Here is a 230,686-nt window from a genome sequence, read left to right on the forward strand (position 1 = left end):
TGGCCAACATCGAGCTGGCGCTGATCAACGAGGCGCTGGAGCGTACCCAGGGCGTGGTGGCGCATGCAGCGCAGTTGCTGGGCCTGCGGCGCACCACCCTGGTCGAGAAGCTGCGCAAGTACGGCATCGACCGCGACCAGACCGAACTGGCGAGCTGAGCCGGCGCACGGCGTCGGGTGCGGCCGCACCCGACGCGCCCCTTGTCCCTCGGAACGCCACGCCCTCTTCCCTTTCCCTGCCCCCTGCCGGCCCGACGCGGGCGCTGTCGCGGCGCGCGCGCATGCGGTGGCCAAGCCAGGTTTCGCCTGCACCGCATCCCGATCGGCCCCGCCGACAGTGGACAGGCACCTTTGGCATGTGGCTTGCTTCACGTTTCCACAGCACCGGGCGGCACGTTCCGCACCGGGGACTTCCACCCGTCGCCAGGCAGGTCCCATGTCCATCCCCGTCACCAGTCCGCTGCTGCCGCCCCTGGAGGCGTTCGTCCCCTACCTGGAGCAGATCTGGCGCAGCCGGATCCTGACCAACGGCGGCGACATGCACCGCGCACTGGAGAAGGCACTGGCCGAGTATCTGGGGGTCAGCCACCTGGCGCTGCTGACCAACGGCACCCTGGCGCTGCTGACCGCGCTGCAGGCGCTGCGCATCACCGGCGAGGTGATCACCACCCCGTACTCGTTCGTCGCCACCGCGCATTCGCTGCTGTGGCGCGGCATCAAGCCGGTGTTCGTGGACATCGATCCGCAGACCATGAACCTGGATCCGCTCAAGATCGAGGCGGCGATCACCCCGCATACCACCGCGATCATGCCGGTGCATTGCTACGGCACGCCTTGCGACACCGCCGCGATCGAGCGCATCGCCGATACCTACAATCTCAAGGTCATCTATGACGCCGCGCATGCGTTCGGGGTCAAGGACGCCGGCGGCTCGATCCTGCGCCACGGCGACCTCAGCGTGCTCAGCTTCCACGCCACCAAGGTGTTCAACACCTTCGAGGGCGGCGCCATCGTCTGCCCGGACGCCAAGACCTACCAGCGCATCAGCCGCCTGAAGAACTTCGGCTTCGTCGACGAGACCACGGTGGTGGCCACCGGCATCAACGGCAAGATGAGCGAGATCAACGCCGCCTTCGGGCTGCTGCAACTGCAGCACATCGACGACGCGCTGGCGCAGCGCGGGGCGATCGACGCGCAGTACCGTCGGCGCCTGGCGCAGGTGCCCGGCATCCGCTGCCTGGCGCCGCGGGAACCGGCGCTGTCCAACTACGCCTCGTTCCCGATCCTGGTCGAGGACGCCTTCCCGCTGGTGCGCGACGAACTGCACCGGCTGCTGCGCAGCCACGACATCCTGGTGCGCCGCTATTTCTACCCGTTGATCAGCGATTTCCCGATGTACCGCGGCCTGCCCTCCTCGGCCCCGGCCGGCCTGCCGGTGGCGCGGCAGATGGCCGAGCGCGTGCTGTGCCTGCCGATCTTTCCCGGACTGGCGGCCGAGCAGGTGGACGCCATCGTCGACCTGATCGCCGCGGCGGGCGGCGTCATGCCCGCGTCCGATTCCCGTCGCACTCTCGTCCCTCCCTCCTTCGCCCAACCCGTGGAACCCGCAGCATGAGCCAAGAGACGTTTATCGAGAATTTCCTGTCGGCCACGGATTTCCAGAATCCGGTCGAGGTGACCATGGACACGGTGCTGCGCGAACTGCCCGAATGGGATTCGCTGGCCGCGCTGGGCGTGATCGTGATGTTCGATACGGACTACGGCAAGACCATCACCGGCGAGCACCTGGCCGCCGTGGTCACCCTGGGCGATCTCTATCAGCTGACCGAGGCATAGCATGCCGACCTCCACGTTGCACAACGTGCGCTTCGCCGGCATGGCGACCTGCGTGCCCAGGCGCGTCGTCTCCAATCTCACCGATTGTCGGCCGCAGATCCGCTCCGAGCGCGAGCGGCTGGTGCGCAATATCGGCATCGAGACGCGGCGTATGGCCGCCGAATGGCAGTGCTTTTCCGATCTGGCCTTCGACGCGGCGCAGGTACTGCTGGAGCGCCTGCAGTGGCAGCGTGAGGAGGTCGATGCGCTGATCGTGGTCACCCAGTCGCCGGACTATCCGATCCCGGCGACTGCGATCATCCTGCAGGACCGCCTGGGCCTGTCGCACGCCACGGTGGCGTTCGACGTCAACCTGGGCTGCTCGGCCTATCCATTCGGCATCAACCTGCTTGGCTCGATGATCGCCGCCGGCGGGGTCAAGAAAGGCCTGCTGCTGGTGGGCGATCGCAGCGCCAATCTTGAGGACCCGATCTTCTCGGACTCCGGTACCGCCACCGCGCTGGAATTCAGTACCGACTCGGCGCCGATGCACTTCGACCTGAACAGCGATGGCAGCGGTTACCGCGCGATCATCCTGCCGGTCGGCGGTCATCGCGAACCGGTCGGGGTGCAGCACCTGATCCCGTATCGGGCCGACGAGCACGACCGCTGGCACCGTGGTACCGACCTGCAACTGGACGGCGTGGCGGTGCTGAGCTTCTCCACCCAGCGGGTGCCGCCGGCGGTGCAGAAGCTGCTCGACTACAGCGGCGTATCGAAGGACGAGATCGACTACTTCGTGTTCCACCAGGCCAACCGGATGATCAACGAGACCATCCGCAAGAAGCTCGGCCTGCCCCCGGAAAAGGTCCCCTCCACCCTGCACGATTTCGGCAACACCAGCGGCGCCTCGCTGCCGGTGACCATGACCGCGCGGATCAACAAGGAGCTGGAAGAAGGCCGCAAGCGCGTGCTGCTGTGCGGCTTCGGCATCGGCCTGTCGTGGGGGACGTGCCTGGTCGATATCGACGGCGCGGTGTTCCCGGATCTCATCGAATCATGAGTCATGTGACCGATCCATTCTCGCTCGAGGGCAAGCACATCCTGGTCACCGGCGCCTCATCCGGCATCGGCCGCCAGATCGCCCTGTGCTGCGCGCAGATGGGCGCGCAGGTCCTCATTACCGGAAGAGACCATGACCGGCTCGGATCCACGCTGGATGCGATGCACGGCAGCGGACATACGTCGATCCAGGCGGATCTGGACCGGCAAGAGGACATCGATCGGCTGGTGGCCGAATGCGGTCTGCTGCATGGCGTGGTCAACGCAGCGGGAATCTCTCGCCTGGTGCCGCTGCGGTTGGTCAACCGTTCGCACCTGGAAGACACCTTTTCCAGCAATACGTTCGCACCGACTTTGCTGACGCGGGGGCTGCTGGCGAAGAAACGCATCGCCGCCGGTGGGTCTCTCGTGTTCATCTCATCGGTGGCCTCGCATATCGGCCCCATGGCCAGCAGCGCCTACGCCTCCAGCAAAAGCGCCCTGCTCGGCATGGTGCGATCGCTTGCCCAGGAGGTCGGCAAGCATGGGATCCGGGCCAACTGCATCGCGCCTGGCTACGTTCGCACGCCGTTACTGGAAGGACTGCAGGGCAGCGGAGGCAACATGGAAGGCTTGTTCAAGCTGACGCCACTGGACATGGGGGAGCCGGAGGACGTCGCGTATGCGGCTGTCTTCTTCCTGGCCGACGCAAGCCGCTGGATCACCCGTAACTACTTCGTCGTCGATGGCGGTCTGACCGTACCGATGGACATCTACGCATGAAAAATCCGACGCACGCCGCCTTCTCGCTCCATGGCAAGACCATTCTGGTGACCGGAGCGTCCTCTGGTCTGGGCCGACAGATCGCCATCACCTGCGCCGGGCGCGGCGCGCGCATGGTCCTCACCGGGCGCAACGCGGAACGCCTCGACGAGACACTGGGCCAACTTGAGGGCGATGGACATCTTCGCGTCGTCGCCGACCTGACCCACTCCGACCAGCGCGAAGCGCTGGTACGGACGGCGGGCGAAGCCGTCCATGGCGTCGTGCATTGTGCAGCCGTACAAAAGCACTGCCCGATCCGGCAACTGACCGAAACGGCGATGACAGATATCTACACGACCAATTTCCTGGCGCCAGTGATGCTTACGCAACGCCTGCTGCAGGCGAATGCCATCACCGCGCAAGGCTCGATCGTGTTCATGCTGTCCACCGCTGCACATCTCGGCACGCGCGGCGTGGGCCCCTACTCGGCCATGAAAGCCGGCCTGGTCGGCATCATCAAATGCCTGGCGCTGGAGCAGGCCAAACGCCGAATTCGCGTCAACGGGATTTCCCCGTCTGCCGTCGCCACACCGATGTGGAGCGCGGAACAGCTCGAAGCGCAGAAATCCAGGCATCCGTTGGGACTCGGCGAGCCGCAGGACGTGGCCAATGCAGCGGTGTATCTGCTGGCGGACGCGAGCCGTTGGGTGACTGGAACGAGCCTGGTCATGGATGGCGGGTCCATCCTGTGACTCACCCGGTGCTCATCATCGGCGCAGGGGGCTGGGGACGCGAAGTGCTAGCACAGATGCTCGGCGACCCGGACTGCGGAACGAAATGGCAGCCACAGGGATTCCTGGATACCCGCCCACATGTTCTCGATGGCACCGATTGCGAGTTGCCCATCATAGGCGAGCCGGCCGCGCACCATCCATTCCCGGAACAACGCTTTGTCTGCGCGATTGGAGATCCACACGCCCGCGAGCGGTATGCAACGCCGCTACTGGAAAAAAGCGCGGAGTTCATACCGATCATTACCGGGGCCTTCCTCAGTCCGCAGGTCCGTATCGGCGTGGGGTGCATTCTCTGCCATCGTGTTCAGCTCAGCCCTAATGTACGGCTGGGCGATTTCGCCAACATCCACGCCAACACCATGCTCGGGCACGACGTGCAGGTGGGGCGTTACGCCCAGATCGGAGCGATGACGTTCGTCGGTGGAGGTGCGTCCATTGGCGACTACGCCACGGTGCACCCGCATGCCACCATTCTGCCCGGCATCCGAATCGGTGATGGCGCCATCGTGGGCGCAGGATCAGTGGTAGTGAAGGACGTCCCCGACGGTGCAAGCGTGTTCGGCAATCCTGCGAAGCTGATCTTTAGCAAAGATTCTTGAGAGGCCCTACCAGATGCTTTCACGAATGCAGCCACGCTACTACCTTTCCCAGGACATCTTCGCGCTCGAGCAACACAAGATCTTCCGCAAGCTCTGGATCTTCGCAGGCCTGAAAACGCTGCTTCCGGAGAACAACTGCTTCATTACCCGCAAGATCGGCGGAATCCCGGTCGTCATCCAGAATTTCCACGGACGGTTGCGTGCGTTCGAGAACGTCTGCCTGCATCGCAGCGCGATGTTGCAGACCGCGGCGGTGGGACGGCGGTCTTTGGTGTGTCCCTACCATGCCTGGAAGTACGATGCGGATGGCCGTGTCGACAACATCCCCGATTGCGAGGCAGTCTATGGCTTCAGCGATGCGCAAAAGCGCGACATGAAGCTGCGCGAGTTCGCGCTGCGTGAGGTAGGCGCGGTGCTGTTCGTCAACGTGGACGATTCGCCCTTGCCTTTCGAGTCACAGTTCTCTCCAGACTTCCTGACATCGCTCGAAAACAGTTCGAATGCTTACGACACCGAAGTGATGGTGACCACCTGGCATGGCCGCTTCAACTGGAAGTTGGCGTACGAGAACCTGCGCGACGCCAATCACCCGCGTTTCGTTCATCCCAAAAGCCTGGCGAAGACAGTCGACTTCGTCGCTCACGTCGACCACGCGCTGCTGGAGGAAACCAAGATGCCGCTGACCGACACGTCCAGAGCCGGACTGCGAAAGGAAATGGCGCGGTTCAGCACCGGCGGTGCCGACGCTCCCATTCACGGCATGAAGCACTTCGGATGGCATGAGAAGGTCAACCGCTGGGGCGACCAGGATGTCTATTACAACTGGCTGACCTTCCCGAACATGCACATTGCCAGTGCCAATGGCGGACACTCGTTCACGCTGGAGAACCACATCCCCATCTCCGCGAACCAGACGGATGTCGAAATATACTGGTTCACCGCTAGGAAAAGAGAAACCTATGCAGGATCGCACCAGGTGCTGCTAGCGCAGATGCACGGCAGCAAGCAGGTGGTCGGCGAAGACATCGAGATCATGGAACAAGTCCAGTCGGCCCTGCACGCGGACGCGCCCGTCCCACAGCAAGGCGACTACGAAGCGTTCAATCGTCTGATCGAGCGCTGGTACACCACTGTGATGGAGATGGATGATGGGATCTAAATGGATCGTGGGGGGAGGGCCATTTCTCGATCTGGTTTTTCGCATGTGGCAGCAGGCTCGGCCCGATCAGCCATTGCAACGGCTGGACGTTCCGCAAGGCTCGGACTACCGTTTCGACTTTTCCGCTCTCGACGCCGTTACCGCAGACAACAGCGGAGTGTTCGTGGCATTCGACCAGCGCTTCGGAAACTTCAAGCGCATGGAACTGATGCAGGCGGTGATGGAACGTGGGTGGCGCATGGATCCATTCGTGCATCCGACCGCGGTCGTCGACAGCGGCACCAGCATCGGCCCCAACAGCTTCATCGGTCCCGCCACCGTGATCGACCCTGGCTGCAAGATCGACTACAACACCGTGATCGTGTCCGGTGTCCACGTCGGCTACGGCAGCCGCATCAAATCCTCGTGCTGGCTCGACCACGGCGTTCATCTGGCGGAGAACGTCGAACTCGGCAGCCATTGCACGCTGCACAGTGGCGTCATCCTGCAGCGTGGAATCAAGGTGGGCAGAAGCTGCGAACTCGGGTGGCCGCAGGTGTATCGTCACGACATCGCCGCAAGAACCGTGTTCGACAGCCGCTACGACGAACCCATCCACGTCTATGGCAAGTAGGTCGCTACGCTGTCGTCCACGAATCCCGATGATCAGCGGTTTGTTGCGCCGCGCAATCGACGCGACTGCGTTGCGTCGTCGCCCCCCGCTAGAGCGCGCGTCATGCAGTGACCCAAGGCTGGGATGTATGCACGGTGGCTATCTGGCGCGCTTCGCTACGCTCAAGTATGGGTGCTTCGTTGCGCGGCCTGTGGTCGCAGCGATGCAAGGCCCGCTGCTCTGTCTTCCCACCATGTGCGCGCTTGCGAGCGCTCCCTTTCGAGTGAGCCCATGAACGACTCTCTGGCCGCGCCTCAGCGCGAAGCCGACCTGATCGACGACTGCAAGCGCGCCGGCGGTGCGATTTTCCTGGCCCCCAGCTCCAGCATCGGCAGCCTATTTGCGGCCCGTGCGGCCGCCCTGCTGACCAAGCACGCGCCCGGCATCCGCATCGTCGCCCTGGACGATCTGCTGCACGAACGCCGCATCACCAATGCTGGTTTCGATGACGTGCGGCCTACCAATGCGTTCGGACGCGATCCGGACCTGGCCGGCCTGCCCACGGTCAACTGTGCGTACATGCCGGCCTCGTGGCTGTATTTCGATCAGTTGCAGCGCCTTGGCAGCGGCTGCCGCCTTGATCTGCCGCAACTGATGTACGCGCTGGACATGCCGCTGGTGTATCAGACCGGGCGCGTGACACGGGAACAGACGCTGGCGCATGCCGACCGGTTCGATGCCCTGCGCGATCGCTTCGTCGACGGGCTGAGCGTTCGCACGTTGGATGCGGTGCTGCGGATGCGCATGGACGGGGACCGACGGCCGCTGATTGACGTGCTGTGTCCGATGGAGCACGAGTACTACTCCGTGTATTCGACCGTAGAGCATCCACTGCCGATCGGCGTGAGCGAACATTACGTGGATATCGGCGCCTATCGCGGCGACACGGTGAAGAAGTTCCGTGCTGCGGCGCGCCACGACTATGCTGCCATCCATGCATTCGAGCCCGACCCCACGAACTTCGCTGCTCTCCAGCATGGGTTGGTGGAAGACGGCGGCCGCACGACACTGTACAACGCGGCGGTCGCCGATGTCGCCGGGACGCTGGCGTTCGATGCCCAGGGCACCATGGGCAGCCGGCTGGACGGACGCGGCGAAGCGCGCGTGGACTGCGTGCGTTTGGACGACCTGATCGAGCACGTCAGCGTCCTGAAGATGGATGTGGAAGGCGCAGAGGCCAAGGTGCTGCGCGGCGCCACCGAGCTGATCAGGCGCTGCCGCCCACGCATGGCCATCACCGGCTATCACCACGCGCTCGACCTACTGGACATCGTCGCCGAACTAGACAGAATCCTGCCGGACGCCAAGCTGTGCCTGCGCCACTACTCCCTTTACTTCTACGATACCGTGCTCTACGTGGAATGATGCTGGCATGCAATGGCACGCGACTCAAGACGCTCCGAGAGAGCGCGACGGTATCCATTTAAAGGTCGCCACGGGGCCGTTCTCGCTGTTCACCAATTCAATCCCAAACAAAGATTGAGTGAACAAATCTATTCTAAACAACGATCAATTGACATGTGCTGTGTACCGCCGCCGAAAGTGAACGCCTCAGTCAACGCAAGGATCCATTCCTGCAGTATTTCGCCAAATAGCAGACGCACCATCTAAAACCGAACGAAGCCACTTGCCACATTTCCCATCAAAATTTTCAACGTGCGTCCTGCCTAGAACATGACTAGAACATTGATAGGCATCGTATAACTGCATAACGAATAACACGTTGACAATACATCCACAGCGTGCTGGATGGCCTGAAATGCAGTCGCAGCGCTTAGCCCGTCATTGGAATCGCTATCCGTACTGGCGAAGTACAAAGAAAAATCCTGGGTCGATGCAACGGAATAAGTTACATAGCCATTCGCTCTAGTACCGATCGCGAATTACTCTTCATCAGTGTTGAAATATGGCTCGCGAGCAGCGGGTTCATCAGCCGGCGCAACAGCCAAAATGCGCACGCGCACCACATTCTAAGTAGACAACGACACCTAAGATAGCGCCCGAAATAATATTAAATATTCACACTTTTGGTTGCGAATTTTACCACCAAAAACCGTCATCTACAGTAATGATATTTAGAATTTTATAACTTGGTGCTGCTGCTTTTTGCAGCAGCACCAAGTCACAAGCCTCGCGCGCGACCAAAAGGTTCTTGCTTCATTTTGGCAAACAGAGGACTTTAATGCACTGATTACCCCCCATTTTGTTAACTAAGCAAGTCCCACGTCGCAAAGAACCCGCCATCAGCAGCCGCGCCATCGAGGAAACTTCCGCTACTGACCCACAGGCCAAGGCCAGGTGGGATGAACAAAGGATATTGAAGGAGGACCTGAGAGCGCTCACCGGCACGAGCAGCCCCATTGCCAGCAAAAATAATTGGCGTATCAATATCTCCGGGACTGGGAGGCGGCGTTGTCGAGGCATATAGATTCACCCATCCATGCCCCGGCTGAATACCCGCGGTCCGCAGATAGATTCCGTTCTTATTCTGCGATGGCTGGACAATTTGCACCACACTTCCATTAGGAAATACACAACGCGAAAATGCGCCAATTTTGACAGCTTCCATAGCACTCTCCTTGAATGTGATTTATGCCAATAAATTTTATTTTGCGGATAAGCTAAATCATTTGATCGACCCTCCCTTCAAAAAATTGCTTTAATCAATAAAACCCACGCATGAAAAGTTAATCTACAACTCTATTAAAATCACTCAAAACAAGCCAAAAGGCATGGCAACCACTAGATATAAAGCCTTCTTCTGAAGATTATTTTTCAGCCAAAAGAAAATCAACACAACCAAGCTCGCCCGCCGGATAAGCTCGCCCATGCGGTGTCTTCTCTTGGTCCTTTTAACTCCAGCCGTATTCGGTATAGACACTGTAGGGAGTTGTAGGATCAAATCCTGCGACTGCATCGAGTCGTGAGCGTTAAATTTTGGACTGAGTGACCTCAATGCCGCAGCCCTCTGCTGAAGACGCTTCATCCCGGCTCATTAGACGAATCGAAGTCAGTTATGCCGACGACTCCGTGATACGTAGACGTCTGGTCCTCGCTCGATTAGCGGGCGCTCAACGTGAGGGAGCGTCACGGCCTTCATTTTTTGAGGCACTGCTTCACGTTCTTCAACTCATCTCCCGCCCTTCCTCTCGTTTCACCGGGGCGGACATCCATCGGCACGCTTATTGCATCATGGGAAATCGATCCGCTTGATCGCGACTGCGCTCGCGGCCGAACCTGCCCCCTTCCCGCAACGGTCCATCGTTCATGCCTCACCCGCCCCTGGTCAGCGTGGTCATGCCGGCCTACAAGCTGCGCTACTTCGAGCAGGCCCTCGACAGCGTGCTGGCCCAGACCTATCCGGCGCTGGAACTGGTCATCTGCGACGACAACCCGACCGAGGCGATCGCCGAGGTGGCGGAACGCCACGCCGCGACGGCCCCCTTCCCGATCCGCTACCAGCGCAATCCGGAGCGTTACGGCGAGCTCGGCAGCACCGCGCGCGGCATCGCCCTGGCCCAGGGCGAGTACGTGAAGTTCCTGCACGACGACGACGTGCTGGCGCCGGACTGCGTCGCCGCGCTGGTCGCGGCGATGCAGGGTGCACCGGACGTCCTGCTGGCGTCCTCGCGCCGCCAGCGCATAGACAGCCACGGCGCGCCGATGGAGGACATCCCGGCCACCGCCTTCCCGTTCGCCGGCGACGTGCTGCTGGACGGGCCGGAGCTGCTGTCGTTCCTGGCCGACCACACCATCAACTTCGTCGGCGAGCCCAGTTGCGTGCTGTGCCGGCGCAGCGACCTGCTGGAGATCGGCGACGAACTGATGACGCTGGCCGGCAAGGTCATCAACTGGGTCGGCGACCTGGCGCTGTACGCCAAGCTGCTGCACCGCGGCCACCTGGCGCTGCTGGCGAAGCCGCTGACCCGGTTCCGGGTGTCGGAGGAACAGTACAGCCAGGCCGGCCGCGACCAGCCCGGCATCGGCGACCAGGGGCATGCCAACTTCCGCCAGGGCGTGCGCGCCATGGGCTGGTACCGCGGCGATGGCGACGTCCGCCAGGTCACGGTGACGCCGCTGGGCGGCGGCCCCGGCACGTCGGTGGACCTGTTGCAGGCGATCCAGGACGCCTACGCGCGCGTCTGTGTGCAAGCCGCACTGCGCGACTGGCAGGCGCGGCGGACGGTGACGCCGGCGCAACGCGAGCTGCTCGACGCGCGCCTGGACGCCCTCGGCGGCACGCCGCGGCTGGCCGTGCTGGTCGACGCGCGCGGCGCCGAACACACCGCGCTGGCAGCGACCCTGGACAGCCTGCTGCTGGAGGGCGCGCCGTTCGCACAGTTACAGGCGCTGGTGCTGGGCGACGCGCCCATCGCCGCGTGGCCGGACCCGCGGGTCCGGATCCTGCCGCCGCCGGCTCCCGACGCCGATGCGGCGGCGTTGCACGCGGCCCTGGACGCCGCGCCGGACAGCGACTGGTGCCTGCGCGTGGCGGCGGGCAGCCGTTTCTACCCCGGCGGCCTGCTGCGGCTGCTGCTGGAACTGGCGCAGCAGCCGCAGTGCAACGCGCTGTATGCGGATGCATGGCTGGCCGTGGACGCCGACACCCTGGCGCCGCTGCTGCGGCCCGATCCGGACCTGGACCTGCTGCTGGGCAATCCGCTGGCCACGGCCAGCCACTGGGTGTTCCGCCGCACGGCGGTGCAGGCGCTGGGCGGTTTCGACCCGGCCTACGACGGCGCCAGCGAATTCGAGCTGATCCTGCGCCTGTTCCTGCGCGACGGCGGCGACGGCATCGCCCACCTGCCCGAGCCGCTGCTGGTCGCCCCGCCGGCCAGCGCCGAGGCCGGCGGCCCGGCGCGCCAGCGCGCGATCGCCGCGCACCTGCAGGCCCGCGGCTATGCGCAGGCCACGGTCGAGCCGTTGCCGGGCGGCCTGTTCCGCATCGACTACGGCCACCCTGCGCAGCCGCCGGTCTCGATCGTGCTGCTGGCGCAGGACAACCTGGCGGCGCTGCAGCGCGCGGTGGTCAGCCTGCTCGAACAGACCGCCTACCCCGCCTACGAACTGCTGCTGGTGGACAACGCCAGCCACGCCCCGGAAATCACCGCGTGGATGCAGGCGGTGGCCGAACTGGGCAACGGCCGCATCCGCGTGTTCGCGCTGGAACAGCGGGTCTGCCAGGCCGAGGCGCACAACCTCGCCGCCACCCAGGCGCAGGGCGACTATCTGCTGTTCCTCGACGCCGACAGCGCCGCGGTGCAGGACCACTGGCTGCACGCGCTGATGAACCACGCGCAGCGGCCCGAGGTCGGCATCGTCGGCGCCAAGGGCGTGGCCGCCGACGGCCGCATCACCCATGCCGGCCTGCTGCCGGGCCTGCTGGCCGGCGCCGGCCATGCCTTCGCCGGCGAGGCGATGGCGCAGCCGGGCTACATGGGCCGGCTGCAGGTGGCGCACCGCTACAGCGCGGTGTCGGCGCATTGCTTGCTGGTGCGGCGGGCGTTGTTCGAGCACCTGTCCGGATTCGACGCGGCCGGCTTCGCCGCCGGCGGCGCCGACGTGGACCTGTGCCTGCGCGCCGCGGCGGCGGGCGCCTGGACCGTGTGGACGCCGCAGGCGCTGCTGCTGCAACCAGCCTCGGCCACGCGCAGCGAGCCGGCCGACGAGGCGCTGCTGCAGCGCTGGCTGCCGGCGCTGGCGCAGGACCTGGCCTATTCGCCCAGCCTGGGCCTGGACCAGCCCGGCGGCTTCCAGTTGACCGAGTCCGAGTTCTCCTGGCAGCCGCTGGCGTGGAAACCGCTGCCGCGGGTGCTGGCCCATCCCGGCGACACCTTCGGCAGCGGCCAGTACCGGGTGATCCAGCCGTTCCAGGCGCTGGCCGCGACGGCGCAGATCGACGGCCTGTACTACGCGCGGTTGCTCGACCCGGTGGAGCTGCAGCGCATCGGCGCCGACGTGGTGGTGCTGCAGCGCCGGGTCGGCGACGCGGAACTGGCGCGGATGGAGCGCATGCGCCGTTTCGGCACTGCCTTCATGGTCTACGAGCTGGACGACTACCTGCCGAACCTGCCGTTGAAGAGCGCGCATCGCGAGCACATGCCCAAGGACGTGCTGCGCTCGCTGCGGCGCGCCGCCACGCTGGTGGACCGGGTCACCGTCTCCACGCCGGACCTGGCCGAGGCGCTGGCCGGCCTGCACGGCGACATTCGCGTGGTGCGCAACCGGCTGGAGCCGCAGCTGTGGGGCGCGCTGGCGCCGCCGGCCGCATCCGCCTCGGCCAAGCCGCGGGTCGGCTGGGCCGGCGGGCTCAGTCACACCGGCGATCTGGAACTGATCGCCGACGTGGTGCAGGCGCTGGCCGGCGAGGTGCACTGGGTGTTCATGGGCCTGTGCCCGGAGCGGCTGCGCCGGCACGTGCACGAGGTGCACGCGGGCGTGGACTTCGCCCGCTATCCGCAGGCGCTGGCCGCGCTGGGCCTGGACCTGGCATTGGCGCCGCTGGAAGACAACCTGTTCAATCGCTGCAAGAGCAACCTGCGCCTGCTCGAGTACGGCGCCTGCGGCTACCCGGTGGTGGCCAGCGACCTGCCGCCCTACCGCGACGGCGCGCTGCCGGTCACCCTGGTCAAGAATCGCTTTCGCGACTGGGTCAATGCGATCCGCGCGCACCTGGCCGATGCCGACGCGCGGGCCGCGGCAGGCACTGCCCTGCGCGCGACGGTGCAGCGCGACTGGTTGCTGCAGGGCGCCAATCTGCAGGAGTGGCGGGCAGCCTGGCTGCCGGACTGAGTCGGTCCCCTCGCCCCACCGTGAGGTCGCCACGCGGCGCCCGCGTCCGACCGTGACGCCGCGCACGGCGTCAACCTGCCGACACCTTGCCGGCACGCAGTCCGTGCCGGCCGTGCCACCGGCGCCAGGAACCCGTCACCGGGTGCCGGCCTTCCCCGCGCATGCCTGTCTGCAGGCCGCGAGACACGTGAGTGCCGTTTCGGCACAACGCTTGCATTGCATACGGGCAAGCCGTTTCCCGGCAGGGACTTCACCGTATGAGCGACTCCATCAGCTCCATCCTTTCGCAGATCCGCAGCTACCAGGGCCAGGTCGGCCAGGCGGCGCAGACGCGGGTGGGCGATGTCGGCCGCAGCAATGCGATCGAAGGCCTGGCCGGCAACCAGGGCGTGCAGGGCCCGAGCTTCACCGAGACCCTGCGCAACGCGATCGGCGGCGTGAACGAGGCCCAGCAGAAGTCCGGCGACCTCGCCAAGGCCTTCGAACTGGGCGACCCCAGCGCCGATCTGGCCAAGGTGATGCTGGCCGCGCAACAGTCCCAGGTGGCGTTTCGCGCTACCGTGGAAGTCCGCAACCGACTCGTCCAGGCGTACCAGGACGTGATGAACATGCCGCTGTAAGGGTAGAAGACGATGGCGCTTGCGATCAGCAAAGACACATTCAACAGCGAAAAGGCCGGGGCCTGGTTCGACCGCCTGCAGAGCCTGCAGCTCACCCGTCGCATCGGCCTGATGGCGATGATCGCGGTGGCCGTGGCCGCCGGCCTGTTCGTGTTCTTCTGGTCGCAGAAGCCGGCCTACACCCCCCTGTACACCGGCCTGGACGAGAAGGGCACGGCCGAGGCCACCGACCTGCTGCGCACCGCGCAGATCCCGTTCAAGCTCGACCAGGCCACCGGCGCGATCACCGTGCCGGAGGACAAGCTGTACGACGCGCGGCTGAAGCTGGCCGGCTCCGGCCTGACCGACAACGGCAACATGGGCTTCGAGGTGATGGAGAAGGATCCCGGCTTCGGGGTCAGCCAGTTCGTAGAGAACGCCCGCTACCAGCACGCCCTGGAAACCGAGCTGGCGCGCACCATCGCCAGCCTGCGCCCGGTGCGCGAGGCGCGCGTGCACCTGGCCATCCCCAAGCCGAGCGCGTTCACCCGCCAGCGCGAGGCCGCCAGCGCCTCGGTGGTGCTGGAACTGCGCGGCGGCACCACCCTGGAACGCAACCAGGTCGATGCGATCGTCAACATGGTCGCCTCCAGCATCCCCGACCTGGCGCCGGACCGCGTCACCGTGGTCGACCAGAGCGGGCGCATGCTGACCATCGCCGACCCGAACAGCGATGCCGCGCTCAACGCCGCCCAGTTCGACCAGGTGCGCCGCCAGGAAAGCGCCTACAACCAGCGCATCCGCGAACTGCTGGAGCCGATGACCGGCCCGGGCCGGGTCAACCCGGAAGTGAACGTGGACATGGACTTCTCGGTGGTCGAGGAAGCGCGCGAGCTGTACAACGGCGACCCGCCGAAGCTGCGCAGCGAGCAGGTCAGCGACAGCAGCACCAGCACCAGCGGTCCGCAGGGCGCGCCCGGCGCGACCAGCAACTCGCCGGGCAGCGCGCCGGGTCAGCCGGGCGCCACCGGTGCCCCGCCCGTCGCCGGCACCGGCACCCAGCAGGCGGCCGCCGCGACCCCGACCGAAAGCTCCAAGAGCGCCACCCGCAACTACGAGCTGGACCGCACCCTGCAGCACACCCGGCAGCCGGCCGGGCGCATCAAGCGCGTGTCGGTGGCGGTGCTGGTGGACCACGTGATGCGGCCGGGCGCCAAGGGCAAGATGACCGAACAGGCGCTCAGCGCCGCCGAGCTGACCCGCATCGAAGGCCTGGTCAAGCAGGCGGTGGGCTTCAACGCCGAGCGCGGCGACACCGTCTCGGTGATGAACGCCCCGTTCGTCCGCCAGGCCCCGGAAGCGGCCGACAAGCCCGGTTGGTGGGAAGATCCGCGGGTGATGAACGTCGCGCGCCTGGTGCTGGGTGCGGCGGTGGTGCTGGCGCTGCTGTTCGGCGTGCTGCGCCCGGCGCTGCGCCAGATCGCCGGTCCCGCACCGGCCGCGGCGGTGGGCCACGACCGCGACGGCAACGAGCCGCGCGACGCCAAGCTGTCGATGCTCGACGACGACAACCCGCTGCTGCCGTCGCTGGGCGAGGACACCGCCAGCCTCAGCGGCGGCACTGGCGGCAACCCCGCCATCGCCCTGCCCGACGCCTACGAGGAACGGTTGCGCCAGGCCCGCGAAGCGGTCAAACAGGATTCCAAGCGCGTGGCGCAGGTCGTGAAGGGATGGGTCGCCAGTGAAGCCTGATGCGAACGCAATGAATGGCACCCAGCGCGCCGCCGTGCTGCTGCTGTCGCTCGGCGAGGCCGACGCGGCCGAGGTGCTCAAGCACATGGACCCCAAGGAGGTGCAGAAGATCGGCATCGCCATGGCGACGCTGAGCGGCATCTCGCGCGACCAGGTCGAGAAGGTCATGGAGGAGTTCAACGCCGAGCTGGGCAGCAAGACCTCGCTGGGCGTGGGCGCCGACGACTACATCCGCAATGTGCTGGTGCAGGCGCTGGGCGCCGACAAGGCCGGCAGCCTGATCGACCGCATCCTGCTGGGCCGCAACACCACCGGCCTGGACACGCTGAAGTGGATGGACCCGCGCTCCATCGCCGACCTGGTGCGCAACGAGCATCCGCAGATCATCGCCATCGTGATGGCGCACCTGGACAGCGACCAGGCCGCCGAAGCGCTGAAGCTGCTGCCCGAGCGCACCCGCGCCGACGTGCTGATGCGCATCGCCACGCTCGACGGCATCCCGCCGCACGCGCTCAACGAGCTCAACGAGATCATGGAGCGGCAGTTCTCCGGCAACCAGAACCTGAAGTCGTCCAACGTGGGCGGGGTCAAGGTCGCGGCCAACATCCTCAACTTCCTGGACGGCGGCTCGGACCAGGGCGTGCTGACGGCGATCAGCAAGATCGACGCCGACCTCGGCAGCCGCATCCAGGACCTGATGTTCGTGTTCGACAACCTGGTGGAGCTGGACGACCGCGGCCTGCAGACCATGCTGCGCGAAGTCAGCGGCGACCGTCTCGGCCTGGCCCTGCGCGGCGCCGACATCAAGGTGCGCGACAAGATCACCAAGAACATGTCCCAGCGCGCCGCCGAAATCCTGCTGGAAGACATGGAAGCGCGCGGCCCGGTGCGCCTGGCCGACGTGGAGGCCGCGCAGAAGGAGATCCTGGCGATCGTGCGGCGCCTGGCCGACGAAGGCGTGATCAGCCTGGGCGGTAGCGGTGCGGAGGCCATGGTATGAACGGCAACGTGGTGCGCTGGCTGGCGCCGGAACTCGATGCCCCGCCCGCGCTGGCGGCGCTGCCCTACGAAGACGCGCTGCCGGACGAGCCGGTGCTGCGCCCGCCGAGCCTGGAGGAGATCCAGGCGATCGAGGCCGCGGCCCAGCACGAAGGCTTCGAGCGCGGCCACGCCGAGGGCCTGGCCCAGGGACAGGCCGAGATCCGCCGCCTCACCGCGCAGATCGACGGCATCCTGGACAACTTCTCGCGGCCGCTGGCGCGGCTGGAGAACGAGGTGGTCGGCGCGCTCGGCGAGCTGGCCGTGCGCATCGCCGGCAGCCTGGTCGGCCGCGCCTACCAGGCCGACCCGGTGCTGCTGTCGGAACTGGTCGCCGAGGCGCTGGACGCGGTCGGCGGCGCGCGCCGCGACGTCGAGGTGCGCCTGCACCCGGACGACATCGCCGCGCTGACCCCGCTGCTGACGCTGATGGATCAGGGCATCCGGCTGGTGCCGGACCTGAGCCTGAGCCGCGGCGACCTGCGCGTGCACGCCGAATCGGTGCGCATCGACGGCACCCTCGAGGCGCGCCTGCGCGCGGCGCTGGAAACGGTGATGCGCAAGTCCGGAGCGGGCCTGTGAGCGCGCTGTCCGGCACCCACCCCGCCGACTGGCTGGATGCGCGCAACCTGCGCCTGGCCGGCCGCCTCGGCAAGCTCGACCTGGACGCGGCCGCCGGCCGCGGCCTGATCCGCGAAGGCATCCTGCGCCGCGCGGTCGGCCTGACCCTGGAAGCGGTCGGCTGCGAGGCGCCGATGGGCGCCACCTGCAAGGTCGAGGTCGACGGCGGCTGGGTCGACGCGGAAGTGGTCGGCTTCTCCGGCGACCGCACCTCGCTGATGCCCAGCGCCGAAACCCACGGCCTGCTGCCCAACGCGCGGGTGGTGCCGCTGCACCGCCGCGGCGGCGTGGAAGTGGGCGAAGGCCTGCTCGGCCGGGTGATCGACTCGGACGGCGTGCCGCTGGACGGCAAGGGCCCGATCCGCGCCGAGGGCTCGGTGGGCATGGCCGGCGTGTCGATCAACCCGCTGGCGCGCGAACCGATCACCACCCCGCTGGACGTGGGCGTGCGCGCGATCAACGCGCTGCTGCCGATCGGCCGCGGCCAGCGCGTGGGCCTGTTCGCCGGCTCCGGCGTCGGCAAGTCCACCCTGCTGGGCATGATGACCCGCTACACCGCCGCCGACGTGATCGTGGTCGGGCTGATCGGCGAACGCGGCCGCGAAGTGCGCGATTTCGTCGAGACCACCCTGGGCGAGGAAGGCCTGCGCCGCGCCGTGGTGGTCGCCGCCCCGGCCGACCGCCCGCCGCTGGCGCGCCTGCACGGCGCCTACCGCGCCACCGCCATCGCCGAGTGGTTCCGCGACCAGGGCCTGAACGTGCTGCTGCTGATGGATTCGCTGACCCGCTTCGCCCAGGCCCAGCGCGAGATCGGCCTGTCGGTGGGCGAGCCGCCGACCACCCGCGGCTATCCGCCGTCGGTGTTCGCCAAGCTGCCGGCGCTGGTCGAACGCGCCGGCAACGGCGCCAAGGGCCGCGGCTCGATCACCGCCTTCTACACCGTGCTCACCGAAGGCGACGATCCGCAGGACCCGATCGCCGATGCCGCGCGCGCCATCCTCGACGGCCACATCCTGCTGTCGCGGCGCGTCGCCGACAGCGGCCTGTACCCGGCCATCGACGTCGAGTCCTCGGTCAGCCGCGTGGTCCAGGACATCGCCGACGAGCCGTGGCGCCTGCGCATCCGCTCGCTGAAGCGGCTGGTGTCGGCGTACTCGGCCAACCGCGACCTGATCACCATCGGCGCCTACCAGCGCGGCAACGATCCGGCCGTGGACGAAGCGCTGGAGCGCTGGCCGGAGATCATGGAATTCCTCGGACAGGACGTCGCCAAAGCCGCAGATCTGCCCCACAGCCAGGCCGCCCTCAAGCGCCTGGTCGACCGCGAGAACTAAGCCATGATGCAATCGCAACGTCTCGATCCCCTGCTCCGCCGCGCCCAGCAGCACGAAGACGAGGTCGCCCGCGATCTCGCCGAGCGCCAGCGCACCCTGGCCACCCACGAGTCGCGGCTGGAGGAATTGCGCCGCTACGCCGAGGAGTACGCCAACAGCCAGATGGCGGCGACCAGCCTGGCGCAGCTGGCCAACCGCCGCGCCTTCCTGGACCGGCTGGAGAGCGCGGTGCAGCAGCAGTGCCAGACCGTGGACCGCAACCGCGAGAAGGTGGAGATGGAGCGCAGCCGGCTGCTGCTGGCCAGCCGCGACAAGCAGGTGCTGGAACAGCTCGCGGCCAGCTACCGCGCGCAGGAACGCAAGGTCGACGACCGCCGCAGCCAGCGCGAGATGGACGACCTGGGCGCGCGCCGCGCGCGCCTGGCGGCCACCGCCGACGAACACGATGACGGAGACGGACGATGAACAACGCGCTTTCCGCGCTGGGCGGCAGCGGCCGCGCCAGCCAGATCGGCGGCGGCAACGACACGCAGGGCGCTGACCGCGCCGGCGGCAAGGACTTCGCCAAGCTGCTCGGCGGCGGCGGCTCGGCGCGTACCACCGCGCCCAAGCCCGCCGCCCGCGAGACGCCCAAGCCGGCGCAGAACGCCGGCAAGGACCAGGCGGACAAGCGTCCGGCCGCCGCGGACGACACCGCCAGCGACCCCGCGCGCACCGCGCAGGCCGGCGACAAGGTCGCCCAGGACGCCGAGAAGAGCAGCACCGAGACCAAGGCCTCGGGCAGCGACAAGGGCAAGGCCAAGACCGAGGACAAGCACGAGGACGCCAAGCCCGACGACAGCGCCTGGCCGCCGGCCGGGCTGGCCGGCATCGGCCTGGGCCTGCTGCCGGCGATCGGCGCGGCGGTGCTGCCGGCGGCCACCGCGACCCCGCTGGGCGCGGCGGCCGGGCTGGCGGTCGGCGTCGCCGGCGCCGTGGCCAACGGCGTGGGCGCCCTGCTCGGCGGCGACGCCGCGGCCCAGACCGCGGCCGGCGCCACCGATCCGACTGCCGCCACCGTCGGCACTGCCGCGACGGCCGGCAGCGCGCCCGCCTCTGCGGCCGGCGGCTTCGGCGCGATGCTGTTGGGGCAGGCCGGGTCGGCCGACAAGGCCGGCGGCGCCGACACCGCGGCGCCGTTGGCGGCGCTGGCCGCCATCGCCGCCGCGGCCGGCGGCAAGAGTGGCGAGAGCGGCGACGCCGCGCCCGCCGCCGATCCCAGCGCGATCGTGCCGACCGCGGCGGCGGCCCCGCTGCATGCCACGGCGCGGCTGGCCGATCCGCAGCCGTTCACCGGCTCGCCCACGCCGACCCCGAACCTGCACGGCAACCAGTTCGACGAGGAACTGGGCGCGCGCATCAGCTGGCTGGCCGACCAGAAGATCGGCCATGCCCACATCAAGCTCAATCCGGCGGAGCTCGGCCCGGTCGAAGTGCGCCTGCACATGACCGGCGACCAGGTCAACGCCAGCTTCAGCAGCAACCAGGCCGACGTGCGCCAGGCCCTCGAGAACAGCCTGCCGCGCCTGCGCGACATGCTCGGCCAGCACGGCTTCCAGCTCGGCCAGGCCGACGTCGGCCAGCAGCAGCCGCAGCAACAGCAGGCCAATGCGCAGGGCACGCCGCAGGGCGGCGGCCGCAGCGGCGGCGAGCTCGCCGACGACCTGTCCGGCAGCGTCGGGATTCCGGCAGTGGTGTTGCGCCAGCGCGGTCTGCTCGACGCCTACGCCTGACGATCCGGGGGCGCGCCGCCGCCCCTTCACGGCGATCGAGGGAGTGGGACGGGTCTCGGCCTCGACGTTCGTCGGAAGAATCCGTCGGGGTTGAGGCCCCGCGGCTGGGTCCGATCCCCTCTCCCACAACGGTCTCGGCCCGCGCCGGCATGGCGCGCGGCGGCGCCGTCAAACACCCGGCGCGCCAGGCGCCCGGTTTCGGCACGGCGATTGCATCCTCAGGGGCAGACCCCCTTCAGGAGCCCGCTCAGTGTCAGCCGCCGACAAATCCAAGAAAGACGCCAAGGACGCCCCGGAAGGCGGCAAGTCGAAGAAGAAGCTGCTGATCATCGTCGTCGCGGCGGTGCTGGTGCTCGGCGGCGGCGGTGCCGGCGCGTTCTTCTTCCTGAAAAAGCCCGAAGGCGGCCACGCCAAGGCCGAGGAAAAGACCGCCGAGATCCCCAAGCCGGCGCAGTACTTCGCGATGGACCCGGCGTTCGTGGTCAATCTCAACGGCGGCGCGGAAGACGGCCCGCATTACCTGCAGCTGGAAGTGCAGCTGATGACCCGCGACCCGGAAGAACTGAAGCTGATCACCGAGAACGCCCCGGCGATCCGTGCGCACCTGCTGATGCTGTTCTCGCAGGTGCAGGCGCAGGACATCGCCAACATCGATGGGCGCAAGAAGCTGCAGGCCGCGGCGCTGGCCGACGCGCAGAAGCTGATGACCGCCGAGACCGGCAAGAAGTGCGTGGAAGAACTCCTGTTCACCAGCTTCGTCACCCAGTAAAGGCGCTGCCGCGATGACCGACCTGCTCTCCCAAGACGAGATCGATGCCCTGCTGCACGGCGTCGACGCGGGCGTGGTGGACACCGAGCCGGCGCCGGCCGAGCCGGGCGAGGCGCGCAACTACGACTTCTCCAGCCAGGACCGGATCATCCGTGGGCGCATGCCGACCCTGGAGATGGTCAACGAGCGCTTCGCGCGCCTGTGGCGGATCGGCCTGTTCAACCTGATCCGGCGCTCGGCCGACCTGTCGGTGCGCGGCATCGACCTGATCAAGTTCAACGACTACATGCACTCGCTGTACGTGCCGAGCAACCTGAACCTGATCAAGTTCAAGCCGCTGCGCGGCACCGGCCTGATCGTGTTCGAGCCGACCCTGGTGTTCACCGTGGTCGACAACTTCTTCGGCGGCGACGGCCGCTACCCCACCCGCATCGAAGGCCGCGAGTTCACCCCGACCGAGATGCGGGTGATCCAGCTGATGCTCAAGCAGACCTTCGCCGACCTGGCCGAAGCCTGGGCGCCGGTGATGGAGGTGGAGTTCGAGTACCTCAATTCCGAGGTCAACCCGCACTTCGCCAACATCGTCACCCCGCGCGAGTACGTGGTGGTCAGCCGCTTCCACGTGGAGCTGGAAGGCGGCGGCGGCGAGATCCACGTGACCCTGCCGTACTCGATGCTGGAGCCGATCCGCGAACTGCTCGACGCCGGCATCCAGAGCGACCGCGTGGACCGCGACGAGAGCTGGAACATCATGCTGCGCGAGCAGCTGTTCGGCTCGGAGGTCACCATTTCCAGCGTGCTGGCGCAGAAGCAGATGAGCCTGCGCGAGCTGACCCGGCTGAAGATCGGCGACGTGCTGCCGATCGACCTGCCCAAGCAGGTGCCGCTGTGCGTGGAGAACATTCCGGTGTTCACCGGCGAGTTCGGCATCTCGCACGGCCAGAACGCGGTGAAGATCACCGCCACCCATCCCCCCGGCGCGCTGCGCCGCCGCCCCGCTCCCCAGGAAGACCTGCCATGACCCAGACCGATCCCACCCAGCCGGCGCCGGCCCAGTTCGACAGCCTGCAGCCGGACGCCATGGCCGAATCCAACGACCTGAACCTGGACGTGATCCTGGACGTGCCGGTGACGCTGTCGCTGGAAGTCGGCCGCAGCCGCATTCCGATCCGCAACCTGCTGCAGCTCAACCAGGGCTCGGTGGTGGAACTGGAGCGCGGCGCCGGCGAACCGCTGGACGTCTACGTCAACGGCACCCTGATCGCGCACGGCGAGGTGGTGACCATCAACGACCGCTTCGGCGTGCGCCTGACCGACGTGGTCAGCCCCAGCGAGCGCATCCGGAGACTGCGGTGAGCCTGCTGCTCGCCGTCGCCACGCAGACCGCCAAGCACGGCTCGGGCGTCGGCAACGCGGCGCCGTCGGCGCCCAGCCTGCTCGGCGCGGTATTCGCGCTGCTGCTGGTGCTGGGCCTGATCCTGGCCATGGCCTGGGTGCTCAAGCGCCTGCCCGGCAGCGGCTTCCGCCCGGCGCAAGGCCTGCGCGTGGTCGCCAGCCTGGCGGTCGGCGCCAAGGAGCGGGTGGTGGTGGTCGAGGTCAACGGCGAACAGCTGCTGCTCGGCGTCTCGCCCGGCGGGGTACGCACCTTGCATCAGCTGCCCGAGCCGCTGCCGCAGGCGCCCGCGCCGACCCTGCCCTCGATCAAGCAGTTCAAGCAGCTTCCCGATTTCGCCCAGCTTCTGGCGCAGAAGCTGCGCAAGGACAAATGACCATGCCGTTTTTCTGGAACCGCAACGCCCGCCGGCTGCGCCTGCTGCTGATCCTGCTGACGCTGAGCCTGCTGCCCGCCTTTGCCTGGGCGCAGGCCGCGCAGGCGCCCGCCGCCACGCCGACCGCGCAGAATCCGCAGAACGCCGCGCCCACCCTGCCCTCGCTGCCGGAGGTCAACGTCGGCAAGATCGGCGCGCAGCCGGTGAGCCTGCCGCTGCAGACGCTGCTGCTGATGACGGCCATCACCCTGCTGCCGTCGCTGCTGCTGGTGCTGACCGCCTTCACCCGCATCACCATCGTGCTCGGCCTGCTGCGGCAGGCGCTGGGCACCGGGCAGACGCCGTCCAACCAGGTGCTGATGGGCCTGGCGCTGTTCCTGACCGCGCTGGTGATGATGCCGGTCTGGGAAAAGGCCTGGGGCCAGGGCATGAGCCCGTATCTCAACGGCCAGATCGATTTCCAGACGGCGTGGACGCTGACCACGCAGCCGCTGCGCGCGTTCATGCTGGCGCAGGTGCGCGAGACCGACCTGATGACCTTCGCCGGCATGGCCGGCAACGGCACCTACAGCGGCCCGGATGCGGTGCCGTTCCAGGTGCTGGTGGCCTCGTTCGTCACCAGCGAGCTGAAGACGGCGTTCGAGATCGGCTTTCTGATCTTCATCCCGTTCGTGATCATCGATCTGGTGGTGGCCAGTGTGCTGATGTCGATGGGCATGATGATGATGTCGCCGATGCTGATCTCGGCGCCGTTCAAGATTCTGCTGTTCGTGCTGGTCGATGGCTGGGTGCTGACGGTCGGCACGCTGGCCGCCAGTTTCAACGGGGTCTGAGGCCATGAGTCCGGAACTGGCGCTGACGGAGTTGCGTGGCGGGTTGATCACGGTGTTGTGGGTGGCGGGGCCGTTGTTGTTGGCGATGTTGGCGGTGGGTGTGGTGATCGGTGTGTTCCAGGCGGCGACGCAGCTCAATGAGCCGACCATTGCGTTCATCGCGAAGGTGGTGGCGTTGACGGCGATGTTGTTTGCGACGGGGAGTATGTTGCTGGCGCATCTGGTGGAGTACACGACGATGCTGTTTCAGCGTATTCCGCATTTGATTGGGTAGCGGGGATGGCTGCGTCTGCCGCTGCGCTTTCCAGCGTTTTGATGTCCTTCGTTGTTGGACAGGATCAGCAACAGCTTTCGCATTACGGCGAGCCGTTTGAAAAGCAAAAGCTTTCGCCTGGCGGCGAGTCACTTTTCTTTGCTTGTGCAAAGAAAAGTGACCAAAAGAAAGCACACCCCGCCGCAGCGCCCGCTGCGCGGGTCCGCTCCGCTGACGGGATTTTCGGACGGGGCATCCTGCCCCGGCCGAAAACGGCGCACATCCCTGTGCGCCGCCCCCCTGCGGGGGGTTTTGCCCGCCAGCTCCGCCGCTGCGGAGGGGCCCCGGTGGATCAAGAGCAAAACAACAGCAACAGCAACAACGACGGCAACCGCAACCGCAAAAGCGGCAGCTGCGGCTATCGCGGCTTTGGTTTTGGCGTCGATACCGGTCGTGCGGTGTCCATGGTTAGTCGGGCGCTGGCCGGACTGCCGTTGGTAACCGAGTGTTGGCTTCGAGCTGGCGCCGCGGGGCGTTCTTTTGTTGCGGTTGCTGGGATCTCGAGCTGATGGATGCCGCCACGCAAATGGTCGTCGATGGGTCGCGGGCGTTCGCGATGATCGGAGCGGTGCTGTGGACGATGCTGCGGATCGGGGCGATGTTGACGGTGATGCCGATGGTGGGGAGCAAGGCGGTGCCGGGGCGGGTGCGGGTGATCCTGGCCGGGACGCTGGCGATTGCGCTGGCGCCGATCCTGCCGCCGGTGCCGGACTGGGATGGGTTCAATGCCGCCGTGGTGCTCAGCGTGGCGCGGGAGCTGGCGGTGGGGGCCAGCATGGGCTTCATGCTGCGGATGATCTTCGAGGCCGGGGCGATGGCCGGGGAACTGGTCTCGCAGAGCACCGGTCTGGGCTTCGCGCAGATGGCCGATCCGCTGCGCGGGGTCAACTCGCCGGTGATCGGCCAGTGGTTCTACCTGGCCTTCGGCATGATGTTCTTCACCGCCAACGGGCATCTGGCGGTGGTGTCGCTGCTGGTGGACAGCTACAAGGCGCTGCCGATCGGCACCGCGCTGCCCGATGCGCAGGCCATGGCCTCGGTGGCACCGAACTTCTTCATGAGCATCATGCGCGGGGCGGTGACCCTGGCGCTGCCGGTGATGGTGGCGATGATGGCGGTGAACCTGGCCTTCGGCGCGCTGGCCAAGGCGGCGCCGTCGCTGAACCCGATCCAGCTCGGCCTGCCGGTGGCGGTCGTGCTGGGCCTGGCGCTGCTGGCGGTGCTGGTCGGCGAGATGGGGGCGCCGGTGCAGCGGCTGTTCGATGCGGCCTTCAACGCCGCGCGCGCGCTGACCGCCTAGCCGGCGCTCAAGCTGCACCGCGACGCGGCCGATACCGACAGCAGGCTACCGTTGGCGCGCCAGGATGGGCGGCGGCAGCGCCGCCCGTCCCGTATACCGCAGGATCGCCGCGGTCCGTCCTTCCTTCCATCGCTCGCCGCACGCCATGCCTCATCGCCCGCCAGCGCCCGCTCGTGCCTGCCATCGCCGTGTCCCACGGCGGTGCGGCGGCGGCTGAGCGGCGCATGCGCACGGTCATGGGTCGATGCCTGTGGGGGCCGCTGTGGCTGCTGCTGTCGGCACTGACCTGCAGCGGGGCAACACACGCCCAGGTGATCCCGTTGCGGCACTACGCGCAGGACCAGGGCCTGCTCGGCCTGGCCGGCACCTGTCTGCTGCAGCGTCGCGACGGCAGCCTGCTGGTCTGCAGCGAAAGCGGCCTGTATGCCTTCGACGGCGACCAGTTCCAGCAAGTGAAGCTGCAGGGCCACGGCGGCCATTACATCTCCGATGCCGCCGAGGACGCCCAGCGGCGACTGTGGGTGGCCACGTTCGATGCGATCTACGTGGACGACGGCTCGCCAGCGGGCTGGATGCCGCTGGAGCACGGCAGCCTGCCCTCGCATCGCCCGCTCAACCGCCCGCGCCTGGCCGCGCCGGCCTGGGGCACGGTGGTGCTGGACGACCGCCGCCTGCTGCGCGCGGTGCGCAAGGCCGATGCGAAGGGATGGGAGCTGCAGCCCCTGTTCGATGCGGCGACGCTGGCGCGGCAACCGGAACTGGCCGACATCCACGACCTGTTCGTCGTCGACGACACACTGTGGCTGGGCTGCGCCAAGGCCTTGTGCCGGATCGATGCCGACGGTCGCGCCACCCGCTACGACCAGGCCCAGGGCCTGCCCCCCGAATTCTGGCGCAATGCGGTCCGCGACCGCGACGGGAACCTGTGGGCCGTCGGCAGCCGCAAGGTGATGCGGCTGCAGGCCGGCGCGACGCGCTTCCAAGAGATGACACCCCCCGGGCTGGACGGACCGACCCTGGTGACCTGGCGCACGCCGATCCTGCTGGACCCGCAGCACCGCGTGCTGGTGCGTACCAACCAGGGCCTGGCGCGCTGGGAACAAGGGCGCTGGCGCAGTTTCGACCGTCGCAACGGCCTGCCCGAGGGCAGCATCGTCGCCATGCACTTCGACCAGGCCGGCGACCTGTGGCTGAGCATGGATGGCGAAGGCGTGCTGCGCTGGAACGGCTACGGCTGGATCGAGAACTGGGATGTGTCGCAGGGCATCAGTCGCGCGCCGACCTGGAGCATCCAGCGCAGCCAGCGCGGCGACCTGCTGGTCGGTAACGAGGGCGGCGTCGACCGCCTGCGCGAGGATGGCCGCTTCCAGCGCTGGCCCAGCGACAACGGCACGCAGATGATCGGCCTGCAACGCGCTGCGGACGGCACGCTGTGGAGCATCGGCTCGGTCGGCGTGCTGCGCCGCTACGACGCGCAGGGCCGGCTGCTGCGCGCCTACCCGCCGCTGGACGGCATCGCCAAACAGCTGTTCGTGGATGCGAGCGGCCGGGTGTGGATCCTCAGCAACCGCGGGGTGTATCTGCTGGCGGCGGCCGACGCCGACGCGGTGCCGCAGAAAGTGCAGGCGCTGCCCGGTGGCGAGTATTCGGACATCCAGCAGCGTGGCGACGGCAGCGTGCTGGCGGTGGGCATGACCGGCGTGTTCCGACTGCGTGGCGAGACCTGGACGCCGATCCGGCTGGTCGTGGACGGTGCGCCGGCGCAACCCGTGCTCAGCAAGCTGCTGGTCCTGGACGATGGGCAGGCCTGGGCCAGCCTGTATGGCCCCGGGGCCTGGCAAGGGCGGCTCGACGGCGACACCCTGTACCTGCAGCCGGCCGATGCGCAGTTGAGCGGCCTGCAGCTGTACAGCCTGCGCCGCACCCGCAACGGATGGATCTGGATCAGCCACAACCAGGGCGTGGACGTCTACGACGGACGCGCCTGGTCGCGGCTGACGCAGGCGCAGGGGCTGCTCTGGAACGACATGTCCGAATCGGCCTTCCTGGAAGACCACGACGGCTCGGTATGGCTGGGCAGCAGCCGTGGCGTCACCCATCTGCTGGATCCGGCGCGGCTGTTCCCGGCGCAGGCGCCAAGGCTGGCGCTCAAGGAGTTCAGCCGTGGCGGCGCCGCCATCGCCGCGGGCGCGCGCCTGCGCTGGAGCGAGGATCCGCTGCATATCGCGGTCGGCTCGCCGGACCTGTACGACGAGCGCAACCGCATCAGCTTCCGCTATCGCTTCGAGGGCGCACACACCCGCTGGCTGCACACGCCCAACTTCGAGTTCGAGCAACCGCCGCTGGCGCCGGGCCACTACGTGCTGGAGGTGCAGTTGCTGGACGCCTACCGGCGCAGCGCATCGGCACCGCTGCGGGTGGCGTTCTCGGTGGCGCCGGTGTGGTGGCGCAGCCAGCCGATGATCGCGCTGTACCTGGTGCTCGGCGGCGGGGTGGCGGTGGCGCTGCTGCACTGGCGCGAACGCCGCCTGCACCAGCGCCAGCGCGAACTGGCCGAGCTGGTGGCGCGGCGCACCGAGGAGCTGGAACACGACAAACGCGAACTGGAGATCGCCCGCGCCGCACTGGCGGTGAAGGCCTCGCACGACGCCCTCACCGGCCTGCTCAACCGCGCCGGCATCCTCGAGGCGCTGGCGGCGCAGATGCGCCGCAGCGAAGCCGAGCAGACCCCGCTGGCAGTGGCGATGATCGACCTCGACCACTTCAAGCGGATCAACGACGAACACGGCCACCTGGTGGGCGACGCGGTGCTGATCGAGGTGGCGCGGCGCCTGGGCGCCAACCTGCGCGACGCCGACCTGGTCGGCCGCTACGGCGGCGAGGAACTGCTGGCCGTGCTGCCGGGCTTGCCGCCGAGCTGCGGCGAGCGGCTGCAGGCCCTGCGTGCCACCATCGCCGGGCAGCCGCTGCGCATCGGCGAGCGGCAGTTGGCGATCACCGCCTCGATCGGCGTGGCCTGGTATCGACCCGGCGAACCCCTGCAGCACCTGCTGGCGCGCGCCGACGCGGCGCTGTACCAGGCCAAGCGGCTGGGCCGCGACCGGGTCGAGCTGCAGCCCGCCTAGCCGCCGCCGCGGCCGAGAGGCACGGCGACAGCGCCCGGAACCAGGCCAGGGACCGGCACGGTCCTTGCAGTGCGCAGGGTCGATCCTGGCCGAGCGCACCCCCGATGTCCGAGAGCGAAGAAGGCGCAGAGCGCACAGAACAGCCAACAGACAAACGTCTGCGCGAAGCCCGCGAACAGGGCAACATCCCGCATTCGCGCGAATTGGCGACCGCGGCGGTGTTCAGCGCCGGCGTCTTCGCCCTGATGGGGCTGTCCACCTCCATGGCCGCCGGTGCCGTGGCCTGGCTGAAACAGGCGCTGCGCCCTGACCTGTCGCTGCGCGAGCATCCGCAGGCCATGTTCGGCCATTTCGGCGACTTGCTGCTGAACCTGCTCTGGGTGGTGCTGCCGCTGGTCGGCATCTGCCTGGCGGCCAGTTTCGCCGCGCCGGTGCTGATGGGCACCCTGCGCTTCTCCGGCCAGGCACTGATCCCCAAGTTCGACCGGCTCAACCCGATGAACGGGCTGAGCCGCATGTACGGCGCCGAGACCATCGTCGAACTGCTCAAGTCGATCCTGCGCATGGGCTTCGTCGGCGGCGCGGCGATGCTGTGCCTGTGGGGAAGTACCGACTTCCTGCGCGGCCTGCTGCTGCAGCCGCTGGAGCAGGCCATCGGCCACGGCCTGGGCTTCACGCTGAAGCTGCTGCTGTACACCGCCGGCGCGCTGGCGCTGCTGGCGGCAATCGACGCGCCCTATCAAAAGTGGAATTACATCCGCAAATTGAAGATGACCCGCGAGGAAGTGCGCCGGGAAATGAAGGAAAGCGACGGCAGCCCCGAGGTGAAGGGCCGCATCCGCCAGATGCAGATGCAGATGTCGCAGCGGCGGATGATGGAAGCCGTGCCCAAGGCCGACGTGGTGGTGGTCAACCCCACCCACTATGCGGTGGCGCTGAAGTACGAGAGCGGGCGCATGCGCGCCCCCACCGTGGTGGCCAAGGGCGTGGACGAGATCGCCTTCCGCATCCGCGAGGTCGGCGAGCAGCACCGCGTGGCGGTGATCTCGGCGCCGCCTTTGGCACGCGCCTTGTATAGGGAAGGCCAACTCGGCAAGGAAATTCCCGTGAGACTGTATTCCGCGGTGGCGCAGGTCCTCTCGTACGTCTACACGCTGCGCGCCTGGCGCAGCGGGCCGATGCCGCCTTTGCCGCCGCTGGAAGTGGATGAATTCGCCCCGGGGAGCCAGCCATGAGTCAGCCTGCCGCGCAGATGAACACGCGCAAAGTCATGGACATGATCAAGCACGGGCTCGGCGCCCCGGTGATCGTGTTGCTGATGCTGGCGATGGTGGTGGTGCCGCTGGCCGCGCCGGTGCTGGACGCCCTGTTCACCTTCAACATCGCCATCTCGCTGATGGTGCTGCTGGCGGTGGTGTACGTGAAGCGGCCGCTGGAGTTCAGCATCTTCCCGATCGTGCTGCTGATGACCACGATGCTGCGCCTGGCGCTGAACGTGGCCTCCACCCGCGTGATCCTGATCAACGGCCAGGGCGGCCACGGTGCCGCCGGCAAGGTGATCGAGGCCTTCGGCGAATTCGTGATCGGCGGCAACTATGCGGTCGGCATCGTGGTGTTCGCGATCCTGACCATCATCAACTTCGTGGTCATCACCAAGGGCGCCGGGCGCGTGTCGGAAGTGACCGCGCGCTTCATCCTCGACGCCATGCCCGGCAAGCAGATGGCGATCGACGCCGACCTCAACGCCGGCCTGCTGACCCGCGAGGAAGCCAAGGCCCGCCGCGAGGAAGTGCGCGAGGAAGCGGACTTCTACGGCTCGATGGACGGTGCCAGCAAGTTCATCCGCGGCGACGCCATCGCCGGCATCCTGATCCTGTTCATCAACCTGATCGGCGGCATGGCGGTCGGCGTGCTGCAGCACGGCATGCCGGTGGCGCAGGCCGCCTCCACCTACACCCTGCTGTCGATCGGCGACGGCCTGGTCGCGCAGCTGCCGGCGCTGCTGGTGTCCTCGGCGGTGGCGATGCTGGTCACCCGCGCCTCGCGCTCGCAGGACATGGGCGCCTCGATGATGGGCCAGGTGTTCGGCCAGCATAAGGCGCTGGCGGTGGCCGCGGCGATCCTGGGCCTGGTCGGCCTGATCCCGGGCATGCCCAACGTCGCTTTCTTGACGCTGGCGCTGATCCTGGGCCTGCTGGCCTGGAAGATGTGGAAGCGCAGCCTGCTGCCCCCGCCGGCCGCGGCCGAGGCGGCACCGCAGGCCGCGGCCGCCGCCCAGGCCAATGCCGAACTGGGCTGGGACGAACTGCGCCCGATCGACCCGCTGGGCCTGGAGGTCGGCTACCGGCTGATCCCGCTGGTGGACAAGACCCAGGGTGGCGAGCTAATGGCGCGGATCAAGGGCGTGCGCCGCAAGCTGACCCAGGACATCGGCTTCCTGGTGCCGCCGGTGCACATCCGCGACAACCTGGAACTGCCGGCCAACGCCTACCGCCTGCTGGTGCACGGCGTGCCGGTGGCCACCGCCGACATCCACCCGGACCGCGAGCTGGCGCTGGACCCCGGCGGCGCGCTCGGCAAGATCGACGGCATTCCCGGCAAGGACCCGGCGTTCGGCCTGGATGCGATCTGGATCCAGCCGCACCTGCGCGCCCAGGCCGAGACCATGGGCTACACCGTGGTCGACCCGGCCACGGTGATCGCCACGCATCTGTCGCACCTGATCCGCGAGCATGCCCCGGAACTGCTCGGCCACGAGGAAGTGCAGCAGCTGCTGGCGACCCTGGCCAAGAGCGCGCCCAAGCTGGTCGAGGACCTCACCCCCAAGGCGCTGCCGCTGTCGGTGGTGGTGCGGGTGCTGCAGAACCTGCTCATCGAGAAGATCCCGGTGCGGCAGCTGCGCAAGATCGTCGAGGCCCTGGTCGAGCACGCCCCGCAGAGTCAGGAACCCGGCGCGCTCACCGCCGCCGTGCGCAACGCCCTGGGCCGGTTCATCGTCCAGGAGATCGCCGGCATGGCCCCGGAACTGCCGGTGTTCACCCTGGCCCCGCAATTGGAACGCGTCTTGCAGGACTCTACCCAGGGCAACGGCGCGGCGCTGGAACCCGGACTGGCCGAACGCTTGCACCAAAGTCTGGCGGACTGCGTGAGCAAGCAGGAGGCGCGCAACGAACCGGCGGTGGTGCTGGTGCCGGCGCAGGTCCGCGCCGCCCTCGCCCGTCTGGTCCGCCACAGCGTCCCCGCGCTGTCGGTCCTGTCCTACAGCGAAGTGCCGGAGGACAAGCGGCTGAAGCTGGTGGGCACGATCAGTTGATGGGCGGGGATTGGTGATTTGGGATTCGGGCGTCGCAACAGCGGGCCCGGCGCGCGGAGAGAGACAGCAATGACACGAACGAACACAACCAGAGCAAGGCGACCGGACAGCAGCCATGCCATGGCAGCCTCCGCGACCAATCCCCACTCCCCATTCCCGAATCCCGGCACGCACCCATGAAGATCAAACGCTTTGTCGCCCCCGACATGCGCACCGCCTTCCGGATGGTGCGCGACGAGCACGGGCCGGATGCGGTGATCCTGTCCAACCGGCGCACCGACGAGGGCATCGAGATCGTCGCCGCCAGCAACTACGACGAGGCCCTGGTGCAGCGGGCGCTGGATGCGGTGCGCCCGGACGAGGCGCCGCGCGCCGCCGCGGCGAGCCAGGCGCCGGCCGCTGCGGCCCCGCGTGCTGCGCGCGGCGACGCCGCCGCCAGCCCGGCGATGGCGATGATGGCCGCGATCAGCGAGCGCCGCGGCGGTGCCGCGCCGGCCGCCCCGGCCGCTTCCCCGGCACGGCCGCTGACCCAGCCGGCGGCGCTGGCCGCCTCGGCCATGCCCGCCACGGCCGCGCCGGCCGCCGCCGCGCGCCCGGCCGCTCCGGCCAAGGCCGCAGCGCCGTCACCGGGCCGCGCCGAGTTCAGCATTCCCGAGGACGTGTTCCGCAACGCCCCGATCAGCGTGCCCATGCCCAGCCCGTTCGCCGCCCCCCCCCCGGCGCCGGCCGCCGAGGCCGTGCCGGCCTGGCGCGACGACGTCCCCGCGGTGGCGCTGACCCCGGTGGCGAGCCCGGCCCCGGCCGCGCCGAGCGTGGCCAAGGCCGATGCGCCGGCCGCTGCCGGAATCCCGGCGGCCGCGGCGCTGGCGGCGGTGCCGACCTTCCCCGCCCCGCAGAACGACGAACAATTGACGCAGCTGCGCGACGAACTGTCGCTGATGCGGCAGATGATCGAGCGCGAGATGAACCGCCTCACCGACGAGCGCCTGCGCGGCTCGCCGGTCCGCGCCCAGGCACTGGAGCTGATGGACGACTACGGCTTCGACAGCGGCATCACCCGCGACGTGGTCATGCAGATCCCCGCCGACCTGGAGCTGCACCGCGGCCGCGGGCTGATGCTGGGCCTGTTGTCCAAGCGCCTGCCGATCGCCGCGCTGGATCCGCTCGAGGAAGGCGGCGTGATCGCCCTGATCGGCCCGACCGGCGCCGGCAAGACCACCACCATCGCCAAGCTGGCCTCGCGCTTCCTGGAGCGCCATGCCGCCCGCGACGTGGCCCTGGTCACCACCGACACCATCCGCGTCGGCGGCCGCGAACAGCTGCATAGCTACGGCCGCCAGCTCGGCATCGCCGTGCACGAAGCCGACAGCGACGCCGCGCTGCAGCAGCTGCTGGAGCGCCTGGCCGACTACAAGCTGGTGCTGATCGACACCGCCGGCATGGGCCAGCGCGACCGCGCCCTGGCCGCCCAGCTGCACTGGCTGCGCGCCTCGCGTGTGGTCCGGTCCTTGCTGGTACTCCCCGCCAACGCCCATTTCTCCGACCTGGACGAGGTGGTGCGCCGGTTCGCCGGCGCCGACCCACAGGGGGTCATCATGACCAAGTTGGACGAGACCGGGCGGTTCGGCAGTGCCTTGTCGGTGGTCGTGGACCACCGCCTCCCCATCACCTGGGTGACCGATGGACAGCGCGTGCCGGACGACCTGCACCGCGCCAACGCCGCCAGCCTGGTATTGCGCCTTGAAGATTTGCGGCGCGCTGCCGATAAGCCCTGTACTCCGGAGCAGACCCATGCCGTCGCGTGACTACGTCAATCTGACCAATGCCTTCCCCCTGTCGGCGACGCGCAGCGAGCCGCTGGGTCCGGTGCGCACGATCGCCGTGACCGGCGGCAAGGGCGGCGTGGGCAAGACCAACATCTCGGTCAACCTGTCCATGGCGCTGGCCGACATGGGCAAGCGCACCCTGCTGCTAGACGCCGACCTGGGCCTGGCCAACGTCGACGTGCTGCTGGGGCTGACCCCCAAGTTCACCGTGGCCGACCTGGTCGCCGGGCGCTGCACCCTGGAAGAGGTGCTGATCGACATGCCCAACGGGCTGATGGTGGTGCCCGCCGCCTCCGGCCGCCGCTACATGGCCGAGCTGCCGCCGGCCCAGCACGTCGGCCTGGTCAACGTGTTCTCCGAGCTGCAGCGCGAGCTGGACGTGATGATCGTCGACACCGCCGCCGGCATCACCGACAGCGTGCTGACCTTCTGCCAGGCCGCGCAGGACGCGGTGGTGGTGGTCTGCGACGAGCCGGCCTCGATCACCGACGCCTACGCCCTGATCAAGGTCCTCTCGCGCGAGCGCGGCGTGGACCGGGTGCAGATCGTCGCCAACATGGTCCGCGACCTCAACGAAGGCCGCCTGCTGTACGACAAGCTCAGCCGGGTCTGCGAGAAGTTCCTCGGCGACGTGTCGCTGAACTACCTGGGCTGCGTGCCGCAGGACGACTGGCTGCGCCTGTCGGTGCAGCGCCAGCAGCCGGTGGTCAAGGCCTACCCGTCCAGCCCGTCGGCGCAGGCGATCTCCGAGATCGCCCGGCGCACCGCACGCTGGCAGGCGCCGACCGCCCCGCGCGGCAACGTCGAGTTCTTCGTCGAACGCATCATCCAGCGCGGGGTGGCCGCATGAACGCCGCCGCCCACTACCGCGCCGTCCAGCGCAACAGCGCCAACGACTACATCGCCCAGCACTCGGACCTGGTCCGGCGCATCGCCCACCACCTGGCGGCGCGGCTGCCGGCCAGCGTCGAGATCGACGACCTGATCCAGGCCGGCATGATCGGCCTGATCGAGGCCTCGCGCAGCTACGACGCCGAACAGGGCGCCTCGTTCGAGACCTACGCCTCGATCCGCATCCGTGGCGCGATGATCGACGAGATCCGCCGCGGCGACTGGGTGCCGCGCTCGGTGCACCGCCGCGCCCGCGACGCCGCCTCGGCGATCCGCAAGATCGAACAGAGCACCGGCCGCGCCGCCGCCGCCAACGAAGTGGCCGCGGCGATGGACATGCCGCTTCCCGAATACCTGCGTTTGATGGAAGATGCCGCCCGCGGCCAGGTGCTGAGCCTGGAGTCGCGCATCGAGGACCATGGCGAGCTGGATACCATCGCCAAGGGCGGACCCAATCCGCAGCAGATGCTCGAGCGCAGCGAATTCGGCCGCGAGCTGGGCAAGGCCATCGCGCAGTTGCCCGAACGCGAGCAGTTGGTGCTGTCGCTGTACTACGAGCAGGAATTGAACCTCAAGGAAATCGGCGCGGTGCTCGGGGTCAGCGAGTCGCGCGTGTGTCAGATCCATGGCCAGGCCACGGTACGGTTGCGCGGACGCCTGAAGGCGTTCGAGGTCGCCGATGCCGGTCTGGAAGACGAAGAATAGGAACCCTTAGGAGTCAGTGGTGAACAAGAACATGCGGATTTTGATCGTGGACGATTTCTCGACGATGCGACGCATCGTCAAGAATCTGCTCGGCGATCTGGGCTTCACCAACACCGCCGAGGCCGAAGACGGCAACAGCGCCCTGGCCGCGCTGCGCTCGGCGCCGTTCGAGTTCGTGGTCACCGACTGGAACATGCCGGGCATGACCGGCATCGATCTGCTGCGCAACATCCGCGCCGACGACAAGCTCAAGCACCTGCCGGTGCTGATGGTGACCGCCGAGGCCAAGCGCGAGCAGATCATCGAGGCCGCGCAGTGCGGCGTGAACGGCTACATCATCAAGCCGTTCACCGCGCAGACGCTGCAGGAGAAGCTGGGCAAGATCTTCGAACGCCTGGGAGCGACCGCCTAAATGGAAGCCACCGCCGAACGTACCGCCCTGATCGAACGCCTGCAAGGCGCGCTGGACGCGCTGGAGAACGGCGACGAGGCCGGCTGGCGCAGGGAGATCGACACCCTCGCCGCCTGGCGCACGCGGCCGATGATGCAGGGCCTGAGCCGGCTCGCGCGCGATCTGGGGCAGGCGCTCGGCGAACTGCCGGTGGTGCCCAGCGAGGCCGGCGAGCTGGACGACGCCTGCTCGCGCCTGGACCACGTGGTGGAAATGACCGAACAGGCCAGCCACCGCACCCTGGACCTGGCCGAGGAATGCCGTGCGCTGGCCGACCAGCTCGCCGCCGGCGGCCTCAGCGGCAACCAGGGCGAGATCCTCGACAAGATCCGCCACAACCTCACCGAAATGGCCCTGGCGCAGAGCTTCCAGGACCTGACCGGGCAGATCATCCGCCGCGTCGCCGGCATCGTGCGCCGCGTGCACGAGGGCTTCGGCGCGCTGGGTCTGCCGCCGAAGGAAGAACGCAAGGCCGACGGCAGCCTGGCCGGCCCGGCCCTGCCCGGCCTGGACCGCCACGGCGTGTCGCAGAACGACGCCGACGACCTGCTCTCGGGCCTGGGACTGTAATGTCATGAGCGCCGTACCCGACGACATCGCTGCCGACTTCATCATCGAGGCCCAGGAGATCCTGGACCGGCTCGGCGAGCAGTTGGTGTCGCTGGAGCAGGCGCCCGATGACAGCGGCCAGCTCAACGCCGTGTTCCGCGGCTTCCACACGCTCAAGGGCGGCGCCGGCTTCCTGGCGATCAACGCCATGGTCGAGCTGTGCCATGCGGCGGAGGAAACCCTGGGCATGGCCCGTGCCGGCCAGGCCACCCTGCAGGCGCGGCACTTCGACGCCGCGCAGCAGTCGCTGGACTACCTGCAGTCGATGCTCGACGCCTTCGGCAGCGGCCAGGAGCCGCCGCGCGCGCCGCCGGAGCTGATCGCGCAGTTCGACGCGCATGGCGACGCCGCACCGGCGCCGGCACCCGCGAAGAGCGCCGCGCCGGCGCCCGCCGCCGTCCCGGCCACCGCCGCGGCCGCGGGAGACCTGATCAGCGACGACGAATTCGAAGCGCTGCTGGACCAGTTGCACGGCGATGCGCCGCCGACGGCCACGCCGCAGGCGCTGCAGCCGGCGCCGCGCGCGCCCAGCGCCGCGCCCAAGGCCGCGGCCGCCCCGGCCAAGGCCGCCGAGCCCGAACACACCGTGCGCGTGGACACCAAGCGCCTGGACGCGATCGTCAACCTGATCGGCGAACTGGTGCTCTCGCGCAACCGCCTCAAGACCTTGCGCGTGCGTCTGCGCGACGAGGAGCTGGACCGCGCGGTCAGCAGCCTGGACATCGCCACCGCGCGCCTGCAGTCGGCGGTGATGCGCACGCGCATGCAGCCGGTGGGCAAGGTGTTCTCGCGCTTCCCCAAGGTGGCGCGCGACGTCGCCCGCTCGCTCAACAAGGAAGTGGAGCTGGAACTGATCGGCGCCGACACCGAGCTCGACCGCAACCTGGTCGAGGCGCTGGCCGATCCGCTGGTGCACCTGGTGCGCAACGCGATCGACCACGGCATCGAAGCGCCGGCGCTGCGCGAGGCCACCGGCAAGCCGCGCGGCGGCCACGTGCGCCTGTCGGCGCAGCAGGAAGGCGACTACGTCAGCATCGAGGTGCAGGACGACGGCGCCGGCATCGACCCGGAGCGGCTGCGCGCCAAGGCTCGCGAGAAGGGCCTGATCGACCCCGAGGCCGCGGCCCGCCTGAGCACCGAGGAATGCCTGCACCTGGTGTTCCTGCCCGGCTTCTCGACCAAATCCGAAGTCACCGACATCTCCGGCCGCGGCGTCGGCATGGACGTGGTGCAGTCGCGCATCCGCGAACTCAGCGGACAGATCCAGATCCAGTCGGAACTGGGCCGCGGCAGCCGCTTTCTGATCCGCGTGCCGCTGACCCTGGCGATCCTGCCGACCCTGCTGGTGCAGGCCGGCGATACCGTCTACGCGCTGCCGCTGGCGCGCGTGGTCGAAGTGCTGCACGCCCCGCGCCGCTCGCTGGGCTGGTTCGACGGCCGCGCCGTGCTCGACCGGCAATCGCACACCCTGCCGCTGGTGGACCTGCGCCAGTGGCTCAACATCGACGCCCCGCAACTGCCGCTGCTCACCGTGGTGGTACTGCAAGCCGGCGAATCGCGCATGGGCCTGGTCGTGGACCAGGTCCGCGGCCGCGAGGAAGTGGTGATCAAGCCGCTGCCGCGCTCGCTGCGCGGCCTGCCCGGCTACGCCGGCGCCACCCTCATCGGCGACGGCCGCCTGGCGCTGATCCTGGATGTGGATGGCTTGAAGGCCTGAAGGCCGGGATTGGGGAATGGGGATTGGGGAATCGTAAGAGCGGGTTCCCTGGCGCTTCGTTTTCCCCTGATTCCGCCGTAGGAGCGGCTTCAGCCGCGACGCGGAGAGGCTGGGATTCGGGATTCGGGATTGGGGAATCGCAACAGCGGCCCCCGTGTGCCTCTGTTCCCTCTGGTAGGAGCGGCTTCAGCCGCGACGCCATGAAGCCGGAATCGGTGCTTGGCGATAACGCGCGGCGCGCGGCTCCCTGCCGACACGATCCGAACGATCGTGCATAGGCAACGCGCCAAGGTCAGCGCATCGCGGCTTAAGCCGCTCCTACGACACACCGACCAACCCGCCGCACTCGCGCTCTTGCGAATCCCAAATCCCGAATCCCGAATCCCACCCCCATCAAGTCCCAAGCCCCCTGGCCGATACCTCCTGCATGGACAAGCTCAGTCTCATCGGCCTGCTGTTGGCGATTCTGTCGCTCATCGGCGGCAGCATCCTCAAGGGCGCCGGCATTTCGGCGCTGTGGTCGCCGGCTGCGTTCGTGATCGTGATCGTCGGCACCGTCGCCGCGATCCTGGTGCACACCCCGCCCTCCGTGTTCCGCCGTGCGTTCCAGATCGCCAAGTGGATCCTGTGGCCGCCGCCGAGCGACCGCCAGGCGCTGCTCAAGCAGATCGTGGAATGGAGCAACATCGCGCGCCGCCAGGGCCTGCTCGGGCTGGAGAACCAGGTGCCGCAGCAGCAGGATCCGTTCGTGCGCAAGGGCCTGCAGATGCTGGTGGACGGCGTGGAGCCGGAAGCGATCCGGCACATGCTGGAGATCGACCTGGAAGGCCAGGAGCATTGCGACCTGGCCGCGGCCAAGGTGTTCGAGGGCATGGGCATCTATGCGCCCACCCTGGGCATCATCGGCGCGGTGCTGGGCCTGATCGCGGTGATGAAGAACCTGGCCGACCCGAGCAAGCTCGGCCACGGCATCGCCGCCGCGTTCACCGCCACCATCTACGGCATCGCCTCGGCCAACCTGCTGTTCCTGCCCATGGCCGCCAAGCTCAAGAGCGTGATCAAGCACAGCTGCGGCGAGCGCGAAATGATCATCGAAGGGTTGATCGCCATCGCCCAGGGCGAGAACCCGCGCAACATCGAATCGAAACTGGCCGGATTCTTGCATTGAGTTGCCAATGGCCCGCAAGCACTCCCACGACGAGCACGCCAACCACGAGGCATGGGCCATCCCCTATGCCGACCTGATGACGTTGCTGCTCGCCTTCTTCGTGGTGATGTACGCGCTGTCCACGATCAACGAAGCCAAGTACCGGGTCATGGCCGACGCGATGAGCGCCGCGTTCGGCGGCACCCCGAAGACCCTGCGCCCGGTGCAGGTCGGCGACCAGGCGCTGCAGGGCCAGGGCGGCGAGCGACCGACCCCGATCAAGTCCAGCCCGGCGCTGACCCTGCCCGACCCCAACCGCCTGCCCTCGGGCAACGCGCAGCGCGGCGACGACCTGCGCGACGCGCAGCAGCTGCGCCGCGCGCAGCGCCAGCTCGACAGCATCGCCGATCGCCTCGGCGCCGCGCTGGCGCCGCTGATACAGAAGAAGCTGATCACCGTGCGCCGCGCCGGGCTGTGGATCGAAGTGGAGATCAACAGCGACATCCTGTTCGGCTCCGGCTCGGCCGCGCTCGACCAGAGCGCGCGCGCCACCCTGTCCGAACTGGCGCAGGTGCTGGCCGGCGTGCCCAACGGGGTGCGCGTGGAGGGCTACACCGACAACACCCCGATCGCCACCGCGCAGTTCCCCTCGAACTGGGAACTGTCGGCGGCGCGCGCGGCCAGCGTGGTCCACCTGTTCGCCGACCAGGGCCTGCAGCCCTCGCGGCTGTCGATGATCGGTTACGGCCAGTTCCGCCCGCGCGCCAGCAACGACACGCCGGCCGGCCGCAACGCCAACCGCCGCGTGGTGCTGGTGATCCTGGCCGACTCCGGCGACAGCGGCGATGCAACGCCGTCGGCCTCCGACCGCTTGAGCGCCGGCGCCGCGCCGGCCACCCCGACACCCCCCGCCGCGGCGGCCCCCGGCAACGCCGGCGGCCCCCGCGCAGTACCTGCCATTGAAGGAGTCAACTGATGCGCATCTGGGCGATCGCCAACCAGAAAGGTGGCGTGGGCAAGACCACCACCACGCTGGCCCTGGGCCGTGGGCTGGCCATGCTCGGGCACCGCGTGCTGATGCTCGATCTCGATCCGCACGCCTCGCTGACCCGGGCCTTCGACGTGCCGCAGGAACCGCAGCCGCCGGGCGTGCTCGACCTGTTCGCGACCCCGCCGGGCGAACTCGCCGCGCTGGCCCGCGACACCGCGGTCGAGCGACTGAGCTTCGTCTGCGGGCAGACCGCGCTGGCCACGCTGGAACGGCGCAGCGCCAACCAGCCGGGTCTGGGCCTGGCGCTGCAGCAGGCCATGGCCCGCCACGCCGGCCAGCACGACTACATCCTGCTCGACTGCCCGCCGACCCTGGGCCTGCTGATGATCAACGCGCTGGCCGCGGCCGACCGCGTGATCATCCCGACCCAGGCCGAACCGCTGGCCCTGCATGGCCTGGCCAGCATGGTCCGCACCGTGGACATGGTCGAGCGCTCGCGGCGCCGGCCGCTGCCCGCCTCGATCCTGCCGACCCTGTTCGACAAGCGCACCCGCGCCGGTAACGAGACCCTGCGGCAGATGCAGGACAGCTACGGCGAGCGGGTCTGGGAAGACGCGATCCCGGTCGACACCAAGATCTGCAACGTCAAGGCGCTGACGGTGGCCGGCGTGCCCGGCGACTACCCGGGCCGCGGACTGGCCGCCTACCGCCGCGCGCTGGAATGGCTGATCGCCAGCGACGCCACGCCGATGGAGCAAGCCGCATGAGCACCCCCGGGATCATCGACGATTATCTGGAAGGCCTGCTCCACGACGTGATCGCCGAGGAGCAGAAGGCCGTGCCGCCGAGCCCCGCGCCGGTCGCAGTCGCCGACGTGCAAGCGGACGCCGAGACGACGGCGCCCGCCGCGACCGGCCCGACTCCGGAGCAGATCGCTGCCGCGGTGCTGGCCGAAGCCGATTCCGATCCGGCCCTGGCCGGCATCATGTCGCAGCAGGCGCTCGCGCCCGCGCCGACCGGTCCGACGCCCGAACAAATCGCTGCCGCGGTCCTGGCCGAAGCCGACTCCGATCCGGCCCTGGCCGGCATCATGTCGCAGCAGGCGCTGGCGCCCGCCCCGGCCGGTCCGACGCCCGAACAGATCGCCGCGGCGGTGCTGGCCGAAGCCGATTCCGATCCGGCGCTCGCCGGCATCATGTCGCAGCAGGCGCTCGCGTCCGCGCCGGCCGGTCCGACGCCCGAAGAAATCGCTGCCGCAGTCCTGGCCGAAGCCGACTCCGATCCGGCCCTGGCCGGCATCATGTCGCAGCAGGCACTCGCACCCGCGCCGGCCGGCCCGACGCCCGAACAGATCGCCGCGGCGGTCCTGGCCGAAGCCGACTCCGATCCGGCCCTGGCCGGCATCATGTCGCAGCAGGCGCTGGCACCCGCGCCGGCCGGTCCGACGCCCGAACAGATCGCCGCCGCGGTCCTGGCCGAAGCCGATTCCGATCCGGCCCTGGCCGGCATCATGTCGCAAGCAGCGCCGGCGCCCGCCGCGCTGACGCCGGCCCAGCAGGCCGAGCGCCAGGCCGATCTGGACGCGGTCGCGGCGATGGAGCGGCAGCGTGCCGCCGTGCCGCGCGATCTGGCCGCCGAAGACGATGCCGCCGCCGCGCGCGCGGTCCAGCGTCCGCCGATGGCGGTGCCACCGGAACGCCGCGCCGAAGCGAGCCGCGCCCAGGCCGCCGGCGCCAAGCTGCCGCCGAACCTGCAGGCCTTCATGGCGCCGAGCGTGCCACATGGCTCGGCCATCGCCCCCGAACGCCTGGCCGAGCGCCGCACCCGCTGGCTGCGCCTGCGCTGCGGCGAGCAGGCCTACGCGCTGGAACTGCTGAAGGTGCAGGAAGTGGTGCTGCCGGTGCCGCTGCTGGCCCTGCGCGGCACGCCGCCGGCCATGCTCGGCATCATGAACCTGCGCGGCCAGGTGGTGCCGGTGCTCGACCTCGGCGTGCACCTGGGCGCGGCGCCGATCGAGATGGACATGCAGACCCGGGTGGTGGTGCTGGAAGAGAACGGCGAGACCCTGGGCCTGCGCGTGTCGGCGGTGGAAGACGTGGCCAGCCTCAGCGACCAGCAGATCGAGCCGCCGGACAACGCCCGCATCTGCCGCATTTCCAACCATCTGTTCCGCGGCGTTGCGCGGCTGGCGCAACAGCCGATGATCCTGCTCGACGCCGAGCAACTGCTGCACTGACCGGTGGCGGCGCGCGGCAACTGGGAACGGTGCCGCACTTTTCCAACCGCCGCTAAAGCTTTTCAGGCCACGGCCGTTATCTGCCATAGAACCATTGGTGCGGAGCAATGATGAGCACAGTCCCCCTTGGCGAAGATCTCGGTATCGAGACCAGCGCCGACCTGAAACAACGCCTGACCGCGTTCCTTGCGTCGGACGACGTGCTGCGGCTGGACGCCGGCGAAGTCCGCCGCATCCATACCGCATCCGTACAGGTGCTGTGCGCATTCGTCGATGCCCGTCGCAAGGACGGCAAGCGCACCGAATTCGAGGCCTGCAACGCCACCTTTCGCGACGCGGCACGCCTGCTAGGGGTCAGCGAATCGCTGGGCCTTCCTGCAACCCCTGACAATCTGAAATCTGTGGAGAACGCGGCATGAGCGCACGTATCTTGGTAGTGGACGATTCGGCGTCGATGCGCCAGATGGTCTCCTTCGCCCTCACCTCGGCCGGCTTTGCCGTCGAAGAAGCCGAAGACGGCGCGGTCGCGCTGGGCCGCGCCAAGGGCCAGCGCTTCAACGCGGTGGTCACCGACGTCAACATGCCGAACATGGACGGCATCACCCTGATCCGCGAACTGCGGCAGCTGCCGGACTACAAGTTCACCCCGATGCTGATGCTGACCACCGAGTCGGCGGCGGAGAAGAAGTCCGAGGGCAAAGCGGCCGGTGCGACCGGCTGGCTGGTCAAGCCGTTCAATCCCGAACAGCTGATCGCCACCGTCCAGAAAGTCCTGGGCTGATCCCTCCCCCCCCTTTTCCGGATTCCCGCCCCATGAGCATGGACCTGCAACGTTTCCACGCCACCTTCTTCGAGGAAAGCCGCGAAGGGCTGGATGCGATGGAAGCCGGATTGCTGTCGCTGGAAGAAGGCAATCGCGACCCCGAGACCATCAACTCGGTGTTCCGCGCCGCGCACTCGATCAAGGGCGGCGCCGCCACCTTCGGTTTCGAGGCGATGGCCGGCCTCACCCACGTGCTGGAGACGCTGCTCGACGAGCTGCGCGCCGGCAAGCGCGAAGTCGAAGCGCACGCGATCGACGCCATCCTCGGTTCGGTGGACGTGCTGCGCGCCCTGCTGCGCGAAGCCGAACACGGCGTCCCGGCCGATCCGGCCGCGGTCAAGGCCGTGCACGAGCGCCTGCAGCACGCGTTGAACGGCGGCCCGGCCGCGCCCACCGTCGCCACCCCGGCGGCGAACCAGCCGGCCGAGCCGGAAGCCTGGCAGATCGGCTTCACTCCGGCGCCGTCGCTGTTCATGAGCGGCAACGACCCGCTGCGCATCATCCGCGAACTCGAACACCTCGGTCCGCTGCAGGTCGCCTGCCGCAGCACGCGCCTGCCCGGCTTCGCCGAACTCGATCCGCTCGAGGCCTACCTGGCCTGGGACCTGGGTCTGGTCGGCAAGATCCCGCGCAGCGTGATCGAAGACACCTTCGCCTGGGTCATCGACGACTGCGAACTGGAAATCCGCCCGGTGCCGCCGCCGAGCCTGGCCACCGCACCGGCGCCGGTGCTGACCGCGCCGCCGACCGCCGCCACCGCCGCCCCGGCCGCCGCCGTGGCCGCGAATGCGCCGGCCGGCAATGCCGCGGCCGCGCACGAAGCGGAAAGCTCGATCCGCGTCAGCGTCGACAAGGTCGACGCGCTGATCAACCTGGTCGGCGAACTGGTCATCACCCAGGCCATGCTCAAGCAGGTCTCCACCGGCCTGGACCAGGCGGTGGCCGAGCGCCTGTTCGCCGGCCTGGACCTGCTCGAACGCAATACCCGCGATCTGCAGGAAGCGGTGATCGGCGTGCGCATGCTGCCGGTGGACGCGGTGTTCCGCCGCTTCCCGCGCCTGGTCCGCGACCTCTCCACCCGCCTCGGCAAGCAGGTGCGCCTGCGCACGATTGGCGAGGGTACCGAACTGGACAAGGGCCTGATCGAGAAGATCGCCGATCCGCTGGTGCACCTGGTGCGCAACTCGATCGACCACGGCCTGGAACTGCCGGAGGCGCGCCGCGCCGCCGGCAAGGACGAGACCGGCACCATCACCCTGGCGGCCTCGCACCAGGGCGGCCACATCGTCATCGAAGTCAGCGACGACGGCGCCGGCCTCAACCGCAACCGCATCCTGGCCAAGGCCGCCGAACGCGGCATCGCCGTGCCGGACAACCCGAGCGATGCGCAGGTCTGGGACCTGATCTTCGCCCCGGGCTTCTCCACCGCCGACGCGGTCACCGACCTGTCCGGCCGTGGCGTCGGCATGGACGTGGTCCGCCGCAACATCCAGGGCCTGGGCGGCGAAGTGCAGCTGGAAAGCGAATCCGGCCGCGGCACCCGCGTGCTGATCCGCCTGCCGCTGACCCTGGCGATCCTCGACGGCATGACCGTGGCGGTCGCCGGCGAGACCCTGATCCTGCCGCTGGCCTATGTCATCGAGGCACTGCAGCCCAAGGCCGACGACATCCGCACCATGGCCGGCGAAGGCCGCGTGCTGCGCGTGCGCGGCGAATACCTGCCGATCCTCTCGCTCAGCGACTCCTACGGCTTCGGCCGCATCGAGCAGAGCGAAGAACCGCTGGTGGTCGTGGTCGAGGCCGACGGGCAGAAGCTGGCGCTGGAAGTGGACGAGCTGATCGGCCAGCAGCAGGTGGTGGTCAAGAACATCGAGAACAACTACCGGCGCATCAGCGGCATCTCCGGTGCCACCATCCTCGGCGACGGCCGCGTCGCCCTGATCGTGGACATCGGTGGCCTGGTCCGCTCGCTGCGGGTGCAGCAGGCGGCCTGACCGCCCCGCCCTCCGGCGTCACGCCACACATGAGCCCCGGCAGCGATGCCGGGGCTTTTTGTTTGCGGTGCGCGCTGCAGATCGGCGTCTCTGCATACGCAGTCGCCAGAAACAGGACGCGCGCTGCACACAGATGCCTCCACGTAGCCCGACATCCGACCTGCAAAGACCGCAACGCGGCCCTCAAGAAAGCGCCAAGGGTGCCGATAGCCCATTGAGCGCACAGTTTTTGTCTACATGTGCGTGCCGGTCACACCTGGGGAGGTGGAACCGGCGCTTCAGGGGATCGATCGGAGGAGATGCCGGTCGCTGAAGCCGTGCTGCAGCAACGGGGAAAACGCATCGTGTGTCGTGTTGGCGTGGCTTGAGCGCATGTTTCCGCATGCCTCCCGCATGTTTTTCGCACTTCATCACAGATGAAACCAGCATTACGACCGGTTTTCCCTCGTCCCGATCACGCAGTGACTCGTCCATTTTCAGGGGGTTCCAACATGACGTCGCTCTTGCAACGCTACAACGTGGGCCGCCGCCTCGGCGGCGCGTTCGGCCTATTGATCCTGCTGTCCTGCCTGCTGGTCGCGGCCGGCCTGCTGTCCATGTCGCGGGCGCGGAACGAACTGGATCGCATCGTCAAGATCAACGTCGAGAAGATCCGCATCAGCAACGGCATGCTCAACGACAACGCCAACATCCTGGTCGCACTCGGCACCTTGGCAACAGTGAGCAGCGAACAGCTCAACCGGGAGGCGCTGGCAGAGATCAAGGAACATCGCGCGCACTACATGGAAATGCGCAAGCAACTCGATGCGTTCCCGGCCACCAGCGAACGCATCCGCACGCTGCGTGCGGAGATCGATGCGCAACGGGCGGTCGCAGGCAAGCTCAACGATCAGGTGATTGCGCTCGGCGCGGCCAATCGCAACGACGAAGCGCAGGTCGTACTGAACGAAAAGGCGCGACCGGCCACGGCCGCCTGGCAGGCCAAGATTCGGGAAAACGCCGATATCCAGGACGCCCAGATGAAGAACGCCTATGCCACGGCCACCGAGGCGATGACCGATGGCCGCAACATGCTGATCGGCGGCGGCCTGGCCGTGTTGATCGTCAGTGGCCTGCTGGCCTGGACCATCACCCGCAGCCTGACCGGACCGCTGAACCAGGCCACCCGCGCCGCCGAAGCCATTGCCGATGGACGCCTGGACAACGACGTGGCCACCGAGGCACGCGACGAACCCGGCCGCCTGCTGCTGGCCATGGACCGCATGCAGACCCAGTTGCAGCGCTTCTCCAGCGAAACCGCGTTGATGATCGAACTGCACGCGGACAAGGACGTGTCCCACCGCATGCCGCAGGACTTCCCCGGCGTGTACGGCGAACTGAGCAAGGGCATCAACACCATGATGTTCGAGCATCTGGACGCCATCGTCGACGCCATCGGCGTGCTCAACGAATACGCCAACGGCGACCTGCGCCGCGACGCCAGGCGCCTGCCCGGCAGCCGCGCGGTGCTGCACGAATCGATGGATGCGGCCAAGGCCAGCCTGCTGGCGATCAACACCGAGATCAAGCGCCTGGCGGCGGCTGCTGCGGCCGGCGACTTCAGCGCCCGCGGCGATGCGGCGCACTTCCAGCACGATTTCCGGCTGATGGTGCAGGACCTCAACGCGATGATGGAGGTCAGCGACCACAACCTCGGCAAGCTGTCAGCGCTGCTGCAGGCCATCGCCGCCGGCGACCTCACCGCGCGCATGGAAGGCGAGTTCCACGGCGTGTTCGCCACGATGCGCGACGACGCCAACGCCACCGTCGAACAGCTGACCGGCATCGTCGGTCGCATCCAGACCGCGGCGGTCAGCATCAACGCTGCCTCGACCGAGATCGCCGCCGGCAACGACGACCTGTCGCGCCGCACCGAGCAGCAGGCGGCCAGCCTGGAAGAAACCGCAGCGTCGATGGAGGAACTGACCTCTACCGTTCGCCAGAACGCCGAGCACGCACGCCAGGCCAATCAGCTCGCCGCCGGTGCGGCCTCGGTGGCCTCGCAGGGCGGCAGCGTGGTCGGCCAGGTGGTCGAGACCATGAGCGGCATCGAAGCCTCGTCGAAGAAGATCGCCGACATCATCGGCGTCATCGACGGCATCGCCTTCCAGACCAACATCCTGGCCTTGAACGCGGCGGTGGAAGCGGCGCGTGCCGGCGAACAAGGTCGCGGCTTCGCCGTGGTCGCCAGCGAGGTGCGCACCCTGGCCCAGCGTTCCTCGAATGCGGCCAAGGAGATCAAGAGCTTGATCGACGACTCGGTGGACCAGGTGGCCAATGGCTCGACCCTGGTACGCCAGGCCGGCGAGACCATGGCCGAGATCGTCGCCTCGGTACAGCGCGTCACCGACATCATGGGCGAGATCTCGGCGGCCTCGCAGGAGCAGGCGTCGGGGATCGAGCAGGTCAACCAGACCGTCACCCAGATGGACGAGACCACCCAGCAGAACGCCGCCCTGGTGGAAGAAGCCACCGCCGCCGCGCGCTCGATGGAGGAACAGGCCACGCAGTTGCAGGACGCAGTGGCCGTGTTCAAGTTGGACACCCTGCCGGCGATTGCATCGATCGCGGTCGCGTCGACGCCGCGCCCCGCCCCACGCAGCGTGACGCCTGCGCCGTCACGCAAGCCGCGGCCGGCGCCGCAGTCCGTTGCGCTTGCCCAGGCGGCCAGCAGCGACTGGCAGGAGTTCTGAGTCCTCGCCCCAGTCGCGTCGATGCGCGGCCGTGCACTGCGCGGCCGCTCGACAGGTGCGTGAAGCCGACATGCAGGTGCGTGTCGCCATGGCAGAGGCGCCGCCGCCATCAACGCGGAGTGCGGCAAGCACGGTGGGGCCGTCGAATAACCTGCATTGGCGGGATGCGCCTACCCGCACCAAGTTGCAAACGCTGCGGGGCGCGTGTTCGGCAACACCATCCGCGCCAGCGTGAATCCAGCGCGCCACGCGCCGCCTGGTCTGCGCTGCACGAACGCACTGCGGCGCTCAAGAATTCCGCACTCCCGTCGATACCAGGGTGAGCGCACAGTTTTTGTCTACACCCGTGCGTGCCGACAGGGCCTGGGGAGGTCCGTCGGCGCTTCAGAGGGATCGATCGGTGCACGCGCCGATCGCTGAAGTCGCAAAACCGAACGGGAAAACCGCAACCCTGACGACTGTTCTTTTTTCGCGCCTGCCTTCGGCACGCGCGCAGCTTCGACTTGCAGCTCTTTCGTCCGTTTCGTCAGCTTGCCTGCACCCCGGATCCCCGGCGCATCGCAATACGCGTCGTTCCTTCATTCGTACACGGGGGCCCACCATGCACGCGGTCTTGCGACACCGAAGACGCATCCACCGGGCGATCGACCGACAGCATCGGCGATTGCAGGCGGAACTCGGGCATGCCAACGCCATGGTCACCGTCGCGAGTGCGGCGCTTTCGCACGACCCGCCTGTCGCGTCGCCAGTCATCACGCCATGTGACTGTCGCCGCCCCCAGCGCGGGCCGTCCGCGACTGCCCGCGTCAACCGCCGACGTCGCATTCCTGCGCGCCGAGCAGCCTTTTCGCCCCTTGGAGATGTGAAATGACCCGCCTTCTGCAACGCTACAACGTCGGTGTCCGCCTGTCGGCGGCCTTCGGCGTGCTGATTCTTCTTTCGGTGGTCCTGGTGATCATCGGGCTGTCCGGCATGGCCGAGGCGCGCAAGCACCTGGACATGATCGTGCTGGACCGCATGGCGAAGATCGAATTCAGCAACCAGATGCTCGACGCCAACTCCTCCGTGCTGGTTGCGCTGAGCACCTATACCACCTCCACCAACGCGACGATGCGGCAAGAGGCGCTGGAGACCTTCAATCGGCAGCGCGAGCGCTACGCCGAGGCCCGCGCCAAGATCGACAAGCTGTCCAGCACCGCCGGCGGCCGCGTCATCCGCGCCGACATGGACGCCAAGCGCGCCACTGCGAAGCAGATCAACGACGCCATCGTCGCGCTGGGCGAAAAGGGCGAGAATGCCCAGGCGCTGGAGATGCTCAATCGCGAAGCGCTGCCGGCAACCCTCGCGTGGCAGAGCAAGATCCGCGAGTTCGCCGATCGACAGAAGTCGCAGGCCGCCGAAGGCTATCAGGCGGCGCTGGACGCGATGCACCGTGGCCGCATGCTGCTGATCGGCGGTACCGTGCTGGCCCTGGTGCTCAGCGCCTTGCTGGCGCTGACCATCACCCGTAGCCTGACCACACCGCTGGGCCTGGCCACCCGCACCGCTGAGGCCATCGCCAATGGCGACATGCACAATGCCGTGCGCACCGACGCACGCGACGAAACCGGCCGCCTGTTGAACGCCATGGGCCGCATGCAGCAGCAGTTGCAGGCCGTGCTGGCCGCGCAGGCCGACATGGCCCAGCGCCACGACGCCGGCCAGATCAGCTACCGCATGGACGAGAGCGTCTTCCCCGGCGACTACGGGCGCATGGTCCGCGACAGCAATGCGCTGGCCGCCTCGCACATCGCGGTGACCGAGCGCCTGGCGCAGATCATGGGCCGCTATGCCATCGGCGACCTGTCCGAGGACATGGACCGCCTGCCCGGCGAGAAAGCCCGCCTCACCGAGACGATGGACACGGTCAAGCACAACCTGACCGCGATGAATACCGAGATCAAGCACCTGGCCGGTGCGGCGGCCGCAGGCGACTTCAGCGTGCGCGGCGATACCGCGCGCTTCCAGTACGACTTCCGCCTGATGGTCGACAGCCTCAACCAGTTGATGGCCACCGCCGACGGCAACCTGCAGGCACTGTCGTCCCTGCTGCAGTCGATCGCCGCCGGCGACCTGACCGTGCGCATGCAGGGCGAGTTCCAGGGCGTGTTCGCCACCATGCGCGACGACGCCAATGCCACCACCGAGCAGTTGGCCGCCATCGTCGCGCGCATCCAGACCGCCGCGGTCAGCATCAATGCCGCCGCCAGCGAGATCGCCACCGGCAACGACGATCTGTCGCGCCGCACCGAACAGCAGGCCGCCAGCCTCGAAGAAACCGCCGCGTCGATGGAAGAGCTGACCTCCACCGTCAAGCAGAACGCCGAACACGCCCGCCAGGCCAACCAGCTTGCCACCGGCGCCGCGTCGGTCGCCTCGCAGGGTGGCACGGTGGTCGGCCAGGTGGTCGAGACCATGAGTGGCATCGAGGCCTCCTCGCGCAAGATCGCCGACATCATCTCGGTGATCGATGGCATCGCCTTCCAGACCAACATCCTGGCCTTGAATGCGGCAGTGGAAGCGGCGCGTGCCGGCGAGCAGGGCCGTGGCTTCGCCGTGGTCGCCAGCGAAGTGCGTACCCTCGCCCAGCGCTCGTCGAATGCGGCCAAGGAGATCAAGGACCTGATCGACGACTCGGTCGGCCGCGTCGCCACCGGGTCGGCCCTGGTCGACCAGGCCGGCAAGACCATGCACGAGATCGTGGCCTCCGTGCAGCGTGTCACCGACATCATGGGGGAGATCTCCGCCGCCTCGCAGGAACAGTCGGCCGGCATCGAGCAGGTCAATCAGACCGTCATGCAGATGGACGAAGCCACCCAGCAGAACGCCGCGCTGGTGGAAGAAGCCACCGCCGCCGCGCGTTCGATGGAGGATCAGGCCGGCCAGTTGAGCCAGGCTGTGGCCCTGTTCAAGATCGACCAGCAGGCGCCGACGGCACCGCGCAGCGCCGCACCGCCGGTCGCGCTCGCCAGCGCCAAGCGACCGGCCAAGGTGCCTGCACCGCAGGCGGCCGCACGCCGGCCGGTGGCCGTTGCCGCGGCCAAGCCCATGGCCGCCGTTGCGGGCGGCGGCGACTGGCAGGAGTTCTGATCGCGCTTCACCCCGCACCCCGCGGACACGGGTAGCGAAGCCCGGGAGCGCCAGCTCCCGGGCTCTTTTTTTTTGTCCTTCCACACGGCCGAAGGCGAATCGACCGGCGTGGCACCCGGAAAAGCGCGACACCTATCCCTATCGGAGTGAAGCCAACGTGAAGCGGATCTAAATCCGCACCATCCCGCCTTAAAGAACAGAGCGCACACGCCGATACGGGGGTATCGCACACAAATTGTCTACAAATTTGAACAAGAGTCGCCACAGGGCGGCTAAAGCAAGACAAATCAAATTACAGACGAAGCGTCAATAGTTGATATCTATTTAATACGCAATAACTATCAATTGAATGTTTTCGATTCACAACCGAAATAGATAGAGCACCGCCCAGCGCCTCCGCGGACATCGACTCAGGCACGGGGTACGCCATCCCCAACGCTTCACCCTTTCCATCAGGACCATGACGATGACGCTCAAGAATCTCAGTCTTTCCGCCAGGCTCGCGCTCAGCTTTGCCGTCATCGTGCTGATCACGGTGATCATCGGCTCGATCAGCCTGAGCAGCCTCTCTTCGCTCAACAGCGCCGCCGACATGAACGACCATACCTACAAGGTCATGTCCACCGGCGACATGATGGAAGTCGATGCGCTCAACGTCGAGACCGGTGCGCGCGGCTACCTGCTGTCGGGCAACCAGGAGCATCTGCAACCGTTCACCAACGGCCTGGCCGCGTTCGACAAGAACTTCGCCGAGGCCAAGCGCCTGACTGCGGACAATCCGCGCCAGCAGGCGCGGCTGGACAAGCTGCATGCCGCGTTCGACAACCTCGCCGGCGTGGAGAAGCAGATCACCGCATTGCGCGCGCAGTCCAACGACCCCGCGCAGATCGCCGCCGAATTCAGCCAGGCGCGCGATCGCAAGGCCATGCAGGAGATCCGCGGCCTGCTCGGCGACTTCATCGGCGAGGAACGCGGCCTGCTGGCCAAGCGCACCGAAACCCTGACCACCGTACGCGCGCAGAACAAGTGGGCGGTGCTGCTGGGCAATCTGCTGGTGATCGTGGCCGCGATCGGCATGGCGATCGTGATCCGCCGTCAGTTGCTCAAGCGCCTGGGCACCGCGATCGGCGTGGCCGACGCCATCGCCCGCGGCAAGCTCGACAATGCGATCGACCTGCGCAGCAAGGACGAGGCCGGCGTGCTGCTGCAGAGCATGGACAAGATGCAGAGCCAGTTGCAGTCGGTGCTCGCCGCCCAGGCCGAGATGGCCCAGCGCCATGACGCAGGCCAGATCAGCTTCCGCATGGACGAAACCGTGTTCCCCGGCGACTACGGGCGCATGGTCCACGACAGCAACGCCCTGGCCGCCTCGCATATCGCGGTGAAGCTGCGCCTGGCGCAGATCATGGGCCGATATGCCATCGGCGACCTGTCCGAGGACATGGACCGCCTGCCCGGCGAAAAGGCCGTGCTCACCGAAACCATGGACAAGGTCAAGCTCAACCTGACCGCAATGAACAGCGAGATCAAGCACCTGGCCGGCGCGGCTGCCGCCGGCGATTTCAGCGTGCGTGGCGATACCGAGCGCTTCCAGTACGACTTCCGCCTGATGGTCGACAGCCTCAACCAGTTGATGGCCACCGCCGACGGCAACCTGCAGGCGCTGTCGGCGCTGCTGCAGTCCATCGCCGCCGGCGACCTGACCGCGCGCATGCACGGCCAGTTCCAGGGCGTGTTCGCCACCATGCGCGACGACGCCAACGCCACCGCCGAACAGCTGGCCGCCATTGTCGCGCGGATCCAGACCGCGGCGGTCAGCATCAACGGTGCCGCCAGCGAGATCGCCGCCGGCAACGACGACCTGTCGCGCCGGACCGAGCAGCAGGCCGCCAGCCTGGAAGAAACCGCCGCGTCGATGGAAGAGCTGACCTCCACCGTCAAGCAGAACGCCGAACACGCCCGCCAGGCCAACCAGCTCGCCACCGGTGCAGCCACGGTCGCCTCGCAGGGCGGCGCGGTGGTCGGCCAGGTCGTGGAGACCATGAGCGGGATCGAGGCCTCGTCGAAGAAGATCGCCGACATCATCAGCGTCATCGACGGCATCGCCTTCCAGACCAATATCCTCGCCTTGAACGCGGCCGTGGAAGCGGCGCGTGCCGGCGAACAGGGCCGCGGTTTCGCCGTGGTCGCCAGCGAGGTGCGCACCCTCGCCCAGCGCTCGGCCAACGCCGCCAAGGAAATCAAGGGCCTGATCGACGACTCGGTCGGCCGTGTCGCCCAGGGCTCGGCGCTGGTCGACCAGGCCGGCAAGACCATGCAGGAGATCGTGGCCTCGGTGCAGCGCGTGACCGACATCATGGGCGAGATCTCCGCCGCGTCGCAGGAACAGTCGGCCGGCATCGAGCAGGTCAACCAGACCGTCACCCAGATGGACGAGACCACCCAGCAGAACGCCGCGCTGGTCGAAGAAGCCACCGCCGCCGCGCGTTCGATGGAAGAACAGGCCGGCCAGCTGAGCCAGGCCGTGGCGGTGTTCAAGATCGAGGCGAGCAGCGCCCCGCTCGGCCACGCGGCTGCCGCCAGCATCCCCAGCGCACCGAGCCGCCCGGCCGCCCGGTCGGCGGCCAAGCCGGTGGCCAAGCCCGACGCCCGCCCGGTCCGGCCATCGGCCCGGCCGGTCGCGGTCGCGGCGGGCGACGACAGCTGGCAGGAGTTCTGAGCGCGCGCCACCGCCGCCGGTCTCGCGTCGACGGCCCCGGGAGCGATCGCTCCCGGGGCTTTTTCGTTGTCATCGTCCTGTTGGCTGCCGAGCCGCCTTGGTCGTGCGGCTCGGCGCCGCGCCCGACGCTCGACATGCCTTGATCGGGGACCGATCGGGATCCGGTGCATCGGCCGCGACCGGCAGGACCTCCGGACCCGACCGCATGGCCAGTGCTGGGCGCGTGCGGCGCCGCATCACAAACGCCCCCTACATTTCTGGGACGCGGTGCCGATAACCGGAAGGTCGCGCACGTCTCCGCTCCGGTCTGCTGTGCCCGCAGGCAGCAGGCTCCGGTCCACGACAGCGCGATCTCTCCCTCCTCTCCATCGAGACGACCGCGATGCCCACGACGTCCTCCACACGCCCGAGCAGTGTCGCCACCCGCCTGATGCTGGGCGTGGCCGCGATCGCCCTGCTGTGCTTCGGCATTACCGCCGCCATCATCTACGCCCGCAGCAGTTCCGCCCTGCTCGCCTCCGCCAAGGTCGGCATGACCGACACCGCACGCCTGGAATCGGAGCGCATCGGCAACACCATCGGCGCCTCCGCGGTTTCCAACCAGGCGCTGGCCAATGCGCTGCTCGCCCAGCGCGGCCAGGACAAGGCACGCGAGTTGTTCAGCGACAGCCTGCGCCGCGAACTGCAGCAGCACCCGGACTGGACCGGCATCGGCACGCTGTGGGAACCGCAGGCGCTGGACGGCAAGGACGCGGACTACGTCAACAGCGCGGGCCACGACGCCAGCGGCCGCTACATGGTGTACTGGTCCTGGCAGAACGGGAAACTGGTACGCGATCCGCTGCGCGACTACGACGTGGCCGGCGCCGGCGACTGGTATCTGAATCCACGCAAGCTGCTGCGGCCGACCGTCGCCGAACCCTACGATTACGAGATCGCCGGCAAGAAGGTGCTGATGACCACGGTCAGCACGCCGATCCTGGAAGACGGCAAGTTCCTGGGTGTGGTCACCACCGATTTCGGCCTGGCCACGCTGCAGCAGCGCGTCGCCAAGCTGCGTCCGCTCGGTGCCGGCCGCGTGCGCCTGCTCTCGCCCGGCGGCGCCATCGTCGCCGACCGCGATCCCGCCCTGGTCGGCAAGAAGCTGCAGGATCCAGCCACCCGCGCCTTGCTGGCCGACATCGCCCAGGGCAAGACCGTCGGCCGCGACAGCGTCGATCCGCAGACCGGCGCCACCGACGTGGAAGTGTATGTGCCACTGCAGATCGGCCAGGCCCAGGAGCGCTTCGCGCTGGGCGTGGCGGTGCCCAAGGCGGTGCTGATGGCGCAGGCGCGCAGCCTGCTGTGGACCATCGCCGCGGTCGGCCTGTGCGCCGCGCTGCTGCTCAGCGGCGGCCTCTACCTGCTGCTGCGCCGGCTGGTGGTCAAGCCGCTGGCCAGTGCGGTGGAAGTCTCCAGCGCGGTCGCCGCCGGCCGCCTGGACAGCCGCATCCAATACGCGCGCAACGACGAACTGGGGCAGTTGCTGGGATCGCTGCAGCGCATGCAGCAGCAGCTGCGCGCCGTGCTCGACGCGCAGAAGGAGATGGCCCAGCGCCACGACGCCGGCGAGATCAGCTACCGCATGGACGAAGCGGCCTTCCCCGGCGAGTACGGGCGCATGGTCCACGACAGCAACGCCCTGGCCGCCTCGCATATCGCGGTCAAGATGCGCCTGGCGCAGATCATGGGCCGATACGCCATCGGCGACCTGTCCGAGGACATGGATCGGCTGCCCGGCGAAAAGGCGGTGCTGACCGAAACGATGGACACGGTCAAACGCAACCTCACCGCGATGAACACCGAGATCAAGCATCTGGCCGGTGCCGCCGCCGCCGGCGATTTCAGCGTGCGTGGCGACGCCGAGCGCTTCCAGTACGACTTCCGCCTGATGGTCGAGAGCCTCAACCAGTTGATGGCCACCGCCGATAGCAACCTGCAGGCGCTGTCCACGCTGTTGAAAGCGATTGCCGCCGGCGACCTGACCGCGCGCATGCACGGCCAGTTCCAGGGCGTGTTCGCGACCATGCGCGACGACGCCAACGCCACCACCGAACAGCTGGCCGCCATCGTCTCGCGGATCCAGACCGCCGCGGTCAGCATCAACGGCGCCGCGGCCGAGATCGCCGCCGGCAACGACGATCTGTCGCGCCGGACCGAGCAGCAGGCCGCCAGCCTGGAAGAGACCGCTGCGTCGATGGAAGAGCTGACCTCCACGGTCAAGCAGAACGCCGAGCACGCGCGCCAGGCCAATCAGCTCGCCACCGGTGCGGCGGCGGTCGCCTCGCAGGGCGGCGCGGTGGTCGGCCAGGTCGTGGAAACCATGAGCGGGATCGAGGCGTCGTCGAAGAAGATCGCCGACATCATCAGCGTCATCGACGGCATCGCCTTCCAGACCAACATCCTCGCCTTGAACGCGGCCGTGGAAGCGGCGCGCGCCGGCGAACAGGGCCGCGGTTTCGCCGTGGTGGCCAGCGAAGTGCGCACCCTCGCCCAGCGCTCGGCCAATGCCGCCAAGGAGATCAAGGGACTGATCGACGACTCGGTCGGCCGTGTCGCGCAAGGTTCCGCCCTGGTCGAACAGGCCGGCACCACCATGCAGGAGATCGTCGCCTCGGTGCAGCGCGTCACCGACATCATGGGCGAGATCTCGGCGGCCTCGCAGGAGCAGTCCGCCGGCATCGAGCAGGTCAACCAGACCATCACCCAGATGGACGAGGCCACCCAGCAGAACGCCGCGCTGGTCGAGGAAGCCACGGCCGCGGCGCGCTCGATGGAAGACCAGGCCGGCCAGCTCAACCAGGCCGTGGCCCTGTTCAAGCTGGACACCAGCGCTGCGGTGGCGAGCGCCGCGCCGGCGCCTGTGCGCCGCCCTGCTCCGGCTGCCCCGGCTGCCCCGGCAGCAACGCCGCGGCGACCGGCAGCGGCGCCGTTGCGGGCGGTCCCGCGCGCGACCGCGTCGAGCGACGACGGGCAGTGGCAGGAGTTCTGAGCCGCTGCGGCGCCCTGCTGCCACCGCGAGGCGCGCTGTGCGTCTCGCGGCGCGGCTGCCAGGCAGCGGGTGACGACGGCCACAGAGCGCTTAGCGCGTCACGCTCGTAAAGAAAGTGTATTCAGGGTCGATATAGAAAGCGGAACTGCCATGCCATGGGCACCGCAACGCGCGCCCCCGGCGCCGGGCGCACTGCGCCCGGATCCACGGTTCTGATCGAACCGCCAAGGGAGCCGCCATGAAGCGACGCGTCATCGCCACCTATCTGACCTTGTGCGGCCTCGCCAGCCTCGCAGGTCATGTCCATGCCGAGGCCGAGCCGATCGCCACCGATCGCCCGGACTTCGTCGAATCCAGCCTCACCGTCGGCGACCGCCGCCTGCAGGTGGAAACCAGCGTGGCCTGGGAACGCGACGGCGATGTCGACGGCTATGCCACGCCCACCCTGTTCCGCTACGGCATCGGCCCGACCTGGGAGCTGCGCCTGGAGACCGACGGCTGGCAGACCATCGACGTCCCCGTCGGCGGCGACGTCTCCGGCTTCTCCGACATCTCGCTGGGCCTCAAGCACCACCTGGCCAGCGAGATCGGCGGCGCCTCGCTGGCCTGGCTGCTGCACGTGGACCTGCCCAGCGGCGCGCGCAACGTGCGCGGCAGCGGCGCACGCCCCTCGTTCCGCCTGGTGGCCGAATGGGAACTCAGCGACAGCGTGTCCCTGGGCATGATGCCGGGCGTGATCCGCGACGAAGGCGACGGCGGACATCGCTACACCGCCGGCATCTTCGGCGTGGTGCTGGGCAAGGCCTGGAACGACCGCACCCGCTCGTTCGTGGAGCTGGCCCTGCCGCAGATCGCGCATGCCGACGACGGCGGCACCATCGCCCTGCTCGACGTCGGCTCGGCCTGGCTGCTCACCCAGGACGTGCAACTGGACGTGGTGTACAGCCGCGGCCTCAACGACCGTTCGCCGGACCACGCGCTCGGCGCGGGCCTGTCCTTCCGTTTCTGATCGGGCCACACCGATGAAAATCATGCATATGCTCGGGATCCTGGTGCTGGTGGCGGTGCTCGCCCTGCTCGCGCTGGGCGGGGTCGGCTACGGCGCGCAGCAGGGGCTGCTGCGCTCGGTCGCCGCGCAGGTCGTGTCCTCGGACGCGCTGCGCAACCACATGCAGGCCGACATGATGCATGACGCGCTGCGTGGCGACGTCACCGCTGCGCTGCTGGCGGCGGCGCATCAGGATGCGGACGGGGTCAAGGCGGCGCGCGCCTCGCTGGGCGAACATGCCGGCGAGTTCCGCAAGGCGCTGGACGACAACCAGAAGCTGCCGCTGGACAGCACCCTGCGCGCGCAACTGGATGCGGCGGGACCGGCGTTGCAGCGCTACATCGCCGCCGCCGACAAGGTGGTGACGCTGGCCGAGTCGCAGGGCGACAGCAGTGCCGCCTATGCCGACTTCACCGCGCAGTTCGCGCGGCTGGAAACCGAGATGGACACGATCAGCGACAGCATCCTGGCGCTGAACGAGCAGAGCCGCAAGGCCGCCGAACAGCAGAGCCAGCGCGCCACCTGGCAGCAGGCCGGCGCGGTGCTGGTGGCCGTGCTGTGCCTGGCCGCGGCCGCGGCCTGGATCCTGCGCTCGGTCGCGCAATTGCTCGGCGGCGAGCCGCGGGTGGCGATGGACGCGGCCCAGCACATCGCCGAGGGCCGCCTGGACCAGCCCATCCCGGTCGCGGCCAGGCACGGGCGCAGCCTGATGGCGGCGCTGGCGCGCATGCAGCGCGAGTTGCGCGAGCGCATCGAACGCGAGCGCAGCGTGGCCGCCGAGAACCTGCGGATCCGCACCGCCCTGGACAACGCGTCCACCGGCATGTACATCGCCGATCCCGACCTGACCATCATCTACGCCAACACCGCGCTGCAGACCCTGCTGCAGACCCATGCCGAGGACATCCGCGCCTGCGCGCCGGCATTCGACCGCTCTGCCCCGCTCCTGGGCCAATCGGTGGCGCTGCTGGAAGTCGGCAACTCGCAGGACGCGGAGATCTACCAGCGGCTGGATCGGCAAGGCGCGGCGCAGCGCGAGGTGCGCTACCGCGAGGTCTGCATCGCCCAGGAGATTTCCGCCATCCGCAATGCCGAGGGCGCGCACCTGGGCTTTGTCTGCGAATGGCGCGACCGCACCGCCGAGACCCGTGTCGAAGCGGAAGTGGCCGCGGTGGTGCGCAGTGCCGCCGCCGGCGACCTGTCGCAGCGCATCGACCGCACCGGCAAGCAGGGCTTCTTCCTGATGCTGGCGCAGCAACTCAACGGCCTGCTCGACGCCAACGCGATCAGCATCGCCGAGGTCTCGCGGCTGCTCAGCGCGCTGGCCGACGGCGACCTCGGCGCGCGCATGCACGGCGAATTCCACGGCATCTTCGCCACCATGCGCGACGACGCCAACGGCACCGCCGAGCGCCTGGCCGACATCGTCGGCCGCATCCAGCGCGCCGCCGGCGACATCCACAGCGCCGCCACCGAAATCGCCCAGGGCAACAGCGACCTGTCGCAGCGCACCGAGCAGCAGGCCGCGAGCCTGGAAGAAACCGCGGCCTCGATGGAAGAGCTGACCGCCACGGTCAAGCAGAACGCCGAGCATGCACGGCAGGCCAACCAGCTCGCCGCCGGCGCCGCCGCGGTCGCCTCGCAAGGCGGTGCGGTGGTCGGCCAGGTGGTGGACACCATGAGCGGCATCGAGACCGCATCGAAGAAGATCGCCGACATCATTTCGGTGATCGACGGCATCGCCTTCCAGACCAACATCCTGGCGCTCAACGCCGCAGTGGAAGCCGCCCGCGCCGGCGAACAGGGCCGCGGTTTCGCGGTCGTGGCCAGCGAGGTGCGGGTGCTGGCGCAACGCTCGGCCAACGCCGCCAAGGAGATCAAGGGCCTGATCGACGACTCGGTCGGCCGCGTCGCCACCGGCGCGGAGCTGGTACAGCGCGCCGGCCAGACCATGCAGGAGATCGTGGCCTCGGTGGGCCGCGTCACCGACATCATGGGCGAGATCTCCGCCGCCTCGCAGGAGCAGTCCGCCGGCATCGAGCAGGTCAACCGCACCGTCACGCAGATGGACGAAAGCACCCAGCAGAACGCAGCGTTGGTCGAGGAAGCCACCGCCGCGGCGCGATCGATGGAGGACCAGGCGGCGCAGCTAAGCGAGGCAGTGGCGGTGTTCCGGCTGGAGCAGGAAGCCACACGCAGCGCCGCCCCTGCGCGGGCCACCGTCGCGGCAGTCGTGCCGGGACAGGCGTCACCCGCTGCACATGCCATGCACCCATCGCAGCCGAATGCGCAGGCGATCGCCGACGCGATCGGCAACCAGTGGCAACCGCTGACCGCGTGAGGAACCGCGTAGGGAAATGAATTAGACAGCGTCGGGAATCGTCTTACGACCAACGATGCATCGAGAACCACGCCGTCACGCCGATATCACATTCGAGCGATGGCGGACATGTTGTACAGCAAGGCATTGGGTTTTCTTTCTTCACTTTTCTGACCGCCACGCCCGCCGCTCCGGCCGCGCACATGCAACCGGAGCCTGTAGGGACAAGGACCTGGACGTTCCAGGGACACCGTCAACGAAGAGGTCGACATGAATTCCTTTCTGCAACGCTACAACGTGGGACGCCGCCTCGGTGGTGCTTTCGGCCTGCTGATCCTGCTCTCCTGCCTGCTGGTCGCGGCCGGCATGGTGTCCATGTCGCGCGCCCAGACCGAGCTGGACCAGATCGTCAAGAAGAACGTCGAGAAGACCCGGATCAGCAACGACATGCTGGACGCCAACAACAAGATTCTCGGCGCGCTGGGTACGCTGGCGATGGTGACCAGCGACGCGCTCAATCAGCAGGCGCTGGCCGAGGTCAAGAAGCAACGTCAGCGCTACACCGACTTGCGCGCCGAGTTGGAGAAGTTCCCGCCCTCCGCGAAAGGCAAGGCGCTGCGTGCCAAGATCGACGCGGCACGGGTCACCGCACGCGCATTGAACGACCAGGTCATCGCGCTGGCCGTCGTCAATCGCAATGACGACGCACAAGCGCTGCTGATCAACCGCTCGCGTCCTGCCACCCTGACCTGGAACGGCTACATACGCGAGAACGTGGACCTGCAGAACGAACAATTGCATGCCGCATACGCCAACGCGACGCAGGCGATCGCCAATGGCCGCAACATGCTCGTCGCTGGCGGTGTGATGGTTCTTGTCGTGAGCAGCCTGCTGGCCTGGGCGATCACCCGCAGCCTGACCATGCCGCTGAACCGCGCCACGCGTGCCGCCGAGGCCATCGCCAGTGGCCGCCTGGACAACGACGTCACTACCGACGCCCGCGACGAGCCGGGCCGCCTGCTGCTGGCGATGGACGCGATGCAGCGACAGTTGCAACGCTTCTCCGGCGAGACCGCGTTGATGATCGAACTGCACGCCGACAAGGACATCAGTCACCGCATGCCGCAGGATTTCCCCGGCGTGTACGGCGAGCTGAGCAAGGGCATCAACACCATGATGTTCGAGCACCTGGATGCCATCGTCGACGCCATCGGCGTGCTCAACGAATACGCCAACGGCGACCTGCGCCGCGACGCCCGGCGCCTGCCCGGCAGCCGCGCGGTGCTGCACGAGTCGATGGATGCGGCCAAGGCCAGCCTGCTGGCGATCAATACCGAGATCAAGCGCCTGGCGGCGGCGGCTGCGGCCGGCGACTTCAGCGCCCGCGGCGACGCGGCACGCTTCCAGCACGACTTCCGGCTGATGGTGCAGGACCTCAACGCGATGATGGAGGTCAGCGACCACAACCTGGGCAAGCTGTCGGCCCTGCTGCAATCCATCGCCGCCGGCGACCTCACCGCGCGCATGGACGGCGAGTTCCACGGCGTGTTCGCCACGATGCGCGACGACGCCAACGCCACCGTCGAACAGCTGACCGGCATCGTCGGTCGCATCCAGACCGCGGCGGTCAGCATCAACGCTGCCTCGACCGAGATCGCCGCCGGCAACGACGACCTGTCGCGCCGCACCGAGCAGCAGGCCGCCAGCCTGGAAGAAACCGCCGCGTCGATGGAGGAGCTGACCTCCACCGTCAAGCAGAACGCCGAACACGCCCGCCAGGCCAACCAGTTGGCGGTGGGCGCGGCCTCGGTGGCCTCGCAGGGCGGCAACGTGGTCGGCCAGGTGGTCGAGACCATGAGCGGCATCGAGGCCTCGTCGAAGAAGATCGCCGACATCATCAGCGTCATCGACGGCATCGCCTTCCAGACCAACATCCTGGCACTCAACGCGGCGGTGGAAGCCGCCCGTGCCGGCGACCAGGGCCGCGGTTTCGCCGTGGTCGCGAGCGAAGTGCGCACCCTGGCACAGCGCTCGGCCGGCGCCGCCAAGGAGATCAAGTCGCTGATCGACGACTCGGTCACGCGCGTGGCCGAGGGCTCGGCGCTGGTCGATCAGGCCGGCCGCACCATGAGCGAGATCGTGGCCTCGGTGCAACGCGTCACCGACATCATGGGCGAGATCTCGGCGGCCTCGCAGGAGCAGGCGTCGGGGATCGAGCAGGTCAACCAGACCGTCACCCAGATGGACGAGGCCACTCAGCAGAACGCGGCATTGGTGGAAGAAGCCACCGCCGCGGCACGCTCGATGGAGGAACAAGCCGGCCAGCTCAGCGACACCGTGGCGTTGTTCAAGATCGACAACGTCGGCGTGCGTGCGGCGATGGCGCCGCCTGCCACGGTCAACGCGCCGCGTGCGGCCAAGGCGGCGGCGCGTCCGCAGCGACAGCCTGCCAAGCGCACCGCGGTCGCGGTCGGCGGCGACTGGCAGGAGTTCTGAGTCGTACGGTCGCCATGCCGCCGGCATGGCGACCGGTCCCGGCGGTAACGCCCGGCGTTCGCAGCGCAGCCGGTACGCACCTGCGCATGCCGGCGATACGCGAACGATAGCTCGGTGGATTACACGCCGGCGCATGTCGGAACCATGTCGGATTTTGCCTTCGCCGACCAACACGCGTCGGATGGCAGACAGCTTCCTAACCGCCCGCCAACAAGGATCCGCACACCGCTCAATTCCTGGCCGCCATGTCGATATCCATGGGGTGGCAGCGCATCGCCACGAGGCGCCGCAACGCTGGCCTGCCAGCGCGTGCGACCCGACTCCTTCTACCCCCAAAGGTCGGCTATGAACGCACTTCTGCAACGCTACAACGTCGGTCGGCGCCTTGGCATGGCGTTCGGCATCCTCATCCTGTTGTCCGGTGTACTGGTCGCCATGGGGCTCCTGACCATGGCCAGGGCGCATCGCGAACTGGACAGCATCGTCAACGGCAACATGGAAAAGGTCCGGCTCTCCAACGAGATGCTGGACGCCAACACCAATGTGCAGATCGGGCTGCTGTCCATCACCATCGTCGATGGCGATGCGGCCAACCAGAAGATGATCGACATCGTGCAGCGCAACCGGGCGCGCTACAAGGCCGCGCACGATGCATTGTCGGCGATGCCGGCGACCCCGGCCGAACGCCAGGCGATGGCCACGATCGAGCGCACGCGGGCACAGTCGGTGCAACTCAACAACCAGGTGCTGACGCTGGGCCAGAAGGACCTGAACACTCAGGCACAGGCATTGCTGCTGGGCGATGCCGCGGTGGCGATGGAGAAGCAGCAGGCGGCGATCCGCGCCAATGCCGATCTGCAGCGGCGCTTGAGTCGGGAGGCCTATGCTGTCTCCTCGGCAGCGATGGCGCGGGGCCGCGTCATCCTCATCTCCGGCGGCCTTGCCGTCCTGCTGGTCAGCGGCCTGCTGGGCTGGACCATCACCCGCAGCCTCACCGGACCGCTCGGCCGCGCCACCCGCGCCGCCGAAGCCATCGCGGACGGCCGTCTGGACAACGACGTGGGCACCGACGCGCGCGACGAACCCGGCCGCCTGCTGGTCGCGATGGGCCGCATGCAGACCCAATTGCAGCGCTTCTCCAGCGAAACCGCGTTGATGATCGAGCTGCACGCGGACAAGGACGTGTCCCACCGCATGCCGCAGGACTTCCCGGGCGTCTACGGCGAGCTGAGCAAGGGCATCAACACCATGATGTTCGAGCACCTGGACGCCATCGTCGACGCCATCGGCGTGCTCAACGAATACGCCAACGGCGACCTGCGCCGCGACGCCCGGCGCCTGCCCGGCAGCCGCGCGGTCTTGCACGAATCGATGGACGCGGCCAAGGCCAGCCTGCTGGCGATCAACACCGAGATCAAGCGACTGGCCGCGGCCGCCGCCGCCGGCGACTTCAGCGCCCGCGGCGATGCGGCGCACTTCCAGCACGATTTCCGGCTGATGGTGCAGGACCTCAACGCAATGATGGACGTCAGCGACCGCAACCTCGGCAAGCTGTCGGCGTTGCTGCAGGCCATCGCCGCCGGCGACCTCACCGCGCGCATGGAAGGCGAGTTCCACGGCGTGTTCGCCACCATGCGCGACGACGCCAACGCCACCGCCGACCAGTTGACCGGCATCGTCGGCCGCATCCAGACCGCGGCGGTCAGCATCAATGCCGCCGCGACCGAAATCGCCGCCGGCAACGACGACCTGTCGCGCCGCACCGAGCAGCAGGCCGCCAGCCTGGAGGAAACGGCGGCCTCGATGGAGGAACTGACCTCCACCGTGAAGCAGAACGCCGAGCACGCGCGCCAGGCCAACCAGTTGGCGGTGGGTGCGGCGGCTGTCGCCTCGCAAGGCGGCAGCGTGGTCGGCCAGGTCGTCGAGACCATGAGCGGCATCGAGGCGTCCTCGAAGAGGATCGCCGACATCATCTCGGTCATCGACGGCATTGCCTTCCAGACCAACATCCTGGCACTCAACGCCGCGGTCGAAGCCGCCCGTGCCGGCGAACAGGGCCGCGGGTTCGCCGTGGTCGCCAGCGAGGTGCGCACCCTCGCCCAGCGCTCGGCCAACGCCGCCAAGGAGATCAAGACCTTGATCGACGACTCGGTCGGTCGCGTCGCCACCGGGTCGGCGCTGGTCGACCAGGCAGGCCGCACCATGAGCGAGATCGTCGCCTCGGTGCAGCGTGTCACCGACATCATGGGCGAGATCTCGGCCGCCTCGCAGGAGCAATCGGCGGGCATCGAACAGGTCAACCAGACCGTCACCCAGATGGACGAGACCACCCAGCAGAATGCCGCCCTGGTGGAAGAGGCCACCGCCGCTGCGCGTTCGATGGAAGAACAGGCGGTGCAGCTCAGCGATGCGGTCGCGCTGTTCAAGATCGACCGCGTCGCCCCGATCGCGCCGCCGGCCGCCGGCCGCGCGGTATCTGCCAAGCCGGCGGCGCGGGTCGTGACCAAGGCCGGCGCCGCGCCGCAACCGGCGGCACGTCGCACGGTCGTGGTCGCCGCCAGCAACGGCGACGCCTGGCGGGAGTTCTGAGGCCACGGTGGCCAGGCGCACACGGCCTGGCCACCTCGCCTGCACCAGCGGCGCGCTCCACACCCCCAGCCTGATCGAGCGCCGGCGGCCCCGACGCGCGCTCGACACGCGCCGCCATCGACCACCGCCCGCCCCTCTCCTCGGCACCATCGCGTGCCCGCCACGGCGCGCCAGCGCCCGACTGCCCCTGCCTCGCTCGACGTCGATGCCAGCCAGGCACGGGCGGATCACGCCCGCTGCATGCGACACCGGCGACGGCGACGCGCGGCGCATCCATCGGCGAATGGAGCGCGCGAGGACATGCCAAGACGCGCCGGCCACCGCGATTCCCGCAGCCTCCTCGGCAGGTCTGCGCATCCCCGAATCGTGCCGCCGTTCGCGGATCGCGCCGTTCCTGCACCGGGGCTGCATCCGCAGGGCACCGCATCGCGTATGTCCTGCCCAATCCGTCCCTCACATGGGCGCCACAACCCTGATGGCCGCATAACTCGGCCGAGTTCACAGATTCAATCTTTGTCTCAAACCGCCGCTAAAGATCTGCCCGATTCGGTCGAGCGCCGGCGATCCCCTCGCATGCGCGCGTCTGCGCCCGGCGAAGTTCGATCGCTGTCCGCCCTCCCTGCATTCCCATCGTATGCGCCTGCTCCCGAGCGCCTGCCTTCTTTCGCTTTTCCCCAGAGACCCGCGCAATGACGTCGCACTCCGCGAACCACGCCGCTCCGCCCGCCTCCGACCGCCGCTCATGTTTGCGGGTCTGGCACGACCTCCCCATTGCGCGCAAGCTCAGCCTGATCGGCGTGCTGGCCTTGATCGGGCTGGCCATTCCCCTGCTGCTGTACACCCGGACCCTCAGCGACGGCGTGGAGGTCAGCCGCGCCGAGCTGCGCAGCTACGCGCCATTGCGCGAGATGCTGCGGCTGCTGGCGGCCCTGCAGGAAGAACAGGTCGACGGCGCCGCCGGCGCGGCGCAGGCGCGCGACACCGCGGACCGGGCGCTGCGCGAACTGCAGCGGACCGTGCCGGCCCTGCCCGGCTTCGAGCGCAGCACGGCGGCGCTGGCACAGTTGCAGCAGACCCTGCAGACCAGGCGCAGCGACTTCGCGACGGTCGCAGACCAGGCCGACGACGCGCTGGACGCCCTGCGCGACGACAGCCAACTGGTCTATACGCCCTACGTGGAGAGCTACCACCTGGTGGTCGGCAGCCTGAACTACGCCCCGGTGACCAGCCAAACCCTGACCCGGCTGGACGCGATGCGCGACCCCTCCCAGGCCGGCGCCGACACCCCGGTCCTGCGCGCGCAGATCGCCGAACTGGCTCGCGATCAGGGTCGCCTGCGGCATGAGCTGAAGAAGGCGTTGGGCCTGCTCGAACAGCCGGATCCGGCCCTGGCCCAGTCGGTCGCCGCCGAAGCCGCCGTCGCCGACCGCGCCCTGCCGCAACTGGCGCAGGCCCTGGACGGCGGCAGCGCCGATGCCGATCAGCGCTGGAACGCGGCCCTGCATGGCTGGGACGAGGCCTTGCACGGGCTGAGCGCCACCGCGTTGCAGGCGCTGCAGCGCCAGTCGCAGCGTCATCTGGACGCCTCGCTGCAGGCGATGTGGACCGCGGTGGCCGGGCTCAGCGTGCTGACGCTGCTGATCGCGGCGATCTGCGCGCATACCCTGATCACCCTGACCCGCAACGTGCGTCGCGCCGCCGGCGTTGCCGCCGACATCGCCGAGGGCCGCCTCGACGCCCGCATCGTGGTGCCCAGCCGCGACGAAAGCGGTCGGCTGCTGGCCGACATGCAACGCATGCAGCAACAGTTGCGCGAGGTGCTGGCCGCGCAGACCGAGATGGCGCGGCGCCACGACGTGGGCCAGACCAGCTATCGCATGGACGAGAGCAGCTTCCCCGGCGACTACGGACGCATGGTCCGCGACAGCAATGCGCTGGCCGCCGCGCACATCGCGGTGACCGAGCGCCTGGCGCAGATCATGGGCCGCTATGCCATCGGCGACCTGTCCGAGGACATGGACCGCCTGCCCGGCGAGAAAGCCCGCCTCACCGAGACGATGGATACGGTCAAGCACAACCTGACCGCGATGAACACCGAGATCAAGCACCTGGCCGGTGCGGCGGCCGCAGGCGACTTCAGCGTGCGTGGCGACACCGCGCGCTTCCAGTACGACTTCCGCCTGATGGTCGACAGCCTCAACCAACTGATGGCCACCGCCGACGGCAACCTGCAGGCGCTGTCGGCGCTGCTGCAGTCGATCGCCGCCGGCGATCTCACCGCACGCATGCACGGCGACTTCCAGGGCGTGTTCGCGACCATGCGCGACGACGCCAATGCCACCACCGAGCAACTGTCCGCCATCGTCGCGCGCATCCAGACCGCTGCGGTCAGCATCAACGGCGCCGCCAGCGAGATCGCCGCCGGCAACGACGATCTGTCGCGCCGCACCGAGCAGCAGGCCGCCAGCCTCGAAGAAACCGCCGCGTCGATGGAGGAACTGACCTCCACCGTCAAGCAGAACGCCGAACGTGCGCGCCAGGCCAACCAGCTGGCCGCCGGCGCCGCCTCGGTCGCCTCGCAGGGCGGCGACGTGGTCGGCCAGGTCGTGCAGACCATGAGCGGCATCGAAGCGTCCTCGAAGAAGATCGGCGACATCATTTCGGTGATCGACGGCATCGCCTTCCAGACCAACATCCTGGCGCTCAATGCCGCGGTGGAAGCCGCGCGTGCCGGCGAGCAGGGCCGCGGTTTCGCCGTGGTGGCCACCGAAGTGCGCACCCTCGCCCAGCGCTCGGCCAACGCCGCCAAGGAGATCAAGACGCTGATCGACGAGTCGGTCGGCCGCGTCGCCGAAGGCTCGGCCCTGGTCGAGCGTGCCGGCACCACCATGCAGGAGATCGTGACCTCGGTGCAGCACGTCACCGACATCATGGGCGAGATCGCGGTCGCCTCGCAGGAGCAGTCGTCCGGCATCGAGCAGGTCAACCGCACCGTCACCCAGATGGACGAGAGCACCCAGCAGAACGCCGCGCTGGTGGAAGAAGCCACGGCCGCGGCGCGTTCGATGGAGGAGCAGGCCGGCCACCTGCGCCAGGCCGTGGCGGTGTTCAAGGTGCAGGCGGCGGCGGCCTCGGTGCGCGCGCCGGCGGTACCGGCCGCGCGCAGGCCGGCACACGCGGCCGCCTGAGTCCAGGCGCGCGGGTCGCCCGACCCAGCGCGGGTCGCGCGACCCGCGCTCGGCCAGTCACGCCCCGGCCGGCGCACGCCGCGCCGCCGGAACAACAACCCGATATGCCGATCGGCCGCGGAACGCCTCCGCGGCCGATTGCGTTTCCAGGCCGGCGAGACAGCCTTTTTTTCGAAAACCCCACACTAGTTTCGTTACCACTGTGTGAAATGTGATGAACACCACCTTAAGGATCGATAGGCGCTGTCGATAACGTGAACAGCCGGTGAGTGCCGGCGTCGCGCTGGCCGGTTTCCAATGCAGGCACTATCCACCACGACGCACCGTTGGGGAGGTTTCACCCACCTGCCATGGGGGCTGTTGCTGCTGGTGCTCTGGAGCATCTGGGCGGCAAGCCAACTGGTGGCGCTCGCCAGCCCGCCGCCGGCCGACAGCGCCGAGGCCATTCGCGCGCGCCTGCTGGCCTTTGCGCCCGCCATCGCCGCTGCCGACGGGCAGCCCGTGGCGTTCCGCCTGCGCGTGGCCGGCTGCGACTGCGCCGCGCCTGCGGCGCCCGCACTGCCAGGGATGCGCAGCGTGGACCTGCGCGCCCGGCTGGCGCCGCCGTCCCTGCCCTATGCACTGATCGTCTTCGATGCGCAGTCCCGCCTGATCTATGCCGGCCCGGCACAGCTGGCCGGATGCGGCACGTCCATCGCCGCCGCGTCGCTGCTGCCGCGGCTGCTCGCCACCGGCGGCGCGTCGCCGCTGATCTCTCCCGCCCAGTGCGGATGTCCCACCGACTCCAAGGAATCCCTCTCATGAGCGCCTCGCCTACCCAAGGCAGCTTTCTCGTCGGCAACGAGCGCTACGTCTACCTGCAGAAACTGGCGGCGCAGGCCGACCGGCTGTTCGTCGTCGTCGCGGTCCTGGCCACCCTCGCCAGCCTGGCCGCCGCCTGGCATCAGGGCGCGTGGACGCCGTGGCTGGCGGTCAGCCTGCCGACCCTGGCCGTCATCGCCCTGCAGGTGAAGCTGCATCCGGGCAGCCTGCTGAGCCGCTGCACCGTGGCCCTGGGCCTGATGGTGCTGGCCGCGGCGCTGATCCAGCAGGCCGGCGGCATGATCGAAGTGCACTTCGGCGTCATCCTGCTGATCGCGCTGCTGCTGTACTACCGCGACTGGCGGCCGATCATGGTCGCGGCCGCCGCGATCGCCGTGCATCACGTGCTGTTCTTCTGGCTGCAGCACCGCGGCCTGCCGGTGCGGGTGTTCACCGCCGAGGCCGGGATCGGCATCCTGGCGATCCATGCGCTGTACGTGGCGGTGGAGGCGGCGATCCTGGTGCCGATGGCGGTGCAGATGCGCCGGCAACTGCTGGACGTGGGCCACGACCCGCACGCCCTGGCCCAGGCCGCGCGCGCCATCGCCCAGCAACAGCCGCTGTCGGCCGCGATCCGCGAGCTGGACCTGCCGGAAGGCTCCATCGCCCACACCCTGGTGGAGGCCAACGCGCAGCTGCTGCGCAGCCGCGAGCAGGACAGCGAGGCCCAGCGCGAGACCCAGCGCATCCGCAGCGCGCTGGACGATGTGACCACCAACGTGATGATCGCCGATGCCGACCGCCGCATCGTCTACGTCAACCGCCCGCTGCTGCAGATGCTCAGCGAGGTGCAGGACGACCTGCGCCGCGACCTGCCGCAGTTCGATGCCAGCGCATTGCTGGGCAAGACCATCGACGTGTTCCACCGCCATCCCGAGCACCAGGCGCGCATGCTCGCCGAGCTGAAGGGCACGCACCGCGCGCAGATCCGCGTCGGCGGCCACACCATGCGCCTGATCGTCAATCCGGTCACCGACGCCGTCGGCAACCGCCTGGGCTTCGTGGTGGAATGGGCCGACCGCACCGACGAAGTGGCGGTGGAAGAGGAGATCGCCGGCATCGTGCGTGGCGCGGTCGCCGGCGACCTCGGCGGACGCATCCGCCTGGACGACAAGCACGGCTTCCTGCTGCAGTTGGGCGAGCAGATCAACGCCATGCTCGCCGCCGGCGCCTCCGGCCTGGGCCACATCCAGCAGATGCTGCGCGCGCTGGCCGAGGGCGACCTGTCGCGGCGCATCGACGCCGACCTGCAGGGCGTGTACGCGAACATGAAGGACGATGCCAACGCCACCGCCGAGCAGTTGTCGGCGATCGTGCGGCAGATCCAGGGCGCCTCGGACGCGATCAACACCGCCGCCGGCGAGATCGCCGCCGGCAACGACGACCTGTCGCGCCGCACCGAGCAGCAGGCCGCCAGTCTGGAGGAAACCGCCGCCTCGATGGAGGAGTTGACCTCCACCGTGAAGCAGAACGCCGAGCATGCGCACCAGGCCAACCAATTGGCGGTCGGCGCCGCGGCGGTCGCCTCGCAAGGCGGCAGCGTGGTCGGCAAGGTGGTCACCACGATGAGCGGCATCGAAGCCTCGTCGAAGAAGATCGCCGACATCATCAGCGTTATCGACGGCATCGCCTTCCAGACCAACATCCTGGCGCTCAACGCCGCGGTGGAAGCCGCGCGTGCCGGCGAGCAGGGCCGTGGCTTCGCCGTGGTCGCCAGCGAGGTGCGCGTGCTGGCGCAGCGTTCGTCCAACGCCGCCAAGGAGATCAAGGACCTGATCGACGATTCGGTGACCCGGGTGGCCGAAGGCTCGGCCCTGGTCGACCAGGCCGGCCGCACCATGCAGGACATCGTGACCTCGGTCCAGCGCGTCACCGACATCATGCGCGACATCGCCTCGGCCTCGCAGGAGCAGTCGGCCGGCATCGAGCAGGTCAACCAGACCGTCGTGCAGATGGACGAGGCGACCCAGCAGAATGCCGCCCTGGTCGAGGAAGCCAGCGCCAGCGCCCGGTCGATGGAACACGAGGCGGGCGAACTGGCACGGGCCGTGGCATCCTTCACCCTGGAGCAGCGCCCGCCGTCGAGCGCGGTCGCCACTGGCGGCAACGTGCAGCCGGTCTACAAAAAAGTCCAGCTCAGCCGATAGCATGCGTGGGGCGGCCCGACGCGGTGCCGCCCCACCCACCTCCAGTACCCACTCTCCACCATGGCCGAAGGCACTCCCAGCGACTCCCCTGTCCCGACTTCGCCGGAAGAAGAAGTGGAGGACGACCGTTTCCTGCTGACCAAGCCGCGACAGATCCGCCAGTTGCTGCAGTCGCTGATCCAGCAGCGTTCGCAGGTCAGCGCGCACGTGGGCGGTCGCGACCAGGCCTTCTCCACCGCGTTGCTGGAGCTGGACGAGGACAGCGTGCTGCTGGACCTGAGCGTCAACGAGGCCTCCAACCGCGCCGCCGAGCAGGCCGAGTACCTGCTGTGCTTCGCCCAGCTGGACAAGGTGCGGGTGCGTTTCCGCATCGAAAGCCCGCAGCGCACCGACGACAACGGCCAGCCGGGCCTGCGCGCCGCCCTGCCGGAATCGCTCTACTACCTGCAGCGGCGCGAGCATTTCCGGCTGGAGACGCCGATCACCGATTCGCCGTCGTGCGTGCTGCGCATCGACGACGATGCCGGCCAGGTCGACCTGAAGCTGCGCGTGGTGGACATCAGCGGCGGCGGCCTGGCGGTGGCGCTGGTACAGGGCCAGCCGATGCCGCAGCTGCAGCAGAGCTATCCGAACTGCGTGCTGCAGCTGCCCGATGCCGACGCCATCCGGCTGACCCTGCAGGTCTGCAACATGTATGTCTCCAAGCTCGCCAACGGCCAGGACACCCTGCGCGTGGGCATGCGCTTCCAGGACCTGCCGCGCGGTGCCGACGCGGCGATCCAGCGCTACGTGTTCCGCATCGAGCGCCAGCGCAGCGCCCGCAAAAGCGGCGTGCTTTCCTGAACGCCGCGAGCGGCCGGCCGATCCGGGTCTAAAGTTCGCCGTGGCCGCGCCGATCTAGCATCAGAGTCGCGCTTTCCCACCCACGCCACCACCCGCAATCCCGTGCGCACCAGGAGCACACGATGAACGACAAGACCACCTCCAACTCCGACGCCACCGGCGGCGAATTCCTCAGCTTCACCCTCGGCGAAGAACACTACGGCGTGGATATCCTCAAGGTGCAGGAAATCCGCGGCTACGACTCGGTCACCCGGGTCCCGGACGCCCCCGAGTACATCAAGGGCGTGATCAACCTGCGCGGCACCATCGTCCCGGTGATCGACCTGCGCCTGAAGCTGCGCCTGAAGGAAGCGCGCTACGACGCCTTCACCGTGATGATCGTGCTCAACGTCGAGAACCGCGTGGTCGGCATCGTGGTGGACAGCGTCTCCGACGTGATCCCGCTGAACGAAGAGCAGATCCGCCCGACCCCCGAGTTCGGCGCCGCGGTCGACACCCGCTTCATCTCGGGCATCGGCACCCAGGACGACAAGATGTTGATCCTGCTGGATATCGAGACGCTGCTGGACAGCGCCGAGTTCGGCCAGCAGCACGCCCACGTCGACGAAGCCGCCTGACCCCCGGCCGCTGCGGCGGCCGCCCGGCTGTAGACGAAACCCGCCGCAAGGCGGGTTTTTATTTGAAATGCGAACTGTTTATCACTTGTGCGAATCAAGTTAACCGGTTTCACGCCGATAGCTGAAGAGTGGCCGGCATCACACGGCCCTCACTTCAGCCCCCGTCCCCAAGGAGTCGTTCCATGAAACCGAGCTTTCCCATGCTGCTGGTCCTGCTGCTCGCCGCCAGCCCCAGCACCTTCGCCCAGTCCCAGCAGATGATCCCGCCGGAGATGGCCACCCGTTTCGTCGGCAAGGACGGCATGGTTTGCGGCAAGGTCGAGAAAGCCAAGTACGCGCAGAATTCCGAAGGCGAGCCGACCTTCCTGTACATGGGCGGCATGTTTCCGCGCCACACCTTCTCCGCCCGCATCGCCGGCGCCGACCGCAGCAAGTTCGGCTTCGCCCCGGAAACCCTGGAAGGCAAGGACGTGTGCGTGATCGGCAAGATCGAGCGGGACAGCTCGCGCGCCGAAATCCAGGTCAGCGCGCCGTCCAGCCTGAAGCTGGCCACCATCAAGTAAGCCCCGGCGCCGCCGTGCTGGACCCGTGCACACGGTCCGGCGCGGCGGCGTTTGCCGTTTTTTGCCCCTTGTCGCCCCCTCCGAATTACGGGAAACGCGCTCATGCAGTGGATTAAAGATCTGAAGGTGATGCCCAAACTGATGCTGGCGTTCGGCGTCGTGCTGGCGTTGATGCTCATCCAGGGCGTGGCCGCCTACCGCGGTCTTAACTCGCTCGATGGCGTGACCAAGAATGTGTCGTCGCAGGTGGTGCCGAGCGTGCGTACCGGCGGCGAAATGCGCGGCATCCTCGGCGAATATCGCAATTCCGCCTACCAGAGCCTGATCCGCAGCAGCGATGCGCTGAAGAAGGAATCGGCCGCGCGCAAGGTTGCGCTGAAGAAGCAGATGGACCAGATTCTGGCCAAGTATCCGCCCAAGATCGCCAGCCCGCAGGAAAAGGCGCTCTATGACCGCCTGGTCGCCGACTGGAAGAAGGCCAGCGCCTCCTACCAATCCGTCGACGAAATGCTGCAGCTCGACCTGCACGACGATGCCATCGACACGTTTACCGGCGAGACCCGTACCCTGCACAACAAGGTAGTGGACGACGTCGTCGCCCTGATCGCCGAGAACGACCGCCAGGCCAAGGCCGCGGCCGACGCCGCCAGCGGCACCTATCGCAATGCTTCCGCAACCCTGCTGATCTGCCTGCTGATCGGCCTCGGCGCGGCGGTCGGCCTGGCCTTCCTGTTCGGGCGGATGCTCGCCAACAGCGTGCGCGATGCGGTCAAGGTGGCCAGCGACGTCGCCGGCGGCAAGCTCGACGGACATATCGACGCCAACAGCAAGGACGAGATCGGCGAGCTGATGCAGGCGCTCAAGCGCATGCAGCAGGACCTGCGCGGGCGCATCGAGCGCGACGCCGCGGTCGCCGCCGAGAACCTGCGCATCCGCACCGCGCTGGACAATTCCTCGACCGGCATGTTCATCGTCGACCTGGACTACAACATCGTCTATGCCAACCCGTCGATGCAGGGCCTCACCGACAAGTACGCCGAGCAGATCCACTCGGTGGCGCCGGCCTTCGATTCGAGCCTGCCGCTGGTCGGCTCGCCGGTGACGGTGCTGGAGTACGGCAACCAGCACGATCCCAAGACCCTGGCGGAACTGGAAAAGAAGGGGGTGATGGAACGCGAGATGGCCTACGTCGACGCGCGCGTCGCCCAGACCATTACCGCCATCCGCGACCAGCACGGCACGCACATCGGCTTTGTCTGCGAATCGCGCGACCGCACCCTGGAAGCGCAGGTCGAGCAGGAAGTGGCCAAGATCGTGCGCGAGGCCGCCGCGGGCGACCTCAGCGGGCGCGTCGGCATCGAAGGTAAGCACGGCTTCTTCCTGCAGCTGGCGCAGCAGCTCAATGGCCTGCTGCAGGCCAACGGCGACAGCATCGGCCAAGTGTCCAGGCTGCTGACCGCGCTGTCGCAGGGCGACCTCACCGCGCGCATGCATGGCGATTTCCAGGGCGTGTTCGCGACCATGCGCGACGACGCCAACGCCACCGCCGAGCAGCTGGCGGCCATCGTCGGCCGCATCCAGCAGGCGGCGAACGCGATCAATGCCGCCGCCGGCGAGATCGCTGCCGGCAACGACGACCTGTCGCGCCGCACCGAGCAGCAGGCGGCGAATCTGGAAGAGACCGCCGCCTCGATGGAGGAACTGACCTCCACCGTGCGCCAGAACGCCGAGCACGCGCGCCAGGCCAATCAGTTGGCCGGCGGCGCCGCCACGGTCGCCTCGCAGGGCGGCAGTGTGGTCGGCCAGGTGGTGCAGACCATGAGCGGGATCGAGGCGTCCTCGAAGAAGATCGCCGACATCATCAGCGTCATCGACGGCATCGCCTTCCAGACCAACATCCTGGCGCTCAACGCCGCGGTGGAAGCCGCCCGTGCCGGCGAACAGGGCCGCGGCTTCGCGGTGGTCGCCAGCGAAGTGCGCACCCTCGCCCAGCGCTCGGCCAACGCCGCCAAGGAGATCAAGGGCCTGATCGACGCCTCGGTGAGCCAGGTGGCCAACGGCTCGACCCTGGTGCGCCAGGCGGGCCAGACCATGACCGAAATCGTCGCCTCGGTGCAGCGCGTCACCGACATCATGGGCGAGATCGCCGCCGCCTCGCAGGAGCAGTCGGCCGGTATCGAGCAGGTCAACCAGACCGTCACCCAGATGGACGAGACCACCCAGCAGAACGCCGCACTGGTCGAAGAAGCCACCGCCGCCGCCCGTTCGATGGAAGAACAGGCCGGCCAGCTGATCGAGGCCGTGTCGATCTTCCGCGTCGAGCAGTCGGCGCAGGCCAGCGCGGTCCACGCGCCGCAGGCCGTGTCCGCGCCGCGGCCGGCAGCGCCGGCGAAGAAGCCTGCGGCCGTCGCCTCCGCCAAGCCGGCGGCGGTGCGTGCCCGCAAGGTCGAGCCGGCACTGGCCGATTCGGACTGGCAGGAGTTCTGAGACAGGCCCGGCCTGTCGTTGCGTCACCCCATCCCCGGCCTGCGCGCCGGGGATTTTTTTGACCGCCGCGCCAGCGCGAGGATTGTCTACGAATCGGTCGCGCCGCGCGCTCAATTTCCCCGTTCCCGGAGCCGTTAAACCTTTGGGAACCTTTCCAAGGACCAGGTCGATGTCGTCTCGCTCGTTGCTCACCCGCCTCTCGGATCTGCCGCTGCGCCGCAAGTTCCTCTGGCAGACCTTGTTGCTGGGTGCCGGCATCGTCCTGCTGGCGGTGATTGCCGCGCGCATGCAGTACCTGGACATCCGCAACACGCGCGAGCAGGCACTGAAGAGCCAGATCGAGCTGGCGCTGGGCGTGGTGCGCGCCTATGCGGCCGAAGTGGACAAGGGCAGCATGCCGCTGGCCGAGGCGCAGCGCACCGCCCTGCGCACCCTGGAATCGATGCGCGCCCGCGACGGCGTGGACTACTTCTACGTGCACGACCTGCACCCGACCATGCTGATGCACCCCACCCGCCACGACCTGGTCGGCAAGGACATCGGCCAGGTGCTCAGCGCCGACGGCAAGCCGATCTTCCGCGAGTTCGTGAAGGTGGCCGAGGCCGGCGGCGGCTATGTCGACTACCTGTGGCCCAAGCCCGGCAACGCCACGCCGGTGGAGAAGGTCTCCTACAACGCCGCATTCGCGCCCTGGCACTGGGTGATCGGCACTGGCGTGTACATGGACGACGTGCAGGCGCAGGCGCTGATCTTCACGGGCGTGATGACCCTGGCCGGCGGCGTGCTGGTGCTGCTCACCTTCGGCATCAACTGGCTGATCGGCAGTTCGGTGCTGCGGCCGGTATCGCGCAGCCTGGAGGCGATCCGCGCGGTGTCGCGCGGCGACCTCAGCGTGCGCATCGACAATCCCGGCCGCGACGAGACCGGCGAGATGCTGCGCGCCACCGGCGAGATGATCCGGATGCTGGAGCGCTTCTCCAGCGAGACCGCGCAGATGGCGGTGCTGCATGCCGACAAGGACATGTCGCACCGCATGCCGGAGGATTTCCCCGGCGTGTACGGCGACCTGGCCGCCAGCATCAACCGCATGATGTTCGAGCACCTGGACGCGATCGTCGACGCCATCGCGGTGCTCAACGAATACGCCAACGGCGACCTGCGCCGCGACGCGCGCCGCCTGCCCGGCAGCCGTGCCGTGCTGCACGAATCGATGGACGCGGCCAAGGCCAGCCTGCTGGCGATCAACACCGAGATCAAGCGCCTGGCCGCTGCAGCCGCCGCCGGCGACTTCAGCGTCCGCGGCGACGCCGGCCGGTTCCAGCACGACTTCCGGCTGATGGTGCAGGACCTCAACGCGATGATGGAGGTCAGCGACCGCAACCTCGGCAAGCTGTCGACGCTGCTGCAGGCCATCGCCGCCGGCGACCTGAGCGCGCGCATGCACGGCGACTTCCACGGCGTGTTCGCGCGGATGCGCGAGGATGCCAATACCACCGCCGACCAGCTCGCCGACATCGTCGGCCGCATCCAGACCGCGGCGCGCAGCATCCACGGCGCCACCACCGAACTGGCCGCCGGCAACGACGACCTGTCGCGCCGCACCGAACAACAGGCGGCCAACCTGGAAGAGACCGCGGCCTCGATGGAGGAACTGACCTCCACGGTCAAGCAGAACGCCGAACACGCCCGCCAGGCCAACCAGCTCGCCACCGGCGCGGCCGCGGTGGCCTCGCAGGGCGGCCAGGTGGTCGGCCAGGTAGTCACCACCATGAATGGCATCGAGGCCTCGTCGAAGAAGATCGCCGACATCATCGGCGTGATCGACGGCATCGCCTTCCAGACCAACATCCTGGCACTCAATGCCGCGGTGGAGGCCGCCCGCGCCGGCGAACAGGGCCGCGGCTTCGCCGTGGTCGCCACCGAGGTGCGCACCCTCGCCCAGCGATCGGCCAACGCCGCCAAGGAGATCAAGACGCTGATCGACGAGTCGGTCGGTCGCGTGAACGAAGGTTCGGCCCTGGTCGACCAGGCCGGTCGCACCATGCAGGAGATCGTCGCCTCGGTGCAGCGGGTGACCGACATCATCGGCGAGATCGCCGCGGCCTCGCAGGAGCAGTCGATGGGCATCGAGCAGGTCAGCCGCACCGTGGCGCAGATGGACCAGGCGATCCAGCAGAATGTCGCCGTGGTCGAGGAAGCCAGCGCCTCGGCGCGGGCGCTGGAAGACCAGGGCCGCCGGCTCGGCGAGGCGGCGGCGGTGTTCCGGCTGGACCCGGCGCAGGCCGGCGCGCACGGCGGCGCAGGCCCCACGCCCGCGCCCCCCGCACGCGGTGCGGCACGGCAGGCGCCGCTGCGGCTGGTGCGCACGGCAGCCCCGACCATCGAGGCCGATTGAGCGGCCATACCGTTGCGATAGAAACAATCACGCACGACACGCCGATTCGCACCACGGCGCGGTTCAAGCTATCGCCGCGCTAGTCGATATCAGGATCACGCTTCGTGGTCCGCGCATGTCACCGCCGGATCACCACCGCGACCGTTCAGGGAGCACGTGATGCCCAGCCGCCGACATCCGCCATCGTCCAACCTCCCGTCGCGGCGCCGCGGCGCCGCACGCGCGCCCCTGTTCGGCATGGGCTCACGCCCGCCTGCGAGCGCCGCCACTGGCGCGGCGCTGCCCTCGCCCCGCTTCGTCTTCGCCGGCTGACCGCCGGCCGCCCTGCCTTTTTTCAACCCGCTGCTGCACATGGAACGCCCATGAACGTACTTGCGCACCTGAAAATCCGCGACAAGCTGATCTTCGCCTTCGCCGTGACCACGCTGCTGACGGTCGTGCTGGGGGGCTTTACCTACTCCCGGACCAACCTGTCCATCGCCGAGCTCAAGCACATCCAGCACGATTGGGTGCCGGCGACCCAGGCCCTGGCCGAGGTGCGCGCGCAACTGGGCGAATTCCGTACCTACGAACTGGCGCAACTGTCGCGCGCCGGCGATCCCCAGGCCCAGGCCGACTACTTCAAGCGCATGCAGAAGGTGCGCACGGAGGTGGCGAAGAACCAGCAGGTCATCGCCGCAATGATGCGCGACCAGAAGCAGGTGCAGATGTACGCCGGCGTGCAGGAGACGCTGAAGGCCTACCTGCAGGCCAACACCGAGATGGGTGCGGCGCTGCGCGCCGGCGACGTGGCCGGCGCACAGAAGATCTCCGACACCCAGTCGCGGACGCTGCGCCGGACCTTGTTCGAGCGCATCGTGGCGCTGACCCAGTACAACGTCGCCGAACTGAACCGGGAGATGGACCGCGCCGACAGCCAGCTGTCCAACACCAAGACCCTGATCGTGACGCTGCTCGGGCTGGCCGTGCTGTTCGCCAGCGTCACCGCCTGGCTGATCGCGCGCGGGATGGCGCGCCAGCTGCACGCGGCCAAGCGCCTGTCGCAGGCGGTGGCGCGCGGCGAACTGGAGGGCGCCACCTATCCGCACGGCAAGGACGAGATCGGCGAGCTGATGGACGACATGCTGATCATGCGCTCGCGCATCCACAGCGTGATCCGCGCGCAGGACGAGATGGCCCGGCAGCACGCGTGCGGCACCATCAGCTACCGCATGGACGAGAACGCCTTCCCCGGCGAGTACGGGCAGATGGTCAAGGGCACCAACGAGCTGGTGGCCTCGCACATCGCGGTGAAGATGCGCCTGCTGCAGATCATCCAGCGCTATGCGATCGGCGACCTGTCCGAGGACATGGACCGCCTGCCCGGCGAGAAGGCCGTGCTCACCGAAACCATGGACATGGCCAAGCAGAACCTGACCGCGATGAGCGAGCAGATCAAGCAGCTGGCGGAGGCGGCCGCGGCCGGCGCCTTCGGCACGCGCGGCGACCCGGAACGTTTCCAGTACGGCTTCCGGGTGATGGTGCAGGACCTCAACGCGATGATGGAGGTCAGCGACCGCAACTTGGGCGAGCTGTCCACGCTGCTGCGGGCCATCGCCGCCGGCGACCTGACCGCGCGCATGCACGGCGAGTTCCATGGCGTGTTCGGTCGCATGCGCGACGACGCCAACGCCACCGCCGCACAGCTGGCGGCGATCGTCGGCCGCATCCATGCCGCCGCCGCCAACATCAATGTCGCCTCCACCGAGATCGCCAGCGGCAACGGCGACCTGTCGCGCCGCACCGAACAGCAGGCCGCCAGCCTGGAGCGCACCGCCGCCTCGATGGAGGAACTGACCTCCACCGTCAAGCAGAACGCCGAGTACGCACGCCAGGCCAATCAGCTTGCGGCCGGCGCCGCCGCGGTGGCCTCGCAGGGCGGCGACGTGGTCGGCCAGGTCGTCACCACCATGAACGGGATCGAGGCCTCGTCGAAGAAGATCGCCGACATCATCGGCGTGATCGACGGCATCGCCTTCCAGACCAACATCCTGGCGCTCAATGCCGCGGTGGAGGCAGCGCGCGCCGGCGAACAGGGCCGCGGCTTCGCCGTGGTCGCCACCGAGGTGCGCACCCTCGCCCAGCGCTCGGCCAACGCCGCCAAGGAGATCAAGACGCTGATCGACGAGTCGGTCGGCCGCGTCGCCGAAGGCTCGGCCCTGGTCGACCAGGCCGGCCGCACCATGAGTGAGATCGTGACCTCGGTGCGCCGCGTCACCGACATCATGGGCGAGATCGCCGCCGCCTCGCAGGAGCAGTCCGCCGGCATCGAGCAGGTCAACCAGACCGTGGTGCAGATGGACGAGAGCACCCAGCAGAACGCCGCACTGGTGGAAGAAGCCACCGCCGCGGCGCGCTCGATGGAGGAACAGGCCGGCCAGTTGGGCGCGGCCATCGCCGCCTTCAAGCTGGACACCTATCACGGCGCGGCCGCCAACGCGCCGACGGCGCAAGCCGTGCCGGCCGCGGTACGCGCCAGGCCGCGTGCGGCAGCGCGCCCGCGCCCCGCCAGCGCCGACGCCAGCGAGGCCCAGTGGCAGGAGTTCTGAGCCCCCACGCCACCGCCGGCGGTCTTTCCTGACTGCCAGCTGTCAATTTCGTCCGTTCCCGGCCGATAACCCGATTGACCGACCATCGCTGCGCATCATGGCCATCCAGACTCCCGCTTCGCCCTCCTCCGGTTCCGACAATCGCGACTTCGACTTCAGCGACCGCGATTTCAAGCGGGTCTGCGACCTGATCTACCAGAAGGCCGGCATCGCCCTGGCTCCGGCCAAGCGCGACATGGTCTACGGCCGGCTGTCGCGGCGCCTGCGCGTGCTGGGCCTGCGCTCGTTCCGCGACTACCTGGACTGGCTGGAGCGCGACGGCGGCGACGAATGGGAGGCGTTCACCAATGCGCTGACCACCAACCTGACCTCGTTCTTCCGCGAGCCGCACCATTTCGAGCGGCTGCGCGAAGAGTTGCAGAAGCACTCCGGCGCGGCGCCGCTGAAGATCTGGTCCTGCGCCTCGTCCACCGGCGAGGAGCCCTACTCGCTGGCGATCACCGCCTGCGAGGCGTTCGGCACGCTGACCCCGCCGGTGCGGATCCTGGCCACCGACGTCGACACCCAGGTGCTGGCCACCGCCTCGCGCGGCGTGTACGCGCTGGAACGCGTCGCCAGCCTCGATCCCGCCCTCAAGCGCAAGTATTTCCAGCGCGGCAGCGGCGCCAACGAAGGCCAGTGCCGGGTGCTGCCGGCGCTGCGCGACCTGCTCGAATTCCGCCAGCTCAACCTGCTGGAACCGCGCTACGACGTGGCCGGCCCGTACCTGGCGCTGTTCTGCCGCAACGTGATGATCTATTTCGACAAGCCCACCCAGCGCGGCATCCTGTCGCGGCTGATTCCGCACCTGGACGACGACGGCATGCTCTACACCGGCCATTCGGAAAACTATCTGCATGCGGCCGACCTGATCCAGCCCTGCGGCCGTACGCTGTATCGCCGGGCGCAGAAGGATCGCGCATGAGCGCCGCGGCCATGGCCCTGGACCAGGTGATGCGCTATCACGACACGCGCTTCCAGACGATGGCGGCCAAGCTGTTGCCGACCCAGTACCTGGTGGTGGACGACGACACCGCGCTGACCACCATCCTGGGCTCGTGCGTGGCCGCCTGCATCCGCGACCCGCTGCTGAAGATCGGCGGCATGAACCACTTCATGCTGCCCGACGGCCAGAGCGGCGACGGCGCGCCGGCCCGCTACGGCAGCTATGCGATGGAAGTGCTGATCAACGACCTGCTCAAGCGCGGCGCCGCCCGCAACCGCCTGGAAGCCAAGGTGTTCGGCGGCGGCAACGTGCTCAAGGGCTTCACCAACAATCCGGTCGGCACGCGCAACGCCGACTTCGTGCTGAACTACCTCAAGGCCGAACATATCCCGGTGGTGGCCGAGGATCTGCGCGGCATCCATCCGCGCAAGATCTGGTTCTTCCCCGGGACCGGCCGCGTGGTCGTGCAGCGCCTGCCGCACGCGCACGAGGAAGCCGAAATCGCCGCGGCCGAGTCGGCGGTGCGCGCCCGTCTCGCCAAAGCCCCCGTCACCGGTGCCGTGGAGTTGTTCGAATGAGCCTGGAAGCCCCTTGCCGCGTGCTGATCGTCGACGACTCGGCGGTCGTGCGACAGATCCTTACCGAAATCCTGTCGGGCGCGCCCGGCGTGGAAGTGGTCGGCTCGGCCGCCGACCCGCTGCTGGCGCGCGAGAAGATCAAGCGCCTGAATCCGGACGTGATCACCCTGGACGTGGAAATGCCGCGCATGGACGGGCTGGCGTTCCTGGAAAACCTGATGCGGCTGCGGCCCACGCCGGTGGTGATGATCTCCTCGCTGACCGAACGCGGCGCCGACACCACCCTGCAGGCGCTGTCGCTGGGCGCGGTCGACTTCGTCTCCAAGCCCAAGCTCGACGTGGCCCGCGGTCTGGAGGAGTACGCCGAAGAGATCATCGCCAAGGTCAAGAATGCGTCCAAGGCCAAGGTCCGCGCCCTGGACCGGCCGGCCGCACCGAAACCGGTGGGCGCCACCGCCACGCCCGCCGCGGTGTCCTCGCTGAAGTTCCGCACCACCGACCGGCTGATCGCCATCGGCGCCTCCGCCGGCGGCACCGAAGCGCTGCGCGTGGTGTTGGAAGGCATGCCGGCCGACGCGCCTGCGGTGGTCATGACCCAGCACCTGCCGGCCGGCTTCAGCACCGCCTTCGCCGACCGCCTCAACCGGCACTCGGCCATGGCCGTGCGCGAAGCGACCGAAGGCGAAGCGATCCTGCCTGGCCACGCCTACCTGCCGCCCGGCGGCAAACACCTGCAGGTGATCCGCGACGGTGCGCGCTGGCGCTGCAAGATCGACGACGGCCCGCCGGTCAACCGGCACAAGCCGGCGGTGGACGTGCTGTTCCAGTCGGTGGCACGCAATGCCGGCGCCAACGCCATCGGCGCGATCCTCACCGGCATGGGCGACGACGGCGCGCGCGGCCTGCTGGAAATGCTGCAGGCCGGGGCCAGCACCCTGGTCCAGGACGAGGCCACCAGCGTGGTCTGGGGCATGCCCGGCACCGCCTTCCGCCTGGGCGCGGCGCAGGAGGTCTTGCCGCTGGACAAGATCGCCGAGCGCCTGATCGCCTTGTCCGTGCAGGCGCGCTGACACCATGCCGGGCCGCCGCGTCACAACGTCGAGCGTGCCCAGCGACGTCAGCGTGGAGGCGGCGCGGGTGGCATCGGCGCGTTCCGAACTGGACCTGCTGCTCTGCCTGCAATACGCACCGGAAGGCGTGCTGATCGTCGATCCGCAGGCGCGTGTGGTTGCCTTCAACCACACCGCCGAGGCGCTGTGGAACCGTCCCCGCGCGCAGGTGCTGGGGCGTCCGCTCGGCGAGTTGGCCGATGCCGACGTGCGCGAAGACTTCCTCGCGCAGTGTCTGCGCGACGGCGGCAGCGGCAGCTACGAGCTGCTGTTGCGCGACTACGATGGCGCAGCGCGCTGGCTGGCGGTGAGCGCGGCGCGGGCACCGCAGCACTACAGCCAATTGCAGGTGCTGTTCGTGCGCGACATCAGCGCCGAGCGCGCCCGCGACGCCAGGATGCGGCTGCTGTCGCTGGCGTTGGACTCCAGCGACAACGCCATCGTCGTCTGCGATCCGGAATTGAACACCCTCTATGTCAACGCCGGCTTCAGCCAGGTGTTCGGCTACGCCGAAAACGAAGTGCTGGGACACCTGCCCAGCAGCGTGCTGAGCGGCCCCGGCACCGACCTGCAGACCGTGCAGCAGACCCGCGAGCGCGTGCGCGCCGGTTTCGGCCACCAGGTCGACATCCTGGCCTATCGTAAGGACGGCACGCCGCTGTGGGCCACTCTGGTGGCCACCCCCATCGCCAGCGAGGACGGCAGCCAACAGCACTACATCCTCTCGTTCACCGACATCACCCAGAGCAAGATGCACGAGGTGCTGCACAAGAACGTGCTGGATGCGCTGGTCCGCGAACAGCCGCTGGTCGAGGTCGCCACGCTGATCTGCAAGGAGGTCGAGCGCATCGCGCCAGAACTGATGGCCGCCATCGTGAGTGTCGACGGCAACGGCTGCCTGCAGCCGCTGGCGGCGCCGAGCATGCCGGCGCGGTTCGGCGAGACCATGAGCAACATGCGCGCCGGGCCGCGTGCCGGCGCCCTCGCCACCTCGATCTGGCGCGGCAAGCAGGTGCTCGTGCTCGACCCGCGCACCGACCCGCTGTTCGCCGACTACATGGGGCTGGTGCAGCATGTGGAGTTGGGCACCTGCGTGGCCACCCCGATCAAGTCCAGCAGCGGTCGCGTCCTCGGCAGCTTCGCGCTGTGCTACCGGCAGGTGCGCGAGCCGTTGGCCTGGCACCTGCGCCTGATCGAGCTCTGCGTGCATCTGTGCGCCTTGGCGCTGGAACGCGAGCAGACCAGGGCACGCGTGCACCAGCTCGCCTTCTACGACTCGCTCACCGGCCTGCCCAACCGGGTGATGTTCAGCGCCCGCGCCGAGCAGGCGCTGGCCGCCGCCGAGCATCAGGGCGCACCGGTGGCGATCCTGTTCGTGGACCTCGACCGCTTCAAGCGCGTCAACGAGACCCAGGGCCACGCCTCCGGCGACGGCCTGTTGCGCGACATCGCCCGGCGCATCGGCGACACCCTGGGCCTGACCGATCTGGTCGGTCGCCAGGCCGGCGACGAGTTCGTGCTGATGCTGCCGAACTGCAGCGTCGAGCAGGCCGCCGGCGTCGCCGAACGCCTGCTGCTGGCGCTGGCCGAGCCGCTGGTGGTCGGCCAGGTGACCCTGCACCCCAGCGCCAGCATCGGCGTGGCCATGTTCCCCGACGACGGCCGCGACATCGAGACCTTGCTGCGCCATGCCGACCTGGCCATGTTCCGGGCCAAGCGCGAGGGCGGCGACAGCGTGTGCTACTTCAGTTCCGACATGAACCGCATGGCGCAGGAACGCGTGGCGATGGAGACCGCGCTGCGCGACGCCCTGCATCGCGACAAACTGCAACTGCACTACCAGCCGCAACTGGACAGCCAGGCGCCGCACGCGCTGTACGGCGTGGAGGCGCTGCTGCGCTGGGAACATCCCAATCTCGGCGCGATCTCGCCGGCGCGGTTCGTGCCGATGGCCGAAGAATGCGGATTGATCGACGAACTCGGGCAGTGGGTCTTGCGCGAAGCCTGCCGGCAGATGGCGGACTGGCGTCTGCGCGGCATCGCGGTGCCGCGCGTGGCGGTGAACCTGTCGGCGAACAACTTCGCCGACCCCGAGTTGCCCACGCGGGTGGAAGGCCTGCTCGCCGCGTCCGGCCTGCAACCGGCCGACCTGGCACTGGAAATGACCGAAAGCGTCATGCTCTCCAACACCAGCGCAGTGCTGGCCAACCTGCGCCAGTTGCAGGCCAGCGGCGTGCTGCTGTCGCTGGACGACTTCGGCACCGGCTATTCCAGCCTCAGCCATCTGCACCAGTTGCCGGTCAACGAGCTCAAGCTGGACATGAGCTTCGTCAGCGATCTGGAGCACTGCCAGACCTCGCGGGCGCTGACCACGTCGGTGCTGCGGATCGGCGAGACCCTGGGCATGCACACGGTCGCCGAGGGCGTGGAAACCGAAGCGCAACGCGCGTTCCTGGCGCGGCTGGGCTGCCGCGTGCTGCAGGGCTTTCTGTTCGCGCCGGCGCTGCCGGCGGCGGCGCTGGAACACTGGCTGCGAGGGCGAGCGCCCGCGCCGCCGGCCTAGGCGCAGGCAGGCGGCGAACCCACCGTCGTACGCAGCGCAGGCACCACCAACGAAAAAGCCCGGCAGTGCCGGGCTTCTTCGTTGCGACCGTGCCGCATGGGCGGCACGTCGCGTCAGCGCATCGCCGGGGCGATCAGGCGGCGACCGTGGCGGCCACGTCCTGGTAGTCCTGGATCTGATCGAAGTTCATGTAGCGATAGATCTGCTCGCCACTGGTCTTGATCACGCCCACGTCGGCCATGTACTCGTCCTTGGTCGGGATCCGGCCCAGGCGCGAGCAGATCGCGGCCAGCTCCGCCGAGCCCAGGTACACGTTGGTGTTGCGGCCCAGGCGGTTGGGGAAGTTGCGGGTGGAGGTCGAGAACACCGTGGCGCCCTCGCGCGCCTGCGCCTGATTGCCCATGCACAGCGAGCAGCCCGGCATTTCCATGCGCGCGCCAGCGGCGCCGAAGGTGCCGTAGTGGCCTTCCTTGGTCAGCTCCGAGGCGTCCATCTTGGTCGGCGGCGCGACCCACAGGCGGGTCGGGATGTCGCGCTTGCCTTCCAGCAGCTTGGCCGCGGCGCGGAAGTGGCCGATGTTGGTCATGCACGAACCGATGAACACTTCGTCGATCGCCGCACCGGCGACGTCGGACAGCGTCTTCACGTCGTCCGGGTCGTTCGGGCAGGCCACGATCGGCTCGTGGATGTCGGCCAGGTCGATCTCGATCACCGCCGCGTACTCGGCGTCGGCATCGGGCTCGAGCAGCTGCGGGTCGGCCAGCCACTCCTCCATCTTCTTGATCCGCCGCGCCAGCGAACGCGCGTCGGCATAGCCTTCTGCGATCATCCACTTCAGCAGGGTGATGTTGCTGGTCAGGTACTCGACGATCGGTTCCTTGTTCAGACGCACCGTGCAGCCGGCGGCCGACCGCTCGGCGGAGGCGTCGGACAGTTCGAACGCCTGCTCCACCTTCAGCTCCGGCAGGCCTTCGATCTCCAGGATGCGGCCGGAGAAGATGTTCTTCTTGCCCTGCTTGGCCACGGTCAGCAGGCCCTGCTTGATCGCGTACAGCGGGATCGCGTTGACCAGATCGCGCAGGGTCACGCCCGGCTGCATCTGCCCCTTGAAGCGCACCAGCACGCTCTCGGGCATATCCAGCGGCATGACGCCGGTGGCGGCGGCGAAGGCGACCAGGCCGGAACCGGCCGGGAACGAGATGCCGATCGGGAAGCGGGTGTGCGAGTCGCCGCCGGTGCCGACGGTGTCGGGCAGCAGCATGCGGTTGAGCCAGCTGTGGATCACGCCGTCGCCCGGACGCAGCGACACGCCGCCGCGGGTGGAGATGAACTCCGGCAGGGTGTGGTGGGTCTTGACGTCCACCGGCTTCGGGTATGCCGCGGTGTGGCAGAACGACTGCATCACCAGGTCGGCGGAGAAGCCCAGGCAGGCCAGGTCCTTCAGCTCGTCGCGGGTCATCGGGCCGGTGGTGTCCTGCGAGCCCACCGAGGTCATCTTCGGTTCGCAGTAGGTGCCCGGGCGCATGCCCTGGCCTTCCGGCAGGCCGCAGGCGCGGCCGACCATCTTCTGCGCCAGCGAGAAGCCCTTGCCGGTGTCCGGCGGGTCCATCGGCAGGCGGAACAGGTTGGAGGCCGGCAGGCCCAGGAACTCGCGCGCCTTGGCGGTGAGGCCACGGCCGACGATCAGCGGGATGCGGCCGCCGGCGCGCACTTCGTCGAACAGCACGTCCGACTTCATCGCGAACTCGGCGATCACCTGCCCGTTCTTCAACGCCTTGCCCTCGTACGGACGCAGCTCGACCACGTCGCCGTGCTCCATCTGCGACACGTCCAGCTCGATCGGCAGCGCGCCGGCGTCTTCCATGGTGTTGTAGAAGATCGGCGCGATCTTCGAACCCAGGCACACGCCGCCGAAGCGCTTGTTGGGGATGTACGGGATGTCCTCGCCGGTCCACCACAGCACCGAGTTGGTCGCCGACTTGCGCGAGGAACCGGTACCGACCACGTCGCCGACGTAGGCGACCAGGTGGCCCTTGGCCTTGAGGTCGGCGATGGCCTGGATCGGGCCGCGCTTGCCGTCTTCTTCCGGCTCGAACGGCGCGCCGTCGCGCTTGTTCTTCAGCATCGCCAGCGCGTGCAGCGGGATGTCCGGGCGGGTGGTGGCGTCCGGCGCCGGCGACAGGTCGTCGGTGTTGGTTTCGCCCGGCACCTTGAACACGGTGATGGTCAGGCTCTGCGGCACTTCCGGCTTGCTGGTGAACCACTCGGCCTCGGCCCAGCTCTGCAGCACCGCCTTGGCGTGCGCGTTGCCGGCCTCGGCCTTTTCCTGCACGTCGTGGAAGGCGTCGAAGATCAGCAGGGTGTGCTTGAGGCCTTCGGCGGCGACCGCACCCAGCTCGGCGTTGTCCAGCAGCTCGATCAGCGGATGGATGTTGTAGCCGCCGAGCATGGTGCCCAGCAGCTCGGTGGCGCGGGTGGGCGAGATCAGCGGGGTCTTCTCGCTGCCGAAGGCGACCGCGGCCAGGTACGAGGCCTTGACCTTGGCGGCGTCGTCGACGCCGGCCGGCACGCGGTGGCTCAGCAGTTCGACCAGGAACTGCTCCTCGCCGGCCGGCGGGTTCTTCAGCAGTTCGATGACCTGCGCGGTCTGCTGCGCGCTCAGCGGCAGCGGCGGGATTCCGAGCGCGGCGCGCTCTGCAACGTGGTGGCGATAGGCTTCCAACATGCGGGTTCTCCGGAAAAATACGGTGGGGATGTGCGGTAGCGGCGGCGCGGCGTCAGCCGGCAGGCTTGGGGACGATGATCTTCAGGCCTTTGAAGTAATCGCGGAAAAAACGGTCGTCGTGGGTGATCAGGCCATCGCATTGCAGCAGCGCATGCGCACCGATCAGGAAATCGGCCACCACCCGCTCGCGCCTGCCGCCACGGGCGCGGAAGCGGCGCTGCATCTCGCCGGCGCGCAAGGCCGACTTGGCCTCCAGCGCGCTGAAACGGATGCTCATGTCCTCCAGCACCGACAAGGCCTCGGCGCCGTCGCGCAGCGCGCTGCAGACTTCGGCCAGGACGATGTCGCAGACCACCACCGGGCCGGTGCTCAGGCACTGGCGCAGGCAGGCTTCGGTGGCGTCGGCCTGCGGGCCGTCGGCCAGCAGGTCCACCAGCACGGACGAGTCGATGGCGATCATGCGCCGGCGTCGGGCTCGGGTTCGAACGGATCGCCCGGGGCGCGGCCGCGGATGGCGCGCATCGCCTCGTCGGTGCTGGCGAAGCCGTCGAGCTTGAAGCGGCCGCGGGCGCGCGAGATGGCATCGTCCACGCTCTTGCGCAGGATGATCCGGCCGCCGTCCAGCTCCACCTTCAGGATGGTGCCCTTGCTCAGGCCAAGTGCATCGCGCACGGCCTTCGGCAGGGTGATCTGACCGCGTTCGGCGACAGTGGCTTCCATAGAACGGGCTCCACAAGGTATGTACGAATTTTACATACTTGAAGCGTCATACTCAAGCCCGCATACAGCGGCGGTCACACCTGCCATACACACTGAATCGGTCAGAATGACCGCAGTCCCTAAAGCCGCGACGCCATAGGAGTTCCGTGATGAGCGATTCCTTTTCCACCCGCGCCTCGCTCGAGGTCAACGGCCAACGCTACGCCTACTACAGCCTGCCCAAACTTGCCGAGCGCTTCGATATCGCACGACTGCCCTACTCGCTGAAGATCCTGCTGGAAAACCTGTTGCGCCACGAAGACGGCGGCGTAACCGTGGGCAAGGACCACATCGAGGCGGTGGCCAAGTGGGATCCCAAGGCCGAACCCGACACCGAGATCGCGTTCATGCCGGCGCGCGTGGTGCTGCAGGACTTCACCGGCGTGCCCTGCGTGGTCGACCTGGCGGCGATGCGCGATGCGGTGGTCAAGCTCGGCGGGCGCCCGGAACAGATCAACCCGCTGATCCCCTCGGAACTGGTGATCGACCATTCGGTGCAGGTGGACGTGTTCGGCAAGCCCGACGCGCTGGACCTCAACGGCAAGATCGAATTCCAGCGCAACAAGGAACGCTACGGCTTCCTGCGCTGGGGCCAGAAGGCCTTCGACAACTTCAAGGTGGTGCCGCCGAACACCGGCATCGTGCACCAGGTCAACCTGGAGCACCTGGCGCGGGTGGTGATGACCGGCGAGCGCGACGGCGAGGCGATCGCCTACCCGGACACGGTGTTCGGCACCGACAGCCACACCACCATGATCAACGGCATCGGCGTGCTCGGCTGGGGCGTGGGCGGCATCGAGGCGGAAGCGGCGATGCTCGGCCAACCCTCGTCGATGCTGATCCCGCAGGTGGTGGGCTTCAAGCTGACCGGCAAGCTGCCCGAAGGGGCGACCGCCACCGACCTGGTGCTGACGGTGACGCAGATGCTGCGCAAGCACGGCGTGGTCGGCAAGTTCGTCGAGTTCTTCGGCGACGGCCTGCAGCACCTGCCGCTGGCCGACCGCGCCACCATAGGCAACATGGCGCCCGAGTACGGCGCCACCTGCGGCATCTTCCCGATCGACGCCGAATCGCTGACCTATCTGCGCCTGTCCGGGCGCAGCGAGGAGCAGATCGCGCTGGTCGAGGCCTACGCCAAGGCGCAGGGCCTGTGGCACGACGCCGACAGCGCGCATGCCGAATACAGCGCCGTCCTGGAACTGGACATGGGCGACGTCAAGCCGTCGCTGGCCGGCCCCAAGCGCCCGCAGGACCGCGTGCTGCTGGAAGACATGCAGCGCAACTACCGCGACAGCCTGGTGCCGTTCGCCGACGCACGCGCCAAGCGCCGCAGCGATGCCGTGCAGGAAGACCGGCTCAAGAACGAAGGCGGCGGCGGCACGGCGGTCGGCGCCCAGGCGGCGCATGCGCACGACGCCGAGGCCAGCGGCGCCGGCTGGCAGCTGCGCGACGGCGCGGTGGTGATCGCGGCGATCACCTCCTGCACCAACACCTCCAACCCCGCGGTGATGCTCGGCGCCGGCCTGCTCGCGCGCAATGCCGTGGCAAAGGGCCTGAAGGCGCAGCCGTGGGTCAAGACCTCGCTCGGGCCGGGCTCGCTGGTGGTCACCGACTACCTGAAGAAGGCCGGGGTCATGGACCACCTGGAACAGCTCGGCTTCTACGTGGTCGGCTACGGCTGCACCACCTGCATCGGCAACTCCGGCCCGCTGCCCGAGGACGTTTCCGCGGCGATCGCCAAGGACGACCTGGTGGTGGCCTCGGTGCTGTCGGGCAACCGCAACTTCGAAGGCCGCGTGCATCCGGAAGTGAAGATGAACTACCTGGCCTCGCCGCCGCTGGTGGTCGCCTACGCCATCGCCGGCACCACCGACATCGACCTGACCCGCGATCCGCTGGGCACCGGCAGCGACGGCCAGCCGGTGTACCTGCGCGACATCTGGCCGAGCAACAAGGAGATCGGCGACACCATCGCCGCCACGGTCGGCCCGGAAATGTTCAAGCAGAACTACGCCGACGTGTTCAAGGGCGACAGCCGCTGGAACACCATCGCCTCGCCCGATGGCGAGCTGTACGTGTGGGACGGCACTTCCACCTACATCAAGAACCCGCCCTACTTCGACGGCATGACCATGCAGGTCGGCCGCATCGAGGACGTGCACGGCGCGCGCGTACTGGGCCTGTTCGGCGATTCGATCACCACCGACCACATCTCCCCCGCCGGCAACATCAAGAAGGACTCGCCGGCGGGCCGCTTCCTGCAGGAACGCGGCGTGCAGCCGGCCGACTTCAACAGCTACGGCAGCCGCCGCGGCAACGACGACGTCATGGTCCGCGGCACCTTCGCCAACATCCGCATCAAGAACCTGATGTTCGGCGGCGAGGAAGGCGGCAACACCCTGTACCACCCGCCCGGCGGTGGCCAGCCGGAAAAGCTGGCGATCTACGACGCGGCGATGAAGTACAAGGCCGACGGCGTGCCGCTGGTGGTGATCGGCGGCAAGGAATACGGCACCGGCTCCTCGCGCGACTGGGCCGCCAAGGGCACCAACCTGCTCGGGGTCAAGGCGGTGATCGCCGAAAGCTTCGAACGCATCCACCGCTCCAACCTGGTCGGCATGGGCGTGCTGCCGCTGCAGTTCCTCGATGGCCAGAACGCGCAGAGCCTGGGTCTGGACGGCTCGGAAGTGTTCGAGATCACCGGCCTGCAGGACGGCGCCAGCAAGCGCGCCAAGGTCGTCGCCACCAAGGCCGACGGCAGTGCGCAATCCTTCGAGGTGGCAGTGATGCTGCTGACCCCGAAGGAAGTGGAGTACTTCCGCCACGGCGGCCTGCTGCAGTACGTGCTGCGGCAGTTGGCCGCGCGCTGACCGACCCGGCGGTTTCCAACAGCGGAAGCCCGGCCCCCGCGCCAGCGCGGGGGCGCTGCGCCGGCACGCGAACCAATGGTTCGCAAGCGTGCCGGCTCGCCCACCACGGCGGCCTGCTGCAGTACGTGCTGCGGCAGTTGGCCGCGCGCTGACCGACCCGGCGGTTTCCAACAGCGGAAGCCCGGCCCCCGCGCCAGCGCGGGGGCGCTTCGCAAACGCGCGAACCACTGATTCGCAAGCGCGCCGCTCTGCGGGCACGGTGGCCTGCGGCAGTACGCACCGCATCCGTTGGCCGCACACCAATCCACCTTCGGCTTCCAACGACGAAGAAACGGTCCAAGCGCGGACACCTTGCATCTAGCAACGCCGACGGCGAAGTGACCATGTTCCAATGATGATCAGCGACCTAACAACCGCTGTTGCTGTTGCCGTTGCTCTGCATTTGCTCTTGCTGTTGGGTTTGCTCCTGCTCTTCCGGGTTCCCTTCCGAAGCGGCGGCCGTCCCGGGGAAACACCCGAAGGGCGGCGCACAGGGACGTGCGCCGTCCGCGGCAGGGGCAGGATGCCCCTTCCGCGGATCCCCGGGATGGACGCGAACCCGGAGCGCGCAGCGCGGAGGGCGCGTAGGCAGGGTGTGCTTTCTTTTGGTTACTTTTCTTTGCACAAGCAAAGAAAAGTGACTCGCCGCCAGGCGAAAGCTTTGCGTTGCAATTCCACGGTGCCAGCACTTATCGGAGCGTTCCAAACGCTCAGCCTGCAGCGCGCCACGCCAGGAAAATCAACGGTCCGCAGCCACCACCACCCCACCCCTGTTCGCCTTTTCCCTACGGAACGGTATGCTGCCGTTGCCGGTTCTAGCGGATACTGTCCGTACAGAGCCATCAATACATTTCCTGGAGGGGGAATATGAGTCTGGATCGTCCGTGGTTGCAGAGTTATCCGGCCGGCGTTGGCGCCGACATCAACGTCGACGAGTACCGCTCCGTCGCCGCGGTGTTCGAAAGCTCCGTGGCCAAGTTCGGAGACCGCCCCGCCTACTGCAACTTCGGCAAGACCCTGACCTACCGCGAGGCCGGCGAACTGGCCCGGCAATTCGCCGGCTACCTGCTGGGCGAACTGCAGCTCAAGAAAGGCGACCGCGTCGCCCTGATGATGCCCAACTGCCTGCAGTACCCCATCGCCACCTTCGGCGTGCTGCTGGCCGGCATGACCGTGGTCAACGTCAATCCGCTGTACACCCCGCGCGAACTGCGCCACCAGCTGATCGACTCCGGCGCCAGCGCCCTGGTGGTGATCGACAACTTCGGTACCACCGTGCAGGACGTGCTCGCCGATACCCCCGTCAAGCAGGTCATCACCACCGGCCTGGGCGACATGCTGGGCTTCCCCAAGGGCCCGCTGGTCAACTTCGTGCTGAAGTACGTCAAGAAGCTGGTGCCGGACTACGACATCCCCAACGCAATCCGCTTCCGCGACGCGCTGACCCTGGGCCGCCTGCACACGCTGCCTCGGATCGACATCGAACCGGACGACATCGCCTTCCTGCAGTACACCGGCGGCACCACCGGCGTGGCCAAGGGCGCGATGCTGACCCACCGCAACCTGGTCGCCAACATGCTGCAGGCCGGCGCCTGGATCTCGGCTACCGGCAAGCTGGAGGAAGGCAAGGAAGTCATCATCACCGCGCTGCCGCTGTACCACATCTTCGCGCTGACCGCGAACGGGCTGGTCTTCATGAAGCTCGGCGGACTCAACCACCTGATCAGCAATCCGCGCGACATGCCGGGCTTCGTCAAGGAGTTGCAGAAGACCCGCTTCACCGCCTTCACCGGCGTCAACACCCTGTTCAACGGCCTGCTCAACACCCCCGGCTTCGACAAGGTGGATTTCTCCTCGCTGAAGTTCACCCTGGGCGGCGGCATGGCGGTGCAACGCGCGGTGGCCGAGCGCTGGAAGCAGGTCACCGGGGTCACCCTGGTCGAAGCCTACGGCCTCACCGAGACCTCGCCGGCGGCCTGCATCAACCCGCTGACCCTAACCGAATACAACGGCGCGATCGGCCTGCCGATCCCCTCCACCGACGCCTGCGTCAAGGACGACCAGGGCCAGATCCTCGCCCATGGCGAGGTCGGCGAGCTGTGCATCCGCGGGCCGCAGGTGATGAAGGGCTACTGGCGCCGTCCGGAGGAAACCGCCAGCGCCATCGATGCCGACGGCTGGCTGCACACCGGCGACATGGCGCGGATGGATCCGCAGGGCTTCTTCTACATCGTGGACCGCAAGAAGGACATGATCCTGGTGTCCGGCTTCAACGTGTATCCGAACGAGGTCGAGGACGTCATCGCGATGATGCCCGGCGTGCTGGAAGTGGCCGCGGTCGGCGTGCCGGACGAAAAATCCGGCGAGGCGGTCAAGGTGGTCATCGTGAAGAAGGACCCCAACCTGACCGCCGACGAGGTGAAGGCGCACGCCCGCGCCAACCTCACCGGCTACAAGCACCCGCGCATCGTCGAGTTCCGCAAGGAGCTGCCCAAGACCAACGTCGGCAAGATCCTGCGGCGCGAACTGCGCGACGCGCCGCCGCCGCAATAAGCAGGTCCGACGGGCGCCCGCGCGGCGCCCGTGCAGGCGCTGGCGGGGCGAGTTCCGGCCGCGGCACCCGGGTGTAGCATCCGCCGGGTGGAAACGCACTCGCCCGCTGCGCCACGCCATCTCCGCGGGCGTCTTTCCGAGAGCCCGCCATGAGCACGATCGACACGCTGCCCCGTACCCGCGCCTACTCCAGCATCCGCATCGATGCGGACGGCGACGACGATAGCCATTGGCTGTACATGCATGCAGGCAGCGCCGCGAAGCAGCGGCCCTGCTTCCATCCCACCTTGATGCGCGAGATGCACAGCTACCTCGCCTCGATCAGCCAGCCTGGCAGCCTGGCGTCGGCGAGATTGGGCAGTTTGGTGCTGGCGTCCGATGGCAGCGCGTTCAACCTTGGCGGGGATCTGGAACTGTTCGGCCATTACATCCGCCGCCGCGATCGCGCCGGCCTGATGGCCTACGCGACAAGCTGCATCGATGGCGTACACCGTTTTCACGAAGGGCTCGGCGGCAATTTCCGCACCATCGCCCTGCTTCAGGGTGATGCCCTCGGCGGTGGACTGGAAATGGCGTTGTCGTGCCATGTGATCGTGGCCGAAGAGGATGTCGGTATGGGCCTGCCGGAAATCATGTTCGGCCTGTTTCCCGGCATGGGCGCGTATTCGTTCCTCAGCCGTCGCATCGCGCCGCATGCCGCGGAGAAGCTCATCCTGGGAGGCCATGTCTTCAGCAGCCAGGAGATGCATGCCATGGGCATCGTCGACGTGCTGGTCCCCAAGGGCCAGGGCAAGGACGCGGTGCACGATCTGATCCAGCAACAGCGGCGCGCGCCCCTGGCGCATCTGGCGATGAACGCGATGCGCAACGTGGTGCAGCCGGTGCGCCGCGAAGAGCTGCTGGCGGTGACGGAGATCTGGGTGGATGCGGCGCTGGCCCTTGGCGAAAAGTCGCTGCGGATCATGGATCGGCTGGTACGCGCCCAGGTCCGGCGCGCCCAAGCCGGCGTGGTCGCCGCCTGAGCGCGGCATGCTGCCGGCAATGAGGGATGACCCGGCCCAGCGCCGGGCTTTCCTCAGCGCAGTTCGCCGTCCTGTACGGCGCTCTGCCGGGCGCGCAGTTCCAGGGCTTCGCGGCCTTCGGTCAGGCTGGCGTTGAGCGCCATCAAGCGCGGACGCCACTCGCTGCGCACCTGCCATTCCGGCATCTGCATCAGTTCCCCACCGAGACTGGCGAGCCGGATCAGTCCGAGATTGCTGGCAACACCCTTGATCGCATGCGCATGTTCGCGCAGGCGTTCCCAATGCTCGGCCTCACCGGCGATCTGCATGCCGCCAAGGCAGCCCTCGGCATCGTTGAGGCATTGCGAGATGAATTCGCGCTCGAAGCCGTCGCCCATGCCAAGCCCGGCGAGTTCGTCCAGGACCGACGAATCCAGCACGCCCTCGCTCGACACCGCGCTCTGCCGCACCGTGCTCGTCTCGCTGCCGACGCGCAAGCGCCCCTCCATCGCGATGTCGGAGAGCGTGTCCAGCAGGCGATTGGCCACCACCGGCTTGGCCAGAAACGTCCGGGCACCGGCTTGCTCGCAGCGCTGGATCGACTCGGGAGTGACGTCGGCGCTGAGCACCACGACGGGGGTGCGCGGCCCGCCGGCCTGCATCACCCGCAATTGCCGCAACATGTCCAGCCCGCTCATGCCGGGCATGTGCAGGTCGACGATCACCGCATCGAATTCGCTTTCGGCCAATGCATCCAGCACCGCCTCGGCGCCGTCCACGCAAATGGCGCGATGGCCGGCCTTCTGCAGCATGCGCTGCAGCACCATGCGATTGGCGGCGTGGTCGTCGGCGACCAGGATACGCATGCCGCGCACCCGCGCGCGGTGGCGCAGGAACGGATCGGAGAACGCGATGACGTTGCCGCTGGTATCGATCTCCTCGGCGACCGCCGGCACGCTGGCCGCCGGCGCCCCGAGGTCCGTCGACGCCGGTACCGCCGCGGCCACGAACGGCAGTTCGAACCAAAAATGGCTGCCGCGCGGTGCGTTCTCCTGATAGCCGATACTGCCCCCCATCGCTTCGACCAGGCCCTTGGCGATCGTGGTGCCCAGGCCGCTGCCTTCGTAGCGGCGCGCGAGGCCGACGTCGGCCTGTTCGAACGCCTCGAACAGGCGCGGCCGCATCTCCGGCGTCACCCCGATCCCGGTATCGACGATGTCGAAACTCAGGCGTTTCGGCTGTCCCTGCTCGTTCTTGTGCAGGCGAACCCGGATATCGACCCGGCCGGTCTCGGTGAACTTGATCGCGTTGCCGGCCAGGTTCAGCAGCACCTGGCGCAGATGACCCGGATCGCCGGAAAGATAGTCCGGCACGTCCGGAGCGACGTCCACCTGGTAGGCCAGGCGCTTGGCCCGTGCCTGCGGCTGCAGGATCAGGCTGATCCCCTCCAGGGTTTCGCGCAGCGAGAAATCGCGCTTGTCGAGCCGGAGCTTGCCGGCCTCGATCGCGGAGATATCCAGCACTTCCTCGACCAGCGACAGCAGGCTGCGCGCGGAGGCCTGGATGGTATTGACGCACTCGCGCTGCTCGGCGTCCAGCCGCGTGGTCGCCAGCACCTCGGTCATGCCCGACAGTCCATTCAACGGAGTGCGGAACTCATGGCTCATGTTGGCCAGGAAGCGACTCTTGGCCTCGCTGGCGCGGCGCGCCTCGGCGGTGGTGCTGGTCAATTGTCGCAACAGCCCGGACAGGTATAGCGGAATGGCGGCGAGACCGACCAGCAAGCCGATGCCCAGGCCGCGATTGGCGATCCAGTAGTCGCTGGTCATCAGCGTGATGCTGAAACTGGCCACCGCCATGGCCACGGCCAGGTACAGATAACGGTTCCCGTAGCGCAGGCCGTTGCCGATGGTGACCCACATGATGACCACGTAGATGCAGGCCATCGGTTCGCCGATCGCACTCATCGCCATCGACATGAGTCCGTAGTCGGCGACCATGCCGATGATCCGGCGCACGTCCGAGCGCTGCGGCCGGGCCAGGATCCAGCTCATCAAGGCCAGAGCCACGGCCTGCGAGATCAGGGTCAGGCCGATGACATAGGCGCGCTGCCGCGGGGCGATGTCCCAACCGTGCGAGAACGACAGTTCGTACGCCAGGATCAGCGCGACCATGCAGATGCGGACGAACGCCTGGCCGTGCTCGGTATCCTTGCGCTCCGCGAACCGTTGCCGCACCCACGTGATCGCCGAGGTCATGTCAGACTCCTGGTCGCGCCGAGGCGGTGGAGAATTTCTCGCAGATCACCTGCAGCTGCTCGCGACCGCGGAACAGCGCATCCACGCAGCGCGGGTCGAACAGGCGGCCACGTTGGGCGTAGAGATAGGCCAGCGTCGCATCCATGGTCCAGGCTTCCTTGTAGGGGCGCGGCGAGATCAGCGCGTCGAACACGTCGGCGACCGCCACGATCCGCGCTTCCAACGGGATCGCCTCGCCGACCAGGCCGTCCGGGTAGCCGCTGCCGTCGTAGCGCTCATGGTGGCGCAGGGCGATCAGCGCGCCGACCTGGATGAAACGGTTCTGGCTGCCGCTGAGCAGTTCGTAGCCGATGCGCGGGTGCATGCGCATCACCGCCATCTCGTCCTCGTTGAGCTTGCCCGGCTTGAGCAGCACCGCGTCGGGAATGGCGATCTTGCCCATGTCGTGCAGGCTCGCGGCCATCTCGATGACCCGCACCTCGTCCTCGGACAGGCCCAGTTGCTCGGCGATCAGCCCCGCCACGTGGGCCATGCGTTCCAGGTAGGCACTGGTGCCGACGTCGCGGTACTCGATGGCCCGCGCCAGCCGCGACAGGGTCTCGCGCTCGCGTTCCTCGACCTCGCGCATGCTGGCCAGCAGGCGCTGCTCCAGCGACATCGCGCGCTGCTTGATGTTCTCGCTCTGCAGCCGCAGCTGCAACAGGTTGTGGCAACGCGCGCGCAGTTCGCGCGGGCGGATCGGCTTGACCAGGAAGTCGATCACCCCCGCTTCCAGCGCCGCCTGGCGGATCGGCTCGTCGCCGACCACGGTGATCAGGATGATCGGGATGTCGCGGTGCTTGGGCAGCCGGCGCAGGCGCCGCGCGAACTCCAGCCCGTCCATGCCCGGCATGCGGTAGTCGAGCAGCAACAGGTCGACCTTGCCGGCCTCGCACCAGGCCAGCGCGGCCTGCGAGTCGCCGAAGTCGCGCACGGTCAGTTCCGGGGCGATGTCCTCGATGACATGCCGCAGCATCGTCCGCGCGGAGGTCTGATCGTCGACGATGACGATGTTCAAACGATTGTCGCTTCCGTCGGCCCAGTGGAGACGGTCCCCGTTCGAGGACGCGCCGGAGAGGCTCATGCTGGCATCATGCATCTGCAATCCTCCGCCCGTCGCATCTGCGCGGGCTGCTGAGACGACAACGGGAACGCGCCGGCGCTGACTCACCCCGGCCCGTCCACCTCACTTCCTTTTGCGTGCAACGCCTGGTGCAAGAACCGCGCCACCTCGTCCGCGGCTAGGTTAAGCCTCCGGACGCATGTACGGAAACAGCAGCACGTCACGGATCGAGCTGCTGCCGGTAAGCAACATTACCAGTCGGTCGATGCCGATGCCCAGGCCGCCGGTCGGCGGCAGCCCGACTTCCAGCGCCCGGATGTAGTCGGCGTCGAAGTGCATGGCCTCGTCGTCTCCCCCGTCCTTCGCCGCCACCTGGGCCTGGAACCGCGCCGCCTGGTCTTCCGGGTCGTTGAGCTCGGAGAAACCGTTGGCGATTTCCTTGCCGTTGATGAACAGCTCGAAGCGGTCGGTGTAGCCCGGCTCGGTGTCGCTGGAACGGGCCAGCGGCGACACCTCGACCGGGTGGTCGGTGATGAAGGTCGGCTGGATCAGGGTGTGCTCGACCGTGGCCTCGAAGATCTCCAGCAGCAGCTTGCCCCAGCCGTAGGACGGCTTGGTGCGGATCTTCAGCCGCTCGCAATGGCGCAGCAGGGCCTCGCGGTCGGTGCAGTCGGCGGCGCTGATCTCCGGGTTGTGGTGGCGCACCGCCTCGTCCATGCGCCAGCGGCGGAACGCCGGCGCCAGGTCGATGTCGGCGCCGTCCCAGTGCACCTGGGTGGTGCCCAGCACCTCGCGGGCGACGTCGCGGATGACGTTCTCGGTCAGGTCCATCACCTCGTGGTACGTGGCGTAGGCCTCGTACAGCTCCATCATGGTGAATTCCGGATTGTGCCGGGTGCTGACGCCTTCGTTGCGGAAATTGCGGTTGATTTCGTAGACCCGTTCCAGGCCGCCGACCACCAGGCGCTTCAGGTACAGCTCCGGGGCCACCCGCAGGTACAGGTCCAGGTCCAGGGCGTTGTGGTGGGTGGTGAACGGCTTGGCCGTGGCGCCGCCGGGGATGTAATGCATCATCGGCGTCTCCACTTCCAGGAAGCGGCGCGCGTCCAGCCAGGCGCGCATGGCGCGGATGATCTTGGAGCGCTTGACGAACACCTCGCGCGCCTCCGGCGACACGATCAGGTCGACGTAGCGCTGGCGGTAGCGCTGCTCCACGTCGGACAGGCCGTGCCACTTGTCCGGCAACGGCCGCAGCGCCTTGGTCAGCAGCCGCAGCGCGGTGGCCTTGACCGACAGCTCGCCGGTCTTGGTGCGGGTCAGCCCGCCCTCCACGCCGATGATGTCGCCGATGTCCCAGCCCTTGAAGGCGTCGTAGGCCTCGCCCAGGGCGTTGGCCTGCAGGAACAGCTGGATGCGCCCGGACTCGTCCTGCAGCTGCACGAAGCTGGCCTTGCCCATCACCCGCTTGGCCAGCAGGCGCCCGGCCAGGCGCAGGCTGCGGCCCTGGGCCTCCAGCGCTTCGGCGGTCCAGCGCTCGGTGTCGGCGAACTCGGCCTGCAGATCGCCGGCGAAGTCGCTGCGGCGGAAATCGTTCGGATAGGCCACGCCCTGCGCGCGCAGCGCGGCGAGTTTGGCGCGCCGTTCGGCGATGAGGCTGTTCTCGTCGACTGGAAGGGACGGCGCGGGGGTCTGCTCGGTCATGGGATGGGGGATGCGTGAGGAAGGGAAAGAATGCACCAGCCGGCGGGCCGTGTGCCGCCGCACGGCCTCCGTCGCCAGGACGGAGGCCGCCGGTTCAGGCGTCGCTGCGTTTGGAGCCGGCTTCCAGGCCGGACTTGAGGCTGGCCTCGACGAACTCGTCCAGGTCGCCGTCGAGCACCTTCTGGGTGTCCGAGCGCTCCACGCCGGTGCGCAGGTCCTTGATCCGGCTCTGGTCGAGCACGTAGTTGCGGATCTGGCTGCCCCAGCCGATGTCGGACTTGGTCGCCTCCACCGCATCGCGCTCGGCGTTGCGCTTCTGGATCTCCAGCTCGTACAGCTTGGCGGCGAGCATCTTCATCGCGTTGTCGCGGTTCTGGTGCTGGCTGCGCCCGGTCTGGCAGGCCACCACGATGCCGGTGGGCACGTGGGTGATGCGCACCGCCGACTCGGTCTTGTTGACGTGCTGGCCGCCCGCGCCGGAGGACCGGTACACGTCGGTCTTCAGATCGGCCGGATTGATGTCGATGTCGATGTTGTCGTCCACTTCCGGCGACACGAACACCGAGGTGAAGCTGGTGTGGCGGCGGTTGTCCGAGTCGAACGGCGACTTGCGCACCAGCCGGTGCACGCCGGTCTCGGTCTTCAGCCAGCCGTAGGCGAAGTCGCCTTCCACGCGCAGCGTGGCGGACTTGATCCCCGCCACTTCGCCGCCGGAGACTTCCATCAGCTCGGTCTTCCAGCCGCGCGACTCGCACCAGCGCAGGTACATGCGCAGCAGGATCTCGGCCCAGTCCTGGGCCTCGGTGCCGCCAGCGCCGGCCTGGATGTCGACGAAGGCGTTGCTGGCGTCCATCTGCCCGGAGAACATGCGCTGGAACTCCAGCTTCTCCACCTGCGCCTGGAAGCGGTCGACGTCGGCCAGCACCGCCTGCGCGGTGGCCTCGTCGTTCTCGCTTTCGGCCAGTTCCAGGAATTCCAGCGATTCGTTCAGGCCATCGAGCACGCTGGCGATGCCGCCGACGGTCTTCTCCAGGCTGGCGCGTTCACGGCCCAGGCCCTGGGCGCGCTCGGGGTCGTTCCAGACGTCGGGGCTTTCCAGCTCCCGGGTGACTTCCTCTAGACGCTCCTTCTTGGCGTCGTAGTCAAAGAAACCCCCGTAGCGACAGCACCCGATCGGACAGATCGGCGATGCGGTGGCGAATCGGATTGAGTTCGATCATTGCGGCGTTTCCGGCAGACAAGAGCGCGATTCTAGCAATTCCGGCCGCCGCGCCACAGCGCCGCCGGCCTACTCGATGGTCGCCGCCTCGCCCTCCCCGGCCGCCACGCGCAGCGCGGCGCGATAGCGTCGGCTGCACGGCACCTGGCTGCCGTCGCGCAGGTGCACCCGCGCCTCGCCCGCCTCCAACGGCTCGATCGAGACCACGCTGGCCAGGTTGACGATGTAGCTGCGGTGGATGCGCACGAACCGCGCCGGGTCCAGCCGCGCCTCGATCGCAGCCATGGTGCTGCGCAGCGGGTAGTCGTGGCCGCGCACGCGCAGGTTGACGTAGTTGCCGGCGGCCTGCAGCCATTCGATGTCGGCCGCGGCGACCAGGAAGTCGCGGCCCAGCTTGCGCACCAGGAAGCGTTCCGGCCGTTCCAGCGAGCCCACCGGCGGGCCGGCGTCGGGCGCGCCGAGCAGCGCCGCCTCGCCCTGCCAGCGCCGCAACAGGAACCGGTACATCTGCACGCACAGCGCGATCGAAGCCAGGCTGCGCACGTCCTTGAGATATTCGTAGGCCAGGCCCTGCGGCCAAGGACCGAAGTCGTACTGCTGGCCCTGCAGGCGGTAGACCAGGCTGCGCAGGGCGACCATCCCCACCACGTGCAGCACCGACAGCGCCACGCTGCCCAGCAGGTAGCCCGGCAGCCGGCGCCGCCAGGTGTCCCAGTGCAGCGGGTAGCGTCGGGTCAGCAGCACCACCAGCGGCACGATCAGCAGGAACATCAGTTGGCTGGACCACTCCCAGACCACCGGCTCCCATGCGGCGAAATGCAGCCCGGTGTTGCGGATGTCGATCAGCACCGTGACGCTGTTGGCGATGGCGTTGATCAGGGTGAGCGCGACCCAGAAGCCGATTTCGAAGCTGCGGCGCCAGGGCTGGAAACGGGAATAGGCGCTGGCGCCGGACGGATCGGACATGGCCAAAGTGTAGCGCGCCGGCATGACCGCGCCGGCGCGCCATGGGCGGATCAGCGCACGTCGAACTCGCCGACCAGCACCGTCTCCTTGCGCTCGGTCAGGCGCAGCGTCACCTGCTGGTCGTGCTGCGCGGCCGTGCCCCAGCCCGTGCTCAGTTGCAGGTGCAAGGTGGTGGCGCCGGTGACCAGCGGCTGGCGCTCGCCGAAAAAGTTCGCTTCCACCTTGTACCTGCCGGGTTTGGCGCTGCGCAGCGAGAACTCCTCCGGCCCGTAGCCGCCGGTGAAGTCCGGCGACAGCTGGCCGCCCTGGTAGGTCGCGCGATTGCCGTAATAGCAGCGCTCGCCATTGGGGTCGGTCACCCACAGGTCCATGTCGCTGTTGTCGCTGTCCCAGTTCAGCACCACGCGCAGGTCCAGCGGCAGGTTGCGCAGCAGCCGTGGATCGACGAAGCGGGTATCCAGCGGCCGCGGCGCCCGCGCCACGATCGCGTTCAGTTCGTTGAGCGCGATCATGCTCACCCCGTCGAAGCGCGTGTCCCAGTCGCGCACCACCACCTGGTAAAGCTGCGCGATCGCCGCCTGCGCGTCGCCGCGCGCGGCATAGGCCAGGCCCAGGTCGCGGAAACTCTGCGGCTCCTCCTCGCCCAGCCGCAGCACCTGCTCGAACACCGGCACCGCCAGGTCGGCGCGACCGGCCTGCAGCAGCCGGTAGCCGAGCACGCGCAGCACGTGGCGATTTTCCAGTTGCAGCTCGGCCAGGTTGGACAGCACCCGCAGGGCCAGGTCGCGCTGGCCGCGCTCGAACAGCACGTCGGCCACGTCCAGGTAGAACGCCACGCTGTCGGCGTGCGCCGCGCGTTCGCTCAGGTACAGCGGATACACCGCGTCCGCCGCGGCCGCCCGCAGGCGCCGCGCATACGGCGAATCCGGCTGCCAGGGCTGCACGGCCAGGGAGATCGTGGCCGGAGCCGCCACACGCTCGCGCGCAGTCGCCGACGCGGCCGCGTCGCTGGACGCAACGGACGAACCGCCAAGGATATTCAGTTCCAGCGGCGTGGATGCAGGTGCGGCCGCGGGCATCGGCGCAGGTGCTGCGAGGGCCATGGACCGTTGCGGGCCCGACGGGGCCTGCATGCGCTGGTCGGCAGTGTCAGCGGCGGCGATCGCCACTGGCGGCGCGTCCTTGGGAAAGCGCCGCTGCCACCAGGCGACACGCTGCGCGAACGCGTCGGCGATCGCGTCGATGCGTCGCTTGCGCGTGTCGTCCTGCAGCTTCTGCTGCCGCACCTGCGCACCCGCCACCGCCGCACGCAGCGCCGGGGGCGCCGGGATGCCATAGCGGGCGTAGTCGTCGGCGTTCTCCAGCACCAGCAACGAGGTGTCGGCGCTGACCAGCCCGAAGCGCGTCGCCAGCGCCTGGCGGCGCGCGGCCGATTCCTGCGGATCGGCGGACAGACTGCGCAGCATTGCCCGCGCCCATGCGCCCGGCACCAGGTCGCCTGGAACTTCCTGCGCCTCGCGCAACGGCAGACTCAGGCGTCGGGTGCTGGCGGGGGTGGCGATCTCCAGGTGCAGCGTCGCATCGGCGCCGAGCAGGCGCCCCGCGATGCGCAGGTAGCCATTGTCGGCGTCGCGCGAATCGGCGACCAGATCGGCGACCTGGCTACCGTCCAGCGCGACCAGTTCGCCGCCACGCTGCAACAGCCGCTCGCTGGCGAGCTGCACGCCCGGCAGGCCCTGCAACGCGATCGCGCGTCCGCCGCGCGCTTCCGCGATCGCCGCCAGGCGCGCGGCATCGGCGTGCACGCCGGCCGAGTCGATCGCATACAGGCGCTGCCCCGGCGCCAGCGTCGGCATGGTCTGCGCGCCGTAGTTGCCCAGGCCATCGCTGAACAACAGATACTCCTGCACCTGCGCCGCCGGTTGCCAGGCGCCCAGCGCACTGGCGCCGTCGGGCTGCTCGGCCTGCAACGCCGCCTTCAGGGCGCTCCAGTCGCCGTTGCGCACCTGGAACCTGCGCGGCGCCGCGGCACGGTCGCGCAGCACGATCAGATCGACTTGGGCAGTGCCGACCGCAGCGAAATAGCGCTGCAGCAAGGCCAGTTCGGCCGGAATGTCGCGCTGTCGTGCCGAACCGGACGCATCCCAGAGCAGGCCGATGCGCTGCGGCAGCGGGCGCGGGCCATGCAGGTCGGCGATCGGCACCAGCGCCTGGAAGTAGCGCTGGCCATCGTGGAGACCGGTCGCCACGCGCGGCGTGGCGCTCGCGCGCAGCGACAGCACCAGCTCCGGCGGCAACTGCGCCGGGCTGCCGGACCAGGACGCGGCGTAGCCGCCGTCCGCCGTCGGCAGCAGCCGCATGCTGGGGGTCGCCGCGCGTTCATCAGGCGCGGCCTGGCTACTTAGCGCTACCTGCAGCGACCGCGCGCCGACCGCATACGCCAGCGGCAAGCGCCATTGCCAGCCGGCGGCGGTGCGCTGTAGCGATTCGCGATAGACCAGGCGGACATGGCGGCTGCCATGCGCCGGCAGCGGGTAGACGCGCAGCCGGAACTGGTTGCCGGCGGTCTGCTCGAGCAGGCCCGGATCCACGCCGCGCCGCTCGACCGCTTCGAACACCTGGCGCCCGCGCGCCTTGGGCACCGGCACCGCGTCGCGCATCTGCCCGTCGACGTCCAGGGCGAAACCGCTGAGTTGCTGCCCCTCGCGCAGCGGGAACGTCAGCTGCCCTTCCAGCACGCGCGCGTTGGGATTGAAGAACTCCAGCTCCACCGTGGTTTCGGCCAGGCCTGCGGCGGCATGCGCACGCACGGTCGCCGAGCGCAGCTCGACCGGATGTTCGCCGGCGTCGGTGTGCAGCAACGGCGCGACCAATTGCCGCTGCGGCGCGGACTGCGCCCCTGCCGGCACCGCGGCGAGTAACGACAACGAAAGCAACAACACGCACACGTTGCTGCGCATGGTGGACGGCATGGATCGCTCCTTGCTGGGACGGTATGGCTTGAACGTCCGCCGTGACGCGATGGGGTTGCTTGTGTGCGTCCAGGCTCAGGCGACGCGCAAGCCCCTCTCCCATCGGGAGAGGGGTTGGGGTGAGGGTGTGGCGCAAGGCGCGGCACTTTGGCGATGCGAGGCTGCGCCCGTACCCTCATCCGCCCCTGCGGGGCACCTTCTCCCGAAGGGAGAAGGAATAGCGAAGCCCCTCTCCCTCTGGGAGAGGGGTTGGGGTGAGGGTGCGGCACAGGCGCGATGCAACAGACGACGCGAGGCTGCGCCCTACCCTCATCCGGCCCTGCGGGCCACCTTCTCCCGAGGGGAGAAGGGAAGCAAAGCCCCTCTCCCACCGGGAGAGGGGTTGGGGTGAGGGTCCGGCACCACGCGTAGCGTCAGACCGCCAACTGCTCAGCCATCCAACGGCAGACAGTGCTCCACCACCAGCTGCACCGCATCGCCGCCGCGGTAGTCGTCGGCGACCAGACGATAGGCGATATGCACGCGGCGGCCAGGTTCGCGACCGTGCCAGCCGTTGAAATGGATCGCGTTCAAGGGTTCGGCACGGCCGGGGCAGCGCAGGCTCAGCTTGAGGTGGCGCTCCTTCAGCACACGCCACTGCAGCACCTCGAATTCGCCATCGAACAGCGGCTCGGGAAACCCCTGCCCCCATGGCCCACCCTGGCGCAGCGCCTCGGCATGGCGATGGTCGAGTTCGTGCGGGTCCAGCGCGCCGTCGCTGAGCAGTTCGGCCTGCAACAGTTCCGCGTCCAGGCTGGCCAGCGCATGCGCACGGAATACCTCTTCGAACTCGGCCAGCGCGTCCTGCGGCAGGCTCAGGCCCGCGGCCATGGCGTGGCCGCCGAACTTCTCCATCAGGCCCGGCCGCTGCGCCTCCACCGCCGCCATCGCGTCGCGGATGTGGAAGCCGGGAATCGAGCGCGCCGAGCCGCGCAATTGGGTGCTGCCCGGCTCGGCCGGGGCGAAGGCGATCACCGGCCGATGCAGGCGGTCCTTCATCTTCGACGCGACCAGGCCGATCACGCCGGGATGCCACTGCGCATCGAACAGGCACACCGCCACCGGCGGCTGCTCGGGCGCGGCCAGCAACGCCTGCGCCACCACTGCCTCGGCCTCGTCGGTCATCTGCTGCTGCACGGCACGGCGCTCGGCGTTGATCTCCTCCAACGTCGCGGCGATCGTGCGCGCCTGTTGCGGGTCCTCGCACAGCAGCAACTCGATGCCCAGGGCCATGTCCTCGAGCCGGCCGGCGGCATTGAGCCGCGGCGCCAGCGCGAAGCCGATGTCGCTGGCGCTGAGCCGCGCCGGGTCGCGGCCGCTGGCTTCGATCAAGGCGCGCAGGCCGAGGCAACCTTCGCCGCGCTGCAACCGGCGCAAACCGGCCGAGACCAGCGCGCGGTTGTTCGGATCCAGCGGCACCAGGTCGGCGACGGTGCCGACCGCGACCAGGTCCAGCAGTACGCTCAGGTCCGGCGGCGGTGCCGCCGCGAACGCGCCGCGCACACGCAGGTGCCGGCGCAAGGCCAGCAGCACGTAGAAGATCACCCCGACGCCGGCCAGCATCTTGCTCGGGAACGCGTCGCCGGCCAGGTTCGGATCGACGATGGCATCGGCCGGCGGCAGCGCCGGACCCGGCAGGTGGTGGTCGGTGACCAGCACCTGCCAGCCCAGCGCCTTGGCCGCGGCGACGCCGGCATGGCAGGCGATGCCGTGGTCCACCGTGACCAGCAGGTCCGGCTGCAACGGCGCCAGTTCCGCCACCAGCGCCGGCGACAGCCCGTAGCCATGGACCATGCGGTTGGGCACCGCATGCAGCACCTGCGCGGCGCCAAGCAGGCGCAGCCCGCGCACCGCCACCGCGCAGGCGGTGGCGCCGTCGCAATCGAAATCGCCGACCACCAGGATGCGCTTGCCCGCAGCGATCGCCTCGGCGAGCAGGGCCACGGCGTCGTCGATGCCGCTCAGCGCATCCGGCGGCAGCAGTTGCGCCAGCCTGGGCTGCGCCAGGCCGCTGTCGTGCGCGCCGCGCGCGGCGTAGATACGCCGCAGCAACGGTAACGTGGCCTCATGCCACGGGCCGGCCGCGGCCGCCGCGGGCCGCCGCACGATGCGCGCGATCGAACTCATGCGTCCAGGCGCGACAGCGGCCGCCGCCACAGGCGCCAGCGTTGCGCAGGGGCGATACGGAAACAGGTGCCGTCCTCGAAATCCAGCTGCAGCTGCTGCAGCTCGCCATCGCGCAGCGCCTGCAGCAGCGGCTGCACCACCTCGCCGACGAACTGCTCGGGCGCGCGCAACTGACGCAGGTCGACCAGCGCATCGACCCGCGGTGCCTGCGCATCGGCGACGCCGGCGGCCTTGGCCAACGCGCGCAACAGCGGATCGCGGCTGCGCACCTGCGCATGCGCAGTGCCGACCGTGGCCGGCAGGCGGCCGCCGCCCCAGAACCACAGCGAGTTGATCGCCGGCTGGCCGCGGGCGACGCGTTCGCGGTTCCAGGGATGCTGGTGCAGCACGATCTGCACTTCGGTCAGCAGGGCACGCCAGCGGCGCGCGTCCTCGCCCTGCGGCAGATGATCGAACAGGTCCGCCCCGAGCACCTGCGCCGGTGCCGCGAACACCGGCAGCACGCTGTCGGCCGGCAGGCGCAGGTACCAGCGGGTCGGATCGGGCGCATCCAGGGTCAGCCCGCTCTCGGCGAATACGCCCTGCACCGCCGGCAACAGCGCGTCCAGGTCCACCGCGTCGAGCGGCAGCATGTCGCTATGCGCCATCAGCCGCGCGCCCTGCATGTCCGGCACCACGTAGGCGGGATCGGCGCGCAGCCACAGGCCGTCGCCGGCATCGCCGGCGTCCAGTTGGCGGGTCAGCGCCGCGGCCGGCAGCGAAGCTTCCGCCAGCACGAAATGGCGGCGCAACTGCGCCTCGCCGCCGGGCGCGGCCTGCGTGCGGTCGGCGCGGCCGAACGCGCGCGCCACCTCGCCGGCCAGCACGGCGCCGGCCAGGCGGACCCGCTCCGGCAACAGCAAGGTGGCGACCGCCATCGGATCAGCCGACGTAGGCGACGCTGACGATCTCGTACTCGCGGCGTCCGGCCGGGGCGTCGATGCTGACGCTGTCGCCTTCCATCTTGCCGATCAGCGCACGCGCCAGCGGCGAGGAAATCGCGATCAGGCCAAGCTTGATGTCCGCTTCGAGGTCGCCGACCAGCTGGTAGCGCTTCTCTTCGTCGGTCTCCACATCGGCCAGGGTCACGGTGGCGCCGAACACCACCTTGCTGCCGACCGCCAGCTTGCTGACGTCGATGACCTCGGCGTGCGACAGCTCGCTCTCCAGCTGCTTGATGCGGCCTTCGATGAAGCCCTGCTGCTCGCGCGCGGCGTGGTACTCGGCGTTCTCCTTGAGGTCGCCGTGCGCGCGCGCCTCGGCGATCGCGGTGATGACCTCGGGACGCTTGACCGACTTCAGGTGATCCAGTTCCTCGCGCAACCGCTGCGCGCCTTGCATGGTGATCGGGGCTCTCACGCTTCCAGCTCCTTGTGCAGTTCCTGCAGCGCCCAGACCGGACCGGTGCCGCGGAATTCCAATGAATGCACCAGCGCACGCGCGCCGGCGACCGTGGTCGAATAGGTGACGCGATGCTGCAGGGCTTCGCGGCGGATCGAGAACGAGTCGGAGATCGCCGCCCGGCCCTCGGTGGTGTTGACGATATACACGATTTCGCCATTCTTGATCAGATCGACGATGTGCGGGCGACCCTCGGCGACCTTGTTCACCTGCTCGCACTGCAGACCGTGCTGCTGCAGCCAGGCGCAGGTGCCGCGGGTGGCGACCAGGGTGTAGCCGCGCTCGACCAGCGCCTGCGCCACCGGCAGCACGCGCTGCTTGTCCGGATCGCGCACCGACACGAAGGCCTTGCCCAGCGGCGGCGCCTTGATGCCGCCGGCTTCCTGCGCACGCGCGAACGCCGCGCCGAAGCTGCGGCCCACGCCCATCACCTCACCGGTGGAACGCATCTCCGGGCCGAGGATCGGATCGACGCCCTGGAACTTGGCGAACGGGAAGATCGCCTCCTTCACCGAGTAGTAGTCGGGCACGATCTCCTTCAGCGCGCCCTGCTCGGCCAGGGTCTTGCCGGCCATGCAGCGCGCGGCGATCTTGGCCAGCGGCACGCCGATCGCCTTGGACACGAACGGCACGGTACGCGAGGCGCGCGGGTTCACTTCCAGCAGGTAGACGATGTCGTCGCCGGCGTCGTTCACCTGCACCGCGAACTGGGTGTTCATCAGCCCGACCACGTTCAGCGCCTTGGCCAGCTCGACCACCTGGCGGCGCAGCTCGGTCTGGGTCGCCGGCGACAGCGAGTACGGCGGCAGCGAGCAGGACGAATCGCCCGAATGCACGCCGGCTTCCTCGATGTGTTCCATGACGCCGCCGATCAGCACCTGGCCATCCTGGTCGGCGATGATGTCCACGTCCACTTCCACCGCGTTGTCGAGGAAGCGGTCCAGCAGCACCGGCGAATCGTTGGAGACCTTGACCGCGTCGCGCACGTAGCGCGCCAGGTCGGATTCGCCGTAGACGATTTCCATGGCGCGGCCGCCGAGCACGTAGCTCGGGCGCACCACCAGCGGATAGCCGATCTCGCGCGCCAGCACCAGCGCCTCGTCGGCGTTGCGGGCGATGCGGTTCGGCGGCTGCTTCAGGCCGAGCTTGTCGACCAGTTGCTGGAAGCGCTCGCGGTCCTCGGCCAGGTCGATGGAATCCGGCGAGGTGCCGATCACCGGCACGCCGTTGGCCTCCAGCGCACGCGCCAGCTTCAGCGGGGTCTGCCCGCCGTACTGCACGATCACGCCCTTGGGCTGCTCCAGCTCGACGATCTCCAGCACGTCTTCCAGGGTCAGCGGTTCGAAGTACAGGCGATCGGAGGTGTCGTAGTCGGTGGACACGGTCTCCGGATTGCAGTTGACCATGATGGTCTCGTAGCCGTCCTCGCGCAGCGCCAGCGCGGCGTGCACGCAGCAGTAGTCGAACTCGATGCCCTGGCCGATGCGGTTGGGGCCGCCGCCCAGGATCATGATCTTGTCGCGGTCGCTCGGCGCGGCCTCGCACTCGTCCTCGTAGGTCGAGTAAAGGTAGGCGGTGCTGGTGGCGAACTCCGCCGCGCACGAGTCCACGCGCTTGTATACCGGGCGCACCTTGTGCGCGCGGCGCAGCGCGCGCACCGCGGCCTCGTTGGTGCCGCACAGTTCGGCCAGGCGCGCATCGGAGAAACCGGCGCGCTTGAGCGTGCGCAGGCGCTTGGCGTCCAGCGCACCGAGGCCGTCGGCGGCCAGCTGCGCTTCCTGCGCGATCAGGTCTTCCATCTGGTCCAGGAACCAGGGGTCGATGAACGACAGCGCGTGCACCTGCTCCACGCTCATGCCGGCGCGGAACGCATCGGCGACATAGAACAGCCGCTCCGGACCGGGCGCCTTCAGCTCGCGCTTGAGCGTGGCCAGGTCGTCTTCGCTGGTCAGGTCCAGGCCGGTCGGATCGAGGCCGATCTTGCCGGTCTCCAAACCGCGCAGCGCCTTCTGCAGCGATTCGGAGAAGGTGCGGCCCATCGCCATCACCTCGCCCACCGACTTCATCTGCGTGGTCAGGCGCGCGTCGGCCTGCGGGAACTTCTCGAAGGCGAAGCGCGGGATCTTGGTGACCACGTAGTCGATCGACGGCTCGAACGAGGCCGGGGTCAGCCCGCCGGTGATCTCGTTCTTCAGTTCGTCCAGGGTGTAGCCCACCGCCAGCTTGGCCGCGACCTTGGCGATCGGGAAGCCGGTGGCCTTGGAGGCCAGCGCCGAGGAGCGCGACACGCGCGGGTTCATCTCGATCACCACCACGCGGCCGGTCTGCGCGTTGATGCCGAACTGCACGTTGGAGCCGCCGGTGTCCACGCCGATCTTGCGCAGCACGGCGATGGAGGCGTCGCGCAGGCGCTGGTATTCCTTGTCGGTGAGGGTCTGCGCCGGGGCCACGGTGATCGAGTCGCCGGTGTGCACGCCCATCGGGTCGAGGTTCTCGATCGAGCAGACGATGATGCAGTTGTCCGCGGTGTCGCGGACCACTTCCATCTCGAACTCCTTCCAGCCCAGCACCGACTCCTCGACCAGCACTTCGCTGGTCGGCGACAGTTCCAGGCCGCGGCCGACGATCTCGATCAGTTCTTCGCGGTTGTAGGCGATGCCGCCGCCGCTGCCGCCCAGGGTGAAGCTGGGGCGGATGATGGTCGGGTAGCCGACCGTGGCCTGGATCTCCAGCGCCTCCTCCAGCGTGTGCGCCACCGCCGCCTTCGGGCACTCCAGGCCGATCTCGCCCATCGCCACGCGGAATAGCTCGCGGTCCTCGGCCATGCGGATGGCCTCGCGCTTGGCGCCGATCAGCTCGACGCCGTACTTCTCCAGCACGCCGTGGTCAGCCAGGTCCAGCGCGCAGTTCAGCGCGGTCTGCCCGCCCATGGTCGGCAGCAGCGCGTCGGGCTTTTCCTTGGCGATGATCTTCTCGACCGTCTGCCAGTTGATCGGCTCGATGTACACGGCGTCGGCCATGTTCGGGTCGGTCATGATCGTGGCCGGGTTGCTGTTGACCAGCACCACGCGATAGCCCTCGTCGCGCAGCGCCTTGCACGCCTGCGCGCCGGAGTAGTCGAACTCGCAGGCCTGGCCGATGACGATCGGGCCGGCGCCGATGATGAGGATGGTTTGGAGGTCGGTGCGACGTGGCATGGTTCAGTAATCCTCGACGTTCTCGGAAATGCGGGACCCGGGACCCGGGGCCCGGGACCCGGATTCAAGCCGACGCTGCAATGATTGTTGCAATCTGGAAAGCATTTGGCTGACACGCTCGCAGAGCTGCAGCACAACGCTAAGTTCTTCGTGTTCGCCCATCCCAAGCCGCTCGACCAGCAGCAACTGCGTTTGTAGCTCGGCGCACGATCCTGTTGCGATCGCTACAAAACGCGCATAGTCCCGTGTGGCGCCGCGTGCGTTGCCTTCAGCGATGTTTGAAGGAATCGATACCGCGGAACGCTGCAACTGCGAAGTCAATCCGTAACGCTCGACGTGCGGCAATGACGCTGTGAACGAATAGACTGCTTCGGCGAGCTGCATGGACAGTTGCCAGACTTCGAGATCCCGGAAATGGGAGACCGCCATTACGCGGCCTTTTCCGATCCCCGGGTCCCGGGTCCCGGGTCCCGCATCAGTGACACGAACTGATCGAACAGCGGCGCCACGTCGCGCGGACCCGGCGAGGCTTCCGGATGGCCCTGGAGGCTGAAAGCCGGTGCGTCGGTGAGCGCGATGCCCTGGTTGCTGCCGTCGAACAGCGATCGATGGGTGACGCGCACGTTGGCCGGCAAGGTCGCCTCGTCCACCGCGAAGCCGTGGTTCTGCGAGGTGATCATCACCCGGCCGCTGTCCAGGTCCTGCACCGGATGGTTGGCGCCGTGGTGGCCGTGGCCCATCTTCAGGGTCTGCGCGCCGGCGGCCAGGGCCAGCAGCTGGTGGCCCAGGCAGATGCCGAAGGTGGGGATTTTGCGCGCCAGCAGTTCCTTGATCGCGGCGATCGCGTAGTCGCACGGCGCCGGGTCGCCGGGGCCGTTGGACAGGAACACGCCGTGCGGATTCATCGCCAGCACCTCGGCGACCGGCGTCTGCGCCGGCACCACGGTCACCTCGCAGCCGCGCTCGGCGAGCATGCGCAGGATGTTGTGCTTGACCCCGTAGTCGTAGGCGACGACCTTGAACTTGGGCTCGGCCGTGACGAAGGCGTTGCTGTCCAGGTCGAGTTGGCCGTCGCGCCAGGGATAGGCGGTGTCGGTGGAGACCACCTTGGCCAGGTCCATGCCCTTCAGCCCCGGGAACTTGCGCGCCGCTTCCAGCGCGGTGTCCACATTGACCTCGCCGGCCATCAGCGCGCCGTTCTGCGAGCCCTTCTCGCGCAGGATGCGGGTCAGCTTGCGGGTGTCGATGCCGGCGATGGCGACCACGCCGCGCTGGATCAACCAGTCCGGCAGCGCCACCTGGTTGCGCCAGTTGCTGGGGCGGCGCGGCACGTCGCGCACGATCAGGCCGGCCGACCAGACCTGGGCGGCCTCGTCGTCCTGGTCGGTGCAGCCGGTGTTGCCGATATGCGGATACGTCAGCGTGACCAGTTGGCGGGCGTAGGAGGGATCGGTGAGGATCTCCTGGTAGCCGGTCATGGCGGTGTTGAACACCACTTCGCCGACGGACAGGCCGGCAGCGCCTACGGATTCGCCCTCGAACACGGTGCCGTCTTCAAGGACAAGGATTGCGGGTTGAGTCACGGGGTTCGCCTTGGGGAGAGAGGAACCCTGCCCCACCAACTTGCAGGCTGCAAGAAACCGCGAACTCGGCGCTTCTCCGGGTCCGTGGCGATGGGTAACAGGCGAGCGAGAATTGTACCGGCGCGGGGCGGTCCGCGCCAGCCGTTTATGTGAAAACCGCGTTCAGCCGAGCAGGTCGCGCAGCCGGTAGGCCCCGGGCGCACGCCCCGGCAGGCGTGCGGCCGCATGCAGCGCGCCGCGGGCGAAGATGTCGCGGTTGCTGGCGCGGTGCACCAGTTCCACCCGCTCGCCGAGTCCGGCGAACTGCACCAGATGCTCGCCGACGATGTCGCCGGCACGCAGGCTGGCGTAGCGCGGAGTAGCGCCACCCTGCGCGGCCGCGTCGCCCAGGGTCAGCGCGGTGCCGGAGGGCGCGTCCTGCTTGTGCACGTGGTGGGATTCGACGATGTCGCAGTCCCAGCCCGGCAGCGCCGCGGCGGCGCGCTCGACCAGATCGTGCAGCACCGCCACCCCCAGGCTGAAGTTCGAGGCCCAGATCAGCGGAATGCGTTCGGCGGCGGCGGCCAGCGCCTGCCGCTGCGCGTCCTCCAGCCCGGTGGTGCCGGACACCAGCGCCGCACCGCGTGCGGTGCACAGGGCCAGCACCGGGTCGAAGCCCTGCGGCAGGCTGAAATCGATCGCCACGTCGAAGGCCGGCACCCCGCCCAACTCGGCCGCGGCGAAGTACGGCACGCCGTCGATCACCCGCTGCGCCGGCGCGCGCCGCACCACCGCGGCCACCACCTGCAGCGCCGGGTCCTGCGCGGCCAGCCGCAACAACGCCTGGCCCATCCGGCCGGACGCACCATGGATCAACACACGCAGCGGAGAAGTCGTCATCGACACAAGGCTAGCGGTTTGCGCGCGGGTGCGACAGAGGGCGCATGCACCCAAGACGCAAGCGCCCGACGCGCCACCTCGGACGTGGCGATGCTTCCCTCGTCGGGGCTGAAGCCCCTCCCACAAGGGCGTGGCGGCACTGGAAGCGACAAAAAAGCCGCCGGGCGAGGCACCTGGCACCTGCCAATAGACATCGCAGCCGATCGCCCCCCTGTGGGAGGGGCTTCAGCCCCGATGCCGTACGGCCCGGTCGCGCACAGCGCCCCACTGCCATTGGCGCGACCGACGTTGCACTCGCATTCCTTGCACGGAGCATGCTCGATGCGGACGGCACCCTGCTTTGGATACAACGAGGCCTCGTTCGTCGCGGCTGAAGCCGCTCCTACGGAGGATCAACGACGTCGTTAAGCAGGCATTGCGGGAGGGGCTTCAGCCCCGACGCGTTGCACCCACCCAATCGAGCATGCCCCGGTCGACGCCACCGCTCCCGCCAAACAGGAGAGCACACTCGCCGGATCGATCAACCGCCCTACTCGGCTGCCGCCTGCCCCAGCAAGCGCTTGTCCCAATCTTCCACGGCACGCTGCGCCAGGCGCCGCTCGAACAGGGTGCGCCAGTTCGGCACCAGCGGCAGCGCCAGCACCTCCTGCAGTTGCGCCGGGTCGATCTCGCGGCGGTACAGCAGGCCGACCAGGCGTGCCAGCGACCATTGCGGATACGGACGCTCCAGCAGCACCAGACTGTCGCCGGCGGCGACCTCGCCGGGCTGCAGCACGCGGTAGTACCAGCCGGTGCGGCCGCTGTCCTGCACGCGCCGCGCCAGCGCGGCCACGCCGAACCGGTCGGACAGCTTCCAGCACGGCTGCCGCGACTGCGACACCTCGACCACGGCCGTTCCCAGGCGCAGCCTGTCGCCCAGGCACAGGTCGGCTTCGGTCACCCCGCTACTGCTGAGGTTCTCGCCGAACGCACCGGGCGCGTCCAGCAAGGCATGTGCGCCCAGTTCCTCGCGCCAGGCCAAGTAATGATCGCGCGGGTAATGGTGCAAGGCCTTGTCGGGGCCGCCATGCACGCGGCGGTCGCCCTGCTCGTCCAGTTCCAGCCCCTCCAGGCCGATGCGCAGGCGCCCGGCCTGCGGGCGCTTGTCGATCGCGCTGCGGCTGCCCGGGCGGGTGAACGCCTGCGCGCGACCGACCAGGACCGCGTCGATGGTCCAGGAGGCGACCGCGGAACCGGAAGACGCCATCGACAGAAGCAGCGCCGGACTCAGGCCGTCGCGCGTCGGTGCGCGGCGACCTCGTCCTGCAGCAGCGCACCGAGGATGCGCACGCCGGTCTCGATGCGCTCGGCCGGCACGGTCACGAACGACAGCCGCAGGGTATTGCGCTGCGGCGCGACCGCGAAGAACGGCGCGCCTGGCACGAAGGCCACGTTGCGCTCGATCGCCTTGCTCAGCAGCGCGCCGCCGTCCATGCCTTCCGGCAGTTCGACCCAGATGAACATGCCGCCGGCCGGGCGGTTCCAGCGCACCTGCGCCGGGAAATACTTGGCCAGGGCGGCCAGCATCTGCTCGCAACGGCTGGCGTACAGCGCGCGGATGCCGGGGATATGCGCATCCAGGAAACCGTCCTGCACCGCCTCGTAGACGATGCGCTGGCTGAACGAGGGCGTGTGCAGATCCGCCGCCTGCTTGGCCTGCACCAGCTTGGCGTGCACCGCCTCCGGCGCGACCAGGTAGCCCAGGCGCAGGCCGGGCGCGAACACCTTCGAGAACGAGCCCATGTAGATGGCGCCGTCCGGGTTCATCGACAGCAGGCTCGGCAGCGTGTCGCCGCTGTAGCACAGCTCGCCGTAGGGATCGTCCTCGACGATGGGCACGCCGGCCGCGGCCGCACGCGCCACCAGCGCCTGGCGCCGGTGCAGCGGCAGACGCCGCCCGGTCGGATTCTGGAAGTTCGGCAGCACGTACATGAAGCGCGCGTCCGCCAGTTGCGCATCGTCCAGCGCGTCCACTACCACACCGTCGTCGTCCGACTGCATCGCCGCGAACGCCGGCTGGAACAGCGAGAACGCCTGCAGCGCGCCGAGATAGCTGGGCGTTTCCACCAGCACCTTGCTGCCTTCGTCGATGAACACCTTGCCGAGCAGGTCCAGGCCCTGCTGCGAACCGGTGGTGATCAGCACCTGGCTGGGACGGATATGGGCACCGTCGCGGCTCAGCCGCGCCGCGACCCATTCGCGCAGCAACAGATAGCCTTCGGTCGGGCCGTACTGCAGTGCCGCCTGCGGTGCGTCGCGCAGCACCTTGTCGCAGGCCTCGCGCATGCGCTCGACCGGGAAGGTGTCCGGCGACGGCAGGCCGCCGGCGAAGGAGATCACGTCCGGGCGTTCGGTGACCTTGAGGATTTCGCGGATCGCCGAACTGGTCAGCGCCTGCGCACGGCGGGAAAACTGGAATGGGCTGGTCATCGGCATAGGATAGTCGCCGCCATCGCGGCGCGCATGTGCGGCGCACAAGCGATGCGCCGGCCGGCAACGGGCGCCGCGGCTCAGTGCCGCCGCGGCGGCGTCGGCCCGCAGCTGTCGCAACCGCCGCAGGCGCCCGCGCCCGCGGTAGGCGCAGGCGCGATACGGCGACCGAGGGCTTGCAGCCACGCCGCGCGGCCCGGTTTGAGCAGGCGCACGGCGATGCCGCCGCGCAGCTTGCGCGCGGTGCCGGGGAACTGCTTCTTCAGCACCACCCAGGCACTGACCAGCACCGCCAGCGCGATCACCAGGTACTGCAGCAGCAGCGAGACGCTCATCTCAGCCGGCTCCCAGCGCCACCGCGACCTGGTAGGTGACCAGCGAGGCCAGATACGCCAGCGCGAACAGGTAGAACGCGGCGAAGCTCATCTGCTTCCACGAGTTGGTCTCGCGCTTGATCGTGGCCAGGGTGGAAAGGCACATCGGCGCGTAGATGTACCAGACCAGCAGCGACAGCGCGGTGGCCAGCGACCAGCCGTCGTGGATCAGCGGCGACAGCGCCTGCGCGGCGGCATCGTCGTCGGCCGCCGACAGCGCGTACACCGTCGCCAGCGACGACACCGCCACTTCGCGCGCCGCCAGGCCGGGGATCAGCGCGATGCAGATCTGCCAGTTGAAGCCCAGCGGCGAAAACACCGTGGTCATGGCGTGGCCGATGCGGCCGGCGAAGCTGTAGTCGATCGCCGGCAGGGTGGCGTCGGCCGGCGGCGCCGGGAACGACAGCAGGAACCACAGCAGGATGGTCAACGCCAGGATGATGCCGCCGACGCGCTTGAGGAAGATCGCCGCGCGCTCCCACAGGCCCAACGCCAGGTCGCGCAGGTGCGGCACGCGGTAGGACGGCAGCTCCAGCAGCAGCGGATGCTCGCCCTTGTCGCGGCGCCACTTCTTCATCGTCCACGACACCACCAGCGCACTGGCGATGGCGGCGAAGTACAGGCCGAACAGCACCAGCCCCTGCTGGTTGAACACGCCCCACACCTGCCGCTGCGGAATGAACGCGCCGATCAGCAGCGCGTACACCGGCAGCCGCGCCGAACAGGTCATCAGCGGCGCCACCAGGATGGTCGCCAGGCGATCGCGCGGATCCTGGATGCTGCGGGTGGACATGATGCCGGGCACGGCGCAGGCGAAACTGGACAGCAGCGGGATGAACGAGCGCCCGGACAGGCCGGCGGCGGCCATCATGCGGTCGAGCAGGAACGCCGCACGCGGCAGGTAGCCGGACTCCTCCAACGCCAGGATGAAGGCGAACAGGATCAGGATCTGCGGCAGGAACACCACCACCCCGCCGAGGCCGGCGATGATGCCGTCCACCAGCAGGCTGTTCAGCGGCCCCTCCGGCAGGGTTCCGCCGATCCAGGCGCCCAGCGCCTTGGTGCCGCCGTCGATCAGGTCCATCAGCGGCGCCGCCCAGGCATACACCGCCTGGAAGATCAGGAACATCACCACCGCCAGGGTCAGCAGGCCGGCGACCGGGTGCAGCAACCAGCGGTCCAGCGCGTCGTCGACGCGCGAGGTTCGCGTCGGCATCGACACCGCCGCCGCCAGGATCGCGCGCACCTGCTGGTGGTAGTCGCCCTGCCCCTCGCTCGGCGCCACCGCCGGCGGCAATGCCGGCGCCAGCGCATCCAGCCGCTCGACCAGGGCGCGGGCGCCGTTGCGGCGCACCGCCACGGTCTCGATCACCGGCACGCCCAGCGCCTGCTCCAGCGCCTGGCGGTCGATCTGGATGCCGCGGCGCTGCGCCGCGTCGACCATGTTCAAGGCCACCAGCATCGGCTTGCCCAGTTCGCGCAGTTCCAGCGCGAAGCGCAGGTGCAGGCGCAGGTTGGTGGCGTCGACCACGCAGACCAGCACGTCCGGCGCCGGCTCGCCCGGGTAGAAGCCGCGGCACAGGTCGCGGGTGATCGCCTCGTCCAGGCTGGCCGGCTGCAGGCTGTAGGCGCCCGGCAGGTCCAGCACCGCGAACTCGCGCCCGGACGGCGCGCGGAAGCGACCCTCCTTGCGCTCGACGGTGACGCCGGCGTAGTTGGCGACCTTCTGCTTGCTGCCGGTCAACTGGTTGAACAGCGCGGTCTTGCCGCAGTTCGGGTTGCCGACCAGGGCCAGGCGCAGCGGTGCGGCCACCGCGCTCACGAGCGCACCTCGTCCAGTGCGCTCACCTGCACCCGCGCCGCCTCGCTGCGCCGCAGCGCGAAGCGCGTATAGCCCACCTGCACCAGCAGCGGTTCGCCACCGATCGGCCCGCTGGCCAGCACCCGCACCTGTTCGCCAGCGACGAAGCCCAGCTCGCGCAGACGCCGGGCGATGGCGTCGTTGGCCTGGCGGTCGTGCACGGATTCCACGAGGGCGCTGCTGCGCAACGGCATGTCGGACAACGTCACAGCACGTTCCGTCGATAAGAATGGTTATCAATTGTAGCATCGCCGCGGCGCGTCATGGCGGCGCCGGCACGGGCGGCTATGATCGCCGTATGGCTGCCGTTTCCCCTTTGTACGAGCGTGTTCGATGAGCGATGCCCTGTTGTTGCAACGATCCGGCAAGGTCCTGACCCTGCAGTTGAACCGACCCGAGGTCCGCAACGCCTTCGACGCCGCGCTGATCGCCCAACTCAGCGACGCCCTGCTGCAGATCGGCGCCGATGCGCAGGTGCAGGTGCTGGTCCTGGCCGGTGCCGGCGCGGCGTTCTCGGCCGGCGCCGACCTGCAGTGGATGCGCTCGATGGCCGGCGCCGGCGAACAGGAGAACCTGGACGATGCGCTGGCCCTGGCGCGGCTGATGCGCCTGCTGGACGAACTGCCCAAGCCCACGGTGGCACGGGTGCAGGGTGCCGCGTTCGGCGGCGCGGTGGGCCTGGTCGCCTGCTGCGACATCGCCGTGGCCGCCACCGATGCGCGCTTCGCGCTCAGCGAAAGCCGGCTGGGCCTGCTGCCGGCGGTGATCTCGCCGTACGTGATCGCGGCGATCGGCGCGCGCCAGGCGCGGCGCTGGTTCGCCAGTGCGGAAACCTTCGACGCCGCCACCGCGGCGCAGATCGGCCTGGTCCACCAGGCGGTGGCACCGGAGGCGCTGGACGCGGCGGTGCAACGCCAGGTCGCCCTGCTCGGCCAGGCCGGACCGCTGGCCGCCGCCGGCGCCAAGGCGCTGGTCCGGCGGGTCGCCGCCGGCGGCGAGCGCGATGCGCTGGACCAGGCCAACGCCGCCCTGATCGCGCAGTTGCGGGTCTCGGCCGAAGGCCAGGAAGGGCTGAATGCGTTCCTGGAGAAACGCGAACCGGCCTGGAGGGCCAGCCCATGAACCCGATCGACCATCTCGGCCTGCGCTGCAGCGACCTCGACCGCAGCCTGACCTTCTACCGCGCCGCCCTGGCCGCGCTGGAGCTGGACGTGGTGATGCAGGTGAGCGCCGAGGAAAGCGGCGGCCAGCGTCACGTCGGCTTCGGCCGCGACGGCAAGCCCAGCTTCTGGATCGCCGACGGCGGCCGCGACGCCGGCGACAATGGCGTGCACGTGGCCTTCGTCGCCGCCAGCCGCGCGCAGGTGGACGCGTTCCATCGTGCCGGCCTGGCCGCTGGCGGCCGCGAGCACGGCGCACCGGGCCTGCGCCCGCACTATCACCCCGACTACTACGGCGCCTTCCTGCTGGATCCGGACGGCCACAACATCGAAGCGGTCTGCCACCGCCCAGCAGCGGGCTGATCCGCGCTGCCCCGGCGCACCTGGCGCCGACCCTGCCTGCGGCTGTTTCACCGCCTCTCTTCATCAGGAATCCCATGACCCTCTTTGCTTCCCGCTTCGTGCGCAGCGCCCGGCCAACAGCGCAGGAATCCCGCGAATGAGCGACCGCGTGCGCATCGTCGAAGTCGGCCCGCGCGACGGCCTGCAGAACGAGAAGGCCTGGGTCGCCACGGAAGACAAGATCGAGCTGATCGCGCGGCTGGGGCGCACCGGCCTGCGCAGCATCGAGGCGACCAGCTTCGTCAGCCCGAAATGGGTCCCGCAGCTGGCCGATGCGGCCGAGGTCTACGCCGGCATCGCGCAGGTGCCGGGCGTGGACTATCCGGTACTGGTGCCGAACCTGCAGGGCTACGAGCGCGCCGCCGCGGTCGGCGTGCGCGAGGTGGCCGTGTTCACCGCCGCCTCGGAGACGTTCAATCGCACCAATACCAATGCCGGCATCGACGAATCGCTGGCGCGCTTCGCGCCGGTGCTGGAGCGCGCGGCGGCGGATGGGGTCAAGGTGCGCGGCTACGTGTCCACGGTGCTCGGCTGTCCCTACCAAGGCGACGTCCCCCTGGCCGACGTGGTGCGGGTGGCGCAGCGGCTGCATGCGATGGGCTGCTACGAGATCTCGCTGGGCGACACCATCGGCGTGGGCACGCCGGGCAAGGCGCGGGCGATGCTGCGCGCGGTCGCCGCAGCGGTGCCGATGGCGGCGCTGGCGGTGCACTTCCACGACACCTACGGCCAGGCCCTGGCCAACATCGCCGCCTGCCTGGAAGAAGGCGTGCGCGTGGTCGATGCCGCCGTGTCCGGCGCCGGCGGCTGCCCGTATGCCAAGGGTGCCAGCGGCAACGTGGCCAGCGAGGACGTGGTCTACCTGCTGCACGGCAATGGGGTGGAGACCGGCATTGACCTGCCCGCGCTGGCCGCGACCGGCCGCTGGCTGGCACAGAAACTGGGCCGGCCGACCGGCAGCAAGGTCGGCCAGGCGCTGGCCGCCGAGGGCTGAGCCGCGGCAGTTCCTTACCTGGCGACGGACCTGCGCGCCGCGGCCCGTCGCCGATCTCGCCGCGATGGGGCGGCAGCCTCTAAACTGGGCGTTTTCCTGGGAGGGAACATCCATGCAGCTTGCCGATCTGAAAGCGGTGGTCACCGGCGGCGTGTCCGGCCTCGGCCTGGCGGTGGCGCAACGCATCGTGGCCGAAGGCGGCAAGGTCGCGCTGTTCGATCTGAACGACGACAAGGGCGCGGCCGCGGTCGCCGCCCTGGGCGCGGACCGGGCCTGCTACCTGCGCACCGACGTCAGCGACGAGGCCCAGGTGGCCGCGCAGCTCGGCGCAGCGCAGGGCTTCCTCGGCGGCCTCAATGCCGCGATCAACTGCGCGGGCATCCTCGGCGCCGGCCGCGTGCTGGGCAAGGAGGCGCCGATGCCGCTGGCCACCTTCCAGGGCACGGTGATGGTCAACCTGGTCGGCAGCTTCAACGTCGCCAAGGCCGCCGCCGACCTGATGCAGCACAACGCCCCGGGCGAGGACGGCGAGCGCGGCGTCATCGTCAACACCGCCAGCGTCGCCGCCTACGAAGGCCAGATCGGCCAGGCCGCCTACGCCGCGTCCAAGGGCGGCGTGGTGGCGATGACCCTGCCGATGGCCCGCGAACTGGCGCGCTTCGGCATCCGCGTCAACACCATCGCCCCGGGCATTTTCTGGACCCCGATGGTCGACGGCATGCCCGAGACCGTGCAGCAGTCGCTGGCCGCCTCGATCCCGTATCCTTCGCGTCTCGGCCGCCCGGACGAATTCGCCGACACGGTGATGTTCCTGCTGCGCAACCGCTACCTCAACGGCGAAACCATCCGCCTCGACGGCGCGGTGCGGTTGGCGCCGAAGTAGCCGGGATTGGGGATTCGGCATTGGGGATTCGCAAGCGCTCCCCGTCCCGCGTCCCTGCCCGGCGCTTTCCAATCCCCAATCCCCAATCCCCAATCCCGGCCCCACACCCATGAAAGCCAACGAAATCAAGAAAGGCAACGTCGTCGAGTACAACAACGGCGTGTACCAGATCCGCGACATCGAGCGCAGCTCGCCGCAGGGCCGCGGCGGCAACGTACGCTTCCGCTTCGTGATGTACAGCGTGCCGGGCGGCAACAAGCTCGATGCCAGCTTCGACGGCGACGACGACCTGCGCGAAGTCGAGCTGATGCGCCGCCAGTCCACTTTCTCGTACAAGGACGGCGAGGCCTTCGTGTTCCTCGACGACGAGGACTACACCCCCTACACCCTGGATGCCGATGCGATCGGCACCGATGCGGGCTACATCACCGACGGCCTCAGCGGCATCTACGTGCAGGTCATCGACGACCAGCCGGTGGCGATCCAGTTGCCGCAGAGCGTGACCCTGGAAGTGATCGAAACCCCGCCGGAGCTCAAGGGCGGCACCGCCACCAAGCGCCCGAAGCCGGCCAAGCTCAACACCGGCATCGAGATCATGGTGCCGGAGTACATCGGCAACGGCGAGCGCGTGCTGGTCAATACCACCACCGGCGAGTTCGCCGGTCGCGCCGACTGAGCCCATGCGCGGGCGCCGTGTCATCCACGTCTCCCGCGCAGGCAGCGCCGCGCATGCGCCACGGCGCGCCTGCCTCGGCCTGCTGCTGGCCTTGCCGGTGCTGGCGCTCGCCGCGCCGGTGACGCCGGCCACGGCGGCCGCCCCCGAGCCCGCGTGCACGATTCCGGACGCGGTCGATCCCGAGCACCACGACGGTTTCTGCACGCTGCCCGAGCCGATCCGCGCCTTCGTCGCCCGCCAGGACACCTGCAGCCATTTCGCTGGCGAGGAACCCTACGACGCCGCGCGGCGCCGCGAACTGGAAAAAGCGATGGCCAAGTACTGCGACGGCAATGAACAGACTTGGGCGAAGCTGCGCGCGCAGTACCGCCAGGACCCACCACGCGACGCCTGGCTGCGCCGCTACGGCGAGGATGCCGGCCTCGAGCTGCCGTGATGGCGGTTTGCGGGTAGCGAGCTGGTGCCTTTGCGGGCATGGACGTCAGCCCTGACGGCCGTCGACATGGTTGCCAAGGCCGGCGGCACATCCGTGCGGCGCACTGCGGCCATCAGGTCCTGATCGGCCGGCTTCGCGCCTTCGCTCGTCGCGGCTGAAGCCGCTCCTACATGATTGGGTTGGGAGCGGCGCCGCGTTTCTGTGGGAGGGACTTCAGTCCCGACGCATGGAGCTATCGGTCTTGCTTCACGCCGACACGGCTGTGCCTGCGGCAAACAGGTGCTGCGGACTCACGCCGCGAGCAGCGCCGTAGGAGCGGCTTCAGCCGCGACCGCGCCGCCGTCTACCGCACGCGCGATACATGGGAGCGGCGCCGCGTTTCTGTGGGAGGGACTTCAGTCCCGACGCATCGAGCTATCGGTCTTCCTTCACCCTGACACGGCTGCGCCTGCGACAAACAGATGCTGCGGAATCACGCCGCGAGCAACGTCGTAGGAGCGGCTTCAGCCGCGACCGCGCCGCCGTCTACCGCACGCGCGATACATCTGCCTTCGATAGCCTCGCCTAGCAAACCCGCATGCCGCACTACGGCTGCCCATCATGCGACTGCAACACCGAAGGCGACCGCAACTGCAACCCACCGCCTTCGCGATTGAGCGTACGCAGACGTACGCCCAGCGTCGCCAGGTTGGCATCGATCTGCGCCAGGTCCGCCTGCAGCGACGCCGGCAGCAACCCGCGCAGACGCGTCTGCAGCGCGGCGCCGTCGTCGTGCAGCGCCGCGATCCGGGCCTGTCCCTGCACCTGCAGCCAGGCGCGCTCCTGCGCCTGCGGCAGGCCATAGCCCGGCTGCCCCTGCAGCAGGCTCGCCGGTTGGCTCAGTAGCCCCTGCTCGGCCAGCACGGCACGCACCGCGCTGGCGGCATCGCGGGTGTCCGCACCCGCATCGTCCCCACCCGCACCAGCCACCGCGGACGGCAGCGGCTTGCCCAGATAGCGCCGCTTCAACGCATCGCGCCCACGCTGCTCGGCGCGGCGGCGGGCGGCGTTCTCCAGCAGCAGCAACGCGGCACTGGCACGCAGGTCGCCACGCTGCAGCCACGGCGCACGCTGTGCGGCCGGCAAGTCCAGCCACGCGTCGGCATTGCGGGCAGGCAGCGCCAAGGAACCGCGTGCCACCGCGAACATCTCCTCAAAATGCGCGCTCGCCGCCGGGAAGTAATAGCCCTCCCGCACCGCCGCGTCGGCGTCGCTGAACACCGACGCATCGGCGATGCCGGCCCGTACCAGGCGCCGGCGCAGGCCGGTCGGGCTGATCCCGGACAGATGCGCGGCCGCCAGCCGCGGCACGCCGTCGTGCAGCAAGGCGTAGGTCTCCACCGCGCAGTTGTTGCTGAGGAAGTAATAGCGGCCGTCGTAGCTCCAGTGCAGTTGCGCGGCGCGCTCCAGCAGCGCGGCGATCTCTTCGCGCGACAGCCGCAGCGGCAGCGACTGCAGGCCGCGCAACTGCACCTGAGTGTAGTCGTCCACCACCTGGCGCAGCGGCAGCACGAACAACCGCGACGGGTAGGAGCCGGTGAGCCCGCGCAGGTTGGAAATCTGCACGTCGTCGACGAAGGCGCGGAACGACAGCACCCGGTGCTCGGCCAGATCCAGTCGGCATGCCGGCCCCAGCGGCCGCCCCGGCGCGCAGATCACCAGGCGCAGCATGCTGTGGCCCCAGTGGCTCATCGGCTGCGCATTGCCTTCGGCCAGCAGGTAGTCCACCGCGTAGATCCGCGCCGGATCCACCTGCAGCAAGGCGGCGGCGTCGGCCAGCGGATCCTGCACGAAGACCTGGCCGGGCGCGCATGCGTTCGACGGCGGCGTCCATGCCAGACGTGCGGCGAAGTAGCGGGCCAGCGCCGGCCGCCGGCAGGTGTAGTCCGGATCGAGCAGGAAGTGCTCGAGATTCACCGCCACGAACTCGGCCGGCGACTGCAATTCGTAGGGATCCGGGCTACGCTCGGTGAACCGGTTCTGGCCGCGACGCAGGCCCAGGCGCATCGGGCTGACCTGCCAGCCGGCCAGATCCAGCAGCCGCGGATCGGACGAGAGATGCCCGGCCGCGGAGCGGTCATAGAAATGCGCCAGCTCGTGCAGCAAGGCGGCCAGTGCCGGGCGCCGTGCCGGGTCGGCGACCGGATCGGTGTCGCTGCCTGGCGCGGCCATCCAGTCGCGCAGCAAGCGCTTGTTCAACAGCAGGCGCCTGGCCTGCGCGCGCCCGTGCACCTGCGTGGGGAGATCGTCGCGCCACTGCAGCGGCAGTCCTGCGGGCAGCGCCGCGGTCCAGGCCGGCGGCAGTCGCGCCTGCGCCGCGGCCAGCACGGCCTCGCTGGCCGTGCGCTCGGCGGGGCTCAGCCCTGTCTCATCGACAGCGAGCGGCGCGGCCGCTGCGTGCACCGCAGCGGCCAGCGCCAGCAACGCCAGCCACCGCGCGCGCAGGCGCCGTGGCCGGCGCGGGATCACAGCGCCAGGATCGCCTGCGCCAGTTCCAGATCGCTGGCCTGTTGCGCCTGCGGGTTGCGCTCGCGCAACACGCGCAGCGCCGCTTCCAGTTGCACGCCGCGGATGCGCCCGGCGCTGGCGACGAAGCCGGCCGCGTCGTCGCGCGCCTGCAGCACCACCTTGTCGTTGTTGGAACTGCTGTCCGAGGACGCCGAGCTGCCGGCCGAGCCGGCCGAGGCCGAACCGGCGGAGCTGCCGGCGAAGCTGGACGCCTGCGCGAACGCGGGCAGGATCAGGGCGAACAGCAGGGCGCAGCGCGCGGTCACTCGGGTCATTGCAATCGTTCCAAACGGGATCGTGAAAAAGGGGACGGCCAGCGCCGCGCCGCATAGCCTAGCGGTCCGCCCCGCGCAGCGCCTGAACGGGCCGCGCGGCAGCGTGCACGGCCGCGCTCAGGGATCGAACAGCTTGCCCGGATTGAGCAGCCCGGACGGATCGAACACACGCTTGACCGCGCGCATCAGCGCGATCTCCTCGGCGCTGCGGGTGCTGTCCAGGTAGGGTTTCTTGACCAGGCCGATGCCGTGCTCGGCGGAGATGCTGCCGCCGTGCTCGGCCAGCACCTGCGCCAGCAGCTTGGTGACCTGCTCGCAGGCGGCGATGAACTCCGCCGGCGCGGTGGCGTCGGGCTTGAGCACGTTGATGTGCAGGTTGCCGTCGCCGATGTGGCCGAACCACACCACCTCGAACTGCGGGTAGGCCTCGCCGAGCAGCGCCTGGGTCCGCGCCAGGAACGCCGGCATCGCCGAGATCCGCACCGACACGTCGTTCTTGTAGGGGGTGTAGCGCGCCACCGCTTCGGTGATGCCTTCGCGCAGGCGCCACAACTGCGCGGCCTGCGCCTCGCTCTGGCTGATCACCCCGTCCAGCACCCAGCCCTGCTCCATGCAGGCCTCGAATGCGGCCAGCGCCGCGGCCTCCTGCGCCTCGTTGCCGCTGGCGTACTCGGTGACCACGTAGTACGGATACACCGTGTCGAACGGAGCCTGCGCGCCATGCGCGAGCACGTGCTGCAGCGCGCGGTCGGTGAAGAACTCGAACGCCTCCAGCTGCAGCCGGCTGCGGAACGCGGCGAACACCTGCATCAGCACCTCGAACGAGGGCAGCGCCAGCAGCATCACGTTGCTCGGCGGCGGCGGGTCGGTAAGCCGCAGGGTGGCTTCGACCACGATGCCGAGGGTGCCTTCGGAGCCGATCAGCAGCTGGCGGAAATCGTAGCCGCTGGAATTCTTGATCAGCCCGCGGTTGAGCTCGAGCAGTTCGCCGCTGCCGGTGACCACCTTCAACCCGGCGATCCACTCGCGGGTGTTGCCGTAACGGATCACGCGGATGCCACCGGCATTGGTGGCGATGTTGCCGCCGATCGAGCACGACCCGCGCGCCGCGAAGTCCACCGGATATTGCAGCCCGTGCTCCCGCGCGGCGTTGTGCACCGCTTCCAGCGGCATGCCGGCCTGCACGGTGAGGGTGCGGTCGACCGGATCGAACGCCAGCGCCTTGTTCATCCGCTCCAGGCTCAGCACCAGTTCGCCGTGCGCGGCCACCGCGCCGCCGGACAGGCCGGTGCGGCCGCCGGAGGGCACCACCGCCACCGCGTGGTCGTTGGCCCAGCGCAGCACCGCCTGCACCTCCTCCACCGTCGCCGGCAGCGCGATCGCCAGCGGCGCCGGGGTCCAGCGCCGGGTCCAGTCGCGACCGTAGTGCTCCAGGTCGGCGGGATCGGTCTTCAGGCGCAGGCCGGGAACGGCAAGGGCCAGGGCATCCAGGCGCGGGTCGGTCATAAGTGCAGAGGTCGAAGCGTAGACAATCGTTCAAGCGTGCCAGCCTTGCGCAACGGCGTCCAGTTCGCTGCCAGCAGCCCGCTGCTTTTGCGAATCCCCACTCCCCACTCCCGAATCCCCCGCCGGCCACCGCCAATCGATACACCTGAAACCGTCCACCGGCGTTGCATCCACGGTCTCCCGGCATCCTATTGCGGCGCACCAAAGCGCGAAGCCATCTGGCATAGTGACCGGCCCGTTGGCCATCGCTCCCTCGCCGCAATGTCGCCCAAGAAGACCTCGTTTCCGAAGCAGGACATCCGCGTGCTGCTGCTCGAAGGCATCAGCCAGACCGCCGTCGACGTGTTCCGCGCGGCCGGCTACTCGCAGATCGAGCTGCACGCCAAGTCGCTGCCGGAAGACGAGCTCAAGCAGCGCATCGCCGAGGCGCACATCGTCGGCATCCGCTCGCGCACCCAGCTCAGCGCCGAGGTGCTGGCCCACGCCAAGCGCCTGATCGCGGTCGGCTGCTTCTGCATCGGCACCAACCAGGTCGACCTGGACGCCGCCGAACTGGCCGGCATTCCGGTGTTCAATGCGCCCTACTCCAACACCCGCAGCGTCGCCGAGCTGGTGATCGCCGAGGCCATCCTGCTGTTGCGCGGCATTCCGCAGAAGAACGCCGAATGCCACCGCGGCGGCTGGTCGAAGTCGGCCACCGGCAGCCACGAGACGCGCGGCAAGGTGCTGGGCATCGTCGGCTACGGCCACATCGGCACCCAGGTCGGCGTGCTGGCCGAGTCGCTGGGCATGCAGGTGATCTTCCACGACATCGAGACCAAGCTGTCGCTGGGCAACGCCCGCACCGCCACCGACCTGGACGACCTGCTGGCGCGCGCCGACGTGGTCACCCTGCACGTACCGGAGACCGCGGCCACCCGCAACATGATCGGCGCCACGCAACTGGCGCAGATGAAGCCGGGCGCGCACCTGATCAACGCCTCGCGCGGCACGGTGATCGACATCGACGCCCTGGACGCGGCGCTGCGCAGCGGCCACATCGGCGGCGCTGCAGTGGACGTGTTCCCGATCGAACCCAAGGGCAACGGCGACCTGTTCGAATCGCCGCTGGCCGCGCACGACAACGTGATCCTGACCCCGCACGTCGGCGGCAGCACGCTGGAAGCGCAGGACAACATCGGCGTGGAAGTGGCGGCCAAGCTGGTGCGCTACAGCGACAACGGCAGCACTCTGTCGGCGGTGAACTTCCCCGAAGTCACCCTGCCCGAGCACGCCGAGAGCCTGCGCCTGCTGCACATCCACCGCAACGTGCCGGGCGTGCTGTCGCAGATCAACGAACTGTTCTCGCGCCACAACGTCAACATCGACGGCCAGTTCCTGCGCACCGACCCCAAGGTCGGCTACGTGGTGATCGACGTGGCCGCCAGCGAGGAACTGGCCGCGGTGCTGAAGGACGAACTGGCGCAGGTGGCGGGGACGTTGCGGACGCGCATTCTTTATTAGCGGGGATTGGGGATTGGGGATTCGTGGGGGCGCTGCGCGCCCGGACCCTCACCCCAACCCCTCTCCCGGGGGGAGAGGGGCTCAGCCATCAAGCCGGAGCCGGCTGTTCCTTCTCCCCTCGGGAGAAGGTGCCCCGAAGGGGCGGATGAGGGTACGGGCGCAGCCTCGTGCAGCTGAAACATCGCATGCGCTGCGCGCCCCGTACCCTCACCCCAACCCCTCTCCCGGAGGGAGAGGGGCTAAGCCATCCAGCCGGAGCCGGCTTCTCCCTTCTCCCCTCTGGAGAAGGTGCCCCGAAGGGGCGGATGAGGGTACGGGCGAAGCCTCGTGTTGCCAGATTGGTGCAGCGCTTCGCGCCCGGACCCTCACCCCAACCCCTCTCCTGGGGGGAGAGGGGTTAATGCGCTGCGCTGCAGCCACTTTTGCGCCATGCGCCGCAGCGACGGATCCAGATCCGCTTCATCCAGCAATTCGGCGATCGGGCGCCAGGCCAGGGCCAGCGACTCTGCGCTGACCGCGAAGACGTCATCGGCGCCGGCGCGGACCACGTAGCGTGCGTCGTAGTGCCAGTGCCCCGGCACCTCGCCGCGGGCGGGAATCCAGTGCCGGTCCAGGTCGAAGATCGCGCCATCCTCCAGTGCCAGGCCCGGCAGCCCGGATTCTTCCTCGGCCTCCTTCAAGGCCACCCGCGCCAGATCGCGGTCGCCGTCGGCGTGGCCGCCCAGTTGCAGCCAGCGCTGCAGCTTGCGGTGATGGGTCAGCAAGGTGCGCGTGCCGTCGGCGCTGACCAGCCAGGCCGAGCCGGTGAAATGGCCGTCCAGGCGGGCGCGCACGAACGGATCGGCGGCATCGTCGAGCAAGGCCAGGAACTGCGCGGCGATCTCGGCCTGGTCCGGGCACTGCCGGGCATGGGCCTGCAACTGCTGGCGTAGGGACGACTCCGGCATCGGCGTTCTCGCGTTCGGGGGCAGCCATTATCGCCGCCGACGGTGCAGCGCGGCTTGTGGCGGCCGGCCGGCTTTGGCATGGTACGACGCTTGCGTCGCCCGCTGCGGGCCCGGCGCTTCGCCATTGCCGGGGCCACTTGCCCCGTACCGCCACCTGGGGATGCACCGAATGCTCAAGTCTCTGCTGAGGGTCAAGCCGATCGAACCGGCCGGTCACGTCGATGCCGGCGAACCGTTCGAAGGCAGTCTGGAGGGCGAAGCCACCCTCAAACGCACCCTCACCGCCAGACACCTGATCCTGCTCGGCATCGGCGCGGTGATCGGCGCCGGCATCTTCGTGCTCACCGGCCAGGCCGCGGCCAATCATGCCGGCCCGGCGGTGATGCTGTCGTTCGTGTTCGCCGGCCTGGCCTGCGCCTTCGCCGGCCTGTGCTACGCCGAATTCGCGGCGATGCTGCCGGTTTCCGGCAGCGCCTATTCGTATTCCTACGCCACGCTCGGCGAAGGCGTGGCCTGGTTCATCGGCTGGTGCCTGGTGCTGGAATACCTGTTCGCCGGCTCCAGCGTCGCGGTGGGCTGGTCGGCCTACCTGATCAGCTTCGTCACCGGCACCCTGGGCCTGCCCTTCCCCGCGGAACTGGCCAGCGCGCCGCTGACCTGGACCGGCCACGCCTTCGTCGCCTCCGGCAACATCGTCAATCTGCCGGCGGTGCTGATCGTGGCCGCGGTCAGCACGCTGTGCTACGTCGGCGTCACCCAGTCGGCCTTCGTCAACGCCATCGTGGTGGCGATCAAGGTGCTGGTGATCTGCCTGTTCGTCGGCGTCGGCATCTTCTACATCAACCCGGACAACTGGCACCCGTTCATCCCGGAAAACACCGGCCCGGGCGAATTCGGCTGGAGCGGCATCTTCCGCGCCGCCTCCATCGTGTTCTTCTCCTACATCGGCTTCGATGCGGTCTCCACCTCCGCCGGCGAAACCAAGGACCCGCAGAAGAACATGCCGATCGGCATCCTGGTGTCGCTGGCCATCTGCACCGTCATCTACATCATCGTCTGCGCGGTGCTGACCGGCCTGCTGCCCTACACCCAGCTCGGCACCGCCAAGCCGGTGGCCACCGCGCTGGAGCACTACCCGCAGCTGGCCTGGCTGAAAACCTTCGTCGAGATCGGCGCCATCGCCGGCCTGTCCTCGGTGGTGCTGGTGATGCTGATGGCGCAGCCGCGCATCTTCTACACCATGGCGCGCGACGGCCTGCTGCCGAAGCTGTTCGGCAAGGTCCATCGCCGCTTCCACACGCCCTACGTCGGCACCGTGGTGGTCGGCGTGCTGGCCGCGCTGCTGGCCGGGCTGATCCCGCTGGACGTGCTCGGCGAACTGGTGTCGATGGGTACCCTGCTGGCCTTCGCCACGGTCTGCGTCGGCGTGATGGTGCTGCGCTTCACCCGTCCCGACCTGCCGCGTCCGTTCCGGGTGCCGCTGTTCTGGGCGGTGTGCCCGCTGGGTGCGCTGTTCTGCGTGGGCCTGTTCTTCCAGGCATTCCAGGAACACTGGAAGGTGTTCGTCGGCTGGACCCTGATCGGCCTGTGCATCTACTTCTTCTACGGCATCCGCAACAGCCGCCTGGCCACCAAGGCCTGATCCGTCCCCCCGAAGACCGGCGTCCGCGCCGGTCTTCGCGTTCGCCCCCTCTTCCTCGCACGCCGCGCCCGGCTGGAACCGCTCGATGCTCAAACAACTCTTGGCCACCAAACACCCCCATGCCAGCCACGAGGACGCCGGCGGGCTGGGCCTGCAACGTGCGCTCGGCCCCTGGGGCCTGACCGCGCTCGGCATCGGCGCGGTGATCGGCGGCGGCATCTTCGTCATCACCGGGCAGGCGGCGGCCAACCACGCCGGGCCGGCGATCATGCTCTCGTTCGTGCTGGCCGCGGTGTGCTGCGCGTTCTGCGCGCTGGCCTACGCCGAGTTCGCGGCGATGGTGCCCGTCTCCGGCAGCGCCTACACCTACACCTACGCCACCTTCGGCGAGCTGGCGGCCTGGTTCATCGGCTGGATGCTGGTGCTGGAATACGGCGTGTCGGCCTCGGCGGTGGCGGTGAGCTGGACCGGCTATTTCCTCAGCCTGCTCGACCACTTCGACATCCATCTGCCCGCGGCACTGGTCAACGCGCCACTGGACGGCAAGCTGCAGCCGACCGGCGCGATCGCCAACCTGCCTGCCGCCGGCATCGTGCTGCTGCTGACCTGGCTGTGCTACGTCGGCATCCGCAAGTCCTCGGCGATGAACATGGCGATGGTGGTGCTGAAGAGCGGCCTGATCGTGCTGGTCATCGCCGCCGGCTGGAAGTACGTGGACCCGGCCAACTGGCACCCGTTCATCCCCGCCAACGAAGGCCCGGGCAAGTACGGCCTGGACGGCGTGCTGCGCGGCGCGGCGATGGTGTTCTTCGCCTACATCGGCTTCGAGGCGGTGTCGGTGGCGGCGCAGGAATCGCACCGCCCGCAGCGCGACCTGCCGATCGGCATGATCCTGTCGCTGGTGATCTGCACCGTGCTGTACATCGCCATGGCCGCGGTGATGACCGGGCTGCTGCCGTACACGCAACTCGGTACCGACGAGCCGGTGGTAACCGCGGTGGCGGCGCATCCGCAGCTGGCCTGGCTGCGCGTGGTGGTGGAGATCGGCGCGCTGATCGGCCTGTCCTCGGTGGTGCTGGTGATGATCATCGGCCAGCCGCGCATCTTCATGATCATCGCCCGCGACGGCCTGCTGCCGCCGGTATTCACCAAGATCCACCCGACCTACCGCACCCCGCACGTCAACACCGTGATCACCGGCATCGGCATCGCTTTGCTGGCGGCGCTGTTCCCGCTGGACGTGCTGGGCGAACTGACCTCGATGGGCACCCTGATCGCCTTCGCCGCGGTCTGCGCCGGCGTGCTGATCCTGCGTCGCACCCAGCCGGACCTGCCGCGCCCGTTCCGCATCCCGTTCGCCTGGCCGATCTGCATCGCCGGCGTGCTCAGCTGCCTGGCGCTGCTGTCGGCGATGACCGCGCACAACTGGATGCTGATGGCCGGCTGGACGGTGATCGGCCTGGCGATCTACTTCGGCTACGGCTACCGCCACAGCCGCCTGCGCCGCAGCCAGGGCTGAGCCTTAGAGCCCCTCTCCCTCCGGGAGAGGGGTGGGGTGAGGGTACGGAGCGCGAAGCGCTGCACCCATCTGGCAACACGAGGCTGCGCCCGGACCCTCATCCGCCCCTGCGGGGCACCTTCTCCCGACGGGAGAAGGGAACAGCCAGAGCCCCTCTCCCTCCGGGAGAGGGGTTGGGGTGAGGGTCCGACCGCTCGTGATCCGTCTGGAGAGAGGTTTGTGTGAGGCTACGGCATGAGGAGATACGGTTGAGTCCAGCCACCTGTCATCCCAATCCAACCCCCAAGCCCTACACTACGCGCATGAACGCACTGCCCTACGATTCCGAGCGCCTGCGCACGCTGGCGCACCTGCTGATCGACAACATCCGCGAGCTCTCGCAGGTCGGCTGGACGCCCGCCACCAGCAGCAACTTCTCCCACCGCCTGGACGATCGCCATGCCGCGATCACCGTCTCCGGTCGCGACAAGGGCCGGCTGGTGGAGGACGACATCATGGTGGTGGACTTCGACGGCCAGGCCGTCGGCCGGCCGCTGCGCCCGTCCGCCGAGACCCTGCTGCACACCCAGCTGTACCGGCGCTTCCCCGAGGTCGGCTGCATTCTGCACACGCACTCGCCGGTGCAGACCATCGCCTCGCGCCTATACGCCCCGCAGGGCCATATCCGCCTGGAAGGCTACGAACTGCTGAAGGCGCTGCACGGCAACCAGACCCACGAGACCGCGGTCGACCTGCCGGTGTTCGCCAACACCCAGGACATGACCGTGCTGGCCGCGCAGGTCGACGCCCTGCTCGACCGCACGCCGCTGTGGGGCTACCTGATCGACGGCCACGGCCTGTACGCCTGGGGCCGCGACATGGCCGAGGCGCGCCGCCACCTGGAGGCCTTCGAGTTCCTGCTGCACTGCGAGCTGGAACTGCGCAAGCTGCGCGCCGCCGGCTGATCCACCGCGGCGCGACAGCGTTCCAGCGCCGCAACGGCCGCCGGCCGCGCACCTGCTACCCTTTTCGTCCCCACTGACGCTTTCGCCCGCCGCCATGAGCCGACTCCGCATCTTCGCCGACACCACTCCCGACGCGCCGCTGTTCGACAGCCGCGATGGCGACGCGATCGCCGCCGAACTGCGCAAGATCGGCGTCACCTTCGAGCGCTGGCAGGCCAACCAGCCGATCGAGCCCGGCGCCTCGCCGGACGCGGTCATGGCCGCCTACAAGGCCGACATCGACCGCCTGGTCGCCGCCAACGGCTTCAAGACCGTGGACGTGGTCAGCATCGCCCCGGACAACCCGCAGCGCGAGGAGATGCGCAGGAAGTTCCTCGACGAGCACTTCCACAAGGAAGACGAGGTGCGCTTCTTCGTCGCCGGCTCCGGCCTGTTCACCCTGCACGTGGACGGCAAGGTCTACGAGATCGAATGCGTGCAGGACGACCTGATCGCCGTGCCCGACGGCACCCACCACTGGTTCGACATGGGGCCGGAGCCGCGCTTCGTCGCGATCCGCTTCTTCACCGAGCCGGACGGCTGGGTCGGCCACTTCACCGGCACCGACATCGCCCAGCGCTTCCCGCGCTACGAGGCGAAGCTGCGCGGCGAGGCGCACTGAGCGATGACCGATCCGCGCGTCGTACTCACCGACATCGAAGGCACCACCAGCAGCATCTCCTTCGTCAAGGACGTGCTGTTCCCCTATGCGCGCCGCGCCCTGCCCGGCTTCGTGCGCGAGCACGGCCAGCAGCCGCAGGTGCGGCAGTGGCTGGATGCGGTCGCCACCGAATGCGGCGGCATCTGCACCGATGCGGTGATCGTGGAGACCCTGCAGGGCTGGATCGACGAGGACCGCAAGCACACCGCGCTGAAGGCGCTGCAGGGCATGATCTGGGAAGCTGGCTACCGCGATGCCGACTTCACCGCGCACATCTATCCGGATGCCGCGCCGGCGCTGCGCCGCTGGCATGCCAACGGCCGGGCACTGTACGTGTACTCGTCCGGCTCGGTGCCAGCACAGAAGCTGTTCTTCGGCCACAGCGACGCCGGCGACCTGCGCGGGCTGTTCTCCGGCTGGTTCGATACCGAGATCGGCGGCAAGCGCGAGCAACCCAGCTACGCGCGCATCGCCGAGGCGATCGGCGTGGCGCCGGCGCAGATCGTGTTCCTGTCCGACGTGGTCGCCGAACTGGATGCGGCCCGCGCCGCCGGCCTGGACACGGTGCTGATCGACCGCCGCGACGATTACCCGCAACCGCGCCAGGGCGAGGCCTGCAACGGCCACCGCCGCGCGGAGAGCTTCGCCGACCTGGGCTTCTGAGTCCCCGCGCATGCGCAGCAGGCCTGTCGCTGCCTTGATGGCCGCCCTGGCGGCGATGCGGCGCCTGCTTGCCGTGGTGCGCAGCCGACTGCTGCCCGCCGCGCTGCTGGCGCTGGCGCTGCCCGCCTGCCATTCCGATGCCGGCGCCATGCCGGCCGGCACGGCCGACACCGCGCAGGACGAGGCGGCGCAGGATCCGGTCGACCAGGCGCAGCTGCGCCAGGCGCTGGGGTCGCTGCAGGCGCAGCGCCCGGGCATCCCCGACCTGTACGTGGTGGGCTTCGCCGGCGACGCCAGCGAGGACGTGTTCCGCAACGAAGTGCTGTACCTGCGACAGATGTTCGCGCAGCGCTTCGGCGCGGCCGGGCGCATCGCCACCCTGATCAACCACGGCGACAATCTCGGCGCGCATGCCTACGCGCCACAGGCCTCGTACGACAACCTGGCCGATACGCTGGACCGCATCGGCAAGCTGATGGACAAGCGCGAGGACGCGCTGCTGCTGTTCCTGACCAGCCACGGCACCGACCAGCACGAGCTGTATCTGCAGTTCGGCCCCGGCGAGGATGCCGAGTACGACACCATCACGCCGCAGGAACTGCGCCGCCTGCTCGACGACGCCGGCATCCGCAACCGCATCATCGTGATCTCCGCCTGCTACTCCGGCGGCTTCGTGCCGGCGCTGAAGACCGCCGACACCCTGGTGATCACCGCCGCGCGTCGCGACCGGCCCTCGTTCGGCTGCGGCAACACCGCCAGCGCCACCTATTTCGGCCGCGCCTGGCTGATCGACGCGCTGGCGCGCACCACCGACCTGGTCGACAGCTATCGCCTGGCCAGCGCCGAGATCAGCGCACGCGAACAGGCCGAAGGCGAGGCGCCGTCGTATCCGCAGCTGTACGTGGGTGCGCGCATCGGCGCGTGGCTGCAGCACTGGCGTGCGCAGTTGCCGAACGCCGCCGCACCGGTCTATCCGTATCCGGAACCCGATGCGGACGACGCAGTGACTGCGGCCAATGGCGAACCCGACCACGCGCCCGGGACCACGCAAACCACGGCTCCCCCGACGCCCGAAAAACAGGCGCTACCGCCATCGGCTGCAACTCCCACGCAGTGAGCCGCGCTGCTCCGTCGAGCAACGCACGCAAGACCCCAACGCTCGGTGCGCCTGGGGCCTGGAGCAGGAGTCCGCAGGAACCCCATAGATGAGAGTAATTCGCATTCGATCGCCGATCGCGTGCAGCCGTTACACTGCGCCCCGCAGCAAGCCCGCCAGCCTTTCGCCAGCCAGCTGCGCACCGATCCGCCCGCCAGCCTTCGCTCGCCAGCCAGGATCCTCGCGTTTTATAGGCCTCCTTCATGGAGGTTTTTTTGTTTCATGCCGACTCCAGACCGGTAGTACGCCGGACCGCGCCGCAGCGATGGCCCACAACCGTCGGCTATCGTAGGCGATGAAGCCACCACGCCTCTATCCAACCGACGTATCCGATGAAGAATGGGGCTTCGCCGCGCCCGACTTGATACTGACGGATCCGCAGGCACGGCAGCGCAGATACGAGCGGCAAACAATGGAAACAACGTCTATGTCATTGAGCAAGCAAATTGCCGCTCTTGCACTTTGCCTTTTTGGCTGGAGTCCCGTGCTCGCCGCGCCTTCAGTCTGCCCCATTCGACAGGATCAGCCACTTCGCTCCATCGATGCATTCGATGGAGAACCACAGGATCTCGCAACTCTTGAGCCCGACGTGGCAAAGGAGCGATACGGCCGTTGGGTTCTGGGCTACATCTACGATGAGGGCCGATTCGTCACCGTACGCTGCAGGTACGCGGACAAGCAAACGCATGACGTAAAACTGGCGAACCGTGTGGAGCAGTGCAGTTATTCAATCAATGCAAAGCATGTCCTTCGAGTAACTTGCAAATGAAAGCTGGCACGGCTCCTGGGACGGCGCGCCGGACTGGACAAACGGCGGCACATTCGCCAATACCGGTGCCGATCGGCTCATCGGGCGTCATCGCCAACGACAACGACAACGACAACAGCCGGTTCTACTTCGCCCAGCGCCCGCGTGTGCCGGGCACCGCCCAGGACGGCGCTCAAAAGAACCTAGATCGCGCCTGAACTGGCGTCGCCGGGACGCGACGCCAGCGTCGCAACCGCGGCGCGATCAGGGAGAGGCGTCCTGCAATCGATAGCTGCCGCTGGCGTGCTGCTCGCCGCGCCAGCGGTCGAACGCGCGGACCTCGATGCGGTGCGCGCCCACGCTCAGATCGGTCGGCAAGGCGCCGCGCCACAGGTGTTGCGACGGAATCGCTTCCGGCGACCGGTCGTAGCCGCGCAACGCATCGGCGGCATCGTCGCGCGCGTTCTCGGCGAGCAGGGTCGGGTCCGGCTGTTCGACCCGCTGCATCGGCTTCCAGGCGCCGTCGTCCACGCGGTACTCGACGCGCGTGTCGTCCTCGCCCATGTATACGTTCGCGTACACGCCCCAGGCCGGATAGGCGCCGCGGCGCAGCACCTTCGGCGCATGCAGGCCGATCTGGGTTTCGTCGGCGGCACGCGCTGCGTGGTACGCCAGCGCGTAGCCGCCGTCGCGGCGCACGGTCAGCTGTGCATAGCCGTTCGGGGTGCCGTCGGCCATGGTCGCGGCGGGAATGCCCTCGGCATCCTTGACCCCGGACCAGAACGCGCCGCAGGCCGCGCCGACGTTGTATTCGTGCAGCGGCTGCGCGCCGTGCCAGCCCTCGTCGGCACCGTGGTAATAGTGGCGCTGGGTGTGGCTGTGGCCGCTGAGCACCAGCACGTGCGGGAACGCCTGCAGCAGCGCGAACAGCCGCGCGCGGTCGGCATGCCGGAACGTCTCCTTGCCTGGCGCCGCATCGAACAGCGGGATGTGCAGGCCCAACACCACCAGTCGATCCTTGGGCACGCTGGCCAGGTAGGCCTGCAGGAACGCGAACTGGTCCGCGCGCAGGCCGCCGATGTATTTGGGCTGCTGCGTCGGCTGGTAGACCACGTCGTCCAGAAACACGAAGCTGGCGCCGCCCTCTTCCACCGCGTAGGTGTCGGGACCGTAGACCGCACGCCAGCTCGACAGCGAATCGACGTCGTCGGTCGCGTCGAAGTTGAGGTCGTGGTTGCCCGGCACATGGAACCACGGCACGCCGAGCTTGGCGGTTTCCGCATTCAGCGCCGGATACAGGGACAGGTCGTCGCTGACCACGTCGCCCAGGGTAGTGCCGATGCGCGCATGGGTCTTGCCGCGCAAGGGCGCGACGATGTCGCGGGCGTAGTAGCCGACATCGGTCATCGACGCGGTCTGGGTATCGGCGAACACCAGCACCTCGGTGCTGTCGGCCCTGGGCTGCGCGCGCAACGCGAAGTCCCAGTGGTCGGTGGCGCCGCGGGTGGGCGCGATGCCCGGGTACTTGAGCTTGGGCGAGCCGGCGGGCGCGTAGTGCCGCCAGTAGTCCGGCAGGCCGTTGCCGGCGCTGGCGAAGCTGTAGCCGTCGGGCTTGATCACGAACACCGTGCGGCCGGGTTCCACTTCCAAGCGGTAGCGGCCCTGCGCGTCGGTGCGGACGATGTGCACACCGTCGGACACCTGCACGCCGGCGATGCCGGCATCGCCCGGGCCGCGGCCCGGGGCGTTGTCGCGTTCCTGGTAGACACTGCCGCTGATCGTCGCGGTCTGCGCCACGGCGGGAGCGGCGGCGGCCAACAGGCAGGCAAGGACGACGGTGCGCAGCATGCGGAACATCCGGAGAAGCCGAGGGCCCCCGATTGTAGCCAACGACATCGACGCGACGATGACCGCGCCGGACAGGCTCAGCGGTGTCGCGCTTCCAGCACCGCCACCGCGTCGGCCAGGCCCAGGCCGCGTGCGCGCAGCAGCACGGTCAGGTGATAGAGCAGATCCGCGGACTCGCCGAGCAGGTCCTCGTCGCCCTGGGCGACGCCGGCCAGCGCGGTCTCCACGCCTTCCTCGCCCACCTTCTGCGCGATGCGCCGCGTGCCTTTCTCGAACAACTGCGTGGTGTAGCTGCCCGCAGGCCGCTCGCGCTCGCGTTGCGCGACCAGCCGGTCGAGCGCGCCCAGGAACTGGCCCGGCGCCTGCGGGAAGCAGCTGTCGCGGCCGAGGTGGCAGGTCGGCCCGCGCGGATGCGCCAGCACCAGCAGGGTGTCGCGGTCGCAATCGGTGTCGATCGCCACCACGTCCAGCACGTTGCCGGAGCTTTCGCCCTTGGTCCACAGGCGCTGCTTGCTGCGGCTGTAGAAGGTGACCTGGCCGCTGCGGCGCGTCTGCGCCAGCGCCTCCTGGTTCATGTAGCCCAGCATCAGCACGCGCAGGGTGGCGGCGTCCTGCACCACCACCGGCAGCAGGCCGTCGCCCTTGCCCCAGTCCAGCGCCGCATCGGCGGCGTCCGCGTCGTGGGAGTGTTCATGCGCCATCGCGCACCTCGATCTGTTGTTGGCGCAGGAAGCGCTTGAGTTCGGGAATGGCGATCGCGCCGCTGTGGAAGACGCTGGCGGCCAGCGCGCCGTCGACGTCGGCACGCTCGAACACGTCGGCGAAGTGCTGCATCTCGCCGGCGCCGCCGGACGCCACCAGCGGTACCTTGCACAGGGCGCGCACCTCATGCAGTTGGGCGATGTCGTAGCCGCGGCGCACGCCGTCGCTGTCCATGCAGTTGAGCACGATCTCGCCGGCGCCCAGGCGCTGCGCCTCCACCACCCAGTCCAGGGTGCGCATGCGCAGCGCCTGGGTCTTGCTGGGGTCGCCGGTGAAGCGGCGCACGCGCCACTGCCCGTCGTCCTCGCGGATCGAATCGATGCCGACCACCACGCACTGCACGCCGAACGCCTCGGCGAGCTCGGCGATCAGCGCCGGCCGCTCCAGCGCCGGCGAATTGATCGAGATCTTGTCGGCGCCGGCGTGCAGCACCGCGCGCGCGGTGGCGACGTCGCGGATGCCGCCGGCCACGCAGAATGGGATGTCCAGCAACCGCGCCACCTTCTCGACCCAGGCGTAGTCCACCGAGCGCCCTTCCGGGCTGGCGCCTATGTCGTAGAACACCAGTTCGTCGGCGCCCTGGTCGCGATAGCGCAGCGCCAGTTCGGCGATGTCGCCCATGTCCACGTGGTCGCGGAACTTGACGCCCTTGACCACGCGCCCCGCGCGCACGTCCAGGCACGGGATGATGCGCCGGCTCAGCATGCCAGCGCCTCGTCCAGGCGCAGCCGCCCTTCCAGCAAGGCCTTGCCGAGGACGGCACCGGCGCAGCCGGCCTCTCGCGCGCCGCGCACATCGGCGGCGTTGCGGATGCCGCCGGAGGCCTGCACCGCCAACGCCGGCGCGAGCTGGCGCAGGTGCGCGTACAGCGCCAGGTTCGGCCCGGACAGCATGCCGTCGCGGGCGATGTCGGTGCACAGCAGGTGGATCAGCCCGGCCGCGGCGTACTCGCCCGCCAGCGCATCCAGGCTCAGCGACGAGGTTTCGGTCCAGCCATGCACCGGCAAGCGCCAGACGCCGTGCGCGTCCTGGCGGCTGTCCAGCGCCACGGTGATGCGGTCGGGGCCGAATTCGCCCAGCCACTCCAGCACCGACTCGCGGTCGCGCACCGCCAGCGAGCCGATCACCACGCGGCTGGCGCCGGCATCGAGCAGGCGCTGCACGTCGGCGCGCGAGCGCACGCCGCCGCCGGTCTGCACCTGCAGCCCGGTCTCGTTGCGGATCCGCTGCAGAAGCGGCGCCAGGGTATAGCCGCCGGCGCGCGCCGCATCCAGGTCGACCAGGTGCATCCACTGCGCACCGGCCTCGGCGAAGGCCTGCGCGCGGCGCAGCGGATCGTCGCCGTAGTGGGTCTCGCGGGCGTAGTCGCCCTGCGCCAACCGCACCACGCGGCCGTCGCGGATGTCCAGGGCGGGATAGACGACGAAGCTCATGGGAAGTCGGTCTCGAGGAAGTTGCGCAGGATGCGCGCGCCGGTGTCCGCCGAGCGCTCGGGATGGAATTGGGCGCCGCAGCGGCGGCCACGCTGCACCACCGCGGTGAACAGGCCGCCATGATCGCAGGCGGCGACGGTGTCGGCGGTGACCGGCGCGGCATAACCGTGCACGAAATAGGCGCTGGCGCCATCCGGCACGCCCGCCAGCAGCGACGACGGCCGCAGCGGCAGCAGCCGGTTCCAGCCCATGTGCGGCACGCGGATGCCCAGCGCCGGCGGCATGCGCCGGACCACGCCGGTCAGCAGGCCCAGGCAATCGACATCGCCTTCCTCGGAATGCTCGAACAGCAATTGCATGCCCAGGCAGATGCCGATCAGCGGCACCTGTAGCGCGCGCAGTGGCTCGAGCAGGCCCTGCTCGCGCAGCCGCGCCATCGCATGCGGTGCCGCCCCCACGCCCGGCAGGATCACCCGCTCCGCGCCCTGCAGACCGGCCGCGTCGCGCACCAGCCGCGGCTCCACGCCGAGCCGCTGCAGCGCATAGCGCACCGAACCGAGGTTGGCGCCGCCGGCGTCGATCAAGGCCACCGTGCTCATCGCAGCCTCCGCGTGTCCACGACGCGCCGGTTCACAGCACGCCCTTGGTCGAGGGCAGCGCCGCACCCTCGCGCTTCAGCGCCTGGCGCAAGGCGCGGGCCAGCGCCTTGAAGCAGGCCTCGACCTTGTGGTGGTCGTTGTCGCCGCGCACGCTCAGGTGCAGGTTCAGCCCGGCCGCATCGCACAGCGAGCGGAAGAAGTGCGGGACCAATTCGGTCGGCATGTCGCCGACCCGCTCGCGCTTGAACTCGCCTTCGAACACGAAGTACGGGCGCCCGCTGAAGTCCAGCGCGGCGCTGGCCAGGGTCTCGTCCATCGGCAGGGTGAAGCCGTAGCGGCCGATGCCGCGCTTGTCGCCCAGCGCCTGGCGCAATGCCTGCCCAAGGGCCAGGCCGGTGTCCTCGATGGTGTGGTGTTCGTCGATATGCAGGTCGCCCTCGGCGCGCACGTCCAGGGCGAAGCCGCCGTGCTTGCCGATCTGCTCGAGCATGTGGTCGAAGAACGGCAGGCCGGTGGCGCAGTGCGGGTCGCGCGCCAGGTCCAGGTCGAGTTCCACCGCGATGCGGGTTTCCTTGGTGTCGCGCTGCACCCGCGCCCGGCGCGGCGCATCGGCCAGTTCGTGGGCGATGCCGGCCCAGTCCCACTCGCCGCCGAACTGCGCGGTGCGCAACTGGAAGCCGCGGATGCGCAGGTTCTCGGCGAACTGGATGTCGGTGATGCGGTCGCCGACCATCGCCGAGCGCGCCCAGTCGATGCTGCGGTCCTGCAGGTACGGCAGCATCAGGCCGATGCCGGGCTTGCGCGTGGGCGCGTTGTCGGCCGGCCAGCTGCGGTCGACCAGCACCTCGCGGAACACGATGCCCTGGCTGGCGAAGATCTGCAGCATCAGGTCGTTGGGGCCGTCGAAGGCGGCCTGCGGGTAGGCCTCGCTGCCGAGGCCGTCCTGGTTGGTGACGATGACGAACTGGTAGCCGGCGTCGCGCAGCTTGAGCATCGCCGGGATCACGCCCTGCACGAAGCGCAGCTTCTCGTAGGCGTCGATCTGGAAATCGGCCGGCTCCTCGATCAAGGTGCCGTCGCGGTCCACGAACAGGATCGGGGTCATGCCGCCGCCCTCCACGCCTGCAAGGCGCCGAGCACGCGCTGGTTCTGCGCCGGCGTGCCCAGGGTGATGCGCAGCGCATCGCCCAGGCCCGGCGCGGCGCGCTGGTCGCGCACCACCACCCCGGCCGCCAGCAGCGCCTGGAACGCGCCCTCGGCGTCGTCGAAGCGCAGCAGCAGGAAATTGCCCTGCGACGGATACACCTGGCGCACGCCCGGCAACGCCGCCAGCGCCGCCAGCATGCGCGCACGCTCTGCCCGCACCTCCTGCACCCGCGCCGCGGTCTGCCGCAGCGGTTCGGGCTGCAGCGCGGCCAGCGCCAGTTGCGTGCACGGCGCCGGAATCGGATACGGCGCCTGGCAGCGGCGCAGCACCGCGATCAGCGCCGGATCGGCGATCACGCAGCCGATCCGCGCCGCCGCCAGCGCATGCGCCTTGGACAGCGTGCGCAGCACCGCCAGGTTGGCATGGCGCGCGAGCAAGCTGGTGGCCGAGGCTTCGTCGGAAAACTCGCCATAGGCTTCGTCCACCACCAGCACCGCACGTCCCTGCAGGCGCTCGGCGGCGCGATCGATGTCGGCCAGGGCGATCGCCGCGCCGCCGGGGTTGCCCGGCGAACACAGGAACACCAGCTTGGCCATCTGGCTCAGTGCGGCATCCACCACCGCGTCCACGTCGGTCAGCAGGCCCTCGGCCGTATCGCGCAGCGGCACCTCGACCACGCGCGCGTTCTGCAGCCGCGCGCACACCGCATACATGCCGAACACCGGCGGGGTGATGACGATGGCGTCGCGGCCCGGCTCGCACAGGGCGCGCAGCAGCAGGTCGATGGCCTCGTCGCTGCCACGGCCGAGCAGCAGTTGTTCCGGGGCGCAGGCGTACAGCTGCGCCAGTGCGGCGCGCAACGCCGGCGGCTGCGGATCGGGATAGCGGCGGTTGCCGGCGTCGCCGTCGGCGGCGTTGGCCCAGGCCGATTCGTTGGCGTTGAGCCAAATCTCGCCCTGCAGCGCACTGCTGCGCGCGGACGAATAGCCCGCGAAGTCGCGCAGATCCGGGCGGACCAGCGCCAGCACGGCGCGTGCGTCTGGAGTCTGGCTCATGCGGCCTTCTCCATGCGCAGCGCCACCGCGTTGGCGTGCGCGTCCAGGCCCTCGGCGCGCGCCATCAACACCGCACAACCGCCGATCGCGGCGATGCCGGCCGCGCTGGCGCTCTGCACGCTGACGAAATTTTGGAAGCTGGCCACGCTCACGCCGCTGTAGGCACGTGCGGCGCCGCTGGTCGGCAGCACATGGTTGGTGCCGCTGCAATAGTCGCCCAGCGCCTCGGGCGTGTAGTCGCCGAGGAACACCGAACCGGCGGCCTCGACCCGGTCCAGCCAGTCGCGCGGCGCGCGCAGCGCCAGGATCAGGTGTTCCGGTGCGTAGCGGTTGCTGATGGCGAAGGCGTCCTCCAGGCTGTCGACGCGGATCAGCCGCGACGCGGCCAGCGCCTGCCGGGCGATCGCCGCGCGCGGCAGCGTCGCCAGCTGCCGCTCCAGTTCGCTCTCGACCGCCTCGATCAGCGCAACGCTGTCGGACAGCAGCAATACCTGCGAGTCGGGGCCGTGCTCGGCCTGCGACAGCAGGTCGGCGGCGACGAAGGCCGCATCGGCACCGGCGTCGGCGATCACCAAGACTTCGGACGGACCGGCCGGCATGTCGATCGCCGCCGCGCCGGCCTGGGCGACCTGTTGCTTGGCCTCGGTGACGTAGCTGTTGCCAGGACCGAACAGCTTGTCGCAGGACGGCACGGTCTCGGTGCCGAAGCCCATCGCCGCGATCGCCTGGGCGCCGCCGAGCTTGAACACCCGGTCCACGCCGCACAGCGTCGCCGCGACCAGCACCGCCGGATCGGCCGAGCCGTCGGCGCGCGGCGGCGTGCACAGCACCACCTCGCGGCAGCCGGCCAGCGCCGCCGGCACGCACAGCATCAGCGCGGTCGACGGCAGCGGCGCGCTGCCGGCCGGCACGTACAGGCCGACCCGGCCGATCGGCCGCACCACGCGCTCGCAGACCACGCCCGGCGCGGTCTCGACCGCATACGGCTGCGCCATACCGGCACGGTGGAAGGTGTCGATCCGCGCCGCCGCTTCGGCCATCGCCGCGCGCAGCGGCGCCGGCACCGCCGCCTCGGCCGCGGCGAACTCGGCGGCGCTCACTTCGAAGGTCTCCAGCACCACGCCATCGAAACGCGCGGTGAGCTCGCGCAGCGCGACGTCGCCGCGGCTGCGTACGTCATTGAGCACCTGCGCCACCGCGTTGCGGGTCTGCTCGGCCACGCGCTGCACCGGCCGGGTCAGCGCCTGGGTGCGCTCCTGCGCGTCGAGCGCGCTCCATTCCAATCGATTCATGCCAGCGACCGCTCCACCGTCAACACCATCAAGCCCTGCGCGCCCGCGCGCTCCAGTTCCTCCATGCGCTGCCAGGTGATCGCACCGTGGCACATGGTCTGCAACTGCAGCGGGCCATCGGCATCGCCGGGCAGTTGCACCAGCGGTTCGGCGTCGGGCAGCAACCGCGCCAGGTCGGCGACGCGCTCGCGCGCGGCGCGGAACATCAGCAGCTTGCTGTCGCGCAGCTTGAGCACGCCGTCGAGCCGGCGCAGCAGCATCGCCGCCAGGCCGGCGCGGGCGTCGGCCGGTTCACGCACCGGACCGGCCAGCACCGCCTCGCTCTCCAGCAGCGTCTCCACCGGCTTGAGCTGGTTGGCGGCCAAGGTGGCGCCACTGGAAACCAGATCGCAGATCAGGTCGGCGGTGCCCAGGCGCGGCGCGATTTCCACCGAACCGGACAGCTCCACCACCTGCGCGGCGATGCCGCGCGCGTCCAGCCAGTCGGCCAGCACCGCCGGGTAGCTGGTGGCGATGCGTAATCCCTGCACCTGCTGCGGGCCGCTCCACTCCCAACTGTCCGGCACCGCCAGCATCAGCCGGCACTGTCCGAAGTTGAGCCCGCGCAGGGCGCGATAGGCCTCGGGCAGGCCGTTGCGGCGGCGCTCGCCGGCCTGCTCTTCGAGTTCGTTGCGGCCGACGATGCCGAAATCGCACACGCCGTCGGCGATCAGCCCGGGAATATCGTCGTCGCGCACCAGCAGCAGGTCGACCGGCAACGATTCGCCGTAGCAGAACAGCTTGTCGCGGCTCTCGCGCCAGCTCAGCCCGCAGGCGGCCAGCACCGCGCGGGCCGGCTCGGCCAGGCGGCCACTCTTCTGGATCGCGATACGCAGCCGGTCGCGGGCCGGTGCTGCCAGGGAAGCACTCATCAGGACATCTCAGTGGGAATCGGAGGGGCGCGCCGTCTGCCGGCGCAGCGCCGCGGCATAGCCGCCGGCGCCGTATTCCAGGGTCCGTGCGACACGGCCGATGGTGGTGACGCTGACCTGGGTCAGATCATGGATCTCGCGGTACGGCACGCCCTTGAGCAGCAGCGGCACCACGCGCCAGCGGTCCGCCATCGCCTCCAGCTCGGCCGGCGTGCACAGGTCCTGCAGGAACGCCGCCACTTCCTGCGGTTTGCCGAGCTGGGCCAGGGTACGTGCCAACGCCTTGAACGAGGCGTCGCTGTCGCGGTCTTCTGCAGGGACGGGACGTTGTTTCATTGCGCTAATGTAATAGCACGCTATTACAAGGTCAAGCTTGTGCAGGTTGCGCTGGTCCGCGGTTCAGCCATTCGGCCTCCGCGCTGGCTGCCTACGCTGCCCAGGCGCCCCAGTCGCGACCCCATCGCGAAAGATGGCGGCTTCAGCCTGTGGCAGCGCCATCCGATGACCGCTAGCATCGGCTCACCCGCCGCCGCAGGAGCGCCGCATGCGTTACGCATGTTTTGCCAGTGTTGCCCTGTGCCTGGCGACGCATGCGCTGGCGCAGCATCCGTCTCCGACACCACATGCCCAGGTGGCCGCAAGTGGCGACACCGTTGCTGCGGCAGGCCTGCCGATCCGCTCCAGCGCCCAGCTCGCCGCCTACCTGCGCGCCCACGCCGGCCAGCGCACGCCACTGGACGCGCTCACGCCCGGCGCCCGCGAACGCTTCCTCGACGGCCTGGTGTTCGGCCGCAATGGCCTGGGTGGATTCGATACGCAGGATCTGCCGCAGTTGACCCGCACGCAGGGCCGGGCGCTGCTGGCGCTGTTCGGGGTCGAGCGCTACGCCGAGACCTTGCCGCACTGGGCGACGCAACCGCGCGTCAGCGATCCGGCCGCCCCGATCGGCGACCTCGAGCGCCGTTACAACCGCTACAACCGGGATCCGCGCGGCGCACGCCACACGCAGGGCGACCCCTGGCCGGTATTGCGCAGCGCCTTGCCCGAAGCCTTCGATCCCACCGCCATCACCCACCTGGACGATGCTGCGCTGGAACTGCTGTATCGGGCCGTGACCGCCGCCTATGCGCTGCGCCCGGTTCCGTCGGGACTGGACGCGCAACTGCAACTGCTGGCACAGCTGCGCCTGCGCGGCCAGGCCACTGCCACGCAACTGGAGGCTGCCGGCAACGCACTGCTGCTGGCGCACCGCGTCGAGGATGCCAGGGCGCTGGTTGCCGCGGGCGGCAGTGCGGATTGGCCCCACTGGCTGCGCATCGACGACCGCCTGGGCACGGGCGCGCAAGGACCGACGCTATGGTCGCTGGACACCGATGGCCGCGCCCTGCGCCGGCAGCGGATCGATCTGCGGCCGACCCAACTCCTGGTCACCGCCGGCTGCCATTTCGCCGCGGACGCCGCAGCCGCCATCGCCGCAGATCCCGAGCTTGGGCCGGCGTTCCGCCGCCATGCCCTGTGGCTGAGCCTGCCGCCCGGCAACGAGAACCTGGACGCACTGCGCGCCTAGAACCGCACGCATCCGCAGACACCGCTGCATCCGCTCTACGATGTGGAAGAGTGGCCGCTGCTGCCGCGCGAGTGGCGCATGCCGACGTTCTTCCTGGTGCGCGACGGCAAGGTCGTCGCGCAATTGCAGGGCTGGCCGGCGGACGATGGCGCGCAACGGCGCGCGCTCAAGGCGATGCTGCAGGGCGCGGGCCTGCTGTAGTTTGCGTTTTTGGGATCGGCCGTGGCCGGGGTTACCGGCCATGCCGGTCGCGGCTGAAGCCGCTCCTACGAAGATCTCGCACAGCGCGGCGGCCGTCGCCGGCCGCCGCCACCAGACTCAGGCCATTACCTTGGCCTGCTCCAGCTCCACCTGCAGCGTACTGGCCAGTTCGTCGCGGGCGATCTCGAACTGCTGCTCGCGCAGCAGGTCCTTGACCGCGACCACCCCGCGCGCCAGTTCGTCGTCGCCGGCCAGCACCACGAAGCGGATGCCGGCGCGGGCCGCGTACTGGAACTGCTTGCCGATCTTCTTCGGCTCCATCTGCACTTCGGTGTTGATGCCGCCGGCGCGCAGGCGCCGCGCGATGTCCAGCGCGTCGTCCAGCTTGGCCTCGTCCATCAGCGCCACCATCGCCTGCACGCTGCTGGAGGCGATGCCGTCGATCAGCCCGGCCTCGCGCAACTGCCAGAACAGCCGGGTCAGGCCGATGGAAATGCCCACGCCGGGCAGCTTGGACTTGCTGTAGTGGCTGGCCAGGTCCTCGTAGCGGCCGCCCGAGCAGATCGAGCCGATCTGCGGGTAGTCGGTCAGCAAGGTCTCGTAGACGGTGCCGGTGTAGTAGTCCAGGCCGCGGGCGATGGAGAAATTGAGGCAATACGCGGTCTCCGGCACGCCCAGCGCCTTGACCAGGGCCAGCACCTCGCGCAGTTCGGCCACGCCCTCGCGCAGGGTCGCACTGGACGCCGCATCGGCCTCCAGCGCCTGCAGCCGCGCCAGCGCATCGTCGTGGCCGCTGGAGCGCACCGCGACGAAGTCGAGGATGCGCTGCACCTGCTCGGCGGGAATGCCGAAGCCCTCGCCGGCCAGCGTCTCGCGCACGTAGTCGGCGCCGCGCTTGTCCAGCTTGTCGACCTCGCGCAGCACCGCGAGCTGGCGCTCGCCCTCGGCCACGCCGAGGCTCTCGAAGAAACCGCGCATCAGCTTGCGGTTGTTCAACTGCACCGCGAAATCGCCGATGCCCAGCTCGGCGAACACCGCGTGGATCACCGCCAGCACCTCGGCGTCGTAGCGGATGCTCAGCGCATCCTTGCCGATCACGTCGATGTCGCACTGGTAGAACTCGCGGAAGCGGCCGCGCTGGGCGCGTTCGCCGCGGTACACGCGCTGCATCTGGTAGCGCCGGAACGGGAAGCTCAGCTCGTGTTCGTGCTCGGCCACGTAGCGGGCCAGCGGCACCGTCAGGTCGAAGCGCAGCGCCAGCTCCGGCAGCCCGCCCTCGCCGCCCTCGGCTGCGGCATTGGCCAGCGCGCCGGTGGATTGCACGAAGTACACCTGGCGCTCGGTCTCGCCGCCGGACTTGGTCAGCAGCACGTCGGACAGCTCGAACACCGGCGTCTCCACCGGCAGGAACCCGAACCGCTCGTAATTGCGGCGGATGACGTCCAGCATGCGCTGGAACGCGATCTGCTCGCGTGGCAGCAATTCCATGATGCCGGGCGGCGTACGGGGCTTGATCACGTGCGGAACTCCTGCGATTCGGGGGCGAGCGGGACGCCAATTCTAGCCGCACCGGCCACGCGCGGCCGCATCGGCGTATCATTCGCCGGTGCCGAAGCCGCTGCCACGCCCATGAACAGGCCTCCTTCCGGATTCGCCCTGCCCTATGCCGACGCGTCCGCCCCGCGCGAACCGCGCGGCAACGAGTGCCTGCATTGCGCGGTCCGCCACCTGGCGATCTGCTCGGCGCTGGCCTGCGACGAGGTGCAGGCGCTGGAACGGGCCACGACCTCGCTGCACTACGCCGCCGGCGCCACCCTGGCGCGCACCGGCGAGGCGCGGCAGGCGGTCTACACCGTCACCGCCGGCGCGCTGCGCCTGGTCCGCACCCTCGCCGACGGACGCCGCCAGGTGGCCGGTTTCGTCCTGCCCGGCGACTACGTCGGCCTGAGCGAATCGGCCAGGCACCGCCACGACATCGAAGCCATCGCCGACAGCCGGGTGTGCCGGGTGCCGGTGGCGCAGATGCAGCAGTTGCGCACGCAGTTCCCGCACCTGGAGCGCAAGCTGCTGCAACGCGCCTGCCTGGAACTGGATGCGGCGCAGGACGCGGCGCTGTCGCTGGCGCGGCTGCAGCCGGCCGAGAAACTGGCCGATTTCCTGCTCAAGCTGGCGGCCCGCGCGGCGCGTCAGGGCGATGCCGGCAACAAGGTGGTGCTGCCGATGGGCCGCGGCGACATCGCCGACCATCTCGGTTTGACCATGGAGACGGTCAGCCGCACCTTCACCAAGCTGCGCCAGCAGGGCCTGATCGCCTTGCCGCAACTGCACGTGGTGGAGATCCGCGACTTCGCCGCGCTGCACCGGCTGGCGTCGGACGAAGACTGAGCGGACCGGCGTGGCGATTTTTTCGCCATGCCGCTCCAGGCACTGACGCCATGCGGTGCCCGGCCACTTATCCACAGGATTCCAGAGCAACGCTCCACATCGCGTGTGGACAACCGTGCAGCGACCGCTGGCAGCCAACCGATCACCGGTTTACTGCCGCGTGCAGCACTGCCGCACCGCCAGCTCTGAACGCTTCAGCCGGCCATCGCGGCGGCGACGCCCGACCGGCATAGACTGCGTGCGCAACACACCTGCGGCGCCGCCGCGGTGCCGGTGGGGGGGACCACTCGGAGGGCCAACATGGCCGTCGCCATCGAGATGCAACACGCCTCGCGCGCCTGCGTGATGCTGGACCGCGAGCGCGAACTGGAGTTCTGGAAGGCGCATTACGCGCACAGCCCCTTCCATCAGCCCGGTTACGCGTTCCACGACTACGAACCGGCGCTGAAGCTGGCCTACGACGCCTACCTCAAGTACCACGGCCAGCGCGTGGAAGAGGTGGTCGCGCAATTGCGCGACGTGTTCCTGCGCGACCATCCGCGCTCGCGCCTGGACTGGCTGCAGGTGCGCGGCATCGTCCTGGCCGCCTGGCAGCGGCTGCAGCCGTCCGACTGAGCGGTCGGGCGCGCTCGCGCGCGCCCCGGCCCGCGCCGCTCAGCCGGCCAGCAGCCGCGCGCGCAGCGCCGCGTAGTCCGGCGCGATCGGCTCGGCCTGCGCCGGCCGCTGCAGCAGCGCCGCCAAGGCCGGCGGCACCGCCACCGCTTGCCCGATCAGCGGCTCCACCACCCCTTCGAACTTGGCCGGATGCGCGGTGGCCGCCACTGCCCAGTCGCCGGCGTCGGCCTCCGCACCCTCGGCGCGCAGTTGCTGCAGCACGTGCAGCGCGGTGGCAGTGTGCGGGCAATGCACCTCGCCGTAGCGGCGGAACCGCTCGCCGATGGTCTGGCGGATCTGCGCATCGTCCACCGAATACGCCTGGAACTGGGTGCGCAGCGTGGCGTCGTCGCCCTGGTACAGCCAGCGCAGGCGCTCGACATTGCTCGGCGCGCCGACGTCCATCGCATTGGCCAGGGTCGCCACGCTGGGCTGCGGCGCGTAGTCGGCGCCGGCGAAGAAGTCCGGCAGCACGCGGTTGGCATTGGTCGCCAGCACGATCCGGCCCAGCGGCACGCCCAGCGCGCGCGCCAGGATCGCGGCCAGCGCATTGCCCAGGTTGCCGGTGGGCACCACCAGGTTCAGCGGCTGCGCATGCGCGGCATGGTGCTGCAGGGCTGCATGCGCGTAGTAGCTCATCTGCGGCAGCAAGCGCCCCAGGCTGATGCTGTTGGCCGAACTCAACGGCGCCTGCGCCTGCAGGTCGGCGTCGTTCAGCGCCTGCTTGACCAGCGCCTGGCAATCGTCGAACGAGCCGGCCACGCGCAGGGCGTGGATGTTGTCGCCGAAGCAGCCGAGTTGGTGCGCCTGCCGCGGCGACACGCGCCCGTCCGGATACAGCACCACCACGCGCAGCCCGGGCTGGCGATGGAACGCGGCCGCGACCGCGGCACCGGTGTCGCCGGAGGTGGCGACGAGGATGGTCAACGGCGTTTCCGCCCCCCGCCGCAGCCGGGTCAGGCAGGCAGCCAGGAAGCGGGCGCCGAAGTCCTTGAACGCGGCGGTCGGGCCATGGAACAGCTCCAATGCATGGTCGCCGGGCGTGGCCAGTGGCTGCAGCGGCGCGGCGAAGTCGAAGGCTTCGGCGCAGATGGCCGGCAGTTCCGCAGCCAGAGCGTCGCCATCGAAGAACGGCGCCAGCAGGTCCGCGGCGGTCTCGGCGAGGCTGCCGCCGGCGCGCAGGTCGCGGGCGGCGGGCAGGCGCTCGGGGACGTACAGGCCGCCATCGGGGGCGAGTCCGGCGGCGATGGCCTGGCTGAGCGACACGGCGGGAGCGGCGTTACGGGTGGAGATGAAGTTCATGGTGGTTCCGTTAACAGGGGGAATTCGATCGCACTGTCGTTCTTTGCTGTTGCTGTTGCTGTTGCTGTTGCTGTTGCTGTTGCTGTGGCTTTGGCTGTTGCTGTTTTGCTTCACCCGGGGTCCCCTCGGCGCGGCAGCCACGGCGGGCGAATACCCGAAGGGCGACGCGCAGGATGCGCGTCGTTTTTCGCCGGCACATGGATGTGCCGTCGAAAAATGCCCGTCGTGGCTGCGGACCCGGAGCGCGTTAGCGCGGAGGGCGCGCTGCGGGGTGTGCTTTCTTTTGGTTACTTTTCTTTGCACAAGCAAAGAAAAGTGACTCGCCGCCAGGCGAAAGCCTTTGCTGTTGCTACTGCTTTAAGACTCTTGTAGGAGCGGTTTCAGCCGCGACAGGTTCTACCTGTCGTATGGATTGCGGCTGACGCCGCTCCTACGGTTCTTCTTGTCCGACCTCAAGCATCAAGCATCAAGCATCAAGCAACAGCAACAGCTTTCGCCTGACGGCGAGTCACTTTTCTTTGCTCGCGCAAAGAAAAGTAACCAAAAGAAAGCGCGCCCTGCCTCGCGCCCTCCGCGCTGCGCGCTCCGGGTCCGCGTCCATCACGGGGATCCGCGGAAGGGGCATCCTGCCCCTGCCGCGGACGGCGTACATCCATGTACGCCGCCCTTCGGGTGTTTCCCCGCGATGGCCGCCGCTTCGGAAGGGAACCCGGTACGGCAACGGCAACAACAAAAGCAAGAACAACAACCAGAGCAACAACTACTGCAACAGCAAAAGCAAAAGCAAAAGCAAATTCAAAACCGGCAACAGCAACAGCAACAGCAACAAAAGCAGCACATCACTACAGCAACATCGCACCCGGACACTGCAACGGCGACACCCAGTGCTGACTGCCGAAACCAGCGTCCGCAAAGGACGCCTGCACCGCCGGTGCCGCGGCTTCGGCCTCGGCACGGCTGGCGAACCAGGCGAACACGCTCGGACCAGCGCCGGAAATGCCCGCCCCCATCGCTCCCGCGGCCAACGCCGCCGCCTTGGCCGCGTCGAAACCGACGACCAGCGGCGCGCGCCGCGGCTCGATCAGCACGTCGCGCAAGCCGGCCCGCACCAGCACCTCGTCGCCGGCATGACAGCCCGCCAGCACCAGCGCCAGGTTCGCGCTCTGCGCCACGAACTCGCCGAGCCGGTATTCCCCTGCCAGCGCCGCGCGCGCATGGCGGGTTTCCAGCGTCGCGTCCGGATGCACCAGCAGGCTGTGCCAGCAGCTCGGCACCGGCACCGGCACCAGCCGCTCCAGGGTCGACAGCACCAGGCCGCCCAGCAGCATCGGGCCGAGGTTGTCGCCATGGCGGCTGCCGCTGGCCACCGCCTCGCCGTCCAGCGCATAGCGATACAGTTCGTCGCGCGACAGCGGCGCGGCAAGCAAGGCATTGGCCGCCACCAGCGCGGCCACGCACGACGCGGCCGAGCCGCCCATGCCGGAGCTGAGTGGGATGCCCTTGTCGATCTCCAGTTCGAAGCCAAACGGCAGCGCCAACGCCTCGCGCAGCGACATCAACGCGGCGCCGGCGGTGTTGCGTGCGGCCTCCAAGGGCAAGGCCACGGTGGTGCCACGGATCGCGGCGATACGCACCTCCGGCGCGTCGATGCGGCGCACCGTCACCGTGTCGCCGACACCTTCCACCGCATAGCCGAGCAGGTCGAAGCCCACCGCGACGTTGGCCACCGAGGCAGGCGCGAACGCGCGCGCCTGCGTCGGCAGCGCGGCCGTGCCCACGGCGCTCGCTGCCAGCGTCTGCATGCGGCTCACAGGCGCGCGCCCTCGCCCGCCGCCACCCGCAGCAGGTCGGCGAACACGCCGGCGGCGGTCACTTCCGGGCCGGCGCCCGGCCCCTGCACCACCAGCGGATTGTTGCAGTAGCGGCGGGTGGTGAACTGCACCACGTTGTCGGTCAGGCGCAGGTTGGCGAAGGCATGGTCGGCCGGGAGTTCCACCAGGCCCACGCTGGGTGCATGGCCCGGCGCCAGCCGCGCCACGTAGCGCAGCACGCAGCCGCGCGCCCTGGCCGCCTGCAGGCGCTGCGCGAACACCGCATCGACCTCGTGCAGGCGCGCCATGAAATCGTCCACGCTGGCCTGGCGCAGCGCTTCCGGCACCAGGCTTTCCACCGCCACGTCCTCCAGACTCAACTCGTGCCCGGCCTCGCGCGCCAGGATCACCAGCTTGCGCGCCACGTCGGTGCCGGACAGGTCGTCGCGCGGGTCCGGCTCGGTGTAGCCCATGCCGCGCGCCTCGGCCACCAGTTGCGCGAACGGCACGCTGCCGTCGTACTTGTTGAACAGCCAGGCCAGGGTGCCGGAGAAGATGCCTTCGATCGCGGTGACCGCGTCGCCGGTATCGACCAGGTCGCGCAAGGTGGTGATCACCGGCAGGCCGGCACCGACCGTGGCTTCGTAGCGGAAGCGCGCGCCGCTGGCGGCGGCCGCGGCGCGGATGGCGTGGAAGCGCGGCAGTGGCCCGGCGCCGGCCTGTTTGTTCGGGGTCACCACGTGGATGCCGGCGGCCAGCCAGCCGGCGTAGCGGTCGGCGACGTCGGCGCTGCCGCTGCAGTCGATGATCACCGCATGCGGCAGATGCGCCGACAGCAGATGCGCGGTGAACGCGTCCAGGTCGGTCGGCTGCTGGCCGGCGGCCAGCGCCTGCCGCCAGTCGCCGGCGAAGGCGCGCGGCTCCAGGCGCATCGTGCTGCGCGAGGCGACCGCGCGCAGGCGCAGGTCGAGGTTGGCCTTGGCCAGCAGTTGCGGCTGCGCGGCGCGCAACTGGTCCAGCAGCGCCGCACCGACGTTGCCCGGCCCGATCACGCCGACCGAGAAGGTCTGCGGCGACAGCCAGAAGCCGGCATGCGCGGCGCGCAGCGCCTTGGTCGCGTGGGCGCTGTCGATGGCCACCGAGATGTTGCGCTCGGACGAACCCTGCGCGATCGCCAGGATGTTGACCTGGGCGCGGCCCAAGGACTCGAACAGGCGCGCCGCCACGCCGGGCTGCCCGGTCATGCCGTCGCCGACCGCGGCCAGCACGCTGATGCCGGTGGTCAGCTGCACGCGCTGCACCTGGCCCACCACCAGTTCGTGGGCGAACGCGGAGAGCACCGCGTCGCGCGCGCGCTCGGCCTCGTTCTGCCGCACCACGCAGCAGATGGAATGTTCGGACGACCCCTGCGAGATCATCACCACCGACACCCGCGCGTTGCGCAGCGCGGCGAACACGCGCTCGGCGGTGCCGGGCACGCCGATCAGGCCGGTGCCTTCGAGGTTGAGCACGGCCAGGTCCGGGCTCAGCGTCAGCCCCTTGATCGGGCCGCTGGTGGCGCTGCTGGCGGTGATGCGGGTGCCCGGATGCTCGGGCTGGAAGGTGTTGCGGATGATGATCGGCAGGCCGCGCTCGATCGCCGGCGACATGGTCTGCGGGTGCACCACCTTCGCGCCGAAATAGGCCAGTTCGCAGGCTTCGTCGTAGCTGAGCGTTTCCAGTTGCACCGCTTCGGGCACGACCCGCGGGTCCGCAGAAAGCACGCCGTCGACATCGGTCCAGATGTGCAGCTCGGCGGCGTCGAACAGCGCGGCGAAGATCGCGCCGGAGTAGTCGCTGCCGTTGCGGCCGAGGGTGGTGATACGGCCGGCGCGGTCGCGGGCGACGAAGCCGGTGACCACGATGCGCTGCTGCGGGTGCTCCGCACGCCATTGCGCCAGGCGCTGCGCGCTGGCGGACCAGTCCACGTCCACGCCCAGTTCGCCGCGGTCGACCACCAGTACCTCGCGCGCGTCCAGCACCGCGCACTCCTCGCCCAGCGCACGCAGGTGGTCGCCGAGCAGCTGCGCCGAGTACACCTCGCCCAGCCCCTGCACGCGGTCCAGCACCTCCCGCGGCAGTTCGCCGATCACCGCCAGCGCGGCGAGGATCTCGGCCAGGTGTTCGAAGCGCGCGTCCAGCCATTCGACCGTGGCGCCGGCATGTTCGCCGAGCAAGGCCACTGCGGCGGCGCGATGGCGTGCACGGGTCTCGTGCCAGCGCTCGCGCCAGTCGCCGTGGCCGCGCGCGGCCAGTTCGGCCAGCCCGATCAACGCATCGGTGACGCCCTTCATCGCCGAGACGACGGTGACCTGGAGACGTTCCGGGCGCGCCAACAGCAGTTGCGCGACATGACGGTAGCGTTCGGCATCGGCCACCGAGGTGCCGCCGAACTTGTGCACGACAGTGGCGGCGGCGAGCGCGGGGTCGACGGCGGAATCAGGCGAAGCGGCGACAGCAGGAGCGACGGCGGGGGGCGACATGGAAGACCTCGGAGTGGAGGCCCCGCTCGCATCAGGCTGAGGGATTCCCCCGCATCCTGATCCGGGTGCGGGGCCGTGGTGTTCGACGATCAGACGAAGACGACGGGCCGCACCGGGCGAATGGTGAGGGTGGTAATACCGGTGGTAATGCCCGCAGCAGCGCCCGCCGCGTGCCGAAGCGAGCGCGGAAGCGAGATGGCGATAGGGGCGAAGACCAGAGGCATGGACGCAAGAGGACATCATGCGCCGGGGCGCTGTCAAGCGCCGCGTGTGCGACCGCAGCATCGGCGCTGCGGCCCTGGCAAACGGTTGCAAAGGTGACTATCGCGCCAAGCCAGGAAACACGACGACAACGCCGCCAAGCAGGGGGTGCCGGGCGGCACCACAACCCCGTCCACGCAGGCCTGCGCGTCGGCGCGCAGGGAACGCGCGACGCCGCTGGCGCCGCGCGTTTTGCGCAAGCCTTACTGCTGCTTCTGATCGGTCGGCGGCTGCTGCTGCGGATCCGGGTTGGCGGGATCCTGGGGCGTGGTCGGGCTGGTCGGAGACGTCGTGGTCGGCGGTACGCCCTGCGACGCGTCCTGGCCCTGCATCGTGCCCTGCCCGGTCGCGGTGCCGCTGGCATCGCCGCTGGTGGTGCCGGCCGGGGCGGTGCTGCCGCCTGCCGGGCTGCCGTCGGCCGCTGCTGGCGGGTTGGCCGCATTCGGATCGGTGGCCGGGTGGTCGCCGTCGCGCTTGCAAGCCGCAAGCGCAGCCAGCATCGAACCGACCAGGACCATCTTCATCGCTGTTTTCATCTGTGACTCCTGCTTCGCATAGGGGTGGGAATCGCTGCGGGCGTGCCGGCAAGCCGGCGATCACGCCAGGCCCGAGGCGACCAGGACCGCCGATGCGCGGCGGCGATCGTCCCGCCGCACGTAGTTGCGGTCGGGACGCTTGTGGCGGACATGGCGGAGGCGACTCCGTCCTCGTCGTCCATCGGCACTGCAAAAGTAGAATTCGCGGCGCGAATCGCCGCCAAGCGCAGTGGCCGACGGACGCAGCCTACGCAGGACGATGCTCAGGCCGCGTCGGTACAAGGTGTAGAGGACGTTATTGCCGACAGGTCAGAAAATGCGCGATTCACCATCGCAATGGCTGCGCAGGATGCATGGGCGGGAAACGTGATGGCCGCTGGCGGTGCCGCGGTCGCGGCGGACGGCATGCACGAAATGGTGACCCCGGCGCGATTCGAACGCACGACCTGTCCCTTAGGAGGGGACCGCTCTATCCAGCTGAGCTACGGGGCCATTGGCCTGGCGGGGATTCTACGGCATGCCCACGCGTTTTTTGCGCTCGCCGGCCGCCCCCGCCAGCGGCGGCGGCCGGATGCGTCCGGTCTGCTAAAATTGCCGGCTGCGCGTCCCGCGTCCCCCGCCTGCGGTCGCCTTCCCTGTCGCAACGAACCCAGGAGATTCCATGTCCGCTGACCTGCTCAAGGCGCTCGGCCTCGCCGCCACCAACTCCGGCACCTACCTCGGCAACGGCGAGTGGTCCAGCGCCACCGGCGCCGGCGTGCTGCAGCCGCTCAACCCGTCGAGCAACGACATCATCGCCGACGTCCAGGCCACCACCGAGCAGGACTACGAAACGGTGATCGCCCGCGCCCAGGCCGCGTTCAAGGTCTGGCGCACCACCCCGGCGCCGCGCCGCGGCGAAGCGGTGCGGCTGTGCGGCGAAGCGCTGCGCAAGCACAAGGACGCGCTGGGCTCGCTGGTCGCGCTGGAAATGGGCAAGAGCAAGCCGGAAGGCGACGGCGAAGTGCAGGAGATGATCGACATCGCCGATTTCGCGGTCGGCCAGAGCCGCATGCTGTACGGCTACACCCTGCATTCGGAGCGCCCCGGCCACCGCATGTACGAGCAGTACCAGCCGCTGGGCCTGGTCGGCATCATCAGCGCGTTCAACTTCCCGGTCGCGGTGTGGAGCTGGAACGCGTTCCTGGCGGCGATCTGCGGCGACATCTGCATCTGGAAGCCGTCCAACAAGACCCCGCTGACCGCGATCGCGTCGATGAAGATCTGCAACGAGGCGCTACGCGACGCCGGTTTCCCGGACATCTTCTTCCTGATCAACGATGCCGGCGTGGCCCTGTCCGAGCGCCTGGTCGAGGACACCCGCATCCCGCTGATCAGCTTCACCGGCTCCACCCAGGTCGGCCGCGTCGTCGCCGAGAAGTGCGCGCGCCGGCTGGGTCGCTGCCTGCTGGAGCTGGGCGGCAACAACGCGATCATCCTCGACGAGAGCGCCGACCTGAAGCTGGCGGTGCCCGGCATCGTGTTCGGCGCCGTCGGCACCGCCGGCCAGCGCTGCACCACCACGCGCCGGCTGATCGTGCACGAATCGATCTACGACACCGTGCTGGCCACGCTGGTCAAGGCCTACAAGCAGGTCGAAGGCAAGATCGGCGATCCCACCGACCCGGCCAACCTGATGGGCCCGCTGAACAGCCGCGGCGCGGTCGAGCAGTTCCTGGACTCGATCGCCAAGGCCAAGGCCGCCGGCGGCACCATCGAGACCGGCGGCACCGCGCTGGACCGCCCGGGCAACTTCGTGCTGCCGGCCATCGTCACCGGCCTGAAGAACAGCGACGAAGTTGTCCAGCACGAAACCTTCGCGCCGATCCTGTACGTGATGAAGTACAGCACCCTGGACGAGGCCATCGACATGCAGAACGGCGTGCCGCAGGGCCTGTCCTCGTCGATCTTCACCCAGAACCTGAAGGCGGCGGAGAAGTTCCTGTCCGCGGCCGGCAGCGACTGCGGCATCGCCAACGTCAACATCGGCACCTCCGGCGCCGAGATCGGCGGCGCCTTCGGCGGCGAGAAGGACACCGGCGGCGGCCGCGAATCCGGCTCGGACGCGTGGAAGGTGTACATGCGCCGGCAGACCAACACGATCAACTACTCCGACTCGCTGACGTTGGCGCAGGGCATCAAGTTCGATCTGTAACGTGGCGAGCGCGGCGGCCAGCACCCTGCGGCCGCCGCCCCTTTCCTTCTGCAAGGAGCGACAGCGATGAGTCAGGTGCGCGAAACCAATTCCCTGGCGGTGGTCAGCCTGGTCGCCGGGATCCTCGGCTGGACCCTGATGCCGGTGCTGGGCAGCCTCGGCGCGATCATCACCGGGCATCTGGCCCGGGCGGAGATCCGCCGCCAGCCGCAGCGTTTCCAGGGCGATGGCCTGGCCGTGGGCGGGCTGATCCTGGGCTGGGCCGCGGTGGTGCTGGCCGTGCTGGCGGTGCTGGCCTTCGTGCTGTTCTTCGGCGGGCTGGCCTGGTTCGCCAGCACCCAGTCGTGAGCCGGGACGCCGCCGCGCCGCGGGAACGCTTCAGCGACCGCGTCGCCGATTACGTGCGCTACCGCCCCAGCTATCCAGCGGCGCTGCTGGACTGGGTGCATGGCGAGCTGGGCGTGGCGCGCGATGCGCTGGTCGCCGACATCGGCGCCGGCACCGGCATCTCCACGCGCCTGTTCCTGCAGGCCGGGCATCCGACCCTGGCCGTGGAGCCGAACGCGGCGATGCGCGAGGCCGCGGTGGCGCTGCTGCAGGACCTGCCGGGCTTCCGCGCCATCGACGGCAGCGCCGAGGCCACCACCCTGGCCGATGCCAGCGTCGACCTGGTCAGCGCCGCGCAGGCCTTCCACTGGTTCGACCTGGAGGCGGTGCGCCGCGAGTGGGCACGCGTACTGCGTCCGGGCGGGTTGGCGCTGGTGTACTGGAACTCGCGCCTGCTCGACGCCACGCCGTTCCTGGAAGGCTACGAGCAGTTGCTGCTGGAGTACGGCACCGACTACAGCGCGGTGGCCGAGCGCTACCACGACGATGCCACCATGCAGCGCTGGTTCGGCGCCGGCCTGCGCGGCACCGCGCAGTTCCCGAACGAGCAGCGCATGGACTTCGAGGCGCTGCGCGGACGCCTGCTGTCGTCCTCCTATGCGCCGCTGCCCGGCCACCCGCGGCACGCGCCGATGCTGGAGGCGTTGCGTGCATTGTTCGACCTGCACCAGCGCGACGGCGTCGTCGCGTTCCATTACCGCACCCGCGCCTTCGCCGGGACGCTGAACTGAGCCACGCCATGTACTCCCTCGCCCGACCGTTCCTGTTCGCCTTCGACGCCGAGCGCGCGCATGCCCTGGGCCTGCGCGCGATCGAGCTGGCCTACCGCACCGGCACCAATCCGCTGCTGGCGCGCACGATCGCGCCGATGCCCACGCGCGCCTTCGGCCTGGATTTCCCCAATCCGGTCGGGCTGGCCGCGGGCCTGGACAAGAACGGCGAGCACATCGACGCGCTGCTGGCGCTGGGCCTCGGCTTCGTCGAGATCGGCACGGTCACCCCGCGCGCGCAGGCCGGCAATCCGCAGCCGCGCATGTTCCGTCTGCCGCGGCAGCAGGCGGTGATCAACCGCATGGGCTTCAACAACCTGGGCGTGGACGCGCTGGTGCGCAACGTCGAGCGCGCGCGACGCCGGCGCGGCCTGCTCGGCATCAACATCGGCAAGAACAAGGACACCCCGAACGAGGACGCCGCGTCCGACTACCTGCATTGCCTGGAAAAGGTCTATGCGCTGTCCGACTACGTCACCGTCAACATCTCCTCGCCCAACACCGCCGGCCTGCGCGAACTGCAGGAGGAGCAGGCGCTGCGGCAGCTGATCGCGCGCCTGCGCGAGGCGCAGGAAGCGCTGGCGGCACGCCACGGCAAGCGCGTGCCGATGCTGGTCAAGGTGGCGCCGGACCTGAGCGACAGCGACATCGACGCGGCGGCGCGGGTGCTGTCGGACCTGCAGGTGGACGGGGTGATCGCCACCAACACCACCATCGCCCGCCCCGGCCTGGAGCACGAACCGCTGGGTGGCGAGAGCGGCGGCCTGTCCGGCGCGCCGCTGCTGGGCCAGTCCACCCTGGTGCTGCGCCGGCTGCGCGCGCGCCTGCCCGAGAGCATCCCGCTGATCGGCGTCGGCGGCATCCTCTCCGGCGCCGACGCGGTGGCGAAGATGGCCGCCGGCGCGGCCCTGGTGCAGTGCTACAGCGGGCTGGTGTTCCGCGGGCCGGAGCTGATCGGCGAGTGCGTGGAGGCGATGCGCCGGCGCCGCGAAGCGCCCAGCCGCGGGGACGTGGTCGTCCCATGAGCACGACGGCCTGGTCGCTCACCGCGCAGGCGCCGCTGCAGGCGCTCAACACCTTCCATGTCGCCGCGCAGGCGCCGTGGCTGCTGCAGATCTTCGCGCCCGAGGCGCTGCCCGAGGCGCTGCTGGCGCCGGAGCTGGCCGGCGCCGCGCTGCTGCCGCTGGGCAGCGGCAGCAACATGCTGTTCGCCGGCGATGCGCCGGGCGTGGTGCTGTGCTTCGCCAACCGCAGCATCGACACCCTGGAGCACCGCGCCGACTACGCCATCGTCCGCGCCGGTGCCGGCGTGGGCTGGCACGACCTGGTGATGTGGTCGCTGGCGCAAGGCTTGTCCGGCCTGGAGAACCTGGCGCTGATCCCCGGCACGGTCGGCGCCGCGCCGATCCAGAACATCGGCGCCTACGGCGCGCAGATGGGCGAGTTCGTGCACGTGGTCGAGGCCTACGACCGCGCCGACGCGCGCTTCGTGCGGCTGGACGCGGCCGCCTGCGAGTTCGGCTACCGCGACAGCCTGTTCAAGCGCCAGCCCGACCGCTACCTGATCGCCGCGGTGGAGTTCAACCTGCCGCGGCTGCACGCGCTGCGCCTGGACTACGCCGGCATCGGCGAGGAACTGCAGGCGATGGGCATCGCCACGCCCGGCGCGCCCGACGTGGCCCAGGCGGTGATCAACATCCGCCGGCGCAAGCTGCCCGACCCGGACGTGCTCGGCAACGCCGGCAGCTTCTTCAAGAACCCGCTGCTGCCGCTGGAACAGGCGCTGGCGCTGCAGCACGAACACCCGGCGCTGCCGGTGTTTCCCGGCGACGACGACAGCCAGCGCAAGCTGTCGGCGGCGTGGCTGATCGAGGCCTGCGGCTGGAAGGGCTACCGCGACGGCGACGCCGGCGTGTCCGCCGCGCACGCACTGGTGCTGGTCAACCACGGCCAGGCCAGCGGTGCCGAACTGCTGGAGCTGGCGCGGCGCATCACCGCCTCGGTGAGCGAGCGCTTCGGCGTCATCCTGGAGCCGGAGCCGCGCATCGTCGGCGCACAGTGGTAGCCGCGCCCACGCCGCTGCGCGCGGCGCTGCTGATGCTGGCCAGCACCATGGCCTTCGGACTGATGGTGGTCGCGATCCGGCTGGCGTCGGCGCAGCTGTCCACGCTGCAGATCGCCTTCTTCCGCAACCTGTTCGGCCTGCTGTTCCTGTTGCCGATGCTGCTGCGGCCGGGCCGGCCACTGCCACGCACCGCGCAACTGCCGCGTTACCTGCTGCGCACCGCGATCGGCCTGGTGTCGATGCTGGCCGGGTTCTGGGCGATCGGCCACCTGCCGCTGTCGCAGGCGATCGCGCTGTCCTACTCCACCCCGCTGTTCGCGACCCTGGCCGCCGCCCTGTGGCTAGGCGAGACGGTGCGCCTGCGGCGCTGGCTGGCGGTGCTGTGCGGCTTCGCCGGCGTGCTGCTGATCGTGCGCCCCGGCGCCGCCGCGTTCAGCCCCGGCACCCTGGTGGCGGTACTGGCCGCGGTGATGAGCGCGCTGGTCGCGATCCAGATCAAGCAGCTGGCGCGGGTCGACGCCGCCAACACGGTGGTGTTCTACACCTACGCGTTCTGGGTGCCGATGTCGCTGCTGCCGGCGCTGTTCGTGTGGCGCTGGCCGCACGGCATCGACTGGCTGTGGCTGCTGGCCACCGGCCTGTTCGGCACGCTCGGCCAGTTGCTGTGGACGCATGCGCTGCGCCTCGGCGAGGTCTCCGCACTGACCCCGATCAGCTTCACCCAGCTGCCGCTGGTGGCGCTGTTCGGCTGGTGGCTGTTCGACGAGACGCCGGACGGCGGCACCGTGCTGGGCGCGCTGGTGATCCTCGGCGCCAACGCCTACATCGCCCACCGCGAGGCGGTGCTGGCACGGCGTGCAGCGCGCGCCGGGGCCGGCACGCCGCCGACCCTGGACGCCTAGTGGTGCGCGTGACGCCGCGTCGCGCCGCGGCGTCCCGACGATCGCCGACACAGGCAACGCGCGCGGTCGCCGCACGCGGCCGATGCCGCAACCATCCTCGCGCACTCGACACGGCGGCAAGCGACGCACGATGAAGACGATCGGCATGATCGGCGGCATGAGCTGGGAATCCACCCTGCCCTACTACCGGCACATCAACGAGACGGTGCGCGCGCAACGGGGCGGACTGCATTCGGCCAAGCTGCTGCTGCACAGCGTGGACTTCCACGAGATCGCGCAGTACCAGCGCGACGGCGACTGGGACGCGGCCGGTGCCGCACTGGCGGCCTCGGCGCGCGCGCTGCAGGCCGGCGGCGCCGAGTTCCTGGTGCTGTGCACCAACACCATGCACTGCGTCGCCGACGCGATCGCCGCTGCGGTCCCATTGCCGCTGCTGCACATCGCCGATGCCACCGCCGATGCGTTGCAGGCCGCCGGCATCGTCCGCGTCGGCCTGCTCGGCACGCGCTTCACCATGGAGCAGGCGTTCTACCGCGAACGGCTGCAACGGCGCGGCTTCGAGGTGCTGATCCCGGATGCGTCGGCGCGCGAGGACGTGCACCGCATCATCTACGAGGAACTGTGCCAGGGCGTGGTCCAGGCGCCATCGCGGCTGCGCTACCGCGAGGTGATCGCAGGGCTGCAGGTGCAAGGCGCGGAGGCGGTGATCCTGGGCTGCACCGAGATCGGATTGCTGGTCGGCCCTGACGACGCGGCGGTGCCGCTGTTCGACACCACCGCGCTGCACGCGCGTGCCGCCGCCCTGTACAGCCTGGCCTAGCGATGCGCAGCCAGGCCGCACATGCCGCCGCCATCGGCCCGCGCCGCGCCGCCAGCGTTCCGCGCGGCTGGGCGCCGTTCCGGCTGAGCGCCCTGCTGATGCTGGCGTTGCTGCTGTGGCCGGTAATCGGCCGCTGCGCCGTCGCCATACCGCCCTACACGCCGAACGTGGTCGATCCCGCCGGCACGCTCAGTGCGGACGACACCCAGCGGATCAACGCGGCACTGCAGCGCCTGCGCGAACGCCAGCACATCTGGGGCGCGGTCTACATCGTGCCGTCGCTGCAGGACGAACCGATCGAGGCGCTGGCCGAGCGCGCCTTTCGCACCTGGCGGCTCGGCCGGCAAGGCAGCGACAACGGCCTGCTGCTGGTGCTGGCGATGCAGGACCGGCGTTCGCGCTTCGAAGTCGGCTACGGCCTGGAAGGCGTGCTGCCCGACATGGTTGCGCGGCACGCGCTGGACGACTATCTGGCGCCGCGCCTGCGCCAGGGCGACACCGCCGATGCGATCGTCGCCGCGTTCGACTTCATGGGCCGCGCCGCTGCGCAGGATCCCGAGGCCGTCGCCGAACTGGCGCAACCGGCCGACGAGGACATGCACTGGCAGCGCGGCGCGATCGCCTGGGCCGGCCTGCTGGTGCTGGTGTGGCTGCTGCTGCCGCTGCGCCAGGCCTGGACCGGCTATCTGCGCAGGCGTCTGCTGCGGCGGCATCCGCGCCTGTCCGACAAGCCCGAGGAACTGGTCCAGGACACCGCACGCGGGGGCTTCTGGGCGTGGTTCATCCGCCTGTTCCTGAGCGCCAACCCCGGCATCTTCGTGGTGCTGCTGTCGGCCAGGTCGATGACGATGACGGTGATCTTCCTGGCGCTGGAACTGCTGATCCTGGTACTGACCCTGGCCATCGCCGCGCAGCGCTACCGCTCGCCGCAGCGCTACAGCCGCTTCCTGCAGGCGCTCACACGGCGGCGCAATGCGCTGATCCGCAAGGGCCATATCGCCGAGACCGCGCCCGGCGTGTTCGCCTACACCGCCAGCTATTACGCCGAGCAGGCCGCCAAGGAACGCGCCGCGGCCGAGTCCACAGGATCGTCCTCTTCCTCTTCGTCCTCGTCCTCCAGCAGCGACTCGTCCTCCGGCGGCGGCAGCTCCGGCGGCGGCGGCGCCAGTTCGAGCTGGTAGCGGAGACTGCAGCGAACGCTTGAGCAACATCAGCACAGGAAATACTTTTCCCGTTTTACAAATAGTTAGTGGGCCGCTTTGCATTTACATAAAGCGCTGCCCGCACCATGAGGCGGAAGAAATCAATTCTCTCCATTGGACGGACGTTCGCGAACAGCAGCGTCGAACTTTTCAGGCTGAGGATTGCCATGCGCGAGCCAGTCACATCCGAAAACCGCCATTTGCACCCTACCCAACTGTTCTGCGGTGGCGCCAATAAAGCCGCTACCCGGCAAACCCGACTCCTGCTGCACGACTATCGCCGTGAGCGGGGGCAACTGATTTAGCAAGCAATACGACTGAATAGGCTCAAGTAGCTGACCGAGACCCGCGCGATGTGCGCCCGTGAGTGCGGCCAACTGAGAGTAGGTTAAAGACTGACGATGGCGTGCCGCCCACGCCAGCACTGCCCAAATCTGACACGCTCGCTCGGATCTGGTCATGTGTTTCATCCTTCGCAGGTTTTGGAGGCGGCGACGGCACAGCGAGCACCAGCAGTGTGGATTGGCCGCGCACTGAAAATCATGCCAACGCGCGCCGCGCACGCCAGCGCGGCCGGCGCTCGCCGCGGAACAGCAACAGGTACAGCCCCACCACCCACACCAGCGCTGCGCTCCAGCCGCCGAGGATGTCCGAGGGGTAATGCACGCCCAGGTACACCCGCGACACCCCGACCAGCAGGGTGAAGCCGCCGGCCAGCCACAGCACCGGCCAACGCCAGCGGGTGCGCCAGCTCAGCGCGATCAGCACCGCCGCCAGGGTCATCGAGCCCATCGCGTGGCCGCTGGGGAAACTGAAGGTGTGGTGTTCCGGCGCGATCGACTCCCACAGGCTCGGCCGGTCGCGCTGGAAGAACTGCTTGGCGCCCATGTTCAGCAGCGCCGAGCCGATGAAGGACAACGCGGCGAACAGCGCCTCGCGCCAGCGGCGCAGGCCCAGCAGCACCAGCACGATGAGCGTGTCCAGCGGGATCACGCCGTACTGGTAGCCGGCCTCGGTGACTACGGTGAAGAAGCGATCCCAGCCCGGGCTGGTCAGGCCGCGCATGCTCCACAGCAGCGGCTCGTCGAAATACAGGTCTTCCAGCGCATGCACTTCGTCGGCGAGGGCGACGAACACACCCAAGGGCAGCAAGACGCCGGCGAACAGCAGCACCACACGCCAGGCATTGAGCCGCAGCCAGCGGCGCAGGCCGGCCGCCTCGGCGGCGGACTCACCCGGTGCGGCGGACATAGGTGCGTTCGACGTAATCGTCGATCAGCGCCACGAATTCGTGGGCGATGTTCTCGCCACGCAGGGTCACCTTCTTCTCGCCATCGATGAACACCGGCGCGGCCGGCGCTTCGCCGGTGCCCGGCAGCGAGATGCCGATGTTGGCGTGGCGCGACTCGCCCGGTCCGTTGACCACGCAGCCCATCACCGCCAGGGTCATGCTCTCGGCGCCGGGATGGGTCACCTTCCACTCCGGCATCTTCGCGCGGACGTGGTTCTGCACCACCTTGGCCAGCTCCTGGAAGAACTCGGAGGTGGTGCGGCCGCAGCCCGGGCAGGCGGTGACCAGCGGGGTGAAGGCGCGCTGGCCGGTGGTCTGCAGCAGTTCCTGGGCGACGATCACTTCCTGCGTGCGCGACTGCCCCGGCTCGGGGGTCAGCGAGATGCGGATGGTGTCGCCGATGCCTTCCTGCAGCAGCACGGCCAGCGCCGCGCTGGAGGCGACGATGCCCTTGCTGCCGATGCCGGCCTCGGTCAGGCCCAGGTGCAGGGCGAAATCCGAGCGCTGCGCCAGGTCGCGGTACACCGCGATCAATTCCTGCACGCCGCTGACCTTGCAGCTGAGCACGATGCGGTCGCGGCCCAGGCCCAGCTCCACCGCGCGCTCGGCCGAGTCCAGCGCCGAGCGGATCAGTGCCTCGCGCAGCACCCGGCCGGCATCCCAAGGCACTTCGCGCCGCGAGTTCTCGTCCATCAGCTGCGCCGCCAGCGCCTGGTCCAGCGAACCCCAGTTGGCGCCGATGCGCACCGGCTTGTCGTACTTCAGTGCGAACTCGATCAGCTGCGCGAACTGGGTGTCCTTCTTCTTGCCGAAGCCGACGTTGCCGGGATTGATCCGGTACTTGGCCAGCGCTTCGGCACAGGCCGGCTCGGCGGCCAGCAGCTGGTGGCCGTTGTAGTGGAAGTCGCCGATCAGCGGCACCTCGATGCCCATCATCCGCAGCTTGTCGACGATGCGCGGGATCGCCGCGGCCGACTCGGGATTGTTGACGGTCAGGCGTACCAGTTCCGAGCCGGCGCGCCACAATTCGGCCACCTGCTTGACCGAGGAGGCGACGTCGGCGGTGTCGGTATTGGTCATCGACTGCACCACCACCGGCTTGCCGCCGCCCATGGTGACGCCGCCGATGCGGACCGGCTGGGTGAGACGGCGCGCCCAGGGCGCGGCATCGGCGGGAGGCGTGGGGCGGCTGACGGCATCGTACATGCGCCCATTTTAGCCTGCGCGGCCCCTCCTGCCGCACGCGCCGGCACCGTCGATTCAGCGAGGCCATGCCGCTGCGACGGTTTGTCGCAGGCAGCCCCCGGGTCCAGCGCATACGATGCGCAACATGAATTCCACCGACGCCTCCTTCCTGCGCACCCTGTGCAGCCTGCGCTGGCTGGCCACCGCCGGCCAGGCCGCGACCATCCTGGTGGCGACCTGGCCGCTGCAGTTGCCGCTGCCGCAGGCGCCGCTGTGGGCCGGCGTGGCGGTGCTGGCGCTGTTCAACCTATACGCGCAGCTGCGCCTGCGCCATGCCGACTCGGCGGCGCCGGCCACTGCCTTCGGCCACATCCTGGTCGACGTGACCGTGCTGACCTGGATGGTCGGCTGGAGCGGCGGCATCGGCAACGCCTTCGGCTCGCTGTTCCTGGTGCTGATCGCGCTGGCGGTGCTGGCCCTGCCGCTGCGCTGGGCGCTGGCGGTGGCGCTGGCCTGCGTGGCCGGCTATGCGGTCAGCGCGCTGTTCGGCCTGCCGCTGCCGCACGGCCCCTACCAGGCGCTGGACCTGCAGCGCTGGGGCATGGCCGCCAACTTCCTGCTGTCCACCGTGGTGGTGCTGGTGTTCTCCACCCGCCTGGCGATGGCCATGCGCGAGCGCGAACGCGAGCTGGCGCTGCTGCGGGAGCGCTTCACCCGCAACGAGGGCATCGTCGCCCTCGCCACCCATGCCGCGTCGGTGGCGCACGAACTGAACACGCCGCTGGCGACGATGACCCTGCTCACCGACGACATCGCCGAACAGAGTACCCAGCCGGAACTGCGCGAGGACCTGGACACCCTGCGCGAACTGCTGGTGCAGTGCCGCGAACGGGTGCTGGCGCTGGCCGCACCGGCGCAGCGCGCCGGCGGGCAGACGGTGTCGCTGGCGCAGGTACTGCACCAGTGGCAACTGGTGCGGCCGACCGTGCGCCTGCGCCGCAACGACGACGCGCCGCTGCAGTTGCGGATGGAAAGCGCCATCGGCCATCTGCTGCAGGTGCTGCTGAACAACGCCGCCGACGCCGGCGAACGCGCCGGCCACCCGCACGTGGACCTGAACGTGCGGGTCACCGGCAGCGAACTGGTCGGCGAGGTGCGCGACTACGGCGGCGGCTTCGACGCCAACCAGGTCGGCCTGCCGGCCACCCTGTTCCGCAGCGGCAAGCCCGAGAGCATGGGCGTGGGCCTGGCGCTGTCGCATGCGACCATCGAACGCCTGGGCGGCGAGCTGTGGACCGAGCCGGCGCCGGACCACGGCGCCCGGGTCGGCTTCCGCCTGCCGCTGCTCGCCCTGGAGACCTCCGCATGAACACCGACACCCCGCTGGGCCTGCTGGTCGACGACGATCCGCTTTACCTGCGCACCCTGCAGCGCACCCTCGCCCGCCGCGGCCTGGAGACGCGCACCGCCGACAGCGCCGCCGCCGCACTGGCGCTGGCCGCCGAGGCGCCGCCGGACTACGCGCTGATCGACCTCAAGCTCGGCGACGAATCCGGCCTGGCGCTGATCCAGCCGCTGCGCGCGATCCGCGCCGACATGCGCATCCTGCTGGTCACCGGCTACGCCAGCATCGCCACCGCAGTGGAGGCGATCAAGCTCGGCGCCGACGACTACCTGCCCAAGCCGGCCACGGTGCCGATGATCCTGCGTGCCATCGGCCTGGAGGCCGAGGAGGACGACGACGAGGACGGCAGCGACGTGCCGGACGCGATGACCCCGCTCAGCCGCCTGCAGTGGGAGCACATCCAGCAGGCCATGCACGAGACCGGCGGTAACGTCTCCGCCGCCGCGCGCCTGCTCGGCATGCACCGCCGCTCGCTGCAGCGCAAGCTGGCCAAGCGGCCCAGCCCGCAGCGCGACCCGCCACGCTGAGCCGGGCGGCGACGGCCTGAACCGCGCCCCGGGCCGGCGCTCAAGTCCCCTGGCGCCGGGCCGCTAACCCGGCATGCTGAAATCTCCCCCACCCGCCTTGCTGGACGAGCCGCAACGGCTCAGCGCCCTGCGCCAGCTGTGCCTGCTGGATACGCCGGCCGACCAGGTCTTCGATCTGGTCACGCAGTTGGCGTCCCGCTACCTGCGGGTGCCGATCGCGCTGGTCTCGCTGATCGACGAACAGCGCCAGTGGTTCAAGTCCCGGGTCGGCCTGGAGGTGCCGCAGACGCCGCGCAGCCAGGCGTTCTGCGCCTACGCGATCCACAGCCCGGAACTGATGGTGGTGCCCGATGCCCGCCAGGACCCGCGTTTCCGCGACAACCCGCTGGTCACCGGCCCGCCGTTCATCCGCTTCTACGCCGGGGCGCCGCTGCTGATGGCCGACGGCGCCAGCCTCGGTACGCTGTGCGTGATCGACAGCGAGCCGCGCCACGAGTTCGACGAGGTCGCGCGCCGCACCCTGCAGGACCTGCGCGACCTGCTGATGGTGCGCATCGATACCCTGCGCAACAGCGGCTTCGTCGATGCGCTAACCGGCCTGCCCAACCGCAGCCGCTTCAACGACGACCTGACCATGTGGCTGTCGCTGCAGACCGCCGACCACCACGACACCGCGGTGGCGATCGACGTGTGCGGCATCGACTATTTCCGCGACATGGTCAAGGCACTGGGCTGGGAGTATGCCGAGGGCTACCTGCTGGCCGCCCGCGACCGCCTGCGCAAGGCGCTGGGCAACCTGCCGCTGTACCGCATCGACACCACCACCTTCGTGTTCATCATGGAAGGCAGCGACACGGCGCATCTGGAGTACTGGTGCGAGCACGTCTGCGACGCCTTCGCCGCGGCGATCGACCACCAGGGCATTCCGCATGCGGCCAGCCCCTCGTTGGGCGCGGTGCGCCTGGACGGGGCGCTCAGCGCCAATCACACGGTGCGCTCACTGACCACCGCGGTGGACATGGCGCGCCAGCGTGGGCAGCGCTGGAGCCTGTACGAGCGCAACCACGACGCCAACCAGCGCAATGCCTTCCGGATCCTGGCCGCCTTGCCCGAAGCGCTGGAGGCGCGCGGCCAACTGAGCCTGCACTACCAGCCACGGGTGAGCCTGCGCAGCGGCGACTGCGTGGGCGTGGAAGCGCTGCTGCGCTGGCAGCATCCCTTGCTGGGACAGGTGGCGCCGAACGACTTCATCCCGCTGGCGGAAAAGACCGCCTTGATGAGCCGCATCACCGCCTGGGTGCTGCGCACCGGCATCGCCCAGGCGGCGCTGTGGCAGCAGCGCGGCTATACCTTCAGCGTGTCGCTGAACGTGTCGGCGGTGGACCTGGAACAGGCCGACTTCATCGCCCGGCTGCAGGCGCTGCTGCACCAGCATGCGCTGGCGCCCGGCGCACTGGAAATCGAATTCACCGAGAGCGCGATGATCCGCGATCCGCAGCGGGTGGCCGAACAGCTGCAGCAGATCAGCGCGCTGGGGGTGAAGATCGCCATCGACGACTTCGGCACCGGCTACAGCAACCTCGGCTATCTCAAGAACATCCCGGCCAGCGCGCTGAAGATCGACCAGTCGTTCATCCGCGCCCTGCCCGGCAGCCGCAGCGACGGCATGCTGGTGCCGTCGATGATCCATCTCGGCCACGACTTCGGCCAACAGGTGGTGGCCGAGGGCATCGAGAGCGCAACCGTCTACAAGATGCTGCGCGACTGGGGCTGCGACGAAGGCCAGGGCTACTGGATCGCGCGGCCGATGCCGGCCGAGGCGCTCGACGCCTGGCTGGCCGAGCCGTGGCAGGGCGACGACGCCTGAGCGTGCCGCGCCACGGCCCGGCCGTGGCTCACCAGAACACCGCGTACAACGCCACCAGGATCGCGATCACCGCCGCGGCGCCGAGCTTGAAGCCCAGCGTGGTGCCGTAGCGCACGTCGTCGGTGCGGATCAGGTCGCGCGCCGGCGCCTGCGGGGTCAGCAGCGACACCACCACCGCCGCCACCAGCGAGAGCACGAACACCAGGCCGATGCGGTCCATGAACGGCAGTTCCGGCCACAGCTTCTTGAGCGCGAACGACAGCAGTACCGAGCCGATCGCCGCGGTCAGCGCGCCGGCCTCGTTGGCGCGCTTCCAGAACAGGCCGAGCATGAAGATCACCACCACGCCCGGGGTGAAGAAGCCAGTGAATTCCTGGATGAACTGGAAGCCCTGGTCGAAGTTGCCCAGCAGCGGCCGCGCGGTGAGGATGCCGATCAGCACCGAGGTCACCGCCGCCACGCGGCCGACCCGCACCAGCTGCGGCTGGTCGGCCTGCGGGCGGAACTTGGCGTAGAAATCCAGGGTGAAGATGGTCGCCACCGAATTGATCTTGGACGCCAGCGAGGCCACGATCGCCGCCACCAGCGCGGCGAACACCAGGCCGAGGATGCCGCTGGGCAGCAACTGCATCATGGTCGGATAGGCCTGGTCCGGCTTGGCCAGGTCCGGCGCCAGCACCACCGCGGCGATGCCCGGCACCACCACCACCACCGGCATCAGCAGCTTCAGGAACGCGGCGAACACCATGCCCTTCTGCGCCTCGCCGATGTTCTTGGCCGCCAGCGCGCGCTGGATGATGTACTGGTTGAAGCCCCAGTAGCTGATGTTCATCACCCACAGGCCGCCGATCAGCACGCTCAGGCCCGGCAGATCCTTGTAGAACGGGTTGTCCTTGGACAGGATCATGTGGAAGTGCTCGGGGTGCGCGTTCCACAGGTGGCGGAAGCCGGCGAGCACGCCGGCACCGTCGCCGATCCGCGACAGCGTCAGCCCGGCGACCAGCAAACCGCCCAGCACCAGCAGAGTGACCTGCACGATGTCGGTCAGCGCCACCGCCTTCAACCCGCCGTAGAGCTGGTACACCAGCGCGAACACGCCGATCAGCGCCAGCGCCAGGGTCTGGTCCATGCCGGTGACCTGGCTCACCGCGATCGAGCCCAGCCACAGGATCGAGGTCAGGTTGACGAACACGTACAGCAGCAGCCAGAACACCGCCATCAGCGTGCGGATCCACTTGCCGTAGCGCTGCTCCAGGAACTGCGGCATGGTGTAGATGCCGTTGCGCAGGAAGATCGGCAGGAAGAACTTGCCGACGATCAACAGGGTCAGCGCCGCCATCCACTCGTAGGAGGCGATCGCCAGGCCGATCGCGTAGCCGGAGCCGGCCATGCCGATGATCTGCTCGGCGGAGATGTTCGCCGCGATCAGCGAGGCACCGATCGCCCACCACGGCAGGGTCTTGCTGGCCAGGAAGTAGTCCTCGGCACTCTTGCGGTGCCCGGCCTTCTCCCGCGAGACCCATTGCGCGAGCAGGAAGATGCCCGCCAGATACACCACTACGATCGCCACATCCAACGTCGCCAGACCCACTGCCTTCTCCTGCGGGCCACAGCCCGGTTCGCATCGTTGTCCATGACGCCGCCCACCCGGGCGGCGCCGTTCGTGTTTGCCATGGCGACGCAGTGGCCGCCTGCGCCGCCGCTCAGCGCAGCGGGCAGTCGACCACGCGCTGCGCGTCGTTGCTGCTGCCCAGCGCGATCCGCGACAGCGACAGATCCAGCGCGCCGTCGCTCTCGATCAACGGCAGGCGCTCGAGCCGGGTCAGGTCGGCGCCGGCCACCGCGAAGCACTTCAGCGGCACGCCGAGGGTGCGCCACTCGCCCTTGGGCAGCGCGGTCAGCGCCTTGCCGAGGTCCAGCCGAGCGCCGCAGTCGTGGCCGCAGGCCACGCCGATGCGGGCGGCGGCGGGCGCCGCATCCACCTTGACGGTCAGGATCAATTGCACGTCGCCGTTGCTCTCGCGCGAGACGTCCAGCGGCTTGGGCAACACCAGCGCCAAGCCGGACGTGCCGCTGCCGGACCAGACGAAGCGCCGCGCATCCTCCTGTGCCTTGTGGTCGATCGCGGTGACCTTCAGCGAGCCGTCGGCCAGCGCCGCCGGGAAGGTCGCCGCCGGCAGGTTGGCCTGGGTGGCGCCGAACAGGATCAGGTTGATGCCCGCCGCCGGCTTGCCGCGATCCAGGTACACCCCGCCCACCGCCTGCGCACCGGACACGCCCGACACCTCGGACAGGCGGCTCAGATCGCCCTTGTCCTCGTAGGTGAGGCCGTAGCCGAAAGCGAACTGCGGGCTGTAGTTCTTCTGCCCGACGTTGTTGGCGAACTGCACCGCGGTGCGCGGCCAGGAGAAGCTCAGCTTGCCGTGGAAGTCGTACTGCACGCTGCCGTCCGGCTTGCGCAGCAGCACGTCGGCGATGCCGGCGCCTTCCGAGCCCGGCAACCAGGCCGCGACGAAAGCATCGGCGGCATTGATCTCGCGGTTCACCCACAGCGGCCGCCCGCTCAGGAACACCGCCACCACCGGGATGCCTTGCGCCTTGAGCGATTTGATCAGTTCCAGGTCGCTGTCGTCGCCGGGCTTGTACAGCAGCGTGGCGATGTCGCCCTGGAACTCGGCGTAGGGATGTTCGCCGAACACCACCACCGCCACGTCCGGCTTGGTCGCGAACTTGCCGTCCGCCGCCAGTTCGGCGCTGCCGCCGGCGGCGCTGACCTGCTGCTGCAGGCCCTCCCAGATGGTGGTGCCGTTGGGATAGTCGGCGCGCTTGGTGCCGGTGCCCTGCCAGTTCAGGGTCCAGCCACCGGCCTGCCTGCCCATGTCGTTGGCGCCGTCGCCGGCCACCAGCAGCTTGAGCTGCGGCTTCAGCGGCAGCAGTTGCTGCTGGTTCTTCAGCAGCACCAGCGATTCGCGCACCGCCCGCCGCGCCACCGCGCGGTGCTCGGGCGCGCCGAGCAATGCGAACTTGCCGCCGAGCGGGCGCTGCGATGGCTTGCCGGCCTCGAACAGGCCCAGGCGCAGCTTCACCCGCAGGATGCGCCGCACCGCATCGTCCAGCCGCGCCATCGGGATCTCGCCCGACTTCACCGCCTTCAGCGCGTTCTCGTAGACGCCCTTCCAGCTGTCCGGGGCCATCAGCATGTCCACGCCGGCGTTGAACGCGGCCGGGCAATCGTCGTTGCGGCAGCCGGGCACCTGGCCGTGGCCGTTCCAGTCGCCGACCACGAAGCCGCCGAAATGCATCTGCCCCTTCAGCACGTCGGTCAGCATGACCTTGTTGCCGTGCATCTTGACCCCGTTGACGCTGTTGAACGAGGCCATCACCGTTTGCGCGCCGGCGGCGATCGCCGGCGGATAGCCGGCACCGTGGATGTCGCGCAGTTGCTGCTCGCTGATCCGGGTATCGCCCTGGTCCTTGCCGTCGGTGGTGCCGCCATCGCCGAGGAAGTGCTTGACCGAGGAGATCACGTGCGACCCGTCCAGGAAACCCGGGGTGCCGGGGACGCCCTGCAGCCCCTCGACCACCTTGCCGGCGAAGCTGGCCACCACCTCGGGCGACTCGGAATAGCCTTCGTAGGTGCGGCCCCAGCGGTCGTCCTGCGGCACCGCCACGGTCGGCGCGAAGGTCCACTCCATGCCGGTGGTCCGCGTCTCGGCGGCGGTGATCTCGCCGATCTTGCGCATCAGCTCCGGGTCGCGGGTCGCGCCCAGGCCGATGTTGTGCGGGAACAGCGTGGCGCCGACGATGTTGCTCTGCCCGTGCACCGCGTCGATGCCGAAGATGATCGGAATCGCCGGTCCGGTGCCGTCGGGCTGCATCGACGCCGCGTAGTAGGCATCGGCCAGCGCCAGCCACTGCGCCGGACTGGCGTCGTACTTGCCGCCCGGATCGGAATTGCCGCCGGCCAGCACCGAGCCGATGTGGTACTTGCGCACGTCCTCCGGGGTCATGCTGCCGATGTCGCCCTGCACGGTCTGCCCGACCTTCTGCTCCACCGACATCTGCGCCATCAGCTTGGTGATGCGCGCCTCCAGCGCCGGATCCTCCTTCAATGGCCAGGCCGGCGACGGCCACCGGTCCGGATGGATCGGCGGCGGCGGCGCAGCCGCCGGTGCGACCGGCACGGAGCGACCGGGAACGGCGGCGGCCAACGCCAGCAGGCCAAGCGCAGCGGCCGCGGCCAGCGCCGTGCGAAGCGGCGCGCGCGCGCCAGCGGTCTGTGTGTGCAAGAGACTCCCTCCCAGGAACGGCGAACGCATGCCATGTCGCGGCCGGACCGCACACGCCGAGGTGCGGCCGGCGCCTACGCTTCCCGAATCGCCCCAAGCCTGTCAACCGCACCGCGAGGTATGCCCCGATGTCGCCGGGATATCGGCTGACGCTATAGCGATGGAATACCGGGTTTGCTTGGGGTGACTGGCATGGACTTGTCTTGCTTCACCAGCATAGGCAGCGTCGCTGCGGAGATTTTGCTGCACCGCAGTAGAACCGACATTGCACACTGCGCAGATCCGGGACCGCATACGGGCAGATGACGCACCTGATCGCTTGCCAGTTCGATGGCCTCACCGTCATGGATCATGGCCGAATCCGTGACGGTGACGTCTGGTAGGCAATCAATGTCGAACCGAGACGGAGTCGTTCGCCACAGGCCCGCCGGCACAAGGACCATTCCTCCTAGATCGAGGCTCTCAGTCGACAGGCAGCGATAATGTCCTTCCATTGCCCGGAGGCAAGCAATGACGCATCGAGATTGACGACATGGTCGTTCTTGCGGAACGCGAACGCATACACCTGATCGAAAAAATCTGGAGAAAACAAACTTTCATAGCGATTAAAAGCCCCGTCATACATGCACAGGGAGAACCTGCAGCCCTCCGCATCGAACATGCTTGCCAAGGCCCGATGAATTTCTGCAGAGATCGCATCCGGAGCAGCCACGACCGTCTCGAGGAGCAGTACGCCGTTCGGCCAATCTTCGCCAAGCATCCTGTAAACGGACGCTTCGCTCCGCGAACTGATATCCCGCTTCAGCATTGCATAAGCTGCCGGCAAGGAAGCCGCGCTAAAAATACCGTAGCACAGAACGGAGAATGTGTTTGCGCCATACACCGAGAGGAAATCAACGGCACGCATAAATATGACAATCGAATTTATTCATGGCAGATACACTTTTAATCCCCAAAAGGATAATACTGACCGTCTCATTCCCTAGGCCGCCTCAGCAAAGCCAAAATCAATGCGAGCGGACGCATGCCCACTAGCTTCATTGCACGTAGTGATCTCATACATACCAAGTCCGATATACACCAGCAGTCAATAATCATTGCAGCCTTTTCTTAAGCCGCCAAGCATTAAAAAATTCAAACGTTGTAACGACAGAAAAAAACAAAACAAAAAAAAGAAAAAGCTTCGCCAGCCACAATTCATTTATAATCCATGCGATAGCTGCCGCAACAGCAACAAACGAAACAAGCTTAATTCCATTACGAAAGCGAATCTCTGATTCCCTTATGCGAACCTCAATTCTCACCCCCTATCCTCCACAACGGCACTACCACCAATAGCCATGGCGGCTACCAATGTCAGCCGCCTTGCTCCGCATACTGCCCAGATGATCTGCCAGGAAATGCGCTCGGCCATTGACGTCATTCCGCGCATAGCGCTCATCCATACCAAGCCCTGTCAGGATCAGGTTGACGGTGCCGCCCTGCGTCTCTTGCACCGCATCCAGTCCATCATACAAATAGCTGATCGTCTGTCCGCATTCGGCCTTGCTCATTCTTCGGCCCAGCGGGTCGTAACCGAAGTTGGAAATGCTTGCTGTCCCCTATTTCATTTCGACCAACTGGTCGCGCGCGTTCCAGACATAGGTGCGTACGCCGTCGGAAAGCAAGTTGCCGTTGGCGTCGTAGCTGAGCGCCTGGCCATCGGCCTGGGCCTGACGGTTGTTACTGCCGATCTGCGCCACCAAGCGGCCGACCTAGTCGTAGCCGTAGCCATAGCCGATCTCGCCCAGGGCCCTGCCGTCCGAATTCATCATCTGCATCAAAATCACCCAACCTTCCAAAGTTATTGACCTTAGATGATTGGCAACCATTATCCCGGGAGAGCTACTAGACAAAAATCAAAAAACCCAATGCAGAAAAATAACAAAATTCTATTCATCAAAAAATAAACCCACCAAAACAGGAAGAGCAACAGCCATAGAAGAAACCCCACCTCCCACCATAATCTTTATCCACACTCACATCCACTTATCACCCAGAACTAACCAACCTTGTTAAATATGAAAATATTATCGTTCCACAACTTAGAGAAATACTCCAAAGGAAATTGCAAATCCGGGTGACTGCCATCATCAAAAATTAGTCGCCACCAAGGAGTTAGGTATGTAACAGACGCAGCCGGCACGCCGTTATTAAGAACACTAAATTTTGAAATAAAAATATTTCGAACGCAATGCACCTCAACTCCATGCCCAATTTTAAAAACCAACCCACCAACGTCGATAAATTTAAATCCATCGTCTTCAAAGAATATTATGCACTTTGGGCCACGCAATATTTTCTCCCAATCAACAAGCCAACCCGCCACATTCAAATCCTTATTGCCAGACGAAAAAAAATTTAACTCCCCACCGCCATAGACAAAGACATCCTGCTCTAGCGGATCGTAAACCCTATAGCGACGAACCAGCACTTTATTGACCACAACCACAATTACCTCCAATTCTTCCTGCGCGCGTTGCCGAACCTATTAAGCCGCCTCCTACTAAAACGGATGTCCACCCAATGCTCGTTCTTCCTGCGCCAGCAATTATGTCGGCGCTACTCTTTCCTTGCGCCACCAGGCCTTCATATGTGACGGCATGCCAATTTCTCAATGAGTAAGCGAAAGGTCCTCTGAAATAATTCTTCAGAGCGTTTCTTGCGATTACGCTTTCCTCTGCAGACAATCCCAATCTTGGAATCTGACGGGCTTTTGCCACGTAACCCAATCGACTCAGAGGCATAGCTAAACTATAAACAGTTCCGGCGACTTGCCCGCCAGAATAATAACCTGAACATTTTTCAACTGCGCCATTAATATCCCATTGATCCCGTATGTAGTTCGTCAAGCCAAATGACAACGAGTCGCCAAAACCTGCTACCGCATTTACTACCGGCTGGGGAATTGATGGCAAATCAAAAAGACCTAAAGGATCTCCATACATCAGTGGGGAACCATGGACGTAGGCATAAGGGTTTCCTCCACCGACCAACCCAATGGGGTCCTCACTAACAAAGCGCCCCAGGTCTGGCCGATAGTACCGCGCCCGGTAGTAATAAAGCCCACTCGCATCCCGCTCCCGCCCCGTGTACTGATAGGGGTTGCTGGTCCCTGTATTGGTCTGGCTGGTCTGTCCGTAAGGCGTGTAGTCGTAGCGCTGGATCAAGGAACCGCTGGCGTTGATGAGTGCACGGGTGCTGCCAAGCGCATCGCTCAGGAAGTACGCACGTCCGCTGGCTTCGTTCCGCGCATAGCGCTCATCGATGCCAAGCCCGGTCAGGATCGGGTTGACCGTGCCGGCCTGGGTTTCCTGGACGGCGTCCAGCCCGTCGTACAGATAGCTGATCGTCTGTCCGCCTTCGGTCTTGCTCACTCTTCGGCCAAGCGGGTCGTAACCGAAGCTGGCAATGCTCGCCGTTCCCTGTTTGATCTCGACCAATTGGTCGCGTGCATTCCAGACGTAGGTACGCACGCCATCGGAGAGCAGGTTGCCGTTGGCGTACTGGAAGGCGATCGTCTGACCGATCGCATTGGTGGCGCTCAACAGCAGGCCCGCGCCATCGCAGGCGAAGCGCGCCGTGCAGCCGCCAGGGTCGGTGACCGCGGTCAGACAGCGGTTGGGCGCCGTAGTCCAGGCGCGTGACCCGCCCGAGCGGATCATCGCCGATTGCAAGTCACAGTTGCTGTTGTAGCGGGAGCCTTCCACTGGCCTACACCCTCACCGGTCGGGGCCGGTAGCCTGTCAATGAACAGTTAAAACGCCGCTGCTATAAATTTCGCAACCCCAATTGGTCGCACACATTAGCCATGACAAAAATTCCGAATTCACAAAAATTTACTTGAAAAATTCCAACCCTCGTATTTGAGAATAGCCTTCTGGATCCCAGAAGACCTCAGCCTGCTTTTCAGGCATCTCCAAGGAATGCAACCCTAATGAGTTTATAGACCTTGATGAAAACTCAGGATTCATCGCAATGAATTTTTTTAAACTCTTCTCTAAATCATTGCTATTTTTGTATAAATGTTGCGCATAATTTTCACGCTGGCGCAAAAAATCATCCTTTCTTATATCAATAAAAATAGGGCCTGAATTCAAAGATATGTACATTCCATAACACAAATCATCATCTACATTAAAATCACCCAACCTTCCAAAGTCATTGATCTCATGGGGTCTGCGACTATTTATTTCAGAAGAAAAACTGGACAAAAAGTAAAAAAAACTCAACATAGAAAAAAGCAACCAAATCCTATAGCCAGCAAAAAAACATACGCCAGCCAAAACAACAAAAGCAATAGAGATGTATAAATTCCTACCTCGCTTCATAATCTTCATTTGCACTCGCACCCATTCATCATCGCAGTTGGAACAGCGCCATTAATCCCCAGTGTGGTAAATTTAAATATACTCTACGCAATTCCACCATTCGACACGAGGTTATTTAATCGCCCGGAAACAGGCAAGTAATTCCAACCGGCATTCGACCCACCAGCAGATCGTGGAGTGAACCAATGATGAAGTTCAAAACGTCCACAATAACCTCCCACGCTTCTACTCCAAGTACGCTGCACGCTCCCCCAAGTTCTTTTATCGAAAATCAACCTCTCGAGACCTTTTGCCCCCTTGGTTAACTGCGTTCCTGCCCAGATGAGCACCGCCAAAGGTCAAACTAACCCCAATCCCGCTCCATTCACCAGCACTGTATTGCCCCGAGCACTGATTAACAGCCCCATTGGTTCCCATCATATCGCGCACAGAATTCGTCAACCCGAAGGATAACGTATCACCTATCCCAGCGGAAAAATCTACTAGCCCTTGCGTAAGTTCATCGCCCCAAGCCCATAGTCCATAAGGATCGATATAAGACATGGGGTTACCACCCACATAAGCGTATACATTGGCTCCGCCAATCAATCCGATCGGATCCTCACTAGCAAATCGCCCCACACCAGGCTGGTAATACCGCGCGCGGTAGTAATAAAGCCCACTCGCATCCCGCTCCCGCCCCGTGTACTGATAGGGGTTACTGGTCCCGGTATTGGCCTGGCCGGTCTGTCCGTAAGGCGTGTAGTCGTAGCGCTGGATCAAGGCACCGCTGGCGTTGGTGAGTGCACGGGTGCTGCCAAGCGCATCGCTCAGGAAGTACGCACGTCCGCTGGCTTCGTTTCGCGCATAGCGCTCATCGATGCCAAGCCCGGTCAGGATCGGGTTGACAGTGCCGCCCTGGGTTTCCTGCACCGTATCCAGCCCATCGTACAGATAGCTGATCGTCTGTCCGCCTTCGGTCTTGCTGATTCGCCGGCCCAGCGGATCATAGCCGAAACTGGCGATGCTCGCCGTTCCCTGCTTGATCTCGACCAATTGGTCGCGTGCGTTCCAGACGTAGGTGCGTACGCCATCGGAGAGCAGGTTGCCGTTGGCGTCGTAGCTCAGTGTCTGGCCGTCGGCCTGGGTTTGTCGGTTGCTGTCGTCGAAGCTGCCGCTGCGGGCCGCCGGCAGCGCCTGCGGGGCGAAGCTGCCGGTCTGCGCCACCAGGCGGCCGACCTAGTCATAGCCTTACCTTACCGCTAGAAAAGATGAATCCACATGATGCGCTCTTATGCACCAATTTTAGAAACTCAAAAAAAACCATCATCAATCGCGCCCATTGAAAATAATGAACCCATCATCAGCCCACCCGCCCCCATCAATCCGCCTGTACGAGTTCAACTTAAACCTCTTTCCATCACACACATCACTCGCAGAAATTTCAAATTTAAATCGTCCTTTCTCATAATCCTTAACAAGCATGGAAAAACCATCCCCTTTGAAGTAAGAGGGGCTATATAAAAAACGCAATCCCGCCAACTCAAATACATCACTACCGCGCTTCAACAGGCTCGCTTTAAAATAGTCTGAATTATAGGTTGAAACCCAGACCTGATTGCCATAAATTCTAATGCCATAGACAGGAGAGAATCCTTCAGGACTTTTCTCAGGTAATGATTCAAGCTTTACCTCCGAAAAAACCCATTCCCTTTTTTTTGAAAGGCACTTCAACACATCTTCCACCGACGTGGCATGCGCATATTGCAATGAAAGACAAGAAAACAAATAACCAAGAATCAATCTATGTGCCAGTACCATACTTCCACACCTCTATAGTAGCCAGACCCGGTATAACCACCCATAAAAAGATCTATATGATCAGCCTGCCCAGGCTCACCTGGTTGATAAATAATTCCTTTTGCCCTATACCAATTCTCTCGCTTTTCAAAATCTTGATTTGAGATAACTTCCGGACGACCATAATTTTGTATTAACCAATCAGCAAAATTTTTTGCCGATCTAGGAAAACCATCTGTCGTTCTGTTTATTTTTGGATAACTAGAAAGATCCATGCCTGCTCTCTGGGCTGCACTTCCCAGCCTTATAGCACACTGATTTGGATATGGGTCAACACTCGGATGAGCTGGCCTGCCGTTCTGCGCTTTTGGATAATTAAGCCAGAGATCTTTAAAGCTAGGGAAACTTTTCTTACCTGGCTGGCCAGAGAACCCGAGAGGATCGATCAACGAAAGAGGATCACCATTTACATAAGCATATAGGTTTATCCCTCCAGCCAGTCCAATCCAGTCTTCGCTAGAGAATCTCCCTAAATCTGGGGAGTAATACCGCGCGCGGTAGTAATAAAGCCCACTCGCATCCCGCTCCCGCCCCGTGTACTGATAGGGATTGCTGGTTGCCGTGTTGGCCTGGCTGGTCTGTCCGTAAGGCGTGTAGTCGTAGCGCTGGATCAAGGAACCGCTGGCGTTGGTGAGTGCACGGGTGCTGCCAAGCGCATCGCTCAGGAAGTACGCACGTCCGCTGGCTTCGTTTCGCGCATAGCGCTCATCGATGCCAAGCCCGGTCAGGATCGGGTTGACGGTGCCGCCCTGGGTTTCCTGCACCGCATCCAGTCCATCGTACAGATAGCTGATCGTCTGTCCGCCTTCGGTCTTGCTCACTCTCCGGCCAAGCGGGTCGTAACCGAAGCTGGCAATGCTCGCCGTTCCCTGTTTGATCTCGACCAATTGGTCGCGTGCGTTCCAGACGTAGGTGCGTACGCCATCGGAGAGCAGGTTGCCGTTGACGTCGTAGCTGAGCGTCTGGCCATCTGCCTGGGTTTGCCGGTTGTTGTCGTCGAAGCTGCCGCTGCGGGCCGCCGGCAGCGCCTGCGGGGCGAAGCTGCCGGTCTGCGCCACCAGCCGGCCCAGTTGGTCGTAGCCATAGCCGATCTCGCCCAGGGCCGTGCCGTCCGGCTTGAGCCAGGCGATGCCAGTGGTCTGGTTAGCGGTGTTGTAGGCGTACCCGGTCTTGACTCCGTTGGGCAGCGTGGTCTCGGTGAGGCGATCGGCGGCGTCGTAATCGAACGTCACGGTCTCGCTTCCCTGCAGCAAGATGCGCAGACGGTCGACGGTGTCGTAGCGGTATTCCAGTGCCGCCTGGTTGGCCGCGATCATCTTGGTACGGCGGCCCGCCGCATCGTATTCGTAGACGATGTTGCCTTGCGGGCTGATGGCCTTGATGACCTGGTCGAACAGGTCGTAGTCCCAGCTCAGGGTGCCCGCTGCCGAATCGACCAGCGCGACACGGCGGTTACCGGCGTCGTAGGTGAAGGTCTGGGTGCGCCCGTCGGCCTCGGTGACCACCGACAGGCGCCCGAGCACGTCGTAGGTGAAGGTCTTCTTCTGGCCCTTGCGGTCGCTATAGCTGGCGACACGGTCCATGGTGTCGTAGGTCCAGGTCTCGGACTGGCCCAGCGCGTCGGTACGGGTCAGCGGACGGTTGCGCTCGTCGTAGGTGTAGGTGATGCCGTTGCCGTGCGGCAGCAGGATCGCCACGACGTTGCCGTTCTTGTCGTAGCCGAACTCGGTCACATTGCCAGCGGCATCGTAGGCCTTGCTGACCCGGCCCAGCGCATCGTATTCCTGGCGCGTGACGTTGCCCTGATCGTCGCGGCTGCCGGTCACCCGCCCCAGGCCGTCGTACTGGAAGCGCGTGCTGCGTCCCAATGGATCGACCATGCCGGCCAGATCGTAGCCAGCGTACTGGAAGGCGATCGTCTGGCCGATCGCATTGGTCGCGCTCAACGGCAGGCCCGCGCCATCGCAGGCGAAGCGCGCCGTGCGGCCGCCAGGGTCGGTGACCGCGGTCAGGCAGCGGTTGGCGCCGTAGTCCAGGCGCGTAACCCGCCCCAGCGGATCCGTGGCCGATTGCAGGTCACCGTCGCTGGTGTAGCTGAGGCTGGACACGCGCGCCTGAGTGGTGCCCGCCAGCAGCGTGACCTGCAGCGGTCGCCCGCCCGCGTCGTAGCGATACTCGGTGCGACGGCCGAGCGGGTCGATACTGGCGGTGACCTGCCCGTAGGCGTTGCGCTCGAAGCTGTACGTCTGTTGCTTGTCGGTGCCGTAGGCCAGGATGTCGGTCTTCGGGTAGGCGCTGTTGCCGTCGAATACGACGCGGCGTTTGCTGCCGTCCGGACTGGTGACGAGCACGCCAGTGGTGCCGCCATCGACGTGCGCATAGTCGATGACGAAGACGCCGCCATCGGCCTGGGTCTGCTTGACGACCCTGCCGGTGGACACGCCGTTAACGACCTCGAACTCGTTGAGCAGGACGCGCTTGCCGCGCGCGTCGGTGATGGACTGCATCCGATGCTGCGCGAGTGCGTTGTTCTGGCTTCTGGTCTGGTAGGCATACGCCTTGCTGCCGCCATCGGGGAACCCCACCGTGGCAAGCAAGCCATTGCTGTCGTAGGCATAGGTCCAGCGGTTGCCGGCGTTGTCGGTCGCCGCTGCAACGCGATTGCGGGTGTCGTACTCCAGGCCAATGTAGCGCCCGCTGGGAGAGACGATGCGCGCGACCAGACCCGCGTCGTAGAGCAGCGTGGTGCGGTTGCCGTAGCGGTCTTCCAGCCAGCGCAGGCGGGTGTCCATGTAGCTGGAGAACTGCATGCGGCTGCCGTCGCGCAGGGTGATGCGGAAGCCGCGGCCCCAGGGCTGCAACGGGTCCGGATCGTAGACCGACTGCAGCACGGCGCCCGCATACTGCGTGGTCGAACCGGCTTGGCGCCACTCGCCACGCGGGCCGGAACCGGAGGCCCGATCGAAGCGGATATAAGCGCCAGTCGGCAGCACCAGATCGAGCGAATCGTAGGTGCCCCCGGGGTTGTGCAGGTAGTAGCCCCAGTTGGACGCGGTGCCGATGCCGAACTCGCGCTGCTTCATGTCATGGGGACGGTAGCTGCGCGACAGGCTCAGCGCCGTCACGTCGGCGATCTGCAGGTCGGTTTCCGAATGGACGAATTCGCCGGTCTTCAGGTCGATGGGATCGGCCGCATTGGCGACGCCGCCGCTACCCGGGGTTCCGCAGCAATGCCCATCCGGCGGCAACCCGGCCTCGCTGGGCGGGTCGTTGCTGGGCACGCTGTACATGCCGCCCATGGTCTGGTGCAAGGCGACGCCAGGCTCGGGAACGAAATGCTTGCCGTCGGCCGAAACGGTGCCCTTGCCGTAGACGCGCCAGCCATCGCGCGGGTCGTACATCCAGAAATTGGCCTGGGTACCCGCGGCGTAGCCGTCGTAGTTGGGGTAGTAGACCTGGATGCCGTTGTTGACGCCGGGGTCGAGTCCGCGGATCTGCGCGCCGCCCGGCTCGACCGTGAACGCCATCGGATGGTTTTCGGTGACCGGGAACGGCGCGCGATTGACCGGCGTCGGCACGATCGCCAGTTCGGTCACCAGGCGGCCCTTGCGGTCCAGCACGACGGTGCCCTTGGGAATACGCAACTGCAGGCCAGGAATGTCCGGGTGACCAACGACCATGTCCTGGACGGTCGGCGACGGGATCCGGATCTTGTCGCGCGCGGCGATGCGTGGCAGATGCAGCAGATAGCCGAGTTCGTTCAATTGGCCGGCGGCGACTTCGGTGCCGACGACGAATTGACCGTATTCGGCGCCGGCGGTGTTGGCGGTGCTGCCGTCGACGTAGAGTTCCTGGTGCCCCGCCGGCACATCGAACAGGGTGAACCAGCCGTTCTTGTCGGTAAGCGCGCGCTCCTTGCCGATGCTGACCTCGACCCCGGCCACGGGTTGCTGGTCCACACGCACTACACGCCCGCGCACCATCGTCACGTGGAAGGTCGCGGCGATCCGCGCGATGCGCGCGTTGTGTTCGGGCTGCTGCGAAGGACCATAGATGCGCCAGCGGCTGTCGGTATTGTCCTGTCCCGGGTACCAGATGCCGTCCACCAACAGGCCGTGCGCACGGCACGGCACACCGTCATTGGCACAGGACGCCGGCGTGCCTGCACCGGTCATCTGCACGCTGGGTGCAGCGCCCGCCTCTGCCGGCGCGGCCGTTGCGTGCACCACCGGCTGTCCGTTGCTGTCGTACGCCGCAGTGCGGAAATCCAGGGCGATCAGCGGCACGGCATCGCCCGATGCGCCGCGCGCACCGTCGACCATCAGGGTGTAGCGGGAATCCGGGAACAACGCCTGACGCGGCTGCACGAACAGCAGACGCCCCTGCTCCACAGGCGCGATGCGTACCGCGACGCGCCCCTCCGGACCGACCAGGGTGACGGTGCGCGCGGACAACGTGGGCATGTGCAGCGGACGCGAGAAGCGCAGCGCGAGCCGCGCGGTCGGCGCGACTCCCGCTGCCCCCTGCACCGGCACGCTGCCGGCGAGCCGTGGCGCGCCTGGCGTATCCGCGATGCTGGCCGGATACGGAAGAAACGCACCCGCGAGCGGATCGAACACGGCATCGCTGGCGATGCGCTGGGCGTTCCGCGACGCCGGCAACGCCACACGGCCATCGGCAAGCAGGCGCGAGGTTGCGTCGCCGCCGCCCGGCAGATCCGCAGGCAGGGTGATCGCCCGATCGCTGGCCTCGTCCCACACCTGCGCGCCGGCGCCATCGCCAGTGCCGCCGGCGAGCAGGAGGCGACCATCGGTCAGTACCGTGGCGGTGTGCCCATAGCGCGCACGCAGGCTCAGCCCCGTGGCCGGCTGCACGGAGGCACTTGCCGGATCGAACCACGCGCCGCCGTCCTGCAGTCGACCGTGTGCGTCGCGCCCGCCCCAGACCAGCACGCGCCCGCTCGGCAGCAAGGTGACGCTGGCATCGATGCGTACCGATGGCAGCGCGATTTCGCGCGCACGCTGACCGGGCACGCGATGGCGCAGAAAGCGCCCGTCGGGCGCCAGCGCCAGCTCGCTGCCATCGGCCAATGTGGTCGCATGCCACTGCCCGACCACTGCAGGAACAGCGCCAATGCCGACGGCCGGCATGGCCGCCGTCGACCAGACCAGCTGTTGGGAGGCGGCCGTCGACGCCAGCGCGCCCAGCAGCCCACCCAGGATCACGCTTTTCCATGCGCTGTTGAACCACGTCATATGCTCGCTCCGCTCCATGCCTGCTTCCGTTCTGCGTCCGTTCGACGGAACCGCGCCGGTGTTCTAGGGTGTACTGTCCAACGTGATGTCCATCGCCGCGGTGACACCGTCCTCGGGCACGATCCGCAATCGATAGGTGCCGCTCGTCGGCAGCGCCGGGAAACTCAGGTCGCTGCTGCCGGTGCTTGCGCTGAACGATCTGTAGAACTGCCCGTCCGGCCGGTACAGCGCGTAGGTCACCGGCCGGCCGGCCGGCGAGGTCGTCTGATTGACCACCCGCATCAGTACGCCCTGCCCTGCCGTGCCGCTGAAGGACAGCGTGGCGGTCTTTCCGTGCCTGTCCAGCGCGATCGACTGCGGGACATCCCAAGCCAAGGTGCCGACGACGGTGCTGGACACCGAGGCGATCAGGGAGAAGCTCTGGTCTTCCGTCGAAGGGAGCACCACGACGCCATAGCGTCCGGCTTGCGCGGCGTCGATGGAGAATCCGCAGCCGTAGGTACGGAAGCAATTCGTGTTGGAGAAGACCTTGCTGCCATCCGGACGATAGAACGTCGCATAGACCCAACCGAACCCGCTGCCGGACAATGCGATCTGATCGAGTCCGAAATCGAGCTTTTGCCCGGCCTGCGCATCGAACCAGAAGAAAATGCCCGCGCCGGGCGGACCCGCAGCGAACGTGCGACTGCTGTCCACGGCCACTGACGTGCCGGTGGACAAGGCGACCGTGGTGTCGATCGTCTGCCCATACTGCGGATCGACCACCACGCTGTACTGACCGGTGGTCGGCAGGCTGCCCAGGCCGATCGCAGTACCGGTACGCGTCGATCCGGACGTGAGCAGAGTGCCATTCGGCTGGTAGACACTGTAATAGCTGGTGCCATCCGCGGGCGTGGTCGCCTGGTTCTGCACCAGCACGGCGAGTTTGTCGCCCGCCTGCCCCTGGAAACGCAGCCGCGCATTCTGTCCGCGCCGGGCAACGGAAACGGCCAGCGGCGTGTCGCGCTGCAGGTTCAGGGGCAGATCGCTAGACAGCGTCACGTCATAGGTCGCCGCCTGATCGTCGCCCTGGCCGATCAAGAGCGCGTACTTACCTGCCGCCAGATTGGCGAGATCGAAATCGCAGCCGCCACGTTCGACATCGCAGTAACTGCTTGCCAATGTGCTGCCATCGGCCTTGTAGAGAGTAGCGACGACGCGCTGCGCGCCGGGACCGACGACCTGGATGCCGCTGATGCCCAGTCCCAGGTTCTGCCCCTGACTGGCGACGAAAGAAAAGTGCTTGTACTGCGCAGGCAACCGGGTCACGACATGCGCAGGAGCGCCGTCGATCGGCAGCGCGACGCCCGAGGACAGGATGATGTCCGCTTCCAGCGGGCTTCCTGTCCGGCTCTCGACCTGGATTGCATACTCGCCAGACGTCGGGATATTAATCAGATTGATGGCATCACCCACCTTGATAGTCGCCGTCTTCCAGACAGCACCATCCGGCCGTAGCACGCGATACACCACATCGCGACCGGCGGGTAGTGTCGTCTGCGCCGCGACCAGCAGCATCAACGACTCGCCTGCCTGCGCCTGGAAGCGCAGCCGCGCAATCTGTCCATACCGCGAAGCCGCCAGATGCAAGGGCTGATCGCGAGTCAGTTGATCCAGCAACTCGGACGACAGCACTGCGCGGAACTTGATCGCCTGGCTCGCCGAGGTCGGTGTCGCCACCACGCTGTAGCGTCCCGCCAAGGTGTTCCTCAGCGGCAACGAACATCCGTCCTCGGCGTAGCAGCTGCCGCTGTACAAGGTCGTGCCGCTCGGACTGTAGACGGCGATATTGAAGTAACTGCCCGAACTCACCGCGATGTCGGTGATCCCCAGCCCCAGATTCTGGCCGGCCTGGGTGTCGATGGAGAAATGCACGCCCTGCCCTGCGGGCGCCTGGTAGCTGCCACCTGCGCCGTCCAGTTCGACATTGCCGTCCTGTCCCGTGGAGAGTTTCAACCGGGCCGACCACAACGCGCCGCCCGCCGGATCGACGAACACCCGATAGCTCCCTGTCTCCGGGAGATTGGGCAGGGCCAGAATGACGTTGCCTCTGGCCGTCACGTCCTTCCACAACGCGCCGTTCGGCCGATACACCGCATAAACCACGTCGCGGCCTGTCGGGCTGGTCGCAGCGTCAGCGACGAGCAAAGCCAGGCTCTCGCCGGCGGTCCCGGCGAACGTCAGGCGCGCATTCTGGGCATAGCGCGAGATATTCACGGAACTCAATGCATCCCTCTGCAGGAAGCCGGCGACCTCCGTGGATAGGGTCGCCTTGAACGCCATGCTCTGGGAGCCAGATTGCGGACTCACGGTCACGCCATAGTTGCCCGCGGCGAGGTTGAGCAGATTGAAGGCGCAGCCATTGGCGGCATAGCAGGTCGCGGTCGTGAGCGTGGAACCGTTGGGATTGGCGATCTTGACGTTGACGTAGGTCCCGCTGCTCAGGTTCAGATCGCCGATGCCCAATCCCAGGTTCTGCGAGGCCGCTGCGCTGAAGCTGAAGAACACGCTTTGACCGGCGGCAGCGCTGTACTCGCCGCTGCTGCCGTCAAGTTGCAGCCCACCCGCACTCCCGGTCGTCACCAGCACCTTGGCGGCCACGGTGGCGCCATAGCGCGGATCCACGAACAGTCGGTAAGTCCCGGCGATAGGCGTATTCATCGTCAGGGTGCCCGAGCCAGACACCGCCATCGACGACAACGCCGTGCCATCGGGCCGGTACACGCGGTAGTACACCACGCCGTTCGTCGGCGTCGTGGTCTGCTCCGACACCTGCAGTGCCAATGCGTCGCCGGCACCCGCCTGGAATGACAGCACTGCGTTCTGCCCGCGCCGGCCGATGCCGACCTGGCTGACCGCATCCCGCGTCAAGGAAAGCGCTAGGTCGGTGGACAGGGTCGCCTTGAAGCGCATCGTCTGCGTCGTCGTGGCAGGGGCGACCAGAACGCCATAACGTCCCGCCGCCAGTTCCGGCAGATTCACATCACAGCCGTCGTTGGCCACCTCGCAGGCGGCACCGGCCATCGGCGTGCCTGAAGGGTCATAGATCGTGACGTTGAGCGGGCCGCTTTCGTTGGACTGCAGCTCGCTGATACCGAGCCCCAGGCTCTGCCCGGCGGTCGCGGTAAAGGTGAAGTACACGCTGTCGCCCGGCAGTTGCGTGGCAAATGCGCTGGTGGCGCCATCGATCCCACCACCGCCACCACCTGCGTCTCCGGTGCTGAGCCGCGTCTGCAACCGCACGGTTTCTCCGAATCCGGGATCCACCAGCACCTGATAGGTGCCGCTGGTCTTCGCCGTCACGTAGGTGGTACCTGCGGCGCGCACCGCCATCGAGGCAACACTGGTGCCATCAGGCGCGTAAACGCGGTAGTAAACATCGCGGCCGGCGGGCGCGGTGGTCTGGCCGGCGACTTGCAACGCGAACGCCTCGCCCGCCGCGGCCTCGAACGACAAACGCAGATTCTGGCCTCTACGCTGTGTCTCCACGACCACATCCTGGTCCTTCGGCAACGCCTGCACCAGATCCGATGAGAGCAACAGATTCAGGCGCATTGTGCGTGCGCCGCTCGTACCGGGCGTCAGCAGCACCTGATACACGCCGGTCCTGGGCGCGGCAATGTTCAGTGCGCAACCGTTGTTGGCCTGATTGCAGTACTGATAGCCGAGATTGACGCCGTCGGCGTCGAAGACCTGCGCCAAAGCTGTTCCCCACCCGCTGCCGACCGGCGACTGCTCGGTCAACGCCAGGCCCAGCCTGCTCCCGGCCTGGGCCAGGAAGGTGTAGCGCTTCGATTGCGCGGCGATCGACGTGGCGACACTGGTTTCGGCGCCGTCCAGCGCAAGCCTCCCGGCATGCTCCACTCCCATCTTCCAGCTGGCGGAGGAAGTACTGGGTGTGAGCAGCAACAGGTAAGTGCCGCCCACCTTCAACCGCGGCAGATGCAGGGTGGGCTGGTTCGCATTCACCAGTCCACTGGCGATCTCCACGTTATCGGTGCCGAACACCAGATAGTTCAACGTCGTGGACCCCAGCGACTGAAATTGCGCGCTGAGGTAATCGCCGGCCATGCCGGTGAACAGGACCGCGGCGGACCCACCCGCGTTGGCGACCGCGACGTCGACCGCGGCGGCGTCCAGGGTCAGGCGCGTGACGCTGGCGATGCCGACGGACGACACACTGCTTGGCACCACCAGCACATCCTGGCTGCTGGTGGCGCTGCCGTAGGGCGTGGTCACGGTCACCGGCCCGCTGCCGCTCCTGCCCGGCACCGGAAAGACCAGGCGCGTGCCGGTGGCGCTCGACAGCACCGCGGTCTTGCGATCCAGCTTCGCCGTGGTCTGCCCGGCGACCGGGACCAGGTTCTGTCCGTCGACGGTGATCGCCGTACCGGCGCTGGCGATCAACGGCGATATGCCGGTGATGGTCGGCTGACGGAGGTTGGCATCGACCACGAACTGCTGCGCACTGCTCGCGCTCTGCCCAGCCACGGTCACGGAGATCGGGCCGGTACTGGCGTTGGCAGGCACGAGCACGGTCAACTCGCGTGCGCTGGCAGCCACCACCGTGGCCGCCTGCCCATTGAAAGCCACGCTGTTGGAGGACGCAGCGGTGGAAAATCCCTGCCCCTGGATCAGCACGCGATCGCCCGCCGCACCGCGCCCCGGACTGAAGCCCAGCACCGCCAGGGTTCCGCTGGAGACGCGTTCGACGGCGACGATATTGCCCATCGTGTCGTAGCGATAGCGGGCACTGGCACCGGCATCGTTGCTGACCGCGACCAGACGCCCCTGCGCGTCGTAGACGTAGGAGGTGGCGCCAGACGTGCAGGCCAGAAGGGTCAGCAACATGACCGCCACCGTTCTGCCCACGATGCGCCGCCAACCGCACGCGGGCACCTGCGCCGCCCGCTTCAGCAAACCCACGACCGAGCCCATCCCTGCGCCGCGACGTTCCATGCTCTCATCCCTGAAGACTGGCCACGATGGCCGGCTGTCCGTATGCTGACCTTGCTTCGTGCATTCAGCCTGGATATAGATATCCGACAGTGGGGACAGGAGTCAACAGCGTCATGCCAAGGAACTGGCGTCATCACATCGTCATCTGCATGCGCCTGTGGTCGGCCGCCCTCGTCCTGGTGCTGACTGGGTGTGGTGGTGGCCAGCACGACACAGCGGCGGCGCGCATCACACTGGGCCAGGCGCTGTTCCACGACACGCGGCTCAGCGCGGATGGCAAGACCAGTTGCGCAAGTTGCCATCGCGCCGAGTTGGCCTATACCGACGGTGCCGCGGTGTCGACCGGGACGGACGGCCAACACGGCACACGCAACGCGCCCAGCCTGCTCGACAGCCGATTCATGACCCACTTTTTCTGGGACGGACGCGCAGCGACACTGGAAGAGGCGGTCCTGCAACCATTGACCAACCCGCGCGAGATGGGCCTGACCGATCGGCAGGCCGTGCTGGCCCACCTCGCCCGCGACCCGCGCTACGCGTCACTGTTGCATGCAGCCTCCGGCGAGGACGGCGGCGACATCCAGGTCGTGGCCGCCGCGCTCGCCGCCTACGTCCGCGCGTTGCCGGCACCGCCCACGCGCTACGAGACGTACCGGACGACACATGGCGCGCAAGCATCGCTGAGCGAGGACGAACGCGAGGGATTGGCGCTTTTTTCCGGCAAGGCCGGTTGCATCGATTGTCACCGGCTGGACGGCACGCCTGCGACCACGAGCGATCAGCGCTTCCATCACGCCGGCATCGGTTTCAACCAGATCGCCGGCAACGTCGCCGCCCTGCTCGACGTACTGGAGCGACAGAAACGCGAAGGCCGGAGCCTGGGCGATTCCATCCTCTCCGACGTGCGCGTAGCCGAACTGGGCCGCTTTGCGGTGACGCGGGCGCCGCAGGATCTGGGTGCCTTCCGCACCCCGTCGCTACGGACGGTCGCCGATACCGCGCCCTATATGCACGACGGCAGCATCGCCGATCTGCCGGCGGCGGTGGAACACGAGGTCTACTATCGCAACCTCGCCCGCAATCGACCGATCAGTCTGACCGCGGAGGAGAAGCACAAGCTGGTGCTGTTCCTGCAAGCGCTGTCCAGTACGGGCGCCGCGCCGCGCTAGGAGCCCGTACGCGGCGCGCTGCTCACCGGCTCCATCACGTCGACGTCCTGCTGCGAGGCGAGCTTGCCATCGAGCGTCACCTCCAGCATGTAACGCCCCGGCGGCCAGCCGGCCGCGTTGTCGAAACGCAGCGACTGGATCTGATCGGAGCGGGTCATGGCGTGCTCCACCAGCCCGACCTGGCGACCATCGCGCAGGTCCAGCAAGCGCGCTTTCAGGACCTCTCCCTGGGCAGCGCCGCGCAGGGCGACGTTGGCCAGGATCGGCGCATCGCTTGTCTGCGGCACGGGTCTGCCGTCGCGCATCGCGCCGATCCGGACCTCGACGACGCGCAGCGGTTGCGCCGCCGTGGCCTGATTCTGCTCCGGCGCCTGCCGCTGGCACGCTCCCAGGCTCAGCATCGCCGGCAGCAACATCCAACACCCCATCCTTTTCGCTTTCATCATCCCTGCTTCCTTCCTGGACCGGAGATTGCCATTGCGATGAACGCCCGCAGGCCGCATCGTTCCTCGCGGACGCACGGCGGCGAACGGCCCCGTGCGCTTCGCTTCGCGTCAGCCCTGCAAGCGTGCCAGCACCGCGCGCGTCACCGGATCGGCGACCTCGGTGGACTGGCCCTGCAGCGCCGGCAGCAACTGGCTGGCCAGCTGCTTGCCCAGTTCGACGCCGAACTGGTCGAAGGCGTTGATGCCCCAGACCACCGACTGCACGTACACGCTGTGCTCGTACATCGCGATCAGCGCGCCCAGCGCCTGCGGGGTCAGCGCGTCGAGCAGGATCAGCGTGCTCGGGCGGCCGCCCGGGTAGTCGCGGGCCGGATCGTCGCTGCCCTGCCCGTTCGCCAGCGCCTCGGTCTGCGCCAGCAGGTTGGCCAGCAGCGCCTGGTGGTTGACCGTGTACGGGTCGTCGCTGCGGATGCAGCCGATGAAATCGGCCGGCACGATGCTGGTGCCCTGGTGCAGCGCCTGGAAGAAGCTGTGCTGCACGTCGGTGCCGGCGCCACCCCACCACACCGGCACGGTGTCGGCCTCGACCGGGCTGCCGTCCAGGCGCACGCGCTTGCCCAGGCTTTCCATCACCAGCTGCTGCAGGTAGGCCGGCAGCAGCGCCAGGCGCTGGTCGTAGGTCATCACCGCCTGCGTGGCGTAGCCGAGCAGGTTGCGGTTCCACAGCGTGGTCAGGCCATGCAGCACGGCCACGTTGCGCTCCAGCGGCGCATTCAGGGCGTGGTCGTCGAACTGCGCGGCGCCTTCAAGCAGCTGTTCGAAGGCGTCGGCGCCGATCGCCAGCGCGATCGGGAAGCCCACCGCCGACCACAGCGAATAGCGGCCGCCGACCCAGTCCCACATCGGCAGCACGCGGCTGGCGGCGATGTCGAAGGCCTTGGCGGCGCGCTCGGGGTTGGCGCTGACCGCGTACAGGCGCTCGCTGCCGCCCAGCCAGTCGCGCAGGATCTGGCCGTTGAGCAGGGTTTCCTGGGTGCCGAAGGTCTTGGAAATCAGCACGCCGGCGGTGCGCGCCGGATCCAGCGTGGCCAGGGTGCGCTGCATCGCCGCGCCGTCCACGTTGGAGACGAAGTGCACGCGGAAGCGCGCGCCGGTCACCGGACGCAGCGCGTCGGCGACCAGGCGCGGGCCCAGATCGGAACCGCCGATGCCGACGCTGACGATGTCGGTGACCTCGGTCTGCGCCAAGGTGTCGATCAGCGCGCGCATGCGCTGCTGCACCTCGCGCGCGCTGGCGTGGGCCTGGCTGGCCACCGGTGCGTCGGTGAGGTCGCCGCGCAGCGCGGTGTGCAGTGCGGCGCGGCCTTCGGTGACGTTGACCGTCTCGCCGCGGAACAGGCGCTGGAAGGCGCCGGCCAGGTCGTGTTCGGCGGCCAGCGCGAGCAGCGCGTCGAGCGCGGCGCGGTCGTACTTCTGCCGCGCGAAATTGAAGTACAGCGGTCCGACCTGCAGCGCCAACGTCTCGGCACGGCCGGGTTCGGCCGCCAGCAGGTCGGGAAGGCGCGCCCCGCGCAGGCGCTGGGCGTGGGAATGCAGTGCGTCGAAACCGGTGGACTGTGTCATGCGGCCTGCTTTGGGATGCTGTGGTTGGTGTGGGTGATCTGATTGTTGCCGTCCACGTAGACCAGGGTCGGCTGGAAGCGCGCGGCTTCCTCTTCGCTCATGCCGGCGAAGGCGGCGATGATGATCAGGTCGCCGACCTGCACGTGGCGCGCGGCGCCGCCGTTGAGCGAGATGATGCCGCTGCCCTCGTCGGCGCGGATCGCGTAGGTGCTGAAACGCGCGCCATTGGTCACGTCCCAGATGTGCACCTGCTCGAACTCGCGGATGCCGGTCGCGTCCAGCAGCAGCCCGTCGATGGCGATCGAGCCTTCGTAGTTCAGCTCGGAATGGGTGACGGTGGCGCGGTGGATCTTGGTCTTCAACAGGCTCAGTTGCATGGCACGGGACTGCGGTCAGGAAAGACGCGCAGTTTAGCAGCCGAGGGGTGAAACGGCGGTGGCAGGCGGCGCCCGCCGTAAGCGTCGTAGATACCGTCTTACCCCCTAGCAGGCAAGGCCCCTTTTCGGATCGAACGCCGTGCCCGATTTGAGAACGCCGTAGGCCAGGTGCAGGAGCTTGCGCATGGCGGCGCACACGATCTGCTTGCCGGCTTTGCCGCGTTCGCTCAGCCGCTGTTTCAGCGCCCGGATGATCGGGTTGTGGGTCATGGCCACCAGGGCCGGCATGAACAGGCCCGCGCGCAGGCGGGACGAGCCGGTACGCGAGATGCAGACGTGGCCTTTGCGCTCGCCCGACTCCTGCAGGCACGGATTCAGGCCCGCGAAGGCGGTCACCGCCGAGGCATCGGCGAAGCGCCTCACATCGCCAAGCTCGGCCAGCATCAAGGCCGCGCTGGTGTCGGCAATGCCCTGGATGCTCACCAGCAGCTCGCGCTGCCCACGCAAGGTCGGATCCTGGTCGATATGGTCATCGATGGCCTGCTCGATCTGGGCGATGTGGTGTTGCAGATCGGCCAGATGGACCTGGATCGAGTCCTTCACCTGGGCCGGAGCGACGTCCAGCCGGTTGCGCTCCATCTGCAGCATCTGTTGCAGATCCTGGCGCCGGCGCACCAGCGCTTTAAGCTGCTTGAGCGCCGGCGGATCAGGGGACCAACGGCGTAACTGCTCGCGGTGACGCAGGGCATAGCTGGCGATCAGCTTGGCATCGCTGCGATCGGTCTTGACCCGGCTGAGTTGGCTGCGTGCGTACGCGGCCGTCTGTGCCGGGTTGAGCACGCACACCCGATAGCCTCGTGCGTGGAGGAACTCGGCCAGCGCCTGGTGGTAGGTGCCGGTGGCCTCCATGGCGATCCAGCTATCGGACTGGGCATGCGTCTGCAGCCATGCCTGCAGGGCCTGGAAGCCCTTGGCATCGTTGGACAACTTGGCCTTGGTACGGTGCTTGCCATTGGTCAGCTCGATGGCCACATCGAAACTGCGTTTGGCGACGTCGATGCCGATGACGGGAGACATGTGCGATTCCTCCATCGTGTCAGGGTCATGATCGGCGCTGGGCCCGGTCCTGCCTTGTCGATGCGAGTTCACGCCCGGGGGGGCGGACTCTGGATACCGTTCGGACACCCAAGGGCCAGCATGTGGAGGGCGGAGCCGATCTACGATGCAAGCTCGAAGCTTTAGGAGCGACTGGACCTCCCACACCTCCTCCGATGATCAGTCGGAAGACATGACGCCTGTTTAGGGGCGACATGTCCAGATACAAGGAGCGGCTTTAGCCGCGACCGGGCCTTCATCGGTCAGGCCCGGTCGCGGCTAAAGCCGCTCCTACGACGGGATCAGGCAACCGCCCTCAGAATTCCAGGTTGTCGATCAGGCGGGTGCGGCCCAGGCGCGCGGCGATCAGCGCCACGCGCGGGCCGGTGCCGTCCTGCGGCTCGCTCAGGTCGGGCGTGCGCAGCACGCTGTAGTCGACCTCGAACCCGGCCGCCTGCAGCTGTGCGGTCGCCGCCGCCTCCACCTCGGCGCGCGGGCGCCCGGCCAGGTGGGCCTCGCGCATCGCCAGCAAGGTGCGATGGATATGCGTGGCACGCGGCCGCTCCTCGGCCGACAGGTACTGGTTGCGCGAACTCATCGCCAAGCCGTCGGCCTCGCGCACGATGCCGCCACCCAGGATCTCGATCGGGAATGCCAGGTCGGCCACCATCTGCCGGATCACCGCCAGCTGCTGGTAGTCCTTCTTGCCGAACGCGGCCAGATCCGGCTGCACCTGGTTGAACAGGCGCGCCACCACAGTGCACACGCCATCGAAATGGCCGGGCCGGCAGGCGCCTTCCAGCACCTCGCTGACGCCCGGGGTGTGCATGCGCAGCGCCAGCTCCACGCCCAGCGGATACATGCTTTCCACCGTCGGCAGCCACAGCACGTCGCAGCCGGCGCCCTCCAGGCCGCTGGTGTCGGCTTCCGGGGTGCGCGGGTAGCGGGTGAAGTCCTCGTTCGGGCCGAACTGGGTCGGGTTGACGAACACGCTGGACACCACGCGGTCGGCGTACTGCCGCGCCAGCATCACCAGCGAGAAATGTCCGGCGTGCAGGTTGCCCATGGTCGGCACGAAGGCCACGCGCAGGCCCTGCCGCTTCCAGCCGGTGACGACGGCGCGCAGTCGCGCCAGGTCGGTGACGGTCTCGATCATTTGGCGTAGGCGTGTTCGGCGTCGGGGAAGGTGCCGGCGCGGACCGCGTCGGCATAGGCGCGGGCGGCGCCGGCGATGGAGCCGCCTTCGGCCAGGAAATCCTTGACGAAGCGCGGGCGGCGGTGGCCGCTGTCCAGGCCGAGGAAGTCGTGCATCACCAGCACCTGGCCGTCGCACTCGGGGCCGGCGCCGATGCCGATGGTGGGGATCGCGATCTCGGCGGTGATGCGCGCGGCCAGCGGCGACGGCACGCATTCCAGCACCAGCAGCGCGGCCCCGGCCGCGGCGACCGCCTTGGCGTCGGCCAGCAATTTGGCCGCGGCGGCCTCTTCGCGGCCCTGGATCTTGTAGCCGCCGAAGGTCAGCACCGACTGCGGGGTCAGGCCCAGGTGCGAGCACACCGGGATGTCGCGTTCGCTGAGGAAGCGGATAACCTCCAGCTTGTGGCCGGCGCCTTCGAGCTTGACCATCTCCGCGCCGGCCTGCAGCAGCCGGGTCGACGCGTCCAGCGCGCGCTCGGGCGTGGCATCGGACTGGAACGGCAGGTCGGCGACCAGCAGCGCACGCTGCAGCACCCGCGCCACCGCAGCGGTGTGGTAGACGATGTCGTCCACGCTCACCGGCAGGGTCGAGTCATGGCCCTGCACCACCATGCCCAGCGAATCGCCGATGAGGATCAGGTCCACGCCATTGGCGTCGAAGGTTCGCGCGAAGCCGGCGTCGTAGGCGGTCAGCATCACCAGCTTCTGCTGGCGGCGCTTGGCCTCGGCCAGGGCGGGAACGGTCCAGGGCTTGCTGTCGGCGTGACTGCTCATAAGCTCATGTGCTGCGGTAATGAGCCGAGCATTATCTACCGATTGGCACGATCCCGCCGGTTTCGATGCGGTCGCGTGCGTCACGCACCGTTCCATGGCCCGGAATCGCCGCCTCCGCGGCGATCTCGGCCAGCGGCAGCAGCACGAACGCACGCTCGTGCAGGAACGGGTGCGGCACCTGCAGCCCCGGCAGATCGATCACCGCCTGGGCATACAGCAGCAGGTCCAGGTCCAGGGTGCGCGGGCCCCAACGCTCGCCAGGCAGCCGCTGGCGGCCGTGGCGGTGTTCCAGGTCCAGCAGCGCCTGCAGCAGCTCCGGCGCCGGCAGCGTGGTGCTCACCAGCGCCGCGGCGTTGATGAAGTCCGGCTGGTCCTCGCGGCCCCAGGCCGGGCTGCGGTACAGCTGCGAGGCACGCACCAGCCGGGTCTGCGGCAGCGTGTCGAGCGCGGCCAGGGCCGCGCGCAGGGTCGCCGCGGCGTCGCCAAGGTTGCCGCCCAGGCCGATGCAGGCCTGGACCGGCGCCGGTGTCGCGGCGCTCACTCGACGGGCGTGGCGGCGTCCGGGCGGCGGCGCCGGCGCCGGCGGCGCTTGGGGGTCTCTTCGCTGTCGGCCGGCGGCGCGAACGCCAGCTCGTCGCCGGCGTAGTCCACCTCCGGATCGAAGCCGCGCGGCGGCGGCGCGTAGCCGGGCTGCTGCTGCAGTTCGCGCCAGTAGGCGATGTCGGCCGCATGCTCGTCCGACGCGGACTGGCGCACGATCAGGAAATCGAACGCGGCGCGGAAGCGCGGATGCGACAGCGTGCGCACCACCCGCTTGCGCTGGCGCGAGGTGAAGCGCGACTGCAGCAGCCAGATCTCCTGCATCGGCAGCGAGAAACGCCGCGGCAGCGCCACGGTGCTCAGCTGGTGCAGGGTCACCCGGTCGGCGGCGCGGCGTTGCGCCTCCTCCATCTGCATGCCCTGCTTCTGCAGGGTCATCAGCGCGCGGCAGTAGGCCGGCCACAACAGCAGCGCGAACAGGAACGCCGGCGACACCGGCTCGTCGTTGGCGACACGGTTGTCGGTGTTGCGCAGGCCCTCGATCAGCATCCGCCGCAGCGCGCCGCTGCGGTTGGAGCGCAGCGCCGCCGCGCTCTCCGGGAACAGCGCGGCGAGCAGGCCGTGCCGCTCCAGGCCCTCGAAGCTGGCCACACCGTGGCCGGACAGGAACAGCTTGAGCACTTCCTCGAACAATCGTGCCGGCGCGGCCTCGGCCAGCAGCCCGGCCAGACGCGGGATCGGCTCGGCGGTGCCGGCCTCGATCTCGAAGCCGAGCTTGGCCGCCAGGCGCACCGCGCGCAGCATGCGCACCGGGTCCTCGCGGTAGCGCTGCTCGGGGTCGCCGATCAGCTTCATCAGCCGCGCCTGCACATCCTCGAAGCCGCCGGTGTAGTCGCGCACCGAGAAGTCCTCGATGGCGTAGTACAACGCGTTGCAGGTGAAGTCGCGGCGCACCGCATCGTCCTCGATGCTGCCGTAGACGTTGTCGCGGACCAGGCGGCCGTTGTCCACCTCGCGGTCGCCGCTGCCGTCGTCGACGTTGGCGCGGAAGGTGGCGACCTCGATGATCTCGCGGCCATAGACCACGTGCGCCAGGCGGAAGCGGCGGCCGATCAGGCGGCAGTTGCGGAACAACTGCTTGACCTGCTCGGGGGTGGCGTCGGTGGCGACGTCGAAGTCCTTGGGCTGGACCTGGACCAGCAGGTCGCGGACCGCGCCGCCGACCAGGTACGCGCCGAAGCCGGCCTCGCGCAGCCGGTACAGCACGCGCAGGGCGTTGGGGCTGATGTCCTTGCGCGAAATGGGGTGCTGGTCGCGCGGGATCGCGCGCAGGGTGAATGGCGATGGAACTGGCGGATTGATGATGGCGCTTCCGTATCGGGTTGCGGGATTGCCGAAGGGCGGCGAGACCCATATACTAGCGCGCTGCAATCGACGCGACCAACGCTCCCTTCGTCTAGTGGTTAGGACGTGGCCCTCTCAAGGCTAAAACAGGGGTTCGAGTCCCCTAGGGAGCGCCATCCTCGCGTCGCCTGCAGCGCGACACAGCAAAAACCCCGCCTTGGCGGGGTTTTTTGCGTTTCGGCGCCGGCCGCGGCCCGACGCGCCTCCCTCCTGGTTGCGCGGGCGTCGATCGCCCTCGGCCAGACGGCTGCAGACGCCGGAGCGCCGATCCAAGCCTACCCGGAACGCCGAGGCGGCCCGGGCGACGTGCGCGATCCGGTCGGCATCGGTGCGCACGTGCCGACCACCCGCAGCTCGCGGTCAGGCCTGCGCCAAGCCAGGGGCGGCCTCTCCGGCCATGACGGCCACCGGCGCCGATGCGGTCTCTGCCACCGCATCGTGCGCATGCAGGCTCTCCAGATGCCGCACCTGGACCTGCACCTCGGCGTAGCGCGCGCCCAGCGCCTGTTGCAGGCGCCGCGCGGCGTCTTCCACGTACATCAGGTTCTCGCCATTGCGGCGCGCGAACGCCTGTTCGTCGGCACGCCGCACCGCCGCCTGCACCGGCGTGGCCAGGACCTGCTCGGCCAGCGCGATCACGCCCTCCGCGTCGAAGCGCACCGCACGCGCCGACACGCCAACCCGGACCGAGGCCACGCTGCGCTGGCTATGCGGGGTGGCGTGACTGCCGTGCCGGAGCAGCCAGTCCGCCACCGCCTCCCGCGACAGCGAGGCCTGTTCCGGGTGCTGCTGCACGAAGGCCTCGCTGAGCAGTTGCCGCGCCAGCGCCGCCGAACACGGGCAGGTCGAGGAATACAGCAGGTCCACGCCGAGTCCGAGCCGGACCACGCCGCCACGCAGTTCGGCGTCGATCCGCAGCGGATACGCCCGCCATCCGGCCAGCCCCGGGCTGCGCAGTGCCGGGCTGCGACGCAGCAGTTCCAGGCGCAGCGACACCCGCGCTGCGGTCGAGGCGCAGTCGGCGTGGCTATGCACCATCGCCCGCAGCAACTGCGACAGCCGCGACGGCGACAGCGGCTGCTGCGCGCACTCGTCGAGCAGGCGGTACAGCCGCGACATATGAATGCCCTTGACCTGCGCCGACGGCAGGTCGACGGCGAGCGCGGCCTGCGCCGGCACGGGTGCCGCAGGCGCGCCCTCGCCCATCTCCAGATAGATCGGCAGCGCGATGCCGTCCATGCCCACCCAGTTCAGGGGAGCGGCAATCTGCGAAGGTTCGTCGGCAGCGACATCGGGCAATGGCGAGGGGATCTGCAAGTTCATCGGATCGATGGGAGCGGCAAGGGAGCGAGGAAAGGTATGGAGCCACGTTGCAATTGTTATAAAGTAACATAACCAGCGCTCATCGACAGGAGCGCGCATGGCGCACCTCAGCCGTCAGCGGCGCCAAGTCTTTTCGTCGGGCCGATGCAGGCCGCCGTGTTCGGCGGGGTAGCGTGGACCTGCTCGCACGGCTTGCCCCGTACCCTCATCCGCCCCTGCGGGGCACCTTCGCCCGAAAAGCGGGCCATGGCCCCGGCGGGAGAAGGGAAAGGCAAAGCCCCTCTCCCACCGGGAGAGGGGTTGGGGTGAGGGTACGGCGCGTGCAGCGCCTTCGCCGATCCGGCAATGCCTTCAGCCGCTCGCTGCAGACACACCGATCCAGAGATGGCACGCGCGCCGCATGCGCGTGCGTATCGGCATCAGCCCTGCATCTGCTCCAGTTCCTTGCCCTTGGTCTCGTACACGTAGCGCAGCACGAAGAACACCGACAGGAACGCGGCCACGGTGTAGATGCCGTAGGCACCGGCCAGGCCGATGCTGCCGAGCAGGACCGGGAAGGTCACGGTGATGGCGAAGTTGGACATCCACTGCGCCGCACCGGCCACCGCCAGGCCGGAGCCGCGGATCTGGTTGGGGAACATCTCGCCCAGCATCACCCACATCACCGGGCCCCAGGACATGTTGAAGAAGACCACGTAGACGTTGGCGGCGATCAACGCCAGCCGGCCCATGCCCGGCGACAGCGCCAGCTTGCCGGCCGCATCCAGCGAGGCGCTGGCGAAGGCGATGGTGACCAGCGCCAGCGACACCGCCATGCCGGCCGAGCCGATCCACAACAGCGGCTTGCGCCCGACCCGGTCGATCAACACCACGGTGATCAGGCAGGCACCGATGCTCAACGCACCGGACAGCACGTTGATCAACAACGCATCGCTCTCGGAGAAACCCACCGCCTGCCACAGCACCGCGCCGTAGTAGAACACCACGTTGATGCCGACCAGTTGCTGGAAAGTGGCCAGGCCGATGCCGATCCACACGATCGGGCGGATCTTGCCGGTGACCTTGCTGACCAGGTCCGACAACCGCGGCGTGTGCTGGTCGGCCGAGAGCGAGGCGGAGATTTCGGTCAGCTTGGTCTGCGCCGTGCCGGCCCCGTACAGCCGGGTCAGCACCGCCAGCGCCTGCTCGCGGCGGCCCCGCGCCACCAGGAAGCGCGGGCTCTCCGGAATCGCCAGCAACAGCAGCAGGAACGCGGTGGACGGCAGCGCCTGCATCCAGAACATCCAGCGCCAGGCCGGCTGGCCCAGCCACAGCGCCTCGGTGGACGCGCCGGCGGCCTTGGCCAGCAGATAGTTGCTGAGGAAGGCGCAGAACAGCCCGCCGATGATGGCGATCTGCTGCACCGTGGCCAGGCGCCCGCGGTAGCGCGCCGAGGCGACCTCGGCGATGTAGGCCGGCGACATCACGCTGGCCGCGCCCACCGCGAAACCGCCCATCATCCGCGCCAGCACGAACACCGCCGAGTTGTGCGCCGCGCCGGCGCCCAGCGCCGACAGCAGGAACAGCGCCGCCGAGACGATCAGCACGGTGCGCCGGCCCCAGCGATCGGCCAGCGAGCCGGCCAGGAACGCACCGATCGCGCAGCCCAGCAGCATCGAGGCGACCTCGAAGCCAGTGCCGGCGGAACTGGACTGGAAGGTCTGCTTGAGGCCATCGACGGTACCGTTGATGACGCCGCTGTCGAAGCCGAACAGGAAGCCGCCGATGGTGGCGACGCAACTGATCAGGATGATGAGGCGGGTGTTCTCGCCGGCGTCGGCGTGGCGATCGATCGGAACACTGGACATGGGTTCACCTGGTGGCGTGCAAGAGGGAGACGGCCGGCGCGCGGGAAGCAGCATGCGCGGCGGCGGCACCGGGCCGCCGCCGCACACCGGTTCAGCGCAGCAGGTACTGGTTGATCAGGTTCTCGTAGGCTTCCTGGCGGCCGCTGCGCTGGGTCGGCTCGCCGGCCTGCGCGGCATGCGCGGCGAGGTCGGCCAGCGTGCTGTTGCCGGCGGCGAAGGCCGCGCCGGCACCGCTGTCGAAGCTGGCGTAGCGCTCGCGGCGCCACTGCTCCAGCGGCGAGGCGGTGAGCAGCGCGTGCGCGACTTCGAGGCCGCGCGCGAACGCGTCCATGCCGCCGATGTGGGCGATGAACAGATCCTGCGGATCGGACGACTCGCGGCGCACCTTGGCGTCGAAGTTGAGCCCGCCCGGGGCCAGCCCGCCCTGCCGCAGCACCACCAGCATCGCGCCCACGGTGTCGTAGAGATCGACCGGGAACTGGTCGGTGTCCCAGCCGTTCTGCGGATTGCCGCGGTTGGCGTCGATGCTGCCGAGCAGGCCGGCGTCGCTGGCCACCTGCAGGTCGTGCTCGAAGCTGTGCCCGGACAGGGTGGCGTGGTTGGCCTCGATGTTGAGCTTGAAATCCTTGTCCAGCCCATGCTGGCGCAGGAAGCCGACCACGGTGGCGCTGTCGAAGTCGTACTGGTGCTTCATCGGCTCCATCGGCTTGGGCTCGATCAGGAAATTGCCCTTGAAGCCGATGCTGCGGCCGTAGTCGCGGGCCAGGGTCAGGAACCGCGCCAGGTGCTCCTGCTCGCGCCGCATCTGCGTGTTGTGCAGGCAGGCGTAGCCTTCGCGGCCGCCCCAGAACACGTAGTTCTCGCCGCCCAGTTCCACGGTCGCCTCCAGCGCCGCCTTGACCTGCACCGCCGCGCGCGCGACCACGTCGAAGTCCGGGTTGGTCGCCGCGCCGTTCATGTAGCGCGGGTGCGAGAACAGGTTGGCGGTGCCCCACAGCAGCTTGACCCCGGTGTCGGCCTGGCGCTGCCTGGCGATGCCGACCATGTGCTTGAGGTTCTTTTCGTACTGGCCGACGTCCTCGGCGTCCGGCGCCAGGTCCACGTCGTGGAAGCAGTAGTACGGCACGCCGAGCTTGGTGAAGAACTCGAACGCCGCATCGGCCTTGGCCTCGGCGCGGCCCAGCGCATCGCTGCCGGCGTCCCAGGGATAGGCCCGCGTACCCGGGCCGAACGGATCGGCGCCGTTGCCGCAGAAGCTGTGCCAGTAGGCCACGGCGAAGCGCAGGTGCTCGGCCATGGTCTTGTCGCCGATGCGCTTGCCGGCGTCGTAGACCTTGAATGCCAGCGGATTGTCCGAGGCCTTGCCTTCGAACGGGATGCGACCGATGCCCGGGAAGTATTCCTTGGCGCCGGTGTAGACGGATGTGCTCATCACGAAGTCCTGGTGCGTTGCGGGGGAAAGGGAATCACGCGGCGTACAGCGGGCCGACGGCCTGCAGATGCCGCTGGAAGCTCTGGTAGTGCGCCTGGTACTGCGCGCCGCGCTGCGCATCCGGCTGCGCGGAGCGCGTCGCGTCGTCCTGCTGGTGCTGCAGCACCACCTCGGCCAGGCTGGCGCGGTCGCCCTGCGCCCAGCCGTCGGCCCACAGCGCCTGCAGCGCGGCGCCGAACGCCGCGCCCTCGGCCTGCGTCGGCACGTGCACCGGCAAGCCGAACAGATCGGCGATGAGCTGGCGCCAGCCAGCGCTGTTGCTGCCGCCGCCAGTCAAGGAGATCGCATCGAATTGCAGTCCGGCATCGACGAAGGCATCGAAGCCGTTGCGCAGGCTGTAACTGGCACCCTCCATCGCTGCGCGGTAGAAATGCGCCGGCGTGGTGTTGTGCAGGTCCATGCCGGTCAGGCAGCCACGCGCCGCCGGCAGGTTCGGGGTGCGTTCGCCGTTGAAGAATGGCAGCAGCACCAGTCCGTCGGCGCCGGGCGCGGTGGTGGCGAGCAAGGCCTCGCCCTGCCCGGTCTTGATGCCGAACAGACGCGCGATGGTCTCGGTGGCGACCGTGCAGTTCATGGTGCAGATCAGCGGCAACCAGCCGCCGCTGGATGAGCAGAACGCGGCCCAGCGTGCCTCGGCATCGACCACCGGGCGCTCGGCATAGGCGAACAGCGTGCCCGAGGTGCCCAGGCTCATGCTCAGTCGCCCCGGCACCACGTTGCCGGTGCCGATCGCCGCCATCATGTTGTCGCCGCCGCCGGTGGCCACGCGCACCTCGCGCGGCAGGCCCAGCGTCTGCGCCGCCGCGGCGGACAGGACGAAACTGGTCTCGGTCGGCACCAGCGGCGGCAGCGCCGCGGCCAGGTCGCGCTGCGGATCGATCGCCTGCAGCAGCGGCGCCGACCACTGCCGGGTGCGCACGTCCAGCCAACCGCTGCCGGAGGCGTCGCCGACCTCGGCGTAGCGCTCGCCGGTGAGCCAGAAATTGACGTAGTCGTGCGGCAGCAGCACCGTCGCCATCGCCGCGTAGGCATCGGGACGATGCTTGCGCGTCCACGGCAGCTTGGAGGCGGTGTAGCCGGCCAGGATCGGGTTGCCGGCCAGCTCCACGCAGCGCTGCGCGCCGCCAACCGCGGCCATGATCTCCTCGCACTCGCGCTGGGTGCTGGTGTCGCACCACAGCTTCACCGGCGCGGTGACGTGGCCCTGCGCGTCCAGCGGCACGAAGCCGTGCTGCTGCCCGGACACCGCGATGGCCCGCACCTGCGCCCGTTGTTCGGTGCTCAGTGCGGCGAAGCAGGCGACGATGCCGTCGATCCACCACTGCGCCTGCTGCTCGCGGGTGCCGTCGTCGCGGCTGATCAGCTCCAGCGCGTGGCCGTGGGTGGCCACCACCTGCCGGCTGTCGGCATCGTAGGCGAGCAGCTTGACGCTCTGCGTCCCCACGTCCAGACCGATGTACAGACTCATTGCCGCACCCGCCACATCGTGCACACACCCAGTTCCATCATCGCTCCAGGAGAAAGGCCGGCGTGCGGGAACCACCCGCCGTGCCGCCGAGTGTAGTGCGCACCGCACGCATCACGCAGCGGCGCATGATGACGCTGGGCGCCGCGCGCTGCCAGCGCGGCCCGCGCGATGGCGCACGCACGCCCTGGATCCGGCTGCCCTGCAGCCAGTTCACGGTCAACGCATGCAAAAGCGAGACACGGATCGAGCCAACGGCTGTCACTGCATGCCGTGATGGCCCGTCGCATGCGCGACACGACGGCGACTGGTGCGGTCTCGCCTCTGCACAGGATGTGTCTACACACGGCACCGTGTTGATGCGCCGCAACAAACATATGAGCAAATTCCGCTGCCGCGTCTCTCTGTCCATACGGGCCACGCTCGTGCACGCAGCCCACTGCGATGACGGCGACGCAAGGAGGCTGGCCCTCGCCTCGCCGGCCTGGCGCCACACTCATCCGGCGCCGGCCACACCGGCACGACCGGCGCTGACGTGCGGCACCTCGACGCTCTCGCCGCGGTACTCCACCGTGGCGTCGGCCTTGGGTTCGAGCGCACCGGCATCTTCGCGCGGACCATCGACGAAGCGCACGTGGATGGTGCGTCGTTCCTGCATGCCCGGCCAGCGGCCCTCGCGCGTCCCGATGCGCAGCACGCCCCTGGCCTGGTCCCACTGCAGCGGGATGCGACTGAACTCGCCCTGCTCGTAGCCGTAGCCGGTGCCGTCGTCCTCGTACAGCGAGAAGCGGCCGTCGGCACCGGTGTAGACCACCACGGTCAATGGTGCATCCGGGGTCTGGTCGACGTACTGCTGCACGCGGGTCATCGGCACGATGGCGCCGGCGCGCACGAACAGCGGCATGCGTTGTAGCGGCGCGGCGGCGTCGATGGTCTGGCCGCCGGCGTGGCGCGCGCCGCTGTTGAAGTCGATCCAGTCGGTGCCCGCCGGCAGGTACACCTTGCGTGAGGTTGCGCCGAAGCGGGTCACCGGCGCCACCAGGAACGCCGGGCCGAACAGGTACTCGTCGTCGATGTCGGCAACCTTGGGGTCGTGCGGGAAGTCCATCGGCAGGCCGCGCATCATCACCCCGTCGTGGTGGAAGGTGTCGCCGGCGAGCGTGTAGATGTAGGGCAGCAGCGCGTAACGCAGGCGGCTGTAGTAGGCCATGCTGGCGTAGTACGGCGTGCCCTCCGGCGAGATGTTCCAGATCTCGCGGTACGGGAACTGGCCGTGCGAGCGGAACAGCGGCACGAACGCGCCGAACTGGAACCAGCGCGTGTTGAGCTCGTGCCACTCGGGCAGATGCGCCGGATCCTGGTTTTCGTAGCGCTTCTCCACCGCAAAGCCGCCGATGTCGAAGGTCCAGTTCGGCAGGCCCGACATCGACACGTTGACACCGGCGGAGATCTGCTCGCGCATGTCCTCCCAGCGCGAGGCGATGTCGCCGCTCCACACCGCCACGGCGTTGCGCTGGATGCCGGCATAGCCCTTGCGCGAGAGGATGAACACACGCTTGCCATCGGCGGCGCGGTCGCCGGCGTAGACGCCGTGGGTGTGCGGCAACGGATAGGCATTGAAGAACTCGGTGGACGGCCCCAGCGCGGTCGGCGTGGTGCGCGCCTTGCGCTCGGCGATGTCCAGATTGGAATGCACGTCGGGCTCGTCGGCATCCAGCCACCAGGCATCGATGCCCTTGCGATTGAGTTTTTCGTCGATCTGCCGCCAGTAGATCGCCTGCGCGTCGGCCGCGTACGGATCGTAGAAGGCGTTGGTGTAGCCCTTGCCGATCCAGTCCAGCTCGCCCACCTCGACATTGCGCCGGTAGATGTGCCCGGCCGCGTCCAGTTCCTTGTAGTGGTGCGTGCTCGGGTAGAACTTCGGCCAGACCGAGATCATCAGTTGCGCGTGGCTGGCGTGCACCGTGTTGACCATGCCGTCCGGATCGGGGAAACGGCTGCGGTCGAAGTCGTGCGAGCCCCAGGCGTTCTCGGGCCAGTACGACCAGTCGAGCACGATGTTGTCGATCGGCAACTGCCGCCGGCGGTACTCGGCCAGCGCGCCGAGCAGTTCGTCCTGGGTCTTGTAGCGCTCGCGACTCTGCCAGAAGCCATAGGCCCACTTCGGCAGCAACACCGCCTTGCCGGTCAGCGTGCGGTAGCCGGCGATGACCTGGTCGGCGTTGTCGCCGGCGACGACGTAGTAGTCGATCATCTGCCCCGCTTCGGACCACAGCGACAGATCACCGGCCTCGGCCGCCGGCAGCGGGTCGCGATGCAGCAGCGCGATGTAGCTGGGATCGATCAGATCCCACTCGACTTTCAGCGTATGCCGCTGGCCGGGCTGCAGCTGCAACGCGAACTCGTGGTGCCAGGGATTCCAGTTCTGCCGCCAGCGGTCGACGAGCAGCTTGCCGTCGACCCACAACCTGGCGTACTCGCTGGCATACAGCGAAAAGGTGTGCGTGCCGCCACGCTCGGCCTCGATCTGGCCTTCCCAGCGCACCTGCATGCGACGCTTGTCGCCGGGCTTGGCCACTGCGGGAAACTTCGCCAGGTCCTTGATGTACTGGTAGTCGATCTCGGGCTCGCGGCGCTCCAGTACCGCCTTGCCGTCGATCGCGTAGTGCGCGGTGAGCGCGCCCGGCTTGCCGTGCGCATCGTACAGGCGCAGCGTCGCCGGCAGCGGCTGCAGCCCGCGTGGATCGCCGAAGCGGGTGATCGCATTGTTGTCCCAGAGGATGCCGTAGTTGCGGCTGGACACCAGGTACGGCACCGCCATGTCGAGATTGCTCTGCAGCAGTTCGACGTTGCGGCCTTTCTGATTCATCCAGCCCTGCTGGTGCTGACCGAACCCGTAGAAGGCCTCGTCGGGCGGCGAGACGAAGCGTTGGCGCACGCTCAGGTAGTCGCGCCCTTCGACCTGCAGCGGCGCGAAGCTGCGCCCGCCCGCCACTTCGGCCAGCAAGGGCGTGCCGTGCGCATCGGTGAAGCCGACATGGCCGTCGACGGTGGAGACCTGCGCGGTCAGCCTGGCGGTCTTGAGCTGCACCGTCTCACCGTGTTGCTCCAGCGTAAAGCCGGTGTCGCCCTGCACCGGCACCCGCATCAGGCTGGGCGTACGCTGGAACGTGCCGGTCGGATCGGCACTGACCCGGACGATGCCGCGGTCGATCACCTGCAGGCGCACCGGCGCTGCGTCCTTGGCGCTGGGATGCACGGTGACGCCGTCGGCCTCGCGGGTCACCTGCTGCGCGGCGGCTGACCCCGCGAAAAGTGACAGCGACAGCAGCAACAGGCGCGGCAACGAGGGCGGCAGGTGACGGTTCGCGTTGTGCATGTTCACTCCCTTGGATGGTCGCGCAACACGGCGCCGCTGGCGCCGCCGCGTCGTCAGTAGGTCGCCAGCGTGACGCGCAGCAATTGCGGCACGTCGGAGAAATTCAGCCCGTAATCGGTCTGGTCGCCGTTCCAGTTGCGCCGGAAGCGCCATTGCTCGCCGTCGTACACGCCCTCCTCGACCCGGTCGTAGAGCATGTTCGCGGTCGCCGCGCTGGCCGGATGCAGGGTCACTCGAGCGTGCTGGGCGGTGACCAGGAAGGTGTCCGGACCGAGTTCGGCGATCAGCGCCGCGCCGATCGGCGCGGGATTGCCGGGCGGCTCGCCCTGGAACCAGAACTGCGGCACGCCATAGGTGATGGTGGCACTCCAGCGCGCGTTGAGCGGCAGCTCCTGCACGGCCTGGCCCGGCGCCTCGGCGGTGCCATGCAACTTGCCCGCGGCGGCAGCCTTGGCGAAGACACGCATGCCCATGCCCACCGCACGGTAACCCAGCGCGAACGGCGCCAGCGTCTGCGCGTCTACGCGCTTGGCGCCGAGCGGATAGTTGGAGTAGCCGCTGTAGTCGATGCCGAAGGTCGACCAGCCGATGCCGTCGTGGCCCAGCGCCGGATACAGGTAGCGCGCGTACTCGGGGCGGTTGCCGGTCTCGGCGACGAACAGTGCGTTATCGGCCCGCGCGTAACGCTGCAGCACCGTGGTGTACAGCGGGTACTCGGGCATGTAGATGTCCGGCGCCAACAGATCGATGTGCGGCGCCGCCGCCTTCCACACGTCCAGCACGTTGTCGGTGGGGCCGCCGCTGGCGTACTGCCCCGGCTGGCCGGGATTGAACGGGCCGCGCAATGCCGCATTGACGTAGACCGGCAAGGGGTACGCGGCCTTGCCGGCCTCGGCGACGCGGTCGATGAAGCGCGCGATGTGCCAGGCGTGGAAGATCTCGTCGGCCTCGGCGCCGAACACCTGCGCCCAACTGCCAGCCGGCTTGCCGAGCCGCTGCAGCAGCGCCTGTGGAACTGGCCCGTCGAACACGCGCTGGGCCATGGGCGAGAAGTCGCGCACGCTGCCATAGGTGCCCGGCTCGTTCTCGGCCTGCACCATGATCACGGTGCGCTGCGGATCGGCCTGGCGCAGATGGCGCATGAAGGCGACGAACGCTTTGCGATCGGCCTCCAGCGTGGCCGGCGCCAGCGGCGACAGCGAACCCAGGCGCCGCCCGTCGCGCGCGACCACCCGCGGGAAGCGCGCATCGTCGGTCTTGACCCAGTGCGGCGTGTAGTTGGGGCCGTTGTTCTTCCAGGTGCCGAACCACAGCAGCACCAGCCGCACCCGCTGCGTGCGCGCCTGCGCCAGCAGCGTGTCGACGAAGGAAAAATCGAACTGCCCCTCTTCCGGCTCCACCTGTTCCCAGGCGATCGGCACCTGCAACGTGTTCGGCCCCAGCGCGCGGATCGCCGGCCACACCTGCGCCAGCGCTGCCGGATAGTTGCTGGAATTGTTGACCTGCGCGCCGAGAATCAGGAACGGCGCGCCATCGACCAGCAGCGCGTGGCGGCCATTGGTGCTGACCAGGCGTGGGATCGGCACCTGTGCCTGCGCCGATGGCGCGGCGGTGGCGGCAGCAGCGCGCGCATGGGCCGGCGATGCATTTGGCGCGGCCTGGCAGGCGGCCAGCAGCAACGACAGCAGGCACTGCAATACCCATCCGCGGCGTACGACGCGCGGCTGCGGCCAGGTTCCTCGCATCAGGCGCTTGCCCTGCCTCACCAGCTGTCGGTGCGGAATGGGCCGACCGGCAACTGCTCGCGGTTGACCAGGTCGGCGTCTTCGGGGTTTTCGCTCCAGGCGTAGCGCAGCGCCTGCGGCTGCGGCACTTCGTCGCTGCGCACCACTACCTGGTCGCCCTCGATGCGTGCCTGCGCCGGATGGAAGCGACGATCGGCGCCGGCCAGGGCGAAGCCACGCACCACAGTGCCGCCACCACGCACCGCCAGCGCGCTGCCCATCATGTCGAACATTACCCGCGCCTGGCCGTCGGCAAACGTGGCATGCGCGAACATCGGTGCGCTGTAGACCAGCGTTTCGCCATAGGCCACGTGCCGCGCGGCCAGCGCCAGGCGATGCCCCACGTCCTGCTTGTTGGTGGGATGGATGTTGTCCGGCATGCCGATGTCGATGGTCACCGCCTGCCCGGTCGCCGGCAGCGCCAGCGTCCGGGTCTGCGACTCGCGCAGCTGCGCCCAGGGGCTCAGGTCGCCCTGGTCGTTGCCGGCCTTCCAGTTGGCCAGTTGCACCCACAGGAACGGCAGTTGCGGTTGCCCGCGCTCCTGCCGCCAGCGCCCGATCAACGACGCGAACTGCTCGCGGTAGCGCAGCGCGCCATACGGGTAGGCGTTGCTCTCGCCCTGGTACCAGATCACGCCCTTGACCGGGAACGGCTGCAAGGGATGGATCATCGCGTTGTACAGCAACGTCGGGATCTGGTTCTTGTCGTCGTTGGCGGCCAGGGTGACCTTGCCCGGACGGAACCGCCAGTCGCCGGCGAGCGAAAGCGGCTGGCCGCCGTCGGGCTGCACGAAGAACGCCGCCGCATCGCCGGGAATGCCGCCGAAGCCGCCGTTATCCAGGATCCGGATCGCGACGTGGTTGACCCCGGCACGCAGCGCCGAGGGCGGCACGCGATAGCGGCGCGGCTCGGTGTAGCGCCCTTCGGTGTGGCCGACCTCCACGCCGTTGACGTAAGTGGTGTCGGCATCGTCCGCCGGCCCGATCCCCACGACCGCACCGGCCTTGGTCTCGGCCGCGCTAAGGGTGAAAGTGCTGCGGTACCAGGCGACGCCGTCCATGCCGACGTAACCGTGCTGCTCCCACAGCCCCGGCAGCGGTTGGCGATCCCAGTCGCGGTCGTCCAGATCGGCGGCCGCCCAACCAGCGTCCGCCTGCGCGTCCGTCGCCTGCGGCCAGCGCGCCAGGCGCCGCCGGGTCTCGCCCAGATCCTGTGCGTCCTTGGCCTGCATCTGCGCGATGCGCGTACGTACCTGCGCCGCGTCCACGCCCGGCGAGGCCGCGTCCATCCACGCCTCGATCGCGCTGCCACCCCAGGTGCTGTCGATGATGCCGATCGGCACGCCGGTGTGCTGGCGCAGATCGCGCGCGAAGAAATACGCCACCGCCGAGAACGCGCCAGCGGTGGCCGGTGTGGCCGCAACCCAGCTACCGCCGGGCAGCCGTGGCTGCGGCTGCGCCGCCCAGGCCTTGGGCACCTTGAAGTTGCGCAGCTGCGGATCCGTCGCCGCCGCCACTTCGCGTGCGCCGTCGCGCGCCTGCGCCAGCGGCCACTCCATGTTGGACTGGCCGCTGGCCAGCCACACGTCGCCGATCAGCACGTCGCCGATGCGGCGCTGGCTGCCGTCGCCCTGCACCTCCAGCAGGTACGGGCCACCGGCCGCATGCGCCGGCAACTGCAATTGCCAGCGGCCATCGGCGCCCGCGACCGCACTGGCGCTGGCGCCGTCCAGGCGCACCTGGATGCGTGCGCCGGGCGTGGCCCAGCCCCACACGGGAATCGGCGCATCGCGCTGCAGGACGGCGCCGTCGGCGAACAGCAAGGGCAGTTGCAGTTCCGCCGCGGCCGGCCATGACGCGAACGCCAGCGCCAGCAGCGCCAGGCGGCGAACGGTGGGATGCAGCGGTTTTGTCATGAGCGGTTCCTGCGTCGGGGGAAAAGCCGGCGGCCGCCCGCCTCGCCGCAGGCGGACCGCGCGCCGGAGATTGCTGCGCGCCTACCAGTTGGCGCGCAATACCAGCGAGTAGCGGCGATCGTTGACGAACCAGCTGCGCGTGTACAGGCGGCGGTCGACCTCGCCGTCGCTGTACGAGGTCGGCCCCATCAGCACCTTGGTCTCCGCGTTGGTGAGGTTGTTGGCCTGGATGCCCAACTGCAGGTGCGGGGTGAAGCGGTAGAACACCGAGCCGTCGAGCTGGCCGTAGTCGTCCGACCAGGTCGGCAGCTTGGTCGCCACGTCGCTGGCGGTGAGCAGGTAGCGCGAGCGCCAGTTGTAGGCCAGGCGCACCGACAGCGGTCCCTTCTCGTAGATGCCGGCGAGGTTGTAGCTGCGCCGCGACAGGCCTTCCAGCGGCAACGCCACGCCGGTCACGGTGGTCTTGGTGTACGGATCGGTGGCCGTGTTCACGCCGCCGCTGCTGTCGACGAAGGTGAAGTTGGCATTGACGCCGAAGCCGCTCATCCAGCCCGGCAGCGAATCGAAGAACTGAGTGTAGCCGTACTCGAAGCCGCGGATGCGGCCCTTGTCCATGTTGTACGGGCGCGTCACCAGGAAATCCTGGCCGCCGTAGTTCTCGGTGACGGTCTGGTTGGAGAAATAGTCCTTGACGCTCTTGTAGAACAGCGTCAGGTACATCATGTCGCTGCTGTCGAAGTACCACTCCAGCGCGGCGTCGTACTGGTCGGCCTTCATCGGCTTGAGGTTGGGATTGCCGGCGGTGCCGGTCCAGTCCTTCGGCGAGCCGTCGTCGTTCATGGTGGCCGCCAACAGCAGGTATGGCTGCAACTGGGTGTAGTCCGGCCGCGCCATCGCCTTGGACGCGGCCAGGCGCAGCTGCAGCGCATCGGAGAACTTGAAGCGCAGGTTGAAGCTCGGCAGCACGTCGGTGTAGCGGCCCTGCGCGTAGTTCTGGAAGTACTGGCCGTAGTACCGGGACTTGAGGTCGCCGGAGGCCGAGGTGGCGGAGAGGTCCGGGTACTGGCCGTAGCCCGCTGCCTCGGTCTTGGTCTGCACCACGCGCACGCCGATGTTGCCGTCCACCGGCACGCCCAGCGCGTCGTCGTTGCCGAAGTACATCACCATGTATGCGGCCTGGGTGCGCTCGAACTGGCGGTTGGTGTCCTGCAACTGGTACTGGTCCGGGGACCAGCCATCACCGCGCAGCGCGACGATCTGCTCGATCAACGCCGAGGTGCCGGCGTAGTCCTTGACCGCGCTGTTGCGCGGAAAGACCAGTTGGGTCGGCACGTTCACCTTGCCGCGGAACAGGTTCGAGTAGGTGTACAGCGACGACGAGGCGGTCATGTAGCTGGCCAGGTCGGCCAGGCCGGTCGCCGGGCCGGGGATGGTGGCCCAGTTGTCGGTGATCACGCCCCAGTTGTAGCCGGAATTCTTGTTGGTCTGGGTCCGATCGGTGGCGCGGATGCCGGCGCGGAAGGTACGCAGCCACGGGTTGTCGTCGTAGCTGTATTCCAGGTCGAAGCGCGTGGCCAGCTCGCGGCCGCGGTTCTTCGCCAGGTGGTCCATCGCCGCGCTCCAGAAATAGTTGGAGGGGTTGGCGGTGTAACCGGGGTCGGCCAGGGTCACCGCCGGGTAGCGGCCACCGAGGTCCACGTTCAGGCCCGGTAGGTAGATCGAACTGAACAAGGTGAAATCCAGCACGTCGCTCTGCGAGCGCACCAGTTGCATGTCGCCGCGCACGGTCAGCCGGTCGGTCAGGCGATGGCTGAAGCCGCCGGACAGGTCGGAGGTGGTGGTGCTCTGCTGGGCATAGCGGTTGTCGGTGTAGAAGCGCACGCCGTCGTTGCCGGTGACGTTGCCGCGCCAGGAGTTGGACACCGGCGAGCCGCTGACGAACCGGCCTTCGCTGTCGTAGGTGAAGGTGGTGCCCGGCGCCGGCACGATGGCGTTGGTGTCGTCGTTGAAGAACGCGGCGCGGTCGCGCCAGTTCATGTCGTAGGACGAGCGCAGGTACTGCACATAAATGTCGGTGGCGTCGCTCGGGCGCCACTGGAACGCGGCCGCCACGCCCTTGCGCTTGCGCTCGAAGTCCATCTGCCGCCAGTTGACCCCACCCGGCACGTACACCTTGTCGAACGTGGTGCCGGCCAGCAACGCGGGATCGGTGCGACGCACGAACGGCTCGACCTGGATACCGTCGCTGCGCGTGGCCAGTTCCGAATGCGCGACATCCAGCATGAGGCCCATCTCGCCGAGCCCGGTGTTCCAGCGATCGCTGAACAGGAAAGAGCCCGACGGCTTGTAGGTCTTGCTCAGATCGCCGTAGTTGGCGTCGGCGGTGAAGCCGATCACCCGGCCCGGCTGGTCGAACGGCATGCGCGTGCGCAGGTTGACCGTGCCGCCGAGGCCGCCTTCGATGATCTCCGCCGACGGGTTCTTGTACACGTCCACGCCGGCCATCAGCTCGGCCGGCACGTCCTCGAAACTGAGCCCGCGCCCGCTGGCGGCGCTGAAGCTGTCGCGGCCGTTGAGTTCGCCGCGCACCTGGGTCATGCCGCGGATCATCACTCCGCTGCCTTCGGCCGAGAAGTGGTCCGGATCGTTGCGCGCCATGAAGTGATCGATGGTCACGCCGCTGACCCGCTGCAGGGTCTCGGTGACGCTGCGGTCCGGCAACGCGCCGATGTCCTCGGCGCTGACCGAATCGACGATCTGCTCGGCATCGTGCTTGATCGATTGCGACTTGATCAGGCTGCCGCGCACGCCCTTGACCTCGACCGCGTCCAGCTGGGTCACCGGGTCGCCCTTCTTGCGGGCGGCAGGCGGCGCGTTCGCAGGCTCTGCTTCCTGCGCCAGTGCCTGTGCGCTGAGCAGCAGGCCGATGCTCAGCGCGATGAGCGAACGCGGCAAAACACGGGGACGACGTGACGCTGCGGTCGGCAGAGCCGGACCACAAGAATGCTGCGATGCCATGCTGTTTCCCTCCCAGGAGACATGCACACAGACACGGGCGACGGTCGCACCAGGGCGCCGTCCTGCGAGTTGTGACGGCGTCGGTCTCAGCCGCTGCCGTATCGGATGGCGCCGCTGCGCAGAGTGGCAGGTCGGTCGCTAGCGCGATCGGCCGAGACTAGGAATGCACCTGGCGTGAAACAAATGAAAAATTCCCGTCAAGCTATGCGATTCCAGACTAGCGGGATGCGCACCACAGCATGTCTACGAAATCGTCCGGTTGCGACATCGCAGCGCCCGCGGCGGCATTCAGACGCTTGTCGCCCGCTCGGGATACAGCCGCTTGGCCGCATTGCGCAACGCCAGCAACACGCGTTCGGCGCCAGGCGGCAACAGATAGTCGCGACGGCGCACGATGCCGAACGATTCCATGCGCACGCCCAGCGTGATCGGCAGTACCGTCAGCAGCTTGGCCTGCACATACGGCGCCACCGCCTCGGCCGGCAGCGCGGCCAGCAGGTCGCTGCCGCGCAGCAGGCTGGTCATCACCGGCAGCGACGAGGTCTCGATGACGTTCTGCGGCGCCGGCACCGCGTGCTCCAGGAACATCGCGTCCAGGCGCGCACGCAGCACGCTGTCGGCCGGCGGCAGCACCCAGCCGTAGCGGGCCAGGTCGGAATGGCGCAGATCGGCGCGGGTGGACAGCGGGTGGCCGGCGCGCGCGATCACCGAGTGCGGCTCGTCGGCCAGCGGCTCGAACTCCAGCGCCTCGGCGCCGTAGGGGCCGAGGATGCGGCCGATCACGATGTCGAGCTGGCCATCGAGCAGCTTGGCCACCAGCGGCCGGCTGTAGTCCATCTCCACCCGCACCAGGATGCCGGGGAACTCGCGCTTGACCTCGGCGATGGCCTGCGGCACCAGGTTGGTGCCCGGATTGACCACGGTGCCGATCGAGACCTGGCCCATGCGCCCTTCGCACAGTGCGGCGATCTCTTCCTGGGCACGGCCGATCTCCGACATCGCCGCACGCGCGCGGCGGATCAGCACCTGTCCGTACCAGGTCGGTTCGACCCCGCGCGCGTGGCGCTCGAACAGCTTCACCCCCAGCAGGTCCTCCATTTCCGCCAGCAGCTTGGACGCCGCCGGCTGGGTCATGCTGGCCGCCTCGGCCGCGCGCAGCACCGAGCGATGCTCGTGCAACTGCAGCAGCAGCAACAGATGCCGGGTCTTCAGGCGCGCGGCATTGAACCAGGGATTGGCAGAGGCATTCATCGTGGGCAGGCGTCCTGGGGAAGCGGAGCCGCGTATTCGGCGGCGGAATAGAATATGCCTAAAATTTCATTTGCAGAGCATAGCTCACGCGCGCAGGCTACGGCCCATCGCGCCCCCGCTGGCGTCGCCGTCGTCGGGCACCGGCCCGCCGGCAGCGGAGGCCATCGGGTGGAGCCAGCGCGCCGACGCATGGTGCGGACTGCAGCGGCCTCGCCGTCCGGTCCCGCCGCTGCGCCGCACTGGCCGGGCGCTTCCGTCACCGCCGCTTCCGCCAGGTATCCCGATGTCCGCCGCCTCCCCGTTCCGACTCCCGCTGATCGCGATCCTGCGCGGTCTCACCCCCGAGGACGCGCTGGCGCACGTCGGGGCGCTGGCCGACGCCGGCTACGACGCGATCGAGATCCCGCTCAACTCGCCGCGCTGGGCCGACAGCATCGGCCCGGCCGCACAGGCATTCGGGCAGCGCTGCTGGATCGGCGGCGGCACCGTGCTGCAGATCGGCGACGTCGACGCGCTGGCCGATCTGGGCGCGCGCTTCATCGTCACCCCCAACACGCGCCCGCCGGTGATCCGCCACGCGGTGGCGCGCGGGATGCAGGTGGTGGCCGGCTTCGCCACCGCCACCGAGGCGTTCGACGCGCTGGACGCCGGCGCGCAGATGCTCAAGCTGTTCCCCGCCGCCACCTACGGCCCCGGCCACGTGCGCGCCCTGCGCGCGGTGCTGCCGGCGCAGGTGCCGCTGTTCGTGGTCGGCGGCGTCAACACCGAGACCCTGCACGACTACCTGGCCGCCGGCGCGATCGGTGCCGGCATCGGCGGCGAGCTGTACCGCCCCGGCCAGCCGCTGACACAGACCCAGGCGCACGCCGCCGCCTTCCGCCACGCCTATCTGGACCGCGCATGAAGATCGTCCGCCTCACCACCTACCACGCCGCGCCGCGCTGGCTGTTCCTGAAGGTCGAGACCGACGAGGGCATCACCGGCTGGGGCGAGCCGGTCATCGAAGGCCGCGCGCGCAGCGTCGAGGCCGCGGTGCGCGAACTCGGCGACAGCCTGATCGGCAAGGACCCAGCGCGGATCAACGACATCTGGCAGATGCTGTACCGCGGCGGCTTCTACCGCGGCGGCCCGATCCTGATGAGCGCCATCGCCGGCATCGACCAGGCGCTGTGGGACATCAAGGGCAAGGCGCTGGGCGTGCCGGTGTACGAACTGCTGGGCGGACGCGTGCGCGACCGCATGAAGACCTACCGCTGGGTCGGCGGCGACCGTCCGGCGGCGACCATCGCGCAGATCCAGGGCTACCGCGACCTCGGCTTCGACACCTTCAAGTTCAACGGCACCGAGGAAATGAAGCTGATCGACGGCCCGCGCGCGGTGGATGCGGCGGTGGCCAAGGTGGCGCAGATCCGCGAGGCGTTCGGCACCGCCATCGACTTCGGCATCGACTTCCACGGCCGCGTCGCCGCGCCGATGGCGCGCGTGCTGCTGCGCGAACTGGAGCCGTTCAAGCCGCTGTTCGTCGAGGAGCCGGTGCTGCCCGAGCAGGCCGAGTACTACCCGCGGCTGGCCGCGTCCACGCCGATCCCGCTGGCGGCCGGCGAGCGCATGTTCTCGCGCTTCGACTTCAAGCCGGTGCTGCAGGCCGGCGGCCTGTCGCTGCTGCAGCCGGACCTCTCGCATGCCGGCGGCATCACCGAATGCCTGAAGATCGCCAGCATGGCCGAGGCCTACGAGGTCGGCCTGGCGCCGCACTGCCCGCTCGGCCCGGTGGCGCTGGCCGCCTGCCTGCAGGTGGATTTCGTCTCGCACAACGCGGTGCTGCAGGAACAGAGCATCGGCATCCACTACAACGAAGGTGCCGACCTGCTCGACTACGTGATCAACAAGGACGACTTCGCCTGCGACAATGGCGGCAGCATCGCCGCATTGCCCAAACCGGGCCTCGGCGTGGAAATCGACGAGGAGCGCCTGCACCATGCCAACGCCAACCCACCCGACTGGCACAACCCCATCTGGCGTCACGCCGACGGCAGCATCGCCGAGTGGTGAGCCGATGAACGTCTCTCTTCCGGCCCGCCACACCGCCACGCTGGCGGTGGACAGCCGCTGTGCGCATGGCGAAGGCATGCTGTGGTGCGAGCGCCGCGGCGTGCTGTTCTGGGTCGACATCAGCGGCCGCCGCCTGTGGCGCCACGATCCGGCCAGCAATGTCAGCCGTCATTGGGACCTGCCCGATCGTCCCGGCTGCCTGGGCCTGTTCGACGACGGCCGCCTGCTGCTGGCGCTGGCCAAGGGCGTGTACGCGGCCGATCCGGATGCCGCCGCCGAGACTGACGGCGCGTTGCCGCTGCAGCACCTGGCGGACGTGGAACCGGAGCGCGACGACACCCGCAGCAACGACGGCCGCGCCGATCGCCACGGCAACTTCGTGTTCGGCACCATGAGCGAACGCGAGGACCAGGCGCCGGTCGGTAGTTTCTACCAATGGTCCGCGCGCCACGGCCTGCGCCGCCTGCCGCTCCCCGGCGTGGCCATCCCCAACGCGATCTGCTTCAGCGCCGACGGCCGCACCCTGTACTACTGCGATTCGGTGCAGCCGCGCATCCTCTGCTGCGACTACGACCCGGACAGCGCACACACCGCCAACAGCCGCGTGTTCGCCGAACTGGACCATGCCGGCGCCGAGCCGGACGGTGCCATCGTCGACGCCGAAGGCCACCTGTGGAACGCGCAATGGCGCGCCTGGCAGGTGGTGCGCTATCGCCCCGACGGCAGCGTCGAGCGCCGCGTCGCCCTGCCGGTCAAGCATCCCACCTGCCCCGCCCTCGGCGGCGCCGATGGCGGCACCCTGTTCCTCAGCACCTCGCGGCAGGACCACAGCGAGGACGAACTGGCGCGCACGCCGCAGGCCGGCGGCGTGTACGTGGCCGCGGTCGGCATCGCCGGCCTGCCCGAAGGACGCATCGCCAGCGCATGATCGTCGTCGATTGGGGCACCAGCAGCCTGCGCGGCTATCGGCTCGACGCCGAGGGCGGCATCCTTGACCAGCGCCGCAGCGACCAGGGCATCGCCGTTTGCCAGGGCCGTTTCCCGGCGACCCTGGCCGCCCTGATCGACGGCTGGGACGGCGACGTCGTCCTGTGCGGAATGATCGGCAGCCGCAACGGCTGGATCGAACTGCCGTACGCGCCCTGCCCGGCCGACGCCGCCGCGCTGGCCGCGGCGATGCAGCCGCTGCAGGATCCGGCCCTGCCCGGCCGCACGCTGTGGTTCGTGCCCGGCGTGGCCAGCGACGCCGACGCCGTGCCGGACGTGATGCGCGGCGAGGAGACGCAGTTGATCGGCCTGCTCGCGTTGCTCGCGCAGGAACCGCCGACGGCCGAGACCCACCACGTCTGCCTGCCCGGCACCCACAGCAAGTGGGTGACGCTGCAGGACGGGCGCATCGCCTCGGTGGCGACGATGATGACCGGCGAACTGTACGCGCTGCTGCGCACGCACAGCCTGCTGGCGCGGTTGATGGATGCCGACGACGGCGGCTTCGATGCGGCCGCGTTCGATGCCGGCGTGCAGCGCAGCGGCGAGCCCGGCGGCATGTTGCACCATCTGTTCGGCGTGCGCAGCCTGGGCCTGTTCGACCGCCTGAGCGGCACCGCGGCACCGTCCTATCTGTCCGGCCTGCTGATCGGCCACGAACTGCGCGCGCATGCGGCTTTGCCGCCGGTGGTGCATCTGGTCGGCGGCAGCGGCCTGCTGGCGCGCTACGCGCATGCCCTGGCCGCACTCGGCAGCCGCGTGCGCACCCACCCGGAAGATCTGGCCGCGCGTGGCCTGTATCGGCTGGCGCAGCAGCACGGCGGCCTGGCCGGCTGAGCCACGCGCGCCGGTCGTACCCCTCCCGGCGCCTTGCACACACGGCGGCAACCGCCGCTTTGCATTAGAATCACCGGGTTAATCGCCGGATCGAGCCATGCCTTTCGTCGTCACCGAAAACTGCATCAAGTGCAAATACACCGACTGCGTGGAAGTGTGCCCCGTGGATTGCTTCCATGCCGGCCCGAACTTCCTGGTGATCGATCCGGACGAGTGCATCGACTGCACCCTGTGCGAGCCGGAATGCCCGGCCAACGCCATCTATCCGGAGGACGACGTGCCGGCCGGCCAGGAAGGTTTCGTCGCGCTCAACGCGGAACTGGCCAAGGCCTGGCCGGTGCTGACCACGCGCCAGGAACCGCTGCCCGACGCCGCCGAGTGGGACGGCAAGCCGAACAAGCTGCCGCTGCTGCAGAAGTAATCCCGCTGCGGATTCTGCCCGGGCGCCGCCCGCCAGACCGTACAAAACCGTAGAGGCAAGCTGCGGCTTCAGGCCGCCTCTGACAACTCGCGTTGCCGCCGCTCGACCGGACACGCGGTTACACCCTCGTAGGACGCGAGGCTTCGCACGTACCCTCATCCGCCCCCTCGGGGCACCTTCTCCCGAGGGAAGAAGGAAGAAGCCGAAGCCCCTCTCCCACCGGGAGAGGGGTTGGGGTGAGGGTACGGCGCGCAGCGTCGCGCTGAAGCAAGGAACGGCGCTTGCCCTTGCACTCCTTTCTCGCCGAACGAAAACGGGCGCACTGCGGCGCCCGTTTTGCGTTCTGCAACAGATCCGGCGCACGCGCCGAACCCGCACCGGCTCAATGGCCCAGCTTGGCCTTCAACGCCGCGATCAGCTTGACCGGCGCTTCGCCGGTGGCCGGCAGGCCGCGCGGGTCCACCGCCGAGACGTACACGCCGGCATCCACCGCCACCACGCGCACCAGGAAGTTGCTGCCTTCGTAGGCCACGTCGTAGGAGCCCAGCAGCTGCGCGCGGCTGGCGATGGTGACGCCTTCGATGCCGCCCAGCGCGTCGCCGACCTGGCCGAACACCTGGTCGCGCGTCCCTGGCACCACGAAGCCGCTGTTCGACGCCGCCGGGGCCTGGCCGGCCGGGGCCGCAGGCCGCTGCGCCGAGGCCAGCGCCGGCACCTTCATCGCCGCCGAGGTATCGGGCGAGGTCAGATCCGGCGGCACTTCCAGCGGGCGCATGTCGGGCGCCAGCGCGTAATCGCCGCGCGGCTTGCCCTTGTGGAACCAGCTGCAACCGCTGGTGGCCGCGACCAGGGTGGTCGCCAGGACGGCGGCCGACAGCACGCGGACGTAGGGAACGGAAGCACGCATCAATCAATCTCCTGAAGTCAGGCCGCGAGCGTTTCGCGGCTGGATAGGTCTTCCAACGCGGCAGCGTCGGCGGCAAGTCGGTCGGCCGTGGCGTGGTGCGCCGCGGACAGCGGCAGCAGCGGCAGCCGCAGGCCGTGGCCGATCCCGGCGCGCTGCAGCAGCGCCTTGACCGGGATCGGATTGGATTCGATGCCGCAGAACGAATGGAACGGCTGCAGCCGCGCATCCCAGGCCTGCGCGTGCTCGGTCTGGCGCGCACGCGCCAGGTCGCACAGGCGCCGGTAGGCGCGAGGCAAGGCGTTGGAGGCGACCGAGATCAGCCCGTCGTAGCCGGCCAGCATCGCTTGCGCGGCGCTGCCGTCGTCGCCGCTGAACACGGCGAAGCGCTCGCTGCGCAGGGCGGCGAGCGCGGCGATGCGCTGCGGGTCGCTGCTGGCATCCTTGATGCCGACGATGTTCGGGTGCTGCGCCAGTTGCGCCACGGTTTCCGGCAGCAGGTCGCAACCGGTGCGGCCGGGCACGTTGTACAGCACCACCGGCAGGCCGCCCTGTTCGGCGACCGCGGTGTAATGCGCGATCAGCCCGGCCTGGGTCGGGCGCACGTACGGCGGTGTCACCACCAGCGCGTACTGCGCGCCACCGGCGGCGGCGCGCTGGGTCAGCGCCACGGTCTTGGCGGTGCCGGACAGGCCGGTCCCGGCCAGCACCGGCACGCGCCCGCCGATCGTCTGCACCGCCTCGCGCAGGATCCGGTCGTACTCCTCGTCCAGCAGCGTGGCCGCCTCGCCGGTCGATCCCGCCACCACCAGCCCCTGCACGCCGCCGTCGAGCTGACGTTTGAGCAGCCGCTGCCAGGCGTCGAGGTCGAGGTCGCCATTGCCCTGGAAGGGCGTGGCCAGGGCGGTGATGATGCCGGAGAGGGACAAGATGCCGGGTGCTCGCTGGGAGAAGAGGGCCGCGCAGGCTGCGCGGACGGGTCGGCCCCGCACGCGGGGCAGGGTCGCCCCGCATGTTACTTGCGGCCCGAAAGCGCGGGCAAGTATGCTGCACACCATGCCGGGCGACCGCCCGGATGCCGTTCAGCCTTACGCAATGCCGGAAGCCCCTTTGACCGACACCACGCCCCGGCCCGCGCCGACCGAAAACCACCTCCTGATCAACGCCTACACGACGCATCCGGAGTCGCCCCTGTTGCCGGTGACGCGTCGCATCGCCGACAGCGGCTGCAATCTCGTCGATGCGCGCCTGGCCACGGTCGGCCGCGACGTGTCGGTGACCGCGCTGGCGACCGGCTCGTGGGATTCGGTGGCCAAGCTCGAAGCCATGCTCACCCGCCTCGACCGCGAGGAAGGCATGAAGCTGGTGTGGTACCGCACCGGCGCCAAGCAGGCGCAGTCCAATCTGCTGCCGTACATCGTCGAAGTCATCGCCGCCGACAAACCGGGCATCCTGTTCCAGCTGGCCGACTTCTTCGACCGCCAGGGCATCACCATCGAGAACCTGCAGAGCACGCGCTACCGCGCCATGCAGACCGGCGCGGAGATGTTCTCGGCGCAGGTGACGATCGGGGTGCCGGCGAACATGCACATCGCCGCCCTGCGCGACGACTTCCTCGAGTTCTGCGACCACCTCAACCTGGACGCGATCATGGACCCGATGAAGTTCTGAGTGCGCCGCGCTGGACACCGACGCAATCGAACGCAGATGATGGCGATGCACGCGGAGGACACCCCATGAAGGACGGCGATACCCTGGACCGCACCACGCTGGCCTTGCCGCTGGCGCTGTCCGGCGGCGCCAACGCCACGCTCGGCGATTACGCCGGCCGCTGGCTGGTGCTGTATTTCTACCCGAAGGACAGCACGCCCGGCTGCACCACCGAGGGCATCGATTTCAACGCACTGCTGCCGCAGTTCGAACAGGCCGGCGCCACCGTGCTCGGCGTGTCGCGCGACTCGGTGAAGTCGCACGACAACTTCTGCGCCAAGCAGGGCTTCCGCTTCGCCCTGGTCAGCGATGCCGACGAGGCGCTGTGCCGCGCCTTCGACGTGATCAAGGAAAAGAACATGTACGGCCGCCAGGTGCTGGGCATCGAGCGCAGCACCTTCCTGCTCTCGCCCACCGGCCAACTGGTCCGCAGCTGGCGCAAGGTCAAGGTTCCCGGCCACGCCCAGGCCGTGCTCGACGCGCTGCAGGCCGCCGCCCAGCAGTGACCACCGCCGTTTCCCGCACCCCGCATCGCCCTGCCCCGCAGGCAGCGATGGCGCGTCCCTGCTCCTCTTTCAGGAATCCATGATGACCCGAGGCAAGCGCATCTACGTGCTGGATACCAACGTGCTGATGCACGATCCGACCGCGCTGTTCAAGTTCGAGGAACACGACGTGTTCCTGCCGATGCAGGTGATCGAGGAACTGGACAATGCCAAGAAGGGCATGTCCGAAGTCAGCCGCAACGCGCGCCAGGTCAGCCGGTTCCTCAACGAGCTGATCGAGGGCGCCGGCGCCGAGCAGATCGAATCCGGCATCCCGCTCAGCCATCCGCAGGGCATCCAGCTCAAGAGCACCGGCGCCATCGGCCGGCTGTACTTCCAGGTGCGCCCGGTCGAGCCGGGGCGCAGCTTCGGCAGCGTCGCCCCGGACAACAAGATCCTGGCCGCGGTGCTGGCACTGCGCGAGGAGCACCCGGAAACCCCGGTGATCCTGGTGTCCAAGGACATCAACCTGCGCATCAAGGCCGCGATCAGCGGCCTGGTCGCCGAGGACTACGAGAACGACCGCGCGCTCGACGATTTCAGCCTGCTCTACACCGGCGCGATCGAGCTGCCGGAGGATTTCTGGCAGAAGCACAACCAGGACCTGCGCAGCTGGAGCGACAAGGGCCGCACCTGCTACGAGATCGCCCTGGCCGCCGACGAGGACTGGTATCCGAACCAGTACCTGTACCTGCCGGGCGAGGACGAAGTGGAACTGCGCGTGGTCAAGGTCAACGCCGAGCGCAAGGCGACGCTGGCGCTGGTCGACGACTTCCGCAGCGGCCAGCACGCGGTGTGGGGCATCGCCGCGCGCAACCGCGAGCAGAACTTCGCGCTCAACGCGCTGATGGACCCGGAAATCGACTTCGTCACCCTGCTCGGCACCGCCGGCACCGGCAAGACCCTGCTGGCGCTGGCCGCCGGCCTGGCGCAGACCATGGACCAGCAGCGCTACCGCGAGATCATCATGACCCGCGCCACGGTCAGCGTCGGCGAGGACATCGGCTTCCTGCCCGGCACCGAGGAAGAGAAGATGACGCCGTGGATGGGCGCGCTCACCGACAACCTGGAAGTGCTCACCCACACCCAGGAAGGCGGCACCTGGGGCCGCCAGGCCACCAACGACCTGCTCGCCAGCCGCATCAAAATCCGCTCGATGAACTTCATGCGCGGGCGCACCTTCCTGTCGCGCTACCTGATTCTGGACGAGGCGCAGAACCTGACCCCGAAGCAGATGAAGACGCTGATCACCCGTGCCGGCCCCGGCACCAAGATCGTGTGCCTGGGCAACGTCGAGCAGATCGACACGCCGTACCTGACCGAGACCACCTCCGGCCTCACCTACGCGGTGGACCGCTTCAAGGCCTGGCCGCACAGCGCGCACATCACCCTGCGCCGCGGCGAGCGCTCGCGCCTGGCCGACTACGCCTCGGAGGTCCTGTGAACGCGGCGGCCGGCGTGCGCCTGGCAGGCATGGCGCTGGCCATGGCCCTGCTCGGCGCCTGCGCCACCGCGCGCGGGCCGGCCATGGTGCCGACCGCGGTCAAGGCCGGGCAGTCGTGGATCGTCACCCGCAACAGCACCGCGACGCAGGTGCTGGACACCTGCTCGCGCGACAGCCCGGCGCGCCAGGACGGCGCGGTCACCGGCTACTGGATTCCGACCCCGGAGCAGATCGCGCAACTGGAAGCGCACCTGACGCAACTGCAGCCGCAGATCGCCGATCCCACCGCGTCCGATCGCCAGTACGTCGGCATCCTGTACCGCGGCAAGCAGGCGATCTACGTCAACGCCTTCGCGCCGGACGACAGCAGCGAGCGCGACCCCACGGTCGACGCGGTCAAGGCCTGCGGCGGCGGCAACCGTTTCTGGGGCGCGGTCTACGACCCGGCGAGCGCCAGCTTCTCCGAGATCTCGGTCAACGGCGCACGTTGAGATGGCTGCGGTCAGGTGCCACTGGCGGCGTGCCGGGGCGGCCGCGCATCGCGGTCGCCGCGCTGCGGCCGCAGCGCGCGCGGCATGAACCTGGAACTGCCCCGCTGGGCCTGGGCCTTCGCGGGCACGCTGGCCGCGGTCGCCGGCATGGTCAACGTGGTCGGCTATCTCGGCTT

Annotated in this window: 183 protein-coding genes and 2 tRNA genes (2 of these 185 only partly in view); 108 read left to right on the top strand and 77 right to left on the bottom strand. The window is 68.4% G+C overall.

The features are described 5' to 3' along the window. From AC1PMG_RS11200 to AC1PMG_RS11245, 10 genes are all read left to right on the top strand, one after another. On the top strand, positions 1-158 hold the end of the coding sequence (locus tag AC1PMG_RS11200) for a sigma-54 dependent transcriptional regulator (RefSeq protein ID WP_017908532.1). The gene continues 1,327 nt to the left of window position 1, outside the view; 158 of the gene's 1,485 nt are visible here — the last part of the coding sequence; the start codon falls outside the window, past its left edge; its stop codon occupies positions 156-158. Between the two features lie 277 nt (positions 159-435). After that, on the top strand, positions 436-1,614 hold the full coding sequence (locus AC1PMG_RS11205) for a DegT/DnrJ/EryC1/StrS family aminotransferase (RefSeq protein WP_481108938.1): 1,179 nt from the start codon (positions 436-438) through the stop codon (positions 1,612-1,614). After that, positions 1,611-1,835, top strand: coding sequence for an acyl carrier protein (locus tag AC1PMG_RS11210; RefSeq protein ID WP_481108939.1), 225 nt, complete (start codon positions 1,611-1,613; stop codon positions 1,833-1,835). Before AC1PMG_RS11205 ends, AC1PMG_RS11210 begins: the two co-directional genes overlap by 4 nt. Before the next feature lies 1 nt (position 1,836). Further along, positions 1,837-2,877, top strand: coding sequence for a ketoacyl-ACP synthase III (locus AC1PMG_RS11215; protein WP_481108940.1), 1,041 nt, complete (start codon positions 1,837-1,839; stop codon positions 2,875-2,877). Next, a complete protein-coding gene (locus AC1PMG_RS11220; protein ID WP_481108941.1) occupies positions 2,874-3,638 on the top strand; it encodes an SDR family NAD(P)-dependent oxidoreductase in 765 nt (254 codons plus the stop codon). Before AC1PMG_RS11215 ends, AC1PMG_RS11220 begins: the two co-directional genes overlap by 4 nt. Continuing rightward, positions 3,635-4,372 (top strand): SDR family NAD(P)-dependent oxidoreductase, encoded by a 738-nt coding sequence (locus tag AC1PMG_RS11225; RefSeq protein ID WP_481108942.1) that lies wholly within the window; start codon positions 3,635-3,637, stop codon positions 4,370-4,372. The genes AC1PMG_RS11220 and AC1PMG_RS11225 overlap by 4 nt, the downstream gene beginning before the upstream one ends. Continuing rightward, positions 4,369-5,013 carry an acetyltransferase gene (locus AC1PMG_RS11230; protein WP_481108943.1) on the top strand — a complete coding sequence of 215 codons (645 nt, stop codon included), beginning with the start codon at positions 4,369-4,371 and terminating at the stop codon, positions 5,011-5,013. The genes AC1PMG_RS11225 and AC1PMG_RS11230 overlap by 4 nt, the downstream gene beginning before the upstream one ends. Before the next feature lie 13 nt (positions 5,014-5,026). Then, complete coding sequence (locus AC1PMG_RS11235) at positions 5,027-6,172, top strand: aromatic ring-hydroxylating oxygenase subunit alpha (RefSeq protein ID WP_481108944.1); 1,146 nt, start codon at positions 5,027-5,029, stop codon at positions 6,170-6,172. Continuing rightward, positions 6,162-6,785 carry a UDP-3-O-(3-hydroxymyristoyl)glucosamine N-acyltransferase gene (locus AC1PMG_RS11240; RefSeq protein WP_481108945.1) on the top strand — a complete coding sequence of 208 codons (624 nt, stop codon included), beginning with the start codon at positions 6,162-6,164 and terminating at the stop codon, positions 6,783-6,785. Before AC1PMG_RS11235 ends, AC1PMG_RS11240 begins: the two co-directional genes overlap by 11 nt. Positions 6,786-7,055: 270 nt before the next feature. Further along, entirely contained in the window at positions 7,056-8,189 is a 1,134-nt protein-coding gene (locus tag AC1PMG_RS11245) for an FkbM family methyltransferase (RefSeq protein WP_481108946.1), read from the top strand. An 841-nt stretch (positions 8,190-9,030) separates the two neighbouring features. Here the strand turns inward: AC1PMG_RS11245 and AC1PMG_RS11250 are convergent. After that, on the bottom strand, positions 9,031-9,393 hold the full coding sequence (locus tag AC1PMG_RS11250; RefSeq protein ID WP_481108947.1) for a hypothetical protein: 363 nt from the start codon (positions 9,391-9,393) through the stop codon (positions 9,031-9,033). A gap of 728 nt (positions 9,394-10,121) precedes the next feature. Here AC1PMG_RS11250 and AC1PMG_RS11255 point away from each other — a divergent pair. The 53 genes from AC1PMG_RS11255 to AC1PMG_RS11515 all read left to right on the top strand — a co-directional run bounded on the left by AC1PMG_RS11255 (position 10,122) and on the right by AC1PMG_RS11515 (position 86,532). Next, complete coding sequence (locus AC1PMG_RS11255; protein WP_481111655.1) at positions 10,122-13,616, top strand: glycosyltransferase; 3,495 nt, start codon at positions 10,122-10,124, stop codon at positions 13,614-13,616. A 257-nt stretch (positions 13,617-13,873) separates the two neighbouring features. Next, the gene (fliE, locus tag AC1PMG_RS11260) at positions 13,874-14,236 is read left to right on the top strand and encodes a flagellar hook-basal body complex protein FliE (RefSeq protein ID WP_017909049.1); all 363 of its coding nucleotides are present in this window, start codon (positions 13,874-13,876) and stop codon (positions 14,234-14,236) included. 12 nt (positions 14,237-14,248) lie between these two features. Continuing rightward, entirely contained in the window at positions 14,249-15,967 is a 1,719-nt protein-coding gene (gene fliF / locus AC1PMG_RS11265; RefSeq protein ID WP_481108948.1) for a flagellar basal-body MS-ring/collar protein FliF, read from the top strand. Positions 15,968-15,977: 10 nt separating this feature from the next. After that, positions 15,978-16,967 (top strand): flagellar motor switch protein FliG, encoded by a 990-nt coding sequence (gene fliG / locus AC1PMG_RS11270; RefSeq protein ID WP_209029226.1) that lies wholly within the window; start codon positions 15,978-15,980, stop codon positions 16,965-16,967. Continuing rightward, a complete protein-coding gene (locus tag AC1PMG_RS11275) occupies positions 16,964-17,587 on the top strand; it encodes a FliH/SctL family protein (protein ID WP_295924820.1) in 624 nt (207 codons plus the stop codon). The genes fliG and AC1PMG_RS11275 overlap by 4 nt, the downstream gene beginning before the upstream one ends. Continuing rightward, positions 17,584-18,960 carry a FliI/YscN family ATPase gene (locus tag AC1PMG_RS11280; RefSeq protein ID WP_209249413.1) on the top strand — a complete coding sequence of 459 codons (1,377 nt, stop codon included), beginning with the start codon at positions 17,584-17,586 and terminating at the stop codon, positions 18,958-18,960. Before AC1PMG_RS11275 ends, AC1PMG_RS11280 begins: the two co-directional genes overlap by 4 nt. A gap of 3 nt (positions 18,961-18,963) precedes the next feature. Then, complete coding sequence (fliJ, locus tag AC1PMG_RS11285; protein ID WP_342072692.1) at positions 18,964-19,425, top strand: flagellar export protein FliJ; 462 nt, start codon at positions 18,964-18,966, stop codon at positions 19,423-19,425. Next, positions 19,422-20,732 carry a flagellar hook-length control protein FliK gene (locus AC1PMG_RS11290; RefSeq protein ID WP_481108949.1) on the top strand — a complete coding sequence of 437 codons (1,311 nt, stop codon included), beginning with the start codon at positions 19,422-19,424 and terminating at the stop codon, positions 20,730-20,732. Before fliJ ends, AC1PMG_RS11290 begins: the two co-directional genes overlap by 4 nt. Positions 20,733-20,982: 250 nt before the next feature. Continuing rightward, on the top strand, positions 20,983-21,501 hold the full coding sequence (locus AC1PMG_RS11295; protein WP_017909004.1) for a flagellar basal body-associated FliL family protein: 519 nt from the start codon (positions 20,983-20,985) through the stop codon (positions 21,499-21,501). Between the two features lie 13 nt (positions 21,502-21,514). Beyond that, positions 21,515-22,522, top strand: coding sequence for a flagellar motor switch protein FliM (fliM, locus tag AC1PMG_RS11300; RefSeq protein ID WP_017911180.1), 1,008 nt, complete (start codon positions 21,515-21,517; stop codon positions 22,520-22,522). Further along, a complete protein-coding gene (fliN, locus tag AC1PMG_RS11305; protein WP_010343865.1) occupies positions 22,519-22,857 on the top strand; it encodes a flagellar motor switch protein FliN in 339 nt (112 codons plus the stop codon). Before fliM ends, fliN begins: the two co-directional genes overlap by 4 nt. Continuing rightward, positions 22,854-23,270, top strand: a complete 417-nt coding sequence (gene fliO, locus AC1PMG_RS11310; protein ID WP_048489845.1) for a flagellar biosynthetic protein FliO — start codon at positions 22,854-22,856, stop codon at positions 23,268-23,270. The genes fliN and fliO overlap by 4 nt, the downstream gene beginning before the upstream one ends. A gap of 2 nt (positions 23,271-23,272) precedes the next feature. After that, entirely contained in the window at positions 23,273-24,103 is an 831-nt protein-coding gene (gene fliP / locus AC1PMG_RS11315) for a flagellar type III secretion system pore protein FliP (RefSeq protein WP_026144375.1), read from the top strand. A 4-nt stretch (positions 24,104-24,107) separates the two neighbouring features. Continuing rightward, entirely contained in the window at positions 24,108-24,377 is a 270-nt protein-coding gene (locus AC1PMG_RS11320) for a flagellar biosynthetic protein FliQ (RefSeq protein ID WP_010343869.1), read from the top strand. Between the two features lie 41 nt (positions 24,378-24,418). Next, on the top strand, positions 24,419-24,925 hold the full coding sequence (locus AC1PMG_RS11325) for a hypothetical protein (protein WP_481108950.1): 507 nt from the start codon (positions 24,419-24,421) through the stop codon (positions 24,923-24,925). Next, positions 24,925-25,716, top strand: a complete 792-nt coding sequence (gene fliR / locus AC1PMG_RS11330; protein ID WP_017909008.1) for a flagellar biosynthetic protein FliR — start codon at positions 24,925-24,927, stop codon at positions 25,714-25,716. The genes AC1PMG_RS11325 and fliR overlap by 1 nt, the downstream gene beginning before the upstream one ends. 236 nt (positions 25,717-25,952) lie before the next feature. Beyond that, positions 25,953-28,841 (top strand): diguanylate cyclase, encoded by a 2,889-nt coding sequence (locus AC1PMG_RS11335; RefSeq protein ID WP_481108951.1) that lies wholly within the window; start codon positions 25,953-25,955, stop codon positions 28,839-28,841. A 104-nt stretch (positions 28,842-28,945) separates the two neighbouring features. Then, on the top strand, positions 28,946-30,076 hold the full coding sequence (gene flhB / locus AC1PMG_RS11340) for a flagellar biosynthesis protein FlhB (protein WP_267094063.1): 1,131 nt from the start codon (positions 28,946-28,948) through the stop codon (positions 30,074-30,076). A 17-nt stretch (positions 30,077-30,093) separates the two neighbouring features. Next, positions 30,094-32,154, top strand: coding sequence for a flagellar biosynthesis protein FlhA (gene flhA / locus AC1PMG_RS11345; RefSeq protein WP_026143395.1), 2,061 nt, complete (start codon positions 30,094-30,096; stop codon positions 32,152-32,154). A 176-nt stretch (positions 32,155-32,330) separates the two neighbouring features. Beyond that, complete coding sequence (gene flhF / locus AC1PMG_RS11350) at positions 32,331-33,959, top strand: flagellar biosynthesis GTPase FlhF (RefSeq protein ID WP_481108952.1); 1,629 nt, start codon at positions 32,331-32,333, stop codon at positions 33,957-33,959. After that, on the top strand, positions 33,946-34,830 hold the full coding sequence (locus tag AC1PMG_RS11355; protein WP_010341540.1) for a MinD/ParA family ATP-binding protein: 885 nt from the start codon (positions 33,946-33,948) through the stop codon (positions 34,828-34,830). Before flhF ends, AC1PMG_RS11355 begins: the two co-directional genes overlap by 14 nt. Beyond that, positions 34,827-35,576, top strand: a complete 750-nt coding sequence (locus AC1PMG_RS11360) for an RNA polymerase sigma factor FliA (protein WP_017908923.1) — start codon at positions 34,827-34,829, stop codon at positions 35,574-35,576. The genes AC1PMG_RS11355 and AC1PMG_RS11360 overlap by 4 nt, the downstream gene beginning before the upstream one ends. A gap of 19 nt (positions 35,577-35,595) precedes the next feature. Continuing rightward, a complete protein-coding gene (gene cheY / locus AC1PMG_RS11365) occupies positions 35,596-35,988 on the top strand; it encodes a chemotaxis response regulator CheY (protein WP_010341542.1) in 393 nt (130 codons plus the stop codon). Next, complete coding sequence (locus AC1PMG_RS11370) at positions 35,989-36,597, top strand: protein phosphatase CheZ (protein WP_394686560.1); 609 nt, start codon at positions 35,989-35,991, stop codon at positions 36,595-36,597. 4 nt (positions 36,598-36,601) lie between these two features. Next, positions 36,602-38,353 (top strand): chemotaxis protein CheA, encoded by a 1,752-nt coding sequence (locus AC1PMG_RS11375; RefSeq protein ID WP_481108953.1) that lies wholly within the window; start codon positions 36,602-36,604, stop codon positions 38,351-38,353. A gap of 427 nt (positions 38,354-38,780) precedes the next feature. Continuing rightward, positions 38,781-39,521, top strand: a complete 741-nt coding sequence (locus AC1PMG_RS11380; RefSeq protein WP_010341770.1) for a flagellar motor protein — start codon at positions 38,781-38,783, stop codon at positions 39,519-39,521. A 7-nt stretch (positions 39,522-39,528) separates the two neighbouring features. Further along, complete coding sequence (motD, locus tag AC1PMG_RS11385; RefSeq protein ID WP_407136503.1) at positions 39,529-40,476, top strand: flagellar motor protein MotD; 948 nt, start codon at positions 39,529-39,531, stop codon at positions 40,474-40,476. Continuing rightward, complete coding sequence (locus tag AC1PMG_RS11390; RefSeq protein ID WP_017910758.1) at positions 40,476-41,258, top strand: ParA family protein; 783 nt, start codon at positions 40,476-40,478, stop codon at positions 41,256-41,258. Before motD ends, AC1PMG_RS11390 begins: the two co-directional genes overlap by 1 nt. After that, positions 41,255-42,727, top strand: a complete 1,473-nt coding sequence (locus AC1PMG_RS11395) for a chemotaxis protein CheW (RefSeq protein WP_481108954.1) — start codon at positions 41,255-41,257, stop codon at positions 42,725-42,727. The genes AC1PMG_RS11390 and AC1PMG_RS11395 overlap by 4 nt, the downstream gene beginning before the upstream one ends. Positions 42,728-42,837: 110 nt before the next feature. After that, the gene (locus tag AC1PMG_RS11400) at positions 42,838-43,146 is read left to right on the top strand and encodes an STAS domain-containing protein (RefSeq protein ID WP_010341777.1); all 309 of its coding nucleotides are present in this window, start codon (positions 42,838-42,840) and stop codon (positions 43,144-43,146) included. Next, positions 43,143-43,508, top strand: a complete 366-nt coding sequence (locus AC1PMG_RS11405) for a response regulator (RefSeq protein ID WP_010341778.1) — start codon at positions 43,143-43,145, stop codon at positions 43,506-43,508. The genes AC1PMG_RS11400 and AC1PMG_RS11405 overlap by 4 nt, the downstream gene beginning before the upstream one ends. Before the next feature lie 32 nt (positions 43,509-43,540). After that, complete coding sequence (locus tag AC1PMG_RS11410) at positions 43,541-45,544, top strand: chemotaxis protein CheA (protein ID WP_342072682.1); 2,004 nt, start codon at positions 43,541-43,543, stop codon at positions 45,542-45,544. A 491-nt stretch (positions 45,545-46,035) separates the two neighbouring features. Then, positions 46,036-48,276 (top strand): methyl-accepting chemotaxis protein, encoded by a 2,241-nt coding sequence (locus AC1PMG_RS11415; protein WP_481108955.1) that lies wholly within the window; start codon positions 46,036-46,038, stop codon positions 48,274-48,276. An 867-nt stretch (positions 48,277-49,143) separates the two neighbouring features. After that, positions 49,144-51,405, top strand: coding sequence for a methyl-accepting chemotaxis protein (locus AC1PMG_RS11420; RefSeq protein ID WP_481108956.1), 2,262 nt, complete (start codon positions 49,144-49,146; stop codon positions 51,403-51,405). Positions 51,406-51,871: 466 nt separating this feature from the next. Continuing rightward, entirely contained in the window at positions 51,872-54,124 is a 2,253-nt protein-coding gene (locus AC1PMG_RS11425; RefSeq protein ID WP_481108957.1) for a methyl-accepting chemotaxis protein, read from the top strand. 382 nt (positions 54,125-54,506) lie between these two features. Further along, positions 54,507-57,155 (top strand): methyl-accepting chemotaxis protein, encoded by a 2,649-nt coding sequence (locus tag AC1PMG_RS11430; protein WP_481108958.1) that lies wholly within the window; start codon positions 54,507-54,509, stop codon positions 57,153-57,155. A 238-nt stretch (positions 57,156-57,393) separates the two neighbouring features. Next, on the top strand, positions 57,394-58,164 hold the full coding sequence (locus tag AC1PMG_RS11435) for a transporter (protein WP_481108959.1): 771 nt from the start codon (positions 57,394-57,396) through the stop codon (positions 58,162-58,164). Positions 58,165-58,177: 13 nt separating this feature from the next. After that, entirely contained in the window at positions 58,178-60,544 is a 2,367-nt protein-coding gene (locus AC1PMG_RS11440; RefSeq protein WP_481108960.1) for a methyl-accepting chemotaxis protein, read from the top strand. A gap of 249 nt (positions 60,545-60,793) precedes the next feature. Beyond that, the gene (locus tag AC1PMG_RS11445) at positions 60,794-63,019 is read left to right on the top strand and encodes a methyl-accepting chemotaxis protein (RefSeq protein WP_481108961.1); all 2,226 of its coding nucleotides are present in this window, start codon (positions 60,794-60,796) and stop codon (positions 63,017-63,019) included. Between the two features lie 345 nt (positions 63,020-63,364). Further along, positions 63,365-65,608 carry a methyl-accepting chemotaxis protein gene (locus AC1PMG_RS11450; protein WP_481108962.1) on the top strand — a complete coding sequence of 748 codons (2,244 nt, stop codon included), beginning with the start codon at positions 63,365-63,367 and terminating at the stop codon, positions 65,606-65,608. A 689-nt stretch (positions 65,609-66,297) separates the two neighbouring features. Then, entirely contained in the window at positions 66,298-68,796 is a 2,499-nt protein-coding gene (locus AC1PMG_RS11455) for a methyl-accepting chemotaxis protein (RefSeq protein ID WP_481108963.1), read from the top strand. A 369-nt stretch (positions 68,797-69,165) separates the two neighbouring features. After that, a complete protein-coding gene (locus AC1PMG_RS11460) occupies positions 69,166-69,600 on the top strand; it encodes a hypothetical protein (RefSeq protein WP_481111656.1) in 435 nt (144 codons plus the stop codon). Further along, positions 69,597-71,804: a methyl-accepting chemotaxis protein gene (locus AC1PMG_RS11465; protein ID WP_481108964.1), complete on the top strand. Its 2,208-nt coding sequence runs from the start codon at positions 69,597-69,599 to the stop codon at positions 71,802-71,804. The genes AC1PMG_RS11460 and AC1PMG_RS11465 overlap by 4 nt, the downstream gene beginning before the upstream one ends. A 60-nt stretch (positions 71,805-71,864) precedes the next feature. Further along, on the top strand, positions 71,865-72,647 hold the full coding sequence (locus AC1PMG_RS11470; protein WP_481108965.1) for a flagellar brake protein: 783 nt from the start codon (positions 71,865-71,867) through the stop codon (positions 72,645-72,647). 122 nt (positions 72,648-72,769) lie between these two features. Further along, a complete protein-coding gene (locus AC1PMG_RS11475; RefSeq protein WP_017910573.1) occupies positions 72,770-73,264 on the top strand; it encodes a chemotaxis protein CheW in 495 nt (164 codons plus the stop codon). A 182-nt stretch (positions 73,265-73,446) separates the two neighbouring features. Continuing rightward, positions 73,447-73,827, top strand: coding sequence for a hypothetical protein (locus AC1PMG_RS11480; RefSeq protein ID WP_026143867.1), 381 nt, complete (start codon positions 73,447-73,449; stop codon positions 73,825-73,827). Positions 73,828-73,929: 102 nt separating this feature from the next. Beyond that, positions 73,930-76,314, top strand: a complete 2,385-nt coding sequence (locus AC1PMG_RS11485; RefSeq protein ID WP_481108966.1) for a methyl-accepting chemotaxis protein — start codon at positions 73,930-73,932, stop codon at positions 76,312-76,314. Positions 76,315-76,483: 169 nt separating this feature from the next. Then, entirely contained in the window at positions 76,484-78,709 is a 2,226-nt protein-coding gene (locus AC1PMG_RS11490; protein ID WP_481108967.1) for a methyl-accepting chemotaxis protein, read from the top strand. A gap of 362 nt (positions 78,710-79,071) precedes the next feature. After that, a complete protein-coding gene (locus AC1PMG_RS11495; RefSeq protein ID WP_481108968.1) occupies positions 79,072-81,297 on the top strand; it encodes a methyl-accepting chemotaxis protein in 2,226 nt (741 codons plus the stop codon). Positions 81,298-81,394: 97 nt separating this feature from the next. Then, positions 81,395-82,261 (top strand): CheR family methyltransferase, encoded by an 867-nt coding sequence (locus AC1PMG_RS11500; RefSeq protein ID WP_017917563.1) that lies wholly within the window; start codon positions 81,395-81,397, stop codon positions 82,259-82,261. Continuing rightward, a complete protein-coding gene (gene cheD, locus AC1PMG_RS11505; RefSeq protein WP_481108969.1) occupies positions 82,258-82,860 on the top strand; it encodes a chemoreceptor glutamine deamidase CheD in 603 nt (200 codons plus the stop codon). Before AC1PMG_RS11500 ends, cheD begins: the two co-directional genes overlap by 4 nt. Beyond that, positions 82,857-83,930, top strand: a complete 1,074-nt coding sequence (locus AC1PMG_RS11510; protein WP_267126731.1) for a protein-glutamate methylesterase/protein-glutamine glutaminase — start codon at positions 82,857-82,859, stop codon at positions 83,928-83,930. The genes cheD and AC1PMG_RS11510 overlap by 4 nt, the downstream gene beginning before the upstream one ends. 4 nt (positions 83,931-83,934) lie before the next feature. Then, positions 83,935-86,532, top strand: coding sequence for a sensor domain-containing protein (locus tag AC1PMG_RS11515; RefSeq protein WP_481108970.1), 2,598 nt, complete (start codon positions 83,935-83,937; stop codon positions 86,530-86,532). 133 nt (positions 86,533-86,665) lie between these two features. Here the strand turns inward: AC1PMG_RS11515 and acnB are convergent, their stop codons facing one another. The 3 genes from acnB to AC1PMG_RS11530 are packed head-to-tail and all read right to left on the bottom strand — an operon-like array spanning position 86,666 to position 89,977. Then, positions 86,666-89,257 carry a bifunctional aconitate hydratase 2/2-methylisocitrate dehydratase gene (gene acnB, locus AC1PMG_RS11520; RefSeq protein WP_342072666.1) on the bottom strand — a complete coding sequence of 864 codons (2,592 nt, stop codon included), beginning with the start codon at positions 89,255-89,257 and terminating at the stop codon, positions 86,666-86,668. A 52-nt stretch (positions 89,258-89,309) separates the two neighbouring features. After that, complete coding sequence (locus AC1PMG_RS11525; RefSeq protein WP_342072665.1) at positions 89,310-89,717, bottom strand: type II toxin-antitoxin system VapC family toxin; 408 nt, start codon at positions 89,715-89,717, stop codon at positions 89,310-89,312. Then, positions 89,714-89,977, bottom strand: a complete 264-nt coding sequence (locus tag AC1PMG_RS11530) for an AbrB/MazE/SpoVT family DNA-binding domain-containing protein (RefSeq protein ID WP_010343322.1) — start codon at positions 89,975-89,977, stop codon at positions 89,714-89,716. Before AC1PMG_RS11530 ends, AC1PMG_RS11525 begins: the two co-directional genes overlap by 4 nt. A 149-nt stretch (positions 89,978-90,126) precedes the next feature. Here AC1PMG_RS11530 and acnA point away from each other — a divergent pair, with 149 nt between their 5' ends. The 3 genes from acnA (at position 90,127) to AC1PMG_RS11545 (ending at position 96,500) form a co-directional block, all read left to right on the top strand. After that, on the top strand, positions 90,127-92,886 hold the full coding sequence (gene acnA, locus AC1PMG_RS11535; RefSeq protein ID WP_481108971.1) for an aconitate hydratase AcnA: 2,760 nt from the start codon (positions 90,127-90,129) through the stop codon (positions 92,884-92,886). A 906-nt stretch (positions 92,887-93,792) separates the two neighbouring features. Continuing rightward, positions 93,793-95,478 (top strand): fatty acyl-CoA ligase RpfB, encoded by a 1,686-nt coding sequence (gene rpfB / locus AC1PMG_RS11540; RefSeq protein WP_481108972.1) that lies wholly within the window; start codon positions 93,793-93,795, stop codon positions 95,476-95,478. A 149-nt stretch (positions 95,479-95,627) separates the two neighbouring features. Beyond that, the gene (locus AC1PMG_RS11545; protein WP_267084377.1) at positions 95,628-96,500 is read left to right on the top strand and encodes a crotonase/enoyl-CoA hydratase family protein; all 873 of its coding nucleotides are present in this window, start codon (positions 95,628-95,630) and stop codon (positions 96,498-96,500) included. Positions 96,501-96,553: 53 nt separating this feature from the next. Here AC1PMG_RS11545 and AC1PMG_RS11550 read toward each other — a convergent pair whose 3' ends face one another. The 18 genes from AC1PMG_RS11550 to AC1PMG_RS11635 form a co-directional block, all read right to left on the bottom strand. Next, the gene (locus AC1PMG_RS11550; protein WP_342072657.1) at positions 96,554-98,737 is read right to left on the bottom strand and encodes an ATP-binding protein; all 2,184 of its coding nucleotides are present in this window, start codon (positions 98,735-98,737) and stop codon (positions 96,554-96,556) included. A gap of 1 nt (position 98,738) precedes the next feature. After that, a complete protein-coding gene (gene rpfG, locus AC1PMG_RS11555) occupies positions 98,739-99,875 on the bottom strand; it encodes a cyclic di-GMP phosphodiesterase response regulator RpfG (protein WP_043086876.1) in 1,137 nt (378 codons plus the stop codon). A 147-nt stretch (positions 99,876-100,022) separates the two neighbouring features. Next, positions 100,023-101,540: a lysine--tRNA ligase gene (gene lysS / locus AC1PMG_RS11560; RefSeq protein WP_481108973.1), complete on the bottom strand. Its 1,518-nt coding sequence runs from the start codon at positions 101,538-101,540 to the stop codon at positions 100,023-100,025. Between the two features lie 94 nt (positions 101,541-101,634). After that, positions 101,635-102,760 (bottom strand): peptide chain release factor 2 gene (gene prfB, locus AC1PMG_RS11565; RefSeq protein WP_160958641.1). Its coding sequence is split into 2 segments (ribosomal slippage): positions 101,635-102,684 and positions 102,686-102,760, totalling 1,125 coding nucleotides; the frame shifts between segments, so codons are not numbered across the junction. 68 nt (positions 102,761-102,828) lie between these two features. Then, a complete protein-coding gene (locus tag AC1PMG_RS11570; protein ID WP_481108974.1) occupies positions 102,829-103,725 on the bottom strand; it encodes a LytTR family DNA-binding domain-containing protein in 897 nt (298 codons plus the stop codon). 50 nt (positions 103,726-103,775) lie between these two features. After that, complete coding sequence (locus tag AC1PMG_RS11575; RefSeq protein ID WP_481108975.1) at positions 103,776-106,697, bottom strand: VIT domain-containing protein; 2,922 nt, start codon at positions 106,695-106,697, stop codon at positions 103,776-103,778. Positions 106,698-107,126: 429 nt separating this feature from the next. Then, on the bottom strand, positions 107,127-108,863 hold the full coding sequence (gene recJ / locus AC1PMG_RS11580; protein WP_481108976.1) for a single-stranded-DNA-specific exonuclease RecJ: 1,737 nt from the start codon (positions 108,861-108,863) through the stop codon (positions 107,127-107,129). After that, on the bottom strand, positions 108,860-109,780 hold the full coding sequence (locus tag AC1PMG_RS11585; protein WP_481108977.1) for a phosphoglycerate mutase: 921 nt from the start codon (positions 109,778-109,780) through the stop codon (positions 108,860-108,862). Before AC1PMG_RS11585 ends, recJ begins: the two co-directional genes overlap by 4 nt. Positions 109,781-109,784: 4 nt before the next feature. Then, positions 109,785-110,249 (bottom strand): transcription elongation factor GreA, encoded by a 465-nt coding sequence (greA, locus tag AC1PMG_RS11590; RefSeq protein WP_026143501.1) that lies wholly within the window; start codon positions 110,247-110,249, stop codon positions 109,785-109,787. A gap of 8 nt (positions 110,250-110,257) precedes the next feature. Next, a complete protein-coding gene (gene carB, locus AC1PMG_RS11595; protein ID WP_481108978.1) occupies positions 110,258-113,500 on the bottom strand; it encodes a carbamoyl-phosphate synthase large subunit in 3,243 nt (1,080 codons plus the stop codon). Positions 113,501-113,503: 3 nt separating this feature from the next. Further along, positions 113,504-113,929 (bottom strand): four helix bundle protein, encoded by a 426-nt coding sequence (locus AC1PMG_RS11600; protein WP_342072651.1) that lies wholly within the window; start codon positions 113,927-113,929, stop codon positions 113,504-113,506. Next, positions 113,929-115,083, bottom strand: coding sequence for a glutamine-hydrolyzing carbamoyl-phosphate synthase small subunit (gene carA / locus AC1PMG_RS11605; protein WP_481108979.1), 1,155 nt, complete (start codon positions 115,081-115,083; stop codon positions 113,929-113,931). The genes AC1PMG_RS11600 and carA overlap by 1 nt, the downstream gene beginning before the upstream one ends. 162 nt (positions 115,084-115,245) lie before the next feature. Then, positions 115,246-115,962, bottom strand: a complete 717-nt coding sequence (gene dapB, locus AC1PMG_RS11610; RefSeq protein ID WP_242161276.1) for a 4-hydroxy-tetrahydrodipicolinate reductase — start codon at positions 115,960-115,962, stop codon at positions 115,246-115,248. Between the two features lie 529 nt (positions 115,963-116,491). Beyond that, positions 116,492-117,208, bottom strand: coding sequence for an MOSC domain-containing protein (locus AC1PMG_RS11615; protein ID WP_481108980.1), 717 nt, complete (start codon positions 117,206-117,208; stop codon positions 116,492-116,494). Between the two features lie 20 nt (positions 117,209-117,228). Beyond that, entirely contained in the window at positions 117,229-118,437 is a 1,209-nt protein-coding gene (locus tag AC1PMG_RS11620) for an aminotransferase-like domain-containing protein (RefSeq protein WP_481108981.1), read from the bottom strand. Between the two features lie 74 nt (positions 118,438-118,511). Then, positions 118,512-118,766: a DUF6587 family protein gene (locus tag AC1PMG_RS11625; protein WP_481108982.1), complete on the bottom strand. Its 255-nt coding sequence runs from the start codon at positions 118,764-118,766 to the stop codon at positions 118,512-118,514. Position 118,767: 1 nt separating this feature from the next. Beyond that, a complete protein-coding gene (gene feoB / locus AC1PMG_RS11630) occupies positions 118,768-120,627 on the bottom strand; it encodes a ferrous iron transport protein B (RefSeq protein ID WP_284468703.1) in 1,860 nt (619 codons plus the stop codon). Further along, entirely contained in the window at positions 120,624-120,875 is a 252-nt protein-coding gene (locus tag AC1PMG_RS11635) for a FeoA family protein (RefSeq protein WP_481108983.1), read from the bottom strand. Before AC1PMG_RS11635 ends, feoB begins: the two co-directional genes overlap by 4 nt. Positions 120,876-120,999: 124 nt before the next feature. Here AC1PMG_RS11635 and AC1PMG_RS11640 point away from each other — a divergent pair, with 124 nt between their 5' ends. From AC1PMG_RS11640 to AC1PMG_RS11665, 6 genes are all read left to right on the top strand, one after another. Further along, entirely contained in the window at positions 121,000-121,788 is a 789-nt protein-coding gene (locus AC1PMG_RS11640; RefSeq protein ID WP_481108984.1) for an enoyl-CoA hydratase-related protein, read from the top strand. Beyond that, positions 121,785-122,189 (top strand): VOC family protein, encoded by a 405-nt coding sequence (locus AC1PMG_RS11645; protein WP_342072645.1) that lies wholly within the window; start codon positions 121,785-121,787, stop codon positions 122,187-122,189. The genes AC1PMG_RS11640 and AC1PMG_RS11645 overlap by 4 nt, the downstream gene beginning before the upstream one ends. Before the next feature lie 136 nt (positions 122,190-122,325). Next, positions 122,326-123,222: a hydroxymethylglutaryl-CoA lyase gene (locus AC1PMG_RS11650; RefSeq protein WP_481108985.1), complete on the top strand. Its 897-nt coding sequence runs from the start codon at positions 122,326-122,328 to the stop codon at positions 123,220-123,222. Positions 123,223-123,334: 112 nt separating this feature from the next. Further along, entirely contained in the window at positions 123,335-124,105 is a 771-nt protein-coding gene (locus AC1PMG_RS11655) for an SDR family oxidoreductase (RefSeq protein ID WP_481108986.1), read from the top strand. A 109-nt stretch (positions 124,106-124,214) separates the two neighbouring features. Continuing rightward, a complete protein-coding gene (gene yeiP, locus AC1PMG_RS11660) occupies positions 124,215-124,781 on the top strand; it encodes an elongation factor P-like protein YeiP (protein WP_017912214.1) in 567 nt (188 codons plus the stop codon). A gap of 4 nt (positions 124,782-124,785) precedes the next feature. Beyond that, positions 124,786-125,217 carry a hypothetical protein gene (locus AC1PMG_RS11665; RefSeq protein ID WP_481108987.1) on the top strand — a complete coding sequence of 144 codons (432 nt, stop codon included), beginning with the start codon at positions 124,786-124,788 and terminating at the stop codon, positions 125,215-125,217. Positions 125,218-125,802: 585 nt separating this feature from the next. Here the strand turns inward: AC1PMG_RS11665 and AC1PMG_RS11670 are convergent. The 3 genes from AC1PMG_RS11670 to AC1PMG_RS11680 form a co-directional block, all read right to left on the bottom strand. Beyond that, entirely contained in the window at positions 125,803-127,725 is a 1,923-nt protein-coding gene (locus AC1PMG_RS11670) for an Lnb N-terminal periplasmic domain-containing protein (protein ID WP_481108988.1), read from the bottom strand. Continuing rightward, positions 127,722-128,039, bottom strand: coding sequence for a DUF2388 domain-containing protein (locus tag AC1PMG_RS11675; RefSeq protein WP_010341821.1), 318 nt, complete (start codon positions 128,037-128,039; stop codon positions 127,722-127,724). Before AC1PMG_RS11675 ends, AC1PMG_RS11670 begins: the two co-directional genes overlap by 4 nt. A 117-nt stretch (positions 128,040-128,156) precedes the next feature. Beyond that, positions 128,157-129,545, bottom strand: coding sequence for an FAD-binding oxidoreductase (locus AC1PMG_RS11680; protein ID WP_481108989.1), 1,389 nt, complete (start codon positions 129,543-129,545; stop codon positions 128,157-128,159). 261 nt (positions 129,546-129,806) lie between these two features. On the opposite strand from AC1PMG_RS11680, the gene serA reads away from it, so the two are divergent. Then, entirely contained in the window at positions 129,807-131,048 is a 1,242-nt protein-coding gene (serA, locus tag AC1PMG_RS11685) for a phosphoglycerate dehydrogenase (protein ID WP_481108990.1), read from the top strand. 365 nt (positions 131,049-131,413) lie between these two features. Here serA and AC1PMG_RS11690 read toward each other — a convergent pair whose 3' ends face one another. Next, positions 131,414-131,995, bottom strand: coding sequence for an NUDIX hydrolase (locus AC1PMG_RS11690; RefSeq protein WP_481108991.1), 582 nt, complete (start codon positions 131,993-131,995; stop codon positions 131,414-131,416). A 169-nt stretch (positions 131,996-132,164) separates the two neighbouring features. Between AC1PMG_RS11690 and AC1PMG_RS11695 the strand changes: the two genes are divergently transcribed. The 7 genes from AC1PMG_RS11695 to AC1PMG_RS11725 all read left to right on the top strand — a co-directional run bounded on the left by AC1PMG_RS11695 (position 132,165) and on the right by AC1PMG_RS11725 (position 139,388). Continuing rightward, on the top strand, positions 132,165-133,637 hold the full coding sequence (locus AC1PMG_RS11695; RefSeq protein ID WP_167522010.1) for an amino acid permease: 1,473 nt from the start codon (positions 132,165-132,167) through the stop codon (positions 133,635-133,637). A gap of 85 nt (positions 133,638-133,722) precedes the next feature. Then, the gene (locus AC1PMG_RS11700) at positions 133,723-135,156 is read left to right on the top strand and encodes an amino acid permease (RefSeq protein ID WP_481108992.1); all 1,434 of its coding nucleotides are present in this window, start codon (positions 133,723-133,725) and stop codon (positions 135,154-135,156) included. Between the two features lie 302 nt (positions 135,157-135,458). Then, entirely contained in the window at positions 135,459-136,100 is a 642-nt protein-coding gene (locus tag AC1PMG_RS11705) for a methylthioribulose 1-phosphate dehydratase (RefSeq protein ID WP_481108993.1), read from the top strand. A 94-nt stretch (positions 136,101-136,194) separates the two neighbouring features. Beyond that, entirely contained in the window at positions 136,195-136,761 is a 567-nt protein-coding gene (locus AC1PMG_RS11710; protein ID WP_481108994.1) for a 1,2-dihydroxy-3-keto-5-methylthiopentene dioxygenase, read from the top strand. 3 nt (positions 136,762-136,764) lie between these two features. After that, complete coding sequence (gene mtnC, locus AC1PMG_RS11715) at positions 136,765-137,463, top strand: acireductone synthase (protein ID WP_481108995.1); 699 nt, start codon at positions 136,765-136,767, stop codon at positions 137,461-137,463. 37 nt (positions 137,464-137,500) lie between these two features. Further along, on the top strand, positions 137,501-138,580 hold the full coding sequence (locus AC1PMG_RS11720) for a C13 family peptidase (protein WP_481111657.1): 1,080 nt from the start codon (positions 137,501-137,503) through the stop codon (positions 138,578-138,580). Between the two features lie 466 nt (positions 138,581-139,046). Next, positions 139,047-139,388 (top strand): STY0301 family protein, encoded by a 342-nt coding sequence (locus AC1PMG_RS11725; protein WP_481111658.1) that lies wholly within the window; start codon positions 139,047-139,049, stop codon positions 139,386-139,388. 243 nt (positions 139,389-139,631) lie between these two features. On the opposite strand, the gene AC1PMG_RS11730 is transcribed toward AC1PMG_RS11725, so the two are convergent. The 10 genes from AC1PMG_RS11730 to AC1PMG_RS11775 form a co-directional block, all read right to left on the bottom strand. Beyond that, the gene (locus AC1PMG_RS11730; RefSeq protein ID WP_481108996.1) at positions 139,632-141,215 is read right to left on the bottom strand and encodes a calcineurin-like phosphoesterase C-terminal domain-containing protein; all 1,584 of its coding nucleotides are present in this window, start codon (positions 141,213-141,215) and stop codon (positions 139,632-139,634) included. Positions 141,216-141,292: 77 nt separating this feature from the next. Next, complete coding sequence (gene hisIE / locus AC1PMG_RS11735; protein WP_043091912.1) at positions 141,293-141,916, bottom strand: bifunctional phosphoribosyl-AMP cyclohydrolase/phosphoribosyl-ATP diphosphatase HisIE; 624 nt, start codon at positions 141,914-141,916, stop codon at positions 141,293-141,295. After that, positions 141,906-142,682 (bottom strand): imidazole glycerol phosphate synthase subunit HisF, encoded by a 777-nt coding sequence (hisF, locus tag AC1PMG_RS11740; protein ID WP_481108997.1) that lies wholly within the window; start codon positions 142,680-142,682, stop codon positions 141,906-141,908. Before hisF ends, hisIE begins: the two co-directional genes overlap by 11 nt. Continuing rightward, positions 142,676-143,410: a 1-(5-phosphoribosyl)-5-[(5-phosphoribosylamino)methylideneamino]imidazole-4-carboxamide isomerase gene (hisA, locus tag AC1PMG_RS11745; protein WP_481108998.1), complete on the bottom strand. Its 735-nt coding sequence runs from the start codon at positions 143,408-143,410 to the stop codon at positions 142,676-142,678. The genes hisF and hisA overlap by 7 nt, the downstream gene beginning before the upstream one ends. Further along, complete coding sequence (gene hisH, locus AC1PMG_RS11750) at positions 143,407-144,009, bottom strand: imidazole glycerol phosphate synthase subunit HisH (RefSeq protein WP_481108999.1); 603 nt, start codon at positions 144,007-144,009, stop codon at positions 143,407-143,409. The genes hisA and hisH overlap by 4 nt, the downstream gene beginning before the upstream one ends. A 31-nt stretch (positions 144,010-144,040) precedes the next feature. After that, entirely contained in the window at positions 144,041-145,114 is a 1,074-nt protein-coding gene (gene hisB, locus AC1PMG_RS11755; protein WP_267094027.1) for a bifunctional histidinol-phosphatase/imidazoleglycerol-phosphate dehydratase HisB, read from the bottom strand. Further along, positions 145,111-146,211 carry a histidinol-phosphate transaminase gene (gene hisC / locus AC1PMG_RS11760; protein WP_481109000.1) on the bottom strand — a complete coding sequence of 367 codons (1,101 nt, stop codon included), beginning with the start codon at positions 146,209-146,211 and terminating at the stop codon, positions 145,111-145,113. The genes hisB and hisC overlap by 4 nt, the downstream gene beginning before the upstream one ends. Further along, complete coding sequence (gene hisD / locus AC1PMG_RS11765) at positions 146,208-147,503, bottom strand: histidinol dehydrogenase (protein WP_481109001.1); 1,296 nt, start codon at positions 147,501-147,503, stop codon at positions 146,208-146,210. Before hisD ends, hisC begins: the two co-directional genes overlap by 4 nt. Then, a complete protein-coding gene (gene hisG / locus AC1PMG_RS11770) occupies positions 147,500-148,414 on the bottom strand; it encodes an ATP phosphoribosyltransferase (RefSeq protein ID WP_017908285.1) in 915 nt (304 codons plus the stop codon). The genes hisD and hisG overlap by 4 nt, the downstream gene beginning before the upstream one ends. A gap of 9 nt (positions 148,415-148,423) precedes the next feature. Continuing rightward, positions 148,424-148,750, bottom strand: coding sequence for a YerC/YecD family TrpR-related protein (locus AC1PMG_RS11775; protein ID WP_017908286.1), 327 nt, complete (start codon positions 148,748-148,750; stop codon positions 148,424-148,426). A 208-nt stretch (positions 148,751-148,958) separates the two neighbouring features. Here AC1PMG_RS11775 and AC1PMG_RS11780 point away from each other — a divergent pair, with 208 nt between their 5' ends. Both AC1PMG_RS11780 and AC1PMG_RS11785 read left to right on the top strand, forming a co-directional pair. Beyond that, positions 148,959-149,981, top strand: a complete 1,023-nt coding sequence (locus AC1PMG_RS11780; protein WP_481109002.1) for a hypothetical protein — start codon at positions 148,959-148,961, stop codon at positions 149,979-149,981. Positions 149,982-150,059: 78 nt separating this feature from the next. Continuing rightward, entirely contained in the window at positions 150,060-150,182 is a 123-nt protein-coding gene (locus AC1PMG_RS11785) for a hypothetical protein (RefSeq protein ID WP_481109003.1), read from the top strand. Between the two features lie 117 nt (positions 150,183-150,299). Here the strand turns inward: AC1PMG_RS11785 and hisS are convergent, their stop codons facing one another. Continuing rightward, complete coding sequence (hisS, locus tag AC1PMG_RS11790; protein ID WP_043091906.1) at positions 150,300-151,700, bottom strand: histidine--tRNA ligase; 1,401 nt, start codon at positions 151,698-151,700, stop codon at positions 150,300-150,302. A gap of 111 nt (positions 151,701-151,811) precedes the next feature. Here hisS and AC1PMG_RS11795 point away from each other — a divergent pair, with 111 nt between their 5' ends. Beyond that, positions 151,812-152,567: a Crp/Fnr family transcriptional regulator gene (locus AC1PMG_RS11795; protein ID WP_017912245.1), complete on the top strand. Its 756-nt coding sequence runs from the start codon at positions 151,812-151,814 to the stop codon at positions 152,565-152,567. A gap of 300 nt (positions 152,568-152,867) precedes the next feature. Then, positions 152,868-153,182, top strand: coding sequence for a hypothetical protein (locus tag AC1PMG_RS11800; protein WP_481109004.1), 315 nt, complete (start codon positions 152,868-152,870; stop codon positions 153,180-153,182). A gap of 39 nt (positions 153,183-153,221) precedes the next feature. Here AC1PMG_RS11800 and thrC read toward each other — a convergent pair whose 3' ends face one another. Then, on the bottom strand, positions 153,222-154,523 hold the full coding sequence (gene thrC, locus AC1PMG_RS11805) for a threonine synthase (protein WP_481109005.1): 1,302 nt from the start codon (positions 154,521-154,523) through the stop codon (positions 153,222-153,224). Here thrC and AC1PMG_RS11810 point away from each other — a divergent pair. Then, positions 154,513-154,842, top strand: coding sequence for a hypothetical protein (locus AC1PMG_RS11810; RefSeq protein WP_481109006.1), 330 nt, complete (start codon positions 154,513-154,515; stop codon positions 154,840-154,842). The genes thrC and AC1PMG_RS11810 overlap by 11 nt on opposite strands. Positions 154,843-155,365: 523 nt before the next feature. Here the strand turns inward: AC1PMG_RS11810 and AC1PMG_RS11815 are convergent. The 4 genes from AC1PMG_RS11815 to AC1PMG_RS11830 form a co-directional block, all read right to left on the bottom strand. Continuing rightward, positions 155,366-156,325, bottom strand: a complete 960-nt coding sequence (locus AC1PMG_RS11815; RefSeq protein ID WP_481109007.1) for a homoserine kinase — start codon at positions 156,323-156,325, stop codon at positions 155,366-155,368. Between the two features lie 5 nt (positions 156,326-156,330). Further along, positions 156,331-158,856 (bottom strand): bifunctional aspartate kinase/homoserine dehydrogenase I, encoded by a 2,526-nt coding sequence (gene thrA, locus AC1PMG_RS11820; protein ID WP_440870777.1) that lies wholly within the window; start codon positions 158,854-158,856, stop codon positions 156,331-156,333. A 464-nt stretch (positions 158,857-159,320) separates the two neighbouring features. After that, positions 159,321-159,653, bottom strand: a complete 333-nt coding sequence (locus tag AC1PMG_RS11825) for a hypothetical protein (RefSeq protein ID WP_481109008.1) — start codon at positions 159,651-159,653, stop codon at positions 159,321-159,323. Positions 159,654-160,068: 415 nt separating this feature from the next. Then, positions 160,069-160,145 (bottom strand) — tRNA-Arg (locus AC1PMG_RS11830). Between the two features lie 169 nt (positions 160,146-160,314). Here AC1PMG_RS11830 and amaB point away from each other — a divergent pair. The 8 genes from amaB to AC1PMG_RS11870 all read left to right on the top strand — a co-directional run bounded on the left by amaB (position 160,315) and on the right by AC1PMG_RS11870 (position 167,972). Next, entirely contained in the window at positions 160,315-161,847 is a 1,533-nt protein-coding gene (gene amaB, locus AC1PMG_RS11835; RefSeq protein WP_481109009.1) for an L-piperidine-6-carboxylate dehydrogenase, read from the top strand. A gap of 66 nt (positions 161,848-161,913) precedes the next feature. Beyond that, complete coding sequence (locus tag AC1PMG_RS11840) at positions 161,914-162,195, top strand: DUF4190 domain-containing protein (RefSeq protein WP_017913403.1); 282 nt, start codon at positions 161,914-161,916, stop codon at positions 162,193-162,195. Further along, entirely contained in the window at positions 162,192-162,965 is a 774-nt protein-coding gene (locus AC1PMG_RS11845; protein ID WP_481109010.1) for a class I SAM-dependent methyltransferase, read from the top strand. The genes AC1PMG_RS11840 and AC1PMG_RS11845 overlap by 4 nt, the downstream gene beginning before the upstream one ends. An 8-nt stretch (positions 162,966-162,973) precedes the next feature. Further along, on the top strand, positions 162,974-164,029 hold the full coding sequence (locus tag AC1PMG_RS11850) for a quinone-dependent dihydroorotate dehydrogenase (RefSeq protein ID WP_481109011.1): 1,056 nt from the start codon (positions 162,974-162,976) through the stop codon (positions 164,027-164,029). Next, positions 164,026-165,069, top strand: a complete 1,044-nt coding sequence (murB, locus tag AC1PMG_RS11855; RefSeq protein ID WP_267117224.1) for a UDP-N-acetylmuramate dehydrogenase — start codon at positions 164,026-164,028, stop codon at positions 165,067-165,069. The genes AC1PMG_RS11850 and murB overlap by 4 nt, the downstream gene beginning before the upstream one ends. Before the next feature lie 32 nt (positions 165,070-165,101). Continuing rightward, positions 165,102-165,971 (top strand): DMT family transporter, encoded by an 870-nt coding sequence (locus AC1PMG_RS11860; RefSeq protein WP_481111659.1) that lies wholly within the window; start codon positions 165,102-165,104, stop codon positions 165,969-165,971. A 130-nt stretch (positions 165,972-166,101) separates the two neighbouring features. Beyond that, positions 166,102-166,791, top strand: coding sequence for an aspartate/glutamate racemase family protein (locus AC1PMG_RS11865; protein WP_481109012.1), 690 nt, complete (start codon positions 166,102-166,104; stop codon positions 166,789-166,791). A gap of 2 nt (positions 166,792-166,793) precedes the next feature. After that, positions 166,794-167,972 carry a TPM domain-containing protein gene (locus tag AC1PMG_RS11870; protein ID WP_481109013.1) on the top strand — a complete coding sequence of 393 codons (1,179 nt, stop codon included), beginning with the start codon at positions 166,794-166,796 and terminating at the stop codon, positions 167,970-167,972. Between the two features lie 122 nt (positions 167,973-168,094). Here AC1PMG_RS11870 and AC1PMG_RS11875 read toward each other — a convergent pair whose 3' ends face one another. The 3 genes from AC1PMG_RS11875 to ispG form a co-directional block, all read right to left on the bottom strand. Continuing rightward, complete coding sequence (locus AC1PMG_RS11875) at positions 168,095-168,454, bottom strand: hypothetical protein (protein WP_481109014.1); 360 nt, start codon at positions 168,452-168,454, stop codon at positions 168,095-168,097. Positions 168,455-168,533: 79 nt separating this feature from the next. Then, positions 168,534-169,244, bottom strand: a complete 711-nt coding sequence (locus tag AC1PMG_RS11880; protein ID WP_481109015.1) for a phosphatase PAP2 family protein — start codon at positions 169,242-169,244, stop codon at positions 168,534-168,536. Then, on the bottom strand, positions 169,225-170,490 hold the full coding sequence (gene ispG, locus AC1PMG_RS11885; RefSeq protein ID WP_017913396.1) for a flavodoxin-dependent (E)-4-hydroxy-3-methylbut-2-enyl-diphosphate synthase: 1,266 nt from the start codon (positions 170,488-170,490) through the stop codon (positions 169,225-169,227). The genes AC1PMG_RS11880 and ispG overlap by 20 nt, the downstream gene beginning before the upstream one ends. 124 nt (positions 170,491-170,614) lie before the next feature. On the opposite strand from ispG, the gene AC1PMG_RS11890 reads away from it, so the two are divergent. The 3 genes from AC1PMG_RS11890 to AC1PMG_RS11900 all read left to right on the top strand — a co-directional run bounded on the left by AC1PMG_RS11890 (position 170,615) and on the right by AC1PMG_RS11900 (position 174,268). Further along, positions 170,615-171,838 (top strand): ATP-binding protein, encoded by a 1,224-nt coding sequence (locus AC1PMG_RS11890; protein ID WP_481109016.1) that lies wholly within the window; start codon positions 170,615-170,617, stop codon positions 171,836-171,838. Beyond that, complete coding sequence (locus AC1PMG_RS11895) at positions 171,835-172,401, top strand: response regulator transcription factor (protein ID WP_017909993.1); 567 nt, start codon at positions 171,835-171,837, stop codon at positions 172,399-172,401. The genes AC1PMG_RS11890 and AC1PMG_RS11895 overlap by 4 nt, the downstream gene beginning before the upstream one ends. Positions 172,402-172,474: 73 nt before the next feature. Then, positions 172,475-174,268 carry a putative bifunctional diguanylate cyclase/phosphodiesterase gene (locus AC1PMG_RS11900; RefSeq protein ID WP_481109017.1) on the top strand — a complete coding sequence of 598 codons (1,794 nt, stop codon included), beginning with the start codon at positions 172,475-172,477 and terminating at the stop codon, positions 174,266-174,268. Between the two features lie 28 nt (positions 174,269-174,296). Here AC1PMG_RS11900 and AC1PMG_RS11905 read toward each other — a convergent pair whose 3' ends face one another. From AC1PMG_RS11905 to AC1PMG_RS11965, 13 genes are all read right to left on the bottom strand, one after another. Beyond that, entirely contained in the window at positions 174,297-175,859 is a 1,563-nt protein-coding gene (locus tag AC1PMG_RS11905; RefSeq protein WP_481109018.1) for a sodium/sugar symporter, read from the bottom strand. A gap of 112 nt (positions 175,860-175,971) precedes the next feature. Next, positions 175,972-178,587 (bottom strand): glycoside hydrolase family 3 protein, encoded by a 2,616-nt coding sequence (locus tag AC1PMG_RS11910; RefSeq protein WP_481109019.1) that lies wholly within the window; start codon positions 178,585-178,587, stop codon positions 175,972-175,974. A gap of 418 nt (positions 178,588-179,005) precedes the next feature. Beyond that, positions 179,006-179,464 carry a hypothetical protein gene (locus AC1PMG_RS11915; protein ID WP_481109020.1) on the bottom strand — a complete coding sequence of 153 codons (459 nt, stop codon included), beginning with the start codon at positions 179,462-179,464 and terminating at the stop codon, positions 179,006-179,008. A 187-nt stretch (positions 179,465-179,651) separates the two neighbouring features. Continuing rightward, positions 179,652-179,861 (bottom strand): hypothetical protein, encoded by a 210-nt coding sequence (locus AC1PMG_RS11920; RefSeq protein ID WP_481109021.1) that lies wholly within the window; start codon positions 179,859-179,861, stop codon positions 179,652-179,654. A 21-nt stretch (positions 179,862-179,882) separates the two neighbouring features. Further along, on the bottom strand, positions 179,883-180,110 hold the full coding sequence (locus AC1PMG_RS11925; protein WP_481109022.1) for a hypothetical protein: 228 nt from the start codon (positions 180,108-180,110) through the stop codon (positions 179,883-179,885). A 48-nt stretch (positions 180,111-180,158) separates the two neighbouring features. Next, the gene (locus AC1PMG_RS11930; protein WP_481109023.1) at positions 180,159-180,299 is read right to left on the bottom strand and encodes a hypothetical protein; all 141 of its coding nucleotides are present in this window, start codon (positions 180,297-180,299) and stop codon (positions 180,159-180,161) included. 299 nt (positions 180,300-180,598) lie between these two features. Further along, the gene (locus AC1PMG_RS11935) at positions 180,599-181,048 is read right to left on the bottom strand and encodes a hypothetical protein (protein WP_481109024.1); all 450 of its coding nucleotides are present in this window, start codon (positions 181,046-181,048) and stop codon (positions 180,599-180,601) included. Next, positions 181,032-182,306 (bottom strand): RHS repeat domain-containing protein, encoded by a 1,275-nt coding sequence (locus AC1PMG_RS11940; RefSeq protein WP_481109025.1) that lies wholly within the window; start codon positions 182,304-182,306, stop codon positions 181,032-181,034. The genes AC1PMG_RS11935 and AC1PMG_RS11940 overlap by 17 nt, the downstream gene beginning before the upstream one ends. Before the next feature lie 129 nt (positions 182,307-182,435). Then, entirely contained in the window at positions 182,436-182,936 is a 501-nt protein-coding gene (locus tag AC1PMG_RS11945; protein ID WP_481109026.1) for a hypothetical protein, read from the bottom strand. 252 nt (positions 182,937-183,188) lie between these two features. Next, positions 183,189-184,133: an RHS repeat-associated core domain-containing protein gene (locus AC1PMG_RS11950; RefSeq protein ID WP_481109027.1), complete on the bottom strand. Its 945-nt coding sequence runs from the start codon at positions 184,131-184,133 to the stop codon at positions 183,189-183,191. A 102-nt stretch (positions 184,134-184,235) separates the two neighbouring features. Continuing rightward, the gene (locus AC1PMG_RS11955) at positions 184,236-184,727 is read right to left on the bottom strand and encodes a hypothetical protein (protein WP_481109028.1); all 492 of its coding nucleotides are present in this window, start codon (positions 184,725-184,727) and stop codon (positions 184,236-184,238) included. Then, positions 184,706-190,021 carry a T6SS effector amidase Tae4 family protein gene (locus AC1PMG_RS11960; RefSeq protein WP_481109029.1) on the bottom strand — a complete coding sequence of 1,772 codons (5,316 nt, stop codon included), beginning with the start codon at positions 190,019-190,021 and terminating at the stop codon, positions 184,706-184,708. Before AC1PMG_RS11960 ends, AC1PMG_RS11955 begins: the two co-directional genes overlap by 22 nt. Positions 190,022-190,084: 63 nt before the next feature. Next, positions 190,085-195,019 carry an IPT/TIG domain-containing protein gene (locus AC1PMG_RS11965; protein WP_481109030.1) on the bottom strand — a complete coding sequence of 1,645 codons (4,935 nt, stop codon included), beginning with the start codon at positions 195,017-195,019 and terminating at the stop codon, positions 190,085-190,087. Positions 195,020-195,132: 113 nt separating this feature from the next. On the opposite strand from AC1PMG_RS11965, the gene AC1PMG_RS11970 reads away from it, so the two are divergent. Then, positions 195,133-196,188 carry a cytochrome-c peroxidase gene (locus tag AC1PMG_RS11970; protein WP_481109031.1) on the top strand — a complete coding sequence of 352 codons (1,056 nt, stop codon included), beginning with the start codon at positions 195,133-195,135 and terminating at the stop codon, positions 196,186-196,188. Here the strand turns inward: AC1PMG_RS11970 and AC1PMG_RS11975 are convergent. The 8 genes from AC1PMG_RS11975 to pcnB form a co-directional block, all read right to left on the bottom strand. Continuing rightward, positions 196,185-196,604, bottom strand: coding sequence for a hypothetical protein (locus AC1PMG_RS11975; protein WP_481109032.1), 420 nt, complete (start codon positions 196,602-196,604; stop codon positions 196,185-196,187). The two genes, AC1PMG_RS11970 and AC1PMG_RS11975, sit on opposite strands and share 4 nt — an antisense overlap. 138 nt (positions 196,605-196,742) lie before the next feature. Then, positions 196,743-198,257 (bottom strand): glucose-6-phosphate isomerase, encoded by a 1,515-nt coding sequence (pgi, locus tag AC1PMG_RS11980; protein ID WP_481109033.1) that lies wholly within the window; start codon positions 198,255-198,257, stop codon positions 196,743-196,745. Beyond that, positions 198,254-198,634, bottom strand: coding sequence for an aspartate 1-decarboxylase (gene panD / locus AC1PMG_RS11985; protein WP_019802071.1), 381 nt, complete (start codon positions 198,632-198,634; stop codon positions 198,254-198,256). The genes pgi and panD overlap by 4 nt, the downstream gene beginning before the upstream one ends. A gap of 105 nt (positions 198,635-198,739) precedes the next feature. Next, on the bottom strand, positions 198,740-199,711 hold the full coding sequence (locus tag AC1PMG_RS11990) for an IS110 family RNA-guided transposase (RefSeq protein WP_481109034.1): 972 nt from the start codon (positions 199,709-199,711) through the stop codon (positions 198,740-198,742). Between the two features lie 334 nt (positions 199,712-200,045). Further along, positions 200,046-200,885, bottom strand: coding sequence for a pantoate--beta-alanine ligase (panC, locus tag AC1PMG_RS11995; RefSeq protein ID WP_481109035.1), 840 nt, complete (start codon positions 200,883-200,885; stop codon positions 200,046-200,048). Beyond that, positions 200,882-201,700: a 3-methyl-2-oxobutanoate hydroxymethyltransferase gene (panB, locus tag AC1PMG_RS12000; protein ID WP_342073258.1), complete on the bottom strand. Its 819-nt coding sequence runs from the start codon at positions 201,698-201,700 to the stop codon at positions 200,882-200,884. The genes panC and panB overlap by 4 nt, the downstream gene beginning before the upstream one ends. 31 nt (positions 201,701-201,731) lie before the next feature. Continuing rightward, positions 201,732-202,241 carry a 2-amino-4-hydroxy-6-hydroxymethyldihydropteridine diphosphokinase gene (gene folK, locus AC1PMG_RS12005; protein WP_481109036.1) on the bottom strand — a complete coding sequence of 170 codons (510 nt, stop codon included), beginning with the start codon at positions 202,239-202,241 and terminating at the stop codon, positions 201,732-201,734. Beyond that, positions 202,238-203,656 (bottom strand): polynucleotide adenylyltransferase PcnB, encoded by a 1,419-nt coding sequence (pcnB, locus tag AC1PMG_RS12010; RefSeq protein WP_209029322.1) that lies wholly within the window; start codon positions 203,654-203,656, stop codon positions 202,238-202,240. The genes folK and pcnB overlap by 4 nt, the downstream gene beginning before the upstream one ends. Positions 203,657-203,685: 29 nt before the next feature. Here pcnB and AC1PMG_RS12015 point away from each other — a divergent pair. After that, a tRNA-Glu gene (locus tag AC1PMG_RS12015) sits at positions 203,686-203,760 on the top strand. Positions 203,761-204,004: 244 nt separating this feature from the next. Here the strand turns inward: AC1PMG_RS12015 and folE2 are convergent. The 9 genes from folE2 to AC1PMG_RS12060 all read right to left on the bottom strand — a co-directional run bounded on the left by folE2 (position 204,005) and on the right by AC1PMG_RS12060 (position 221,119). Then, positions 204,005-204,955, bottom strand: a complete 951-nt coding sequence (gene folE2, locus AC1PMG_RS12020; protein WP_481111660.1) for a GTP cyclohydrolase FolE2 — start codon at positions 204,953-204,955, stop codon at positions 204,005-204,007. 431 nt (positions 204,956-205,386) lie between these two features. Next, on the bottom strand, positions 205,387-206,814 hold the full coding sequence (locus AC1PMG_RS12025; protein ID WP_152239249.1) for a sugar porter family MFS transporter: 1,428 nt from the start codon (positions 206,812-206,814) through the stop codon (positions 205,387-205,389). A gap of 91 nt (positions 206,815-206,905) precedes the next feature. Further along, positions 206,906-208,246 carry a xylose isomerase gene (gene xylA / locus AC1PMG_RS12030; RefSeq protein ID WP_481109037.1) on the bottom strand — a complete coding sequence of 447 codons (1,341 nt, stop codon included), beginning with the start codon at positions 208,244-208,246 and terminating at the stop codon, positions 206,906-206,908. Positions 208,247-208,280: 34 nt separating this feature from the next. Continuing rightward, on the bottom strand, positions 208,281-209,774 hold the full coding sequence (gene xylB, locus AC1PMG_RS12035) for a xylulokinase (RefSeq protein ID WP_481109038.1): 1,494 nt from the start codon (positions 209,772-209,774) through the stop codon (positions 208,281-208,283). Between the two features lie 493 nt (positions 209,775-210,267). After that, a complete protein-coding gene (locus tag AC1PMG_RS12040; RefSeq protein WP_481109039.1) occupies positions 210,268-213,150 on the bottom strand; it encodes a TIM-barrel domain-containing protein in 2,883 nt (960 codons plus the stop codon). A gap of 53 nt (positions 213,151-213,203) precedes the next feature. Continuing rightward, on the bottom strand, positions 213,204-214,895 hold the full coding sequence (locus tag AC1PMG_RS12045; protein ID WP_481109040.1) for a DUF5597 domain-containing protein: 1,692 nt from the start codon (positions 214,893-214,895) through the stop codon (positions 213,204-213,206). 17 nt (positions 214,896-214,912) lie between these two features. Continuing rightward, entirely contained in the window at positions 214,913-216,850 is a 1,938-nt protein-coding gene (locus tag AC1PMG_RS12050; RefSeq protein ID WP_481109041.1) for a sialate O-acetylesterase, read from the bottom strand. Between the two features lie 81 nt (positions 216,851-216,931). Beyond that, positions 216,932-219,868: a TonB-dependent receptor gene (locus tag AC1PMG_RS12055; RefSeq protein ID WP_481109042.1), complete on the bottom strand. Its 2,937-nt coding sequence runs from the start codon at positions 219,866-219,868 to the stop codon at positions 216,932-216,934. 288 nt (positions 219,869-220,156) lie between these two features. Beyond that, complete coding sequence (locus tag AC1PMG_RS12060) at positions 220,157-221,119, bottom strand: LysR substrate-binding domain-containing protein (RefSeq protein WP_481109043.1); 963 nt, start codon at positions 221,117-221,119, stop codon at positions 220,157-220,159. Positions 221,120-221,402: 283 nt separating this feature from the next. Between AC1PMG_RS12060 and AC1PMG_RS12065 the strand changes: the two genes are divergently transcribed. The 5 genes from AC1PMG_RS12065 to fdxA all read left to right on the top strand — a co-directional run bounded on the left by AC1PMG_RS12065 (position 221,403) and on the right by fdxA (position 225,416). Then, on the top strand, positions 221,403-222,023 hold the full coding sequence (locus AC1PMG_RS12065; protein ID WP_342073267.1) for a 2-dehydro-3-deoxy-6-phosphogalactonate aldolase: 621 nt from the start codon (positions 221,403-221,405) through the stop codon (positions 222,021-222,023). Then, a complete protein-coding gene (dgoD, locus tag AC1PMG_RS12070) occupies positions 222,020-223,171 on the top strand; it encodes a galactonate dehydratase (RefSeq protein ID WP_481109044.1) in 1,152 nt (383 codons plus the stop codon). The genes AC1PMG_RS12065 and dgoD overlap by 4 nt, the downstream gene beginning before the upstream one ends. 4 nt (positions 223,172-223,175) lie before the next feature. Beyond that, entirely contained in the window at positions 223,176-224,099 is a 924-nt protein-coding gene (locus AC1PMG_RS12075; protein ID WP_481109045.1) for an SMP-30/gluconolactonase/LRE family protein, read from the top strand. Next, positions 224,096-224,995, top strand: a complete 900-nt coding sequence (locus AC1PMG_RS12080) for a 2-dehydro-3-deoxygalactonokinase (RefSeq protein WP_481109046.1) — start codon at positions 224,096-224,098, stop codon at positions 224,993-224,995. The genes AC1PMG_RS12075 and AC1PMG_RS12080 overlap by 4 nt, the downstream gene beginning before the upstream one ends. 97 nt (positions 224,996-225,092) lie before the next feature. Continuing rightward, a complete protein-coding gene (gene fdxA / locus AC1PMG_RS12085; RefSeq protein WP_017909525.1) occupies positions 225,093-225,416 on the top strand; it encodes a ferredoxin FdxA in 324 nt (107 codons plus the stop codon). Positions 225,417-225,798: 382 nt separating this feature from the next. Here fdxA and AC1PMG_RS12090 read toward each other — a convergent pair whose 3' ends face one another. Both AC1PMG_RS12090 and dapA read right to left on the bottom strand, forming a co-directional pair. Further along, positions 225,799-226,323 (bottom strand): hypothetical protein, encoded by a 525-nt coding sequence (locus AC1PMG_RS12090; protein ID WP_010343910.1) that lies wholly within the window; start codon positions 226,321-226,323, stop codon positions 225,799-225,801. A 17-nt stretch (positions 226,324-226,340) separates the two neighbouring features. Beyond that, positions 226,341-227,249: a 4-hydroxy-tetrahydrodipicolinate synthase gene (gene dapA / locus AC1PMG_RS12095; RefSeq protein WP_481109047.1), complete on the bottom strand. Its 909-nt coding sequence runs from the start codon at positions 227,247-227,249 to the stop codon at positions 226,341-226,343. A 166-nt stretch (positions 227,250-227,415) separates the two neighbouring features. On the opposite strand from dapA, the gene AC1PMG_RS12100 reads away from it, so the two are divergent. From AC1PMG_RS12100 to AC1PMG_RS12120, 5 genes are all read left to right on the top strand, one after another. Next, a complete protein-coding gene (locus tag AC1PMG_RS12100) occupies positions 227,416-227,991 on the top strand; it encodes a glycine cleavage system transcriptional repressor (protein WP_087943489.1) in 576 nt (191 codons plus the stop codon). 65 nt (positions 227,992-228,056) lie between these two features. Further along, positions 228,057-228,536, top strand: a complete 480-nt coding sequence (locus AC1PMG_RS12105) for a peroxiredoxin (protein WP_481109048.1) — start codon at positions 228,057-228,059, stop codon at positions 228,534-228,536. A gap of 82 nt (positions 228,537-228,618) precedes the next feature. Further along, positions 228,619-230,019 carry a PhoH family protein gene (locus tag AC1PMG_RS12110; protein WP_342073274.1) on the top strand — a complete coding sequence of 467 codons (1,401 nt, stop codon included), beginning with the start codon at positions 228,619-228,621 and terminating at the stop codon, positions 230,017-230,019. Beyond that, positions 230,016-230,510 (top strand): hypothetical protein, encoded by a 495-nt coding sequence (locus AC1PMG_RS12115; RefSeq protein WP_481109049.1) that lies wholly within the window; start codon positions 230,016-230,018, stop codon positions 230,508-230,510. Before AC1PMG_RS12110 ends, AC1PMG_RS12115 begins: the two co-directional genes overlap by 4 nt. 84 nt (positions 230,511-230,594) lie before the next feature. Beyond that, positions 230,595-230,686, top strand: partial view of a YoaK family protein gene (locus tag AC1PMG_RS12120; RefSeq protein ID WP_481109050.1) — the 5' end (the start) only. It continues 577 nt past the right edge of the window; the window shows 92 of its 669 coding nt (coding positions 1-92); it begins with the start codon at positions 230,595-230,597; the stop codon falls past the right edge of the window.

The sequence above is a fragment of the Xanthomonas sp. NCPPB 2250 genome (assembly GCF_056725265.1).

What these genes read in the sequence shown, in the direction of transcription:
- AC1PMG_RS11395 (WP_481108954.1), top strand. Translation starts at nt 41,255, where the DNA reads ATGAGCACCCCCGGGATCATCGACGATTATCTGGAAGGCCTGCTCCAC.
- AC1PMG_RS11990 (WP_481109034.1), bottom strand. Translation starts at nt 199,711, where the DNA reads ATGTCTCCCGTCATCGGCATCGACGTCGCCAAACGCAGTTTCGATGTG.
- AC1PMG_RS11725 (WP_481111658.1), top strand. Translation starts at nt 139,047, where the DNA reads ATGTCATTGAGCAAGCAAATTGCCGCTCTTGCACTTTGCCTTTTTGGC.
- flhA (WP_026143395.1), top strand. Translation starts at nt 30,094, where the DNA reads ATGAACACGCGCAAAGTCATGGACATGATCAAGCACGGGCTCGGCGCC.
- yeiP (WP_017912214.1), top strand. Translation starts at nt 124,215, where the DNA reads ATGAAAGCCAACGAAATCAAGAAAGGCAACGTCGTCGAGTACAACAAC.
- recJ (WP_481108976.1), bottom strand. Translation starts at nt 108,863, where the DNA reads ATGAGTTCGATCGCGCGCATCGTGCGGCGGCCCGCGGCGGCCGCGGCC.
- AC1PMG_RS11910 (WP_481109019.1), bottom strand. Translation starts at nt 178,587, where the DNA reads ATGCGTTCGCCGTTCCTGGGAGGGAGTCTCTTGCACACACAGACCGCT.
- AC1PMG_RS11545 (WP_267084377.1), top strand. Translation starts at nt 95,628, where the DNA reads ATGAGCACGATCGACACGCTGCCCCGTACCCGCGCCTACTCCAGCATC.
- flhB (WP_267094063.1), top strand. Translation starts at nt 28,946, where the DNA reads ATGTCCGAGAGCGAAGAAGGCGCAGAGCGCACAGAACAGCCAACAGAC.
- rpfB (WP_481108972.1), top strand. Translation starts at nt 93,793, where the DNA reads ATGAGTCTGGATCGTCCGTGGTTGCAGAGTTATCCGGCCGGCGTTGGC.
- AC1PMG_RS11665 (WP_481108987.1), top strand. Translation starts at nt 124,786, where the DNA reads ATGCGCGGGCGCCGTGTCATCCACGTCTCCCGCGCAGGCAGCGCCGCG.
- AC1PMG_RS11485 (WP_481108966.1), top strand. Translation starts at nt 73,930, where the DNA reads ATGCAGTGGATTAAAGATCTGAAGGTGATGCCCAAACTGATGCTGGCG.
- AC1PMG_RS11680 (WP_481108989.1), bottom strand. Translation starts at nt 129,545, where the DNA reads ATGACCGACCCGCGCCTGGATGCCCTGGCCCTTGCCGTTCCCGGCCTG.
- AC1PMG_RS11620 (WP_481108981.1), bottom strand. Translation starts at nt 118,437, where the DNA reads ATGCCGATGACCAGCCCATTCCAGTTTTCCCGCCGTGCGCAGGCGCTG.
- AC1PMG_RS11575 (WP_481108975.1), bottom strand. Translation starts at nt 106,697, where the DNA reads ATGCCGTCCACCATGCGCAGCAACGTGTGCGTGTTGTTGCTTTCGTTG.
- AC1PMG_RS11875 (WP_481109014.1), bottom strand. Translation starts at nt 168,454, where the DNA reads ATGACCAGATCCGAGCGAGCGTGTCAGATTTGGGCAGTGCTGGCGTGG.
- AC1PMG_RS11860 (WP_481111659.1), top strand. Translation starts at nt 165,102, where the DNA reads ATGCTGGCCAGCACCATGGCCTTCGGACTGATGGTGGTCGCGATCCGG.
- AC1PMG_RS11700 (WP_481108992.1), top strand. Translation starts at nt 133,723, where the DNA reads ATGCTCAAACAACTCTTGGCCACCAAACACCCCCATGCCAGCCACGAG.
- hisH (WP_481108999.1), bottom strand. Translation starts at nt 144,009, where the DNA reads ATGAGCACGGTGGCCTTGATCGACGCCGGCGGCGCCAACCTCGGTTCG.
- carB (WP_481108978.1), bottom strand. Translation starts at nt 113,500, where the DNA reads ATGCCACGTCGCACCGACCTCCAAACCATCCTCATCATCGGCGCCGGC.
- AC1PMG_RS11695 (WP_167522010.1), top strand. Translation starts at nt 132,165, where the DNA reads ATGCTCAAGTCTCTGCTGAGGGTCAAGCCGATCGAACCGGCCGGTCAC.
- AC1PMG_RS11710 (WP_481108994.1), top strand. Translation starts at nt 136,195, where the DNA reads ATGAGCCGACTCCGCATCTTCGCCGACACCACTCCCGACGCGCCGCTG.
- fliN (WP_010343865.1), top strand. Translation starts at nt 22,519, where the DNA reads ATGACCCAGACCGATCCCACCCAGCCGGCGCCGGCCCAGTTCGACAGC.
- AC1PMG_RS11325 (WP_481108950.1), top strand. Translation starts at nt 24,419, where the DNA reads ATGTCCTTCGTTGTTGGACAGGATCAGCAACAGCTTTCGCATTACGGC.
- AC1PMG_RS12040 (WP_481109039.1), bottom strand. Translation starts at nt 213,150, where the DNA reads ATGCACAACGCGAACCGTCACCTGCCGCCCTCGTTGCCGCGCCTGTTG.
- AC1PMG_RS11455 (WP_481108963.1), top strand. Translation starts at nt 66,298, where the DNA reads ATGACGTCGCACTCCGCGAACCACGCCGCTCCGCCCGCCTCCGACCGC.
- AC1PMG_RS11815 (WP_481109007.1), bottom strand. Translation starts at nt 156,325, where the DNA reads ATGCAGACGCTGGCAGCGAGCGCCGTGGGCACGGCCGCGCTGCCGACG.
- AC1PMG_RS11235 (WP_481108944.1), top strand. Translation starts at nt 5,027, where the DNA reads ATGCTTTCACGAATGCAGCCACGCTACTACCTTTCCCAGGACATCTTC.
- hisB (WP_267094027.1), bottom strand. Translation starts at nt 145,114, where the DNA reads ATGACCCCGATCCTGTTCGTGGACCGCGACGGCACCTTGATCGAGGAG.
- AC1PMG_RS11245 (WP_481108946.1), top strand. Translation starts at nt 7,056, where the DNA reads ATGAACGACTCTCTGGCCGCGCCTCAGCGCGAAGCCGACCTGATCGAC.
- AC1PMG_RS11600 (WP_342072651.1), bottom strand. Translation starts at nt 113,929, where the DNA reads ATGGCGGTCTCCCATTTCCGGGATCTCGAAGTCTGGCAACTGTCCATG.
- AC1PMG_RS11675 (WP_010341821.1), bottom strand. Translation starts at nt 128,039, where the DNA reads ATGACCCGAGTGACCGCGCGCTGCGCCCTGCTGTTCGCCCTGATCCTG.
- AC1PMG_RS12065 (WP_342073267.1), top strand. Translation starts at nt 221,403, where the DNA reads ATGTCCGCCGCCTCCCCGTTCCGACTCCCGCTGATCGCGATCCTGCGC.
- panD (WP_019802071.1), bottom strand. Translation starts at nt 198,634, where the DNA reads ATGCAACTGAGCCTGTTGAAGACCAAGATCCACCGCGCCACCGTCACC.
- AC1PMG_RS11650 (WP_481108985.1), top strand. Translation starts at nt 122,326, where the DNA reads ATGAGCGACCGCGTGCGCATCGTCGAAGTCGGCCCGCGCGACGGCCTG.
- rpfG (WP_043086876.1), bottom strand. Translation starts at nt 99,875, where the DNA reads ATGCATGATGCCAGCATGAGCCTCTCCGGCGCGTCCTCGAACGGGGAC.
- acnA (WP_481108971.1), top strand. Translation starts at nt 90,127, where the DNA reads ATGAGCGATTCCTTTTCCACCCGCGCCTCGCTCGAGGTCAACGGCCAA.
- panB (WP_342073258.1), bottom strand. Translation starts at nt 201,700, where the DNA reads ATGAGCAGTCACGCCGACAGCAAGCCCTGGACCGTTCCCGCCCTGGCC.
- AC1PMG_RS11355 (WP_010341540.1), top strand. Translation starts at nt 33,946, where the DNA reads ATGCCGTCGCGTGACTACGTCAATCTGACCAATGCCTTCCCCCTGTCG.
- thrA (WP_440870777.1), bottom strand. Translation starts at nt 158,856, where the DNA reads ATGTCGCCCCCCGCCGTCGCTCCTGCTGTCGCCGCTTCGCCTGATTCC.
- AC1PMG_RS11550 (WP_342072657.1), bottom strand. Translation starts at nt 98,737, where the DNA reads ATGACCTCGGCGATCACGTGGGTGCGGCAACGGTTCGCGGAGCGCAAG.
- AC1PMG_RS11225 (WP_481108942.1), top strand. Translation starts at nt 3,635, where the DNA reads ATGAAAAATCCGACGCACGCCGCCTTCTCGCTCCATGGCAAGACCATT.
- fliF (WP_481108948.1), top strand. Translation starts at nt 14,249, where the DNA reads ATGGCGCTTGCGATCAGCAAAGACACATTCAACAGCGAAAAGGCCGGG.
- murB (WP_267117224.1), top strand. Translation starts at nt 164,026, where the DNA reads ATGAGCACGACGGCCTGGTCGCTCACCGCGCAGGCGCCGCTGCAGGCG.
- AC1PMG_RS11445 (WP_481108961.1), top strand. Translation starts at nt 60,794, where the DNA reads ATGAATTCCTTTCTGCAACGCTACAACGTGGGACGCCGCCTCGGTGGT.
- acnB (WP_342072666.1), bottom strand. Translation starts at nt 89,257, where the DNA reads ATGTTGGAAGCCTATCGCCACCACGTTGCAGAGCGCGCCGCGCTCGGA.
- AC1PMG_RS11960 (WP_481109029.1), bottom strand. Translation starts at nt 190,021, where the DNA reads ATGACGTGGTTCAACAGCGCATGGAAAAGCGTGATCCTGGGTGGGCTG.
- AC1PMG_RS12110 (WP_342073274.1), top strand. Translation starts at nt 228,619, where the DNA reads ATGACCCGAGGCAAGCGCATCTACGTGCTGGATACCAACGTGCTGATG.
- fliP (WP_026144375.1), top strand. Translation starts at nt 23,273, where the DNA reads ATGCCGTTTTTCTGGAACCGCAACGCCCGCCGGCTGCGCCTGCTGCTG.
- lysS (WP_481108973.1), bottom strand. Translation starts at nt 101,540, where the DNA reads ATGACCGAGCAGACCCCCGCGCCGTCCCTTCCAGTCGACGAGAACAGC.
- AC1PMG_RS11795 (WP_017912245.1), top strand. Translation starts at nt 151,812, where the DNA reads ATGAACAGGCCTCCTTCCGGATTCGCCCTGCCCTATGCCGACGCGTCC.
- AC1PMG_RS12060 (WP_481109043.1), bottom strand. Translation starts at nt 221,119, where the DNA reads ATGAATGCCTCTGCCAATCCCTGGTTCAATGCCGCGCGCCTGAAGACC.
- AC1PMG_RS11655 (WP_481108986.1), top strand. Translation starts at nt 123,335, where the DNA reads ATGCAGCTTGCCGATCTGAAAGCGGTGGTCACCGGCGGCGTGTCCGGC.
- hisA (WP_481108998.1), bottom strand. Translation starts at nt 143,410, where the DNA reads ATGAGCTTCGTCGTCTATCCCGCCCTGGACATCCGCGACGGCCGCGTG.
- AC1PMG_RS12080 (WP_481109046.1), top strand. Translation starts at nt 224,096, where the DNA reads ATGATCGTCGTCGATTGGGGCACCAGCAGCCTGCGCGGCTATCGGCTC.
- flhF (WP_481108952.1), top strand. Translation starts at nt 32,331, where the DNA reads ATGAAGATCAAACGCTTTGTCGCCCCCGACATGCGCACCGCCTTCCGG.
- AC1PMG_RS11615 (WP_481108980.1), bottom strand. Translation starts at nt 117,208, where the DNA reads ATGGCGTCTTCCGGTTCCGCGGTCGCCTCCTGGACCATCGACGCGGTC.
- fdxA (WP_017909525.1), top strand. Translation starts at nt 225,093, where the DNA reads ATGCCTTTCGTCGTCACCGAAAACTGCATCAAGTGCAAATACACCGAC.
- panC (WP_481109035.1), bottom strand. Translation starts at nt 200,885, where the DNA reads ATGATCGAGACCGTCACCGACCTGGCGCGACTGCGCGCCGTCGTCACC.
- AC1PMG_RS11730 (WP_481108996.1), bottom strand. Translation starts at nt 141,215, where the DNA reads ATGCTGCGCACCGTCGTCCTTGCCTGCCTGTTGGCCGCCGCCGCTCCC.
- AC1PMG_RS11970 (WP_481109031.1), top strand. Translation starts at nt 195,133, where the DNA reads ATGCCAAGGAACTGGCGTCATCACATCGTCATCTGCATGCGCCTGTGG.
- AC1PMG_RS11250 (WP_481108947.1), bottom strand. Translation starts at nt 9,393, where the DNA reads ATGGAAGCTGTCAAAATTGGCGCATTTTCGCGTTGTGTATTTCCTAAT.
- AC1PMG_RS11430 (WP_481108958.1), top strand. Translation starts at nt 54,507, where the DNA reads ATGCCCACGACGTCCTCCACACGCCCGAGCAGTGTCGCCACCCGCCTG.
- AC1PMG_RS11375 (WP_481108953.1), top strand. Translation starts at nt 36,602, where the DNA reads ATGAGCGCCGTACCCGACGACATCGCTGCCGACTTCATCATCGAGGCC.
- hisIE (WP_043091912.1), bottom strand. Translation starts at nt 141,916, where the DNA reads ATGGCGCATGAACACTCCCACGACGCGGACGCCGCCGATGCGGCGCTG.
- pgi (WP_481109033.1), bottom strand. Translation starts at nt 198,257, where the DNA reads ATGACACAGTCCACCGGTTTCGACGCACTGCATTCCCACGCCCAGCGC.
- AC1PMG_RS11435 (WP_481108959.1), top strand. Translation starts at nt 57,394, where the DNA reads ATGAAGCGACGCGTCATCGCCACCTATCTGACCTTGTGCGGCCTCGCC.
- AC1PMG_RS11825 (WP_481109008.1), bottom strand. Translation starts at nt 159,653, where the DNA reads ATGAAAACAGCGATGAAGATGGTCCTGGTCGGTTCGATGCTGGCTGCG.
- AC1PMG_RS11945 (WP_481109026.1), bottom strand. Translation starts at nt 182,936, where the DNA reads ATGAAGATTATGAAGCGAGGTAGGAATTTATACATCTCTATTGCTTTT.
- AC1PMG_RS11625 (WP_481108982.1), bottom strand. Translation starts at nt 118,766, where the DNA reads ATGAGCGTCTCGCTGCTGCTGCAGTACCTGGTGATCGCGCTGGCGGTG.
- AC1PMG_RS11480 (WP_026143867.1), top strand. Translation starts at nt 73,447, where the DNA reads ATGAAACCGAGCTTTCCCATGCTGCTGGTCCTGCTGCTCGCCGCCAGC.
- AC1PMG_RS11470 (WP_481108965.1), top strand. Translation starts at nt 71,865, where the DNA reads ATGGCCGAAGGCACTCCCAGCGACTCCCCTGTCCCGACTTCGCCGGAA.
- AC1PMG_RS11915 (WP_481109020.1), bottom strand. Translation starts at nt 179,464, where the DNA reads ATGCGTGCCGTTGATTTCCTCTCGGTGTATGGCGCAAACACATTCTCC.
- AC1PMG_RS11400 (WP_010341777.1), top strand. Translation starts at nt 42,838, where the DNA reads ATGAGCACAGTCCCCCTTGGCGAAGATCTCGGTATCGAGACCAGCGCC.
- AC1PMG_RS11975 (WP_481109032.1), bottom strand. Translation starts at nt 196,604, where the DNA reads ATGTTGCTGCCGGCGATGCTGAGCCTGGGAGCGTGCCAGCGGCAGGCG.
- AC1PMG_RS11205 (WP_481108938.1), top strand. Translation starts at nt 436, where the DNA reads ATGTCCATCCCCGTCACCAGTCCGCTGCTGCCGCCCCTGGAGGCGTTC.
- AC1PMG_RS11500 (WP_017917563.1), top strand. Translation starts at nt 81,395, where the DNA reads ATGGCCATCCAGACTCCCGCTTCGCCCTCCTCCGGTTCCGACAATCGC.
- AC1PMG_RS11425 (WP_481108957.1), top strand. Translation starts at nt 51,872, where the DNA reads ATGACGCTCAAGAATCTCAGTCTTTCCGCCAGGCTCGCGCTCAGCTTT.
- fliM (WP_017911180.1), top strand. Translation starts at nt 21,515, where the DNA reads ATGACCGACCTGCTCTCCCAAGACGAGATCGATGCCCTGCTGCACGGC.
- AC1PMG_RS11775 (WP_017908286.1), bottom strand. Translation starts at nt 148,750, where the DNA reads ATGAAACAACGTCCCGTCCCTGCAGAAGACCGCGACAGCGACGCCTCG.
- AC1PMG_RS11410 (WP_342072682.1), top strand. Translation starts at nt 43,541, where the DNA reads ATGAGCATGGACCTGCAACGTTTCCACGCCACCTTCTTCGAGGAAAGC.
- AC1PMG_RS11490 (WP_481108967.1), top strand. Translation starts at nt 76,484, where the DNA reads ATGTCGTCTCGCTCGTTGCTCACCCGCCTCTCGGATCTGCCGCTGCGC.
- cheD (WP_481108969.1), top strand. Translation starts at nt 82,258, where the DNA reads ATGAGCGCCGCGGCCATGGCCCTGGACCAGGTGATGCGCTATCACGAC.
- AC1PMG_RS11220 (WP_481108941.1), top strand. Translation starts at nt 2,874, where the DNA reads ATGAGTCATGTGACCGATCCATTCTCGCTCGAGGGCAAGCACATCCTG.
- AC1PMG_RS11585 (WP_481108977.1), bottom strand. Translation starts at nt 109,780, where the DNA reads ATGGCGGTCGCCACCTTGCTGTTGCCGGAGCGGGTCCGCCTGGCCGGC.
- hisF (WP_481108997.1), bottom strand. Translation starts at nt 142,682, where the DNA reads ATGCTGAGCCGGCGCATCATCCCGTGCCTGGACGTGCGCGCGGGGCGC.
- AC1PMG_RS11380 (WP_010341770.1), top strand. Translation starts at nt 38,781, where the DNA reads ATGGACAAGCTCAGTCTCATCGGCCTGCTGTTGGCGATTCTGTCGCTC.
- dapB (WP_242161276.1), bottom strand. Translation starts at nt 115,962, where the DNA reads ATGACGACTTCTCCGCTGCGTGTGTTGATCCATGGTGCGTCCGGCCGG.
- hisG (WP_017908285.1), bottom strand. Translation starts at nt 148,414, where the DNA reads ATGAGTGCTTCCCTGGCAGCACCGGCCCGCGACCGGCTGCGTATCGCG.
- AC1PMG_RS11705 (WP_481108993.1), top strand. Translation starts at nt 135,459, where the DNA reads ATGAACGCACTGCCCTACGATTCCGAGCGCCTGCGCACGCTGGCGCAC.
- AC1PMG_RS11865 (WP_481109012.1), top strand. Translation starts at nt 166,102, where the DNA reads ATGAAGACGATCGGCATGATCGGCGGCATGAGCTGGGAATCCACCCTG.
- AC1PMG_RS11475 (WP_017910573.1), top strand. Translation starts at nt 72,770, where the DNA reads ATGAACGACAAGACCACCTCCAACTCCGACGCCACCGGCGGCGAATTC.
- xylB (WP_481109038.1), bottom strand. Translation starts at nt 209,774, where the DNA reads ATGAGTCTGTACATCGGTCTGGACGTGGGGACGCAGAGCGTCAAGCTG.
- AC1PMG_RS12100 (WP_087943489.1), top strand. Translation starts at nt 227,416, where the DNA reads ATGCCGGAAGCCCCTTTGACCGACACCACGCCCCGGCCCGCGCCGACC.
- AC1PMG_RS11370 (WP_394686560.1), top strand. Translation starts at nt 35,989, where the DNA reads ATGGAAGCCACCGCCGAACGTACCGCCCTGATCGAACGCCTGCAAGGC.
- AC1PMG_RS11645 (WP_342072645.1), top strand. Translation starts at nt 121,785, where the DNA reads ATGAACCCGATCGACCATCTCGGCCTGCGCTGCAGCGACCTCGACCGC.
- AC1PMG_RS11850 (WP_481109011.1), top strand. Translation starts at nt 162,974, where the DNA reads ATGTACTCCCTCGCCCGACCGTTCCTGTTCGCCTTCGACGCCGAGCGC.
- fliE (WP_017909049.1), top strand. Translation starts at nt 13,874, where the DNA reads ATGAGCGACTCCATCAGCTCCATCCTTTCGCAGATCCGCAGCTACCAG.
- AC1PMG_RS11415 (WP_481108955.1), top strand. Translation starts at nt 46,036, where the DNA reads ATGACGTCGCTCTTGCAACGCTACAACGTGGGCCGCCGCCTCGGCGGC.
- AC1PMG_RS11240 (WP_481108945.1), top strand. Translation starts at nt 6,162, where the DNA reads ATGGGATCTAAATGGATCGTGGGGGGAGGGCCATTTCTCGATCTGGTT.
- AC1PMG_RS11570 (WP_481108974.1), bottom strand. Translation starts at nt 103,725, where the DNA reads ATGTCCGATCCGTCCGGCGCCAGCGCCTATTCCCGTTTCCAGCCCTGG.
- AC1PMG_RS11510 (WP_267126731.1), top strand. Translation starts at nt 82,857, where the DNA reads ATGAGCCTGGAAGCCCCTTGCCGCGTGCTGATCGTCGACGACTCGGCG.
- dgoD (WP_481109044.1), top strand. Translation starts at nt 222,020, where the DNA reads ATGAAGATCGTCCGCCTCACCACCTACCACGCCGCGCCGCGCTGGCTG.
- AC1PMG_RS12025 (WP_152239249.1), bottom strand. Translation starts at nt 206,814, where the DNA reads ATGTCCAGTGTTCCGATCGATCGCCACGCCGACGCCGGCGAGAACACC.
- AC1PMG_RS11215 (WP_481108940.1), top strand. Translation starts at nt 1,837, where the DNA reads ATGCCGACCTCCACGTTGCACAACGTGCGCTTCGCCGGCATGGCGACC.
- mtnC (WP_481108995.1), top strand. Translation starts at nt 136,765, where the DNA reads ATGACCGATCCGCGCGTCGTACTCACCGACATCGAAGGCACCACCAGC.
- AC1PMG_RS11690 (WP_481108991.1), bottom strand. Translation starts at nt 131,995, where the DNA reads ATGCCGGAGTCGTCCCTACGCCAGCAGTTGCAGGCCCATGCCCGGCAG.
- AC1PMG_RS11405 (WP_010341778.1), top strand. Translation starts at nt 43,143, where the DNA reads ATGAGCGCACGTATCTTGGTAGTGGACGATTCGGCGTCGATGCGCCAG.
- AC1PMG_RS11840 (WP_017913403.1), top strand. Translation starts at nt 161,914, where the DNA reads ATGAGTCAGGTGCGCGAAACCAATTCCCTGGCGGTGGTCAGCCTGGTC.
- hisC (WP_481109000.1), bottom strand. Translation starts at nt 146,211, where the DNA reads ATGAGCCAGACTCCAGACGCACGCGCCGTGCTGGCGCTGGTCCGCCCG.
- AC1PMG_RS11720 (WP_481111657.1), top strand. Translation starts at nt 137,501, where the DNA reads ATGGCCGCCCTGGCGGCGATGCGGCGCCTGCTTGCCGTGGTGCGCAGC.
- AC1PMG_RS11785 (WP_481109003.1), top strand. Translation starts at nt 150,060, where the DNA reads ATGCCGACGTTCTTCCTGGTGCGCGACGGCAAGGTCGTCGCGCAATTG.
- AC1PMG_RS11955 (WP_481109028.1), bottom strand. Translation starts at nt 184,727, where the DNA reads ATGGTACTGGCACATAGATTGATTCTTGGTTATTTGTTTTCTTGTCTT.
- AC1PMG_RS11420 (WP_481108956.1), top strand. Translation starts at nt 49,144, where the DNA reads ATGACCCGCCTTCTGCAACGCTACAACGTCGGTGTCCGCCTGTCGGCG.
- hisD (WP_481109001.1), bottom strand. Translation starts at nt 147,503, where the DNA reads ATGAATCGATTGGAATGGAGCGCGCTCGACGCGCAGGAGCGCACCCAG.
- AC1PMG_RS12045 (WP_481109040.1), bottom strand. Translation starts at nt 214,895, where the DNA reads ATGCGAGGAACCTGGCCGCAGCCGCGCGTCGTACGCCGCGGATGGGTA.
- AC1PMG_RS12075 (WP_481109045.1), top strand. Translation starts at nt 223,176, where the DNA reads ATGAACGTCTCTCTTCCGGCCCGCCACACCGCCACGCTGGCGGTGGAC.
- AC1PMG_RS11440 (WP_481108960.1), top strand. Translation starts at nt 58,178, where the DNA reads ATGAAAATCATGCATATGCTCGGGATCCTGGTGCTGGTGGCGGTGCTC.
- AC1PMG_RS11335 (WP_481108951.1), top strand. Translation starts at nt 25,953, where the DNA reads ATGGGTCGATGCCTGTGGGGGCCGCTGTGGCTGCTGCTGTCGGCACTG.
- AC1PMG_RS11780 (WP_481109002.1), top strand. Translation starts at nt 148,959, where the DNA reads ATGCGTTACGCATGTTTTGCCAGTGTTGCCCTGTGCCTGGCGACGCAT.
- AC1PMG_RS11495 (WP_481108968.1), top strand. Translation starts at nt 79,072, where the DNA reads ATGAACGTACTTGCGCACCTGAAAATCCGCGACAAGCTGATCTTCGCC.
- AC1PMG_RS11800 (WP_481109004.1), top strand. Translation starts at nt 152,868, where the DNA reads ATGGCCGTCGCCATCGAGATGCAACACGCCTCGCGCGCCTGCGTGATG.
- AC1PMG_RS11255 (WP_481111655.1), top strand. Translation starts at nt 10,122, where the DNA reads ATGCCGGCCTACAAGCTGCGCTACTTCGAGCAGGCCCTCGACAGCGTG.
- AC1PMG_RS11900 (WP_481109017.1), top strand. Translation starts at nt 172,475, where the DNA reads ATGCTGAAATCTCCCCCACCCGCCTTGCTGGACGAGCCGCAACGGCTC.
- AC1PMG_RS11275 (WP_295924820.1), top strand. Translation starts at nt 16,964, where the DNA reads ATGAACGGCAACGTGGTGCGCTGGCTGGCGCCGGAACTCGATGCCCCG.
- AC1PMG_RS11210 (WP_481108939.1), top strand. Translation starts at nt 1,611, where the DNA reads ATGAGCCAAGAGACGTTTATCGAGAATTTCCTGTCGGCCACGGATTTC.
- AC1PMG_RS11870 (WP_481109013.1), top strand. Translation starts at nt 166,794, where the DNA reads ATGCGCAGCCAGGCCGCACATGCCGCCGCCATCGGCCCGCGCCGCGCC.
- AC1PMG_RS12090 (WP_010343910.1), bottom strand. Translation starts at nt 226,323, where the DNA reads ATGCGTGCTTCCGTTCCCTACGTCCGCGTGCTGTCGGCCGCCGTCCTG.
- AC1PMG_RS11880 (WP_481109015.1), bottom strand. Translation starts at nt 169,244, where the DNA reads ATGTCCGCCGCACCGGGTGAGTCCGCCGCCGAGGCGGCCGGCCTGCGC.
- AC1PMG_RS11320 (WP_010343869.1), top strand. Translation starts at nt 24,108, where the DNA reads ATGAGTCCGGAACTGGCGCTGACGGAGTTGCGTGGCGGGTTGATCACG.
- motD (WP_407136503.1), top strand. Translation starts at nt 39,529, where the DNA reads ATGGCCCGCAAGCACTCCCACGACGAGCACGCCAACCACGAGGCATGG.
- thrC (WP_481109005.1), bottom strand. Translation starts at nt 154,523, where the DNA reads ATGAACTTCATCTCCACCCGTAACGCCGCTCCCGCCGTGTCGCTCAGC.
- AC1PMG_RS11515 (WP_481108970.1), top strand. Translation starts at nt 83,935, where the DNA reads ATGCCGGGCCGCCGCGTCACAACGTCGAGCGTGCCCAGCGACGTCAGC.
- AC1PMG_RS11925 (WP_481109022.1), bottom strand. Translation starts at nt 180,110, where the DNA reads ATGAGCAAGGCCGAATGCGGACAGACGATCAGCTATTTGTATGATGGA.
- AC1PMG_RS11390 (WP_017910758.1), top strand. Translation starts at nt 40,476, where the DNA reads ATGCGCATCTGGGCGATCGCCAACCAGAAAGGTGGCGTGGGCAAGACC.
- AC1PMG_RS12105 (WP_481109048.1), top strand. Translation starts at nt 228,057, where the DNA reads ATGAAGGACGGCGATACCCTGGACCGCACCACGCTGGCCTTGCCGCTG.
- xylA (WP_481109037.1), bottom strand. Translation starts at nt 208,246, where the DNA reads ATGAGCACATCCGTCTACACCGGCGCCAAGGAATACTTCCCGGGCATC.
- AC1PMG_RS11895 (WP_017909993.1), top strand. Translation starts at nt 171,835, where the DNA reads ATGAACACCGACACCCCGCTGGGCCTGCTGGTCGACGACGATCCGCTT.
- amaB (WP_481109009.1), top strand. Translation starts at nt 160,315, where the DNA reads ATGTCCGCTGACCTGCTCAAGGCGCTCGGCCTCGCCGCCACCAACTCC.
- fliJ (WP_342072692.1), top strand. Translation starts at nt 18,964, where the DNA reads ATGATGCAATCGCAACGTCTCGATCCCCTGCTCCGCCGCGCCCAGCAG.
- serA (WP_481108990.1), top strand. Translation starts at nt 129,807, where the DNA reads ATGTCGCCCAAGAAGACCTCGTTTCCGAAGCAGGACATCCGCGTGCTG.
- ispG (WP_017913396.1), bottom strand. Translation starts at nt 170,490, where the DNA reads ATGTACGATGCCGTCAGCCGCCCCACGCCTCCCGCCGATGCCGCGCCC.
- AC1PMG_RS11465 (WP_481108964.1), top strand. Translation starts at nt 69,597, where the DNA reads ATGAGCGCCTCGCCTACCCAAGGCAGCTTTCTCGTCGGCAACGAGCGC.
- AC1PMG_RS11525 (WP_342072665.1), bottom strand. Translation starts at nt 89,717, where the DNA reads ATGATCGCCATCGACTCGTCCGTGCTGGTGGACCTGCTGGCCGACGGC.
- AC1PMG_RS11810 (WP_481109006.1), top strand. Translation starts at nt 154,513, where the DNA reads ATGAAGTTCATGGTGGTTCCGTTAACAGGGGGAATTCGATCGCACTGT.
- AC1PMG_RS11965 (WP_481109030.1), bottom strand. Translation starts at nt 195,019, where the DNA reads ATGGAACGTCGCGGCGCAGGGATGGGCTCGGTCGTGGGTTTGCTGAAG.
- AC1PMG_RS12055 (WP_481109042.1), bottom strand. Translation starts at nt 219,868, where the DNA reads ATGGCATCGCAGCATTCTTGTGGTCCGGCTCTGCCGACCGCAGCGTCA.
- AC1PMG_RS11640 (WP_481108984.1), top strand. Translation starts at nt 121,000, where the DNA reads ATGAGCGATGCCCTGTTGTTGCAACGATCCGGCAAGGTCCTGACCCTG.
- fliR (WP_017909008.1), top strand. Translation starts at nt 24,925, where the DNA reads ATGGATGCCGCCACGCAAATGGTCGTCGATGGGTCGCGGGCGTTCGCG.
- AC1PMG_RS11890 (WP_481109016.1), top strand. Translation starts at nt 170,615, where the DNA reads ATGAATTCCACCGACGCCTCCTTCCTGCGCACCCTGTGCAGCCTGCGC.
- AC1PMG_RS11360 (WP_017908923.1), top strand. Translation starts at nt 34,827, where the DNA reads ATGAACGCCGCCGCCCACTACCGCGCCGTCCAGCGCAACAGCGCCAAC.
- AC1PMG_RS11450 (WP_481108962.1), top strand. Translation starts at nt 63,365, where the DNA reads ATGAACGCACTTCTGCAACGCTACAACGTCGGTCGGCGCCTTGGCATG.
- fliG (WP_209029226.1), top strand. Translation starts at nt 15,978, where the DNA reads ATGAATGGCACCCAGCGCGCCGCCGTGCTGCTGCTGTCGCTCGGCGAG.
- AC1PMG_RS11290 (WP_481108949.1), top strand. Translation starts at nt 19,422, where the DNA reads ATGAACAACGCGCTTTCCGCGCTGGGCGGCAGCGGCCGCGCCAGCCAG.
- AC1PMG_RS12050 (WP_481109041.1), bottom strand. Translation starts at nt 216,850, where the DNA reads ATGACAAAACCGCTGCATCCCACCGTTCGCCGCCTGGCGCTGCTGGCG.
- AC1PMG_RS11530 (WP_010343322.1), bottom strand. Translation starts at nt 89,977, where the DNA reads ATGGAAGCCACTGTCGCCGAACGCGGTCAGATCACCCTGCCGAAGGCC.